Here is a 230,686-nt window from a genome sequence, read left to right on the forward strand (position 1 = left end):
TTAACGCATTAATGTTTCCGTGCGTAAATAAGCACCATTAGGTACAACTATGCCTATCGGTTGATATATTTCCAGCTTCTCGGTGCCACATTAGTGTGGTCGACAAAAGTGAATTCAAGTATTGGGCTTGGTTTAGTCATCAAAAGCTCACGTACTTGCCATTTTCAATGCCATCTATGGTCCAGCTGCCTACTCGATATCTTATAAGGCGAAGGGTAGGGAAACCTACGTGTGCGGTCATACGCCTGACCTGTCGGTTTCTGCCTTCTGTGATGGTAATTGACACCCAGCTAGTTGGAATAGATTGTCTGAAACGCACAGGTGGGTTTCTTGGCCATACATCGGGCTGCTGCATTGCTTTTACTTTAGCTGGGCGGGTCATGCCGTCTTTTAATTCAACACCATCGCGTAGCGCTTGCATGGCTTTTTCGTCCATGACACCTTCAACCTGTACCCAATAGGTTTTGCTGGTCTTGGCTTTGGGGTTTGCAAGTTTGTGTTGAAGCTTACCATCATTAGTGAGTACTAAAAGGCCTTCAGAATCTCGGTCTAGGCGGCCCGCAGCGTAAACATCGGGAATATCAATATAATCTTTTAGCGTCTCTCTACCGTCCGCGTCGGTAAATTGAGAAAGAACTTGAAAGGGTTTATTAAACAGCACCACTTTGGCGTTTGAAGACATGTTACTTCCGCTTGTTGATTGTCGAGATTTCGGTGGGGATTTTACTTCAAATCAAATTAACGCGCTTGAGAAAATTCAGTACAAATAGACGTTTCTGCACAGTAGTTTGTCGATAAATTCGGTGATCTTATGTGCTAAGACAATGGTATGACTTGTAACTCAAACTTTCGACCCTATACTAATGGTCGCTCCCATTTTTATAAGAGAGCGCATCTGCATAATTATTAGACAGTTTTAGCAGTGACAAGCGGGCTTGCTTGTACATCAGACCTCGCCGCTTTACGTAACTATTAAGTTATGCGCATGGCAACGAGGGGCTTATTGCTAACATAGGGAATTGAATAATATGCAGGGAAGAAAACAGCAAGTGACCTAATGCTTAATAAAAGCAAAAGGTGGAAAACATCAAATACGTTTCGCAATGACTGTGGGCGTAACATGACACATGTTACGGGTTGTTGCGACCTAATGGACTAAAAACGACAGTACCCTGTCGAAAAAATTGAGGTATATAATGACCAAGTCTAAGATCATCTATACGAAGACTGATGAAGCGCCAATGCTGGCGACTTACTCACTTCTTCCAATCATCCAGAAGTTTGCCGCAGCTGCAGATATCGACGTTGAGCTAAGCGATATTTCACTTGCTGCGCGTGTTTTGGCAAATTTCCCTGAGTATCTTTCTGAAGAACAAAAAGTGCCAGACGCGTTAGCTGAACTGGGTGAGATGACCCAAGACCCGAATGTTAACATCATCAAGCTTCCAAACATCAGTGCCTCAATTCCTCAGCTTCGTGCAACGATCAAAGAATTAAATGATAAAGGCTTCAACGTACCAGCGTTCCCTGATTCACCTAAAAATGCTGAAGAAGAAGAGATTCGTGAGCGTTACGGTAAGGTACTAGGTAGTGCGGTTAACCCGGTACTGCGTGAAGGTAACTCTGACCGTCGTGCGCCTACTGCTGTTAAAAATTATGCGCGTAAGCACCCGCATTCAATGGGTGAGTGGTCTCAAGCGTCTCGTTCACACGTAGCGCACATGCGCGGCGGTGATTTCTACTCTGGTGAGAAGTCTGTGACAGTAGAAAAAGACGGTCACGTTAGCATTGAATTTACTGGCAAAGATGGTAGCAAGAAAACCCTTAAGCCTCGCGTAGATTTGCTTGCTGGTGAAGTTATCGACGGCATGTTCATGAGCAAAAAGGCGCTTTGCGAGTTCTTCGAAGAGCAAATTGAAGATGCGAAGAACACTGGCGTTCTATTCTCATTACACGTAAAAGCGACCATGATGAAGGTGTCTCACCCAATCGTGTTTGGTCACTGTGTAAAAGTATTCTACAAAGATCTATTCAACAAATGGGGCGACCTGTTTGAAGAGCTTGGTGTTAACCCTAACAACGGTCTTGGTAGCGTTTACGACAAAATTGCGAGCCTACCTGAAAGCCAGCGCTCAGAAATTCAAAAAGACATCAATGCATGTTATGCCGACCGTCCGCCAATTGCGATGGTTAACTCTGACAAAGGTATCTCGAACCTACACGTACCAAGTGACGTAATTGTAGATGCGTCTATGCCTGCAATGATCCGTAACTCTGGTCAAATGTGGGGACCAGATGGAAAGGCACACGACACCAAAGCGGTTATTCCTGAAAGTACTTATGCAACGATTTACCAAGAGGTTATCAACTTCTGTAAAACTCACGGTGCATTCGATCCAACAACAATGGGTACAGTACCTAACGTTGGTCTAATGGCGCAAAAAGCAGAAGAGTACGGTTCACACGATAAAACGTTTGAGCTAGAAGCAGACGGCACGGTATCAATCGTTGACCAAGACGGTAACGTTCTTATCTCGCACGATGTTGAAGAAGGCGATATCTGGCGTATGTGTCAGGTGAAAGATGCACCTATTCAAGATTGGGTTAAGCTAGCGGTGACTCGTTCACGTCAATCTGGTATGCCTGCAGTATTCTGGCTAGATGACGAGCGTGCTCACGATGCGCAACTTATCAAGAAAGTTGAAAAGTACCTTCAAGACCACGATACAAACGGTTTGGACATTCAAATTATGTCTCCTGTACGCGCTATCCGCTACAGCATGGAACGTGCGCTTCGCGGTTTAGACACTATTTCAGTAACGGGTAACGTACTTCGTGACTACCTAACTGACTTATTCCCAATTCTAGAGTTGGGTACAAGCGCTAAGATGCTATCAATTGTTCCATTAATGGCTGGCGGCGGTCTTTATGAGACAGGTGCGGGTGGTAGTGCACCTAAGCACGTACAACAGTTTGTTGAAGAAGGTCACCTGCGTTGGGACTCACTAGGTGAATTCCTTGCATTAGCAGTATCGCTAGAAGACGTCGCAATCAAGCACAGCAATACAAAAGCAAAAGTTATTGCTACAGCGCTTGATAAAGCAACTGAGAAGCTGCTTAACAATGGTAAATCGCCACTTCGTAAAGCAGGTCAGCTAGACAACCGCGGTAGCCATGTTTACCTAGGTCTATACTGGGCTGAGGAAGTAGCGAACCAAACTGAAGATGCTGACCTAGCAGCGCAGTTTAAGCCAGTGTATGAAGAGTTATCTGCAAAAATTGATGACATCTTGGCTGAGATTGATGCGACTCAAGGTAACGCGCAAGAAATTGGTGGTTACTACTACCCAGACGAAGACAAGCTTTTCGCAACAATGTCTCCTAGCCAGACATTAAAAGCGATTCTTGGCGCATAATAGTAGTGTTTAGACGCGGCTGTATGATTGCATCCGCGTAAACGTATCTACAAATAATTAAAAAGCCCGCTTAAATATTTAAGCGGGCTTTTTTTATGCCGCTTACAAATTGGGGCTGGTATCAAAAGTACGCAACTAAAAAAACAACAGTCTTAGCAGCCTGTAACGATTAGCTCGCGCAAGCTAAAGAGAAATATCGTTTGTCTTAAAAATTTATAACAAGACAGAAAAGAGAGGTGAAGGCCCTAGGGATAGGAGGTTTGAGAATACTGTATAAGAAGATTTAAAGACGACAAAGCACTTGACGCCAAATCGCGCCCATAACACTTATACATAGCAAAACTTAAAGCAAAAAAATCAAAAGCCCGACATGAGGGTCAGGCTTTTTAAATTCTTTTTTAACGCTCTGGTTCTTCTTTGAAGCCAATGTTCTCAGCGTGAAGACCTTTAGGGCCCTGCTGAACTTCGAACGTTACTTCCTGACCTGCTTTTAGCGAACGATAGCCTTCCATTTGAATCGTAGAGTAATGTGCGAAAATATCTTCACCACCATCCTCAGGCACGATAAATCCAAAACCCTTTGCGTTGTTAAACCATTTAACTTTGCCAACCGCCATACTTCGACTTCCTCTTAATCCTTGAACTCACGAGTATATGTCCCCATTATAGATCCGGAGACACGGTGGAAAGAGTATTCACTATAGAAACTATAAAGTGACTGCTTTAGAGTGACAAACGTGCAATACTCAAAACCACTATACAAAATGTAGATTTTTTAACCATATTATGTCAAGGGCAAATGTGAATAAATTTAGACAAAAGTTTGTACACATATGTGCCGGTATACCACTATTATTAAGTTATGAGTAAAGACAACGCTATTAGTATCGAAAAGGAAAAACAAAAAGACGCGCAGCGACAAAAGCCGCAGCCGCCTCCCATGTATAAAGTGTTGTTGAACAATGACGACTATACACCGATGGATTTTGTCATTGAGGTACTCAAAAAGTTTTTCAATATGGACGATGAGAAAGCCAACCAACTTATGCTGACCGTTCATTATCAAGGAAAAGCCGTGTGTGGCATTTTTACTGCTGAGATAGCAGAGACAAAAGTGATGCAGGTTAATCAGTACGCACGCAAACATCAGCATCCGTTGATGTGCACGATGGAGCAAGCATAAGGTTTTTTGTAGAGGGCGAGCAATATGTTAAATAAAGAATTAGAACAAACGTTAAACGACGCGTTTGTATTTGCCAGAGAGCACCGTCACGAGTTTATGACGGTAGAGCACTTGTTGTTGGCATTGCTTGATAACTCAGCTGCTCGCGATGCGCTCAAAGCGTGTGGTGCCGATATTGAGGCAATCAAAAGCGAACTGTTATCGTTCGTTAAAGACACCACGCCACTCATTTTAGATGACCAATTAAACGAACGGGAAACGCAGCCAACCCTGGGCTTCCAACGCGTATTACAGCGCGCGGTATTTCACGTGCAGTCGTCGGGCAAAGACGAAGTAACCGGCGCCAACGTGCTAGTGGCTATTTTTAGCGAACAAGAATCGCAAGCGGTATACATCCTCAAGAAAGCTGATGTAACTCGTCTAGATGTTGTGAACTTCATCAGTCACGGCGTTAGTAAAGCTGATGACGATGAGCCCGTTAATCCTGAAGCTTCTGAAGAAGGTGAGTCGGGTGAAGAGGGCGGTTCTGCATTAAGCAAATACGCCACTGATCTAAACCGCCACGCTAAAGACGGTAAAATTGACCCGCTCATTGGCCGTGATTCAGAAGTAGAACGCACAATTCAAATTCTATGTCGTCGCCGTAAAAATAATCCACTGCTTGTAGGTGAAGCCGGTGTAGGTAAAACTGCAATTGCCGAAGGTCTAGCTTATAGGATTGTAAACGATGACGTGCCTGAAGTTATCGCAGAAAGTACAGTGTATTCACTTGATTTGGGCGGGCTGTTAGCTGGCACCAAATATCGTGGTGACTTTGAAAAACGCTTAAAAGCGATTTTGAAAGAGCTTGGTAAAGACAAACACGCAATTCTATTCATTGATGAAATTCATACCATCATTGGTGCTGGAGCGGCGTCAGGCGGGGTAATGGATGCGTCTAACTTGCTTAAGCCTAAGTTATCTAGCGGTGAACTTCGCTGCATTGGTTCGACTACCTATCAAGAGTACCAGGGTATCTTTGAGAAAGATCGCGCCCTTGCTCGTCGCTTCCAAAAAGTAGATGTGACTGAGCCAAGTGTGAGCGATACGACTAAGATATTGCTTGGACTTAAGAGCCGTTATGAAGAGCACCACAATGTGCGCTTTACACAAAAGGCGATTCAGGCGGCCGCTGAACTGTCAGCCAAATACATCAATGAGCGTCATCTTCCAGATAAAGCTATTGATGTTATGGATGAAGCCGGCGCGAGCCAGCGTCTATTGCCACCGTCAAAACGCAAGAAGACAATCAATGTAGGCGATATTGAGCAAATTATTGCAAAAATGGCGCGTATCCCTGAGAAATCTGTATCGGCTTCTGACAAAGAGGTTCTCAAGAACCTAGGCCGCAACCTTAAGATGGTTGTGTTCGGTCAGGATAAAGCCATAGAGACGCTAAATGACGCTATTTTGTTATCGCGCTCAGGGTTAGGCAATGAAGCAAAACCTATTGGTAGTTTCCTGTTCGCTGGCCCTACCGGGGTGGGTAAGACAGAGGTAACACAACAACTGGCGAAAACCATGGGCGTTGAGCTAGTGCGTTTTGATATGTCTGAGTACATGGAGCGCCACGCAGTTAGCCGTCTTATTGGTGCTCCTCCAGGCTACGTAGGTTTTGATCAAGGTGGTTTGTTAACAGACGCGGTAATAAAGAATCCGTACTCTGTCGTGCTGTTAGATGAGATTGAGAAAGCACATAGCGATATATACAACATCCTTCTGCAAGTCATGGATCACGGTACGTTGACTGATAACAACGGCCGTAAAGTAGACTTCAGAAATGTTGTGTTGGTAATGACTACCAACGCAGGTGTGCAGGAAACGGTGCGTAAGTCTATTGGTTTTAAACAGCAAGACCACAGCCACGATGCAATGTCTGAAATCAACAAGGTGTTTACTCCTGAGTTTAGAAACCGTCTTGATGGTATTATTTGGTTTAATCACCTTGACCCAGAGATCATCCTACAAGTGGTCGATAAGTTCATTATCGAGCTTCAGGCACAGCTTGACGTTAAAGGTGTGTCGCTAGAGGTAACCAGTGCTGCACGTGCTTACATGGCCGAGAAGGGCTATGACAAAGCGATGGGCGCACGTCCTATGGCTCGGGTTATTAAAGACGACCTTAAGAAAGAGCTGGCGAATGAATTATTGTTCGGCGAGCTATCTAAAGGCGGAAATGTGAAAGTAGATTGTGTTGATGACAAGCTTACCTTCGAATACTCAGGCGTTGATGCTAAGTCTGAGGAAGCAGAACCAAGCTAGAACAGCACGTTAATGCTGAACAGTGACCGAACGTAGCGTTAGGCAATACAACTGGGGTTGTTTATCTTAGCGCTACAGTTTCTTTTTGACGCTGTAACCACTAGATACGAAAAAGCCCGATATTCATCGGGCTTTTTTTATGCGTTACCGCTTAAATGGCTCATTATCTTGCGCGATAAATGATACGACCTTTGGTCAAATCATAAGGAGTCATCTCAACAGTGACCTTATCGCCAGTAAGAATACGGATATAGTTCTTACGCATTTTACCAGAGATGTGTGCAGTCACTACGTGACCGTTTTCTAGTTCAACGCGGAACATAGTGTTAGGTAGTGTGTCCAACACAGTACCTTCCATTTCAATACAATCTTCTTTTGCCATGTAAAGCAGTTACCTCAGTAATTCAAAATTTTTGCCGCGCAGACCTTACCCAATCTTGGGTTCGGTGTAAAGCAATTAAGTGTCTATTTTACTATTTTTGCTAAATAGATGCCATTCATTGTCACTAAACTGCTCAAATGGCAAAAATTTATGTTTGTAAGACATTTTTTTACAGCCATCTACGTAGTACCCCAGATAGACGTATCGATGGCCTAAAACCTTCGCTTGCTCAATCTGCATCAATATCATCCAGGTACCCAAAGAGGCTGAACTATAGTTGGGGTCAAAAAACGTGTAAAGCGCAGACAGCGCCCCCATGTGTTCGTTGGCATCGACGATATCAGTGACGGCTACAGCAATAAGCTTATCGCCATCATAGGCCTCTAAATAATGAGTTGTCATCCACTCACACAGTACGAAATTATCAAACTGTGTTTTAGATGGCGGATACATACTGCCGTCTGCATGGCGCTCTGTAATGTAGCGCTCATATAGGGGGTAGTAAGTCGATTTGGTTTTATCGACAAGCTTAACACTAAACCCTTTATTATTTTTAAGCAGTCGCTTCTGACTACGAGAAGGCGCGAAATCGCGGACCGGTATTCGCACAGATTTACACGCTTGGCAGGCAGGGCAGTGGGGGCGATAAATTTGCTCGCCGCTTCGACGAAAGCCCGCTTGTATCAGTTGTGAATAACGCCACGCCTGAAAATCATTATTTTCGGCGTACACTAACAACTGCTCTTGCTCATCAGGCAAATAGCTACATGAAAATGATTGCGTTATACCAAACTTCACGGAGTAATCACTCTTGGCTTCCAACGATTAAGGTAGTCTTCAGACAGCCTACCGTCTTCAGTTAAAGTGTGGTTGTTTTTTTCCAGTTTTTCAATAAAGTTGTCGCGAGGCAACACGGTAGCGCCCAGCGATGACAAATGATCAGTGGGGAGCTGGCAATCGATAAACGCCATGTTTTGCGATTTCATATGTTCGACCAAGGCCAACATCGCAAGCTTAGATGTGTTGCTTTCAATGTGGAACATAGACTCGCCGCAATAAACTTTCCCAATTCCCACGCCATACAGCCCACCAACTAGCGAATCTCCATTCCATACTTCTACCGAGTGCGCTAAACCCAAACCATTCAGCTGCCGATAGGCGCCAATCATGTCGTCGGTAATCCAGGTTTCGCTGTTCAATTCACCCGTATTAGGGTTCTTACGAGGTGTTGATGAACACGCTTCTATCACACGGTCGAACGCATGATTCAAGGTTACTTGATACTTTTTCTTACGAGCGAGTTTCTTAAGGCTTTTCGAAGCAACAAAATTATCGAGTTCGATAATGGCTCTTGGGTCAGGTGACCACCACAACAAAGGTTCGTCGTCGCTAAACCAGGGGAAAATTCCTTGCGAATAAGCTGAAAATAAACGGGCTGGGCTGAGATCGCCACCAAACGCTAACAGGCCGTTGGGATCTTCCAATGCGGTATCGACAGAAGGGAAGGGAGCGCCTTCTTCTATGTAGTGTAACGCTATCATAATTCAGCCAGAAAAAAGCCCCACAGGAATGTAGGGCTTAGGTATAGAGTATTAACCTTGCTCAGGCATGGTACCGTCTAGGTACTTTTCGGCGTCTAGCGCAGCCATACAGCCAGTTCCGGCTGATGTAATAGCTTGACGGTAAATGTGATCGCTCACGTCACCCGCGGCAAATACACCTTCAACGCTAGTTTGAGTTGCGTTTCCGTTAGTGCCACTATTCACTACGATATAGCCATCTTTCATTTCAAGCTGGCCATCAAAGATATCAGTGTTTGGCTTGTGGCCGATAGCCACGAAAAGACCCATAACATCAATCTCTTCTGTCGCCTCACTGTTGGTATCTTTGATACGAACTTTGGTTACGCCCATCTCATCACCAAGCACTTCATCAAGGGTACGATTTAGGTGAAGGACCACGTTGCCATTCTCAGCTTTTTCGCGAAGGCGCTTCTCTAGAATTTTTTCACTTCTAAAGCTGTCTCTTCTATGAATAACGTGTACTTCTGAAGCAATGTTCGAAAGGTAAAGTGCTTCCTCAACAGCCGTGTTACCACCACCGATAACCGCTACTTTTTGGTTGCGGTAGAAGAAACCGTCACAGGTTGCACAGGCAGATACACCTTTACCCATAAAGGCTTGCTCTGACTCTAAGCCTAGGTATTTAGCAGAAGCTCCTGTAGCGATGATCAACGCGTCACAGGTATACGTACCGCTGTCACCATAAAGAGTGAAAGGGCGCTTTGAGAAGTCAGTTTTGTTGATATGGTCGAAAATAATTTCGGTATCAAACTTTTCTGCATGCTTTTGCATACGAACCATGAGATCAGGACCTGTAAGTCCTTCTGGGTCGCCCGGCCAGTTTTCTACTTCAGTAGTGGTAGTAAGCTGTCCGCCTTGTTGAATACCAGTTAACAATACAGGTTCAAGGTTTGCACGTGCAGCGTAAACCGCCGCTGAATAACCCGCAGGGCCTGAACCTAAGATAAGTAGACGGACGTGTCTGCTTTCTGCCATTTTCCTCTCCAAATAATTCACCCGTTATGGGTTACTTATAAAATTCTCTTAGAAAGCTAGGTAGGGGCGAAAATTCGTAAATCAAGCTCAATACCCAGTTACTTTTATTATAGTAATCTGCCAGCGCATTATCTGCAGGTCGTCAGTTAGTTGTGTTAACAAAAGTAACAACTAAGCCATACAAGACTATGTTCAGGCTAAAGCGCTATATGATGCCTTCAAGTGCTAAAAATGTCACTTAAAGATAAGTTCAATTTATACCTTTTAATTATTACGATGCTTTTAACTTTGTAGTACCTTTAAAGCATAACCACTGAAATCAATGTGCCGAACGCATCTAAAAAGTAAGCCAGAGCGTAAATAGTCAAAGTGGGTTCGCTGAAGCGCTTTACAGCGCCTTAGACAAAACTTAATTACCCAAATCGTTATCTTATTTGATAAAATGTTTTGTGTCGCTTCTACCTTGTAGAAGGTGCTGCGTTTAGCGCAAAAAAAAACGAGTAAAAATCACGCAACTAAATTGTAATAGATAAAAAGCAGTTTACAATTTAACTATACCTATCTGAGAACGAAGAGGTGAACCATGTCTCAATCAGTAATGACAATGTTGAAAAACGGTCAGCAGTACATGAAGACATGGCCTGTGAGAAAAGAGCTTTATGCTTTTTTCCCAGAATGCAGAGTAGTAGCAGCCACCAAGTTTGCAATTAAAACTATGCCGCCGGTTGCTATGGTGTCGTGTGCGCTTTTGTACCAGAACTTAGGCACAGACTATCTTCCTCAAACTATTACAATAGGTGCTTTTTTTCTAAGCTTACCTATGCAGGGCTTACTATGGTTGGGGCATCGCTCAGATCAGTACCTTCCACCACAGCTAAAAAGCTGGTATCAGGAAATTCATTCTAAAATGCGCACGCAGGGAGTGAATATCAGTAATGCTAAGTCTAAGCCTAAATATAAGGAGCTGGCTCAGCTACTTAAAACGGCCTTTAACGATCTCGATAACGCATTTACCAAACACTGGTTTAATTAAAAGCCATCTGTTACTTCCAAACTCTCGTAGCCTACTAATAGTAGTCTAGCTACTAGGCAAACTCTCGCCCGAGAAATGAAGTGTTTAGGCGGCTTGCAGCTGTCTAGGCCGCTCGTAGCTGCTTATACGGCTCGTAGCTTTTTATACGGCTCGCAGCAAAGCCTGACACTTCCGACATTTGTACTGTCCGCCTTTCAAAATACTATTGTGCCTGCGCGTGGATAGTGCATAGGTGTCGCAGTCGCAAACGTACTGGAAGGTTTTCGTCACTCGTTTTACATCGAATTGATGTGTAGCGGCTGGTGTACGGTTAAAAACACCATGCATAACCGATTGCCATTCTCTGCCGTGGGGCTGAACCTTTCCAAACAACGTCCATACCAGTAAATGACTGACTTCATGAGGTATCACGTCATTTATAAAAGCGTCGACATTTTCTTTGAAGAGAATAGGGTGAAAGTTCAGACGATTTTGCTGTAAAAACGCCGTTCCCGCATTCCTACCTGAGCGTCTAAACGTAACCGTAGGGCGTTCAAACTTTCGGTTAAAGTAGCGCTCTGCTTGCTCAAAACAATAAAAAACAGCGTCGGTAATTGCGCGACGCTGTTCTTGGTTTAGATCATTTGAAGCGATGTTTCGGCCTCACTCTATATCTTTTCGTATTCAACTGTATTTAACGTTAACTACTCGACATCACAAGGTAAACAAAGCACATAGGTTCCTTTAGGGTCGTTTAGCTTATTAACTAAACTAAACTCTTTAAGTACGCGCTTAAACTCGTTAACGAGTGATGAGTCGGCGTGGGCAAACTGCCACTTTCCTACAAACGTCATGGCTTGACCGAAAAATTCTTTCCAGAAAATCTCCTGTGCGGTTAACGTGCGCTGTACATAGAAGGTGTCGTAGTTCTCAAGTTCTGCAATCTCTGCGGCGGCAGCGACAGCGTCATCAAGTGTTCCTAACTGGTCAACTAATCCTAGCTCAATTGCATCTTCACCAATCCAAACGCGACCTTGTGCAACGCTATCCACTTCCTCAACTGACATACCACGAGCGTTAGACACTAGCGATAAGAAGTTACCATAAGTATTTTCAACGTTACGCTGAAGAATTTGACCAAACTCTGGTGCAAGAGGGCGCACAGTAGAAAAACCAGCAAGTTCTGTTGAGCCTACACCGTCACTGTGAATGCCCAAATAATCTAGAGAGTTTTCGTATGTCATGAACATACCGAACACCCCGATAGAGCCTGTGATAGTGCTTGGGCTCGCGATAATTTTGTCGGTACTTGCCGCTATCCAATAGCCACCAGATGCTGCGTAAGTGCTCATCGACGCGATGACTGGCTTACCTGCTTGTTGAAGCTGTAGTACTTCTTGGCGAATGATTTCAGAGGCAAACGCACTGCCACCGGGAGAGTCTATTTGAAGGACAACAGCTTTAACGTTGTCATCTAAACGCGCTTTTCTCAACAGGCGAGCGGTACTGTCTCCGCCTATAGAGCCAGCTTTTTGATCACCATCTAAAATAGTGCCTTTAGCAACGACGATAGCCACCTTATCCATGTCTGACTCAATGACAGGCATAGGTGGGTTAACGACTTTGAGGTAAGAGTTAAATGTAGTGAGGTTTACACCGTGCTTGTTATCACCTTCACCCACTAATTCGGTTAACTCTACTCTCACTTCTTCGCGAGTTTTCAACGCATCAACCCAGTCGTTTTCAAGCGCGTACTGGGCGAAGTCACCACCGGCCGCTTCAAATTTTGCTAATAGGCCTTGAAGTGTTTCATCGAAATTTGCTTCATCAATACCGCGAGCCGCTGCTACGTCAGCTTTATATTGGGCCCAATAGCCGTCTAACCATTGCTTCTCCGCTTCTTTAGCTTCCTCAGACATATCATTTCGCATGATAGGCTCGACGGCAGATTTATACGTACCCACACGGAAGATATGGGTTGTTACTTTTAGCTTCTCAAGCATGTCTTTAAAGTACATGCCGTAGCGCCCGTAACCTTCAAACATTAATCCGCCCATTGGGTTTAGGTAGATGTTGTCTGCGTGTGCTGCCAAGTAGTATTGGTCTTGCGAAAAGTAATCGCCAATGGCGTAAACGGGTTTTCCTGATTCTTTAAATGCATCGATAGCGTTCGCGACAGTGCGCAATTTATCTAAACCGCCACCAGTTAACCCATGAAGGTCAAGCACTAGGGCTTTTATGCGTCGGTCTTTCTTGGCATTCTCTAAAACCTTCATAACATCGCGAACGAGTACTTCAGGGTTTTCGGGCTCGCTACCAAGGGATTCCTGCAAAAACTGTTCAAATGGGTCGATACTTTCCTTTTCAATAACGAGCTTACCGTTCAAGGTAAGAAACAACGCGCTATCTTTATTTACTGATAACGGCTCATCGCCCTGACCGGCAATGGCGATGATCAACCCAACAAAAATAACAATGAATATCACATTAAAGAAAAGTTTGCGGGTGAAGTTAAGCACCGTCCACAAGCCAATAAACAAGGATTTAGTCCAATTTCCTTTGGCTGCCATTTTTATCACTACCTTTTTTGAATTAACTAATCAGAGCAAGATGAAACAGGTGTATCAAGCCCAATGTACTGCATCCTATTATGTTACCTAAATCGGGTAAGATCGCTAACTTAATTGTAATTTTTTGTAAGCATTCTTGGTTTGTGTGCCGGTATCGAAGAAATTTAAATTAAAAACAGCGTTGGTTAGTGTAGGTCACAGGTTTGTTTCATCCTGCGCTAGCCATTTACTAATTAACTTAGCTATGCGCGCATGATCTTCTTCGCTCATCAGCATGAGAAGCTTGCCATTACGTGCTTTGTAGTTTGTTTTTTCTTGGCCTTTTCGCATTATTCGAGAGAAAGGAGATGGCTTATTTTTGTGAGGTGAAATTTTTTTCATAAAGCGCCGTTCTTATTTTCTAAGCACACCGAATAGGTAAAACAATGACACACCTCTATCAACAATTTGTTACACGGCTTCAATTAGCCGACGGCATCCCATTACTTTTATTACGCTTATATTTAGCCCCTGTGATGATACAGGCAGGATGGAACAAAGCATCCAGTTTCGACAGTATAGTCTATTGGTTCGGAAACGACGATTACGGCCTTGGATTACCCATGCCGCTGGTCATGGCATTTCTGGCAACAGCCGCTGAGCTAGTAGGTGGTATTTTGTTGTTGTTTGGCGCGTTAACACGGTTGGTCAGTATACCCCTTATGATAACTATGGTCGTCGCCATGGTAAGCGTGCATGCTGAAAATGGATGGCTAGCGATAGCGGACGCTTCGTCTTGGTTAGCCGACGGTACTATTTTATTAAATGAGAGCATTATGGCTGCACCGGAAAAGTTGTCGGCTGCTAAGTCGCTGTTACAAGAGCACGGTCACTATGACTGGCTAACCTCAAGCGGCAACTTTGTTGTACTTAATAACGGTATCGAGTTCGCGGCGACCTATTTTGTTATGTTGTTAGTCTTGTTCATTTATGGAGGCGGTCGTTTTTTCAGTGTGGATTACTATTTAGGAAAAATATTTAGTCGCAAAATGGATTAGCTTAACGGCTATTCACCCTCAAGACATTTACATTAAAAGGCCGGAATTTTCTGGTCTTTTTTGTTTATCAGCCGTAGGATCTACCACATACTACAGGTATGCTTTTTTAACCCAGCCATACCATTTTAATTACGCGCTAGCATGTGGGCCAACAACCATATGAGCCAACAACCATATGAGTGAAAAGTAGGGACGTAAATGGACGCATTAACATTATTATTAAACAGAAGCTCTCAGCCTCGATTAGAAGCACCGGCGCCAAGTGGTGATGCCTTGGAAAATATTATGCAGGCAGCCCTTCGAGCGCCAGATCACGCTTGCCTTACACCGTGGCGTTTTATTGTATGTACCGGGAAAGGGCTAGATAAGCTTGGTGCACTTTATGAACAGTCTGCTATAGAAAATGAGAAGTCACAGAAGGAAATTGAGCGTGCAGTTCAACTCCCAAAACGCGCGCCTATGATAATTGTTGCTATTGCAAAACACAAAGAACACGAAAAAGTCCCCCGCGTTGAACAAATTGCCTCTGCGAGTTGTGGTGTTATGGCCATGCAAATGGCAGCAGTCGCACAGGGATTCAATGGAATGTGGCGTACTGGTGGCTATGCGCACTGTGAAACAGTGAGAAACGGGCTAGGTTTAAGCGAAGAGGATGAACTAGTGGGTTTCTTATATCTAGGAACGCCGGCGTTTGAACCCGCACCTAAGCCGCAAAGAAATAGTGATGACTACTTTGAATATTGGCAGTAAATGTTAGTTTCCTCGCTAAATCATCACAGTGACCAACATTTATAGCGAGCTTTTTTAGCTACAGGTCTGTTGTTGCTAATCCCCAACAACAGACCTAACACCAGACCCTAACACCAGATCTAACAACAGACCTGGCAGACGTTTTAAAACGATAGATCTACGTTGTAGCCAGCGAACTTTCTTATATTGATAACGCGGTCACCGTCTAGCATCCAATACTGACCTTTAATCCCCTGCAACACGCCGCTAAACGACGGGTCCTTATCAAGATTCAAAGATTTTATCTTAACTGGGTACTCTTCTACAGGGTAGTGAATGTCGTGTATCGGCGTAGACACTTCTGAAACGGCCTGAAGTCCTTTCTCTTGTTTTAACGCCTCTAAATCATTTTCAATTTTGCTCATCAGCTCTGATTTGACCTGCTCTAAGTCGACCTCATCGGGCTTTCCTTTAAGCATTGTGCGCCAATTGGTCTTGTCGGCAACATGGTCTTTGCATAAGGTTTCAACTAACCCGCTTGTCAGCCTGTCAGGCACGCGCAACATAACCGTAGCCTGGGTTGCACCTTGGTCCATCCAGCGTGTAGATACGCCATCTGTGACTTGACGGGTAATACCTACTTTTACGGTGCCGGTATTTGCCAAATAAACAAAGTGTTCGCTAAAGCAATGTTCTTCGCCCCATTGAGGCTCTCTACACGTACCTTCGTGGTAGTGGCACTTTTCTGGTTTAATAATACAACTGTCGCATTGAGCAAGTGAAATTAGGCAGGGGTAGCAATACCCCTGGTTAAAACTCTTCTTCGTTTTGCGGTTACAATGAACACAATTAATCTCACCCGAAAAAGTAACGGATACCTCTTTACCGATAAGCTCGTTAATATCTAGCAATGCATCGCCAATAGGCAGTGTATAATTAACTTTGTTGTTTTCATCAGCAGAGGTACGCATCTTTTTCAGCATACCCGAATAGTTTGTTGTCACTTTTTAAACCTTTAATCTTTGAAATCTTTCTAACTTGGCATTATTACCAAGGTTTTAGCAATACCTTCAGCATTGGCCTTTTATACAAGCTTAGTCGCTTAATTCGCCACGCAGATTTTGCGTTAGTAACTTGCACACTTCTTCAAAAGAAAGCCCTTTACTTAATAAGTAGTGCAGTTTGGCAAGAGCGGCCTCAGGGGTCATATCGCTACCTGACAAAACGCCCACTTCCTGCAAACCGTGTCCTGTTGCATAACCACCCATATTCACGCGACCTCGCATACATTGGGTGCAATTTAAAACCGGTATCTCACGAGATTTAGCGTATTTAAGCTGCGCAATAAGCTCTGGGTTCTGGGGGGCATTCCCCACCCCGTAGCTAAGTAAGATCAGCGCATTTACAGGCTGCTGCAGGGTGTTTTTAATTACCTCTGGTGCAATGCCCGGGTATAAACTCACCATGCCGATAGGCTGTGCTGACACATTAGATACGGTTAAGCTGTTAGTGGGCGCTTTTGCTAGTTCTCCTGCTTTAAGGCGGATATTAATGCCAGCCTCCAATAGAGGAGGGAAGTTAGGCGAGTCGAATGCGCTAAATCCATCTGCATCCACTTTACGGCTTCGGTTACCACGTAAAAGTCGGTTATTAAAGAAAAGCCCGACTTCAGCGATAGGAAAATTCGCGGCTACAAATAACGCATTGAGTAGGTTAACTTGGCCGTCTGAACGAAGTTCTGCTAAAGGGATTTGTGACCCAGTTACTATTACTGGCTTGGACAAATCCTCTAACATGAAACTTAGCGCTGAGGCGGTGTAAGCCATTGTGTCAGTGCCGTGCAGTATAATGAAGCCGTCGTACTTGTCGTAGTTGTCGGCGATATCATCGGCAATACGCTGCCAATCCGTGGGATCCATATCTGAAGAATCAATGAGATTGTCGTATTCATGGAGCGTAAAAAGGGGCATCTCCGAACGATGAAACTCAGGCATATTTTTAAGCGTGTCTGACAGGAAGCCGGCGGCTGGAACGTAGCCCTGTTTAGATGGCTTCATACCAATTGTTCCGCCTGTATAGGCGATATAAATATGTTTGCGCATGAAAATGCTCTTACCCTTCAAAGCCCTTAAAAAAGGGACTGCGTATTTTGAGGGCATTCTAACAAGACCTACGGGTTTGTCACCCAGAAATAGGGGCATAAAAAAAGCGGTGGAGACCACCGCTTTATGTCGCATTTTTTAGTTTGCCTTTTTTCGTTACGAAGTAACGTAAATGAGCTAGTTATGAATTAGCCACAACTGTTTAACTAAGTCTTATTTCACTTCCTTGCCCGCTGCCTGTTGGTCGGCGTGGTAGCTAGAGCGAACCATTGGGCCGCATGCTGCGTGGGTGAAGCCAATCTCTTTAGCATAGTCACCTAGAGCATCGAATTCTTTCGGGTGAACATAACGTTTAACCGGGTAGTGGTGTCGGCTTGGCTGAAGGTATTGACCTAAAGTTAGCATATCAACGTCGTGAGCACGCAAGTCATCAAGTACGCCTTGAATCTCTTCGTTTTCTTCACCCATTCCCATCATAAGGCCTGACTTCGTCATAACATCTGGGTGCTGTGCTTTGAACTTTTTAAGTAAGTCCAGTGACCACTGATAGTTTGCCCCTGGACGACACTCGCGGTATAAGCGCGGAATGGTTTCAAGGTTGTGGTTGAATACGTCGGGTACGCCGTTTTTGAAAATTTCAAGCGCACGGTCCATACGACCACGGAAATCAGGGACTAACACTTCAATGGTTGTCGAAGGGCTGTGTTCGCGAATTGCGTTAATGCAGTCTACGAAATGTTGAGCACCGCCGTCACGAAGGTCATCGCGGTCAACCGAAGTGATCACCACATAACGCAGGTTCATTTCAGCGATGGTTTTAGCCAGTTTTTCAGGTTCTTCGGCGCTAGGTGGAAGCGGCTTACCATGGGCCACATCGCAGAAAGGGCATCGACGGGTACAAATGTCACCTAAAATCATGAAGGTGGCGGTACCGTGATTAAAACACTCCGCTAGGTTAGGGCAGCTTGCTTCTTCACACACAGAGTGAAGATTGTTTTTGCGCAGCGTTTTCTTGATGTGGTCAATTTTCTCGGTAGTACGAGGAAGTTTGATTTTGATCCACTCAGGCTTACGCAGCATTTCTTCCTTTTCTGTAGGAATAATGGTGACGGGTATGTGTTTTACTTTTTCATCATCGCGAAGTTTTACCCCCGCTTGAGGTCGTGCGTTACTCATCAAAACCTTCTTTATATGTTGGCTGTGCAAGGGAAAGCGCTTCTAGCAATAGGTGCGTTAATTCCTTACCAGCGGTTTCAAGTGTCGTTGGACCATTAAGGCGCGCGGTATCGATCATTTCCATACCGGCGTAACCACATGGGTTGATACGCTGAAACGGTGATAGGTCCATATTAACATTTAAAGCCAAACCGTGAAACGAGCAGCCATTACGTATTCTTAAACCTAGCGAACAGACTTTCTTCTCGTCGACGTATACCCCAGGCGCGTCGGGCTTTGGATAAGCCTTGACGTCACACTTGGCAAGTAGTCCGACCACTGCTTCTTCCATTGCAGTGACTAAATGACGTACGCCCAGCTTGCGGCGCTTTATGTTAAGCATCAAATAAATGACTTGCTGACCTGGGCCATGGTAGGTAACTTGACCGCCACGGTCTACCTGAACCACCGGTATATCGCCAGGCATCAATATGTGCTCAGCCTTACCCGCCTGGCCTTGAGTAAATACCGCATCGTGTTCCACAAGCCATATTTCATCTGGAGTATTCTGGTCGCGCTCATCAGTAAAGCGTTTCATCGCTTCAAATATTGGCGCATAAGGCTGACGACCTAGCTGGCGTACAATAACGCCATCTACGGTAGCCGATGTCGACTGCTCATTCACTTAAAGTACAACCCTAACAAGCTCTAATTTAGCTAACTCAGTGTAAATGGTTTCCATATGCTCTTTACTGGTAACACGTACGCTAACAGACACCGAGTGGTAAGTACCTTTACTGCTTGGTTTCACCGTAGGTGAATAGTCGCCAGGTGCATGCTGTTGAAGACATCCTACTACCTGTTCTGGTAGGTCTTCGTGGGCAACGCCCATTACTTTAAAGGTTTGGTTTGTTGGAAAATCTAGTAGTTCGTCGAAACGGGTATCCATGCGATATCCTTGGTACTTAAAATATCATATAAAAAAACGGCCAGATTGTAACAAATCTGGCCGCTTCACAACTAGCTTTTTAACGTTTTCAGTATGGTAACTTACTCGTCGTCAAAACCTAGCTGAAGCATAATGTAGTCTTTAGCGCGGTTAAAGAAGCTACCTTCTTTTACTTCTTGAAGTGTTACCAAAGGGTAACTCGCTACATCTTCACCATCTAGCTGTAGGTAAAGTTTCCCAACAACTTGGCCTTTTGCAAGTGGTGCTTCTAGCTTGTCGTCAAGCTCAAAGTTAGCTTCTAAGTTTGCCGCCTGACCGCGCGGGATAGTAATGGGGGTAGATTGATTAATTCCAAGGTCTACAGTTTCTCTATCACCCATGTAGATACGGTGCGCTACAAAACTGTGACCAGCTTCATATGGCGTAAGTGTTTCGTAAAAACGGAAGCCGTATTTAAGCAGCTTCTTGTTTTCTACCTTACGCGCGCGTTCGCTGTCTGTACCCATAACTACTGAGATTAGGCGCATTCCGCCTTGTTCCGCCGATGTGATTAGGCTGTAACCCGCGTCTGACGTGTGGCCAGTTTTGATACCGTCAACGTTTAAGCTTTTATCCCACAGTAGGCTGTTGCGGTTGTATTGCTTAATACCGTTATAGGTAAATTCTTTTTCGCTGTAAATTTTGTACATTTCTGGTGTCTCAGCAATAAGCGCGCGAGACAAAACAGCCATGTCACGTGGTGTAGTGTAGTGGTCTGGGTCGTGCAAACCATGCGCGTTTACCCAGTGAGAACTTGTCATACCAAGTGATGCTGAGTGAGCGTTCATCATGCTAGCAAACGCAGATTCAGAGCCTGCAACGTGTTCGGCCATTGCAACACAGGCATCGTTTCCTGACTGTACAACGATACCGCGAAGCAAATCACTTACAGAAACCTGCGTACCTACTTCGATAAACATTTTTGATGAATCTGGGAATTTCTTTGCCCATGCATTCTCAGAAATAGTGACTTCATCGTCTAGACTAATGTTGCCTGCTTGAAGCTCTTTACCAATGACATAAATTGTCATGATTTTGGTTAAGCTTGCTGGCGCAAGTTGCATATCTGCGTTTTTTGAAGCAATAACATTACCGGTTTCATAGTCGGTAAGTAAAAAACCTTCTGCAGCTACAGTGGGTGCTGGCGGTGTCACTACCGCAGCGTTAGCTGTATGCAGTAATGTCCCCATTACCAAAAAGGCAAATGAAAGTAATGACGGTTTAGCGCGTTGAATTATTCTGAGCATGGTTCTAATTTCTTTGACCGTTTATCCGTGTGAGTTAAAGCTTACCTTGTTATTGCGATAACCGCGAAGCGAATACCTTAAAACATGGCTACCCAATTTTAGCTTTTATCCAGTTCGTATCCGAACTCTGACTATTTACCCATATTTTAGTGGGGCAATAAGAGATCTTAACGAAAGGCTGCTTATAAGACTAGGTTTTATCAAAAAAGTTTAAGGGATAGTAGGGATAAGACGAAGAAACCGTGATATTGCCTGCTGAATGACACAAAGCTGCCACAATGTTGATGATTTTATAAACGGGCATACATTGGCGAGATAACAAGTTCTTATTTATTTGTGGGTGTTGGCAACCTTTAGTGGGTATGAACAACACTGTACAAGAAGACTGGCTACTGATAACCCGTTTACAGTTTATAGCGTTTGTGTAATTGCGTAAGCGTTAGGGTATCCGTTTTGCTTTAACTGCTCGAGCACCTCTGCCACGACAGCTTCGTCGTGAATAGGCCCAAGCTGGAGCTTATAAATGTTATCAGCCACCGGCAAGTGAGCGGGAATTTGATACAAGGCTGACAGTACGTTGGAAATGGATTTCGCCTTTTCCGCGTTTGAGAGCGCAGCAACTTGTATGTAGACAGCGTCGGCCACTGTATTGCTGCTTGGTATACTTGCTGTTTTATCAGCTGCCGCTGAATCGAGAGGGGGCTTAGGCGACGTACTGGCTACTTCTGAAGGAGGAGCTACAGCTATGCCTAAGTACTCATCGTAGGTCACCGTTGGGTTATTGCCTACCGTAACATTGTTTTGTTCATCAAAATGGATAACTTCCAATTTAACTTTTGCAGTACCTTTACTGTGATAGCCAAGCTTCACTGCGGCGGCGTAAGATAAGTCTATGATCCTGTTATCGTGAAACGGACCGCGGTCGTTAACGCGAACTATGGCTTGCTTGTTGTTTTCCAAATTAGTTACGCGTACATAAGAGGGAAGCGGCAGTGTTTTATGAGCAGCGCTCATAGCAAACATGTTATAGGTTTCACCGTTTGAGGTTAAATGACCATGAAACTTTTGACCGTACCAACTCGCATAGCCTACCTCTTCATAGCCTTTACCGTCATTCATAGGGGTATAGTGTTTACCAAGCACCTTGTAGGGCCTGCTGTTGAACATGCGATAGGCTTCGTACTTCGGTACCGCGTCTAATGTCTCAGGTTTTTTTGCAACGTGTTTTGGTGCCGAATCTTGCTTTTGAGTGTAGCGGCTAGATTGAGAAGGCGCGCTTTGACACCCTACTAATACAATGGCCGTAATAACAGCCACAGCCCAACGCAATAAGTGTTGGCTTACAAAACCTGCGTTTGCCAATCTTGCTTGAAATGAGCTTACATTAACTAAATTAAGTACCGGAAAAAGGCGCTGCAACATACAAGTTATCTAGACATTAAACGTTTTTGAGTAGCAATGGCCATAAGAATGCCAAAACCTGCCATCAAAGTCACCATAGATGTTCCACCAAAACTCACTAGGGGGAGGGGGACGCCTACCACAGGGAGCAATCCGGACACCATGCCCATATTCACAAACACATAAACGAAAAAGGTAAGCGTGATACTACCGCCGAGTAGTTTCGCGTAAGCATCCTGTGCGCGACTGGAGATGATCAGTCCGCGCATAATGATAAAAATGTAAATTGCCATTAAGCACATGACACCGGTAAGACCAAATTCTTCACTAAATACAGAAAAAATAAAGTCGGTATGGCGTTCTGGCAAAAACTCTAGCTGCGATTGGGTACCCTGCAGCCAGCCTTTGCCGTCGACACCGCCTGAACCAATGGCAATTTTAGATTGAATAATGTGGTAGCCAGAACCGAGAGGGTCACTCTCTGGGTTCAAAAAGGTGAGAACCCGTTGCTTCTGATAGTCTTTCATTAAGAAAAACCACATAACAGGCGCGAATGCACCGATAAGCCCGCCGACTATTGAAATAAGACGCCAACTCATACCTGCTAGAAATATGGCAAAGATGCCTGAACTCGCAATCAGCAGTGAAGTTCCTAAATCGGGTTGCTTAGCAATTAAGATGGTGGGCACAACCACTAGGCCAAAGCCAACAATGATATGTGTGGTGCGAGGCGGCATGGTGAATTTACTAATATACCACGCCACCATCATAGGTACGGCAAGCTTCATTAATTCAGAGGGCTGAAAACGAATAAAGCCTAAATCGAGCCAGCGCTGTGCGCCTTTACCCATGTCGCCAAACAGCAATACGGCTATAAGCATTAATAGGCCAGCAGCATAGGCATAGGTTGAGAAAAACCTAAACACGCCCAATGGGGCTTGGGCTAGGCCGAACATGACAATAAAACTAAAACCCAGTCTGATAAACTGACGCTCCATTTGCTCCATATCTTGTCCAGATGCAGAATAGAGCGTAAATAATCCAACGCAGCTTAACACTAGTAGACCAACGAGCAGCCAGCCATCGATATGAATGCGCTGAAGAAAACTTATTTTATTAGGGTTAATGGTGGTTCGTTTCACTGGTTTGTCCCTAATTTATTGTCACTGTTTGCCGAGTCAGCTTTTACAGTTTCAAAGACACGATCTCTGAAATAGAAATCCATGATTTGACGCGCGACAGGCGCTGCGTTCTTACTACCACCACCTACGTTTTCAAGTACCACAGTTACTGATATTTCTGGGTCATCAAAAGGAGCAAACCCTACGTACATGGCGTTGTCGCGAAGGCGCTCATCTATTTTTTCCGCATCGTATTCTTCATTTTGGCCAACAGTAAAGAGCTGCGCTGTACCTGTTTTACCCGCTGAATCATAAGGTGTGTCTGCAAACGCATGGCGTGCTCCGCCTTCATCGCCACTTACCACATCGCGCATGGCGTTTAATACCACGTCTAAATTTTCACGGTTTTTAATCTCTATAGGCCGAAGCGACTTAAGTGGGATAAGGTCAACAGTGCTATCTGTATTCATATAGCCACGAATAATTTGAGGGATATAGCGTTCGCCGGCATTGATTAAGGTGTTAACTGATGTGTTCAATTGCACAGGGGTAGTGGTCCAGTAACTTTGGCCTATACCTACAGGTATAGTGTCGCCAATGTACCAAGGCTGATTGAATCGTGCGCGCTTCCAGCCGCGACTTGGCATATTTGCGTCAGATTCTTCATAAAGATCGATACCGGTAAAATCTCCGAAGCCGAATTCATACATAGACTCACTAATCTTATCGATACCTAATTTATAGGCCAGTTCGTAGTAGTAAGTATCACAAGACACCTCAATGGCTTTCGAGACATCTACTTTACCATGGCCCCAACGACGCCAGTCACGCCACACGTGGGATACATTAGGTAATTTATAGCGACCTGTATCGTTAACCGTATAGTCTTTTGTAATAACGCCTTCTTCAAGACCAACAAAACCTAAATGAGGTTTGATGGTAGAAGCAGGCGGATATTGACCTTGAGTAGCACGGTTAATAAGTGGCCGGTCTGGTGAATTTAACAGCGCAGAATAATTTTTACTGCTGATACCGTGCACGAATAAATTTGGGTCGTAGCTGGGGTTAGAGTATAGGGCAAGCACGCCACCGGTTTTAACATCGGTTACAACTACTGCGCCGCGCATACCTTCTATTATTCGCTGAGCCTCTAATTGAAGCTCTAGGTCTAAGTTAAGCACTATATCTTTGCCCGGCGTTGGCGGTTCAACACTCAACACCCGAATGATGCGGCCTTGATTGTTTACTTCAACCTGTTGATAACCAACTTTACCGTGCAGCAGTTCTTCGTGGTATTTCTCAATGCCTAACTTGCCAATGTCGTGAGTTGCCGCGTAATTATCTTCTTGTCCTGCTTCAACAAGCTTTTGCAAGTCGCGTTTATTAATACGTGCCACATAACCAAGCGCGTGAGTGAGGGTTTCTTTGTACGGATAATGCCTAGCTAGACGGGCTTCAATTTGTACGCCAGGAAACTTGTGTTTACTGGCAGAAAAAAGCGCGACTTCCTCTTCGCTTAATTGTGTGCGAAGGGCTACGGGTTTAAATCGACGGGTTCCCTTAAGTGTGGACTGGAAGCGCTCTAACTCATCACTTGTGATGTCCATTAATTCGGTTAAATCGGCAAGGGTTTGGTCAATATCATCGACCTGTTCGGGAATGACTTCCAGGCTAAAAACCGGGCGGTTTTCCGCTAAAAGTACACCATTTCGGTCGTAAATAAGACCGCGATTGGGCGCTATGGGTAAAACTTTGATTCGATTACCGTTAGAGCGGGTTTGGTAATCTTCAAATTGGGTAACCTGTAACGAATAAAGGTTGTTTAGCACAATGCCCAACATGGCTACAACGATAATAAAAGCGATAGTCGCGCGGCGAGCGAACAAGTTCGCCTCAGCTGAATGATCGCGAATTGCTTGTCGTTTTCGAGGCATTGACTTCCTTTGCATTAGTGTAGCGGTTTCTTATTCACGGTGGTACGGGTGGTTTTGCGTGACCGACCATGCGCGGTATAGGCTTTCGGTAAGGATAATTCGAACAAGAGGGTGGGGAAGCGTGAGAGCCGATAAGGACCATTTTTGCTCAGACACCGCAATACACTCAGGCGCCAATCCTTCAGGCCCGCCGATAAGAAGGCTTACATCGCGCCCGTCCATTTTCCAATTGTCGAGTTGTTTAGCCAGTGTAGGGGTGTCCCAAGGCTTACCCGTTACTTCTAAGGTAACAATGCGGTTTCCTTTAGGAATAGCAGCCAGCATTTGCTCGCCTTCTTTCTCTAAAATGCGCTTTATATCGGCGTTCTTACCCCGTTTACCGGCAGGAATTTCAGTAAATGACACCGGCATATCGCTGGGGAATCGACGAATAAATTCTTCAACGCCTGTGTTAACCCAGCCTGGCATCTTTGTTCCGACCGCCACAATTTGTATACGCACTTAATATACCCTTACCGCAGGAATGAGTTTTTCTTTTATACAATAAAGGCCATACGCTAATGAGGTATGGCCTTTATCGACCGTGTAGCTATGTATTTCTAGCCAGCGTCTAAATTACTGCGCCCACAGCTTTTCTAACTGATAGAAGTCACGGGTTTCGTCCTGCATAACATGCAAGATAACATCACCAAAATCCACAAGAACCCATTCACCTGTTTCTTTACCTTCTACACTCCCAGGAGCATGGCCGGCATTTTTTGCTTCAACCATTACGTTTTCAGCAATAGAAGATACGTGGCGTTTAGAGTTACCCGAACAAATGATCATGGTATCTGTAATCGTTGATTTGCCGCGAACGTCTAGTTCGATAACATCACGGCCTTTCATGTCGTCAATTTTATCTTTAACAAACTGTTTGAGCTGTTGACTCTCCAAGAGCTTTCCTCACTTACTTAACTTTTATATAACTGATGTTCGTTTATGTAGGCTAATACGCTTTCTTCTAGCCAAGACTCGGCAGAAGTAGCTTTTAAAGCGTTTGGCGCATTCGCTTCGTCAGACGTGGCAGCATCTGCTAATACGTCACGAATTTCAGTAGATGAAACACTATACAGTGGTGTGTTGGTCAACACTACATGGCCTGAAGGTTTCGTGTGAATAACACTTTTATCGTTAGTCACATGACGATCTAACCAAGCTTGCATCGCAGGGGGAGGCGAAAATTCTTCGTCGTCTCTGCGCATAACCACTAAGTGACAGTAATCGAGCAGGTCTTCCCACTCGTACCATTTATCCAGATTATACAGTGAATCTGCGCCAATGAAAAAACAGATTGTATCATTGCTTTTTTCTTTCAACGCTCGCAGTGTTTTTACCGTATAAGAGGGTGACGGAAGCGTCAGTTCAATTAACTCTGGAATAAGTCTGTCATTGTTTTGGGCACAAAGTTCAATCATTCTTACCCGGTGGGTTTCTGAAACGCCTACCGACTTATGGGGGGCTAATTTGCACGGCATTAGATAAACGTGCTCAATACCCACTTCATCAGCGGCTTTCAGTGCAGCACCAATATGACCTTTATGAGGGGGATTAAAAGTGCCGCCTAGGATAGCTTTTACATGTGGGTTTGATTGAGAAGAGCGTGATTGACTCACTTGTTTATTTACCTTGTCCGTGCCTTGTCCGTATCTTAATTGGGGCTTTAAGCTTGCAACAGCGGAATTTCGCGAAGATCTATGCCCATGAACATCATGCAAAGGTGACACATTTCAACATAGGGCCGGGCAATGACATTTTGTTTAAATGCATGGTCAGCTCGTGTAAGTGCGTTTTGTATATCTTCGAGCTGTGCAAGGCTCAAACGATTCAATGCACTTTGATAAAAGCCTTGCCTATTGCGCCATATACCAAACTTTTGCCACTGTATAGGCGTGCCGCTTTGCTGAGCTAGTTTTAGCTTCCATAGCTGCTCCCATTCACGCACAAGGGCCCAGATAATAATGTTTGGCTCTAGACCTTCGCTTTCTAATCGATACAGCATTTTGATACAGCGAGTGCTGTCACCGCTAAGCATCACGTCAACCAACTGGAACACGTTAAAGCGCGATTGGTCCACCATTGCCTGTTCAATTTGCTCATCTGATATAGACTGTTGCGGATAGAGTAGCGCGAGTTTGTCAATTTCCTGCTTGGCGGCCAGCATGTTGCCTTCACAAAAATCGGCAATCATTTTGGCGCCTGACGCGGTCACGGAAAGCTGATGAGCTTTAAGCTGTTGATTCAACCATACGTTTAGCTGCTTGCCTTCCAGTGGATAGCAAAGTACCGATACCCCCAGTTCATCGAGAACCTTAAACCATTTGCCGCGCTGTACGTCTTTACCTATTTTAGGACCGTGAACGAGCAACAGAATATCGGGGTTTAAAGACGCCGCCACTTCTTGCAGCATTTTGCTGCCTTCAGTGCCTGGTTTTCCTGTGGGTAGCTCTAATTCAATAAACTGTTGGCTAGAAAAAAGCGACATGCTTTGCGTAGCTTCAATTAACTGATTCCAGTTAAAACCTGTTTCTGCAACAAGCACAGTGCGTTCTTCAAAACCATTAGCCTTTGCTTTAGCGCGAATTTTTTCAATAACATCAAATTTTTGCTGAGGCTCGTCTCCAAACACCAAATAGCATGGACGTAATGCCTTAGAAATATCTTGGCTAAATTGGTTTGGATAAATCTGCATGAAGAGTTCTGGTGTCTATTTGATTTATAGTGACGAAACATTAGGCGCAGCAACTGCCTGACTAGAAAGGCGTCTAATCATGATATCTGCCGCCTCGTTGCGCATTTCGCTTAACATTAGTTCAAGCTCACGAGACTTTGCTAACACTTGGTCCGGATCGTCTTGATAGTCACGTACCACTTCAAATTGGGCCATTACCGCTTCTTTACCGGGGAATTGAACACGATAACGAACTACGTAAATAAGTTCGTACTCGGCAACTTGCCCTGACGGATAAACAGACAGCAACTGGCGCTCTAACTTCTCTGGTAGCAAGTAAATGTTTACGTGTTGATTAGAGCGGGTTGTTTTATCCACGTTAACACTGGATAAACCATAAACGTTAAGGCGTTTATCGAGCGCACGCGCAAGGGGCGCGTGTGCTCGAGCACTTTCAATGGCAACCGTGTTAATGTCGTCGGGTAGGCTAGGGCTACTTCGCAAATGAAAACCACAGCCTGTAACCCAAACGGTAGCTAACACAGCGACTGCAAATTGTAAGTGCTTTTTCATTACCATCTGACCTAGTTAGCTACAATGTTGACAAGCTTGCCAGGAACAACAATCACTTTGCGAATGGTTTTACCTTCGATAAATTGCTGAACGTTAGGCTGCTCTTTTGCAGACGCTTCAATTGTTTCTTTGCTTGCATCAGCTGCGATGGTCATTTTCGCGCGAACCTTACCGTTAACCTGAACAATAATAAGTTTCTCGTCTTCAACCAAAGCTGCTTTATCTGCCTGTGGCCATGGCGCTGAGTCGATATCTTCACTGTGGCCTAGTACTTTCCAAAGCTCATGAGCAATATGCGGAGTAATAGGGTTAAGCAGCAACAAGATTGACTCACAGGCTTCGCGCATAATAGCGATATCCTGAGCGTTTTCTTGTGGCGCTTTTTGAAGGTGATTCAGTAGCTCCATTACAGCAGCAACCGCAGTATTGAAGGTTTGGCGACGACCTAAGTCATCAGACACTTTTTCAATCGTTTTGTGTACTTCACGGCGAAGTGCCTGCTGGTCTTTCGACAGTGATTTAACGTCAATAGCTTCTGGCGTACCGTTTTCCACATGCTCGGTAACAAGCTTCCAGATACGACGTAGGAAGCGGTTTGCACCTTCAACGCCAGAATCAACCCACTCTAGGGTTTGCTCTGGTGGCGCTGCAAACATAGTGAATAGACGGACTGTATCGGCACCGTATAAGTCGATAACTTCTTGCGGATCGATACCGTTATTCTTCGACTTAGACATTTTGGTCATGCCGCCATGAATAACTTCTTCGCCATCTGCTGTTAGCCACGCTTTAACAATGCGGCCTTTGTCATCTTTCTCAGTGCTTACTTCAGTAGGCGAGAACCAAGTTTTCTTACCAGACGCGTCTTCACGGTAGTAAGAGTCGGCTAATACCATGCCCTGACACAGCAAACGCTTAAATGGCTCGTCAGAGTTCACCAAGCCTTCATCGCGTAGCAATTTGTGGAAGAAGCGCGAATAAAGCAAGTGCAAGATGGCGTGCTCGATCCCACCGATATATTGGTCTACCGGTAGCCAGTAGTTGGCTGAAGTCGGGTCAAGCATGGCATCGTTGTTGGTAGCACTTGCGTAGCGTGCGTAATACCAAGATGACTCCATAAAGGTATCAAAGGTGTCAGTTTCACGTAACGCAGCTTCACCATTGTATGTGGTCTTAGCCCACTCAGGGTCAGCTTTAATTGGCGAGGTTACGCCATTCATTTCTACGTCTTCCGGTAGCACAACCGGTAGTTGGTCAGCAGGAACCGGAACAGACTCACCGTTTTCCAAATTAAGCATTGGAATAGGTGCGCCCCAGTAACGCTGTCGACTTACGCCCCAATCACGTAAACGGTAGTTTACTTTGCGCTTACCACAGCCTTTGTTTTCAAGCTCATCAGCGATACCGTTAAATGCCGCATCGAACTCAAGCCCGTCAAATTTTTCCGAGTTAATTAAGCTACCTTTTTCTGTAAACGCAGAAGCTGAAAGGTCGCATTTATCTTCATCGCCTGCATTCGGCGCAATAACTTGCTTAATAGGCAAATCGTACTTTGTGGCAAACTCCCAGTCGCGTTGGTCGTGGCCAGGTACTGCCATAACTGCGCCTGAACCGTAGTCCATCAATACAAAGTTAGCGACCCAAATTGGAAGCTTTTCACCAGTAAGTGGATGGATAACTTCAAAGCCAGTGGCAAAGCCTTTTTTCTCCATCGTCGCTAATTCAGCTTCTGCAACTTTGGTGTTCTTACACTCATCAATAAAGGCTGCTAAATCTGGATTAGACTGCGCTGCAAACTCAGCTAATGGGTGCTGCGCCGCTACTGCTACATAAGTTACGCCGTAGAAGGTATCCGGACGGGTGGTATATACCGTTAAATCGGCAATATCATTAACCGCTGACGCTAGGTCAAACGTAATTTCCACGCCTTCAGAGCGGCCAATCCAGTTTGCTTGCATGGCACGTACTTGATCCGGCCATTCTTCAAGCTGCTCTAAATCTTGTAAAAGCTCTTCAGCGTAGTCAGTAATTTTAATAAACCACTGTGGAATTTCTTTTTGTTCAACTAGGGCGCCTGAACGCCATCCGCGACCGTCGATTACCTGCTCATTAGCCAGAACAGTTTGATCTACAGGGTCCCAGTTCACGGTAGAATTTTTCTTGTACACAAGGCCTTTTTCATAAAGGCGTGTGAAGAACCACTGTTCCCAGCGGTAGTAATCAGATTTACATGTTGTGACTTCGCGGTCCCAGTCGTAACCAAAACCTAGCGAGCGAAGCTGGTTTTTCATGTAATCGATGTTGGAGTATGTCCATTTCGCCGGTGCAGTATTGTTGTTAATCGCTGCATTTTCCGCCGGAAGACCGAAAGCATCCCAACCCATAGGCTGCAATACATTTTTACCCTGCATACGCTGGAAACGGCTAATTACGTCACCAATGGTGTAGTTGCGCACGTGACCCATGTGAAGTCGGCCACTAGGATAGGGGAACATCGACAGGCAGTAGAATTTTTCTTTGTCTACATCGTCGTTTGCTTTAAAAGATTGGTTATCTTCCCAGTATTGCTGAACACGCTGTTCAATGTCTTTCGGATTGTACTGATTATCGGCCATGAAACTTAGGCTTCCGCATTAAAAAGTTAAAACGTTTATGGGGCGGCATAAGGCGAACGATTTGCAAAAGAATTTGTAACCTCTCCTGCATTATTGCCATTTAACCGCACGTGGGATTTTCCCACTTTACATACATATAGCCCAATAGAATAACCCAGCGCTAAGCCATGCCTCAATAGCTTAACACTGAACTAGGCAATATTTATTTCTGCTTGCATGAAAAGTGAGCATTAATGCAGCAGTTTAAGCGCGTTAACGAAGATGACTTGCTTAAACTCTCGCGTAAAATTCACATAGCGACGTATTTATGGTCATTTCTATTAACGCTTAGCGCTGTCTTTATCCGATTCGTTAAATTGTTTATTGCTAAAGGCGGTTAATGCATTTAACTGCTGCGCCTGCACTTTATCGACAACTTTAACCAAATTGGCAGCGTCCTCGTTCGATGCTCTTTGTCCGTTGAAGTGAATATTGCCAGAGGCGTGGTAGGTAAGGGTAACCTTTGTTTTTGGTGAGGGTTCGTGCTTTGTATTATCGTTCGATGAGGCGTTTTCTTCTGCGGTGCTGAATTCCCAAGTGAGCGCACCTGATAAGCCCATTTCTTGAAGAGGACCTAATCCGCCGGTCATTACCACTTTTTTGTTAGGCTCAACATAGCTGATTTGCATGTGTGCCGCACTTGCTGTTTGTGTAACTTCGCAAAAACAACCACCGGCTTTTTCATTAATGCTAAGCGTGCCCTTCCACCAAGTGTGATCTTTTGGCCACCACTTATCCACGTCTTGAATAAAGTGAGAATACACGGCTTCGATAGGGGCCTTACTTTCACTTTCGTTAGTGATAGAAAAACCAGAGCTATCTGCATAGTTTACGTCAGCGTGGCTAGGTGAAGTGAATGTTGCGCTCAATAAACCTGAAAGGAGCAGGGCTTGGCGTGTTTTTGGTATTGTCGTCATTACTCTAACCTTTGGTTTTTATTATTCGTGTTGGCTGCTTGCTAATCTAAATTTCACTATGTATCGCACTTACTGCCGTTAAAAAGCTACACCTTGTTTCTCTATGTATCAATATGAACAGAAACCTTAGTGCCTGTTCCTTATGCGTTAATCAATGCATTAAGACGCCAAGCTGGTTGTTTGTTGTGCAATTAACAACGTAAAGCAGCCTTATTAGAGTTAACCGTTTGACAGTGCTGTTAATTAGGGTTTCACTTAAGTAAAGAAACGAAAATAGAACAGGCATGTCTGTAGACACTAATATATATGCGTTAAATGTAGACGCGCTATCACCTACCATAAATCGCCGAGCGGTAAACAGTGCCTTAAAAGACGATGAAGCGCTAAACGCGACTTTCATTGGGCAAGAGCGAGCACGGGAAGCGCTCACGTTTGGATTAGGTATTAACACCAAAGGTTACAACCTTTACGTAATGGGTGAGCCTGCCACAGGGCGTTTCACTTTAGTAAAAGACTACATTGAACGCCAAGTCGCACAGCTTCGTGCACCCGACGATTGGTGTTATATCAACAACTTCGATGATGAACGCCAACCTGTAGCGCTAAAATTTCCGCCAGGTGGTGGCAAGGCATTTCAAAAAGATATGGCTGCACTTATTGATGATGTGTTGGATTCACTGCCTATTGCATTTGATAACCCTGGTTATCAGCGCCGCCGCGCCTCTATCTCCAGAGAGTTTGAACAAAAGTACGACGCTGCTATAGATGCTGTAGAGCGTTACGCACAAGCTAACGATGTTGCCCTTTACGAAGAGGGTGGGTCAATTACGTTTTCACCCATCATCAACGGCAAGCCGATAAGAGATACTGATTTTGCATCGCTCACTGACGAGCAGCGAGAAGGCTTTTATACGCTCATTGATGACTTAGAAAACAGACTGAGTGAAAGTCTGTTGAGTTTACCTACGTGGAAACGCGAAAACTCAGAGCGTCTGCGTGAGCTAGACAAAAAGACTGCAGAGCACGTGATTAAGCCGCTTATCAAAGTGTTTGAGCACAAGTACGCCTCTGAGCTTGGGGTTATGAAGTATCTAAAACAGCTCAAGACCGCTTTGGTTAACGCTATCTTAGTCATTCATAATGAAGAGCAAAAAGAGGAAAAGAGTGACGATTTTGATAAGAAGATATTTTTAGAAGAGCAGTTTCTTCCTAATGTATTGGTATCAAATAAATTAGACGATGCGGCACCTGTTATTTACGAGCCGAACCCTACCTATCAAAACCTGTTCGGTAAAATTGAATACACCAACATTCATGGTAGCGTATTTACCAATTACAGAATGATACAGTCAGGTGCGCTGCACCGGGCAAATGGCGGCTACCTTTTATTGGATGTTGACCAACTAATAGAGCAGCCCTTTGTGTGGGATACCCTGAAACTTGCCATTAAGTCACAGCGCTTGCGCATGGATTTACCCCAGCAAGACGTGGGTATGGTGAATAACATCACGCTAAACCCTCAGCCTATCGACTTAAATGTGAAAATCGTTTTGTTAGGCTCCCGCGATTTGTACTACACCCTGCAAGATTATGATGACGAGTTTGACGAGCTATTCAGAGTGTTAGTGGATTTTGACTTAGAAATTCCCGTTACCAGACAGGCGCTTTTCGACTTTGTAGGCAAGGTGCGCGCGCATCTTAATACACTAGGGCTTGAAGGTATAACGGCTAATGCCATGTGCAGGCTGGTTGAATATTCACTTAGAATGGCGGAACACAAAGAAAAGCTTTCCGCGCATTTTGCTGAAGTTATCGAGCTAGTTAATGAAGCTTACTATTTCTGCAAGAAGTCGAATGCCGACACGCTAGAGCTCGATCATTTAAAAACAGCATTAAGTGCCAAAAAACGTCGCACAGGCCGCGTTAGTCAAACGCTTTTAAACGATATTAAAGAAGGGCACGTGCTTATTGCCACTGAGGGCAAAGCGGTAGGAAAAGTAAACGGATTAACCGTATTGGATATTGGTGACACCGCATTTGGTACACCCGCACGCATTACATCTACTGTGTTTGCCGGGGCAAGTGGCGTAGTTGATATCGAGCGTGAAGTAGAGCTTGGACAGCCCATACACTCTAAAGGGGTCATGTTGCTGAACGGCTATTTAGGTAATAAATACGCTCAGCACTTCCCGTTAACGTTATCTGCGAACATCGCGCTGGAACAGTCTTACGGTCATATAGACGGTGACAGTGCATCCCTTGGAGAACTGGTTGCGCTTATATCTGCGCTGACTGAAATTCCATGCTTACAAACCTTGGCTATTACAGGTTCAATAAACCAATATGGTGAAGTGCAAGCGGTGGGCGGTGTGAACGAAAAGATAGAAGGCTTTTTCGACTTATGTCAGCACCGCGGCCTAACCGGTACGCAGGGCGTTATTATTCCTAAATCGAATGCAATAAATTTGGTATTAGATGCCACTGTTATCGATGCCGTGAAAAAAGGGCTGTTTCATATTTATACCGTTGAAACTGTCGATGATGCGCTGACTATTTTGATGGAGCAAGAAGCCGGCAAAATTAGTAGTAAAGGGCGCTACCCTAAAAACTCTATTAACTACCATGCGGTAAATCGTTTATACAATATCGCCCTTATTGTGAATGGTGGAGATGGCGAATAGCTTTAAGCGAAAGTAGCGAGTACAAAAATCGACTCAAAAGAGAAAACCGCCTGAATGCGGTTTTTTTTGGCTAAAGCGTTAATGTATTTATTTACTACTTGGGCGGCATGCGAAGGCCGCCGTCTAAGCGGATTGTTTCGCCATTTAAATAGCTGTTGTTCGCCATGTGGATAACCAGTTTTGCGAATTCTTCGGGCAGCCCTAGACGCTTAGGAAACTGTACGTTGGCAGAAAGGGCGTCTTGCACCTTTTCAGGCATAGCAAGCAGCATAGGCGTGCCCATCACGCCAGGCGCTATCGTATTAACGCGGATGCCTAGCGGCGCTAAATCGCGAGCCATTGGCAGGGTTAGACCAATAATTCCACCTTTGCTTGCTGCATAAGCAGTTTGACCTATTTGACCTTCGTAACCTGCGACTGAAGCAGTATTGATAATAAGCCCGCGTTCACCTTCTTCATTAATCGGCGACTGTTTAGCCATAGTGGCAGCCACTAAGCGAGATACGTTAAAACTGCCAACTAAGTTAATATCGATAGTTTTCTGAAAATCGCCGAGTGGGGCAGGGTTGCCTTCTTTATCGAGTAAACGCTTTGCGGGTGCGATACCAGCGCAGTTGACTACCAGTGAAATAGCACCAAACCTGTCAGTGGTAGCATCGATAGCCGCTTGAACAGAGGCCTCATCACGAACATCGGTTTTGGTGAAATGTGTATTGTCACTACCTAATTCTTCAACACGTTGCGCGCCAAGTTCATCGTTTAGGTCGAAAAGGCTGACGTTGGCACCCGCATCGCGAAGCGCAATAGCAGTGGCGTGACCAAGTCCTGAGCAACCGCCAGTAACAACGGCGGTAATATTATTTAGCGTCATAGTTTTCCCTTAAACCCTATTTGTTCACTATTATTAACGTGATGTTAACGGGAAGTAAGAAGAAAAACTATGGTGCCGAAAGGGAACGGCACCTTTTATTCAGTTATTTTGCCGCTATTTTGGCAACTGAATTTTACAGTCTTCGCTTTGACGGTAGATAATTAGCGTATGGCCAATTACCTGAAGCTTAACTGAGTTGGTTTCACGTACGATGGCATCCATGATAAGCGCTTTTTCTTCGCGATCATCAGTTGGTACCTTAACTTTAATTAATTCATGGTGACCAAGTGCGTTGTCGATTTCTGCAACTACACCTTCTGTCAGGCCGTTCCCACCTAGCTGCACAACAGGTTTTAACGGGTGTGCAAGACCTTTTAGGAATTGTTTCTGTTTATTTGAAAGTTTCATCTAGTAATATTTCTTACAATTAATCTGTTAGTTTATGCTTGAAATAACGTATTCTAACGCCATCTTCTCTACAATCCTAATGACATTGTACTGGAATGACAAAAAAGAAACACTCCGCCAGCAGTAAACGCTGGTTACAAGAACACGTCAACGACCATTATGTGCAAAAAGCAAATAAGGAAGGTTGGCGCTCGCGAGCTATTTATAAACTGGAAGAAATCCAGAAAAAAGATAAGCTTATAAAGCCAGGAATGACACTTGTAGACCTTGGTGCCGCACCAGGGGGCTGGTCTCAGCTAGCTGCACAGCTTGTTGGCGACAATGGTCAAGTTATCGCGTGCGATATTTTGCCCATGGATCCGATAGTTGGCGTAGACTTTTTACAAGGTGATTTCCGAGAGGACGCGGTTCTCGACGCACTATTGAACAGAATCGGTGGGAACACCGTAGATATTGTGTTGTCTGATATGGCACCGAACCTTGCAGGTAACGCTTCGGTTGACCAATCTCGCTCTATGTACCTTTGCGAACTAGCGCTAGATATGTGTCACCAAGTTTTAAAGCCTGGAGGTTCTTTTGTCATCAAGGTGTTCCAAGGTGAAGGTTTTGTTGAGTTCATGAACGCACTTAAACAATCTTTCACAACCATAAAGACACGTAAGCCTGACTCGTCCAGATCACGTTCTCGTGAGGTGTATTTGGTGGCTTGTGGGTATAAAGTGTAGTACGCTTTGGGTTAAGCGGTTTTCGTTGCGAGTTGTGCCGTTTATTCAATAAACAACTTGTTGAATATACAAGCAATTCGGGTTTATAGAGGTTAGTAGCATTGAGCGATATGGCAAAAAATTTAATCTTATGGTTAGTCATCGCCGTTGTTTTAATGTCGGTTTTTCAGAGCTTTTCACCGAGTGAATCGTCTCGTTCGCAAACTGACTACACAACGTTTTTGAGAGAAGCAGAACAGGGAAATATTCGTGAAGTTCGCATCAACAATAGTGGCGAAATTCGCGGTACAAAGCGTTCAGGCGAAACTTTCCAAACATTCGTACCTTACTTCGACGACAAGTTAGTATCTGACTTAGTTAAAAACGACGTAAGAGTTTACGGTGAACCACCGGAAGAGCAGTCTCTTCTAACGTCAATTTTCATTTCATGGTTCCCCATGCTATTGCTTATTGGTGTATGGATTTTCTTCATGCGTCAAATGCAAGGTGGCGGCGGCCGTGGCGCTATGTCTTTCGGAAAGAGCAAAGCTCGCTTACTTGGTGAAGACCAAATCAAGACGACATTTGCCGACGTAGCAGGCTGTGATGAAGCTAAAGAAGACGTATCTGAGTTGGTAGATTTCCTTCGCGACCCGTCTAAGTTCCAGAAGCTTGGCGGTAAAATTCCGAAGGGCGTACTTATGGTAGGTCCTCCTGGTACGGGTAAAACGTTGCTTGCGAAAGCTATCGCGGGTGAAGCAAAAGTACCTTTCTTTACTATCTCGGGTTCTGATTTCGTTGAAATGTTCGTAGGTGTTGGTGCATCGCGTGTTCGTGATATGTTCGAACAAGCTAAGAAAGCAGCGCCTTGCATTATCTTCATTGACGAAATTGATGCGGTAGGCCGTCAACGTGGTGCTGGTTTAGGTGGTGGTCACGACGAGCGTGAACAAACACTTAACCAAATGCTTGTTGAAATGGACGGCTTTGAAGGTCACGAAGGCATCATCGTTATTGCAGCAACTAACCGCCCAGACGTTCTTGACCCTGCGCTACTTCGCCCTGGTCGCTTCGACCGTCAGGTTGTAGTAGGTCTGCCAGATATTCGCGGTCGTGAACAAATTCTTAAGGTTCATATTCGCAAAGTACCTGTTGCTGACAACGTAGAACCTTCTGTAATTGCTCGTGGTACACCAGGTTTCTCAGGTGCTGATTTGGCGAACCTAGTAAATGAAGCCGCATTGTTTGCTGCCCGTGGTAACAAACGTCTGGTTTCAATGGAAGAGTTTGAGAAAGCGAAAGACAAAATCATGATGGGCTCTGAACGTAAGTCTATGGTGATGTCTGAGCCTGAAAAAGAAATGACAGCGTATCACGAAGCAGGTCACGCCATTGTTGGTCGCTTAGTGCCAGAGCACGATCCGGTTTACAAAGTATCGATCATTCCACGCGGTCGCGCGTTGGGTGTGACCATGTACTTGCCTGAGCAAGACCGTGTAAGTCATTCTAAACAACACTTAGAAAGCATGATTTCTAGCTTGTTTGGTGGGCGTATTGCTGAAGCCATCATTTATGGCGATGACAAAGTAACAACGGGTGCATCTAACGATATCGAACGCGCAACTGAAATTGCACGTAAGATGGTGACTCAGTGGGGCTTGTCGAGCAAAATGGGTCCAATGCTTTATGCTGAAGACGAAGGTGAAGTGTTCCTAGGGAAGTCTATGTCTAAGGCAACGAATATGTCTGATGACACAGCACGTGCTATTGATGCCGAAATCAAGTCATTGATTGACAGCAACTACGAACGCGCTCAAAAAATCCTTGAAGACAACATTGATATCTTACACTCAATGAAAGACGCACTGATGAAGTACGAAACCATTGATGCTAAGCAAATCGATGATCTGATGAACCGCACTGACGTTCGTCCTCCTGCAGACTGGGATGACAGCAAGCCGTCTGGTGGCGATAAGCCAAGCGGTGGTGCACCAGTTCGCGAAGGTGAAATTAAAAACGATGGTGTTGATAAACCGTCTGTAGGCAAGCCGGGCGATATTCCAAGCTAAGCCTCTACACTCATTAAAAAACGCCAGTTCAGCTGGCGTTTTTTGTTAGAGCAGTTTGATTTTAATCTAATGCTTATCGCTATCTCTGTGGGTTAAAATCAGTTTGCTTTATAGCTTCATCTTTAAAGAACAATAATGCGAGTAATTCATGCAGTTTGGAAAGCACTTCGTCGATCTATCACAGTCTCATGTGATGGGCATATTAAATGTAACCCCTGACTCTTTCTCTGACGGTGGCAAGCACGCCAATGTGACGCAAGCCGTTGAACATGCACATCGCATGCTTGATGATGGCGCTACCTTCATTGACATTGGTGGAGAATCTACGCGACCTGGCGCCCCTGATGTATCTTTGCAAGAAGAACTAGACCGCACAATACCTGTTATTGAGGCAGTCGCTAAAAATAGCGATGTTGTGATATCTATTGATACCAGTAAAGCAGGAGTAATGCGTGAAGCAGTCAACGCGGGTGCAGGGTTAATTAATGATGTACGTGCTTTACAAGAACCCGGTGCGTTGGAAGCCGCAGCTGATGCTGACGTCCCCGTGTGCTTAATGCATATGAAGGGGCAACCTCGAACTATGCAAAACAACCCTGAATATAGTGATGTTATTGACGAAGTGAGCCAGTTTTTAATAGCTCGCGCAAAAGTATGTGAGCAAGCTGGCATTGCGAAAGCGTCGATAATGTTCGACCCAGGCTACGGATTTGGTAAAACGCTAGAGCATAACTATGCCCTGGTTAAACATCTGCCTGATATTATGTCGTTGGGCTTTCCTGTCTTAGTTGGAATGTCACGCAAATCAATGATAGGCAATTTGCTTAACAGAAAAGTAGATGAGCGCTTGGCTGGAAGCGTAAGCCTCGCTACAATTGTCGCCCAAATGGGCGCACAGATTATTCGCGTTCACGACGTTAAAGAAACAGCGGACGCTGTCAATATCGTGAAAATGCTGAATACGATTAAATAAGGAATAATAATGACTCAGCGCAAATATTTCGGCACCGATGGAATACGTGGAAAAGTGGGTGAGAGCAATATCAACCCAGAGTTTGTTACCAAATTAGGGTGGGCCGCAGGTAAAGTTCTAGCTGGCCGCGGCACAAATAAAGTACTTATCGGTAAAGACACACGTATATCTGGCTACATGCTAGAGTCCTCTCTAGAAGCTGGTCTATCGGCTGCAGGCATTAATATCGGCTTGCTAGGTCCTATGCCCACACCGGCTATTGCGTATCTAACGAAAACATTCCGTTCTGAAGCGGGTATCGTAATCAGTGCTTCCCATAACCCTTTTTACGATAACGGCATCAAATTCTTCTCTGCTCAAGGCTTTAAGCTAGATGACGACATCGAGCTAGCTATTGAAGACATGTTAGAGCGCCCAATGACATGCGTAGCTTCTGACAAGTTAGGTAAAGCTACACGAATTAATGACGCAGCAGGTCGTTACATTGAATTTTGTAAGGGTACATTCCCGTCTGAGCTATCGTTAACAGGTCTAAAAATAGTGGTAGATTGCGCGCACGGCGCAACGTATCACATAGCACCAAATGTGCTTCGCGAATTAGGCGCAACAGTCATTGAGCTGGGAACAGCGCCTGATGGCCTAAACATCAACGACGGCGTTGGCGCAACTTCTATGAACGCCATTGTAGAAAAGGTTAAAGAAACCGGCGCTGACCTTGGCTTTGCACTAGATGGCGATGGCGATCGCATTATGATGGTAGACCACCTAGGAAACGTTTTAGACGGTGACCAGATTGTTTACATCATCGCGCGCGACGCACTTAAAAATGGCAAAATGCAAGGTGGCGTCGTTGGCACCTTGATGAGTAATCTAGGTCTTGAAAATGCGCTTTCAAAGCTGGGCGTTCCATTTGTAAGAAGTAACGTAGGCGACAGATACGTGATGGAATTGCTGCAGCAAAAAGGCTGGGCTATTGGCGGTGAAAATTCAGGTCATGTTCTCAATCTAAATATGAGCTCTACGGGTGATGGTATTGTTGCCGGGCTTCAGGTACTTGCTGCTATGTTGCGTTCTCATATGGACCTACACGACTTAGCGAGCGGTTTTGACATGTACCCGCAAACACTGGTTAACGTGCGTTACTCAAACCAAGAAGTAGATTATCTTTCACACCAAGATGTACAAAACGCTAAGAAAGAAGCGGAGTCTGCATTAGGTAAGACGGGTAGGGTATTACTGCGGAAAAGTGGTACTGAACCACTAGTCCGTGTAATGGTAGAGTCGAACGACGATGCTCAATCTCATAAATGGGCTGAGCATATTGCAGAAACTGTTCGTAATCTCGCCAATTAGTTGGCGTAGCAGGAAATTTTGCTTTTTGTGCTTGTATCTTTTCAATTAAATAGTTAATATCACGCCCGCTTTAAAGACAGGGCTAAGGTCTGCGTTGTGAGTGAAAATGTAAGAAAGCCATTCGTGGCTGGCAATTGGAAAATGAATGGAAATTTGGCATTAGTTGCTGAATTTAATCAGAAACTTGCTGATGTAAAAGCTGAATCGGAAATCGTGATTTGTGCTCCTTCTCTACTTTTACACGCTTTTGAAACTCGTTCATTTGCTATCGGTGCTCAAAACGTAAGTCATTTAGAAAATGGCGCACATACTGGTGAGTTATCAGTCCAAATGCTTAAAGAAGCAGGTTGTGAGTACGCAATCGTTGGGCACTCTGAAAGACGCGAAGACCAAGGTGAGTCAAGCGAACTTGTAGCGCTAAAAGCTAAGCAATGTGTCGCATCTGGCATAGTTCCTATCATTTGTGTGGGTGAACCCCTTGAAGTGAGAGAGGCTGACAACGTAGAGTCATTTGTCGGTGAACAGCTAGACGCTCTTGTTAACGCAATGTCTGTGGATGAACTAAGCAAAACAGTTATAGCTTACGAGCCAATTTGGGCAATAGGTACAGGTAAAACTGCAAGCCCAGAACAAGCACAAGACGTTCACGAATTTATTCGTGGCTACTTTAATAAAGTAGACACAGAACTGGCACAGGGCCTACGTATTTTATACGGCGGAAGTGTTAAGCCAGATAATGCCAGCACCTTATTTGCGCAGAAAGACGTAGATGGCGGGTTGATTGGCGGGGCCAGTTTAAAGGCTGAAGATTTTATTTCAATTTGCCAAGCGGCAAACTGACGAGGTATTTATGATTTACGAAGTGCTATTAGTAGCATACCTAATTGTTGCACTTTTACTTATTGGATTTGTTCTAATTCAACAGGGTAAAGGCGCAGATATGGGCGCTTCATTTGGCTCAGGTGGTTCAAACACAGTATTTGGCTCGTCTGGTTCTGGTAACTTTATGACGCGTACCACCGGCATTTTGGCAGGTTTATTTTTCTTCATTAGCCTTACTTTAGGTGCATTGACCGCTAACCGCGAAAGTGCTGAAGATGAATGGAACAACTTAGAAGTTCCAGCGGCTGTTGAAGAACCAGTACAGCTTCCGGCTGACCAGGATGTACCAGTTATTGAAGATGCAGCGCAAAGCGACGTGCCAGCGGTTGAAGCTGATGCTTCTGATGTTCCAGCAGCTGATGGCTCTGAAGGCTCAAACTAAGTATATAAAAAGTTTCGCGGAAGTGGTGGAATTGGTAGACACGCCATCTTGAGGGGGTGGTGAGCATAGCTCGTGCGGGTTCAAGTCCCGCTTTCCGCACCAAATAGTATTAAAAGCCAGCGCTATGCTGGCTTTTTGCTTTTCTCCGCTTTTTTGCTGTAGTAGCGCAGCTTTAGCAAATATCTGGTTGAGAACAAGACATTTGTAACAAAGCGTTAAAATCTAAAATTTACAGGATGTTATACCTGTCCCTATAATAGTTAATCAGCTATTCTTAACATCAATATCTATTTCGACTGCTTTAAATTCACAACAATCTTCACGGGGCACTATAGTGCAAAAGACACTAAGCCAGACTTTATTCCAAACCTTGTTAATTGGGATTGTTATAGCATCACTTCTGATTATTGGCGCTGTTTGGCGTTCTGCAAACACTCTCGTTGTTCAGAATATCGATCACGATATTCAATTGGCTGAAAAAGTTTTCGATAAAGTTGTTGCCGACAGGCAAGCCGTTATTAAAAGTGTATCTAAAGTCTTGGCTCGTTCCTTTGATTTTAGGCGCGCCGTTGGAACCGAGAATATTCCCTCTATTGAAGCTGCATTTACGAGTTATGCAGATCGCCTAAATACCAAAATTATCGCATTAGTGAGCCTAGACCACAAAGTTGTTGCAACCCATACAGACTTATTCGAAGTTGGTCAGGATGTAGAGAGCAGTTTATCGCTTGTGGCAAAAGATCGAGACAGCGGCTTTTTTGTTGTATCTAATGATTTAATTCAGCTTAACCTTATTCGGGTAGAGATCCCTACACTCAGATATTACATGCTAATTGGTGTTGAATTTGACGATGATTTACTGGAACAGCTAAAACAACTTGTTGATGCAGAGATTATTATTTCTAAAGCAGATTCAAACGAGATCATTAAAGCAACATTAGATAAGGGGGAAGCACATCGAATAATTACATCAGAACAAGACCCGTCTTGGGTGGATGTGACCTTTAAAGACGAATTAACTTACTTGGCGCGTCAGGTAAGCATAGGCTCTGAGCAAAATTTACCTGTCGCTATTACATTAGCCGTCGATACAACGTCTTATTTCAACGCCTTTACGAGAGTTCAATTAACCATTTTAGCATCCTGTCTGCTAGCAATTTTAGTTGCGCTAGGGCTTTCCCTGTTTCTTGCAAGAAATGTGAGCGAGTCTGTCTCTAAACTAGTTAAAGCCGTAAATAAAGTAGCATCGGGTAGTTATGGTTCAACTCTTGAATCACCGTCGAAACTAAAAGAAATTACAGAACTTGCAGTTGCCGTAGACAGCATGCAAGAGAGTATTAAGAGTCGTGAAAAGCACATTCGTTACCAGGCGGAACACGATGTATTAACCGGTCTTTTCAATCGTAATTATGTTGAAGACTATTTTGAGTCCCAAATAAAAGAGGGGCAAGCGGTTCAAGTTGTAGCTATAACGGTTATTGGGTTTAGAACCATAAATGATTTATATGGTTACTCAAATGGTGATAACACGTTAAAGGCACTTTCTGAACGTTTGCAGCGCTGGCCGGGCACCTCAGCACGGCTTGCTGGCGGCGAGATACTGTATATTTCACACGAATCCTTAAACGACGATCAGTTGGAAACACTTAAACACATCTTGGAACAGCCTGTTGAGAGCAACTTAATTGCCATACCCGTTAAAGTTGCTATGGCGATAATCGAGTGTCCTCAAGATGCCTCTTCTTCTGAAGAACTATTTAGAAAGATGAACATAGTGACCGATGAGGCGATTCATAGTGATAGCTGGTGTGTGCGGTATCGGACCGATTTAGAGGATAAGTATAATCGCAGGCTTGCCATAACAACGGAATTGAAGCGGTCGCTTGTAAGCCAGCAGGACGAACTGTCTATGGTTTACCAGCCCAAGGTTGACTTGCAAACGATGAAAGTTTGCAGCATGGAGGCATTGATCCGCTGGAACAATAGCGCGCTTGGTTTTGTACCGCCAGATGAATTTATTACTATTGCTGAACAAGCAGGGTTGATAGAGCAAGTAACAACCTGGGTGATGCAGCAAACCATTACTGACTTATCTTACTTTAGGTCGAAAGGTTATCGGTTCACCGTTGCTATGAACCTGTCAACCCAAGACATTCAAAATAAAGTGTTACTCAGCAAGCTAGTAGCCCTGTTAACGAAAGAAGGGCTATCGCCAGAATCTTTAGAGCTTGAAATAACCGAAAGTGATTTAGTTGCTGATGCATCACTTGCCATTGAAAACCTTAACGAATTAACCGCCAGAGGCTTTCACTTCGCAATTGATGACTTTGGTACTGGCTATTCGTCATTGGCCTATTTAAAGAACTTACCTGTTAAAACGATTAAAATAGACAAGAGCTTTATTCTTTCTCTGGCTAGCGATGAGAACGATCAACAAATTGTTCATACTGTGCTTAGTTTGGCGAATGCCTTTAATTTGAAAGTGGTCGCCGAGGGTGTAGAAGATTTAGCTTCCCTTGAAATTTTGAAGGAGTGGGGCTGCGATATTGCTCAAGGTTATTACATTAGCCGTCCGCTAAATCGTTCAGACCTTGAAGATTGGCTTCAAAATACGCCTTTCGGTGAATAGCTTTATTATAAGGAAAAGTTTATTTTCTTAGTATGCGCAATGCTTTATTGCTGGGTATGTACTTATATGAAGGTGATTTGTCTTCATTCCTGCCATTTGGCACTGTTCATGCGACTTGGCGTTGTTAAGGCGACTTGGCATTGTTAATGCAAAAACTAATATCGAGACGTATAGAAACGCTCTATAGGCCTAAATTTTTCACCAACGTGTGAGTATTTTGCCTACTGAGTTGTGAAATTACTTCAAAAACAAGGAATTTATTATGGACATCATTCGTATACTTTTATCAATTTTACTTCCACCACTAGGCGTGTTTTTGCAAGTTGGTCTGGGTGCTCACTTTTGGATTAACATTTTGCTGACTATTCTTGGCTATTTTCCAGGCGTTATCCACGCAATTTATATCATTGCCAAAAAGTAGTTGATGTCACTTGCTATACTGCGCAAGTAACAATGCAATAAGTGTTGTAAAGCAGTAATGAAAACAGACAAAAGCCAGCTTTTTTAAGCTGGCTTTTTCATGTAACACTAATAACAAAGCGAAGCGCTTAAAAGCGCTTCAGTGTTTCTATTTAAGCCGTAATTTTTTCTTCGTCTAGCTCTTGTTTCATTTCTTTTTGATATTCTTCAGCAAGCTTGGTTTTCTGACGATCATTTAAAACATTGCCAGCAACTTGGAAAAACTCTTGCTCTTCATCGGCAAGGTGATGCTCTACCTTTTCTTGTAGATTCTTTAAATGACGTAACCAAGCAGGTGAACTCATGTCCGTTTCGTCTAACTTCGATAGCAGTTCATCAATTTCATGGTGTTCTGCGATACCGTGGCGCGTTAAATCCACCGTAGAATCTTTCTCTAACAGGTGAGTATAAAAATGGCGCTCCTCTGCAATCGCATGACTTTCAAGCTGTGTTTTTAACTCTTCAAAGTATTCGCGACGTGCTGCAGTGTTACCGCTGGTTTCAGCCAAGATCTTCAACAGTAAACGTTGTTTCTCGTGGTCCTGACGCAGTGCTTCAAAAATTTTCATGGTAAGTTCCTTTTGCATATTTAAAAGTGAATGACACTTCTAGTAATGCGATTTTTATTCCATGAATCTTATGTGTATTAGTTTATGATTTTGCTTGCTTTTCTTAGTTCATCGTCGACTAAAAGGTAGGGGTAGCAAAGATGTAGAGCAATATTTACAAAGGGGTTGCCGATAAATTCACGGCGGCTTTACCGTAAACCTATCGACAAGCTGCGATAAAAAGGAGAGGGGTTATACGCCTTGTGCCACCATGGCGTCAGCAAGTCGCCTGAACGCTGCAATGTTAGCGCCCTTCATATAATTTACGTACTTGTTATCACCACTGTCTACCTTTCCTTCGTCTAGACAGCGTTGATGAATACTCTCCATAATAGAATATAGTTGGTCATCTAGCGTATTAGCGTCACGTTGATTGAACATTGCGTTTTGGCTCATTTCTAAGCCAGATAAAGCAACGCCACCCGCGTTTGATGCTTTACCCGGAACGTAAACAATTTTAGCGTCTAAAAAGCGTGATTGCGCTTCGTTCGTACACGGCATGTTCGCACCCTCTAAAACCATTTGGCAGCCATTATCCAGTAATGCTTTTGCGTCGTCTTCGAGTAGCTCATTCTGCGTTGCGCAGGGTAGAGCAATATCACATTTTAAATGCCATGGTTTTTTATCAGGTACCCACTTACCCATGCTTTCGTCAGCCATATCCGCAAGAATATTATTACGGTTAGCGTGCTTATCTATCGCCCATTTAAGAGCAGTATCAGTTAACCCATCTTCATTATGTAAAAGCCCTCGACTATTAGAAAGGGAGATAACCTTCCCACCTTTTTCTACCGCTTTAAGTGCGCCATGCAGTGCTACATTACCCGCACCAGATACTGCTATGGTCTGGCCTTCTATTTTTGCATCTCGGTGCTTGCAAGCAGCTTCTAAAAAGTAGATTAAGCCAAAGCCTGTCGCTTCTGTTCGAACGTAACTACCGCCAAATTCTAAGCCTTTACCTGTTAATACACCTTCAAACTTATTGTTTAACCTGCGGTACTCGCCATAAAGGTAGCCTATTTCACGTGCTCCAACGTTGATGTCGCCAGCTGGTACGTCGGTATTGGCGCCTATGTGTCGCTGTAGCTCACGCATAAATGCTTGGCAAAACAGCATAATGTCTCGGTCGGTTCGGCCTTTAGGGTTAAAGTCTGAACCACCTTTACCGCCACCCATAGGAAGGCCGGTCAGCGCATTTTTAAAGCATTGCTCAAAGGCTAAAAACTTTAGCACCGATAAGTTTACGGTCGGGTGAAAACGCAGGCCGCCTTTAAAAGGGCCCATTGCTGAATTATGCTGCACGCGCCATCCTTGGTTAACTTCAATGTTGCCTTCACTGTTCATCCAAGAGACTGTGAAATAAATTACCCGTTCTGGCATGCAGATACGTCTGATTATATCGAATGCTTTGTATTGTTCATTTGCATTGTAAACAGGAACTATATCTTCAAGTACTTCATGTACAGCTTGAAGGTACTCCGTTTCGTTAGAAAATTTGTCATTGAGAAAGCTAAAAATTTCTTCGAAATTACTTTTCTGAGCCATGTATCAATTAATCCTTATCTTCAAAGTTGGCGAGTACGGTGAGACTTCTAGGAACGGTTTTTATAACAAGTTTATCGCCTTCATAGATTTCACCATCTACTGCATAGGCAGTAGGCTTATCGAATGTCAATGTTATAGATGATGCGCGTTCATGGCGTATGGAGTCTGATTGCTTTTTTGATTCGGCAGGGCTTAAAACGAGCTCGGCTAACGATGCAAACTGTCTGTCAGAGCTTGGTTGTGGCAATAGCCAGGTAAGATCTAATTTTCCGTCGGTAATATCTGGCTGCTCTGCACCTTGCGCCAATGCCGTCGTCATAGGTGCAGCGTTGGCGATAACAAAGCTGGGTGTTTCTAATGTTTCAGCCGCTTTATCATCTTTTGCTACTTCAAATGTCATGTTTTCGTTATTAGAAATGGCATTCCACAGTCCTTTTAAATAGGCGAACTGCCCGCCCACGTTCTTCTCTTCTCTATCAGCGGCCGAAATCATTTGCTCTTCAAACCCGACGGCTGCTACCAACAACATGACTTTATCGTTACAGGTTGCGGTATCAATCTTTAACGTGTCACCCCTTATTATGATGTCGCACGCTGTGCTTATAGGCATAACCTTACTAACATATCCGTGCAGTACTTGGCTAAGCGCATTGGCCGTTCCAAAGGGGATAATACCCATTGTGATGTCAGTATTAATTAACGCTGACGCCACCTCTGTCAACGTACCGTCTCCACCACAGGCAATGACAATCTCCGCTTTTTCATCTTTGGCCTGTTCTGCTAACGCTTTGCCGTCTATTTCAGGTGTGGTTTCTTTTATCGTTACCTTAAACTTTTCATTCAGTCTAGAAAGGACTTCGTCTCGGTACTGCTTCCATTTACCGCCGCCCGCCACTGGGTTTACAATCAATGTAAGATCTTTTCGTAACGACAACAGCCCGCCATCTCGTACTTTTTGTAACGACGCTAACTGTCGCTTGTTGAGCCTTGCCGTTTGGCGTATTTGATTAATCTGTTTTAAGGCTTCATCTACACTTAAGTTTGGATTTTTTGCCAGAAGGTAAGCTGCTACCACTAGCACCGAACGGCCTCGGCCAAGTGCGCAGTGAACAACAACGTTTTTGTTGTCAGATATCTGTTGATTGAGCCAGTTGATCGCAAGAACAAGTTGCTCTGAGGTGGGACTAGTATGGTCCAAAACGGGTATGTTTAAATACTTATAATCTTCTTGATACGCGGTCCAATCTAACCCGTCAAACTCTGCGGTTACATCGAGGATGGCATCGACATTGTTTTCGTTAAGCAGGTCTACGTGCTTATTAGACATGCGGCATGCGAGAAAAAGGTGAGGTTCAATTTTTTGGAGTGGGGGAACCTTGTCGGTTCTCCGTGCATACTCGTTATAAAGCCACGAGCCCAGTAAGAAGGGTACGAAAACCCAACGGATATAGAAGGGAATAGATCCATCTTCGCGTTTGCGAAATAAACTTGGGTAATTAAGTAAATAGGCACTGCTTACCGCTATAAGCGAAAAGGCTGTCCATCCAAATGCAATTTTTAACAATATCATAGGCACAGTTAACGTTAGCACCAACGCTAGTAGTGCACCCAGTATGTAGTACTTAACCATTTTCACGAATAACACATCCTTTGTAATTGGAAAAAGCAAATAGCTTATGCATTCATACTTACACCCGTTTGTTTTCGTTTACTTTTGATAGCTTAGATTTGAACTATCACTAGACGGTAAGCGTATATTTTTTTATGGAAAGTAAGGGTATTCGTAATGAATAAAACTGTGGTACTCAAAGTTGCCAATTTCGCTTGGTTTCAAGCCATATGGTGGTTAGTGATTCTGTTTCAAAATAACGCTGTACTTCCCGTATTAGGGCTACTTTTGATTTGGATTGTATTCTCCCCCAAACGTGTCGAAGACCTAAAGCTTATGAGTGCAGTTTTTCTACTTGGCACTGTGGTCGACGCCTTACTCACTTTAAGCGGGTTATTTATTTTCAATCAGACAGAGGTGCTAGTGAGCTTTTGGCCAATTCCCATATGGCTTAGCCTTCTCTGGGCTGCGTTCGCGGGTACGGTTTATCACAGTCTAACTGCGTTTAACGGTCGAATGGGTATTGCAGCAATCGCGGGGGCTGTCTTTGCGCCTCTTAGTTATATTGCTGGCGCTAAGTTCGGTGCGGTCGAGTTAGGTACCAGCATGATGCTCTCTTATATTTTCATCGCTTTAGTGTGGAGTGTGATTTTCCCGCTGTGTTTTTATTTATCCAATCGTTTTGAGGCAAAACAAGCCCAAGCGTAAATGCAAGGAGTGTATTGGTATGACGAAAAACGTATTAGTAACTGGTGGCAATCGAGGTATAGGCCTGGAAATAGTGAAAGGAATGCTGTCTAAAGGCTACAAAGTATTGATGGGATGTCGAGATGAAGAGTCAGGTCTTGAAGCTAAAAAGGAAATAGTAGGTGGGGATATACATGTTATTGAATTGCCCCTTGATAACGAAACTGCCATTGTAGACGCGTTTGTGCGTGCTGAAGCCGTGTATGGCCCTATCGATATTCTGATAAATAACGCGGGGATATTAGACGATACCGATTGGAAAGAAGTGAATTCCGAAAGTTTAGCGAAATCTATGCAGGTGAACGTGAGTGCTCCTTTAACACTTATTCAGCAAACTTTACCGCAAATGATTGAACGAGGGTATGGTCGCATTATTAACATAAGCTCCAGTTACGGTAGCTTTGCGGAAGGCTTAAAAGGGCCTTTATGCTATGCAGTAACGAAAGCCGCCATTAATGCTCTTACCGTAAAGATGGCTGCCGAGGTCGATAAAGCTGCAGATGACAAAAAGATTGATGTTACGGTAAACAGCATGACGCCCGGCTGGGTGCACACTCGAATGGGTGGCAGCGACGCGCCTAAAACTCCAGAAGAAGGTGCGGATACCGCAATTTGGCTAGCTACTATGGAAGAAGGCGGCCCTCACGGACAGTTCTTAAAAGACAGAGAGCCTATTGAATGGTAATTTGATGGTAGCCTAATGCGTTTAGACACTCGGCTACCATTACGTCTAGGTTTCCCTAGGCTAGAGGCTTTTCTGGGCTAAACACTTCCTACGGTTCAAAGCTTTAGAAAAGGCTCTAGGCTTTGTTTACCGTAGTGCCTAGAGTGAGAATCGCTCTCTTAAAAAGCGAGCGATGCCATCTTCATCATGATGCCCTATTACAGAAGTAGCGGCATCTTTGATGTAAGGTTTTGCGTTTGACGGCGCATAAGCTTCATCAGCAAGCTTAAACATACTTAAGTCGTTATCACTATCTCCAAAAACAATAACGTTGGTTGCGTCTAATTGATTGCGTAATGATTCAACTGCACTGCCTTTATTAGCAAGGTTGTGGTGCACATCCATCCAACGGTATTCGTCGCCTTCAATCGCAGGGCCAGAATATGCGATTAATTCATCATGCATGTTTAATTGCTTGTACATATCGTAAACAAGGGCTGCATCGCCAATCATACTGATATTTGTGATATGAGCATTAGCAGGTAAAGTCTCGATGGTGGCAAGCCGCGCTTTTGTTCGCGAAAAGTATTTTTCGATTAAATCGAATTCCACTTGATGCTTTGGCGCTGAATGATAGATCACGTGTTCGTGGTCAGGGCTGTCCATATTAACCGTGTTAATGAAGGGCGTGATATTGTTTTTAACCGCGTGCTCAATTATAAGATTAACTTCGCTAGGAGCGAGTAGGTTTTCCAAAGTTAGGGCATTTCCGGTTGGGTCCCATATGGCTACGCCATTATTATAGATATGAGGCAGGACAAAAGACTGATCCTTCAGCACAAACTGCGCTGAATGCATGGTGCGCCCTGTAGCAACCGTAAAGGCAATGTCCTTTTCACTCAATAAGCCCAAGGTCTCTCTTGTGAAAGAAGAAATTTCTGAAGACTTATTTAACAAAGTCCCATCTAAATCAAAAAATATCAAATCCATACAATCGGTGCCTAGTCTTTCTTTCAAATTGCTACAAACCAAACGTTAAAGGGCAATATACCCGAAATTCGGTATATTGCCCTGTGGTATCTTTTAAGAAAGAGTTGTAAGTAGCAAGCTCAACCAACAATTAAATACTCTAACACATTCTGCCGTTTAGCATGCCTTCCTGTCATGTAATTAATTTCACTAGCGAATAGATTCAACCACGTTATCGCTATGCTGCTTCAACACCTGAGACACGTTTGACGATGATTGAGATTTTCTAAGATTAATAACTAGCGCTACTTTGCCATAGCGAACGGCATGCCTTACTGTCTGTATCACTTCATTTCTGTCCGGACGCAAGCCGATTAAGCCAGCTACGAATAGCCCAATGAAAAGGCCAGGGCTAATTAATGCAATGTAGGTAAACAACGGGTTTTGCTGCGTAAGCGCTGGCCCAAATTGAGTTAGCAGAAAAGCGGCAATTAAACCTGCTACAAGTCCAAGCGAACCAAGAAGAAGGTGAGAAGACCACATACTTTTTCCTATCGAGTCGCTGCTTCGCTCTAGTTTTTCACTCAACTTAGGGTCGCCGGCTTCTATAACCTCTATTTGAGACGGTTCAACCGATGTTTTGTTTTGCACTATCTCTAGTACCTCACGAACTTTCTGCTTTGAACTAAATACGGCAGCCACTTGTAGCTCATCGTTAGAGACAACATTAGCCCTTAAGTTCTCATGCTCGCTACTTTTAGCGCCTTCTGAATCAACCTTGTTCGAATTTTGAATACTCATATTTAAATCCTCGACTTCTTTCATGGACTCTCTAATTAAATCCACTTGATTCGGTTAACGAGTTACTCGCCGATAATGGGTTTCACATAAACCTCGCAAGCAACTGTTGCAGATGTCTCTTTCAACTGTCTGCAGCTATTCACTATTTGTAATTAACTATTCAATTTGTATTCCGCTGAAGTACGAGTAGCGCTAATACTTTAGTTTAATTTGTAAGGCGGCATTCTCTAAATAACTGAAAAGTAGAGGTATTCCATGTTTATTACATATGATTTAGTTAATAAAAGGGCGGGCTATCGATGACAAATATCGGGAACGATGGTGCCTCTACCAGCTTTGAAGGTGAAGATGAGAGTTGATACTGCGATTATTTTACACGGGATGTGAAAAATTGTTACAGCGTAGGTTGAAAGCCATTGTTGGTAGATAAAGCAGTGGGTAGATAAAGCTCTGGGTAGATAAAGCTCCAGGTAGATAAATAGACTCGCGAAAGGTTTATAGACGAGTGATCAATTCTTTTATTTCAGCTGTAAATTCTTTTTATAGTTAAGCGCTGTAGTTCGGGGGGAACTGACCTTTCCACCAAAACGCAACGGCATGTCAGTATTGAAGCAAAGCCGCCCTTAACGCGTGCTCTTACAGCTATTCAGTTGTTATTGTTTTGGGGTAAGTAGGGGAAAAGGAGTAACTAAAAATGAAAAGGACTAAAGGCTACTGCAATGTGTATTCAGATGATAGCCACCTGACAATTAAACGAATCCCTTGCGGGAACAAACGTTTTTACTATCGTTATAGCAGTGGCAAGAAAGTAACGGGCGAGCGTGTGATTAAACGTATCAAGAAGCTTGTTATTCCCCCAAATTGGCAAAATACCTTTATCAGTCGTGATAGTAAGGCAAGTATTCAGGCCGTTGGGTTTGATGAGAAAGGGCGCAAACAATACATTTACCATGACAAATGGCACGAACAGCAGCAAGTCGAAAAATTCGAGCGACTACTTGCTTTTGGCAACGCCCTTTCTGAATTTCGAGAACACTGCCTTTCTTTGATTTCGCAACCAACTTGGACGCAAGAACGCGCCTGTGCGCTGGTGTGCCTTCTGCTTGATTACACAGGTGCGAGGGTAGGCAATGCTCAATATAGTAAAGAAAATGAAACGTACGGGCTGACAACCTTGCGGCGTAAACACGTGCAATTACAGTGTGAGGATAGCGTTGAACTTGCCTACACAGGAAAGCATGGCAAGCCAAGAACCTTAAAGGTTAACGATCCGGAACTTGCCTCGCTGATTTGCGATTGCGCTCAGCAGCAAGGTTATTGTCTTTTCCGCTATCAAGATAAGAGTAAGCACTGGCACGATGTAACCAGTGAAGACGTTAATGCGTTCATTCACAAAGAGTTAAGCGAGCAGTTCAGTTGCAAAGATTTTAGAACCTGGGCTTCTAGTCGTTTCGCATTATCTAACCTTCCTTACGTCTATGACCAAGTTAGTAATTCCAGAACCAAAAAGTGGGAAAGCACATTAAGTAAGGTCGTCGCCGCAGAACTTGGAAATACGCCCACAGTATGCCGAAAATATTATATTCATCCGAAGCTATTTACCGTTAAAAACGATAAGAAAGCGTGTGAGATGCTTATAGAAAAGGTGCGTTCACTAAATAACGAAGATTGTACACAACTAACCCAATTGTTGCCTGTAGAAAAGCTTCTTTTGGATGTTATTTCAGCTGAGTGTATGTAACAAAGCATTTTTAATGAAAATGTTTTAGCTGATAGTAAAGTTGTGCTTTTTCTATGCTTTAAGCGCCAAGTTAGATTGTTTCATGAATAGTTGGTGTTTTATAAATCGCTGAATATTATAGTTAAAATATCTTTGGTTTTAATTAAAGTACCGTGAAACATGGTTGGTGTTAATTTGAACATCAATGCTGTTTAAACTAAGTTGTTTAAAAATTAAACTTGAAATTTTTTGTCAAATCCTTATATTGTTAGAGCTCTAATGATTATTGTTCGATTTAATTATTTGTATCGACATGTATTGTTGCAAAAGTTCAGAACGGTAAATCATTGACGAGTTTTCGAAGAGCAATAGAGGAAATAACTAACGTTATGCCAATGGAAAGTTACCTATCACTCGGCGTTTATTTTATAGCGATGTTGGGGATAGGATTGTTTGCTTACCGACAATCTACCAGTGATATTTCTGGTTATATATTGGGAGGGCGACAAGTAAGCCCTCAAGTTACCGCACTGTCTGCGGGTGCATCTGACATGTCAGGTTGGATGTTAATGGGTCTTCCTGGCGCCATGTATTTAACCGGTTTTGACGCGGTATATATAGCGATAGGCTTGGTTGCTGGTGCTTTAGCTAACTATTTACTAGTAGCGCCTAAACTTCGCGTTTATACCGAAGTGGCTAATGACTCACTTACGGTGCCTGAATTCTTTGCCAAGCGCTTCAATAAGCCAAATTCAAGCTTACGAATCGTTTCGGCGGTAATCATTGTACTGTTCTTTACGCTATATACGTCTGCAGGCTTAGTAGCAGGCGGTAAGCTGTTCGAAAGTGCATTTTCGGTCGATTATCAACTGGGCTTGTTTATCACTCTAGGTGTTGTGGTGTCTTACACACTCTTGGGTGGGTTCTTAGCAGTGAGCCTTACAGACTTTGTGCAAGGGTGCATTATGTTTGTGGCATTGGTTTTAGTGCCAATTGTCGCATTTACCGAGTTTGATAGCGTATCGCAAATGACAAGCGCCGCTTATCAATCTGTACCGAATTTTTCAGAATCGTTAGAAACGCTAACGATAGTCGGTTTGCTTTCAAGTTTAGGGTGGGGCTTAGGTTATTTTGGCCAGCCACACATTATCGTGCGGTTTATGGCAATTCGCTCTGTTAAAGCTATAGGCACAGCAAGAAATATTGGCATGTCATGGATGACAGTGACAATTATTGGTGCATTGGCTACGGGCTTTGTAGGCATTGCTTATGCTAACCAGTTTGGCCTTGCAGTCGACGACCCAGAGACGATATTTATTATTTTCTCGCAGTTGCTTTTCCATCCATTAATTAGTGGATTTTTAATGGCAGCAATTTTGGCGGCCATCATGAGTACAATTTCGTCGCAGTTATTAGTTAGCGCAAGTTCGTTAACAGAAGACATTTACCGCGTAATGGTAAATAAAAAGTCGCCTGAAAAATCGTTAAGTGAAAAGCAAACGGTAACAATTGGGCGATATGGTGTAGCAGGTGTGGCTGTAGTTGCATTACTGTTAGCCATGGATGCGTCAAACACAATTTTATCTTTAGTAAGTAACGCTTGGGCCGGTTTTGGCGCCGCATTTGGTCCATTAGTACTGTTTTGTCTGTATAAGAAGGACCTAACAGCGAAAGCGGCAATGGCGGGCATGATAAGTGGTGCGGTAACCGTACTGTTTTGGATTTATGCGCCCGTTTTAGCTGACGGTAAAACGTTAAGCAGCGTTATTTATGAAATTATTCCAGGGTTTGCGGTGAGTACGTTAACGCTATATATGGTAAGTCGCCTTAGCGAAAACCCATCGTCGAACGTACAAGAAACGTTTGTGCAAGCCAGTGAAGAATTAGCGAATCAACAATCTTAAGGTTAAAAAGTTTATTATGAGTCATCCTAATTGGAAACGCGTAGTCATCAAAGTAGGTAGTGCACTAATATCGCCCAACCAGCAAGGTTGTAGCAGTCATTATCTTTTGAGCATTGCGCAATTTATCGTGCGATGCAGAGCTAACGGTACACAGGTTGTACTCGTGTCTTCCGGTTCTGTCGCAGCGGGTGCGCACCTGTTTCCAGAGCAAGAAAAGTCAGATATCGCGGTTAAGAAAGCCATGGCAGCGGCGGGTCAAACCGAGATGATTGCCACGTGGGACAGACTGTTCGATTTTCCGTCTGCCCAGATGCTACTTACCCATGCTGATTTGAGAGACAGAGAGCGTTACGTAAGTATCCGTGAAACCATATTCAGTTTGTTAGACAACAACATTCTGCCTATCGTTAACGAAAACGATACTGTAACTACCGACAAATTGAAGGTTGGTGACAACGATAATTTATCGGCCATGGTGGCGTCGGCGGCTGAAGCTGATGCACTGATTATCTGTTCAGACATTGATGGGTTGTATGACAAGAACCCACATGAACATGACGACGCAAAACTGCTTAAATCGGTTGATACCATCGATCAGAGCGTTTATGACATGGCTGGTGGTGCGGTTAAAGGCGGTGTTGGCACCGGTGGTATGCGCACCAAAATTGAAGCGGCCGAGAAAGCTGTTTCGCATGGTATAGATACATATATTATTAACGGCTTTACTGAACTGTCGTTTAATATGCTGCTAGCAGGTGAAAACCCAGGCACGCATTTCAAACCTCACGCCAAGCCAATGCAAGAGAATGTGCATTGGATGCGCCATACGTCAAATGCGCAAGGTGAGGTGATAGTAGAAGGCGACTTCGACGACTCTTTACATACTGACGCAGAGCAACTAACAAGTAGCGAAATTATAGACGTGAAAGGTGAGTTCTCGGTAGGCGACACCATATTGGTACGTAAAGAAGACGGCACTAAATTGGTGAAAGCCAAGTCGAACTACAGTAGCTGTTTATTGAATTTTATTGCGAATCAGGAAAGTGAAGAATTCGCCCACGAGTTTGAGGAAAAAACAGGGCCAATTATTTCTGATCAGCACATAGCAAATCTGGAGAAAGAATGAGTATTATTACAGAGTTAGCACAACAGGCGAAAAAAGCTGCACGTACACTGGCAATTCTAAGTGAGAGCCAGAAAAACGCGGTGTTAACTGATATGGCCGCGGCAATTCGTGCAAATAAAAGCAAAATTATTGAAGTAAACGAAAAGGAAGTTGCGCGCGCTAGAGAAAATAATCTAGACGCAGCCATGATTGACCGCCTAATCCTTAACGATGAGCGCATTGAATCAATGGCTGAAGGCATTGAGGTTATTGTTGAGCTAGACGATCCGGTAGGCAAAGAGCGTGTTATTGGTACGCGTCCTAACGGAATTGAAATTAAGAAAATGCGTATACCGCTAGGCGTCGTGTGCATGATCTATGAAGCACGACCTAATGTTACTGCCGACGCGGGCGCGCTGTGCTTTAAATCGGGCAACGCCGTAATTTTACGTGGCGGTAAAGAAGCCCTTGATACAAGTTTAGCCATTGCTGAACTTATGCAAGACGTGCTTGAAAAGCATAACTTGCCTAAAGCACTAGTTACCGTTGTACCAAACCCAGACCGCGCATTAATGCAAGAGCTGATGGAACAGCGCGACTACATCGACGTTATTATTCCACGTGGTGGTGAAGGCCTTATCAACTACGTAACTGATAACGCTAGAGTACCGGTTATCCAGCACTTCAAAGGTGTGTGCCACCTTTATGTAGATAAAGATGCTGATTTAGATAAAGCCATGGCTATACTTCTAAACGGTAAAACTCAACGTACTGGTGTGTGTAATGCGCTTGAAGGTTTGGTTGTACACCAAGCCATTGCGGGTGATTTCTTACCTAAAGTGGCCGATGCCTTTAAAGAGAAAGGCGTAACTGTTCACGTAAACGAAAAAGGTAGCCAGTATTTCGATGGCGCTGACGTAATTGCAGAAGACGCATACGGCGAAGAATACCTAGGTTTAGAAATCGCAATTCGCGTAGTTGATGACTTCGAGGGTGCGGTAGACCATATTGCTCAATTCGGTAGTAACCACACAGAAGTTATCGTTACTGAAGATGCTGAGAAAGGTAAGCTATTCCAACGCGCAGTAGATGCAAGTGTGGTAATGGTTAACGCTTCTTCGCGCTTCTCTGACGGCAGCCAGCTTGGCTTAGGTGCCGAAATTGGTATCGCTACAACTAAGCTACATGCTTACGGTCCAATGGGCCTCGAGTCGTTGACTTCAGAGAAATACCTGGTGAATGGTGAAGGCCAAATTCGCGACTAAATAATACTTGTTGCAACTGGTCGGCATTGTGCCGCAGGTTTACATGCTTCATAATGAAGAGCGCTGACATTCGTCGGCGCTTTTTTATTTTTATTCAAAGATTTACCCTCGCCAGTACAGACGGAGCATACATGGAGATTGTGATAGACCCCACGCAGTTATGGAATCAGCTTATTGCGTTTGCCAATGAGTATAAACTGCTGACATCACTACTACTTTTAATTGTATTGCACTTCTCTAAAAAAGGTGTGTTGTTGCTGATAAGACGCATCAGTTCTCAGCGCGGGGAAGATAGAAGAAACCAGATTAATATTTTAGAGCAGTTAGGGAACGCTTTTATCATCATTGTATTGATGATGGTGTGGAGCTCTGAAATACAAACGCTTGCTATATCCATTGCCGCATTTATGGTTGCCATAGTGCTGGCCACCCGTGAATTTATTCAATGCTTTATGGGTTTTATTTACTACCTAGGCGCAAGGCCATTCAGGGTAGGGGACTGGATCCAAATGAATAATATCATTGGTGAAGTGGTAGAAATGGACTGGGCAAAAACTGCGCTTCTAGAAGTTGACCCAGAAAGCTTTAACTACACGGGTAAGCACGTTTACGTACCTAACAGTCAGCTAGTTACCCAAACCGTGCGTAACCTAAACTTTATGCGCCGCTACCGTTTGCACTCGTTTGAAATTGTTAACGAGCCTACGGTAAATGCGTATAGCTTGTTACCCGCTTTTCATGCTCGCGCTCAAGCCCATTGCGAATATTTTCGCGATGTAGCAGAACGTTATAAGGGCTTGATTGAACGTCATTTAGAACAAGAGTTTATCCGTATAGATCCAGAAGTTGAGATCAAAACTAATGAACTGGCGAAAGTAGTGGTAAAGGTAAGTCTTTTCTGCCCAACAGCGGAAGCCCATGAGCTAGAACACAAAATGTGCTCTGACTGGTTAAGCTTGTGGTTTAGAGCGCAAAAAGAAGAGCAGACGATGTTAATGCAACAGCAAAGCGAGATTGGTAACAGCAATCTTCAAGCGCAAGCTACTACAGAACAGCAAGCGACAACGAGTACAGGGTTGTAACACTCAACAAAGGAGCGACCTGTTTTCGAATTTACCGGTCGCTCAATGCTTATTTGTTACCATTCATTCTTTATAATTTATTCTTTACTATTCATTCGTTACATGTCCATTCCCGCTGGTGGGAAAAATGCCCTTCTAAAAATGCCATCTGGTCTGCCAGTATGCGTCTGTTCATTAAATAAAAGCGCTCGTAAACATTGGGCCTAAACGGCACAGCAAGTAAAGGCATATTCGCTTCTTCAGGTGTTTTAGCGGCTTTAGCATGATTGCATCGCTGACAAGCGGTGGCTACATTCGTCCAACTATCTTTTCCGCCGCGAGAGCGGGGGATAATATGGTCTCGGGTAAGTTGTTTAGGCGTAAACTTATTGCCGCAATACATGCACAAATAGCTGTCGCGCCTAAATAAATAGCGGTTGGTAAGGGCAACTTTGCCAGATAAATCTGTTACCTTGCCGTCGCAAGCGATAATACTTGATAGGGTAAGTTCGCTTTGCAGCCCTTCGTGATTCCAGCCGCCTTTAAGGGTTATGGCATCGCTGCCTAGCTCGAATAGCACCTTGTCCTGACTGTAAAGCTTTGCGGCTTGTTCAACATCTATCCACTCTTGTGGCATGCCTGCTTTATTAAGTCGAAGTACCAACATGGTTATCTCCTTAGCACACTAATATTAGACGTTCTTGTTATGAATAATCTTTATCGCCCGTATGTTTATTGCCAGTATATGGTTAACAGCATTAGTTACGGGGTGTTTCTTTGTTCGCTTTTTGTTCTAGCATACGCTGTTTTGTGTCAGTATGATGAAAATATAGTCAATAATTGAAATTTCACAGATATTTCATATAGTCATGGTGCTATAGGTGATAACGATTTTTCGCAAATTCACTAAATAAATTCCACGCGGGGCTGTATTTGGCAATGGCATTACAGCTACTTCAAAGCTATACTATGCGCCGCGTTTAAAAGCGATAAAATAAAGATTGAAATTAAAGGACAAATAGTGACTCCTATTACTAAATCATTTCAGTATGGACAGCATACTGTAACTCTAGAGACGGGTGTAATTGCTCGTCAGGCGACAGCTGCGGTTCTTGCGAGCATGGACGACACGTCTGTACTGGTAACAGTAGTTGGTAAAAAAGAAGCCAAGCCAGATCAAGACTTCTTCCCTCTAACAGTAAACTACCAAGAAAAAGCATATGCTGCGGGTAAAATCCCTGGTGGTTTCTTCAAGCGTGAAGGTCGCCCATCTGAAGGCGAAACATTGACAGCGCGTCTTATCGACCGCCCAATTCGCCCATTATTCCCAGAAGGCTTCAAAAACGAAGTACAGGTTGTTGTTACTGTAATGTCTGCTAACCCAGATATCCCTACAGACATCATCTCTATGATTGGTACTTCAGCAGCCCTTGCTATCTCAGGTATTCCTTTCAACGGCCCAATTGGTGCGGCTCGTGTTGGTTATAGCAACGGCGAATACATTCTAAATACACGCGCAGAAGAGCAAGCTGAAAGCCAGCTTGACCTTGTTGTTGCGGGTACTGAAGGTGCAGTACTTATGGTTGAATCAGAAGCTGACGTGCTTTCTGAAGATACTATGCTAGGTGCGGTAATGTTCGGTCACGAGCAACTTCAAACTGTGGTTAACGCAGTTAATGAATTTGCTGCTGAAGTTGGCACTGAGAAGTGGGACTGGGCACCAGAAGCAGAAAACACTGCACTTAAAGATAAAGTTAAAGCACTAGCTGAAGCAGAAATGACTGCGGCTTACCAGATTTCTGACAAGTTAGAGCGTAAAGACGCAGTAACTGCAGCAACTGACAAAGCACTAGAAGCTATCCTTGCTGAAGACGAAGAGCAAGACAAGAAAGAAGTACTAGACCTTCTTCACGATCTTGAGTCTGACGTAGTACGTTCACGCATCCTTTCTGGCGCGCCACGTATCGACGGTCGTGAGCCTGCAATGATTCGTGCTCTAGACGTAGCAACAGGCATTCTTCCTCGTACTCACGGTTCTGCACTATTCACCCGTGGTGAAACGCAGGCAATTGTTGCTGCTACTTTAGGTACAGAGCGTGACGCACAGATGATTGACGAGCTTCAAGGTAAGCGCGACAGCCGTTTCATGCTTCACTACAACTTCCCTCCATACTGTGTTGGTGAAACCGGTATGATTGGTTCGCCTAAGCGTCGTGAAATTGGACACGGTCGTCTAGCGAAGCGTGGTATTCAAGCAGTAATGCCAAGTGAAGAAGAATTCCCGTACGTAGTACGTGTGGTTTCTGAAATCACAGAATCAAACGGTTCATCTTCAATGGCGTCAGTATGTGGTACATCACTAGCGCTTATGGATGCAGGGGTTCCAATTAAAGCGTCTGTTGCGGGTATCGCAATGGGCCTAGTTAAGAGTGACGACAACTTTGTTGTACTTTCAGACATCCTTGGTGACGAAGATCACCTTGGTGACATGGACTTTAAAGTAGCGGGTACTACCGACGGTATTACTGCACTTCAAATGGACATTAAGATTGAAGGTATTACTAAAGAAATCATGCAAATTGCGCTTAAACAAGCAAAAGAAGCACGTTTGCACATTCTTAACGTAATGGACGAAGCAATTGGCGGTCACCGTGAAGAGCTAAGTGAATTTGCTCCACGCATTTACACAATGAAGATTGACCAAGACAAGATTCGTGACGTTATCGGTAAAGGCGGCGCAATGATCCGTCAAATTACTGAAGAGTCTGACACTAACATCGAGATTGAAGACGACGGTACTATCAAAATCTTCGCGACAGAGCGTGCGAAAGCAGACATCGCTATTGGCAAGATTGAGCAAGTAACGGCTGAAATTGAAGTTGGTAAGACTTACAACGGTAAGATTACACGTATTGTTGACTTCGGTGCGTTCGTAGAAGTACTTCCAGGTAAAGAAGGCCTAGTTCACATTTCACAAATCGCTCACGAGCGTGTGAACAAGGTTACTGACTACCTTAAAGAAGGTGAAATGGTTGACGTTAAGGTTATGGAAATCGACCGCCAGAACCGTGTACGTTTAAGCATTAAAGAGCTTCTAGAAAAGCCTGCGCCTAAGTCTGACGACGCAGAGTAATGGCAATTAGGTTTTAAACCTAGTTAGTTATGTTTAAGTAAAAAGGGAGCTTGGCTCCCTTTTTTCGTTTTGGGTTTTAAAAGAGATAGCGGGTTGGATTATTCCCGTTAATCCATACATTTAAACCACACTTTTAAGGGATAATGAAAAGCGCTTTTTTAGAGGTATTTGATAATGGATAAGCAAACGCAAACCGAAGTTGAAGCAGCGGTATTCCGCCGCTTAGTAGAACACCTAGACGCAAATAAAGACGTTCAGAACATCGACCTGATGATTTTGGCGGATTTCTGCCGTAACTGCTTGGCGAAATGGTATTCGGCTGCTGCAAGCGAGCAGGGCGCTGATATCGACTACGAAGCCGCACGCGAAGTGGTATACAAAATGCCGTATTCAGAGTGGAAAGAGAAGCATCAGCTTCCTGCTACTGATGAGCAGTTGGAGAAGCTGGCTGCTAGGCAGGGGAAGTAGTTTTTAGATAAGAAGACATTTGTTTTTGTGTTTTGAAAGCCAGCTTATGCTGGCTTTTTTGTTTTTGGCTTGCGTGAAATACACCAAAATCACCTGCACGGCGGTATGGCGTTTTTAATTTTTGAGCAAAAAGCGACAATGTGGTTTTTGCTTTATTTCTGCTGTGGTTGTAGTTTAGAGTAGTTATAAATAAAAAGGACAAGTATCCCAAAGTGGTGTGTAAAAGCATGTCGGTTTGGGTACGAGTAAGCTGTTATGCTTCCAAAGGGAGAGGATAGCCAAATGAATAATCACAACGATGAGCAAGAAAATAGCGTAGATAAGAAGCCAACGAACTCATGGACTCAACTCGTATTTAAGCCGCAAATAGTTGTTGCATTTCTAACTGCAATCGCTGGTCCTTGGACGGTAGTCAAGGTTAGCGAAGGAATAGAGCACACAAAAATTCACTCCGCGGAACTAGTTAAGCAAAGAGAGTTGCAGAGTGAAATTCTCACTAAAATAATGGAGTATGCCAGCAAGGAAAATGGCGACAGCACCAGCTCCCTTCAAAAGATCAGTTTGCTAACTAGCCTTGTAAATGACAATAAGGACACTTTTGGCCTTACATTTCCATCTATTGAAGATCAAATTGAAAGCAAACAAAGAATTGAAAGGGAGCTTTTAAAAAAACAACTTTCCACAAAAGAGACAAAATTATCAGAGCAGAAGGCACTGATTGAAGCCAAGGAAAATGACTTATCAACAAAACGAAAAGAGCTGCAAGAGATTATCTCTAAACAACAGAAGCTTGAAGGAGATATAAAGAAATTCAAGGTCAACAGGGAAGCCAACATAGCGCTCAATAAAGAACTTGCAAAACAAAGAGATGAGAAACAAAAAATTATAACTACCCTCGAATCAGAAACTGAAGAATCAAAGACGAAGCTTGCGAGCTTGGAGGCTGACGTCCGAATAAAGCAAAATGAAATAGACTCCCTAAGCAAGAGGGTAGCAGAGATAGTTAAAGAAAATAACCAATATGCTGAACGAATAAAAAGTCTGACTGAGAACAAGGATGCTGACATAACAAAATTAAAAAATGAGCTAAAGTCAGCAGCATCAAAGCTTTCAAAGGCAATTAGTGACAACCAACTTGCGTCTACCAGAATTGACGAGCTACAACTTGAACTGTCAACTGAAAAAGAAACGGCCAAAAGATTAACACACGAACTTAATGCATCTAGAGCAAAAAAAACAGCTGATCCGGTCACTGAAAAACAAAATGCCCCCCCTTCAGAAACAAAGGATGGCGCTGGCCAGAACGCAACAGAAGAGCATAACAAGCCCATCCAGCAGACGCCGAAAAGCGGCGCTGCCGATGGGTGACGTTAGAAGCTAATAAGGAAGATCATGTACGAAGAACATCTCACATTTATTCAACCAGAGGATGAGGAAATAAAGGTTTGGAGATACATGGATTTTACCAAGCTCGTCTCCTTAATTGACTCTAGAAGGCTCTATTTTACTCGTGCTGATAAATTTGAAGATCCTTTTGAAGGGTCTTGGCCAAAGATGAATGTCTTTGCCAGAGAAGTCGTTCCTGAAGATATCCCACCTGAAGGAAGAGATAAATTTCTAAATGCAATGCGAAACATGGAAGAAACAAATAAACATTGGCCGAGATACAAAGCTATTAATTGCTGGCATATGAATGATTACGAGTCGGCGGCAATGTGGAAGCTGTATCTTAAAAGCGATGAAGGCATTGCAATTCAGTCCACATACTCAAAGTTGAAAAAGAGCTTGATTGACGATGAAAAGGTGTTTTTAGGCAAGGTTAAATACATCGACTACGATAAAGAGTTCATTGATGCAGGAAATATCCTTGGCCCATTTGTTCATAAACGAAAAAGTTTTGAGCATGAACAAGAAGTACGAGCTGTGGTGTCAAAATGGCCTACTGGTGATGGAGGCATAGATTTTACACAGGAAACTATTGGGCACGGATTAAAGATAAGAGTAGATATCGAAACCTTGATAGAACGTATTTATGTAGCTCCTAGCGCACCAGCTTGGTTTGCTGATTTGGTTTCAGCAGCTATTACTCGCTATGGCTACAAATTCGAGGTGGTGCACTCTAAGTTAAATGAAAGTCCGGTGTTCTAATGCTTCTAACAAAACAATCCACGGGACAATTTTTACGCTGGCGCTTCAAAATTGCCAGTGATTGTAAGCGTTATATACTAACCAAGACAGGCATGTTTGTGTAGCGTTAAATCCACCGAAATCATCTGCATGTCGATTTGGTGTTTTTAATAAATGATTGAAAAACGACATTACGGTTTTTTCTTTATTTCTCTGTTGGTTATGGTTTAGAGTTGTAAGAAGAAAAAAGGAGAAGTGCCCCAAAATGGTGTGGATTAGCATGACGGTTTGGGGACGAGTAAACTGTTAAGTGTTTATGGAAATTTATGGAAGAAATTAAGTTAAAAGCACAATGCAATAAGTGCCTTGGGGAAACTAACCACGTACTGCTTCATAAAGAAGAGCAACCTTGGGATGAGGAGCTTGAGCACTACACAATACATGGAAGCGAAACATTTAACATGGTTAAGTGTTGCGGGTGCGATAGCGTAAAACTTATGCATTCAAGTTGGTTCTCTGAAATACACGATGAATATGGAAGGCCAATTATTGATATTAGTTACTATCCTCCTGCAATTTCTAGGGCAGAACCCAAGTGGCTTTCAGAAATCGGCGGCATTCTTCCCAATAATGATATGCGCTTTGTTCGAGGTCTTCTGAAGGAAATATATTCAGCGCTTCATAATGATTCACGCAGACTGGCAGCTATGGGCATCCGTGCGTTAATTGAGCATATGATGATTCTAAAAGTATCAGACAATGGAAGTTTCAAGAAAAATCTAGAAGCTTTCCAAAGAGCTGGTTATTTATCTAATAAACAGAGGGAGATCATCGAGCCTATTTTGGAAGCTGGACATGCAGCCATTCACAGAGGCTATGAACCAAGCCCGGAAGATGTATTAACTGTAATTGAAATAACAGAAAGTTTAGTTGAAACAATCTATGTTCATTCAAAAAAGGCTGAGAAGTTAAAAGCTCGGGTCCCTCGGAGGGGCAACACTTAACAATCACATTAAGTCGCTCGCAGGCTCGCTGGGACAGTAACACGTGGGCTCTGTCGCTTCGCTCGGATTTTAGCCCACGTGTTACTGCCCCTCATGTGGGCGTTATGACTGATTAATTAAATTACGAGAAAAAAGTGTCAACTCAAAAAACAATGTGGGATGTAATAAGTGAATACGGCCGAATAGGTGTCGGAGGGCTCATAGTTCTGATGTTTGTCGTATGGTTGATTGTTCATTACCAAGCTGAGCCTGGAAAGGAGATTACGTTTGGATTTATTACTTACACAAAGTCCCCAACAACAGTATCGATTCTAGGTTCATCAATTAAAGAACTAATTAGTAGTTTCTCAAGCATTGGAATTGGTGTTGAGGTTCATGAATCTTGTGGGAATATTACTTTTACTGGAGTAAGGAATACAAAAGTAACAGTCAATATAAATAATGCCACATCTCGACCAGGGGAAAATTGGGTTTTTATTTTTTCAGATCGAGAGAAAAATGCACAACTAGACACACTCTTACTGGATGATGCAAATAAAATTAAAGCGCTTAGTTCCTTTTCCAATTTAAAGGAACTATGTAGGAGTGCAAGATAATATATTCATAACAAATACGCTCAAGCGTGGACCGCCAAGCTGCTGCGGCCACTTAGCTTTGGATTATGTGCCAATGGAAATTTGAATCATGGATGAAATATCAAAATATCATGAATTAGCCAAGGACGCAGGAAATCGGCTTAGAAAACTAAACAAGACAGGCATGGTTCTGAGACTAAACAAGACAGGCATGTTTGTGTAGCGTTAAATACACCGAAATCATTTGTATGTCGATTTGGTGTTTTTGGACTAAACAAGACAGGCATGTTTCTGTAAGAGTAGTAAGAAGAAAAAAGGAGAAGTGCCCCAAAATGGTGTGGATTAGCATGGCGGTTTGGGGACGAGTAAACAGTTATATTTTTAATAGGACTAAACAAGACAGGCATGTTTCTGTAAGAGTAGTAAGAAGAAAAAAGGAGAAGTGCCCCAAAATGGTGTGGATTAGCATGACGGTTTGGGGACGAGTAAACAGTTATATTTTTAATTGAGTTCAGAGGTACTTGATGGCAAAAGCTAAATTGTCTCGAGATCAGAAAAGAAAGAAGAAACTTGAAAAGAGACGTAAAAAAGCTGATGTGGCAGTTAGGTTGCCATCAGGAGTGAGGAGTCTTTCTAGGCGCCAATTTGATGCTTTTTGTTTTTCACGTCATCCTATGGCGAGAAGTACAGCAGATGAAAAACAGTGGTTTATTGCATACGATAAAAAAATTCTAGCGACTGTTTTTAGAGATGCAATCGATAATGATTATGGCTTTGTCATTATGGGGCGTGACACTAGAAAAATATTTAGGGCGCTAGAAGTCAGCAAAACATTTAAATCTAGTGAACTAGAAGCTAGAAATGAACTAATCAAAGCTATTAAAAAATACAAAAATGATGGTAAATCCTTTTACCCTCAAGGGGATGATATTAAATTAACTAATGAACTTTTTGAGCCTTTAGTTAAGCGAGAAAAGTTGAATCCAATCTATATAGCTTTAGCTGAAGAGCCTAGGATGGAAGCAGCTCGAAATTTGATAAAGGAAATTGTGTATACATTTGATGACCCTGATGGTCATTATATAAAAGAATTTCAAACACATGGCTTTGACGCTCGTCTTTGGGAGTTGTATCTATATATCTATTTCCACGATAAATTCACTCAAATTAAAGGGAATGCTGCGCCTGACTTCCACATCACTAATGGATTGCATGAGTATTTAGTTGAAGCTGTGACAGTGAATCCGAGTGAAAATCAAGCACGTCCAGATGAAGAGGCGCCGGAAGATCCCGAAAAGTTACGAGAGCTTCTCAATGGCTATATGCCAATTAAGTTTGGTAGCCCTTTATATTCTAAGCTCAAAAAGAAATATTGGTCAAAACCTCATGTTCAAGGCAAACCATTGGTTTTCGCAATACATGACTTTCATAGTGTAGGCTCTATGACTTGGTCTAGAACAGCCTTAATTGAATACTTATACGGTTTTAGGGCATCGATTGTAGATGGAAAGCCACAAATTACCCGCATAGAGACTCATGAATGGAAAGGTAAAACAATTCCTTCTGGTTTTTTCAATCAGCCTGATTCTGAGAATGTTAGTGCTATCTTATTTAGTAATGCAGCAACTATTACAAAGTTTAATCGCATGGGTAAGCTCGCAGGTATGGGTGGGGACGATATTAAAATCTTGAGGGCTGGCACTCGGTTTAATCCTGATCCAGAAGCTCTTGCTGGCATACCTTTCCATGAAGATGTAGATTCGCCTGAGTATACGGAATCATGGTCAGAGAGTTTGGTGATGTACCATAATCCAAATGCTTTGCATCCCGTTGACCCTAATGACTTTCCAGACATTTCACATATATTTTCGTGCGATGAAGACGGAGAGCAAGGTTTCTATCAGCCATACGATGTGTTGAATTCAACTTCATTCGTTATTTCTACAAAGGAACCAATCCCTGAGTTAGCAAAAATATAACAAATAGACTAAATAAGACAGGCATGTTTGTGTAGCGTTAAATACACCGAAATCATTTGCATGTCGATTGGTGTTTTTAATAAATGATCGAAAAACGACATTAGTGTTTTTCTTTATTTCTCTGTTGGTTATGGTTTAGAGTTGTAAGAAGAAAAAAAGGAGAAGTGCCCCAAAATGGTGTGGATTAGCATGACGGTTTGGGGACGAGTAAACTGTTAGGTACTTCTGGGAAATCAATGGCTAAATCAGAAATAAGACGATTCTCAAAAGAAATCCGCACTAAATTTCCTGACGTCGTTCCTCTTATGGAAAAACATGAGAGTTGGGCGCTTACATTTCTAATGGAAGAGTTCGCAAATTTGACAACTATTTTGTTAAATCAAAGCGACTTGGAAGAAGCACTAGAACAGTTGCGGTACATGAGCGAGAAACTAGATACTGCAACGAAGGCGGAATTCGAGTACATAGATGTATATTATACAGAGCACTTATTCTGGAAAGGTACCAAAGAAGGTATTGACCGTGGCTGGCCTCTCGTGCCAGATAATCTCAAAAAATTGTACTTGGACTTTCATGGTAAACCACCTAGGGTAGTGGTTTAAAAATGCACGCACCTAACAAAAAAATCAAGTTCGCCCGCTACGCGGGCTGGGGCGCAAACATGTGGGCTGCTCACTTCGTTCGGATTTTAGCCCACATGCCTGCGCCCCTTATTTAAAAGTTAGGCGTCTTAGGTTTAAATATGAGACTAAACAAGACAGGCATGTTTGTGTCCAATATTTACAGGAAGTTATCGTGAAGTTTTTTCTTATTTTTACAATATTTTTTTTGATAGTTGGTTGCTCATCAACAACTAAATCATACCAAGAGCCAAATGTTCCGGAAACAGAATCAGCATTCATTCAGATTGAAGATGTAGGGTTATTTATAGAGTCACATGAGCTAGTAGCTAAGTTTGAAACTGTTACTGTTAAGGGAGGTGATGTTATCGCTGAGACATCATTGTTAAGTGAAGTACCGAGAAAATTGGTGCTACTTCCTGGAGAATATGTTTTTAAAATTCGATGTGCTGATAATAATGGTGCTGGGGGCCTTTTTTCGTGGCACGAAGTCACTTACACGGTAGGTAAAGATGAAAGTTATATCGCTTCTTGTGTTTATTCTAAGTCTGGAGGATTCATGGCATTTTTATCTAGTAAACAAAACTTTGATGAAGAGCGTGCAAGACTCAGTGGAAAGTAGATATTGTGCCATATCATGACGGGCATGTTTGTGCTACCGAAAGCGTGTAGACTAAAAAAGACTAAACGAGACAGGCATATTTTTTTCTAGACAGGCATGTTTCTGTATACCCACCTATCTGAGTTGTTATTGAAAGCTATATTCCAGTAATAGCAAAGTCTATTGCACCTATTAGCAATTCGCGGGATTGGTCAAAAGAACCGATGCAGTCCTTTGGCACATCTTCGGGTATGGAACTCAGTTGTTGAGTCAGAAATAGGTATGTCTCGCCTTCGAATTCTATCTCCGGTGTTAGGTTTTTCATGTAAAGACTATTGCTAGTCTTATTCTTTGTCAGCGGTACAATTAACCTTGTTGCTAATTGGTCAATTACGGAGTTCTGAACATCTACAAGAAAAGGGTAAGCTTTAGTTGTTTTTGAGCTTGGGTTTCTGTAAACATCAAACTGTGTCATTAGAAGTTCCTGTATTCATCACCTATACAGCCGTTCTCAGCAATAAACTCGTTGTACGCAGCGATGGCAGCTCTATTTTCTTTTTTCCACCTTTCTTCTTCAACACTTTTCAACTTGTCTTTAAGTGCCTGTTCCAAGGTTGCAGACAGGTTCACTTTTAAGTCTCTAGCTTTTTGCAATAAATCGCTGTTTAAGCTTAAATTAGTCGCTTTTTTTGGGGCATGGATGTCATATAAATCTTGCATGCTATCACTCCAAATTGTTCTACATATTAAGTATACGCATAGGGATGCGCATTGCAAAAATAGGTTCTTAACAAGCCCAGAATTGTTATGTAGAGATGTATACATATAGTGCCTGTCTTACTCTCTATTTAACTGCAAAGCTAACCAAGTAAGCGCATTGCACTTTGTCGACCTTGCACACGTTGCTGATGTTGATTGTGTGCGTATTTTTCTAAGTGAGTCACTTTACCGGCGGCGTGCTTAAAGCAGGTTTCAAACTGCGTGGTTAAAGTTATCCAATGTTCGTGTTCAATATTGAGACGCTCTAGAATAGGGGGGAGGTTATTCTGAACCTTGCCGCGTTTATTTGGATGAATATATCGGCTGGTTATATCTACAAGCTGTAAGTAGTCTGGAAGCGTAAAAGGTAAACCGTGTGGCATCTCTTGCTTTGGATTGCCTGCAAAAGGCATAAGTCGTTTAGGTGTTTTGCCGACCCTAGCTGCGTTAATTCGGTATTTAATGCTGGTATGCTCTGAAGTTTCTGGCGTTTTAGCCATCTTTGCTCGTACTGGGTTTAAATCAACATAAGCCATACAGGCGGCAAGGGCTGACTCATCCAATAGCGCTTGAGATTTAAACCGTCCTTCCCAAAAATGCCCTGTACAGCCATCCTCTTTATTAGCGGCCCTGGCAATGTATTCGTTCAGTGCACGCATAAACCAGCTGATATCAAATAGCCTTTTACGCCATACTTCAGCCGTTATCTTCACCGTTTTAATTTGGATTTCATGTAAGTCTTTACGTGAATCTGCTGACATGTAGCGCTGCGAGAGTAATGTGCCTTTGTACAGTTTGTGCCAACGTTGAATCACGTCCTCTGTACTTAGTGCGTCTGCTTTCTCTTTGTTTACGTGCAATACCAGATGCGTATGATTACTCATTACCGCATAAGCACATACATCAATTGCAAACACCTCACTTAAAACATGAATACGGTCTTCTACCCATTGGCGACGATGTTCAAAGCTTCTACCGTTTTCCTCGCCACATAAAAAGGCACGACGTACACAGCGGGAAATACAGTGATAATAGGGCGTATCCGATAAACTAATTTGCGACTTTCGGGCTTTAGGCATTTTGTCTGTCTGACTTTGATTAACTCGTTTAGCAGTTTGAATGGGGAGTTAGATTTAAGAAAGTGTACGAGGGGACAGTTTGTGATTTTTCTAGTTATGCCTGTCATGTTAAGTTTCAAGTTCTCGTTAAGTTCTGTCATTTTAAGTTTTGGTCTTGCCTTACAGAGAAGGAGCAATATCGTCTAGCTAAGCTACTAGGTAAAATTGCCAAAAAAAGTTAGTCACACTTTTGTCGTCTGTGGTTACTAAGTAATAACACTAAGTAAAAAGGACATTAATCACATGACAACTATCAATCAACACCTCGCTAAACACTATCGCAAGTATCAGTTAATTGGTCTGCTAATTGGCTTTCTTATTGCCAGCTTTTCTATTGCAGCTCAGGAGACCTTCACGGCTTCACAAAAAGGAAAGGGGCCCGCTATTATTTTTATTCCCGGGCTTATGTCAGACAGCTCTGTGTGGGACGATTTTGCAAAGCAGTTTGAACAAGCACACCAGGTGCACCAGATATCAATAGCCGGTTTTGCCGGTTCAGCGCCGATAGAGAACTGGTCTATTGACCGGGTAGTGGGCGAGGTAGCCCGCTATATTGCCGACAACGACTTACAAGCGCCACTTATAGTAGGACATAGCCTTGGCGGGTTTGTTGCTCTCAATCTCGCTGTCGATTATCCTCAAGCGGTGGGTAAAGTGGTCTCCGTTGATGGGTTGCCATTCTTAGCACCTATTTTCACCCGTGATCCTCAGACTAAGGCTGAAGATATGCGACAACGTGCTGAACAAATGAAACAGTATTATGCCGCACTCTCGCCAGAACAGGTACGGGAAAGCACTCGCAATGGCGTCTATATCCAAGCTAGGAACGAAGACGCTCAGGAAAAAATACTGGCAATGGCAGAGCGTTCAGATCCACGTACCGTTGGTATTGCGATTAGTGAGTTAATGACCACGGATTTACGGGAAGATCTTACGACAACGCAAACACCTATATTGGTTTTAGGTGCCAGCGGTGCATTTTCCAGCGAGCAAGAACATGAATTTGCTGAGCGTTTGTATCAACAACAGGTTTCTCAGGCACCGACAGCAAAACTTTTGATGAATAGAGATGCCAGGCACTTTATGATGTGGGAAGCGCCAGAGTGGGTGGCGTCGCAGATAGCAAGCTTTATGTAATCTAAGGAAAGGAGAGAAGGCAACATGAATACGCTCGCCGCTGATGTTATCGAAGCTAAAACTGGCAATCTCAAAGCGTTTGAACGGTTAATTAATCACACGCGGAATATGGTTAGCAGTTTAGCCCTTTCAATTATCAAAGATGTAGATGCCAGTGAGGAAGTGGCACAGTTGGTCTACATCAATTGTTGGCAAAACCTGAACTCGCTCAAAAGTGAAAATAGCTTTTTACCTTGGGTTAGGCAATCTACCCGCTATACAGCACTTAACTACATAAGAGACAACAAGCTTTCCAAACGTATTGGTGGTGACGAGGCCGATAAATTACTCGCCTCTTACTGCACGCAGGAACAAGATCCTCAAGAGTACTACGAAACTGATACGATGAAAAAAGTGGTAGCACAACTCGTAGACAATCTACCCGAAGAGACAAGAGAAGTGGTTCTTTTGTATTACAGGGAGGAGATGTCCAGCAAGCAAGTTGCTGAACTGCTATCGATTTCAGAAGCTGCGGTACGTAAGAAATTGTCGCGGGCAAGAGAGGTGTTGAAGCAAGATGCATTAACTAAAATGGGAAGCGCCATCTATGCAACGGCGCCAGCGGTGACCTTCACCACAATGACGTTAGCAAACCTAACGATGAGTGCACCGGCTTCGGCTGCAACTGCAACTGCAACAGGTGGTGCAACTGCAACGGGTCTGACAAAGTGGAGTTGGTTGCTGAGTGGCGCGGCTATTGCGTCAGCCTTTGCGGCTGTTGTGGTCTTTCTAAGTTCGCGATTTCCACTTAAAAACATGCACTCCGAGACCAAAAAGAAGCAGTTGCTCAAACTGCGCAACTTAACCATAGTTTGGATCTTATTAAGCGGTATACTTATGTCTGCGGCTTATCAATTTACCAAAGGCGCCGCAGCGCCGATTAGCGCGTTTACCGTTTTTTCCGCAGGACTTTATGTTCTGAGTAGACGTTCTCAGTTGCTTATTGAATCTGACGAGGGAGTGAAATCCCGCAGGAGACTTTGGCACCCTAACTTGAGTAGAGCGTGCATTTTACTGGGGGTAGTCGCGGGATATACTGGGCTTTTTATCGGCCTCATCAATAATGGACGGCTAGTGCTCTAGCACTGGTCCAGTATGTTGTCCTAATTTCGAAGTTTAAACAAGACAGGCATCTTTATGTAGTTGCGCAGCGGTATATTATTTGGGCTTATTCATTGAAAGAAAAAGATTTAATTATTTACGATGGAGTGTGTAACTTCTGTAACGGAGCTGTCGCATTCATTTTGAAGCGCGACAAAATGGAACGCTTTATTTTCTCCCCAATGCAGTCAACTTACGCTCAGGAGGTTATAGAACGCTATAAAGTCGATACAGTAGGTGTTGATACTTTCATGTTGGTTAAAGACGGGAAAGTCTTTCTGTGGTCAGACGCAGCACTTGAAATCGCCGAAGATTTAAGTGGTTTCTGGTTTTTGTTCGGCATATTCAGAGTTTTACCAAGAACATTTAGAGACCTGTTCTATAAAGCCTTTGCTCGTAATCGCATCAAGCTTTTTGGTGGTACACAACACTGTCAAATACCCAATAAAAAGGTACTAAAAAGGTTCAAAGGCCTAGAGTAATCGCTAAAGACATCATGTTACAAATTGGTTAAAGCCTTAAGCTTAAAAGTTGACTAAACTAGTTTAAACAAGACAGGCATTCTTGTGTCTTTGTAGTTTAAACAATACAGGCATTCTTGTGTCTTTGTGTTAGGCATTTAAAAGGAGAGTTTAAATGAATGGTGTTTATCGAATTCTTATCGCTCTGGTTCTTCTAGTCGCAGCTATCGCATCTTACAGTATGGGTATTCAGTCAGGTGTGTTTCTATTCATCATTTTGGGGCTTGTTCTAGAAGGGGCATTTTGGTTCGGCATGTTTTCAGCCAAAAGGCGGAACGAAGCTTAGCGATATGTACCGGCACTTTTAGAATTATAGAAGATAGGCACTTTATGTAATATTCAATTATGCCTGTCTTGATTAGTTTGCTAGGTGTAACGTACTCCCTGGAATCATTGTATGCTTAGCAACATACAGTCAGAAATACATGGAAAGTGAAATGTGGTTTGAAGATATTGAGTTAGAGTCTGAGAATATAAAGCTCACTCCGTTAACAATGGAACATGCAGGTGCTTTAGTCAACGCAGCAAACGACGGTGAACTGTGGAAGCTATGGTTCACCTCTGTACCAAGCGCTGAAATTATTGATGACTATATTACGACAGCACTAGAGCAGAAAGCCAAAGGGCTATCGTCACCGTTCGTGGTTATAGACAAAGTGAGCGGAGAGGTTATCGGCTCAACACGCTTTTGTAATGCTGACCTTTTAAATCAAAGGGTGGAAATTGGTTACACCTGGTACAGCAAAAGCTATCAGAAAACATCATGCAATACCGAATCTAAGCTACTTCTTCTTACCCACGCTTTTGAAAATCTCGGAGCAATCGCTGTAGAGTTCAGAACAAGCTGGCATAACCAAGCTTCACGTAATGCTATTGCGCGTTTAGGTGCAAAACAAGACGGAGTGCTTAGGAATCATCAAAAAATGCCAAATGGTGGTTATAGAGATACGGTTGTGTTTTCAATCATTAATACAGAGTGGCTAGCTGTTAAAGAGAACTTAACTTTTAAGCTCTCAATGCGTTGCTAGCACAACATTCAATATTAAATAGGCAATTAGGGTTACATTTTTATAGAGTAAGCAATCACGCCTCTAATGTTAAAAAGTTAAATAACAACAAAAAGCAGGAGAGAACATGCACCCAAATAGACATGCTATAGCTTTCGGAAGTCTAGTATTTTTGGTGGTATCAGTTGTATTAATTATTGCTGCATTATTTTGGGGTTGGCCAAAATACAAAGTATATAAAAAAGAGATGGACGGTATTGCCGCACTAAAAGAAGCAGAGTGGAGCAAACAAATACTGATTGAAGAAGCCAAAGCTAGAGAGCAAGCGGCCCTGATGCAGGCGAAAGCGAGAGTAACATTGGCTCAAGCAGAGGGTGAAGCGAAAATTGTACAGGCTAAAGCTGAGGGACAAGCGGATATCGAGCGTGCAAAAGCTGCTGCTGAGGCTAATAGAATCATCGGTGAATCTCTTAAGGGAAATGAAGAATACCTTCGTTACGTATGGATTAAGGGGCTTCAAGATGGAAAGGGTGAACGCATCTATATTCCAACCGAAGCTGGCCTTCCAATACTTGAAGCGGGTAAAGCAGGGAATTAATCGTTGGCAGTAGCTAAAAAATGTAATTCTGCCGTTTGAAATTAGTGTGGGGCTGCTAGAGCTCTTGGCTGTTCGCTTATAAATTATAGAACAAACAGCAAGGATGAAGTCATGAGCAGACCCAATTTTTCAAGTTATACCATTGAAGAATTATTAGACTGTAAGCAAAATATTGACAAAGAGCGCTGGCCTGAACGCTATCAAGAAATACTCGATGTCTTAGCTTCACGCGTCGAAGACCCAACTAATAAGGCCAAGCATGACGAGCTTATTTTTACTTCGTTTTGTGAAGAACTAAGAGACGACTTAACGATTACTATCGATGATAATCTCTGGCCTATCATTACGTTTTTTTCAAAGCGCTTAAGGCGTAGCGTTCCAAGTACCTTTCTTGATGAAGTTTGTCCAATATGTGCTGATGAGTTGAACATTACTCAGCGGTTCGGTAGTTGGAACATTGCGTGTGAAAAGTGCGATATGTCGTATTCTATTCGTGAGAGGCGCGCATATTTTTAGCTTTTACAGCAATTACGATATAAGTTGTATCTCTTAACTAGCGACAGAGAAAAAACTATGGAACCCATCAATAAGTTCTGCCCTAGATCTGGCAAACCCGTAAAGCCCGATTCGCTTGCCGAATACAGGGGCTATACCGTTGGATTCTGCAACCCAGGGTGCAGTAGCGATTTCGCCAAAAACAGCGAAGAATGCCCAAACGATACTCGATATTTTGATGTGCTAATAAAAGAAAAATATGGAAAATGAAAACATTCATAATAGCGTTTTTATGCTTTTTTATAAGTAGTGTGGTTGCCGAAAGCAATTTAGATGAAAGTGCGTTTACTCAAAGGTATGTGAAGGCTGTTACCACCAAACCAGAGGTTGTGAGCGCGCGAATAAAAGGCCGTCTAGAGGTTGAGATGACTTACAGTGGTGGAGGAACGTCTACCGCATATCTCGATAATGCCTATATGAATTACCTTTCTGACCCAGAAGAGCTCGACGTAATTATAGAAACGTACATCAGTGCGTTAACAAAGAACAGTAATGACGCTAAAGCCAACATAGATAAAGCGAATATTTTTCCCGTAATAAAAGATTCAGGTTATATAAACCATATAACTGAATTGATGAGCGAAGATGAGCTGCCTTTCTTTTATGAAAAACTAAATGATGTTCTCTATATTCTTTATGCCATTGATACACCTTCATCTATCAAGTTCATACCGAAAGAAGACATTGCTAACTTAGACGTAAAAGAGGAAGAGCTTAGGGACCTCTCAATGTCTAATTTGATGAATGCTATTGAGTCACTACAAATTAAAGGAAACCCTTCGACCATCTCGATGATTGTGGCAGATGGCACTTACGAAGCGTCTTTTCTAATTTATGATGCGCTTTGGACGAAAGAAAACTTTCCGGTGAAAGGCGATATAGTTGTTTATGTACCCTCTAGAGACGTTGTAATTGTAACGGGTTCAGAGGATACGGAGAGTATAGAAACGGTGAAAGGGATAGTGCACAACCCGGAAAATCAGTGGCCTCATTCAGTAACAAAAACTGGGTTTATTCGCAAAGATGAGAAATGGCTTAAGTTTCATGATTAGCCGGGTACACGCTATATAATAATAAGCGTTTCTCGATGCCTTTTGCTAAGGTAACAAGGAAAACACCGTGACTAAAATTTTAATATTCGGAAATTCCGGGTCTGGCAAATCTACGCTAGCGCGTCGTTTGTGTGAAATTCACGGTTTAGCACATTTAGATCTCGATACCCTTGCATGGAAGCCCTCAAGCCCACCAGAAAGAAAGCCGATTAAAGAGTCGGATCAAGAGATACAGGCTTTTACCGTTTCTAATGAAACTTGGGTAATTGAAGGGTGTTACACAGACCTGCTTAAGCTTGTAGAGGGGCAGTCTTCAGAAATTATATTTATGAATTTACCCATTGAGTTGTGTATCGCTAACGCGAAAGCAAGACCTTGGGAGCCCCATAAATACGATACCAAACAAGCGCAAGATAATAATTTACCTATGCTGATCGACTGGATTGCCCAATATACAAAAAGAGACGATACGTTTTCTTATACTGCTCATCAGCAGTTTTTTGAAAACTATAGCGGCAATAAAAAAATGATAACGAAAAATATCCCGTACCAAGCCAGTTAAAACGTTTTTCGGCTTATGGATAGGGACTTCGCTTAACTACTTTAAGCACAATAAAATCATGGAGGACACCATCTTGTATAGCTTTTTATCTTTTACAGGGGTAGCAGCATCGGTTTGGATAGTTTTAGGTATTTACATCGCTTCTCGTTTTTATCCAAACTATAGCCATACGAAGCAGTTTTGTAGTGAACTTGGTGCGTTTGGTAGTCCAACACAGAAACTCTCTCCTGCAATCAATAATTACCCGTTGGGCTTATTATTCGCTCTGTTTGGGTATTACATCATCAACTTAGTTCCAGACCATATGCCAACTATGGTTATCGGTGCAATGACAATAATTCATGGCATCTGTACTTGGGTTTGTGGCTACTTCCCAATGGACGCCGACCCATATACAACAACACCTTCGAAAAGTTGTAAAATCCATACGTGGTCAGGGCTAATAATGTTAGTTTCGTTTATCGTGGCGCCGCTGATCGTTACTTTTTCTAGCTTCTATGCTTGGCCGCTGAGGCTCCTGTCTGCATTAAGCGTTATTGGCTGCGTTTTCTTTTCATATAAATTAGCAAAATCCCTTGAACGAAAAACTGTACCAGGGCTTTATCAACGCCTAAGTTACGGATGCCAAATTCTTTGGCTGTTAATCTACTCAATATTCATGATTTTATAGAGCCGTACAATGAACACTCGCTTTAAAAGCTCTATCCCTCTAGCTTTCTTATGCTTAGCATCACTTTGGTAGTGGTTTTACTATTCCTCCTCGAACTTTATCAACGACTATGGTGATGAAAAGCACGAGTGGTTGTTTATGCTAGACGCCTTACTAGTGCTGCCAGTCCTGTGTTTTTTGTGCGAGCCAGATAAGCAAAAAGCGGTTTTGAAAGCCATTATATTGTGTTGTAGTGCGGTTTTTATTGGCGCCATTATCATTCCAGAACAAAACAAGGTGATGTTTCACTACCTTGAAAGTGGCCGCTACTTTGCTATCGGAGCTTTATTAGCAATAGAAATAGGTACCTTAATAACGGTAAGTGTTGCAGTTCGCGCACTTCTTATTAAAAAAGAAGACCCCGATTTAGCATTGCAAATACCTATAGAACGTATCTTTGGCTCATCATTGCTTAGTAACTTACTTCAGTTTGAGGGGCGTATGTGGTCCTTCGCATTATTCGCTTCACGTATTAAAAGCAGTACATATTTAGGTAATCAGCATTTTTACTACTATAAAAAAGATGGTGCGCAAAGTAATTTGATGGGCTTCATTGTGGTCATGATGATCGAGTTGCCGCTTGTGCATCTGCTACTACATTTTATTTGGTCTAGCTCAGTTGCCAACATAGTTTCGGCCTTTACTCTATTTGGGTTAGCTTTTTTCTATGCTGAATATAAAGCTGTGGAAATACGGCCCATTTCGATTTATAAAGATAACCTCATTGTTCGATACGGGTTGTTTCAACCGTTTATAATCACTTTTTCAAACATCTCTGATATCAGCACAAACACAACGTTCGTGAGGAGAGATAAGGGTATAAAACGGTTTAACTATTCGGGTGTACCTAACGTGAAAATAAAGCTACATTCACCTATAAACGGTAAGCATGCCGTATACTTAGGTGTAGACTCACCTGATTTACTAATAGAAACAATAAAACGACAACTATGTTCTTTTTCAACTAACGCTAACGAGCAATCGAAGCTTTGAAGCTTTGAAGCTCAAATGTTAGCAAGGCGATAAGTGAAACCTAGCTTAGCGTTTGAGTAAAACTAAGCACAAATTAAACAAGACAGGCATCTTTATGGCGTACAAGTACTAATACACGCCTTATCCATGATTAAACCGTCTAGAACGAAACAAGGAAGTCACATGAAGTATGAGTAAACAAGACAGGCTTGTTTCGCTACATTCTTTATGGAGCATTAGGGTTACAAGGAAAGTATGTACAAATCTGGTCAATATGTCCTAAACAAAGGGTTAAGTCCTTTATCTAGAATATTACTCGGTAGTATTACAGGGTTGTTTGGTGTTGTTATGATTTTAATTGCGCCAGAAATGAGTAAGCCAATCGGAATTTATTTGTTTGGTGCTTTCTGCTTAACCATTTTTGTAATGTGTATCACTACTGGAAAGTTACGTAATTACTTAGGTCGAGTAATTGGTTTAACTGTATTTGGGTTATCTATTTGGTATTTACTAGGGCAACTAGGAAATGGTGAGTTAATATCAGGCAAGAGATCTGAACCATCTTTATTCAATGCGATATTATTCTTTTTCGCTTTTGGCTTTCCAGGTATTTGGTTTGCAATTAAAGGTAAATTTCCAATTAAAAATAATAGGTAACTACCGAGTGAGCGTAACACTAACAAACATCTATTAGCACCATTGCGTTAGCTAAACAAATGAGTAAACAAGACAGGCTTGTTTCGCTACAAAGTTACAAATTTCATACCTGTCTTATTCGCACTGTTTAAGGAGGTTGTGAATGAAGTATTTTATTCGGTTATGGATAGTATTAATTAGTGTTGTTGCGTTAACTAGCTGTGCCACTTGGGTTAGGCAAGGAGCAATGGAGATAGAGCATAATGTGTATTATGCAGAAATTCATGGTGGTACAGCAGGAGCGACGCAAGAAAATAAAAAACTAATGCATATTTTTGCTAAAAGAGTATGTGGGGATGACTTTAATATTGTAGAAACTAAAAGTGGTTCAATGTTTAGCGAAAGTCAAATACCAGGCATGAATTGCGGAACATATGGATGCCAAGATCAATTCGCACTTAGTTATAAGTTTAGCTGTATAAATTCCCCTGCTAAATCTGAAAGAGCTCTACTTTCAACAGCCCCACATAATGTATTTAGCGATTATAAAAATAACGAGCAGCTATTTGACTCTATGAACGCTGACTCAGTAGTAGAGTGGGCTATTACTCCTTTTGGTATTCCTGATAAAGTAACTCAGGTGGATAAAAAAGCCTATGTTGTCGAATATGCTTCTAAAAATGTAAGAATTTTTCTTAATGAGGAAGCCAAAGGAACTACATACTCTAGAACGGACACTATAATCATTGATCTCAAGAAAGCACAATAACAAGTTACCCAAAAGGTCGCAAAACAGCAAGGTTGCGCTCCTTAGCCGCTAATTTTAGTAGACTAAGATTGCCCCATTTAGCTTGGCACTATTCATTCATGGAGAGTCTGACTTCGTGTGGGCTAAAGCACGGGCTTTATACAAGCTCGATAAACATGACGACGCCCTTAAACTTTTTGAAAGGTTAAGTAAAACAGAACCAAGCTGGAAAGAAAGTGCTGACGGTTACATTAATTGTATCAATGACCAACGTAATGAATAACGATCGAATAATTTTTCTCGCGGGCTTGCCGAAACAATAACACAGGGTAGTTATGCGATATCTGTTCATATTATTGGCGAGTATATTACCATTTAATGCATTTGGTGATGCAGAAAGAGAGAGGTTTGATTGTTTAAAGATGCCCTTAATGGTGAATGGAAACAATGAAGGTATGTACTTTATAGAGAGTGATTTCCATAATGATATTCTGGGGTTAATTGAAACCGAAGTACCTCTATTAGATATAAACCAAGCAACGTCTAAAGTTCAAAATTGGTTTAAATCTAAAAATAGAAACATGGAGTTAGGTATTAAGAATGTTACTTTAAAACAATACGATTGTTTGGTAAGCAATGAACTTAAATTCATGCAGGTTTTTATATTCTTCCTTGATAATCCTGAAAACATCGTAGGAGTTACTATGCAAGGAAGGCTTATTGAGCGTCAACCTATAAAATAATGTGCTTAAGCCAAGATGTTTAATCAGGAGAATATGCGGTTGATTGTCTTTCGTATCACTTTCAGCTTTTAGGTAATTAAACAGGACAGGCTTCTTTGTCCCTTCGTTTCTTATAAACTAGCAAAATCCCTTGAACGAAAAACTGTACTAGGGCTCTATCAATGCCTAAGTTACGGCTGCCAGATTCTTTGGCTGTTAATCTACTCGATATTCATGGTTTTATAGTGTCCGTGCAATGTTTGTTATGCTATTTTCAACTAACGTTAACGAGCTATCGAAGCTTTGAAGCTCAAATGTTAGTAGGGCGATAAGTAAAACCTAGATTAGCGTTTGAGCAAAAATCAACAGGGAGGTTTTCATGAAAAGCGTTTTACTTTCAGCGCTTATTTATTTGTGGTCGATACAAGTATTTGCACAAACTGATTTAGAAAAACTTGGCAGACAATACTTTAATGCGTGGTCAGCAACGCAATCTCCAAATGCTACAGAGCATGATTTAGATAAATATCTATCGTTTCTTAGTAGTGACGTCGCTCATCAGCATTTACCGTACGATTCTGACGATTCCCGCATGCCCGATGGTAAAGCGCGCATTCGCGAGGGGATGCTTTATTACTTAGGTGCACACGTCTCTTATACCGCCCAACTTAACCACATTATACCTGCGCACAATGCGGTAGCTATTTCATACACTACAACGAGTAAGGGCATTCACCCACAAACCAAAGAGCTAGTTGAACTCCAGTATCAAACATTGGAAGTTCTAGAGATTGAAGATGGTAAAGTCGCTGTGATAAGAAAATACGAAGAGTAATGGTAAGGCATCAATCATAGTGTTATTTTTTACTTTATCGAGATGTTGGCCTAGTAAGCAGTCATGAAGAGTTTAGGCTTTGCGCTAATCTTCGAAACTTGGTCGGTTAATTGCGAACCTATAGATGTTTAGGCTATTCAATACAGCGCTTTATACGGAAAATTATGTTCAAGAAAATTTTAAAGGGATTTGGAATCGCGATACTCTCCCTTGTCGTTTTGTTTACCCTAGTCGCTGTATGGTCAGGCTATAAATCCTCTCAGTATGAAGAAACAGCCATTCCCTATATGGATACTGCAATAGCAGATATTTCCACATGGGAATTAAAAACGTTTAAAAGATATCTGACTGAATCTGAGCTTGAAAATATTAATGAGAGCGATCTAGAAAGGCTCATAAGGGCTTTATCAAAAATGGGTAAGTTAGTTGAAATTGGTGAGTATCAGTTTAACACAGTGACATCACGAGCACTTGTAGGGGGAGGTTCGGGCACCTTTGTTACCTATACAGTACCTGCAGTATATGAGAATGGAGACGCTATGCTAACTATTACTCTAAAAGAAGAAGATCCTTCCTTTTCTGTTTATCACTTTAAATTAGATTCGCTGGCGCTGTTTGACTAACGAATATGTGTAGCCCATTAATATGTCCAGTTTAATACTTCCACTATTTACGCATGTAATTCTTTGCACTGTACTTTACGCATTACTCACCATAGCTCGCGCACCCGTTGTGTGGGGAGTGGGGCAGAGCAATGATGGTTCAAACCCTTTCAGCAATATTCAGCCTAAAATCAGCGCGAACCTAAGCAATCAATTTGAGTGGCCACTATTTTTTTACATTGCCATTGTATTGCTTATCGCAATGGATGAGCCAATAGACAGTGTGCAAATCTACTTGGCTTGGGTATTTGTAATTGGCAGAGTGCTGCACAGCATTGTTCAAATATTTACCAACAATATTAGATTGCGTGGTATGGTGTTTACCATCAATTTTGTCGCTGTGTTGGCTATGTGGGCCTTGATTTTTATTGGTGAAATTGGCATGTAGTCTCGCCGTTAGACGAACCAGAGTGCCGAGTAAAGTGCGTCGTTAGCGACAAAATTAAAAGACAGCCACTGTTTAGTAAAAGCACTATTTAATAAAAGCACTATTTAACAAAAGCACTGTTTAATAAAAGCAACAAAGAGCATTAAAGTTATGGAAGACGTTTTAGAACCGCTGGGCCGCTTTATACTTCGAATCCTCAAATGGATAGTCGTAGATGCTATTGTTGATTTCGTGATAACTGGTACAGGCCATGTGGTGCTTAAGCTTTTAACCTTTGGCAAATATCCGCGAGCGGGTAGAGACGAAGGAAGAACCTTCGCTGTTGGTTTAGTTAGCTCTATAGTTGTTTTTGTTTGCCTTGTACTGTTTGTTTAATATTTGGAAAAAGGATATTTACATGAAAATGGATAAGTGGGCCAAAATACGAGAGAAAGGCAAACAGCGCTTCGTTTTAGTAAACGGTGTTTTAGGGTGGGGCATACCTACTGCCATCCTCTGGGCCCTACTAATGGAATTTCTTGACCCATTAGAAAATATTTGGGTACGTCCTATCATTGCTTTGGTCATTTTTCCCATTGCAGGTATCGCTTTTGGCCACTTAACGTGGAACAAATCTGAGAAGGCTTACGAAAAAGCGACGAGTAATACTCTGTAACTTCTCTAGGCTGGCTTTTTACTTATAACCCAGTAAAGTAAAAGTTCTAATTTCTACAAGCTAATTCAGAGAAGTACATGGAAGTATCGAAAGCAAGTATTCAAAAAGCAGTAGCGAAGAAGATCATCTCTGAACAGCAAGGCGTTGACCTCTACAGCTTCTTTCAGGCAGAAAGCCAGCATACTCCTGCTTTCACCTTTACCCACATTCTCTATTACTTGGGCGGCCTTATCGCTATTGGCGCCATGACTTTGTTTATGAATTTAGGGTGGGAACAGTTTGGGGGGCTGGGGATAATCTTCATATCATTGCTCTACGCTGGTGTAGGGATAAAGCTTACTAACTCTTTAGCAAATAAAAACCTTATTATTCCTGCCGGTATTTGCGCAACCTTTGTAGTGTGTTTAACACCGCTTGCTATCTACGGTTTTCAACAGTGGCTTGGCCTTTGGCCCGAGGACTATGCAGTCTATCGTCAGTTTCATACACGCGTTAAATGGCTGTGGTTGTACATGGAACTTGGCACATTGGTGACCGGCATGATAGTAGCTTGGCGGTACAAGTATCCATTTTTGATTATGCCTATTGCTGTAACACTGTGGTACATCAGTATGGATGCCGTCATGCTTTTCATCGACCAAGACGATATATGGAACTCTCATACGTGGGAATTTCGCGCACAAGTATCTATGTACTTTGGCATACTCATGACCTTATTAGCTTTTTGGGTCGATATACGTTCAAGGTACACTGCCGACTACGCATTTTGGTTATATTTGTTCGGCGTTATTGCGTTTTGGGGCGGGCTTACTAGCCAAAACTCAGACAGCGAACTTTCAAAGTTTTTCTATTTTTGTATAAACCTAGTCATGGTTGGGCTAGGCGCATTATTGGTTCGGAAAGTCTTTGTGATATTTGGTGCGTTAGGCAGCTGTTTCTATTTAGGCCACTTGGCCTCGAATGTGTTTAGAGACAGTTGGCTTTTTCCTGTTGCGTTAACGGCTATTGGTTTAGGCGTGGTGTATATAGGAATATTGTGGCAAAAACATGAGGTTAAGATAACGCGTAAAGCCCGTAATGCGTTGCCAAAGCCGTTTCAGGAACTCTTAGAGAACAGACTTAGGTAAAAAGCTTAGTCAAAAGCCAGGTAGTAAACAAATGCTATTTAATTGTGATAGCAGTAGATATCGAATAATAAACATAAACAATAGCCTCAATAAAAGCAGATAGATTAGCTTGTTAAAGTGGCCTAGACGCAAGGTAGTAAATAGATATGTCAGATAAAAAAGAAGAATTCAAAGACCCTACAAATCTAATGGCGTGGATTAAGTACCTTCTATGGTTTCAAGTTGTTCTTTCGTTCGTCGCTATAGGCTCAAATTTAATGGAGTACCAGCTTTTAACAGACTTCCAGAACGGCGTTTATTTTAGCCAAGAAATGGCGGTGGCCGATGCAGAAGCTAATGACATGAGACAGGCCGTTATCGCTTTTTCTTACCTTGGTGTGTTTATCGTTTCTGGCATTTTAATTTTAAAATGGATTTATCAAGCAAATCAGAATGCGCGTCAACTAGGTGCGAAAGACATGGCGTTTTCACCGGGCTGGTCGATAGGTTTTTATTTCATTCCCATTGTTTCGCTTTGGAAGCCCTATCAAGCGATGAAAGAAATTTGGCAGGCTAGCCAAAACCCATCTAATTGGCCAGCTGAAAAAGTTAGCTCAATCTTAGGCATTTGGTGGTTCTTTTGGATCGCTAACAGCATAGCGGGGCAGGCGGCATTTCGATTGTCCAGAAGGGCGGAAGAAATTTCTGAAATTATGAATGTGAATTTGGTCTCACAGGCTTCAGAAGTTATCTCAATTCCTCTAGCTCTTGTTACGTGGTTATTGATTAAAAACGTTTCTAATGTGCAGCTAGCAATGCGCGAGCGAAGTGATAAACAGCCAGAAACTAACGAAGTATCGAACCTAGAGCCAGCAAAGTGAAGTTGACCAACTTTTTATTTCGTTAGAATAACGGAATACCCGCTGATAGCGGGTATTTTTTTATAAAGGTGCTTTAAAATACTTATTATTGATTAACCTAAAACGTTCTGGCTTACTAGTGCGTTATTTACCAATGAGTCTTTAAGTATGTCGTTAAAAAAGAAAGCGTTAGCAGGTGTTCTTGTTTCTCTCTGTTCTGCGTTTAGCCTAAACGCTAGCGCAAATGAACCTTATGAATTGATGGGCGTGACCACCCAAACGGGTCAGAAAGCGTCCTACCTTGCTACAGAGAAAAGCATAACGCTACCGGTGACGGTGATAAACGGAAAGGAAAACGGTCCAGTACTGCTACTTACCGCCGGTATTCACGGTGATGAGTTCCCGTCTATGTATGCCCTACAACAACTTCAGCAAGACCTTGATCCTAACGAGATAAGCGGTGTGTTGGTTGTGCTGCACTTGGCAAACTTAGATGGGTTTCATGGAAATAGAATTGCGTTAAACCCTAAAGATGAGAAAAACCTGAATAGGGAGTTTCCAGGGAGCGCGGATGGCACACCGACAGAACAAATTGCTGAGTTGCTAACCAGAGAGTTTATTGGCAAAGCTGACTATTTAATAGACATGCATTCTGGCAGCGCAAACCAAACCTTATTGAATCATGTATATTCTCCTTTTGTGGGCGACGAAGAACTTGACGCTTTAACATTTGAATTCGCGAAAGCAACTGGCATGCAGCATATTGTCATGTATGGCGACCGCCCAAGAGATCCTAACAATTCAATTTCATACCCTAACACAGCGATGACAAGAGGAAAGCCTGGCCTTACTACCGAAATAGGGCACTTAGCGCAGACAGATGAAGCGTCTGTAGCGAAAGCGCTAGTGGTGGCTAAGAACGCTATGTATTTTCTAAAGATGTTGCCAGAAAAGCCAAAGCCGCACCCTGAGCCAATTATCTACGAAACCATTAAATATCCTAAAAGCTCGAAAACCGGTTTTTTCAAGGCTTCAGTGGAGATAGGCGATAAAGTGTCAACTGGGCAAGACATAGGTAAGGTCACCGACTATTTTGGAAATCTAGTTGAAACCCTCAAATCGCCTGTTGATGGCACGGTTATGATGGTTAATCAAATGCCAGCCGTTAAAGACGGTCAGTCTGTAATGGCTATTGGTATAGAAAAATCTCAATAACATAGTTTATGAAGTAAATAGGCTGGGTGATCTAATTCGCCTACTCAATCAAATAAATGTTAAAGTTAAATTATAAAACTGTGATTAGGGAATAACATGGACTTTCTTTTTAACGTATTGATTTGGGTAGGCGTGGTTATCTTCGCCATTTTTATTATTGGCTTTATGGCAGCAGCGAAACTAAATAAGCGCCAAAATGAAAATAATGACTAGAGGACTGCCAAGCTTGCAGTAGAAACTGCAAGGGCAATTGTAAAAAAACAATAAATATTTCACCCCTTTTATTCAGTTCCTCCGTTTAGTGAAAAAAGGGGGAACAACATGCAAACAACAATTCTACCAAGCGCTAATTCGCAAGTTCTGGTACAACACAGCGTATTGTCTTTTGCAAAAGCGCCTTTCCACAAACGGGCTATAAATGTTGCTTCTATTGATGCTTAGAAACGTAAAAACGAGGCTGGTAGATGTGGAACCTTCCAGAGCCTCGTTTGTTGCAAGGTATCGTGATAAACCTATTTGTCTAGATCGTGCGCCCTAAAGGCATTGGGAAGTAATTCACCAATTGTGGTTTCAAATTTCTCTCCGCTTTGACTAACCATGGTTACCGGAGTTTCATCTGGCGCGAACTCAGCAATTTTTTGTCTACAGCCGCCACACGGGAAACAAAATTCATCGTTTGGGCTGGCAATAACAATATGTGAGATACGCTTTTGACCTTGTGTAACCATATTGCCAATAGCGGTGGCTTCGGCACATTGCCCTAGTGGGAAAGCAGCACTTTCTACGTTACAACCAGAGAAGGTTTCGCCACTAGGCGTAAGTACCGCAGCACCAACTTTAAAGTTGGAATAGGGGGAGTGAGAGTTTTTCTGTGCGTCAAAAGCAAGTTGTGATAGTTGTTCTAAATTATTTTTCTTCATAGCTACCTGTGTTAACCACCCAATACGCTTTACTTTTATCATCAAATGCGAGAAGGTTGGCGGCATTAGCGCCGCGGACAAGCGTATATTAAATGCTCAGGCGGTTTTTTCTTTTTTTATAGAATGCTTTTTTACCATGTGCAGAAACGTTAGTCTCATCTTTTTTTCTCTATTCGCTGCTATTTTAACCGGTTGTGCGCAAACACCCCCTGTTTCAGAAAGACCACAAATGGGGAATTTGCTTCTAGCCGAGCCTGCACCTATTAATCCTCGTTCAGAGATGGCGATTGCGCGTTATAATCAAGTGCTAACTAGCCCGGCGCTTTCGGATGAAGATAAAGCTGAACTTCATTTTCAACGTGGCATGCTTTACGACAGCGTAGGTCTTGCAGGTTTAGCGCAGTTCGATTACACCCAGGCCATTAATTTAAAGCCTGATTTAGCAGAAGCCTATAATTCTATGGGTATTCATTATATCCAGCAGAGTGACTTCATTCAGGCTTACGACGCTTTTGACTCTACAATTGAAATTAACCCAGAGTACGATTTCGCGTTCTTAAACCGTGGCATCGCGCTTTACTATGGCGGTCGCGCAGAACTTGCGACTGACGATCTTAATCGCTTTTTTGAAAAAGATAACAGCGATCCGTTTCGTGCGCTGTGGGCTTACTTCGCGCATTACGATGTATCAGAACTGGAAGGGCAAACTTACTTAGCGTCTATTCGTCCTACGCTAGACAATGAGCATTGGGCAACTTCGCTGGTGGATCTATTCTTAGGTACTGTAGATGAAAACGATGTACTTAACTCATTGCTAGACGGTGTTAAAAGCCAAAAAGCGCTAACCGACCGACTATGCGAAGCATATTTTTATTTAGGTAAATTTCATTCCCTACGCGGAAATAGCGGCATTGCATCTAATTACTTCAAGCTTGCGCTAAGTACAAACGTGTTCGACTACGTAGAACATCGTTACGCAAGAATGGAGCTTAATCGTTTGCGTAATCAAGCTAGCAACGATGTAGTTAGCGAAGAGTAAGCGCAAAGCATTATGCGGGGCTTATTTTTAGCAGTCTTTGCACTGCTTATTGTTGCGGGCGATAGCGGGCGTTATGCCCCTCAACTTATCTCTAACGCAATTAGCGTGCTATTACCATCACATAAAAATGAAGATGGTGTCTTACTAGAAGGCGAGGAAACTGGCACGTTTGACAGCGTTCAGTCTAATGCTTTTGCCCTAGATAGCGCTAATACTACCCTTAAAAACAATAATCCACGAGATAACGCGCTAGCGCTGCTTTGGTTGGCTTCAAAGCAGGGAAGTGACACTGCCCAAGCCTATATGCTTGAGATATTTGAGAGCGCATATAACAACGGCTTTACCTCTGCTGCTATTACTGACGAAGATACGGCGACCTATTTTCTGGAGAAGCTTGTTAGTCTAGAAAATGCCGACGCTGCGTGGCTGTTGTACCAAATTTTAGGCGAAGAGGGTGCTTCAGAGCGTTTTATGCGCTTAGCAGCGCTTGGCGATGTAGCTGAAGCACAACTGGCCTTCGCGATGTCTACCGATTCGCCAAAAAAGCGAGAAAAGTGGCTGATACGCGCAGCGTCACAAGAATATTTGCCTGCACAGGCAGCACTGGCCGATTGGTACTTACTTCACGGTCAACAGCAGTTAGCTAAGCCTCTGCTGGCAGCTACAGCAACCTTAGACATGCAAAGTGCGTTTAAGTACGCAAGGCTTTTGTGGGACGAGGGCGAATTCTCAGAAGCTAAATCGCATTTTAAATTTGCAGCGCAAAAAGGCCATCAACAAGCGGAAAAAGCACTAGAAGCCATCAAACTTTATTCACCCTATTCAGTAACGCAAGCAATAAAGCAATCTGGCGCTTTTGATTGGGAGAGTCAAACAAATTGCCTGCAGCGTGTTCAACCTTTCGCTACAAGTTTGGCGACCATCATGCGAGCGCACGAACTTTATCAGTCATATAACGACGATTCGCGCCTTGAAAACCTTTCTATTTGTTTAACACCGCCTATTTGGCTTCAATCCGATGTGCTGGAATGTAACGCTAACTATAAAAGGGCGGGTATCTTGGGGTGCAATATTACTCCGTTAGCCAATATCGCCAAAAAGCGTAAATTTAGCCATGCAGTTGTGGTGGCGGAGCAGGGTAAAGCGAACGTTCAAAATGGTGTAATGTATTTGGATATTAGTGACGCTTATTCAGTATTCGTGCACGAACTAGCGCATTTTGCTGGCTTTGCTGACGAATATCCTATTGGCAAGGGTATGGCAAACAAGCTGTGCGATGAAGATGGAGTTGAAGACTTCAGACCGCCCAACGTTGTGGTAGATACTGAGTATTGGTATGCACCGCATGAAACGGTAGAGAATTGGCTGTCGATAGACCCCGCAACGATTATTGCTCGCGCTAAAACCTGTTCAGTGTTGGGGCTTAATAGCTACAAACCTAGCCGAAGAATTACCTTTATGGAGCACCACGATAGCGGTGTGATCCCGCCTTTATATCTGGTCCTTTGGCAGCAACAGCTTGAAAAGCAAAATGCGCAGCGGCCCATCTCAATGAATTTCTTCCAAGCTTTTCACAATAGCGGTAATCAAAAAGAGGCGGCCCACTGGCTAGCTGAGTACGAAGCATTTACCGGCACCAAATAAGCAGCCGCACACTCTTTTTTGATAACGCCATAGTTCTATTCAACAACCACCTTCACAGGTACTGCATCGGGTTATTTCTCGCTACCCACGAAGCGTAGGCTTCAGCTCTCTTACCCACATAGATGTGGCACCACAAATTGCTACCGGCATAACAATGAAGTTCACCACGGGAATGAGCGAGAACACGTTTACCATCATGCCAAAGGTCATTGCTTTTCCTTTGTGTTCGCCAAGGTGCAAGCGCATTCGAGTGAAATCTACCTTGTGGTTATCATAAGGATAGTCGCAATACTGTATCGCCATCATCCAGGCGTTAAATAAGAACCAAAGCACTTGCCCGATAATAGGTAGAAAAAAGAACAGCAATAAAAATCCGATGGCGCGAGGTAAATACCAAATGAGCTTAGTCAGTTCGCGACCTACAGTGCGCGGAATGTCTTTTACCAACGACATAACGCCTTCATCACCCAGGTCTTGACCCGTTAAATGACGCTCAACCTTTTCTGATAACACGCCGTTGAAAGGCGCGGCAATCCAGTTGGCCAGGGTGCCAAAAATAAGTGCGAAAATGAGTAATACGCTTATAACTGCTAAAGGCCATAAGAAGAAACTGATAGCCGTTTTTATCCAGCCTAACCATTCTGGTACAAGGTCGATAACATAGGCTATGCCCATTTCTATTTGGCCGAATAAGAAATAAAAAGCAACGGAAAACAGAATAAGGTTAATAGTGAGGGGCACAAACACGAAACGCTTTAGCCCTTTTGTCTTTATAAGCGAAAAGCCTTCAAAGAAATAATGTACACCACCTGAACTCATTCATACTCCTTCGCGTTATTTTAAACGCTTTGTTTATTAACTATTTACTCTATCATACGCCCTTGGCGCGTTCTGTGCCTAACTCGCTGAAATGGTAATTGTTACAAGCTGTTAGTTTTGGTAGAGTCGAAACATAATAACAAAAGAACCTTCTGTGTGATTACATCATTTCCATATCATCTGCTAATTCAGCATCCCGCCATGGGGTATTGGGCTGAAGCTATGACGATTTTGTCCGGCAACTCTGTATACCAGAGGGATGATGCGTGAGACTTAAGAAGATAAAGCTTGCCGGCTTCAAGTCCTTTGTTGAGCCTACTACTATTCCGTTTCCCGGGGAAATGACTGCCATTGTTGGCCCGAACGGCTGTGGTAAATCCAATGTTATTGATGCTGTTCGCTGGGTATTAGGTGAAAGCTCAGCGAAGAACCTACGCGGCGATGCAATGACAGACGTGATCTTCAACGGTTCATCTTCACGAAAACCCGTGGGGCAGTGTAGCGTCGAACTTGTTTTCGATAACAGTGCAGGGCGGATCGCGGGCGAATTTGCTAACTATAACGAGCTGTCTGTTAAACGATTAGTGACCCGAGATGCCACGTCTACTTACTTCCTCAACGGTACCAAATGTCGCAGGCGAGACGTTACCGATCTGTTTTTAGGAACGGGGTTAGGCCCACGTTCTTACGCCATTATCGAGCAAGGTATGATCTCACGGCTTATCGAATCTAAGCCACAAGAACTGCGCGTTTTTATTGAAGAAGCAGCGGGTATATCAAAGTACAAAGAGCGTCGCAGAGAAACAGAAAATCGAATAAGGCACACCCAAGACAACCTTGAACGCTTGAACGATGTGCGCGATGAACTTGGCAAGCAGTTAGAAAAATTACAGCGACAAGCTGCCGCAGCAACCCGCTATAAAACGTTGCGCGCACAGGCTCGTGAGTTAAAAAGCCAGCTTGCGGCGATTAGATTTCTTAAAAATAGCGAGCATATTGAAGTGCTGCAAAAACAGCAGCAAACACTGCAACTAGAAGTTGATGATTTAAATGCCAGGCTACAAGGTGATGAAGCCGGACTTGAATCGTATAAAACTAAACAAGTTGAGACCAAGCAAGTCATCGATGATCTGCAGCAGCAGTTATTCACCACAAGCAATGCAATAACGCGATTAGAACAAAATGCCCTGCATGCTAAACAGCGACAAGGACAAATAGAGCAAGAGTTAGCGCGAATCAACGAACAGCATGAGTTGCTAAACCACTCTATTGATGAGGCACAGGAAGCACTTGCCGTATCAAACGAGGCGCTTGAAAACATTGAACCAGAGCTTGTACTGAAAGAAGCCGAGTTGGAACACGCAAAATCGCGTTTTGAAGACGTTGAGCAGGCGCTAAGAGAATTTAACGCAAAAGCACGTGAGCAAGAGCAAACGTACAACCAGCTTCGACAAGACGTGCAACAGTGTCATAGCCAAATTCAGTCCACAATGAGTATGCAGCTTCGTACATCTCAGCGTATTAGCGAACTGCAAGACGAGCTAAAACAACTCGATGACGAAGATTACTCAGAGCAAATTGCATTGCTAGATGAGCAAGCAAACGAGCTAGATTTTGATATTGATGAAGGTAAACAGGCGGTTCAAGCAGCTAGCGAGAATGCGCAAAAACAACATGCTGAAGTGCAAACCATTGAAGCAAAACGACGGGATGCGCTGGGTCAGCTGCAAACCGCCCAGTCAACCAAATCTGCATTAGAAGCGCTTCAGCAAGACGCCTCTAGCTTCGAAGATATGCTATTAGAAGGAATAGAAAAGCTTTGGCAACAATTTAGCTCAAGCCAAAAGCTTGCACCCTGTATTGAGGCTATATTAGAGCACGCAAAAGACCCTGTGGTCGCAAAAAGCTACCCGGTACAAGAACTTCTTAAAAACAAAGAGCATCTGCCCACCGGCATAAAGGTGTACACCGAAAGCGTGTTCGTAACTTCGGCAAAAGCTGGATCTTTAGCGAATGCTTTATTAACTGACCTTAGCGGTAGCCACACTTCGCCCGCACGGGTTCCCGCATTTTTTGATGATATTTACCTGTGTGAAGACGATAAAGACCTGACAAGTAAGGTGGAACACTTAGCTGATGACGAGATGAAAAGCGATGGTAATGGCTTTTCTAGCGCAATTTCACCTACAGGCCTGTGGGCAAGCCGCAATTGGGTTGTTAAACCAGGTGAGGTGAATGACGGTGCTTTGCAGCGTGCTAACAAGATTAAAGCACTTACAGATGATATTGAGGCCGCTGAAAGTCTCATTGAAGAAGTTGAGCATTCCATTGAGGAAGCGAAGCAGGCTCTTGAAACAAGCGAAGCTCAAAAGCATACGGCTCAAAACGCCTTAGCTGAAAAAGAAAATCAACGGGCTCAGATTAAAAACAAGCTCTCTTTACTTGAAATGCAGCAAGAGCAGCAGTCTACTCGCAGCGCTAAACTCAATGATGAATTGGCAAAACAAGAGTTAATGCTTGCTAAAGAAGAAGAGCAGTTAGCGCAACTGTCTGAAAAATTAGAACTTCAAGAAGCGCAAATCCTTGAATATGAAGTGCACATTGATGAAGTTAACACCAAACGTGAAGAAAATGAGCGAACTACGTCAGAATTGCGCGCCTCAGTCGATTCATTAACGTTGCAAAATCATGAGCTTGCATTAAAAAAGCAGCAGTTTGAAAATCATCAAAACTTATATGGTCAGCAGGTTACACGTAACCTTGAACAGCGTGAAGAATACATAAAGAACAAAGAAAGATTGCAAAAAGAGCTAGCGCATCTTACGTCTCCGGAAGAAATTCAGGAAGCAGAGCTTCAGTCTCTATTAGAAAATAAAGCGGAATTAGAACAGCTGAAAAGCGCTAAGCAGCGCAGCCTTGAAGATATTGAACAGTGGTTGCGAGAAGCTGAAAAAGGGCATCAGGCTCTAGGTAAAGACATTCAAACCCGACAGACAAACATCGATAAACTTAACATCGATATTGAAGGGTATCGGGTACGCGCAAATACGATCCTAGAACAGCTTGACGAAACACAGCATTCACTGAAAAGTATTCTAGAAACCTTACCCGAAGAAGCCGAAGAGAAACGCTGGCAAGATGACCTTGAAAAAACGCAGGCTAATTTGCAGCGTTTAGGGGCAGTGAACTTAGCTGCGGTTGAAGAATTTGAAACCCAGTCAGAAAGAAAATCTCATTTAGATACACAGCACAACGACCTTACTGAAGCCTTGGAAACGCTACAATCAGCGATTCGGAAAATTGATAAAGAAACCCGCACGCGCTTTTCAAACACTTTTGAGCAGGTTAACGAAGACCTTAAAATGTTATTTCCTAAAGTCTTCGGCGGTGGGTCAGCATACCTTGCACTTACCGATGATGACTTATTGGAGACCGGGGTGACGATAATGGCTCGCCCCCCTGGTAAGAAAAATAGTACGATTCACCTCTTAAGCGGTGGAGAAAAAGCATTAACCGCTTTATCATTGGTGTTTGCTATTTTTAGATTAAATCCAGCACCATTTTGCTTGCTGGATGAAGTAGATGCACCATTGGATGATGCAAATGTAGGGCGCTTTTGTAACTTAGTGTCAGAAATGTCACAAACAGTGCAGTTTATTTATATCACCCACAATAAAATAGCGATGGAAATGGCTAGTCACCTAACCGGTGTTACTATGGCGGAACCTGGCGTTTCACGTATGGTAGCGGTAGACGTTGACGAAGCTGTAGCCTTCGCAGAAGCATAACAAAGGGCGAAAGAAATTAAATGGAAGATCAATTACGTCTATTTTTACTCCTTGGAGGCACGGTTTTTATCATTGCTGTGCTTGCCCACGGTATTTGGAAAATTCGTAAAAACGGAAAGCCTTCGGAAAAAGAGCGCTTAGAGCCCCGACAGTGGCAAGACGACGATAGCGAAATAGAAGCCGAAGCTCAGGAAGGCTTTGATGAGCTTGGTATTGGTGCGGTTCGAGTGGTTAGCAATTCGCAAAGCTCGCATAATAGAGCAGATGAGAACAGCGCAGCTTCGAGCCCATCGTTTGATGACACTTTGAATAATCCAGATAACGGCAGCGAACGTAAAAAATTCGGCAACGATGAGAGCAATCACTCTTCTCAATATGCTTCTTCGAGTGACATCCATAGCCATGAAGACGACGCTGGCGAAGAGCACGCTAATGCCAGCAGCAATGATAATTCGTCGATATCGCCAGCCGTAAAAGTGGGTGGAACAGAAGACGAAAAAAGGAGCGAAAAAGAAGACGCTCAAGAAGCGCCCAAACTGTATGGTTCAGTGGTAACGAACCCCAAGCCACACATGAAAGGGCAGGCTCGCTCGATTGATACCGCGTCAAATAAAAGCGATGACAACGTTGCTGCTTTCCCAGAACCTCCAGGTTTTCTGCTTCGAGAAGGCGACGATGAAGCTCAGTCAGAGTCACAAGCACAGCGCGAAGAAAGTACGCAAGACGCGTCTTATACAGCGTCATCAAACGCAAATAACGCGAATAGCACAAATAACGGGTACTCTGATAATCAAACAACGGCACATCCCGAACAGACTCATTCAGCACCAGTTCGTCCTGCGCAAAAGTTTTATGTGGACCCTACGCTTGAAGAAGAACCAGCAACAGTTCAAGCGCCAACTAAAAACGAGCAAGAAGTCGCTGACTTTAGTTTAGACGCTCAAGACGATGCATCTTCATCACGGGGTAGCCAGGAAGAAAATGAACAGCCGCGGCGTTTTGCACGTAGTAAGCGCAGTAAAACACCGATTAAGAAGCGGGAAGAGCCTAATTTTGGTGATGACCAAATGCGCATTGACTTCGACACCAGTGAGCAAGGTAACACTGATTTTGGTGAAGAGAGCTTTAGTGCAAATGATACACACAGCGACGCTGCGAGCAGCACTTCTGAGCCGGTGAAATCATCTAATGTTGAACCTGAAGTATTGGTGTTGAACGTAAGAACGCCAGAAGGTGAGCCAATTTCTGGTGCTGCGCTTTTACCTATGCTGCTTACACTAGGGTTTAAGTTTGGCGACCAGGATATCTTCCATCGTCACGTAAACTCCAATGGCAAAGGTCCAGTATTATTTAGTCTAGCCAATATGTTTAAACCTGGTGTTTTTGATATTGATAACCTAGAAAATTTTGAGACCCAAGGTGTATCTTTGTTTATGATATTGCCCATTGAAGGCGACCCTCATCAAGTATTCAATATGATGCACAACGCGGCTCGTAAGTTGGCAGACGAGTTTGGTGCTCAGGTACTAGACGGGCGTCGAAGCGTGTTAACTAAACAAGGCTTACAGCAATACGTTGAAAAAATTCGTGAATTTGAACGCAAGCGTATGATTGCTCGCGGCTAACGTAAGCTATTCAACTGTCTATATCGCACGCTTCGTACGTGCTTGCGTGTTAGCGTAATAAAAAGGACTTGGCTCATACCCAGGTCCTTTTCTATTAAATAGCGCTACAGCGAGGCTACAAATTATACTAGCCGACTAAAAAGACGGCGGTTTAATGCCTCACTTGAAACAAAAGGTCGTTTAGGTTAAGTCACCTAAGCTACAAAATGTAAAACTTTTAATTATTTATACGGCGTGAAAACAACTCCATGTCAGACTCTTTAGAACAAGCAAAGCAACAAGTTGCTCAACTTCGCAACACGTTAAATGAATACAATTACCAGTACTATGTACTAGACGATCCTTCGGTTCCCGATGCGGTTTATGATAGAGATATGCAGGCGCTAATAGCGCTTGAAAAACAATATCCTGAGTTACATAGCCCAAATTCTCCAAGCCAAAAGGTGGGAGGCGCTGCGCTGTCTGCATTTGAGCAAGTGACTCACGATGTGCCTATGCTGTCGCTAGATAACGCCTTTGATGAAGAGTCTCTATTGGCATTTGAGAAGCGCTTAAAAGACAGGCTTAAAGATACTGCTACTTTGGATTTTAGCTGTGAGCCTAAATTAGATGGCTTAGCCGTGAGTATTTTGTACGAAAACGGTGAATTAGTTCGCGCTGCAACGCGGGGCGATGGACAGGTAGGTGAAAACATCACTGCTAACGTGCGTACTATTTCAAATGTACCTTTAACCCTTCGTGGCGACCACTATCCAGATCGCGTCGAGGTGCGTGGTGAAGTGTTTATGCCGCGAGATGGCTTTGCAAAATTAAACGAACATCAAAAAGAAACGGGCGGTAAGGTCTTTGCCAATCCGCGTAATGCCGCAGCCGGAAGTTTGCGTCAGTTAGACTCGAAAATCACCACTAAACGCCCGCTGATGTTTTATGCGTACTCACTAGGCGTAGTACAACCAGAAAGCTTTGAACTACCTAAAACCCACAGCGCGCGCCTTGCACAATTAGGTAAATGGGGCCTGCCCCTGTGCCCAGACATTGACACCGCTGAAGGCGGTAAGGGCTGTTTAAATTACTACAACCATATTCTGGAAAAGCGCGATAACTTGCCTTATGACATTGATGGCGTCGTGTTTAAAGTAGACCGTATTGATTTGCAAAACACCCTAGGTTTTGTAGCCCGCGCGCCACGCTGGGCGATTGCGCAGAAATTTCCTGCGCAAGAGGAAGTAACTAAACTGGTGGACGTTGAGTTTCAAGTGGGCAGGACTGGGGCAATCACACCGGTAGCGCGCTTAGAGCCTGTTTTTGTAGGTGGCGTTACCGTGTCTAATGCCACACTTCATAATCAAGATGAAATTTCCAGATTGGGCGTTAAAGTTGGCGACACTGTTGTTATTCGTCGTGCCGGTGATGTTATCCCTCAGGTAGTTTCTGTGGTTGAAGCAAATCGCACGGGTAGTGAAACTGACATTAGTTTCCCAAGTCAGTGCCCAGTGTGTGACTCACAAGTTGAAAAGCTTGAAGATGAAGCAGTCGCGCGCTGTACCGGTGGGTTAATTTGTGCAGCGCAGCGCAAGCAGGCGCTTAAACACTTTGCTTCGCGTAAAGCGTTTGATATCGATGGTCTAGGCGATAAGCTCGTTGACCAGTTAGTAGATGCTGATCTCGTGCACAGCCCGGCAGATTTCTTTACTCTGTCACTAGGTGATGTTGTTGGCTTAGAGCGTATGGCTGAGAAGTCTGCAAGCAAGCTTTTGGGATCCCTTGAAGCATCAAAGCAAACTACCTTAGCCAAATTCCTATACGCATTGGGGATCCGTGAAGTAGGTGAGGCGACAGCGGCAAACTTAGCTACGCATTTTGAAACCTTGGAAGCGATTCGTGAAGCTTCATTAGAAGCGTTAGTAGAAGTGCAGGATGTGGGCGAGGTGGTAGCTACCCATATATTCAACTTCTTTAACGAGTCGCATAATACCGATGTGATTGACGCACTTCTAAATGAAGGAATCAATTGGCCAGCCATTGAAAAGCCCGATTCAGACAACTTGCCACTTGAAGGCAAAACCTGTGTTATTACCGGCACGCTAAGTGAAATGGGCCGTTCTGATGCAAAAGCTCGTCTTCAACTACTGGGTGCAAAAGTGGCAGGCTCAGTAAGTAAGAATACTGACTTCTTAGTGGCGGGTGAAAAAGCAGGCTCTAAACTAACCAAAGCGCAAGAGCTTGATGTCGAAGTGTGGGATGAAGCCGCGTTAGTCGCCTTCCTCGCTGAGCATGAATAATAGATCTGTGAACTAAACGCTAAGAATGCTTTCAGGCCGAAGTCTCTTCGATAGTGCTTTTCGTCAGAATTCTTCGGCCTAACGCAGTTCAGTTGCAAAACACAGGTATTCTCAAGTCTCACTTCCGATAAGAACAAAAAAACGCCACATTGAAATGTGGCGTTTTTTCTAATCTTATCGAAAGCAAATGCTGCTATTTTCTCTTGCTGCTATCTGCTCTACGGGGCTTTGTTATTGAGCCGTCTGATTACGCATTTGTCTGCGTCTTTCCCACGCTTTTTTCACTTGAAAACGCCACACCCAGTTTAACGAAAAGTAACCCGCCAATCCGAAAACCACAGAGCAAATACCACAACCAACCAAAAAAGCGGGCCCAATGGTGTTAATGCTTTCTACCACCCACTGCCAGCTAAACTGAAATTCAAAATGTTCAGGTTTGGTCCCAAGTACAGTAGTACCCACTTTGTAAGCCCCATAAAATATGGGGGGAATGGTAAATGGATTTGTTACCCAGACTGTCGCGACAGACAAGGGTAGGTTTGCTCGAAAAGGGATAGCTAAACCTGCAGAAAGCCACATTTGAAACGGCACAGGCCAAAACGCAAAGAACAAACCTATGCCAAACGCGCCAGATGCAGAGCGACGGTTCAGGTGCCATAAATTAGGTTCGTGCAATACGCTACCAAATATTTTTAACGCTTTGTTTTGCTTAATGCTTTGGTGATCTGGCAAAAAACGTCGAATAAATTTCTTAGGCATAAATATCAATGCATCTCGAAAATAAAAACAAAAAAGACAGAAAAAATAACAGCAAACGGGATTGCGCAGCACGGTTTTGCACTAGCAACGTTCACTTACTATCAATTGCTACGTGAAAACATGGTCAATCGTATCACAATTTGCCTAAGCTGTTTTTGCGTTGGCGCAATAAGTGCGGTTTTATGGCAAAAACTTCCAAGTAGCCACACCATGGCGTTGATGATTGCCATATTGGTGATAGCTATTGCTGTCATCTTACTGTTTTCTTTAGAAAAACCTAGGTCCAATAAGACCATTTTTGATGTACAGCTATGTTGTGCAGTGAGCGGCTTAATACTCGGCGTACTGTGGGTGGCGAGTGTAGGGCATTTTTACTACGCTTGGCAACTGCCCAACGGTAAAATTCAACAAGATGTCACAATATCGGGGCGAGTTTTATCGCAGGGATGCGTTTCTAATAAAAGTAACAACCCAGACGCCGCTTTTCATTATGTGGTAAGCATCGCGTCGGTGAATGGAGAGAGCGTCGCAACATTATTAGATGAAGGCGTAGTACCAACACCATTGAATGCCATTTTGTCTAACGCTTTTAACTTTAGAGCTCGCCTTGCTCACAAGCAATACAAGTATTTAAGTGACAATGTTGAGCGAGGGCAACGCTCACAACGTGATTTAGATAATCCAAAGCAGCACGTAAGTTCGCAAGCGTCAGAAAAGTCTGTTGGACTTAAATGTTTGCACAATGGCGACATGTTTACAGCGGTTGTTAAACTTAAACCTGCATACGGTACGGCCAATCCCGTTGGCGCAAGTCGCCAGCAGCAGCTGGTCAGTCAGTTTATTCATGTCACTGGATACATTAAATCTATAGAGCACGATAAAACCACGCATAATCATTCATTGCGCTATGACCTTGCGACAACGCTAGAAGCGCTGAATCTCAATAACCTCAACTGGTGGCGTGCGCTACTGCTTGGCGATAAGACTGGGTTTACGAAAGACAACTGGGTGCTGTTACAACGGACAGGTACCGGGCACATATTTAGTATATCCGGTATGCACTTATCACTTATTGCCGGGGTATGCTTACTAGCTTTTAACCCGATAGTTTTCATACTCAGACACGTTTTCGATATATTCGGCAGTGTGCAGTACTTCTTAGCCAGCGTAACAAGTCTAAGATTAAAGGCAGGTGAGGGAGAGGACAAAACTAATCGACGTTCAAAGTTATTAACTATTAAAGCGCCGATTAGAACCATAGTGCTTTGCTTGCTTGTGGTTATTTGTTTTTTTTACGCGCTGTTAAGCGGAAGTGCCTTGCCCGTTGTGAGAGCCTGGGTTCTTATAGCTATTGGCTGCGTATTGTCGCTTTCACGTAATGCATGGAGGCCAATAAATATTGCGTTAGCTATGCTGGCGTTAAGTTTGCTGCTTTTCCCACTTTCAATGTTAAGTGCAAGCTTTTACTTAAGCGTAGGTGCGGTGGTGTGTATTTGGTTTTTAGTGACCACTTGGGGGCTACAGCGCTCACCATGGTATGTGTCGCTAATAAAGTTGCAAATAGCGTTAACGCTAATAATGATGCCACTAACACTCATCTGGTTTGATAGTGCAAGTATTATTGCGCTAATAGCAAACTTGATTGCCTTACCTGTTATAACTTTGCTGCTGCCTGTTTGTTTACTCTCTCTATTGCTGCTTCATTTTATTCATTTCGGCCCGGTCCAAGAATTGGCAAGCATACTATTTCAAACAAGTGATACCTGTTTGGGGTATTTATTGTCATTTCTAAACCTGCTTAGTGGCTTTTCATTAAGTGCAGTTGATGTTCACCATGGTAATGGCGCTACGCTCTGTTTGCTTGCTGCTTTTGTTATTTTTCTGTTGCCTGCATGGCGCTACAAAAAAGTATGTATACTAATTTTGTCCATACCTTTTTTTAGCTTCATTCAAAAATGGTCACCCATTAATGACGAGTCTTGGACGCTTCACGTTTTTGATGCAGGCCAAGCTAGCGCGATCGCTATTACGAGAGGGAGTAGAGCAATTATTATTGATTCCGGTGCTCAGTTTAACGGTATTGCTCACACAGCGACCGCACACCTACTGCCTTTTCTGGAAAGTACACATGTTTCAAGCATCGATGTTGTTATTCATACACATAGTGATAACGATCACGCGGGAGGCTTATCTGCGGTTAAACTTCATAAATTGGCAACACAAGCCAGCTTTTATTCGCCTACCGCGGGATGCGAACGAGGCAAGCGTATCCAATGGCAAAATTTGACCATTGAATTTTTATGGCCGCCAGTGGGTAATAAGCAAGACAATAACGCCATGTCCTGTGTGGTAAAAATATCTAGTCAGTCTGGCAGCGTTTTGATACCCGGTGATATTGAAAAGGCGAGTGAGTACGCCCTAATTACACAAGAAATAATCGGTACAAGTGAAATAAAGAGCACACAAGAAATAAACGGCAGAGAAGAAATAAACGGCACACGTGAAATAGAAGAGGGAGCTGCAACAAAAAGTGCCTTGATTCCAAGCTTTTCAAAGCTGAGTGCTGATATTCTTATTGCGCCGCATCACGGTAGCAAGACCTCATCTACTGATATTTTCATAGAGCATGTTGCACCAGTTGCTGTGATTTTTACCCAAGGTTTCGAGAATCGCTGGCAGTTTCCGGCAAGTGAAGTGGCTAGGCGATACAATCACCATGGAGTTAAGCATTATCTAACCAGTTATCACGGCTATGTAAGGGCAACGTTTACTCAGGGCAGTTATCGCATAGATACCCAGCGAGATACCCTACACAAGCGTTGGTTTTTGCGAGGCATAAGTCCGCGCCACCTTGAAGCGCAGCCCTAGCGCTTCGACATGCAACACCTTAAAAGCCAGCACCTCAAAAGCCGGCAACACAAAAGCCGGCAACTCAACAGCAAGCTCCGAACCACTGTGAATATCAAACAACATGGCTAATTGGCTAGAACAGTAATATTCAGCAAAACCTTTAGAATATATCAACCTACATATATCATTACCCACTCAGTCATTCCTGCCTTTCTACGCTTTGCTAGAAAGCTTGCCAGCGCCTTCTAAGTGGGCAATTACCTATGAGGGTTGGTATTATAGTGAAGTGACCACACATTGTTCAGTTAGTTGGCAGACTAACCAATTTTGCCTCTATATTAGTGAATTAGAGTGAGAACGAGTACAATACTCTTAACGCGTTTTCGTTAACGTTTTAAACAGGTTAAAAAAACTACATGCAACAAGCCGACAACTCGGATTATCAAATTAAGCGCTTTTTACAGTATCTGAAAGCGTATAAAGTGCCTTTTGTGTTTGCCATTATCGGTATGATTGGTTATTCCGCGGTAGATACTTTTGTATTTTCACAGCTACAGCCAATGATTGATGAATCGCTAGGCAATAACGATAAAGACTATCTTCGGATGGCTGCGTACGCCATAGTTCCTTTGTTTCTATTACGGGGCGTGTTCAATTTCTTAGGCAGCTACACATTAAGCTGGATTGGTGCTCAAGTAGTAATGCGCATGCGCCAGCAGCTGTTTGAAAAATACATTCATCTTCCAGTGGCGTTTCACGATAATCATGCAGTTGGCGGGCTCATCAGTAAAGTCACTTACGACACCGAACAAGTGGCTAATGCTTCTGGTAAGGCGCTGCTAACGTTGGTGAGAGAAGGCGCACTGGTTATCGGTCTGCTGTGTGTCATGTTCTATTACTCATGGCAGCTCTCGCTCATATTTCTTTTAATTGGCCCCGTTGTGGCGGTGATTGTTTCTATCGTCAGTAAGCGTTTTCGCGTTGTCAGTAAAAACATTCAACAGTCAATGGGCAACCTAACATCGTCGGTAGAGCAAGCTGTTAAAGGTCACAAAGTTGTGATCATGTTTGGCGGTCAAGAAATAGAGCAAAAGCGTTTCGAGCAGAAAAATAATCACAATCGCCAGCAGTCAATGAAGCTTCATGTGACCTCTATATTAAGCGTATCGTCAATTCAGGTTATTGCATCAATAGCGCTTGCTGTTGTTCTGTTTATAGCCAGTACGCCGGGCATGCTAGAAAAGCTAACGGCTGGTGTATTTATCAACGTCGTATTTTGCATGGTAATGCTGCTGAAGCCTCTAAAACAACTCACTACCATTAACAACCAATTCCAAAAAGGCATGGCAGCGTGTGCCAGTATCTTTGAGATCCTTGATGAAGATGATGAAGAAGACAAAGGTAAAACAAAGGTTGAACGCGCCATAGGTAAGATAGAATTCGACGACGTAACCTTTTCCTACCCGGGCAAACAGACACCTGCATTGTCTAATGTGAGTTTTATTGCAAACCCTGGCCAATCGATAGCATTAGTAGGGCGTTCAGGAAGCGGCAAATCGACTATCTCGTCGCTGCTTACGCGTTTTTACGTACCGCAAGAAGGTGAAATACGCCTAGACGACAAGCCGCTTAACGACATTGACCTAAAAAATCTGCGAGCGCAGTTTGCAGTCGTTTCACAAAATGTGACGCTATTTAACGATTCTATTGCGAACAACATTGCTTATGGTGCGAGAGAAAACGTATCTCGAAAAGACATTGAAAATGCAGCTAAGATGGCGCATGTTGAAGAGTTTTTATCGAACCTACCTGATGGTTTAGATACGGTTATCGGTGAAAATGGCCTAATGCTATCGGGTGGTCAGCGACAGCGTATTGCTATTGCTCGTGCAATCCTTGCCGAAGCGCCCATTCTGATTTTGGACGAAGCGACTTCTGCCCTTGATACTGAGTCTGAGCGCTTGATTCAAGATGCGCTGGAAACGCTGCAAAAACGATGTACCAGTATTGTAGTGGCCCACCGTTTGTCTACCATTGAAAATGCAGACTGCATTATGGTGGTTGAGCAGGGCCGCATTCTCGAGAAAGGCAAACACAATGAGTTGCTCGAAAAAGGTGGTCATTACGCTCAGCTGCACGCACTGCAATTTGGTGAGGCTAAGTGAGCCAGTTGCAAAGTAAAACCAAGCACGATAAGTGGTATTTTGGCCATCCTTTGGTGTGGCTTCTTTCACCGCTTGCGCTGTTGTTTTACTTTGTCTCAGCACTTCGACGTTTATTATTTAAAGTAGGCATTAAAAAAGCTTACAAAGCGAGTGCGCCCGTCATCGTAGTTGGCAATATTTCGGTAGGTGGAAACGGTAAAACTCCGGTTGTACTGGCGTTGGCCGATTACTATCAAAAACAAGGCGTAAAGGTTGGTATTTTAAGTCGCGGGTATGGCGCTAAGTCGCCGTTTTACCCTCGACTAGTTAACGGCGAGGACGATGCCTCTGAAGTAGGTGACGAGCCCCGTTTATTAGCCACAAGAAGCCAATGTGACGTGGTAATTGACCCAGTTCGCGCACGCGGGGCCGCTTACTTAAGTGACGAATTACAGTGTGATTTAATTATCTGTGATGATGGCCTTCAGCATTACGCGCTTCATCGCGATGTTGAAGTTGTGGTAATGGATGACAGAAAAGTGGGAAGCGGTTTTTTGCTGCCAATGGGGCCACTACGTGAAGGGCAGTGGCGATTGAATACCGTTGATGCGTTAATTCATAACAGTCGTTCAATGCCAACATTCAACAATGCCGTAGCGCCTCAATACTTGATGACGTTAGTCGCAGGGGATTTTACCTGTGTGGCTAACAGAGTGAAAACCACAACGCTTGAAGAGATTAAAAAAGTGCCATGCAGCGCTATTGCTGGTATCGGTTCTCCACAGCGTTTTTTCTCTCAGCTTAGAGAAATGGGTATTCAACTTTCTTCTGCCACTCCTTTGGCTGATCATCATGCTATAACGCCTTCAGATATACCTAATGGTAGAGTGTTAATGACGGAAAAAGATGCGGTAAAAGCGGCATCCTTCGCTCACGAAGATTGCTGGTTCTTACCCGTTACTGCTCATTTGGCACCAGATTTTTTTAATTTAGTAAACGTAAAACTTGCCAAAGCAGGTTTAAAGATTCACCAAAACGGACAGGAATAATAACAATGGCCTTTGATAAGAAGCTTTTAGAAGTTTTGGCTTGCCCAGTGTGTAAGGGAAAATTAGTACTTAGTGAAGACAACACTCAGTTAATTTGCCGATTCGATAGGTTGGCTTTTGATATTAAAGATGGCATCCCTGTACTTATCGAAAGTAAAGCAACTGCATTGTCGTTAGACGAAGTAGACGCAACGCGCTAATAAAACGTTTAATTAAGTGGTAAGTAAGGGCGAAATAAAGTTATGTCATTTACAGTTGTGATACCCGCTCGGTATGGCTCAAGCCGGTTTCCAGGCAAACCTTTAGCGTTAATTGGCGGTAAACCAATGATTCAACACGTCGTTGAGCGTGCTAAGGAGGCTGGCGCCGATACCATCATAGTGGCAACCGACGATGAGCGCATTCAAAACGTAGTGGCTGGGTTTGCCAAAGTCTGTATGACGTCAGTTGATCATCAATCGGGAACAGAGCGTATTGCTGAGGTTGTCGAAAAAGAAGGCATTGACAGCGCTACCATTGTGGTCAATGTGCAGGGAGACGAACCCTTTATACCTGCAGAAAATATCAGGCAGGTTGCCGACAACCTTGCGAATGCACCTCAGTGTCAAATGGCTACACTGTCTACGCCAATCGAGAGTGCTGAAGACGTATTTAATCCCAATATTGTAAAGGTATTGGTAAACGAAAAGGGTGAGTCAATCTACTTCTCTCGTTCTCCCATTCCCTTTGAGCGTGATCACATGATGGCAAACCCACAATCTGCAAACACGTCGCTTTATAAACGTCACATAGGTATTTATGCCTACCGCGCTCAATACATTAAGCAATATGTGGCTTATGCACCTAGTTCACTGGAACAAATTGAGTCATTAGAGCAGCTACGTGCTATATGGTATGGCGATAAAATTCACTGTGAAGTTGCGATAGCGCCGCCTCCCGTTGGAATTGATACTCCAGAAGATCTAGAACGCCTTTTGAAGACTATAAAATAACGAGAAATGAGGGCCGAAATAGGGCTTAGCGTTTATCAGTAATGAGCGATAAGTCCTTACGAATCTGCCAGTTCTCGTGAAAGGTTAATAAAACCTTTTTAAAGTATACACATTGTAACAAGGGAACCGTTATGAACGTAGTAATTACCGGTGGCAATAGAGGCATAGGCCTTGCGCTTACCAAGCAATATAAAGCACGTGGCGCAAAGGTTTATGCCACATGTCGTAATAGCTGTGATGAGTTAAACAGTGCAGGTGTGACCATTATCAAAGGTGTGGATGTATCTCAGCCTGAGACATTGGCTGAAAAACTAGCTCCTTTAATGGATATCAACATTGATTTGCTCATCAACAACGCTGGTGTACTTGGACGCGAAAGTCTTGATGACTGGGATCCAAACACAATCGACTACCAGTTTCGCGTTAATGCTATGGGCCCACTTCTAGTTACACAAACATTGCTGCCAGCAATGGCGCAGGACAGTAAAATTGCGTTAATTACCAGTCGTATGGGGTCAATGGCTGACAATGGTTCAGGCGGTTATTACGGATACCGTATGTCTAAAGCTGCGTTAAACGCAGCGGGTGTTTCTATGGCCAATGACTTAAAACCTAGAGGCATTGCCGTAGGTATTTTTCACCCTGGGTTCGTGCAAACTGAGATGGTAAATGGAGCAGGGGATATTGATGCCGATACTTGCGCCGAACGTTTGTCACAGCGTATTGATGAATTAGATGTAACTAACGCGGGTCGCTTTATTCATTCCAGTGGTGAAGTATTGCCTTGGTAAGCTCATTGCTAGCTTGTCATGAACTTAAACGCATTATATTAAAAGAGTGCTAATAAATAAGTGCTCTTTTATCTTAGCCTTTAATTTTTTAATTTGCCTTTCAACTACTTTTTCGTATTGAGTCGTAGATTGCTAGCGCGTTAAATTATATGTGTTAATAATCTGCTCAATAGACCCATCTTTCAAACGAGCGCTAAGAGCATCGTTAAACTCGGGGAATAGCGATGCACATTTTGATTTGGCAGAGATAGCAAAATGTACATTATTTGATGATATAGGTGACTGGCTTAATCGCATGCCGTCATTTTCTGGGACGTTCAAGTGACTTAGTGCTGCGCTTTGAGGTGAAACTGCGTAGTCGGCACGGTGGCGGCGCATCATTTCATACATTTTGTCGTGGTCTTTAACTTCGATAATATTTAAGTTTGGTTTAATGCTATCGAATTTTTCACCTAAGCTTATTCCTCTAGGCATCACACCAATATATTGCGCAAGGGCGTTAAGCGAAAGCTCGGTGCCTCGTGTTTGTATCAATGAGGGCGAGAGCACAACGTAAACCTCTTCTGCTGCAAACGGTGCGGTTATAAGCCACTTTCGACTTCGAGTTTCATTCCAATAGTTTCCCGCCAAAATGTCAAGTTCACCTGCGTCGAGTTTAGATTCGATGCGTTTCCAAGGCAGCCCGGTTTCTATCTTTAGTTTGACACCTAAATCCCGTGCTAACAGGGTTAGAACGTCAAATGCTATCCCCGTAGCTTTCAACTTTCCTTCAAACTCGTTAAATGCGTAAGGAAACCACTGTTGTGCTCCCGCGGTGTGTAAGGTCTTACACTCTGTGCTGGCCTGTGCACGCGGGCTAAACAACAAAGTCAAAATGAGCAATATGCCAAACGACAAAATGCAGTGGGATAAATGTTTCGGTTTGAAGTAGGGTAACATTGCCATATTTTATTCACGCACCAAAGAAGGTGGCGTTGATAGTATTAGTTGTTTAATTGTGCATAGAGTCCGTTATACATAAAACCCTATCGACTGGCAATTAGCCGATAGGGTTACAAAAATAACGAATAGATGACTTTCGAGTATAGACTGCAGTTAATCGAAAGTTACAGCGCGCGATCAGCGACTTCGCCTTCGTCTTCTTCGTCTTGGTCTTCAGACAGTACGGCCCATACGTCGTGCTCGTTAGCATGGATTACTTCTGCCCATACCCGATCGCCCGGTTTTACATCATAAACACCGTTTAAGTGAACCAGGCCGTCAACTTCTGGTGCATCTGCGTAAGTACGACCTACAGCACCTTCCGCGTCAACGCTGTCTATAACAACTTGATATTCGTTACCGATTCTAGCTTGTAAACGAGCCTGGCTGATTTCGCCCTGTACTTCCATAAAACGTGCAAGGCGAGCTTGTTTCAATTCTTCTGGTACTGGATCGGGGAGGTCATTTGCTCTCGCTCCTTCAACAGGTGAATAGGCGAATGCACCAACACGATCAAGCTGCGCTTCGCGAAGGAAGTCCAATAACTCTTCAAACTCTTCTTCTGTTTCACCCGGAAAGCCAACGATGAATGTGGAACGAATGACTAATGATGGGCACTGTTCGCGCCACTTTTTAACGCGCTCTAGTACACGCTCAGCACTGCCTGGGCGTTTCATTAACTTAAGAATACGTTTGTTTGCGTGTTGAAACGGAATATCCAAGTAAGGAAGGATCTTACCTTCGTTCATTAGCGGTATTAGGTCATCGACGTGCGGGTAGGGGTATACATAATGTAAACGGACCCAAATACCCATTTCGCCCAGCTTTTCACACAGTTGCTGCATGTGCGCTTTAACCGGCATGCCGTTCCAGAATCCCGTTCTGTGCTTAACATCAACACCATAGGCGCTAGTGTCTTGTGAAATAACCAATAGCTCTTTAACACCAGCGTCTTTCAAACGCTTAGCTTCATCTAGTACGTTACCCACTGGGCGGCTGACAAGGTCGCCACGCATAGAAGGGATAATGCAGAACGTACAACGGTGGTTACAGCCTTCTGAAATCTTTAAATAAGCATAATGACGCGGCGTTAATTTTACGCCGTGGTCAGGAATGAGATCTTCAAACGGATTGTGCTGTGGCTTTGGAAGATGATCGTGTACTTGTTTAACTACCGTTTCGTAGGCGTGAGGCCCGGTGATAGCCAGTACATTTGGATGAAGCTCTCTAATTTCGTCCTCTTTAACACCTAAACAACCGGTAACGATAACTTTACCGTTTTCTTTAAGCGCTTCCCCAATGGTATCTAATGACTCTTCAACCGCTGCGTCAATGAAGCCACATGTGTTAACGATAACAAGATCAGCATCGTTATAGGTAGGGACGACGTCATAACCCTCGGTGCGAAGTTGAGTAAGAATACGCTCTGAATCAACTAAGTTCTTAGGGCAACCTAAGCTAACAAAACCAATTCTGCTGCCATTGCTTTGTTGCGAAGGTTTGTTGTCACTTAATACCTTCACTGGCGTTTCTAGCGTGGTGGTTTTATTTACTACTTTGTTTGGATTAAACGTTTCTACTGTCATCTAAAATATCACCTGGAAAATGACTGAGCTTAAAATGGCCGCGGATTATACAGGAAAACCCGCGTAGACGCAGTATATATGTTTAGCGTTGACGATATAAGTTGTTAGCGCATATTTGAAATAGCGCGCAGGTAAACGTTTTTTAAGAGTATAAAAACTAAAAGCGACAGATTATACGGTTAAAGCAACAACAAGAAGGTTTAAAAAAGCGTTGTCTACCCCCACTTTAGTCACTTCTTAGAAATAAATACCATCAAGACTTTTTGCGTTTTGAAAATGCAAAGTTGAAAACTTAGAAGTGAAAATATGCTCAAATTACCGCTAGCTTTTTATGATGAGTCAGGGAGAATTCTGCCGCCCCGTTGGCTCTATAGCGTGCTTATTCTTCTTTGCATCGATTGGTTAGCGTTTATATTTTCGCTAGCTTCTCGTACTCAAACCAGTGAACTACTCGCATTTTTCTACCCGCAAAAAGAAAGCTTGGGTTTAGGGCTAGCAGCCAGTTTTCCCGTGTTAATTGCTTTGGTTTTAATTAGTCAGCGTGAACGTTTGTGGAAAAAAGAGTATTTAGCTTGGCGAAAATGGGTTATACCACTGGCTCAGTTGGGTGTACTGGCACTCTTAAGCGTTCAGCTTTATTACACAATGCATCATCACTGGGGGTTTGAATACATTACGGGCGTGAAAATCGTTTTTTACAGCATAGCTTTATATGCTATTTCCAAAAGTCGCCACCTGAAGTGGATGGTAGAGGATTGGGAGACGCCCAATCCCTGAAGTTAGTGTCGTTTAGAACCAGTACCTTTTAGCACCATCAACCGCGTAACTTAACAACACTGGATTTTGATTGGGTGCAAAGCCGACGAATATTTAGTGGCTGCCTAAGTGATTGCCCAGCGCTTGTTCATAATAAGAATTAACGCTTATTTGACTGTCGTTAACCAGACGTTCATAGCAGATACCTGCTAAGGCATAGGTATTTTCACCAACCTGAAGAAAAACGGCAGGTGCTTTGGGGTTTGACTGATCGTAAATCCACTGACCATCTAGCTGCGCTTTTAAAATTTCGCCGACATAAGCGCCAAAGATATTACAAATGGTGAACACCGCTTCATCTTCTAACGCTAAATCGTGATACTTATCTACGAAACTCAGTAAAATATCATCTACAAGTTTTACGCTAGCAGGTGAGTGGTCGAGTACAATTTCGAACTCATCAGCTGCAGTAACCACAGCGTCCTTTGCGCAATCTGCCATTAATTTATTGAGTTCATCAGGTGACATTTTGTTCTCCTTCTCACCAATACTTTTAATACACCAAGTCAACGCTGAAAAAGCCCTAATGACAAGGTGTTATAGGTTTTTAACTATTGTGCGTAAGTTATCGGCTAAAGTCTATTTTTGTCCAGTTAATCTATTAATTACACTTGCAGCGGCGAACATGCCAAATGTGGCGGTTACTGTCACTACAGCTCCAAATCCGCCAGCACAGTCAAGTCGAGTGCCGCCTTCCATCGCAGACTTATTGTAGCAAACCGAACCGTCTGGCTGTGGATAGCGCAATTGCTCAGTTGAATAGATGCACTCAACGCCAAAGCGACGTTTAGGGTTCTTACTGAAGTTGTAGTTACGACGAAGTTCGCTGCGAAGCTTAGCCGCAAGCGGATCCTGCGTTGTTTTAGCTAAGTCGCCTTTAGTTACTTGGGTTGGGTCTATTTGACCGCCTGCACCGCCAACCGTAACAATCGGAATTTTATTGCGTTTACAGTGAGCTATCATCGCCGCTTTAGCGCGAATACTGTCGGTAGCGTCAACCACAGCGTGCATTTCTTTATTTAGCAATGTGGCTGTATTTTCAGGCGTAACGAAATCCTCGACACAGATTACGTTGCAAGCTGGGTTAATCAAGTTAATTCGAGCTGCAATTGCGTCTACCTTTGCTTCTCCGATAGTGTTTGAGAGCGCATGTATCTGTCGGTTCGTATTCGTCACGCACACATCGTCCAAATCAATAAGCGTGATAGTACCAACGCCTGAACGGGCCAGCGCTTCTGCAGTCCAACTTCCTACACCACCAATGCCGACTACGGCCACATGACTATTGGCTAAATTATTGGTTTGCTGCGCGCCATACAAGCGCACGATACCGCCTAAACGTGGATCATCAGACATGTTTCACTTCACTTAAAAATAAACTAACTCAAAGGCGTGTGTTTACACAAAAACGTGCAAGCACGCTAGCAGGGCGCGCATCATCTCAAAAGTGGACACTAAAGATCAATACACTCCAGTTTTTTCGAATAATAAATCCGATTTAAAGCGACATACGTTCTACCCAATACATGTTTAAATTAATTCATTGTTTAATGAAGTAATAAAAAGGGGCAGGCATATGGGCTTACTCGTTGATGGGAAATGGCAAGACAAGTGGTACGACACCAGCAAAAATGGTGGGAAATTTGAGCGCCAAGCATCTAAATTTCGTGACAAAGTTAGTAATGAAGATGGTTCCACGTTTCCCGCTGAATCTGGTCGCTATCATCTTTATGTCTCGTTAGCTTGTCCTTGGGCCCACAGAGCGCTCATATTTAGAAAGTTAAAGGGATTGGAGGCGCATATTGATGTTTCGGTGGTACACCCAGAAATGCTTAATCAAGGGTGGGAGTTTAAAGATTACCCAGGATCAACGGGGGATAAGCTTTATAACTTCGATTATGCGCATCAAATTTATACTAAGGCAGAACCTGAGATAACCACCCGTGTCACTGTTCCAATCCTTTGGGATAAACGAACAGAAACTATCGTTAATAATGAATCAGCGGAGATTATTCGTATTTTTAACAGTGGGTTTAATGCACTGACTAATAATGACGACGATTACTATCCTAAAGCACTGCGCGAAGAAATTGATACCATCAACAACATGGTGTATCACGACATTAACAATGGTGTATATAAAGCTGGGTTTGCTACAACACAAGAAGCTTACGAAGAAGCAGTTACTGCCTTGTTTGATTCGCTGGACAGGGTTGAGGAAAGGTTGAGTAAACAGCGCTATTTGGTTGGTAATCACATTACAGAAGCCGACTGGCGTTTATTTACTACACTCATTCGCTTTGACGCTGTCTATCATGGGCATTTTAAGTGCAATAAAAAGCAGATTGCAGACTATCCGAATATTTACGGTTATATGAAAGAACTTTATCAGGTACCGGGCGTTGCTGAAACGGTAAACTTCGACCATATCAAAAGGCACTATTACTACAGCCACACTATGATAAATCCAACGCAGGTAATCCCCGTCGGGCCAGAGCAAGATCTTAGGTCGCCTCACGGTCGCGATAAATTTAAAAGCTAAACGTTTATTACAGTAAGGATCAACACCGCCAATGCATTTTGAAAGCGTCGCCGAAAAACACGTGCTATCACTTTTAGAATTTGAGCGTAGTAACAAAGCCTATTTTGAAATGTCTATAGCACCAAGAGAGGCTACGTTTTATTCATTGGATGGCGTTGGCTACCACATTACCGAATTGCTTTACTTACAACAGCAGAAAAGAGCTTGGGGTTATGTGCTTGTTGATGAGCAACGAAACAACCAGATTGTAGCGCGTGCTAACATCAAAAATAGAGCAGGCGACAAGGCGGAAATCGGCTATCGAGTTGCAGAGAAGGAGTGTGGAAAAGGCATTGCTTCTCACTGCGTCTCATTTTTAATTGAGGAGGCCGAAAGCATGGGTATAAAATTACTCACTGCTGAAGTCATGGACAACAATGCCGCTTCTGAAAAAGTCCTTATCAAGAATGGTTTTAGTCCTAAGCAGTGTTTTCGCCGAAAGTATCAACATCAAGGCGCCCTTCATAACAGTATCTACTTCGAACTCGCACTTTAAACTCAGTGATAGATAACGGAGATAGCGAAACGCTGTGTTATTTAAATTGAAATAGTAATTCACTTCCTCTAATGATTTAATATCGGTATGTCTAAACTCTCTTTCACGACGATAATAAAGGGGCGGTATGCGCGTTTTAGTTGTGAAAGACGATAATGTAATCATAAATACACAGGGAATTTCTATCTAAATGGCAACCCCAATTACCTGCTTTAAAGCGTACGATATTCGTGGCGAATTGAATTCACAGTTAACTGAAAATGTAGCGTACCGAATTGGCTATGCTTTTGCGCAAGAATTAAATGCGAAAACTGTTGTTGTTGGTAGTGATGTGCGTCTTACGTCAACACCATTAAAATTAGCGTTGAGTGCGGGTCTTATCGATGCTGGCGCGACAGTGACTGATATTGGCATGGCAGGAACAGAGGAAATTTACTTCGCTACTAAACACCTTGGCGTTGATGGTGGTATTGAGGTAACGGCAAGTCATAACCCCATTAATTACAACGGTATGAAACTGGTGAAGTCAGGCTCTGTTCCAATTAGTGGCGACACAGGCCTTAACGCGATAAAAGAGAAAGCGGAAGCGTTAGAAGATAGCTTCGTGTCAGAGCGATTAGCACACTACACTGAGGCTACATCAATTGATGCCGATGCGTTTTTTAATGGTACGGCTCATGTAAAAGAAAACAAGCTTGCTGAAACCGATAAGTATGCGGTTAAGTCATGTATGTCTGACTATGTGTCTCACATGCTTTCTTACGTCAACTTGAGTAATTTCACGCCGTTAAAAGTGGTGGTTAACGCGGGTAATGGTGCAGCAGGGCCTGCGCTTGACGCAATTGAAAAAGAAATGAAAGTGCAGGGTGTACCGATTGAATTCATAAAAGTACATCACAACGCAGATGGTACTTTTCCTAATGGTATACCTAACCCGCTTTTACCTGAGAATCGCGCAGACACAGCTGATGCGGTTAGATCATCAGGTGCTGATTTCGGTATTGCGTGGGATGGTGATTTTGACCGCTGCTTCTTGTTTGATGCAGACGGTGAATTTATTGAAGGGTATTACATTGTTGGCTTGCTTGCCGAAGCATTCATTGAAAAAAACACCGACAGCAAAATCATTTATGACCCACGTGTGTACTGGAACACAGAAGATATCGTAGCGAATGCAGGCGGTACACCGATTAAATCTAAAACAGGCCATGCGTTTATTAAAGAACGTATGCGTAAAGAAGACGCCGTTTACGGCGGAGAAATGAGCGCGCATCACTACTTTAGAGATTTTGCCTACTGTGACTCGGGCATGATCCCTTGGCTATTAATTGCCGAATTGGTATGCGTGAAACAACAAACGCTCGCAAGTATGGTAAAAGAACGTATTCAGGCGTTCCCTTCGTCGGGTGAAATTAACAGCAAACTTAAAGATGCTGATGCTGCACTTGAACGTGTAACAAGTAAGTATCAACCTCTCGCTAGCGTTATCGACACAACTGACGGGTTAGGATTAGAATTCGACACTTGGCGCTTTAACTTGCGTAAATCGAATACTGAGCCAGTTATTCGTCTGAACGTTGAGAGTAAAGGCGACATTGCTCTGATGGAGCAGAAAACAGAAGAGTTACTTTCTCTTATTCGAGCTGAATAGCAATTCTGTCTTTGTTTTAAATTAAGAAAGCTTTGTAAGTAAAGGCGATAATATTCAATATTATCGCCTTTCTTGATTTTGCTTGTTTTTAAATAAACTAATTTGTATATCAATAGCATGCGATGGTTATGCGTAACTTTTTGGCGCTAGGCTATAGTCATAAAACCGTTTCGATTATGCAGATATTTAGTTTGGCACTAGTGATAAAGTAGTACTCAAATAAGGTACCAAACTCATAACAGCTCGCGATAGTTTAGTTACCATTATACGAGTAAATAAATCATCCACGCGTGGCAAATAACCACAACGCTAGTTAACCCCATACGCAAACTGATATAACTGACAACCTGCTCTTTAGGAAGGCTTAGCGTGAACTTGTCATAGATTAATATTGCGACGTAGCTAAGTGACAATACGCCAAAAGCTTTTACATCATGTGAGAATACTAAACACAGCCATCCTACAACGGTTGGCAGCATTGCGATAAGCATTTGCTTGCCATAGCGTTGGTTACTTACTGCGTCCCACCAATGAATACCTCCAAAGAAAGATAGCAGCACAGCTGAGTACTGCACAAAATAAACGGCACTTTGCGTTAGTGATAACAAGTTAAGCTGATAGGCTAGTGGCATTGCTACAAAAGGAATAAGACCGGCGATACCTAAAAAAACCGCAGAATAGGGCATGGATGTTCCTTGACGGTGGTTGTATAAACAAAAATAGCGCCATAAAGGCGCTATTTTTACTATTAAGCATAGTACTTAGTTCAGTGAAACCTAAACTTTTACTTAATCGGCGTGTACTTACGCTGGCTGTGGCCAGTGTAAAGCTGACGAGGACGACCGATCTTCTGTTTAGGGTCGCTCATCATTTCATGCCAGTGTGAAATCCAGCCTACTGTACGAGACAGAGCGAAGATACACGTAAACATGTTGGTAGGAATACCAATTGCCTTAAGAACGATACCTGAGTAGAAATCTACGTTAGGGAACAATTTCTTCTCTGCGAAGTACGGGTCGCTCAACGCAATTTTTTCAAGTTCCATTGCTACTTCAAGAAGTGGATCTTTAACGTTAAGTTCGCTTAGTACTTCGTGGCAGCTTTCACGCATTACTGTTGCACGAGGGTCGTGGTTTTTGTAAACGCGGTGGCCAAAGCCCATAAGACGGAACGGATCGCTCTTGTCTTTAGCGCGTGCAATAAACTCAGGGATACGATCAACTGTGCCGATTTCTTCTAGCATGTTTAGACATGCTTCGTTTGCACCACCGTGAGCAGGACCCCAAAGTGAAGCAACACCAGCAGAAATACAAGCATATGGGTTCGCGCCAGAAGAACCAGCAAGACGAACGGTAGACGTTGACGCATTTTGCTCATGGTCTGCGTGAAGCGTAAAGATACGGTCCATCGCGCGCTCAACAGCTGGGCTGATTTGATATTCTTCTGCTGGAACAGAAAACATCATGTTCAGGAAGTTAGCTGCGTAGCTAAGGTCATTACGTGGGTAAACGAATGGTTGACCGATGTTGTACTTGTAGCACATAGCAACAAGTGTTGGCATCTTAGCGATTAGACGGTGTGCGCTGCGAATGCGCTGTTCTTCATTCGAAACATCTAAATCACTGTGGTAGAACGAAGACATAGCGCCAACTGTACCGCATAGCATTGCCATAGGGTGCGCGTCGTTGCGGAAACCGTGGAAGAACATGTTGATTTGTTCATGTACCATGGTGTGACGAGTGATTGTCTCTTTAAATTCTTCGTACTGTTCTTTTGTTGGTGCATCACCGTGAAGAAGCATGTGACAAACTTCTAGGTAGTCTGCGTCACGTGCAAGTTCTTCGATAGGGAAACCGCGGTGTAATAAAACACCTTGAGCGCCATCAATGTAGGTAATTGAAGACTCGCAAGATCCTGTCGCCATAAAACCTGGGTCGTACGTGAAATAACCGTGTTGGCCTAACGTACGGACATCGATTACATCTTGTCCTTCGGTGCCAGACAAGATAGGAAGCTCGATTTCCTTACCGCCGGCTTTAAGAATGGCTTTCTGATCTGCCATAAAATGCTCTCCTCAGAATGGTTCTGTTTGCAGCGAAAACGGACGAAAATATCCGCTTCGTTGGGAAAAGTGGGCGTATTTGTACTTTATTATGCACCAACAAGTCAATTTAATTGCATATTTGAACAATAAATATTCTGAATTGCTTAAAAAAATACTAGCAATTCAGTAACGTTCAATTAACTCGTTGGTAAATCACTTTGCCCGATACAGTGCAATTATCAATTGGTTTTCGACAAAGGTAAACCACCGATTAATAAATATATTAACAGGTTAGATTGAAAAGTAACCTTTTCATGAGGAATAATTACGCATTCAGATTAAAAGTGCTTAATTTCTTATTGATATGCATAGTTATTCTATTTAGCTACTGATAAACTTCGACTTACTGTAATTGCACTCGTTATAACGTGTTGCGCTCAATTTTGATCTCTTTTTTAGCAAAATAATTATTCTAAAAGTGCGTATAGCGACTAAAGTCTTACTACGGCACAAAAAATTGTAATTATATACTACGCTGGATATACTCAGCGGTGCTTCGGAAACAGAATATTTATTCTGTTACAGGCATTAAAGAATAATTCACAAATTGTTAACAACTCAATGGATGAGGCAATTAACAGGTTAAAAATCGAATTCACTTACTCAGGACATAATAAAGGTAAGAAATTCATTATCCCCTACGGATTAAACAGGCATACATTGTGAAAAAGCAAAGACCAGTAAATTTAGAACTCAATACTATTAAATTTCCGCCCTCTGCTATTTCGTCAATTCTCCACCGTGTAACCGGTGTTGCAATGTTCTTCGCGCTTCTTTTTGTTATTTGGGCATGGGCAGTTTCTGTTCATTCGCCTGAAGGTTTCGCGAACGTTCAAGCAATCATGGACGGTTTCCTTGGAAAATTTGTCGCAATTGGCACAGCCTCAGCGCTGACGTATCACATTCTAGGCGGCCTAAGACACGTTGTTATGGATTTAGGTCACTGGGAAGAATTAGAGTCGGGCAACACAAGTGCTAAAGCAGTAATCGCACTTTGGGTTGTACTGACCGTAGTATTGGGAGTTGCATTATGGTAACCAACCAAGCAAGCATTAAGCGTGACGGCGTACAAGACTACGTTTCACTTCGCGCTACAGCAGCAATTATTTTCGCGTACTCGGTTTTCATGGCGTGGTTCTTTATAACCACCGATAACCTAACATTTGTCGAATGGCGAGGGTTATTCTCTGGCCTAGCTATGAAAGTTTTCACATTGGCAGCACTAGTAGCAGTGATGATCCACGTGCGCATCGGCCTATGGCAGGTGCTAACAGACTATGTTAAAGCAACAGGTCTGCGCGCAGGACTACAATATATTCTAAATATCATCGCGTTCGGCTATGTAGCTGTTGGCCTATTCGTACTGTGGGGAGTGTAAAATGAGTTTACCCGTTCACGAGTTTGATGCAGTTGTAATTGGTGCAGGCGGTGCAGGTATGCGCGCAGCACTACAGATTTCAGAATCTGGTAAATCATGCGCACTGTTGTCTAAAGTATTTCCAACCCGTTCTCATACTGTGTCTGCACAGGGTGGTATTACCGTAGCACTAGGTAATTCACACGAAGATAACTGGGAATGGCACATGTATGACACCGTTAAGGGGTCAGATTATATCGGTGACCAAGACGCCATCGAGTACATGTGTAAAACTGGTCCAGAAGCTATTATCGAAATGGAGAATATGGGCTTACCTTTTTCTCGCTTCGAGAATGGTAAGATTTACCAGCGTCCTTTCGGCGGTCAGTCAAGAAACTTTGGTGGCGAGCAGGGCGCTCGTACGGCAGCTGCGGCGGACCGTACAGGTCACGCACTACTTCACCTTCTTTATCAACAAAACGTAAAGAATAAAACAAAAGTTTTCTCTGAATGGTATGCACTAGATTTAGTGAAAAACCAAGACGGTGACGTTGTAGGCTGTACAGCAATCGACATTGAAACTGGCGAAGTAGTTTACTTTAAGTCGCGCGCAGTTGTTCTTGCAACTGGTGGTGCGGGTCGTATCTACGCTTCAACGACAAATGCGCACATCAATACCGGTGACGGTGTTGGTATGGCGCTACGCGCGGGTGTAGCGGTTCAAGATATGGAAATGTGGCAGTTCCACCCAACGGGTATTGCTGGCGCAGGTACATTGGTAACAGAGGGTTGTCGTGGTGAAGGTGGTTACCTTCTAAATAAAGACGGCGAACGCTTCATGGAACGTTATGCACCTAACGCGAAAGACCTAGCGGGTCGTGACGTTGTTGCACGTTCAATGATGACTGAAATTCGTGAAGGTCGTGGTTGTGAAGGCCCATGGGGTACTCACATTAAGCTTAAGCTTGACCACCTTGGTAAAGACGTTCTTGAATCTCGTCTACCAGGTATTCTTGAATTATCGCGTACATTTGCACACGTTGATCCAGTTAAAGAACCAATTCCAGTAATTCCTACTTGTCACTACATGATGGGTGGTATTCCTACTAACGTTGATGGCCAATGTCTAACCGTTGATGAAAACGGTAATGATAAGGTAGTTAACGGTCTATTCGCATGTGGTGAAATTGCATGTGTATCTGTACACGGTGCAAACCGCCTTGGCGGTAACTCACTACTTGACCTTGTTGTATTCGGTCGTGCGACTGGCCTACATCTTGGTAAGACATTATCTGAAATGGCACCAACACGCGACGCGTCTGAGTCTGATCTTGAAGCCTCTATGACACGTTTCAATCGTTGGGAAAATTCAGAGAAAGGAAAGGGCGAAGACCCTGTTCAAATTAAGAAAGACTTGCAAGAATGCATGCAGCTTAACTTCTCAGTATTCCGTGAAGGTGAAGCCATGGCGGAAGGTCTTAAGGAACTTAGCGAAATTCGCGAGCGCCTTAAGCACGCGCGCCTTGACGACAAGAGTTCAGACTTCAACACTCAACGTATTGAATGTTTAGAGCTTGATAACCTAATGGAAACTGCGTACAGCACAGCAGTAGCAGCGAACTTCAGAACGGAAAGCCGTGGTGCTCACAGCCGCTTCGACTTCCCGGAACGTGATGATGACAACTGGTTATGCCACAGCATCTACGATCCGAACACTGATAAAATGCTTAAACGTGAAGTGAATATGGCGCCTAAGCTTAGGGAAGCATTCCCGCCTAAAGTGCGTTCATATTAAGAGAGGCAACGATCATGCAATTAACTTTTTCGATTTATCGTTACAACCCTGAAGTAGATGCGAAGCCTCGCATGCAAGACTACACTCTAGAAGTAGAGGAAGGTCAAGACATGATGGTGCTAGACGCGCTACTTGCACTAAAAGAGCAGGATCCGACGCTTTCTTTCCGTCGTTCGTGCCGTGAAGGTGTATGTGGTTCAGACGGTGTAAACATGAACGGCAAAAATGGCCTAGCATGTATTACTCCTCTATCTGCACTGGGCAAAGGTAAAATAGTAGTTCGTCCACTTCCAGGTCTACCGGTAGTACGTGACCTCGTTGTTGATATGACACAGTTCTATACACAGTACGAAAAGATTAAGCCGTTCTTAATCAACGATAGCAAGCAGCCGCCAGCGCGCGAGCACTTACAGTCGCCTGAAGAACGTGCGAAACTTGATGGACTGTACGAGTGTATTCTTTGTGCATGTTGTTCAACGTCATGCCCATCGTTTTGGTGGAACCCAGACAAGTTTATTGGTCCTGCGGGTCTACTTCACGCATATCGCTTCCTTATTGATAGTCGCGATACTGCAACTGAAGAACGTCTTAACGACCTTGATGATGCATTCAGCGTATTCCGCTGTCACGGTATCATGAACTGTGTGAGTGTATGCCCTAAAGGCTTAAACCCAACAAAAGCAATAGGCCAAATTAAGTCTATGCTTTTACAACGGGCTGTTTAGTACTATATTCTGATAACTTCTTTTAGTTACAGAAAGTGATGCTCTAAATAGCCATCCCAAAAGGATGGCTATTTTTTTATATATTCGCTGTTATAACACTTGGTTATGCTGAGAATAACCTTATAATACATATTGATTGTTAACTAGATTTTATAAAACGTAGCAAGGCAAATTAAATGCAAGAAAGCGTGATGAAAGCGTGGTGGGATTCCTCGCACATGGCAGGTGCCAACGCTGCCTATGTTGAAGAGTTGTATGAAACCTATTTAGAAGACCCTCAAAGCGTCTCTGAAAATTGGCGACAAATCTTCGATAACCTCCCCAAAGTCGATGGCGTAGAGTTAGAAACCAATCATACAACTATCAAAAATCAATTTAGGCAACTTGCTGCGTTAGGGCCCACAGCCCGCATGTCTAGCCCGTCTGTGCCTTCGGCAAATGTTTCAGATGATAGGCAAGTTAAAGTTCTTCAGTTAATTAACGCATTCCGCTTCCGCGGTCATCAGCACGCTAATCTAGACCCACTTGGTCTTTGGCAGCAAGAGCGCGTTCGCGATTTAGAACTTTCTCACCACAGTCTTTCCGAAAAAGATTTCGACTCAGTATTTAACGTTGGCTCTTACGCTATTGGTAAGGAGTCTATGCCGCTAGGTGAGCTGTTTAAATCACTTAATCGTACATACTGTGGTTCTATCGGTGCGGAATATATGCACATCACCGATACAGAACAGAAGCGTTGGTTACAGCAAAAGATTGAATCAGTTCAAGCCAAACCAGAAATCTCTCGCGATGAAAAATTAGGCATTCTTAAAGGTCTAACCGCAGCAGATGGCATGGAAAAATACCTAGGCTCTAAATTCCCGGGTGCCAAGCGTTTCTCATTAGAAGGTGGTGACGCTTTGATTCCTATGCTCAAAGGTCTCATCACCAAGGCGGGCACAGCAGGTACCAAAGAAGTGGTTATCGGCATGGCTCACCGTGGTCGTTTGAACGTGCTGGTTAACGTGTTGGGTAAAAACCCTTCTGTTCTGTTTGATGAATTCTCTGGTAAGCACGACGATTCATTGGGTGCGGGTGACGTAAAATATCACGCAGGTTTCTCTTCAGATTTTGCAACACCAGGCGGTAATGTTCACTTAGCGCTAGCGTTCAACCCGTCTCACCTAGAGATTGTTAATCCAGTAGTTATGGGTTCTGTACGTGCACGTCTTGCTCGCCGCAATGATGACACGAACACAGTACTGCCTATCACTATTCACGGTGACTCGGCAATTGCTGGTCAGGGTGTAGTACAAGAAACCTTCAACATGTCGCAAACCCGCGGCTTTGCTGTAGGTGGTACGGTTCGTATAGTGGTGAACAACCAAGTCGGTTTCACTACGTCAAAAACGGAAGATACCCGTTCTACTCAGTATTGTACTGATATCGCTAAAATGGTTCAGGCGCCAATTTTCCACGTGAACTCTGATGACCCAGAAGCGGTTGCCTTTGTTACACAGCTTGCGCTTGAATACCGCAACAAGTTTAAGAAAGACGTTGTAATTGACCTAGTTTGTTACCGTCGTCATGGCCACAACGAAGCGGATGAGCCAAACGCCACGCAGCCGTTGATGTACCAGAAAATTAAAAAGCACCCGGTTCCACGTGTTCTTTATGCTGACCAGTTAATTGCTGAAGGTGTAATTGAACAACGAGACGCAGATCGCTACCTTGAAGAATACCGCGAAGCACTAGATCACGGCGCATGCGTTGTTGAAGAGTGGCGTCCAATGACTGAGCACAGTGTAGACTGGTCTCCATACCTAGGCCACGACTGGGATACACCATATGACGGTGCACTGTCGGTTGAAAAGCTTAAAGAGTTAGGTGAATCAATTACCACTATTCCTGAAGATCACAAGCTTCAGTCTCGTGTTAACAAGCTTTACCAAGATCGTAAAGCTATGGTAGCTGGAGAGAAAAAGCTTGATTGGGGTATGGCAGAAAACTTAGCTTATGCCACAATTGTAGACGCAGGCGAAGACATTCGCATTACTGGTCAGGACTCAGGTCGTGGTACTTTCTTCCACCGCCACGCGGTACTGCATAATCAAAAAGATGCGTCGACATATATGCCTCTACAGCATATTCGCGAAGGACAGGGCGAAATCGAAATTTATGATTCTGTACTTTCAGAAGAAGCGGTAATGGCATTTGAATATGGTTATGCCACTGCAGAGCCGACGTGCCTAACCATTTGGGAAGCGCAATTCGGTGACTTCGCAAACGGTGCGCAGGTAGTATTCGACCAATTCTTAAGTTCAGGTGAAGCTAAGTGGGGCCGTCTGTGCGGTCTAACAGTATTGCTTCCACATGGGTATGAGGGCCAAGGCCCAGAGCATAGCTCTGCACGTCTAGAACGTTTCTTACAAATGTGTGCTGATCACAACTGGCAGGTATGTGTACCTTCAACTCCAGCGCAAGTATATAACATGCTTCGTCGCCAGGTTGTTCGCCCAATGCGTAAGCCACTTATCGTGATGTCGCCTAAGTCACTATTACGTCATCCAATGGCTGTATCTTCGTTAGAAGAACTTGCGGAAGGTAAATTCCATAACGTCATTGGTGAAATTGACGATATCGATCCTAAGAACGTCAAGCGCGTTGTTATGTGTTCAGGTAAGGTTTACTACGATTTGTTAGACCAACGCCGTAAAAATGAGCAAACAGACGTCGCAATCGTTCGTTTGGAGCAACTTTACCCATTCCCACAAGAAGAATGCGCTAAAGTTGTGGCACAATACAGCCATGTAAAAGATTGGGTTTGGTGTCAAGAAGAGCCTCAAAACCAAGGCGCTTGGTACTGTAGCCAACACCATTTCTGGCAAGCCATTCCAGATGGTGCAAAATTAACATATGCAGGTCGTGATGCATCCTCGTCACCTGCAGTAGGTTATGTATCCGTTCACAACCAGCAACAGAAAGCCCTGGTTGAAAACGCACTCACAATTAAATAAGGAACAGTAATGACAATTGAGATAAAAGTTCCGGTTCTACCTGAGTCAGTTGCCGATGCCACCATTGCAACCTGGCACGTAAAGGCCGGTGACGCAGTTAAACGAGACCAGAACCTGGTTGATATTGAAACTGATAAAGTAGTTTTAGAAGTTGTGGCGCCAGCGGACGGTACAATTGGTGAGATCCTAAACGAAGAGGGTGCAACAGTTTTAGGCGAGCAAGTGATTGCTAAATTAGAGAAGGGTGGCGCTGCTGCTCCATCTGAGCCGAAAGCTGACAGTGAATCTAAAGAAGAGTCTAACTCTGAATCAGCACCGGCTGCATCTGGTAAAACGTCAGATGTTAAAGTACCTGTTCTTCCTGAGTCAGTTGCTGACGCTACTATCGCTACATGGCATGTGGCTGTAGGTGAAGCGGTTTCTCGCGACCAAAACTTGGTTGATATCGAAACTGACAAAGTAGTACTAGAAGTTGTTGCTCCTGCAGACGGTTCACTTGCTGAAATCATCGCAGAAGAAGGCGCGACTGTTACAGCTGAAGAAGTTATTGCTAAATTTGTAGAAGGTGCTGCAAGCGGCGCTTCTGCACCAGCATCAAGCGAAAGTGCTGATAGTGATGATGGCGACAGCAGCGATGCGCTTAGCCCGTCAGTACGCCGTTTACTTGCTGAAAAAGGCGTAGACGCAGCTAAGGTGAAGGGCACAGGTAAAAATGGCCGTATCACAAAAGAAGACGTAGAAAAGTACCTTAAAGGCGGCGATAGCGCTGCGAAGGCTGCACCTGCTGCTGAGTCTGCACCGGCAGAACTACCAACGGGTAACCGTACCGAGAAGCGTGTTCCTATGACACGTCTTCGTAAGACGATTGCTAACCGCCTTCTTGAAGCGAAGAACTCAACGGCAATGCTTACAACGTTTAACGAAGTAAACATGAAGCCAATTATGGACCTTCGTAAACAGTATCAAGAAAGCTTCGAGAAGCGTCACGGCATTCGTCTTGGCTTCATGTCTTTCTACGTTAAAGCAGTAACTGAAGCACTTAAACGCTTCCCTGAAGTTAACGCGTCTATCGACGGTGATGACATTGTTTATCACAACTACTTCGACGTATCTATTGCTGTTTCTACACCACGCGGCCTTGTGACTCCAGTACTTAAAGATACTGATACACTAGGCATGGCTGGTGTTGAAAAAGGAATTAAAGAACTAGCACTTAAAGGTCGTGACGGTAAGCTGTCATTGGCTGAACTACAAGGTGGTAACTTCACAATTACCAACGGTGGTGTGTTTGGTTCACTAATGTCTACACCAATCATTAACCCGCCACAAAGCGCAATTCTTGGTATGCACAAAATCCAAGACCGCCCAATGGCTGTTAATGGTAAAGTAGAAATTCTACCAATGATGTACCTAGCGCTTTCTTATGACCACCGTATTATCGATGGTAAAGAATCAGTAGGGTTCTTGGTAACCGTTAAAGAGATGCTTGAAGATCCAACACGTCTACTTCTAGACGTATAAGACTTTCGTCTCACGGAATTGTGGTTAGGCGTTTAGCTTGTGTATGCTAGCTTGGCGCCTAACGCAACGCTGATATTTGCCCTATAATATCAGTCAAACTAATCAAGTCGCATTTGCGGCTTTTGTCTTACTAAAAATCGGATAGAAACACCATGAATTTGCATGAATACCAAGGTAAGCAGCTATTCAAAGAATACGGCTTGCCTGTTTCTGAAGGATACGCAGCAGACACTGCTCAAGGTGCTGTAGAAGCGGCTGACCGCATCGGCGGTGAAGAGTGGGTAGTTAAGTGTCAGGTACACGCGGGCGGTCGCGGTAAAGCTGGCGGTGTAAAGCTAGTTAAAAACAAAGACGACATTCGCGCTTTCGCTGAAAACTGGCTAGGCAAAAATTTGGTGACTTTCCAGACTGACGAAAACGGTCAGCCTGTGAGCAAAATCCTAGTTGAATCTTGCACAGATATCGCAAACGAGCTTTACCTTGGTGCAGTAGTTGACCGTACAACCCGTCGCGTTGTATTTATGGCATCTACTGAAGGTGGCGTTGAGATTGAAACTGTTGCAGAAGAAACGCCAGAGAAGATCCTTAAAGCTGAAATCGACCCAATTGTAGGTCCTCAGCCTTACCAAGCACGCGAGATGGCGTTTGCTCTTGGTCTTTCTGGCGTTCAAATTAAGCAATTTACTCAAATTTTCCTTGGCCTAGCTAAGATGTTTGAAGAGCTTGACGTTGCGCTTATCGAGATTAACCCGCTAGTAATTAAAACTGACGGTAACCTACACTGCCTAGACGCAAAAGTAGGTATCGATGGAAACGCGCTATATCGTCAGCCTAAGCTTAAAGACATGCAAGATCCTTCACAAGAAGACGCGCGTGAAGCTCATGCAGCTCAGTGGGAGCTTAACTATGTTGCACTAGACGGTAACGTAGGTTGTATGGTTAACGGTGCAGGCCTAGCAATGGGTACTATGGACATCGTAAACCTACACGGCGGTAAGCCAGCTAACTTCCTAGATGTTGGTGGCGGCGCGACTAAAGAGCGTGTAGCTGAAGCATTTAAAATCATTCTTTCTGATGACAATGTTAAAGCGGTATTGGTTAACATCTTCGGTGGTATCGTACGCTGTGACATGATTGCAGAAGGTATTATCGGTGCGGTTAAAGAAGTTGGCGTAGAAGTACCTGTAGTTGTACGTCTTGAAGGTACCAATGCAGAGCTTGGCCGTGACGTTCTAGCGAACTCTGGTCTAGATATCATTGCTGCTGAATCGCTAACTGATGCAGCGCAGAAAGTTGTTGCTGCAGCGGAGGGCAAATAATGTCTGTATTAATTAATAAAGATACTAAAGTAATTTGTCAGGGTTTCACTGGCGGTCAGGGTACTTTCCACTCTGAGCAAGCAATTGCTTACGGTACGCAAATGGTTGGTGGTGTAACACCAGGCAAAGGCGGTACTGAGCACCTAGGTCTTCCAGTATTCAATACTGTACGTGAAGCGGTAGAAGCAACTGGCGCAACTGCGACAGTTATCTACGTACCAGCGCCTTTCTGTAAAGATTCAATTGTTGAAGCTGCAGACGCGGGTATCGAGCTAATCGTATGTATCACTGAAGGTATCCCAACGCTAGATATGCTTTACGTTAAAGAGTACGTTGAAGCCAAAGGCGTTCGCATGATTGGTCCAAACTGCCCAGGTGTAATCACTCCTGGAGAGTGTAAAATTGGTATCATGCCTGGTCACATCCACAAGCCTGGTAAAGTAGGTATTGTTTCTCGCTCAGGTACACTAACCTACGAAGCGGTTAAGCAAACTACTGACGAAGGTTTCGGCCAGTCTACTTGTGTTGGTATCGGTGGTGACCCAATTCCTGGTTCTAACTTCATCGACATCCTTCAGATGTTTCAAGACGATCCTCAAACTGAAGCTATCGTAATGATCGGTGAGATCGGCGGTACTGCAGAAGAAGAAGCGGCTGCGTTCATTAAAGAGAACGTAACTAAGCCAGTTGTTTCTTACATTGCTGGTGTTACTGCTCCTCCGGGCAAGCGTATGGGTCACGCTGGTGCAATCATCGCAGGCGGTAAAGGTACAGCTGATGAGAAATTTAAAGCACTAGAAGACGCAGGCGTTAAGACTGTACGTTCACTTGCTGAAATCGGCAAGGCGCTTCGCGAAACTACAGGTTGGTAAGCTAACGCTTATTAATATGTTTGAAAGCCCGCTTTAAGCGGGCTTTTTTATACCTGTATTAAAACGTGTGTTGCTTTAAATTGCTTGCAAACGTATTCACCTTGTTAAGATAGCGTTTATACGTACTCTATTTCTACCTACCGAATAACATGAAGATATTTCTTATGAAAAAAACTGCGTTAGCTTGTTTCGCTTCCTTGTTGTCATGCTCAGCTATGGCTGATGAATACCTGACTTTTTTTATGGCAGGGCAATCCAATATGGATGGCTATGGATACGTGTCTGAACTGCCAAACGATTTAGCAAAAGAACAAGACGTGATGATTTTTCATGGAAATGGGGTTTTTGATAATCAAAATGACGGCGGTGTAGGGAAGTGGGATAAGTTAAAACCCGGTCACGGTACAGGTTTTAATTCGGATGGCAAAACCAATTCGCTTTCTGAACGATTCGGAGCTGAATTAACCTTTGCCAAAGCAATACAGCAGCAGTATCCAAATAAAAAAATTGCCATTATAAAGTATGCGGTTGGTGGAACTGGCCTTGCGCTTAACACAGGTTACAGCAACTGGTACCCGAATTTTACTGAGGGCAATGGTCTCAATCAGTACGATTTTGCTCTAGAAACGATTAACAATGCCTATTCCTTCACTGACATCGACGGGGATGGTGAACCAGATACGCTTAAACCTATGGGCATTATTTGGATGCAAGGCGAGGCAGATGCCCATGCAAGCGAAGCATCGGCCAATGCATATTTAAATAATCTTACTTCCTTAATGCAGTTATTCCGTGCAGCGTTAAGAACTGATGATTTACCTGTGGTTATAGGCAAAATCACCGATTCCGAAATGGGCGAAGAAGATATTATGCCGTATATAGAAAGGGTGCATTTAGCGCAGCAGCTTTTTGTTGAGTCAGACAGTTGCGCTACTTACATGTCTAATTCTGATACATACTCATATGGCGATGACCCTTGGCACTATACCAGTGAAAGTTTTATACAAATGGGGAAAGACTTTGCCTCAGCTTATAAGCAAGCCGCAGAGAAATGTGGATTCGGTGTTGATTAAAAATTTGTAGGCCGTTATTAGCTACTACCACTAGAAAGCCTCGTTTTTAAGAGGCTTTCTTGTTTGAGCATTTCTGCCCTTTACACGAAACTGTAGAATAAGTTTTTTATGATTTGGCTATTACTATAAGCTACGAATTCACGCGTTCAATTTCCTTTCTATCCTTTATTAAACTTAGTATCGACGCCGCTTTCATCTCTTTTTTTAAGCATAAATACGCAGTATGCATGAAATTTAATTTCATAAAAATTTTACATACGGACGGTTGAGTACGTTATATGTTGTAAAATTACATCACTATTTCCTAGTGACTTGTTAAAACTGTGTTGCATAAATTTTATTGAATACGTATGCAGGCAATTGTGCAAAACCTAGGGCATCTATAGCATTGTCCCCGTGAGATGTATTGTCATTTATTTGTCATAAGAACAACAAAAAGACAACAACTATAACCGTATGGGACACCCGTTTTATGAAACAATTTAAACCCAACCTAATCAAAGCTGCGCTTATTTCAGGCGGTATGGCGTTTGGTAGTGCACCTGCACTAGCTCAAGAAGCAAACACTGATGCTGTTGATGAAGCTAATCTAGAAGTAATTCAAGTAAGCGGTATACGCGGCAGCCTACAACGTGCTCAAGCAATTAAAATGGATAACACGTCTATTGTTGAAGCGCTTTCAGCTGAGGATATCGGTAAACTTCCTGACACAAGTATTGCAGAGTCAATTGCACGTCTACCAGGTGTTACTGGTGAGCGTCGCAACGGTCGTACAAGTGGTATCTCGGTCCGTGGTTTTAACGAAAATTACGTTGGAACGTCTTTAAACGGCCGTGAGCTTTTGGGTATGGGTGACAACCGTGGGGTTGAGTTTGACCTTTATCCTACGGAAATTATTTCAAATATTCTGGTATACAAAACACCGGAAGCGGGCATGACCACGCAAAACATCGGTGGCTCAATTGACCTTCAAACCGTTAAGCCTCTTACAGCAGAAAGCACTTTTACCGTAAACGGTACTTTCGAGAAGAACGCTGAAGATTCTCCGAATCCTGATTTCGATAATGATGGACACCGCGTCTCTGTAAACTTTGTTGACCAATTCGCAGACGATACAATTGGTTTAGCATTAACAGTTGCAACAATGGAATCACCTCGTCAAGAGCAACAGTTCCGTGGCTGGGGTTATGCTGGTATCAATTTTGATAATGAGCGCCGTGCTCTTGACCCTGTAGAGGTACCAGAAGATACGGTTGTACTTGGTGGACATGACTCTTTCCAACGTTCTGCAATGCTTGAACGTGACTCTTTTGCAGCTGTTGTCGAGTGGGCACCGACAGATAAGTTAAATATTCAACTTGATGCGCTTTACATCGATTTCGTTGAAGATGACGTTCGTCGTGGTCTTGAAGAAGGTGGTGCAGAGTGGGGTACAAGTGCTTATACCATCACTGGTGTTGAAGACGGTCTTGTTACCAGTGGATACTCTGACGGTTTCTACAGTGTTGTGCGAAACGATGCTCGCCGACAGGAAGCTGATCTAACCACTATTGGTATTAATGCTGAGTATCAGATTAACGATTCTTGGACACTGGAAGTTGATTACTCTACAGGTAAAGTAGAAAAAGAAATCATTGACGTAGAAAGTTACTCAGGTGTTGGTCGTGCAGGCACAGAAGGTCGCCCTCTTACTGCTCGCAGTTGGGAAATGACCTCTACCGGTGTTATGTTCTCAGACCACCCAACTATTGCGCCAGTTGACTTAACTGACCCAGCACTTATCACATTAGCCGGTCCACAAGCATGGGGTGCACCACCTCTATTAGAGTCTGATGGTCAAGACGGCTTCGTAAACCAACCTGTTTTCGAAGAAGAGCTTGATACATTGCGCTTCGACCTTAAAGGTTATGTAGATTGGGGTGTGGTTACAGGTCTTTCGGCAGGTGTTGTTTATTCTGACCGTTCAAAATCTAAAGATAACAACGGTGCTTATTTAACGGCTCCTACATATCCAAGCGATGCAGCAATCCCAGATGTATTAGGTGTAACAAATCTAGATTTCATCGGTATCGAAGGTATTTTAGCGTATGACTCGTTAGGCTTATATGAAAGCGGATATTACATCGAAAGTGATGCCAGCCGTGTTCAAAATGATCGCCTAGGTGATACCTACACGGTAGACGAAGAACTCATTACGCTTTACACCAAATTAGATTTGGAAATGGAGTTCGGTGATATCTGGGTCCGCGGTAATGTAGGTGTTCAAGTTGTAAACGCAGACCAGCAGTCTACAGGTTTCTCAACTACATCAGATACCGACGGTTACACTATTGCTAATCCAATTAGCGGCGGTGCTGACTACACAGATGTGCTTCCAACTTTGAATCTATCGGCTGAAGTTGCAGAAGGACAGTTTGTACGCCTAGGTTTAAGTAAAGTCATTTCTCGTCCGCGTATGGACGATATGCGCCCGAATACACAGGTGACCTTCTCATTCAACGATAACCAAATTGAAAGTACAGACATTGAAAACGGTCCTTGGAGTGGTAGTGCTGGTAACCCGGAGCTTCGTCCTCTTGAAGCGAACCAGTTTGATTTGGCTTATGAAAACTATTTCGCTGATACCGGTTACGTTGCAGTATCTTTCTTCTATAAAGATATTAAAAACTGGCACCGCAGTACATCACTAGTTGCTGACTTTACTGACTTCTATATTCCAGACCTTCATCAAGGTTCTGAAGGCCAAGCGCCTGTATTGTTCGAAGGTCAAGTAGGCAGTGTGTTAGACGGTTTTGAAGGCTTTGTACGTGGCTACGAATTACAGGGCTCGCTACCATTTGACCTTGTACATGAATCGCTAGAAGGTTTTGGCTTATTTGCAAGTGCTACTTTCATGGACGGTGAAGTTGATGCAGCGCCGGGTCAAAGTGAAACAAGAATTCCAGGCCTTTCAGAAGAGTCTTACAGCATGACTTTCTTCTACGAAAGCAACGGTTTCGAGTTCCGTTTAGCGGCAACAAAGCGCGATCAATACTTGACAGAAGAGCGCGGTTTAAGTCTTGCGTTAGTTGATGCAACTAAGCAAGGTGGAACGCTTGTTGATGCGCAGATTGGTTATGACTTCGGTGAATCTGGTATCGATTATCTAGAAGGTTTACGTGTAACGCTTCAAGCACAGAACTTGACTGACGAGGACGACATTCAAGCATCTGCTGCTGACGGTCGCCAAATTACACAGTTCCAGACTTACGGAACAAACTACTTGTTAGGTTTTAACTACAAGTTCTAATCACTTCGTGTGTGTAAAGCCACCTGCTGCTTTTTGTTTTAGCTTATGCTAAAAGAAAGCAAACGGTGGCTTTTCTTTTTTGTATAAAGAAAAATCGTTAATAGTAGCTGATAAATTCGAGACGTTTATGCTTACCCCTCATAAAAAACCTATAAATCGCGTCGTAATAGCAGGAGGCGGTACCGCCGGTTGGTTAGCTGCTTCACTTTTAAAGAAGCTGCTTGGACAAGCTATTCAAATTACGCTTGTGGAATCTGAAGCCATAGGAACGGTTGGTGTTGGGGAAGCAACCATTCCTCCAATTCGACTCGTAAATCAAGTATTGGGAATAGACGAAGCTCAGTTCATTCACGACACTAAAGCTACGGTTAAACTCGCCATTCGTTTTGAGAACTGGAAGACTAGAGGAGAAAGTTACTACCACACCTTTGGAGCGCCTGGCAGAAGCATGGCATTTTGTCATTTCCATCATTATTGGGTGAAGGCTCGCCAACAAGGTTTAAAAAACGATTTGTGGGATTATGATCTTAATTATCTCGCTGCTGAAGCGGGAAAATTCGCCCAAATTAATGCAAAAGACCCCGTTTTAGAACTTCCGTTTGCATACCATTTTGACGCCAGTCTGTATGCGCAGTATTTGCGAAAGCTAAGTGAACAAATGGGCGTAGTGCGTGTAGAGGGTAAGATATCAAGAGTACAACGTTGTAATGACAGCGGATATATACAAGCGCTGCACCTGGAAAATGGAGAAGTCATTGATGGCGATTTATTTATAGATTGCACCGGTTTTAAAGGCTTGTTGATTGAAGGTGCTTTAGGGGCGGGTTATGACGACTGGTCTCACTTATTACCCTGTGACAGTGCGCTGGCTGTTCCGTCAGAAAGGCACGAACACACCGCACCGTACACGCGCTCCATAGCACACGATGCAGGGTGGCAGTGGCGAATTCCATTACAACATAGAAATGGTAACGGTCACGTTTATAGCTCTCGCTATATAAGTGATGACCAAGCCTGGGACACTTTATTATCAAACCTAGATACGAAACCGCTAGGCGATTCAAAGCTGATAAAATTTACAACTGGTAGAAGGCGAAAGCAATGGTATAAAAACGTGGTGGCGGTAGGCCTATCAAGCGGATTTCTAGAGCCTCTTGAATCAACTAGCATTCATCTAATTCAATCAGCAATTGTGCGTTTAATTCAGCTGTTTCCGCACAATGGTGTGACAAAGAGCCTAATTGACGAATACAACAAACAATCAGAACTCGAATTCGAACAAATCAGAGACTTTTTGGTATTACACTATGTAGTAAATGAAAGAACGGACAGCGCCTTTTTCAACGATATGCGCAACATCACGCTGCCTGACTCTTTAGCCCACAAGATTGAACTTTTTAAAGAAAATGGTGTTCTTCAAAGGGAGCAAAACGATCTTTTCCTTGAAAGTTCTTGGCTTCAAGTTTTATACGGACAGGGTGTAATGCCAAAGGATTACCATGGCTTAGTAAATAGCGTATCCGATGCACAATTAAATCAAATGTTAACAAAGTTGCTAGAACTTAAAAGAGAGCCTATTGCTAAATTGCCTTCACATGACGATTACATAAACGGGATGGTTGCGAAGTACAAGCGTTCAATGAAGTAGGTTATTCGAAGATTTTCTATGTTATTTAACGTATTTTTAACGCATTAGCGAGGTAAATAAAGACGCACTCTATTAAGCGGCCATATGGCCGCTTTTTTATTTCTGATAATAAAGCGTTAACTAAATTGCTAAAAAATCATGATTCATTAAATATATGTTGCGCATATGTAAATGAATACGTATGCATAGCATTGCTCCCTTTTTATACAAACCAGTAGTATTTGGTGTTGAACCATAAGAGGCATTTTTGGGTGTGGTATTCCTAAAAATGTCGATAATAAACAAGGATGGGACACCAATGAAAACATTCAAACCCAGCACTATAATGGCGGCCTTGATCACTAGTGGGGTCGCGTTTAGTGCGCTGCCGCTCTATGCTCAAGAGTCACCAGACACACCCGTAGATGAAGTTGAACGACCGCAAGAAGATACCTTAGAGCGTATCGAAGTACGTGGTTTTAGTACCAGCTTAATTCAATCACTAAATCAAAAACGTTTCTCTGACACAGTTTCTGAGCAAATATCTGCAGATGACCTTGGCGGTCTTCCCGACGTATCTATGGCCGATGCTTTGACTCGTTTGCCAGGTATTTCGGCAGTGCGTACCGGCGGACAAGCAGCGCAAATCAATATTCGCGGTTTATCAGGCGACTTTGTTTTTTCTACGTTAAACGGTAGAGAGCAGGTATCCACGAGCGGAAGTCGCGCTATTGAATTTGACCAATATCCGTCTGAGCTTATTAGCGAGGCAGCGGTTTATAAATCTCCCAAGGCATCGCTAATTGAAGGCGGTATTGCGGGTACGGTAGAACTAAAAACAGCATCACCACTTGCCATTGAAGAGCAACATAAGTTCAGCGCTAACATGCGTGGAATGTATAACGATAGAGCATCCGAAATAAGCGATGCTACGGAATACGGTCATAGACTAAGCTTTTCTTATCAAGGCAAGTTCCTAGACGACACCCTTGGTGTATCATTAGGCTATGCTCGTCTATTCCAGCCAAGCGTTTCTACGCAGTTCATCGGGTTAGCTTATAACGGTCAGGTAGATGTTGATGGCCTGGAAGGGGATACCGATGGCCCGGCAGATTGTCCAAACTGTGAGCTAATCTCAGAAGGTTTTGAGATGCAGCACAAAGGCGGTGAAGAAACGCGCGATGGCTACGTTGCGGCGTTTGAATGGGCGCCTATCGATACGTTCACCTTAAAAGCTGATGCCTTCATTTCAAAATTTGATTCTGAAGCATTTGCTCGGGGATTTCGCGTTAAGTTAGGCGGTATTAACGCGGGTATTACTAACCCGGTTGTAGTTAACAACAGCGTCGTTGGCGGTACTTTTTCTCGCACAGACAATAGCTTCACCCGAGTTGAACTGGTAAACGACGACAATCAAGACTTCGACAGTGTTACTAACTTAGGTGTTAATGCTAGCTGGGAAATATCTCCAGATTTATCGGTTCAGTTTGACGTATCTCGTTCAAGTGCTGAAAGTGATTTTAGAAACGGCTTGTTATGGTCGCTTGTAGGCGAAGATGCGACAGTTGCGAATCCAGTATTTGATGAAAACGTTCAAATATCTTATTTATTGAACGGGTTAAATCTGCCTGATATTGGTTTTAACCAAATTGATGCCTTTACCGATTTAGACCGGGTCATGGTGAGCAAGTACGGTATCTATCCATTTGAAAACAAAGATGAGCTAGATGCATACCGTGTCGACTTCCAGTATTACGTAGACGTACCAATCATATCTGGTTTTGAATTTGGCTATCGTTATTCAGATCGGGAGTACAACAACGATCGCTCTGTCTTTGAATACGGTAATGACAGTGCCTTTTCAGTCAGTGAACCGCCACTTCGTTTAACTTCAGATATGGTTGAACAAGTTGATTGGAGCGGTGATTTTGGATATTTCCCAAGCTATTTATCAGTCGATTTAAACAGTGCGCTCAATGCCTGGTTCCCAGAAGGTAGACCGCAGCCTGTTCAAACATGGGGGCCTGGAGCTGCTGGCGTTATTAATGGCCCAGGAACAGGCCCCGCTACAGCGTGGACACTACAAGAAAGCGGTGATGTATTTGAAACCGTAAACTCGGCTTACTTAATGGCAAACATCAACACTGAAATTGGCAGTATTCCTGTTACGGGTAATATCGGTGTTAGATACGTTAAAAGTAAACAAAGCTCAACTACACTACAGCGTGCTACCCAGCTAATTCAAGACTTAGAAACGGGGACGTCGGTTGAGGTAAGCGACCCTACTGCAGGCGCGCAAAATATTACAGACGATGTAGGGCTCATCAATAACTTCTATCGTCCAGCGTTAATTAGCCACGAGTATTCGGATGTACTGCCGTCTATTAACCTGAACTTTAAACTTACTGATGATACTCAACTTCGAGTGGCAGCTGCAAAGGTTATGGGGAGAGCACCAATTAACCGTTTTGCGGCGAATGCGTCTACCACTATTGAAACGGTTACTGCTTTCCAAGACAGAGATTCAGGCGAAATCACGCTTTCAAACCCAACAGCGAAGGTCAGTGGTAATGCCCGTAATAGCCCTTACTTAGAGCCGTTTTACGCTACACAGTACGATGTGTCATGGGAATATTACTTTTCAGATACAGAAGGTGCTTTGGTTATCGCTGGTTTCTACAAGGACATTGAGTCGTTTGTAGAAGACATTGAAATAGAGCCCTATGATTTTGAAGCAAACGGCATAGTCATTCCAGACAACGTAAGTGTTCCAGTCTATTTAACCCCAGAATTTACCGGGCAAGAAGCCGAACTAGCAAGGGATGAAAACGGCGATCCTATCTTTATGACAGTGCCAACAGAAAATGGTAGCTATAGCACTGCGGTAAATAACGCAGAAGGTGGCTACATTAGAGGACTAGAAGTCGCCTACACGCAAATTTACAGCATGTTACCTGGGTTATGGTCAGGTTTAGGGGTTAGCGCAAGCTACTCTTATACGGAAAGTGAAATTCAGCGCACCCTCGGCGATGGCGTTTACGCCGCTAATTTACCAGGGCTTTCTGAAAATGTAGCAACATTAACCGTTTTCTGGGAATACGAAGGGTTTGAAACCCGCCTGTCTAGTCGCTATCGCGATGCCTTCGTATCTCAGCAAGTAGCAGTTAACGATCAGGTTGTTAACTTTGATGACGAACTGGTCATTGATTACCAAGCGTCTTATGAAATTAACGATAATTGGAGCGTTCTGTTCCAAGTAAACAATCTAACGGATGAGCCAACCAAAAGCTATTTCGCATCAGAAGAGCAAACCGGCACTATTCAGTACTTTGGCACCCAATATTACCTAGGGATGACATATCAACTATGAAAAACAACATCTTAGGTAATTTATTTGACGATGCACATAAACGTTCGGTTGCCAGAAATAGCAAATATATTCAGGAGAGTTTTATGTTTACTAAAAAGAAAGTAGTGCGCGCAGCGTTACTTTTATTAGGCGCTTATACACTTACAGGTTGCGGCGGATCTGGCGTAGAGTCAGGCACAAACGATTTGCTTACCTGTGAAGTACCCAATGTACCTAATGCAGCAGGAACGGCCTGCGAGCCGCCGCCTCCTATTCAATGTGACGCACCGTTAGTCCCTAACGAAGCAAACGATGCCTGTGAAGCGGGCGCGGATCCAAGTTTACCGGCACCTGTATTCACCCCCTCATCTAATCAAGCTGTGCTTTACTATAACCGCGCTGCAGTGGATGCGGATAACTCAAGTAACGACGCCGCCTATGAAGGTTGGCGACTACATACTTGGAACAATGACCAGTGTGATGCTTATGCTGATGCAGACACGGATTGGGCAAACGGCCGTATTCATAGCGGCATCGATCCGAACTATGGGGCCTATTGGATATTAGACCTTAAAGAAGGTTACGGCAGCTGTCATAACTTCATCATTCACAAAGGTACTGATGATGCCGGTAAAGAATTAGGGGGCGGTGACTTCCAAGGTTCATTAGTACAAGACGATGAAACTTTTGTGCGAATGAACTTTACTCTTTCGGGCGAGCCAACGATTTTTGAATTCCCGATCATGTCGCTTGGGCCACAGCCGGTTGATATAGAAGGCTTTGGTGCCCATTGGCTAGATGCGAACACCATTTTATGGGATGTTCCCGAAACTGTATCAGAAGTGAAACTTCACTATTCAGCGCAGGCTGATTTAGAGAGCACCCTAGAAGAGGGTATTAATGGTACTGAAGTAGCGCTAATGAGTACTACACTTACCGAAGAGCAGTCTGCTCGCGCACCGCATTTATCTTCGATGCAGGCGTGGGAAGGAGACTGGTCGGTTGAAGATGCGAAAACTGTACTGACGACACAAGCGGTCGTTGGAGGATATGATGCAGACGGTGCACTTGTAGCAGCAACCGGTATTCAATTGGCAAACGCAATTGATGCACTTTACACCATGGGTGAAGATGATGCCGACGAGGCACAACTTGGCGGGGTTTATACAGACCAAGGTATTACCGCTGCGCTGTGGGCGCCTACCGCTTCGAATGTCGACCTTTTGCTTTATAACGATGATAAAACGTTAAGTGAGCGTATAGATATGGTACGTGATGACGTGTCAGGCGTATGGCGCTATGAAAGCGATATGTCGCTAGACCGTCAGCTTTATCGCTATGAAGTTTCGGTATATCACCCTATTACAGGTAACGTAGAAACCCTGCTTGTAACAGACCCATATTCTGTGTCGCTTAGCACAAACGGTCGTTTCTCACGCTTTGTAAACCTTGCCGATGAAGATTTAAAACCTGAGGGGTGGGATACTCACACCATTCCTACGGTAGAAAATTATGAAGACGCGGTTATTTACGAAGGTCACATACGTGATTTCAGCGTACGCGATATGTCTACTTCCGAAGAAAATCGTGGGAAATACCTTGCCTTTACCGAAGAGGGAACGGCACCGGTTGAGCACCTTAAAAAGTTGGTAGATGCAGGGCTAACCTATTTCCATATCCTTCCGGCCAATGACATTGCAACCATTGACGAAGACCCAACCAACACTGTTGACTTGTACGATACCGTGGGAAAACTTTGTCGCTTAAATAGCAGTGCTGCGGTATGTGAAGAAGAGAGCGCGGACGCATTGTTGATTGACGTATACAACGCTTACGACCCGTTGTCACAAGCGGGTAAAGCTCAGCAGTTGACTAATGACTTACGCAATTTAGATACGTTCAACTGGGGGTACGACCCTCATCACTTTAATGCACCTGAAGGTAGCTATGCATCTAGTGCAGAAGGTGTTGAGCGTATTGTAGAAATGCGCGCTATGATCCAAGCGCTTCATGAAATGGGCCTGCGTGTTGCACTTGATGTGGTTTACAACCATACCAATGCATCTGGTGTTTTCAGTAAGTCTGTTCTAGATAAAGCTGTACCTGGGTATTACCACCGTTATGAAGTGGACACTGGGGCGATAGTGCGCGAAACCTGCTGCGATGACACAGAGCCACGCAATGTCATGATGGAAAAATTCATGGAAGACTCATTACTTATGTGGGCGGAACACTATAAGTATGACTCGTTCCGTTTTGACATCATGAGCCAAGCGACCAAAGATACCATGGTGCGCCTTCGTGATGCTGTTCAAGCTATTGATGAAGACAACTACTTCTATGGCGAGGGTTGGACCAAAATAGACCGCGGTTACGAGCAAGCCAGCCAGCTAAATATGGCCGGTACTGAAATTGGTACTTATAACGATCGCATTCGTGAAGCCATTCGTCAGGGCGCTATATTCAGACCCGAAGATGATGGGCTGTTAAGTGCTCAAGACCGTGTAAAAATGGGCATGATTGGAACGCTTAAAGACTATGTATTGGAAACTTCTTCGGGCAGTGCCGGTGCAACGAGTAACTTGGGCGGCTATGCAGAAGACCCGGCAGACATCATTAACTATGTGTCTAAACACGATAATGAAACCTTGTGGGACCAATTAAATTACACGCTTCCACAGGACATCACGCTAGAGCAGCGAGTGCGCGCACAAAATGTGGCTATGGGCATCAACCTTGTGTCTCAGGGTATTCCATTTCTACAAATGGGCGGCGACATGCTTCGCTCTAAATCAATGGACCGAAACACCTACGACTCGGGTGACTGGTTTAACTATGTAGATTTCACATACGAGACTAATAACTGGAATGTAGGGTTACCGTTAGCACAAGACAATGAAGCCCGTTGGGAAGAAATGGGGGAGTTTATTTATAACCCGAATCGAGCAGCGTCTATGGCTGATATTATGTTTGCCTCTGATGTGTTTGCAGAATTGCTCAACATTCGAATGACGAGCCCATTGTTTAGGTTAACCACTGCAGAAGAGATTATCGACCGTATTGGGTTTCACAATATCGGCGCACGCCAACAGCGTGGTCTTATCGCTATGAGTATCGACGACGGTGTATCATCTAACAGCGAAGTACCTCGTCAAGACTTAGATATGATGAACGATGCGGTGATGGTACTCGTTAACACGGGTTACGAAGAGAAATCTATCACTGTAAATACAGCAACCGGCTTTTTACTTCACGCTACACAAATGAATTCGGTTGATGCCGCGGTACGTGGTGCTACTTTTGTTGAGGGTGAAGACGGTAACGGAACCTTTACTGTACCTGCGCTGACTATTGCTGTGTTTGTTAAGCCTCAATCTGGTGCACAAGGCTACGGTCTATCAGCGTATGCAACATCTGGCGCACCTGACGTTGTGCCTTACGGCGATACCACTGCTTACCTTCGCGGAGACATGAACGGCTGGTCAACGGATGATGCGTTTATCTATCAGGGCGACGGTATATATACAGCTACCGCTTCACTTGAAGGTGGCGTTACGTATGGGTTTAAGTTTGCCTCTGAAGATTGGAGCACCGTGAACTTTGGTGCTGCCGATGGTGAAGAAGGGTTGGTGGTAGCAGGTGAAGAGAAAGTACTTGCTCGCACTAATACTAATTTGTCGTTTACACCTGATATCAGTGCGACATACCTGTTTACCATCGATGCATCAGACAGCGAAGCGCCAGTTCTAAAGGTTGAAAACGAAGAGCCCTATGTTGGAACGCCTGTGTACCTTCGTGGTGCAATGAACGGGTGGGGTACAGACGATGAGTTTTCTTACCAAGGTGGTCGTATCTATACCTTTGCTCGAGATATTGAGCCTGGCACGTACGAGTTTAAAGTGGCGTCTGAAGACTGGAGCACAGTGAACTTTGGTGCTTTGTCTGCCGACGATGCCGACCGTAACTTAGCGCCAGGTCAAACCCTTGGTTTGGCTGCGACTAACGATAACCTTGTTCTAAACATTGAAAGTGCTGATCGCTATGTGTTTGTGTTCAACGTGACTGACTTAGATGCCCCTACCATTGGTGTATTTAAAGAAGCATTTTGGGGAGACACCCAAGTTTATATCCGCGGTGGTATGAACGGTTGGGGCGCAGTAGATATGTTTGAATATCAAGGAGAGGGTGTATACGCCGCCGACATCGAGTTAAGTGCAGGTAGCATCGAATTTAAAGTTGCCTCTGAAGATTGGTCAACGGTAAACCTTGGTAATCCTAATGATGCAGCGAGTAATATCGTCATGCCAGGTGAGCCTAAAATTTTGGGGGCGAGCAATAACAATTTGATGATTGAAATCGCTGAATCTGGTCTGTATGAGTTTAAGGTAGCCGGGCCCGATGGTAATGCACCCATGTTGACTGTAACGATGAAATAAATGCTCATCAGAAAATTTAGTTAACGTCTCAGTGTTAACAATTTAAAAGCCGCGACCTTGTTCGCGGTTTTTTCTTCTTGGCATATCTCTTGATTCTCTTGTAGGATAGTTGTTACCGACAGTGGTCGTACCAGAAGGTTGTGAATGTATCTACAGGGAGAGAACAGATGAAAAGTGCATTAGTTGTTGAAGGCGGCGCTATGCGTGGAATATTTGCGGCAGGCGTCCTAGATAAATTCATGGAGCAAGACTATTACCCCTTTGATTTTACGCTAGGGGTGTCCGCTGGGGCGACAAACCTGTCGACTTACGTCTCTAAAATGCAAGGTTTGAGTAAAACTATTATCACCCAATATGCAACCAAGCGAGAGTTCTTCAGCCCGCTTCGATTCATAAAAGGGGGGCATATGACAGATGTTCATTGGTTATGGCATCATTCAAAGCAATCAATGAACATTCCTGCTCCAGGTGAAAAGAGCAGCATGCCCTTGTACGTGGGAATTACGAATGCTGAATCAGGTGAATGTGAATATATTCAGGCGACAGAAACTAATGTAGACGAATTGATGGTAGCGTCTTGTGCGCTACCCACCGCATATCGAGATGAAATAATCATTAACGGTACGCGTTATTTAGATGGTGGAGTTGCAGATGCGATACCTGCAATTAGGGCTTATAACATGGGCGCTAGGGACATTACCGTAATACTTTCTCAACCACTTGGATTTACCAAACCTGAAGTAAAATCAACCTGGTTGATGCAGAAGATGTATGGAGACCAGCCCGCCATTCTAGAAAAGATGCTTCAGCGTGCAGCAATTTATAATGAAACCCTTGATTTTCTCAATAACCCACCAAGAGACTGCATCATTCGAGTAATAGCACCGGATGAAGCTTTCTGCGTTAAACGACTTACTATGGATAAGAAGAAGTTATTGAGAGGTTATGGGCAGGGTAGGCGTATGGCCCGACGTCACCTCAAAAGTCTTACCTCTGATGTGGATGGTCTAAATTACCAAATAGCGTAGTAGATTCGTCGTCACGGGATATAAGCCCTGTATGAATTTAGCAACAGTTGCCGTTAAGAGCTTGGATATTATCCAGGCTTTTTTTTGTTCGTAAATAAAGTCAATATTTTCAGAGGGGTATCGTGTTTCAAAATGGCAACACACGATCGGGCCTATCGTTTGTACTTTATTTATTACCTCTACTTCTTATCAGTTCCTGGCCCTAATTAGACAATTGATCTGGCAATCTAGCTACTAACTCCCACAACAAAGTAAACGCGCCTAACCCCTAAACCTAATCATAAGTAACTGATTAAAAGCGTGTTTACCTTCTCTTTGTTGTTAAAAATGTAAACTTTGCACCGAACTTGCAAAATTTTCACACTGTTGGTCTGCAATTTGCTGTACCCTGAACGAGATTAGTTATTTTCTTTAATACGTTAATTACAGACACGTGAAACGCTTGCCAATATATGAAAAGCGTAAAGTTGTAGAAGAGAAAATGGCATGTAGCGCATCTAAATGGCCTGACTTGTAGGGTTAAGCTAAGGCGTTAACGAAAAACTGGTTACCTGCAACAACGCATCGATTACGATGAGGTCGCTGTAGACTTTATGTATTCGTTCTTATACTTATGACTAATTTTCGTGGTTACGCGTAGCAGCTTCTTCTAAGTCGTGGCAGTATCAAACTCAAATAATAAAAAGCTAATAAAAAGTGCAAATAGCAAAACAAAAAATTTCGATTGGGCTTGTTAACCCAAAAAATCCCGTCAATGTAGCTTCTATTTTACGAGCTGCAGGATGCTACGGTGTCGCTAGTGTATTTTATACGGGGCAGCGTTATCGTTTCGCTAAAGATTTTAATGCAGATACAAAAGCGTTCCATAAAGTTATCCCGACAGTTGGCGTTGATAATTTACGGGATGTTGTCCCAGAAGGGGCGTCTGTAGTTGCGGTTGAGCTTGTTGAAGGTGCAGAGCCTTTACCAAGGTTCGAACACCCGGAAAATGCCTTTTATATCTTAGGTCCTGAAGATGGAAGTGTAGGCGAAGACACTCTGTCGTGGTGCGACCATGTCGTTTATGTACCCACGTATTCATGTATGAATTTGGCGGCAACAGCTAATGTTTTACTGTACGACCGCCTATCTAAGTCTGATTTTGTAAGTGGGGATGCGCTTATCAGACAAAGCCGAGATACCAATAATAAGACAAAGATAAAATAGCATTTCAAATATTAATTTAAAACAATATACCAAAGGCTACTGCTGCGAACAGGAAGTTACCCACAAGCCTAATAATTAACATAAAATTAGGGGACTTTTGCGTTGAAAACAACAACAATGAGCGCTGCTCGTGCGCTAAATAGTGCTGTAACTAATAAGTTAAACCAGTTACCTCGACAACTGCTTAAAGCATTTCCACGCCGATTGTCACTTGAAGAAAGTATTTCCAGTTTCTTTTTTAGCCGTTATGAACTCGTTGTAGCGAACGAAGAAAATGAAAAACAAGTTAGCTACAAAACCCGCCATAAAGTCTATTGCGAGGAAATGAAATTCGAGCAAAAAAACGCTGCTGCTATTGAGAAAGATAAATATGATGATCGCGCAATTAACTGTTATATAAAACATCGCCCAACAGGCGAATGCGCAGGTACAATTCGCTTAGTCTTGCCAACCGAAGCAGGGTTATCGCTGCCGTTAGAAGAAAAGTGCGCAGGAGCATTTGAAGATGATGCATTGCTGCCCTCTAGCTGTGACCCAACGCAAGTATGCGAAATTTCAAGATTGGCGATTCCACGAGAGTTCAGAGTTCGCCAAATGCGCTCTAAAATCCTGCCTGCCGACAAGCTTGAAAAGATTAAACGAAAGAAGAGTACGTCATTTAACGTAGACCACTTTCCTTATCTTTCTATTGCGCTGTATTTGATGGCAACCAGCATCTGCCAACATTTAAATGTTGAGCATGCATACGTTTTGATGGAGCCCAAATTAGCAAGACGAATGAAAGCATTTGGTATTCATTTTAATCCCGTAGGCGACGCTGTAGAGTTTAATGGTAAGCGCGTGCCCTATAGAGTTTGCCCAAATGTTTTGGCTACAGAATTAGCTAGGCCGCTGAAAAGTTTTCACAAAAAGATTAATAATGAACTTCGTAGCGCGTTACCAGTGATTAATAACACACCAACACATACCGCTCGTCCTCTACAAAAACCATTGCGTGTAGCGCAAGCAGCTTAGGAAATCTTCTTTACAGCTTTATAAATCAGCCGTCCTCTTGGACGGCTTTTTCATTTCTGAATACGTATGCATGTTTTTTAACATACATTTAACGCGTATCCTGTTGGCATCATTTACATTTTTGTCACGAATACTATGCTCAATCACAAGTCGGTTTTTTCTCTTAAGCCTTTATCTGTTGCTATGCTGTCATTGGGGGTAATGGCGTGTACTGGTGCATCTCCATCATCAAGTAATCAAACACTTGAGGGTGAAGGAAGTAGGCATTCAGCATCAAATCAACAAGGTGATATGTCAACGCATTCTGAAAACGGTGAAAGGCAAGGGAAACCTGTCGTCTACCAAGTGTTTACTCGACTATTTGGAAATACTAATTCTAGTAACCAGCCTTGGGGTACGGTTGAGCAAAATGGCGTAGGCAAATTCAGCGACTTTACCCCTAAAGCCCTTGAAGCCATCAAGTCTTTAGGCACCAGTCATATTTGGTATACCGGTGTGCCACATCATGCGGTAATCAATGATTATACCGACTTCGGTATTTCAAATGACGACCCAGATGTAGTTAAAGGCCGCGCTGGTTCACCATACGCCGTTAAAGATTATTATAATGTTAACCCCGACCTAGCTGACAACCCACAAAAGCGCTTAGAAGAATTCGAAGCTCTGATTGAAAGAACTCATGCTGCGGGTATGAAAGTTATCATCGACATTGTTCCCAATCACGTAGCCCGTGATTACCATTCGCTTTCTGCGCCAGAAGGTACAGTCGATTTTGGCGCAAACGATGATACGTCTGTGGAGTATGCTCGCGACAACAACTTTTATTATGTTGTGGGTGAAGCATTTCAAGTACCCACTGCTGACAGCTACCAGCCTCTAGGCGGCGAACCCCACCCATTGTCAGACGGTAAGTTCGATGAGTTTCCTGCAAAGTGGACAGGGAACGGTGCAAGGGCAGCGCAGCCAGATATTAACGACTGGTATGAAACGGTAAAGGTGAACTATGGCGTGAAGCCAGACGGCACTTATGATTTTCCCTTGCTACCTGACGAATACAGTCAAAAATCTATCGAAGCGCACGCCGCGTTTTGGCAAGGAAAAGATCTTCCTGATTCGTGGTACAAATTCAGAGACATTGCTCATTACTGGGTAGACAAAGGGGTCGATGGATTCCGTTTTGATATGGCCGAAATGGTACCAGTAGAGTTCTGGTCTTTTCTTAACAGCAGCATTAAGCAAAAAGCACCTGATGCATTCTTGCTAGCAGAAGTTTATCAGCCTGACAAATATCGCGACTACCTTCATAAAGGAAAGATGGACTATCTATACGACAAGGTCGGGTTTTACGATACGTTGAAGGCAATTATGCAGGGAAAGAGTAAGGTTAGTGACCTGGTCGCTGTCCACAAAGAAGTCAGCGATATCGCACCGCATATGCTGCACTTTTTAGAGAACCATGATGAGCAGCGCATCGCTAGCCCTGATTTTACTGGTAGCGCTGAAAAAGGCAAGCCAGCGCTTGCGGTAAGTGCGCTTATAAGCAGTTCTCCAACGCTGCTATATTTTGGACAAGATGTGGGCGAAGACGGCAGCGAAGAGACAGGCTTTGGCAACCCAACGCGTACGTCTATTTTCGATTACGTTGGCGTTCCTGCTCATCAGCGGTTTATGAATGATGGAAAATTTGATGGTGGTCAATCCTCCAAGGAAGAAAAAGAACTGCATAATTTTTACAAACGCGTTATGTCTATCGCCGCTACTAACCCGGCCATCGTGGGTGAGTACCAAAGCCTACACGCGCTCAACCTTGGTGTCGAAAATACAGCGTATTCAGAGCAGCAATTTACATTTGCTCGCGTACAAGATGATCATGGTTTTGTCGTTATCGCAAACTTTAGTGATGCACCCGTAGGGGAAATAGAATTTACAGTACCAGCGAGTGTATTAGGTGCAAATAACAAAACGATTAGTCTTGAGCCACTTCTTTCTCATGGCGGCATTGGCTTAGAAAAAGATGGTGTGAACTACAGAGCCTCGTTATCACTTGATGGGCTAGAGACGAAGGTATTTGCGTTCTAGTTGGAGTGTAAAGCTATCAACGAAATCGAATACTAGAGATTTTATTTAAACGAGAGACCATGTGTATTGGCATGGTATCTCGTGAATACGTATGCAGAGCATTGGTCAGTCAGGCTATGCAATGTAGTATCTCGGTAATATTTTGCACTTAACGTATTTTTAACATCGGTGTCTATATGTTTAATCGCAACCGCGTAACTAATGCTATTTTCCCATCACGCAGTGTCTCGCTCTCACTCGTTGTGAGCCTTGCTACTTTATTTCCTGCATTTTCTGCTTTTTCTTCACAAGAAAATAACCTAGACGTTTACCCGCCCAACTGGTGGGCAGGTATGCAACATGATGAAGTAGAACTGATGATTTCTGGCAAAGACGTGGCCGATGACAAGGTTTCCGTTTCAAAAGGCAGTGTCCAAATAAAGCAAAGCAGGGCACTTGATAGTGAAAACTATCTTTTTGTAACGTTAGATCTTGCTGAAGCGAACCCGCAAGAATTGGTACTGACGTTGAAAGACGAAGACGGTAGTTCACGGGACATTCACTATTCATTGAAAAAACGTGCTAAAGGTTCGTCGTCGAGAGAAGGCTTTGGACCTGAAGATGCCATTTACCTAATTGCCCCTGACCGATTCGCTAATGGCAGCGTGGAAAATGACAACATTGATGGGTATCAAGATAAAGTAGATAGGGCCTTTAAAGGCGGACGTCATGGCGGGGATATTCAGGGCATTGTTAACAACATCGACTATATAAAAGAGATGGGGTTCACCCAAATATGGACCATGCCGATGCTTGAAAATGCAATGGAAAAGTACAGTTACCATGGCTATTCAACCACCGACTATTACACTATAGACCCGCGTTTTGGCTCTAATGACGCTTTTGTAAAGCTAAGTAAAAAAGCCAACGAAAACGGCATTGGCGTTATCATGGATATGGTGCTTAATCATATCGGTAGTGAGCATGTATGGATGGAGGATACACCGTCTGCTGATTGGATAAACAATAATGGACAGTTTGTCGGTACTACCCATAAGCGTGAATCGCTTCACGACCCTCATGCCATAGCGAGCGATATCAAAGGGTTTAGTGACGGTTGGTTTGTACCAACCATGCCTGACCTGAACCAGCGCAACCCACATTTGGCAAATTATTTGATTCAAAATGCTATTTGGTGGGTGGAAACAGCAAATCTGAGTGGCATACGAGTAGACACTTATTCATATCCTGATAAAGGGTTCTTAAGTCAGTGGACCAACCGTATCATGAAGGAATATCCTAACTTCAATATTGTTGGGGAAGAGTGGTCGGTAAACCCTGCGATTACGGCTTATTGGCAAGCAGGCAGTCAGCGACACGATGATTATGATAGCGCGTTGCCTTCTGTAATGGACTTCCCTCTTCAAACTGCTGTAGTTGAAGCACTTAATAACGACGAAAGTTGGAACTCAGGGTTTATTACGGTTTACGAAACATTAGCTACTGATTTCTTGTATGGTGACCCGAATAATTTGGTTATCTTTCCGGATAATCACGACATGAGCAGAATATTCACCCAGCTAAACAACGACAAAGCTAAATGGAATATGGCAATGACGCTGTTTTTAACAACACGCGGTATACCTCAAGTATTCTACGGTACTGAGATTTTGATGGGCAATGAAGGGACAGAAGACCATGGTATTATTCGCTCTGACTTTCCTGGCGGGTGGCCATCGGATAGCGAAAAAAATGCGTTTAGCGGTAAAGGCCTTTCTGGTGACGAACTGTGGGCGCAAGAGCGTATAAAAACCTTATTAGCGCTGCGTCAAACTCATCCTCAATTATTTAAAGGTGAGCTTAAACATTATGCGCCTGAAGACGGGGTTTACACATATTTTCGAGTAGCCGAGGATACAGAACAGAAGCTTATGGTTGTCCTTAATAAAAAACCGGTAGATTTGCCTTTAGCAAAGTACGCAGAAGTATTGGGTACAGGTGTAGCAATAACGCGCGTGAACGACGGTCAAACATTTAACGCCTCTGAAACCATAAGCCTTCCTGCGATGTCGGCCAACGTGTTCATTGTGCAATAACCGTATCAATTAAAGTAAAACAATAAATAGAGCAAAATATGCAAGCAACTCAACCACGCCTTTCTTTTTGGCAAATATGGAATGTCAGCTTTGGCTTTCTGGGTGTTCAATTTGGTTTTGCACTGCAAAACGCAAACGTCAGTCGGATACTATCGGACCTAGGCGCAGACCTTCATTCACTCTCACTATTTTGGCTTGTAGCGCCCATTATGGGCTTGATTGTACAGCCTATTGTTGGCTCGGCATCGGATAGAACCTGGAATCGATTGGGCCGCCGCCGGCCGTTTATACTTGCTGGGGCGATAGCCGCGGTGGTAGGTATGATCTTATTACCCAATGCGCCGATCTTCGTTGCCTTCTTAGCACCTATGCTTATGGGCGCTTTAATGGTTGCACTGATGGATGCATCGTTTAATGTGTGTTTCCAGCCTTTCCGCTCACTGGTATCCGATATGGTACCAGCGTCACAGCGCAACGTAGGTTATTCAATACAGTCGCTTCTTATCAATATCGGCGCGGTAATTGGCTCTATACTGCCGTTCATTCTAACTAATGTGGTAGGCCTAGAAAATACCGCTCAAATGGGGGAGGTTGCGCCTTCTGTAATGTGGGCATTCTATATCGGTGCGACTGTACTACTAGGTACGGTTATTTGGACCGTTATACGCACGAAAGAGTATGCGCCAGACGAATACAATCGCTACAAGGGCCTTACCGAAGAAGCCCCTGCAAGTGAAAGTAAGGCTAAAGCACCGCTTGGCCAGCGCTTAGGTGAGTTTTTCGTTTTAGTAAAAGACATGCCAACCACCATGAAACAACTGGCTGTTGTTCAGTTTTTCTCCTGGTTTGCGCTTTTTATTATGTGGGTTTACACCACACCGGCGATTACTCAACATATTTGGAACGTAGATAAGCAATGGTTTGACCCCGCTTATATCGCCGCTGCGCCTATGGTGCCTGAAACTATTGTTATGGCAAAAGGTGCTGCTGGTGACTGGGTAGGTATACTTTTCGCGGCATATTCTGTGTTCGCTGCTATTTTTTCCATTTTCTTAGCAAAGCTGGCAGATAAATTCGGTCGCAAGACTGTATACGCTTCGTCTTTAGCGCTAGGTGGCCTTAGCTATGTAAGTTTCTTACTATTCCAAGACCTTACTATGGTGAATGTTAACCTGCTTATTACTGAAGTAACTGTGCCGTTAGGCGCAGTGAAACTACTCATCCCAATGGTAGGGGTAGGTATTGCGTGGGCGGCAATTCTTGCTATGCCTTACGCCATGTTAGCCGGCGCACTACCCGCGAACAAGACGGGTGTTTACATGGGAATATTCAACTTCACCGTGGCTGCACCGCAAATTGTTTCAGGTTTAACTGCCGGTTGGATCTTAAGCAGTGTATTTAACAACGATGCCAAGTACATAATTGTCGTGGCCGGTGTTTCTATGCTGATTGGCGCAGTGTCTGTCTTTTTCGTTAAAGAGACGGATAAACAAGAACTTGAAGCTGAGCAGGGAGCTTAATATGTTATTCAAACGTTCAGCAATTGCATTAACGTTAGCCGGTTTATTTTGCTCTGCTTGCACTAGCACGGCTACATCGTCCTTAGACAATAGTGAAAAGCATACCGCTCAGGCTATTGTAGGCACCAGTACGCCCTTCGCTAGCGAGGCAGTTTACTTTGTGGTAACTGATCGCTTTGTCGACGGCGACGCTTCAAATAACCACGAAGACCAAGGCGGGGAACACCCCACTTGGCAGCTACCGCTTGAAGGTCCCGACGGTCAAAAAGCCTATGTGGGTTACATGGGCGGTGATTTACAAGGTATCTTGAATAACGCTGATTACATTAAAGATATGGGCTTCACAGCCGTATGGATGACGCCTGTTCACGATAACCCTGACTATGCGTTTAACGGCGACGAGCCTATTACTTATGGTGGTGCATTTAAAGACGGCGGTAAAACTGGCTATCATGGTTATTGGGCGACAAACTTTTATAAAGCTGATGAGCATCTAGTAAGTGACGATTTGAGCGTAAGTGACTATACCGCGAAGATGCGCGAACACGGCCTTAAGTCAGTGTTTGATATCGTTGCAAATCACGGCACACCAAGCTTTACCATGAAAGAAGACTTGCCAGGTTATGGTGAGCTTTACGATAAAGATGGAAACTTAGTTGCTGACCATCAAAACCTAGCACCTGAAGAGTTAGATCCTAAAAACAACCCGCTGCATAGCTTTTTTCACAACTATCCAGATTTAGTCAAGCTTTCAAATCTGGATGACGAGAACCCAGCAGTTCGGGATTATTTAATTAACAGTTATCTTTTTTGGATATCGCAAGGCGCTGATGCATTTAGAATAGATACCATAAGGCACGTACCGCATTCATTTTGGCGTGAAGCGTCTGACCGTATTCGCAAACAAAACCCAGACTTTTTTATGTTTGGCGAAGCGTTCGACTACGAAGCTAACAATATTGCGCAGCATACGTTACCTAAAAATGGCGGCGTAAGCGTTCTAGACTTTCCTATGCAAAAAGCCATGGTAAGCGTGTTTGAAAAGCCGCTTAAAAGCGATTTTGCAGACTTAGAAAAGGTACTTCATCTTACTCACGGCCCTTATAATAACCCCTATGAACTAACCACGTTTTATGACAACCATGATATGGCGCGCATTAACGCAACAGATAAAGGGTTTATTAATGCGCACAACTGGCTGTTTACTGTTCGTGGTATACCGGTTGTTTACATGGGCTCTGAGATAGGCTTCATGCGCGGTACGGCTGAACATGCCGGTAATCGTAACTACCTTGGTCAAGAACGCATTAATCAGGCTAAGAGTCATCGTATTCAACAAGCGCTAACAAAAATCGCCAACGTACGTAAAAATACTGTCGCCTTGCAGCGCGGTGTGCAGGTTAATCTAGAGCTTAGCGGTCATCGTGCCGCATTCTATCGCGTTGTCGACACTAAAGATGCGCAGCAAACAGCGCTTGTGTTACTAAACAAGGGTGATGAACCCCAGTCGTTTGAGGTGAGTAGCCTAATGCAGTCGGGCAATTGGGTAGAACAATTGTCTGGGCAAACCCAGGTCGTAGCGAACGGCACTGCGTTAACCGCTACGGTTAAGGCTAATGGCGTTCAAGTTTGGGTTCTCGAGGGCAAACCTACCAACTCAGGGCTGCTCTCTCAAATAAAACATCAGCTGGCCCGTCAATAAAGCATTCAAAGCACAATTAATAGAGAGTCAAAAAAAGCCCTAAGCGTTAGACGTTCGGGGCTTTTTATTTGATTAGTTTGCTATTTAGATAGAGTACAAGCTTAAGTCGTTTATTCGCTGCCACAAGATTGACGTACAATAATGTCGGCTGGCATTAAGTAATCCTCTACCTCTTCATTGTTTATCGCTTTCAATAGGGTATTTACCAATAGCTCACCGGCAAGCTTCGTGTTTTGCTGCACAGTGGTAAGCGAAGGTGTCGTGTAAGCAGACACCGCAATATTGTCATAACCCACCACAGCAACATCGTCCGGAACATTCACTTTCGCTTGGCGCAGCGCACGTAAAACCCCCATAGCAATAAGGTCTGATGCACAGACAATAGCTTCAGGTAGTTCGCCTGCTTCCAGCAATGATCTCACTGCTTCTGAGCCAGCATCTTCGGTAGAAATGGCGTTACGCTGAACACTTGATTGCGCTAAGCCATGAGATTGTAATGTTTTAAAATACCCGTCAAAGCGTGCTTTAAATTCCGGTGCGTGCTCGCCATTATCACCAATAAAGGCAAACGATGTTTTACCCAGTTCGATGAGGTGTGAGGTAATGCTTTGACCACCTTGGTAGTTATCACACCCGATACTTACACCCGGGTGCGCTTCATCAGGTGCACCCCAGCGAACAAAATGCGTACCTTGCGATTCAAGCTGAGCGACTTTGTTTTGATAGTCAGTGTAGTCACCATAGCCCAACAAAATAATCCCGTCGGCCTTGTTTGAATCTTCGTATTCCGCGTGCCAGTCGTCTTCTAAGTTCTGAAACGATACAAGAAGATCGTAGTTTGCTTGCGCACAAGCGCGAGTAATACTACCGAGCATCGCCAAAAAGAAAGGGTTGATCATTGAGTCGTCAGACGTTGGATCTTCAAACAAGAGTAGGGCAATTGTGCTGCTCTTTTGTTTTCTTAAATTACTGGCGTTCTTATCTACCTTGTAATTAAGTTCCCGGGCAATGCGTTGAACGCGGTCGCGAGTTTCTTGGTTAACCAGCGGGCTGTTGTTTAACGCTCGCGAAACCGTTGATTGAGAAACCCCTGCCAAGTGGGCAATATCAAAAGAGGTTGCTTTTTCTTTCATAAACACCATGTTTTGCTGCTACGACAATGTTGTCGCTAAATTAGATTACCATATTTTTCGAATAGCGCGTGCTTTTTGCTATATATGCGCTTAATTGCTAATCAAAATTAATGAAGCGTTGCTCATCAAGTACATTCCAGAGGGTTTTGTTGTAGTTTTTATAGTGCGCTCTTTATGTGGATCGCTCTTAAATCAATCACTTGTTAGGCTTCTTTGAATAAAACATGGTTGAAGTAATTGCGAGAGTGTTATACTCGGAGCGATTTTGAAATATTACGTGCATAAGGGGAACAAGCGAATGGCCGAGACTGAACACCGTCCGACCAATTTTATCCGTCAGATTATTGATAAAGACCTGGCTAGTGGTCTACACGACGCTATTAAAACTCGGTTTCCACCAGAGCCGAATGGCTTCTTACATATTGGTCATGCCAAGTCTATTTGCTTGAATTTTGGTATTGCACAAGACTACACAGGCTCGTGCAATTTGCGCTTTGACGATACTAACCCTGCAAAAGAAGACATTACGTTCGTTAATTCTATAAAAGAAGACGTTCAGTGGCTTGGATTTACCTGGGATGGCGAAGCGCGTTATTCATCGAATTATTTTGATCAATTACATGCATATGCGGTTGAGCTTATCGAAAAAGGTTTAGCATACGTCGATTTTTCTGCGCAAGAAGTCATGCGCGAGATGCGTGGTACGCTTAAAGAGCCAGGTCAAAATAGCCCTTATCGCGACACAGACGTCGAAACTAACCTTCGTGAGTTTGCCAAGATGACGGCAGGCGATTACAAAGAAGGCGAATGTAGTTTGCGCGCCAAAATCGACATGTCGTCGCCGTTCATGTGTATGCGCGATCCGGTAATTTACCGAGTCAAACATGCACACCATCACCAAACCGGTGATAAATGGTGTGTGTATCCAATGTATGATTTTACTCACTGTATCTCGGATGCTATCGAGGGGATCACGCATTCATTATGTACATTAGAATTCCAAGACAATCGTCGTCTTTACGATTGGGTTATCGAAAATATCTCAATTGACTGTACGCCTCGTCAGTATGAGTTTTCCCGTCTTAACCTTGAGTACACGGTATTAAGCAAACGCCGTCTTATTCAACTAGTCGATGAAAATCATGTCAGCGGGTGGGATGATCCCCGTATGCCTACTATAGCGGGCTTACGTCGTCGTGGTTATACACCAGGTTCTGTGGTTGAGTTCTGTAAGCGAATTGGCGTGACCAAGATGGACAACATGGTTGAAATGTCTATGTTGGAAGCTTGTATTCGCGATGACTTAAATGCTAATGCACCGCGTGCGATGGCGGTATTAGACCCAATTAAGCTTGTTATTGAAAATTACGATGAAGGGCAGACAGAAACGCTGACTGCACCGAATCATCCTAATGATGAAACCATGGGTACGCGTAGCATTAGCTTTAGCCGCGAAGTGTATATTGAAGCTGAAGACTTCCGTGAATCGGCAAACAAAAAGTTTAAACGCTTAGTACTAGATAAAGAAGTACGTCTACGTAACGCCTATGTGGTTAAAGCTAATCGCGTTGAAAAAGATGAAGACGGCAATGTAACTACTGTTTACTGTACTTACGACCCAGAAACATTGGGTAAAGATCCAGCTGATGGGCGTAAGGTCAAAGGCGTTATTCACTGGGTGGACGCAGCAACGGCACAGGCAGCAGAATTTAGACTGTATGACCGTTTGTTTAACGTGCCTAATCCGGCGGCTGAAGAAGACTTCACCAATGCAATAAACCCTGGTTCGCTTGAAATTAAACAAGGCTGGGTAGAAGCAGGACTCGCTAGCAGTGTTCCTGACGTTGGCGCCTGGCAGTTTGAACGTACTGGTTACTTCTGTGTAGATAAAGATAGCACAGACGATAAACCCGTCTTCAACCGCACGGTAGGGCTAAGAGACACATGGGCGAAAATAGGCGAGTAATATAATTATTGATTGCGCGCTATATGCTTAAATGAAAAAACCGCTTAAGTTCCAACTTAAGCGGTTTTTGTTTATTAAAGTATAATGTTTAATTAATTACTTCGGCTGGCAATCAAGAGACTGACCGTTTACTTCCTTACTTTCATCACCCATTAGGTAAAGATACATAGGCATAATATCTTCTGGTGTTTTAAGTGTATCCGGATTTTCTGCAGGAAAAGCTTGTGCACGCATGTGTGTGCGGGTGCCGCCTGGATTAATACAGTTGAAACGCAGCGTCTTATTTTGATATTCATCTGCCAGAGTTTGCATTACGCCTTCTGTAGCGAACTTCGATACAGCGTATGTTCCCCAAAATGCGCGACCTTTTCTTCCTACACTTGATGTAGTGAAAATAACTGATGCATTCTCCGCTTTTTCTAATGCTGGGATAAGAGCCTGCGTCATATAGACCATGCCGTTAAGGTTTATCTGCATTACGTCTTGCCACTCTTGCGCATCAATATCTTTGAATGCACTTAGGTGACCTAGAATGCCGGCATTGTGAAGGACACCATCTAGTCGACCAAACTGGTCAATAATGGTCTGCGTCATCTGTTGATAATGAGAAGGCGTTGCACCTTTTATGTCTAAAGGAACAATGGCAGGTTCCTGACCGCCTGCGGCGATAATATCGTCATACACGGCTTCAAGTTTCGACACGGTGCGCCCTAATAGAATACAAATAGCGCCGTGTGCAGCATATGTCTTTGCAGCTTGAGCACCAATTCCATCGCCAGCCCCGGTGATAAGAATAACTTTATCGCGTAGTAAATTCGCTGGTGCGTTGTAATCGTTCATCATTTTCCTTTAAAAGGTTAATTTTCATCGCTTTGCGTGGGGCTTTTATGCCCAACTGAGAATATGACCTCAGATCATACCCAGCCTAGCCCACAAGTAAAACAATGAATGAAAAATTCTTCAAACGTAAAAAAAGTTAACAAAAGTAGTTAACAAAACTTTGCAAAGTTGAAACAAAGTCAATAAGATTGAGGAAGATACAACTGGTCTAACATGTTTAAAACTATCAACTACACCTGTAGATACAGGGTAGACCAAGCTACTTTTAATAGAGTTAAGTTTTAAACACAGAATAACAACAATGCTTGTAGGGAGTAGAGATGAGAAAACTCGTATTAAGTTCCAGTGTGGCCCTTGCGCTGGGTCTAGCAGGCTGTGGTGGCTCCGATGAAACCCTTTCCGACATTCAAGCCGAAACAGAAGTCCAAACACCATTTTCCCGGATCCTTTTTGACCCAGCCAATGGGAATCTGAATATTCCAAATGACCTTCTAATGCTTCCTGGCGATGACGGTTTCTTTGATTATACACTCAACATTCCAGTGGCTGATCCCACAGATTTCGCTGATCCGCAAAATGCACTCAATGTGCTGGACGGGTGGTCTACGCAGCATCCTTTTGTTATCAATGTTGAAACGCCTGCAGGCGCATCGTTAGACGAAAGCACGCTAGCATCTGGCGTATTATTATTTGAAGCAACATTAGGGCTTGATCAAAGCGACCCAGACTGTGCGCAGGTATCTACGCCTTCGGCAGGTTGTAAGTTAGGTGATCAACTCACTTTTGGCGTGGATTATGTCCTTAGCCTCGCCGATAGCAATACCATTACATTTGTTCCGTTAAAGCCCCTTAAGCCGGGTCAGGGTTACATGCTGGTTATGACAACAGACTTGAAAGATTCTTCAGGTAAGTCTGTTCAGGGTTCAACAACTTGGGATTTGGTAAGACAAGATATAAATACCGATCCGCTATCAAGCGCTTCTCAGTTAGACCTACAGGCTTTGGTTAATTCTTATGTTAACCCGCTTCTGCAAGCTGGCTTTGCCCGCGAAGATTTAACCTATGTCTCTGCGTTTACTACACAATCGGTAGGAAATTCACTTGATACAATTAAAAAGGTAATGATTGGTACCTTCGCTCAGCTTGCAGCTGGCGGCGATCCGTCAGCACCAGCTGCACTTCCGGCGATCACCGTTAGCGATGTGTCTGCTGCGCCAAATGCCATGGAAGCTTTAGGCCTAGTGAACGAAACTGTTGTAGCGGGCGCGGTTGAACTTGGCAAACAAGGTCTGCCAGACAACATACAAGCAGCCATTGATGCAACTGATTTTAGTCTACTCGAAACCTGTGCAGGTCTTGCTGGTACAGCGTCGGGTCAACTAGAGGCTCAGTGGGGCGCGTTGAACGAATTTGCTGTTGGCGTATCAACAGGCATTTTAGCGCAAGCAGGGCCATTTTGTGCGGCACAACGCTATGAAGGTAATATCGCATTGCCTTATTTCTTGGGTGTACCAAGTGCTGAAAACCCATTAGCGCCAGTAAATGATTTCTGGAAGGCGGCGTGTGACAGCGGCATCGTGCTAGCTGGTGCACCGCAAGAGCTACTTGCTAGTGCTGAGCCAGGTCCAAATGCAGCAATGTGTTCTTCACTAGGCCTTGCAGACGTTCGAATAAATGGCGAAATGCTTGATAGCGCAAGGAATATTACCAAATTTAACCCGTATCCACAGCCAACTGGCGGAAATATGGGGACGGAAACGTTAGACGTACAGGTAACTATCCCAGACCCTGCAATTGCGGGCGCTCTAGGCTTCCCAATTAGCATGCCTGAAGCTGGCTGGCCAGTGGTGATTTTGGCCCACGGTATTACCAGTCAAAAAGAAGACATGCTTGCGATTACAGGTACGCTCTCACTTGCAGGTATTGCGTCAGTAGCTATCGACCAACCCTTACACGGTAGTCGAGGTTTCGACCTTGATGGTGACGGTACAGATGACTTAAACGCTACAAGCGTAAGTGCAACGCATTACATGAACCTTGCTAGCTTACCAACTGCCCGCGACAACTTACGTCAAAGTGTATCTGATTTACTAGGGCTGCGTTTAGGACTTAATGCAGTTGTAGATACAACCGCAGCACAAAATGTTAAGTTTGATATGTCACGTGTGTCTGTTATGGGTGTGTCGCTAGGCGCAATGACTGGTGGTAACTTTGCTGCAGTAGCAAACACATCAATGGGTGGCGATTTAGCTGCGCTTGACGGTATGTTTGCTGTTAGACAAGCATCTCTTGAATCTCCGGGAGGTGGCGTAGCGCAATTCTTATTAGAATCTCCTTCATTCGGACCTCTGATTAAAGGCTTGTTGCTTTCACAGGCATCAGAAGACTTTGTTGCATTGCTTAATCAACTTTATGAAACAACTGACGTAACTGAAGAGCAGCTTAGTGCGGCGGTTACTATTTTTGAAGATAATCTAACTGCAGAGCAAGCCGCTGAAGTAAACGCAGTATTTGCGGAATTTGCATTCGCCGCGCAAACAGTAATGGATGCTGGTGACCCAACTAACTATGCACAAACGCTAGGAAGTAATACACCGGTTCACATGATGACGGTTGTAGGTGATGGTAGCGAAGAAAACTTACCTGATCAGGTAATTCCAGTTTCCACAGCGTTACCGCTTTCTGGTCAGCTTCCGTTAGCAGCGACAATTGGTCTAGAGCAAGTCACTACTACCCAAGGGCCTGGTACAGACCCAATTAGCGGTATTGTGCAGTTCAATAGCGGCGCACATGCTTCTAGCTTAAGTCCAGCATCAAGTGCAGCGGTAACTACAGAAATGCAAAAAGAAGTGGCAGGTTATATTGCGTCTGACGCGCTAGCACTTCCAATTTCTGATGAGAGTGTTGTTGCAAACTAGTCCTCTCTAATGCGGTCGACAAAGCAGAGTTACAACTGCTTACATTTTATCGAGTTAAAGCCGGCGTAGTAGCCGGCTTTTTTGTCTTTAAAAGCAGAATGTTATTTGAATGTTTTGCAATGTTAATGTAGTGTAAATAATGGTCCGATGAGTATTCTAGAGACAATAATTAACTCCGTTAATGGAAAAGAGAAATAGAAGCCATTGACCATATTCATTCATCATTAGGGAACATTTGCGATGATCAACCAACAGTCATTCTCTGCTAAGCGTACGCTAATTGCACTTTCAATTGCCGGTCTATTAACTGCATGTGGCGATAACGACAACGATTTTTCAAATATAGAGCAACCAGCGCCACCCACGGCTACTACACCTGAACCTGCTCCAACACCTATTCCTGCTTTTTCACCGGATGGTACTTTGTCTGCTGACGTAACATGGACAACCTACGGTGTTCCGCATGTAAAAGCTGATAACCTCGAGAGCATGGCGTATGGGGTAGGTTACGCCTTTGCAAGAGATAACCTTTGCGTACTGGCTGACCAAATTGTGAAATACAATTCTGAACGGGCCAAGTTTTTTGGCCCAGACCAGGTGCCTGGTAGCGGCGACTCTGAGCACCTTATCAACGACTTCGGCTTTTTAACACTCGGTATTAAAGAGCTCGCGGAAGAGAATTTACCGCGTTTGTCTGCAAATTCTCGCGCAATGTTTCAGGGGTATACGGCAGGGTATAACAGATACTTAAATGAAACGCCTGTAGAAGAGCAAGATCAAAGCTGTGCAGGACAACCTTGGGTAACAGAAATTGATAGCGTTGACCTTCTAACATATTCCTTGGGCGTGGCGCTTTTACCCGGCGCAGCAAACTTTTTAGGCCCAATGTTTATTGCTGCGCCACAAGGTGAGAGCTATTTACCAACACCTGCCGAGTCATCAAGTGAAGTTGTCTCTACATTTACGATTTCGCCAACAGTGGGGCTGCCTGACAGAAATCCTCAAGAAATGGGGTCTAATGGATGGGGGTTAGGCAGCGATAAAACCACTAACGGGAAGGGAATGGTATTAGGTAACCCCCATTTCCCTCATACAGGTAACCTACGTTTTTGGAACTTTCACGCACAAGTACCTGGTCATTTGAATGTTACAGGTGGCTCCCTCACAGGGTTACCCGGCGCGGTAAACATTGGTTTCAATGACAACGTAGCCTGGACTCACACATTCTCAACTGCTGAACATTTCGTTGTGTATCAGCTAACCCTTGATGAAGATGATGCATCAGGTCTTACCCATTTAGTTGACGGAAGCAAACGCACTATCTATGAAAAACCCCTTCAAATTGACGTTGCTATAGGTGGCGGGCAAACCATCAAGCTTAATAAAACCGCATACTACACGAACTACGGCCCAATGATTGAAGTGCCTGGTAACTTCGATTGGAACTCAAACAATGCGTTTGCCATTAAAGACGCCAATCTGCCTAACTTTGATATTGTTGATCATTGGCTTGCCATGAATATGGCTACGTCAATGGACGAATTTAAGCAGGCGTTTAAAGACTATGATGGGGTTATTTTCAATAACACAATGGCGGCATCAGCCGATGGCCAGGTATTCTATATTGACGATTCAACCGTACCGAACTTAACTGAAACTGCAATTGAACAACTAACAACGAACCCCTTGCTGATTCAAACTAAAGCGGCAGCCGGTTTTACCGTATTGCCGGGTAATATTTCTCAATTTGATTTTGAAGGCCCGGTTCCTTATGAAGAGGCGCCGAAATACGAGGGAACAGACTCGGTTCAAAATTCAAACGACAGCTACTGGTTAACCAATTTAAATTCACCGATTGTTGTGAGCAACCCGTTGTTTGGTAGCGTGGAATATCAGCAAACACTGCGTTCACGTTTAGGGCAGCATTTTATTGAAAATGAAGCTGGAAGTGATGGTACTTTCACACCTGAGGAAGTTGAAGGGCTATTATTAAATAACCGAAGCTACTTGGCAGAGAACATATTGCCATCTCTCCTTGAACTATGCGCAGATCAAGGTGATACACCAGTAGATGTTGATGGAGCTAGTGTTGATGTATCACAAGCCTGTGCAGCACTAGAGGACTGGGACGGTACAATGAACCTCGCGAGTACTGGTGCACACGTATTCAGAGAATTTGCCTTTCAGTTTAACCAAGATCCCCAGTGGGAAGTACCGTTCTCTCTTGATGCCCCCGTGACTACGCCATCGGGTTTAGTAAAAAATGATACTACTTTAGAGCAATTAGCGCGAGCTACGCAGGTCATCGAACAAGCTGGGGTAGCATTTGATGCCCCGCTCGGTGAAGTGCAATTTGTCGAACGTAGCTTACCCGATGGTTCTGCCTCAGGTGTTAAAATACCGTGGGCTGGCGCACACAACATTGAAGGTGGCTTTAACGTATTTGATGTTAGTAGCAGTAGAAATGGAACCCAGTTGCCGAGACATAGCTACGAAACAATAAACAGTAATACGGCAATGAGTGCTGAAGCTGAGGGCTATCACATTAACTATGGCACAAGTTGGGCTATGGTTATCAACTTCACCGATGAAGGGCCAAAGGGCCGAGGTATATTGACTTACTCACAGTCTCGTAAATATGGCAGTGAGCACTTCTTAGACCAAACACAACTTTATTCTACACAACCCACACTGCGGGATATCTATTTCACTGATGAAGAGATTGAAGCAAATAAGATAGAGCAGGTTAACCTATCGTCAGAATAAGATGAGACTGGTATTATAACGCAATTACATCAGCGGCTTTGCCTTATATTGGGTAAGGCCGCTCTTTATGTTGTGGGTAAACAACCTTGCTTACCCGTTTATTTTACTAGGAGTAAAGTTTGGAGTTTTTGTACGAGTACGGTTTGTTTGTTGCCAAAGCAGTAACGTTAGTTGTCGCCTTCGTTGTTGTTGTATCCACCATAGTTGGTGTAGCAAGTAAACAGAAGCAGGGGAAAGGGCAACTTGAAATCGTGTCTATATCTGAGCAGTTAAAGGACATTACAAACTACGCTAAAGAAGTCCTTTTAGATAAAAACGCATTAAAAAAGTTAGCTAAAGAACAGAAAAAAGAGGCCAAAGCGAAGAGCAAGGCTAAGAACAAGGCAAAAGAGCAGGGTGAAGAGTCTGAAAAGTCTCGGTTATATGTTATCGACTTTAAAGGGTCTATGGATGCCAATGAGGTCGAGCACCTGCGTGAAGAGATCACTGCGATTTTATGCGTAGCAAATAAAGAAGACGAAGTTTTAGTACGCCTTGAAAGTGGCGGTGGCGTAGTACATGGCTATGGACTTGCTGCGTCGCAATTACAGCGCATTAAAGAAAAGGGGCTGAAATTAACCATTGCCGTAGATAAAGTTGCGGCAAGTGGTGGTTATATGATGGCGTGTGTTGCCGATAAGTTGTTAGCGTCACAGTTTGCATATATCGGCAGCATTGGCGTTCTAGCTCAATTGCCTAACTTCAATAAGTTGCTGAAGAAAAACGATATAGAATTTGAGCAGCATACCGCCGGAGAGTTCAAGCGCACGCTAACGATTTTCGGTGAAAATAACGATGAAGGTCGCGCTAAATTTAGAGAGGAAATTGAAGAGATTCATGTGCTCTTTAAAGACTTCGTGCAAAGTCAGCGTCCTGAAATGGATATAGACAAAGTAGCTACTGGTGAATACTGGCCAGGGATCAAGGCAAAGACACTTGGCTTGGTTGACGATATAACGACGTCCGATGACTACATTCTTTCGCATTACCCCGCACGCGAAATATTCAGCGTTAAGTATGCTGTGAAGAAAAACGTTGCGGAAAAGCTTGGTATGTCAGCAGCGAGTGTGGTTGAGCGTGTGTTTATGAAAAGTATGAACAAAGCGCGTCATTGGTTTTAATAGCTATAAACCATCTGTGTTGATTACGGCATGACGTATAGCACCCACCGTCAATAAGCACAGATGGACGTTAAATTTTTAACCGACAAAAGATAATAAAAAGAATATGGCACGGCATACTAAAAACGATATATTAGATGCGGCAGAATACTTGTTTTCTCAAAGTGGGTTTACCCAAACCTCGATGCGGGAAATCACTGCCAGAGCAGAAGTAAATCTGGCGTCGGTGAATTACCATTTTGGTAGCAAGAAAAACTTAATACAAGCGGTGTTTAAGCGATACTTTGATGAGCTTATGCCACAAGTTAAGACTTGCTTAGACGCTCTCCCGCCTATTGAAGGCGCCAAAGGCGTTGAACAGCTTTTATATTCGCTTATCCCCCCCATGTTAAATCTTAATGCTATATCCGAACAGGGCACTGCCACCTTTGTAAAATTGCTCGGCCGAGGATATAACGAAACACAAGGGCACTTGCGTAAGTTTTTGATGCATGATTACGGTGACTGTATACGCGCTCTAGTAGACGCTATCAGGCGCTGTTTACCTGAACTTCCTGAGGAAGAATTGTTCTGGCGACTGCATTTTGCGATGGGAAGTTTTGTCTTTTCGATGGCATCGAGTCAGGCATTAACTGAAATCGCTGAGTCCGATTTTCATAAACACGTAGATATAAAAGAAGTCATCCAGCATCTTGTTCCATTTGTCGCTCAGGGACTTGCCGGCAAATAAACCATTTTTATAGCTTACGTATGAACAAAGCGCTAGCCTCCAAAATGAAGGCTAGGCATAGTGTGAAATAGGCGTTATGAGAAATGCATGTTGAAGCTAGCGGGGAAGAGTCGCGCCAGGTGCTTCAGCGTTTAGCTTCTCAGCCCAAAAATCCTTAACTGAGAAACCTGATTTTTTAGAAGCTGATGCTTTTTTCGTAGCAGGTTTGGCTTTTGCTTTGGTATCGCTTTTCTCTTTCTTCGTTTCTGTTTTTTCAGACGAATTCGATGCTAGCGATTCTGCCATTTCCTGAAGCTGTGCTAGGCGCATATTTTTGCCGCCATCTACGCTGTACCAACCGCTCTTACTTTCAATAGTCGGCGCTTTGCCATTAGCTTTTTTATAGGCTTCAGTGAAAGCCGCGATAACTGCATCTTTGTCTAAGTTTGCCATGCTTTTTTGCTCTTTATTTTGTTAAGATGACGAACGTTTTTGACTTGTAATACCATTAAGTGACAGCTGATTGATTAAAGCGCAACACGTTACCGATAAAACGAATTAAAAGTAGGCAGTGATTTAAACAATCCACTTTTTCCCGTTTTCCTGCAATAAGCGTTTGTCGACTTATAGGTGTTATACGAAACGTTCGCGTATTTTATAGCGTTTTTTTAACAATTTGTCTAACTTTCAACCGGAGGACTTGTGTCTATTACCCGCCTAGAACTACAAAATTATCTTGATGGAATGTTAAGGGTTAGCGAAATCAGCGATTATTGCCCAAATGGCTTACAGGTAGAGGGCACAAGCAAAATAGAGAAAATTGTAACAGGCGTTACTGCATCACAGGCTTTAGTAGATGCGGCGATAGAAGCTAACGCCGATGCACTTATTGTGCATCATGGTTACTTTTGGAAAGGTGAATCGCAGGCTGTAACCGGTATGAAAAAGCGCCGCCTTTCTGCTTTACTCGCCAATGATCTAAATTTGTTTGCTTACCATCTTCCTTTAGATGTTCACCCAGAACTTGGTAACAATCGTCAGCTTGCGTCTCTTCTCGATATTCAAAATATAAGTGCAGTCAGCGGCGTAAAACCTGTGGGTGTTGTTATGCAAGGGAATTTTGAGGAAGCAATTGAAGGCGTGGCTTTACAAGATAAGCTGCAACAGTTGTTAGGGCGAGATGTACTTATAGAAGGCCCTGTATCAAAACCAATTACAACGCTTGCTTGGTGCACTGGCGGTGGTCAAGGGTTTATAGAACAAGCGGTTGAGCTGGGTGTGGATGCATTCATTACTGGTGAAGTCTCTGAGCAAACCGTGCATACATCAAGAGAAATGGGTATTACCTTTTTTGCGGCAGGCCATCATGCTACCGAACGATACGGCGTGAAGTCTTTAGGCGAACACATTGAGCAGCAATTCAACGTGCCTGTTGAGTTTATTGATATCGATAACCCTGCATAGCGAAGTATGTAGTATATGAATAACGATCGTATCTTCGACGGTATTGCTGAGAAGTTCTCAAACAATATTTACGGGACCACCAAGGGCAAATTGCGGCACACATTATTATGTGATGTGCTTGAACCTTATTTAAAAGCGCCGCTTCGAGCCATCGAAATAGGTGGGGGCACAGGGGTAATGACGGCTCATATAGCCGCAAAAGGACACTCTGTTGTGCTCACCGATGCGTCAAAAGATGTGCTTAATCAAGCAGAGTCTTTACTTTCTGACGCGCCAAATATAAAAATACGACATCAATATTTACAACAAATAGAAGACCTTAGTGATTTCGATTTTGTGATTTGTCATGCGGTTCTAGAGTGGCTAGATGCGCCCTTTGACGCTATAAATTTTATGTATAGCAATATGAAACCCGGAGCGCGCTTAAGCTTAAGTTTCTTTAATCAAGATGCGAATTTATTTGCCAATGCCATTTACGGTAATTTTGATTATATCGCCAAAGGAATGAAGGCGAAAAAGCAGGTGAGACTTAATCCCAACCAGCCGCTTAGCGCAATGAGAGTGGTTGAGTATTGTGCGTCGTTAGGTTTTAACATACTGGAAAAAGCTGGCATTCGCTGTTTCCATGATTATATGCGGGATATTACTCATCAAAGCAGCAAGTTCGACGAACTTCTCGCCCTAGAACGCCAGTATCATCAACAGGAGCCCTATTTGTGGCTAGGAAAATACTTTCAACTCATTCTTGAAAAGCCATAAGCCGGTTGAGTTTACAGGCAGCTTTGACGAATTGCGTTTATTCTGAAAGCTGCTTATAGCGTGTTGTCACCGGTAAGGATGTTGTTAAGCGTCGTTACCGCTATTTCATTTAATGCCTCACAAGTGAAAAAGCCCTGATGCCCCGTTATCAATACATTGGGAAAGGTTGTTAAACGCTGAAAAGTGTCGTCTTGTATGATTTCCTGTGAATGGTCACTGAAAAAGAGTTCAGACTCTCTTTCGTAAACATCTAACCCCAAATAGCCTATCTGTTTAGATTTAAGCCCTTTTATAATGGCGGTATCATCAACTAATCCGCCCCGAGAGGTATTGATGAGCATCACGCCCTTAGGCATATTATTTATGCTATCAGCATTGATAATATGATAACTCTTGTCGTTGAGCGGGCAGTGCAACGTCACAATGACGCTTTGTTCTAACAGTTCGTTTAGCGGAACGTATTGGGCTCCCATAGCGATCACATCATCATCCTGACTTGGGTCAAAACAAAGAACTTTGCACCCGAACCCCAGAAGTATGCGAATAACGGCTTTACCAATCTTCCCTGTACCTATAACGCCTACCGTTTTGCCGTGAAGAGTGAACCCCATCAATCCGTTTAGGCTAAAGTTACTTTCTCTAACACGATTATAGGCTTTATGGGTTTTTCGGTTTAAGGTAAGAATGAGTGCGAGCGTGTGTTCAGCTACCGTTTCAGGGCTATAAGCAGGCACACGACTTACTGATATGTTAGCTTCAGCAGCAGCGCCAACATCTACATTATTGTAACCTGCACAGCGAAGCGCGATGTGTTTAACACCACAGTCTTTTAACACTTTGATGGTTGCAGCATTTACATCGTCGTTCACAAAGACAACCACATCACTATATCCCTTACAGCTTGTAGCAGTTGAAGGGTTAAGTGGATGTTCGAAAAAAGTGCTCTTAATGCTTTGGCTATTGGCGCTATTGTGGTTTTCTAATAGCTGTGAAAATACCACTTGCTCATAGGGGCGAGTACTAAAAAAGGCAATATGATTATTTTGCATAGTATTTCCACACGTGTACGTATTTTCATTTGGCGTAGTTTTCGCTTTACTACCCAACTGCTAATGCACTATATAGTGCCAACAATGCGCAATAAATTAGCACGCTACTATTTGAACTGTGTAGACACAGATCAACAAAATAATAGTAGCGCTAGTCAACCTAGGGCATTTCAGTTGCACTCAAGTTAGGGGGTAGGGTTTACGCCCCTAAAAGTTTAACAATTTCTTTTTCAATAGCTTCTGGCTTTACGGTAGGCGCGTAGCGTTTTAGTACTTTACCTTCAGCATTGACCAAGAACTTTGTGAAATTCCATTTAATACGTTTGGTTCCCAGTAGCCCGGGTGCGTCTTGTTTTAAAGCCTCAAAAAGAGGGTTTGCATCGGGCCCATTTACATTTGTCTTTTTAAAAAGTGGAAATGAAACGCCAAAATTGAGGCTGCAAAATTGTGCAATATCGCTATCACTTCCAGGTTCTTGATGGCCAAATTGGTCGCATGGAAACCCTAGCACTTCAAACCCCCGGTCTTTATGTTTCCTATAAAGCGCTTCAAGCCCTTCGTATTGAGGTGTAAAGCCGCATTTACTGGCAGTATTAACAATAAGCAGTACTTTCCCCTTGTATTGCTCAAGTGTAGTTTGCTCGCCGTTATTCAGCGTAATAGGGTGAGTGTAGAGTTCCAAATTCGAATTCCTATGTTTTTGTTTTTGTTAAGTCTGTTACTCTTAGGTAATGCAAACCTATTTATTTGGTATCTAGAGTATATTCTGTATGAGTAATTTGAAAGTGAGTTTTTTGGGCTTGGGTGTAATGGGGTTTCCTATGGCAGGGCACCTTAGCAAAGCGGGTTATTCTGTTACTGTATATAACCGCACGGCGAAAAAGGCACAGGATTGGCTAGCCGCCTATGGCAGCGCTGTTGCTAGTGCGTGTGAATCGGTGGCCGAAGCCGTTAAAGACGCAGATATCGTTTTTATGTGCGTAGGAAATGACAATGATGTAAGAGATGTTGGTACACAAGCACTGGAAATAATGAAAGCAGGTAGCGTGCTGGTCGATCACACAACCGCATCAGCAGATGTAGCCAGAGAGCTTTACGCAAGCTGTAACGATAAACAAATTGGATTTTTAGATGCGCCAGTTTCTGGAGGGCAGGCTGGGGCTGAAAATGGTCAACTGACTATCATGGTTGGCGGTGATGAAGCGGTTTTCGCTCAAATAGAGCCAGTAATGGCACATTATGCTCGCCATAGTCAGTTGCTGGGTAAAAGCGGCAGCGGTCAGCTAGCAAAAATGATGAATCAGATTTGTATCGCAGGCATTGTACAGGGTCTAGCTGAGGCGCTTCACTTCGGGCAGCGGGCTGAACTAGACTGTAACGCAGTCATTGATGTTATAAGCAAAGGCGCTGCGCAGTCTTGGCAGATGGAAAACAGAGCCAGCACCATGTTAAATAACAGTTTTGATTTTGGCTTCGCTGTAGATTGGATGCGTAAAGACCTAAACATAGCGCTTGATGAAGCGCGTAAAAATGGATCTACCTTAGCGCTCACCGCCCTTGTGGACCAATACTATGCTGATGTACAGAAACTTGGTGGTGGCCGTTGGGACACGTCCAGCTTACTTACTCGTTTGAAGTAGTCTCGTTTGAGCACAATTTGATGTAATGTAGAAAGGCATTAGCACTTTAAATATACTAAAGTGCTTGCTCTTGTGCGGACAAAGTAAGCTGTTCTAAACGGGTCTTATTTGTCTCGTTCAGCGGCAATGATGTGATTTTTTCAAGTAAAACCTTGATGTTAAATTTACGGTATACACCGGTATCTGCTTCAATCATGCATTGAAGCAGGTTTAATCCAAAAGCTGCGGTATCTGGCGAGAGCTGAAATGCGTCGTAGAAATGCTTCATTGCTTTATCAAACATTCCTTCTATAAACAGTTGGGTGCCAGTTTCATTAATAGAAACAGCCTGTTCGTGGTTTAGCCCCAATCGTTCACCACCAGTGAAAATTAACTCGTCGTTCATCACTTGTTCTGAAATGGCCTGTAGCTCAGCATTTTTCTGCTTCGCCATTAACAACAATTCACCTGCCTTACGTTCATCGCCAAGCCCGTGATGAACCTTTGCAGCAATCACCAAGACAGATGGCTCGGTACGCAGGTAATTATCGATATGGTCACCTTCTAGTAGGTGGGCAGCTTTTTCTAAATCGCCATCTAACACGGCTGAAAATGCCAAAAGGTAATCCCTTTTTTGTAATGTTTGTGGATCTCCCTGGCTTCTACCCGCAATACCTACTAGTTTTCTAGCCTGAGATAAGCTTTCTTCTCTGTTGGTTTCAGGTGATTCTTCTGCCAAAAACAAATAAAACTCTGCCAATTCAAAGGTGAAGTCATTAAACCTGTCTTTAGCACTGCGGTGCATCGCACGTTTTTTTTGCAAAAGGTCTATAGCTTCAACAACTTTGTCCTGTTTTTGATACGCTAAAGTTTTAAGTTTGGCGGCGGGCAAACTCAATTCACTGAACTTTATTTCGTTAAGGTACTTTTCTACCTGCTCGTAAGAATTCTGCTCAAAGGAAATAGAAGCTAGCCATTCAAATGCCTTATCCCGTGCCAGGCTTGAATTTACCATTTGGCTTAGATGGCTTTTGCAGTGTGGCCATTGCCCAGACGCATACTGGCATTTAACTTTGCCCCATTGCGCCCACAGCACTTTGTCGCTGCGGGTGAGCACATCATCATAAATACTCAAAGCCCTTTGGATATCACCGTTTTCATAAAGAAGCCGCGCATAAAGTTTTCGTATATCCGCTACAAGGCGAGGGGGGATACCTTCTGAAATTTTAGCGCGTACGACACTGATAGCCCTTTCTAATTGTTTATTGTCTAGCGAATGCAAAACGTTTTTAACAAAATCTCGGTATGTCAAATAGTGCTTAATTTGGCGGGTTAGTGAGGCAATAGTGTAAGGTTTGATGAGTAAAACGTCGGGTTGAAGATCCATGATCCGACCGATTATTTGAGGTGACCGGTCCGAGGTAAGAAAGATGATTCCTGTACTCGGCCTAATAAACCCGGCTTCTCTTAAATTTTGCACCCACTCGACACCAGTTTTGCCCTGACCAAGGTGGTAGTCCATTAATAACAGTTCAAAGTTCTGTTTTTTAAGTGCCGCTTTCAATTCAACGCCAGATGCAAAGCTACTCACCGATAAATTTGCAATAGACATGAGGTGGCCTCGAAGCGCGGTTCGAGCGGTCGCATTGTCTTCTACTATGGCTATTCTAAATTCCACGGTGTTCATATGAATACTTTAAACTAAAGCTAGCTTATCAGCGGCTGGGAAAAAGTGCATTATTAAAAAGGATAAGTTTTGACTACCAGTATTAGTCTCAGAATCAAAATTATTATCTCGTCACAAAATATTTACGTTATACATCCATATATTTAAATAAATATTTACCTTTACGTTTACGTAAGGGGTAGGTATTGGTTATTGTGTGTAGAAAGCAACTCAGTTGAAGGTATGTCTAATGAACTTTGAATTAACCGATGACCAATTAGCCTTTGAAGAAACCGCCCGCCAATTTGCGCAACAAGAATTGGCACCCAATGCTGCGATGTGGGATAGAGAGCACCATTTCCCCGTAGAGGCAATTAAGAAAGCCGGTGAGTTAGGATTTTGTGGCTTGTATGCCCCTGAAAGTGCGGGTGGCCTTGGGCTGTCAAGGCTCGATTCTTCAATTATCTTCGAACAGCTTTCAATGGGGTGTACTACAACTACAGCCATGTTAACTATTCACAACATGGCCACGTGGATGATAGCGACATGGGGTACCAGTGAAGTTAAGGATATGTGGTGTGAGCAATTAGTCACAGGTGACAAACTTGCCTCTTATTGCTTAACAGAGCCTGGCGCTGGATCTGATGCTGCTTCACTAAAGACTAGAGCAACTAAAACTGACGATGGATATGTACTAAATGGCTCTAAAGTGTTCATCTCTGGAGCAGGAAGTACAGATGTTCTCGTAGTCATGGCCCGTACTGGCGAGGATGGCCCTAAAGGCGTATCTGCATTTGCAGTCCCAGCTAACGCAGATGGCATTGAATACGGAAAAGCAGAAGAGAAAATGGGGTGGAATGCCCAGCCCACTCGTATGATTACTTTTGACAATGTAAAGCTCGATAATAGCTGGATGCTTGGTGAAGAAGGTCAAGGCTTTAAAATGGCCATGCAAGGGCTTGATGGCGGCAGAATAAATATCGCTACTTGTTCAGTAGGCACAGCACAGCAAGCGCTAAACGTAGCTCGTGATTATATGAATGAGCGCGAGCAGTTTGGTAAACCTATTGCAGGCTTCCAAGCTCTACAATTTAAGTTAGCAGATATGGCGACTGAGTTAGTTGCAGCTAGACAGATGGTACGTATGGCAGCGTGCAAATTGGACAACAATGACGCGGATAAAACGACTTACTGCGCTATGGCTAAACGCTTTGCAACAGACGTAGGTTTCAATGTGTGTAACGATGCGCTCCAATTACACGGCGGATACGGTTATATTAAAGAGTATCCACTAGAGCGTCATTTTAGAGATGTTCGTGTTCATCAAATACTTGAAGGAACCAACGAAATTATGCGCGTGATTATTGGGCGCCGCCTACTTTCTGATGAGCGAAGCGTTCTTTAACGCGGTTGCAGCTCAGTTAGAAAAAATGCGTTACAAGGCACAATCAATGGAGAAAGCGAATATGACAGATGCGGAGTCAGTAGTCATTGTAGACGAGTTAAAAACATCGAACGGTGACTTAACGATAGGACGTTTAACGCTTAATAAGCCAAAAGCACTGAATGCGCTGGACTTAGCGATGGCAGAAATCATGCTAAAAGCACTTCAACAGTGGCAGTTGCGTAGTGATGTTGTAGCTGTAGTCATTGATGCTGCTGGTGATAAAGCGTTTTGCGCTGGTGGCGACATCGTATCTATGTACAAGTCGATGGTGGAAGCGCAAGGGCAAATTCCATCGTTCTTGGAAACGTTTTTTGAAACCGAATATACTTTGGATTACACCATTCACAACTACAGCAAACCCATTGTAGTGTGGGGAAGCGGCATTGTGATGGGCGGCGGTATGGGGCTGCTATGTGGTGCTAGCCATCGCGTTGTAACCGAAACGTCGCGATTAGCTATGCCTGAAATTACTATCGGATTATACCCTGACGTAGGAGGAAGCTATTTCCTTCCCCGTCTACCTGGAAAATCAGGCTTGTTCTTAGGCTTAACAGGCGGGCAGATGAATGCTTCCGACGCCCGTTTTGTAGGCCTAGCGGATGCGCTAGTAGCTAGCTCAGAAAAAGAGATGTTGTTACAAAAGCTTTCGAACTATTCATGGGATGAGATAGAAAGTAAACGTCTTAGTGATTCTGTAACCTCTATTCTTGAATCTTTAAAGGCACCGGATTCTGCGCCTAGCAGCAATGTAGAGCCTAACATAGCACTCATTAATGACTTGTGTGCAGCTGATAATGTCACTGACGTAGTTAATGCAATTCTTGGCGCCGATATGAGCCAAGATAAATGGTTGTCTCGAGCACAAAGTACATTGGCGAAAGGCTCTCCGATAACTATGCATTTAGTTTATGAACAGTGTAAAAGAGGGGCAACTATGACTCTCGCTGATTGCTTTAGAATGGAAGCTAATATGTCATGTCGCTGCGGTGAAAGTGGTGAGTTTCAGGAGGGCGTTAGGGCTCTGTTGATTGACAAAGATATGTCGCCTAAATGGAAATTCGAAAGCGTAGAAGATGTTCCTCACGATGTGGTAGAGCATTTCTTTACCTCTCCATGGCCCGAAAATAAGCACCCCTTATCAGGGTTATAAAATACTTTTTTAATTGAATGTAGCAAAGGTATTTGTAACAAATAGGCATAAATTTAGTCAGCGTGCCCAGCGTAATCATCACTGATAACGTTGGGCTTAATTTCCTTTGTACCTTTCTACCTTTCTACCTTTACTACCGTTATTTTGCGCTGTTATTGCCGTAAAGGTGTCGGTTTTGATATCCTTTACTGCAAATCCACAATAATAAAGATCCTGTCATGTGGCACTGCCCACTTTGTAAATCACCTATTTCATTAAATTCAACGCCAATCCGCTGTGAAAATAATCATAGCTTCGATAAAGCAAAATCTGGCTATGTTAACTTATTACCGGTTCAGTTTAAGAAGTCGAAACTTCCGGGTGACGATAAGGACATGGTGAAAGCCCGAAGAGAGTTTCATCAATTAAACACCTACCAACCGCTGAAAGATAGGTTAATCGAGCTGGTAGGGGGCTTAATTGCTGAGTCGAGCAAAGAAAAAAGATTGGCAGAGTACGCATCTAAACAAAGTCTCTCTATTTACGACGCTGGTTGCGGCGAAGGAAGTTATTTAGATGCAATGGTTCAGGGTCTTTCGCTTAAAGGTTTCTCTATTGAGGCTGCGGGCAGTGATATATCTAAAATAGCCGTGGAGTTAGCTGCTAAGGCTTATAAACATGCTCAGTTTGTTGTAGCAAGCAGCTTTGATCTACCCCTTGAAAAATCTACTCAAGATTTAGTGATACAGGTCTTTGCGCCGGGAAGCAACGACGAGTATGAAAGGGTAATGAAAAGTGAAGGGCTACTTTTAACTGTAGACCCTGCGCCTAACCATCTGTTTGAGCTTAAACAGCAAGTCTACGACACACCTAGAAGACATCAAATTGATGAGGGGCCTAGAAACAGGTTTACTCGTATCTATAACGAATGTTTTTCATTTTCCATCAATTTTGAAAGTGAAGATCACAAGATAGCGCTTATAAAGATGACGCCTTTTTATTGGAAGTTACCACACGGTAAAATTGAGTCTATTGTAGCGTCGTTAGAAAAAGTAACCGCAGACTTTCATATTCAAATTTGGAAAAAGGGCGCGGCTGTTAGTGATGAGAAAGTAGATGTCCAGCCATAAACAAAAAGCGCTGTTTTTAGACCGAGACGGTGTTATTAACGTTGACCATGGTTACGTAGGTAAATATGAAAATTTTGAATATGTAGAAGGGATCTTCGACGTCGTGCGCAAGTTTCAAAATGAAGATTACCTACCTGTAATCGTCACAAATCAAAGTGGAATAGCGCGAGGCTATTACACTGAAAAAGATTTTCATAGGTTAATGGAGCGGGTACAAAAAGATTTCGCTTCTCACGATGTAAAACATATTCCTGTTTACTATTGCCCTCACCACACCCAGGGTAGCGTAAAAAAGTTTGCTATCGAGTGCCAGTGCAGAAAACCATTGCCAGGCATGTTGCACCAAGCTGCTAAAGAACTTGATATCGACTTAGTGAACAGCATACTCATTGGCGATAGCTGGCGAGATATAGAGGCTGCTAATGCTGCGGGTCTAACGGAAAGCTTCTATTTGTCACATAAACTTATAACAGATGAGCAGTTGAGTAAGCTTAGCTCTTCTCACCGTGTATCTCGCGTTGCTAGCTTATCTGAAATAGTAAAATAGTTATGCGTAACCTCTTAAGTCTTTATTACTAATAGAAAAAAGTAAAATGGGTTGCAGCGATAGATTGGCCTATCGCTGCGACAAAGAAGCGCTAGTTCTGACTAGTTTTGTGTGGAAAAGCGGGATAAATGCTTTATGGCTTGACTGAGCAAGTCAATGTTCAAAGCGTCTTTACTGCGTTTGCCGGAAGTTAAATCGCTGATTTCATAGCTACCATTACTTAGAACGTCTGTCCGTTTATTTCCATGAAATACTACGATTCGCTCGCCTGATGTACTTACTAACCAAGGGCGCGATGGTGCCAATAAGTTTTGCCCAGTTGAATAGAAAGTTGACGGTGCGTTACAACCCAAGGCATTTAATATAGTGGGAGCCAAATCTTCAGTGCTCGCTAATTTACCTTTGATATCTAGCGTGCTGTAAAGCGTACCCTTACCGTTTTCACTGCCAAAGCCTGTTGCTATTAATACATCATGTTTTCTATCAATCGTATTTTCAACATAGCCTCTGATATCCGAACCTTTCATAAAGGTAATGTGCAGCCCTTCATGGTTATTACTTAAAGGCTGTAAATAGCCAGACAATTGAGGAAGAGGTAGTGCGACATCGCTATGTATCGATACCGGCATACCCGAGCCTAAAGGCAAGGCCAATAGCACAGGGCGCTTTTGAGACAAGGCATCCTGATAAATTTCCGGTACACCAAATAAGGTTGCCGTCATTAAACCTTCAACACTGCTGGCCGTGGAATAATAATTGGCAAGGGTATTTAACGACACGCCTTCAATACCACTTAAGTCAACAGCGTTATCATTATCTACCTGAACGACTACGGTAAGATTTCTGTTGGTCTCAATAGAGCAATAAACTGGTTCAGCAGGATAAGTGATATTGTGAATATCAGGGTTAAATTGCAGTTGCTTTCGCTCTTCATAGGCCGCTAAGTCAAGCAAACCGTAGCGCGACATGGTGGTTTTAGCTGTAGCAGGGTAGGAAAGCGGAAACATGTTGTCTTGGGCAATAATAGGTTGATAAAGCTTGGCATCAGCCCACACATGAATAGCATGACTGGTTACAAAACAACTTACGAAAAATGTTGTAACAGGTATGCCCACTTTATAGCGAGTGAAACGCTCAACACGCTTCCATATCGCATTAGCTAAAACTAGCTGGAAACCAAGCCAAACAATGAACAGAAGGAACAAGAAGGCCCACTGCTGCCAGCTCTCTATAGCCATTGTGGATTGTGCTTCGCTGCGCAGTAAGTCTGCAGCATGAAAGCTAATGTGAAACCCTGTGCGGTTGAACAATAAAGCATCAAACGCTAAAAGTGCTAAGCCCACCGCAGCAATAATGGATGCGCTAGCTTTAATCACTCTCGGGTTATTAACCAAATAACAAAGTGGGAGAACAAAAATGACAAAGCCAAAAAAGGTCATAAACCCAATATGGCCAAACCAATTGGCTAAAAGGTACACGGTGCCGACACCTGTGCCTGGCATAGGTGATGAGAAAACAAAAATCGAGGCAATAACAATGGCGATGATAATATTCGCCAGGGCAAACCAGTGCCCCCAATTTACCAGTTTAGTAACGCGCTGGCGACGAGGTGATTCGGCAAGTATCATGCAATCCCTTAGCTTTTTGTTACGCTTTTCTTAAGTACATCGGCAAACTGTGCTGCCATGGCTTCGCGATTTTCAGGAGCAACCTGAGTATTTAAAATATGTGTAATGACGTTGCCTAACACCATAAGTGAAAGATCGCGGTTTGCACCGCCTTCTTCTAGGGTTAGAATAACGTTATTCATTAGCGTTTCGAATTCGTCGTTGCTATAGCGGCTCTGTTGGGGCATTGCTACGCCTCTTTTTTATGATTATCTTTGATAAAAAGAATGGTTTTAAACGTAAAATGATTATAATCGTTGTTTGAGTGAGTACAATCATTCATTCTAAAATCCCGCAATTCTTTGAATATTTCTGACACTTTTTAAGCAACAGGACACCAGATACTCTATGAGTGCACTGATTCATCACTTTGTTGTACATCGCTTGATTGTAAACAAAGAAGAGAAAATTGAAGCAATTCCCCGTGATAACTGCTTGGCAGTAACCCCGGAAATTGAGCTTTTAGCCCATCAAATAAACCATAGCTTCAATGCTAAACCCGGAAAAGGCGTAGGGCATTTTGTAACAGAAGTTACTCGCGAAGCAAAAGTGGAAAACGAAGAAGGCGAAGCGACTACACAAAAAAGCACCGAGAATGTGGCTGAGTTCGCCGAACGCCTCAGGCAGTACATGGATATTCAAAAAGCAGCGGGCGACAACGTAGAAGACGCGTTTCACGGGTTTTCTGTATCGGCGACAAACCGCTTAGTACGTACTTTAGCTGATACAGGTACGGTAGAAACTGGCTTTCTTATTTTCTGCCAGTATGAATACCTAGCCACACAGTATTTAATGATAGCGCTACTAAATACTCGTTCACATGTTGAGGTGACTAATTCATTAGACCTGTCTGCCCGCGAACATTTAGATTTAGCTAAAATGCAGCTGGCCGTGCGTTTTGATTTAACCCAGTGGGATATTCAGCCAGAGCATCAGCGTTACGTTAGCTTCATAAAAGGTAGAATGGGTCGCAAAGTATCTGATTTCTTCATGCAGTTTGTGGGCTGTGAAGAGCTGGTTGATGTTAAGCAACAGAACAAGCAGTTAATTTCTACTGTGGATGCGTACCTAGCTAGTGAGTCTTTAGATCCGCAAGAGCAGCATCAACACAGAGAAGAAGTTAAGTCGTACTTCAAAGAAAAGATTGATGCGGGTGAAAGTCTGTCGGTGGATGAACTGGCAAATCGACTTCCTCAAAACGAAGAGACTAGCAGCAACTTTTCTGCCTTTACTCAGTCTATGGAAGCACCGCTTGAAAAAGAGATTCAGCCCGACCCAGCTGCGTTAAAACAGCTGGCGAAATTTACCGGTCAGGGTGGCGGGGTATCGCTAAGTTTTGAACGTAAGCTAATGGGCGACAGAGTGTTTTATGACCCGGCTACCGATACTCTAACTATTCGTGGAATTCCACCTAATTTAAAAGATCAGCTTAATCGCCAATCTTCAATGGACTAGTCGCTGCGAAGCGAAGATAAAAAACGTATACTAGTTAATAGAATATCAACTCGATTCAAGGGTGTTATGCAATTATTTGTAAATGATTTGACAGTAATGGACTTCTCTTACCTTTGCCCGAAGCGCGGCATGGTAGGTGAAAGCTGGATTGTCGATGTGATTTTGGACGGTGAGCTTAATGAAGAGAGCATGGTCCAAGACTTCGGTCACGTGAAAAAGAACCTAAAGCGACTTATTGACGAATATGTCGATCATAAGCTTTTAGTACCCGCGGAATATAGCGGTTCAGAGGTTATTCACGATGACGTTACCGAACAGGTAGAGACCCGCTTTACCTGCACCGATGGGCGTAGCATCATGCTACATTGTCCAGCGGAAGCCTATGCATTCGTTTATTCAGATGAAATAAACATGGAGTCTGTCGGCGTTTACTTAAAAGAAGTGTTGGCAACACACCTACCTGAAAACGTTGAGAATATAACGCTGCATCTACGCGAAGAAATTATCAACTCACCGTTCTATCACTACACTCACGGACTTAAGAAGCACGATGGTAACTGTCAGCGCATAGCTCACGGACACCGTTCTCGCATTGATATTATCCTTGACGGTAAAGTGAGCACGGAAAGTCAGCAATATTGGGCAGACCGTTGGGCAGACATTTATATCGCAACCCGTGAAGATGAAATAGCCTATAGCGACAGAAAGCTTAAAGGCGAAGTATTAAATGCTGAAGACTACTACTGTTTTGCTTATGAATCTTCACAGGGTTATTTTGAACTACTTATTCCTAAATCAGATTGTGAAGTCATCGAGACCGACTCGACGGTTGAGTGTTTAGCTCAGTATCTTCTTGAAGAACAAAGGAAGCGCACGCCTGATGGAGTTTGCCAAGTAATTGCCTATGAAGGCGTGGGTAAAGGCGCTACGGTTAAAGGCTAGCGTTAGCAGAAAGCAGTAAAGGACAGGGCATAATATGGCTACCACACATACTAAAGGCACGTTAACTAACCCAATAATCAGCGTGATAAAAAAAGCGTTGGGTAATAGGGCATCAAGTGCATTAACGTGTATTTTTGCAATGGGTGTTGTTATCACAGGTCCTATCATAAGCCCTGTTGCGACTGCGGCAATCGCTACGAATGATGATACTGAAATATCGTCTGACCCAGCCCAAGATAAAAACCCGATTGAAGTTTCGCTAAATGGTAAATTTACCCAAGGCGCCTTGTTACGTGGTCAGGCACCAGTAGACGCTACGGTCACTCTTAATGGCGAGCCAGTGCAGACAAACAAGGACGGCAAATTTGTTGTGGGTTTTGAAAGAGAAGCACCTCTTCAGCAACGTTTAATAGTTACGCTAGATAATGGTAAAACGTGGAAACGCGACATCACCCTTGAAAAGCGTGAGTACAATATTCAGCGCATTGATGGTTTAGAGCAGAAAATGGTTACGCCGCCTGCTGAGGTAACTGCACGGATAAAACGAGATAACATCAACGTTGGCAAAGCGCGCAGCGGAAATAGCGATTTAGACGCGTTGTTCACCCGTTTTGAGTGGCCAGCTAAAGGTAGAATATCGGGCGTGTATGGCAGCCAACGCATATTAAATGGTGTGCCGAAATGGCCCCATTACGGCGTAGATATCGCTAACGAAACAGGCACTCCCGTATATGCGCCTGTGGATGGCGTGGTTACCATGGCAGATGATCTCTATTATTCAGGTAACACCTTAATTCTAGACCACGGTATGCGTGTTTTTTCAACGTTTTTGCATATGGATAGCTTCACAGTTGAGGTAGGCGATACCGTCAAGCAAGGTGAACAAATCGGTACGATTGGATCAACTGGCCGCTCCACCGGCCCGCATTTAGACTGGCGCATTAACTTAGGGAAAACTCGATTAGATCCGCAGACTATAACCTCTGGTTCTCCCGAACAGTAAAAGCGCATAGATTTCAGTGATTAAAGCAACATAGGAAAGGCGCTTTCAGGTAGAACCCGAAGGCGCCTTTTTAGTCTTTTTTTTAGTGATCTTTTAAGTAATTATGCGTTGCCTTATTTACCTAATCACTTATTGGATTTACCTAACCACTGATTAAGTTTCTCTTCATCGGTAATTTCAAAGTACGCCATTTCCTGTCTAGCCCGAGTGACTTCAAGAGGCAGGGTTAAAAGTCGCCCATCGCGGATAAGCGTTATGTCTACCGTCGATGTCTGCGCGTTATCCAATAAGCGTTGTAGCTTTTGAGCATTAACAATATGGCCGTCTAGAGCAATTATCACATCGTTAAGAAGAATACCTGCCTTCATCGCGGCAAGACCTTCAAATACCTGAACTACCGAAAGTCCAAACGTTGCGGCTTTTAACGTGGCGCCAAGCTGGTTCTTGATTGAAGGATGCTGTGAAACCCCGCCTTTATCTTCAGCTGACACACGTGCACGGTTTTTGTAACTAACGCCCATGTCAGAAACCAGTGAAGCTAATTCAACATCGTCTGTGCCATAAACAACACGGTCTAAATAGTCTGAAACATCAATGCCAAAATGGGTATCGCAAAGTGTCTGAATCACGCTATCAGGCGTGCCACACTCGTCAATACCATAGTGCTTCCACAGCAGTTGCATTACGTTGTCTAAGCTTACTTGGTTGTTTGACCTTTCGCGAAGCAGCAAATCTAGACCAAGGGCAATAATGCCGCCCTTGGTGTAATAACTTACGATGTTGTTGGTAGCGCTCGCATCCTGCTTGTAAAACTTTGTCCAAGCGTCAAAGCTACTTTCAGCTGCACTTTGTTTGAAGCGCCCCGCGTTTTGTAACAGTCGACTGATATTTTGAGCCACAATATCTAGGTATTTTTGAGGCTCAATAACACCAGCTCTTGCTAGGGTTACGTCATCGTAAAAGCTTGTAAAGCCTTCATAAATCCAAAGCTGATTGGTGTAGGTTTCCTGAGATAAATCAGGTTTAACCATCACCTCAGGTTTGATGCGCTTCACATGCCATGTATGAAAGAATTCATGGCTACACAAGCTTAAGAAAGTTATGTAGCTGTCAGTTTTGTTTTCACCTTCACCAATCTGTGGCAAATCAAAACGTGGATAAAGAAGGGCGGTTGAGTGCTTATGCTCTAAACCACCAAAGCCGTTATCGGCAAGCAAAGTCATAAACAGATAATTATTTATGGGTTGTGGAGCACCAAACAAATCCAAGTGATGCTTGCAAATAGGTGTGAGGTCTCTAGCTATGCGCGGGTAATCGATATTGTTGTTTCCAGAGAAAAGCAACGTAAAAGTAATACCGTCTACGTCGAAGCTGTGGGTGTCTGCAATACCAACGTAAATAGGGTGGTCGATGAGTTCATCGTAATTCTTTTCGGCATAATGCCAGCGCTTCGAACTCGTACTTTCTCTGCGAATTGGCATAGAGGTGTAAGCCTTCCAATTTGCGGTAGATGGGTCACTATCATCGAGTTCAATGTCTAGTTCGCAGGCTGATTGCTCAAGACCGGAAACGCGTAAAAACGCACTCGTACCATTTATAAATGCGTACTGATCGTTCATAAAGGCAGAGCGAATTGACAAATCATTGGCATATACCGTGTAGTTAACGGTGCAAGGTTTACCGTCAGTTTCAACACGCCACGTTTGTTTATCGAGCTTAGTTACGGGAATACGATTGGTCTTTTCGCCGCTAGCTTTCTCTATGTGGCGCTCACTTGACTTAGCACTTAACGTAGCACTTAACCTAACTATGCTTTTCGCAAAGTCGCGAACCATGTAGCTTCCTGGGATCCAGCTTGGAAGAGTAAGTGTTAGCGCTGAATCGTTATGTTCAGGAATGTGTAGCGCAACAGTGAATTGGTGTGCACGCCAATTTGAAATAGTTAACGTATAGTGAAGAGCAGAAGGCATAGACGTCCAATAGGGTAAAAAAACGATACCTTAACTATATCAACCTATTAGGTTAATCCCAATAGATTGGAAACCACCCTATAGATTTTTACGTTTATAGAAGTCGGTTTACCATCATAGTATTGATAAGTTTTGATTTGATGCGTAAATTGGACGAACTTACATTAAATCCAGCAATAACAAATACAAATGGCTGACAAAATACAAAGCGACTTACTGAGCGAAGATAATTTGGAATCGTTGCGAACGTTAGTACCTGGCGATATCGTCGACCTACAAATTGCGATGCCTGCTGCGCCGAAGCGTGTAAAAACAGACTATATTGGCATGCTTACAGATGAGTGCTTGCTTTTTCATATCCCCACCTCGGCCAAGTGGATAACCGTTCGCGATGCACTCACTGTAGGTAACGAGGTTGTCGTTCGTTCCGTACTCGAAGGCGATACTGGCCAAGTTATTGCCTTTAAAGTAAAAGTGTTAAAGTTGCTCGCTAAGCCTTCAGGTTTACTTATAACAACGTTTCCTAAACGCATCGAAAGTATAGGGCTTCGCGCTGTTAAGCGCGCGCAATTGGGCGTATCTGTAACATTGGAGTCTGAAGTGTATCCAGAAGATGAAAATGTAACGGGTATAATCATTGATTTGAGTGAAAAAGGATGCAAAGTTGCACTCCAAGTCAAGCCAAATTGGCCTGTAATGCTTGATGAAGCCGAAGTTCGGCTAAACTATTCGTTAGACGGTAAAGAAGTAGCCCTCACAGCAAGGGTTAAAAACCATAAGCATGAAAGCGATATGGTTTATTATGGGCTCGCCTTTACCTGTGATGAAAAACTGATAAAAACGCTGTTGTCCCGACATACATTGTTGACCTAGTGGTTCGTTAAACATGTTTCGGGGCGATTTAGATAATTATTAAAAACAGGCAAAGGGGCAGGTATGAGAAGCATTGAGCGGCTTTTAATGCAGTATGGCGAAAGCCATCAAAACAAAACGAACGTTATCATTCACGCTATCGCCGTACCAAGTATTTACTTCGTTTCTATTGGCTTGCTTTGGAGCTTGCCGGTACCGGATTTTATTGCCCAGTTTGATATAACCTGGGCACACATTATTGCAGTCCCCGTGCTCTATTATTACTTCATGTTGTCTGGGCCAATAGGTGCAGCAATGACACTGCTCACCATATTATGCTTTGGCGCCGTTAATACGTTAGAGCACTTTAATATCTCAGTATGGTTTTTCTCTTTAGTTTTGTTTGTCGTCATGTGGGTATTGCAGTTTATTGGGCACCATATAGAAGGCAAAAAACCATCGTTCTTCGAAGATCTACGTTTTCTGTTAGTTGGCCCCGCCTGGTGGTGGGTTCACTGGCTTAAGAGAATGAACATAAGCTATTAATATAAGCAACGTTCTATTGAAAAATGCTTAATTTCAAACATTTGCCCTGCGACCAGAAGCATAAGGTGTACGACCAAGCCGCTTGGGTCCCAGCAGCGCTGGCGTATAATCTTCATATTAGTTTTTAAATTGGTAATATTGTGAGTCGCTTTCAGCGTGTAATAGAAAGTAATGAGCGTTTATTTTGGACGTTGCACAGCGCAGGCTGGGCAGGGTTTGCGATAATTTATTACATCGGTTCGTTTCTTCATGATGTAAGGCCCATTTGGGTTTTTATAATCATGCTAAACGCCTATGCAGGGTGGTTGTTAACTATTCCACTGCGCTACGTTTATCGTTGGGCAAGGAAACAATCGCCGCTAAACATGATCATAATAGTGATAGTGTCATGTTATCTAATAGCGTTATTATGGGCAGTAGTGAAAAACATTAACTACTGGGAAATATATAAACACGGATATCGTCCAGATGAATGGTATATGTATTTCACCAACACCATTAACTCACTGATAATGGTCGGCTGCTGGAGTGGTGTGTACTTCGGCATCAAAAACTTTCAGATGCTGCAAAAAGAAAAGCAAAATGCGCTAAAAGCCAGCACCATGGCCCACCAGGCGCATATCAAAATGCTTCGCTACCAGCTTAACCCGCATTTCCTTTTTAATACGCTGAACGCTATTTCTACCCTTATCCTTTTGAAAGAAAATGATACGGCGGAGGCTATGGTCTCGCGCTTGAGTGATTTCTTGCGCTACTCGCTAGATAATGACCCGATAAAACGCGTCCCATTAGGTCAAGAGATAAAGGCGTTAAGACTTTATCTTGAAATAGAAAAAGTGCGTTTTGATGATAGGTTGGATGTACAGTGGGATATTGATGAAGGCTGCGAAAGTGCTCTTGTACCTAGTATGATCTTGCAGCCAATTATTGAAAATTCAATAAAGCATGCCATATCTAAGATGGAAAATGGTGGTCGTATTTCCATAACGGCACGTACGTTTGGTAATGATTTATTGATGGACGTGGCTGATAACGGCCCAGGTGCAGATATCAAAGATGGAAACCTTAGCCGTGAAAACGGTGTGGGCTTAGCCAATATAAAAGAGCGTTTGCAATCCCTTTATCATCGTAATTTTGCATTCTCTATAGAACACAATCAGCCTTCCGGTGTGCGGGTTAGAATTCGCATACCGTATGAAGTTAAGGACGTATAACATGACAAAGCAAGTGATTAAAACCATTGTAGTGGACGACGAACCTTTAGCGCGCAGAGGCCTTCGTGCTAGGTTGGAACGTCATGATGATGTACAGGTTCTTGCAGAATGTCAGAACGGTCTTGAAGCTGTGAGCAGTATTTCTCAGCATCGTCCAGACTTAGTGTTTTTAGACATTCAAATGCCGGGTTTAAATGGCTTTCAAGTTATTCACAAGCTTCGTGAATTAAAGCAGCCAATACCAATGATTGTTTTCGTAACCGCATACGACAACTATGCGATTAAGGCCTTTGACATACACGCGCTGGACTATCTATTAAAGCCCGCAGACGATGAGCGTCTTGGCGCTGCATTAGACAAGGTACGTGAATACTTCTCAACCCAACATCAAGATGAGCAGTCTCAAAAGTTGGTGAGCCTTGTGGCTGAACTAACCGGTGATGATTGCGAGGAAATTCTACGCAAATTAGCTAGCGGAGAGCCAGTTGAGACGAACCCTTACCCTGATGTTTTAGCAATTAAGGATGGTTCAGAAGTAACCCGTGTAAATGTACAAGACATTCAATGGATTGATGCGGCAGGGGATTATATGTGCGTACACGCACTTGATGGCATGCACATAATGCGTAAAACCATGAAAGAGCTTGAGCAAGAACTAAACCCGCAATTTTTCGTTCGCGTGCACCGTTCCGCCATAGCCAATATTCGCTTTGTTAAAAAGCTAGTGAGCCACATCAGTGGCGAGTACCACTTAATACTTCAAAACGATACAGAGCTTAAGGTAAGCCGCAGTCATCGTGATAAAGTCAAAGCGGCTATGAAAATGTAATCTAGCTTAAGTGGTAAAATCTACAAGGCGTTGTTTAAAAATAGACAACGCCTTTTTTTGTTTGTGCTGTTGAGTAACTATCTATGCAGATTGGTATAAGTTCCTTGCTGTTTAGTTACGGCCCTAAACGTCAATTTAGTTACCGCTGTATCGCTCATTCATAAGCGTACGCATAGCGTCAACACGGGCCTGGTTTAGAGGTTTGGTATTTTCCCACGTTTTATGAAGGGGGACAGTAACAGGGCGTTGATTTACTTCACCCACCATAATGTTAGTAATGTCGCTACCGACTAGACTTATAGCGAATTCTCCGAGCGTCGTTGCGAGCAACCTGTCTTGGGCAACAGGCGAACCACCACGCTGAACATGGCCTAAGGTTACCGGCCTGACGTCACAAATATCGTGGCTCTGTAATGCCTCAGTAAGGCCAGGTAAGCCATTTGGCCATATGTTTTCAGCAACAACAACGATGAAACTAACTGGCCCTTTTAACGCACGCAGGGCTTTTATTTGGGCAACAAGCTTTTCTATTTCTTTGTCAGCAGATTCAAAATATTCGGGTACAACCACGTAGTCAGCTGCAGAAGAGAGTGCAGCATTCAATGCTAAAAAGCCTGCGTTTCGACCCATGACTTCTATAAGGAATATACGCTCGAATGCATCTGCAGTATCTCGAACTTTATCGATAGAACTCATCGCAGTGTCTATAGCGGTAAAATAGCCGATGGTTGCATCTGTGCCGCTAATGTCGTTATCTATCGTGCCGGGAATTCCTAAAATTTGGCCGTCCCATTCTTTCCCTAATTCCGCTGCACCACGAAACGAGCCATCGCCGCCAATCACAATAAGCGTATCAACTTCTGCCTTCATCAAATTGTTAGCTGCTTTTTTAATTCCTTCTTGGCTCTTAAGCTCTTTGCACCTTGCACTGTGCAAAATGGTACCGCCTTGTTGGATCAAGTTGTGAGTAGTGTCAAGCGATAGGGGAATATACTCTTGTTGCAACAGTCCATTATAACCATGCTTATAGCCAATCAGCGTATGATTAGCTTTCTGGCACGCAATAATAGCAGCACGTATACATGCGTTCATACCTGGTGCGTCGCCACCAGAGGTTAAAATTGCGACACGTTTTGACACATTAAAGTCCTTCTTTGTACCTGCATTACAGTTAAGGTAACGTTAAGGTAACAAGACGTAAAGTGAACATCTGTATTGTGAAGAATTTAAATAACTTAAAATAATAAAGCAGCACAATGTCGTAAGCGCTTCACTATTTACGTCTGCTATTTAATTGAAGTTATAAATAAGCGAATTTGCAGTAAATAACGTAGCTAACAAAAAAGGATGAGTTATGCGTGTACTGGTAGTATTTATTTCTGTTGTGTTTCTTGCTTCATGCAGTTCCAAACTGGCCTACAACAACTTGGATTTGTGGGTTTACTGGTACATGGACGACTATATTGAGCTCAAAGATGCACAAGAAGAAAAATTTGATGACTATCTTCAAAACTGGCTTCGCTGGCACAAAACCTCTGAGCTTAAACGTTACCAGGCTCAACTCACCGATATTAAACGTCAAATTAAAGAAGGGCGCTTAGATTCAGATACTGTCTTTGAGCATCTCGCAAACGCAAGAACGCATTGGGAAAGAGTGCGTGATGAAGTAAGTCCTGAATTGGCAGAAATAGCAAAAACGCTCGATGACGAGCAAGTCGTTACGCTTTTCGCCGCGCTTGAGAAAGATAACAAAGAGGAAGAAGAGGAGCGCAAAGAGTCGCTAGAAAAGTCTGAAGAAGAGCGGTTAGAAGATCGTATTGAGCGCATAGAGGAGACTATAAGTGAACGCATAGGGAAGCTAACTAGCGAACAAAAGCAAATCGTGGCCACGTACTCTACGCAATTCATTTCCACAGGGGGGGAGTGGCTAACCTATCGCAGAGCGATACAAAATGCGGCACGAAAGCTATTTGTAACTCGTAAATTTAACGATAATTTCGAGGCGGAACTGGTTGATCTAATGCAAAACCCAGATCGCTATAAAAGCGATCTTTATAAGCAAAGTAGCGCGCATAATATGACCGTTAGTGCTACGTTGATATCCGAGCTTTTTTCCACCCTAACTGACAAGCAACGAAAGACCCTTATCGAAAATATAGATGACCTGATTGATACTGTAGACAACTTCAGAGACTAAGTTGGTTCTTACAGCATCAATGATAGACCACAGTTAAACCAGCGTATAATCAAAGCTTGGCCCGGAGTTAACGGGCTAATTTTTGTTACCACCGAGCTTATTGCCATCGCTGATCATCTTTCTAGCACGGGCGTCCGATTGCTTAATCATATCGTCTATTAGCGACGTCTCTGGCATATTTTTCCAGTACTTCTTAGGCATCTGATTTAACATCGCACCTGTTTTGATACGTGCAGGATTAAATATACTGGCGTAATAGGTCAGCCAGTATATTTCAATGCGATCATCATCGGGTACAACACTTGAATCGGGATTATCTTCTAGTACTAGGGTTTCGGTATCCCAATGAGCTGCACGATAGGGCGTTAAGATAGACCACCGCATATTCTTAAATCGGGTTTGGAAGAAGTTAAGCTTTATCTCTAAACTGAAATGCTCGGGTTCATACCATGCAACAAAATGCTCTTGCCCCTCTACGTCTATTTCTCTGAACCTCAAGAAGGCACTCATTTTATAAGCATCACGCTTTACCGCTTTCGCCATGGCGAACAGCTGAATAACATCGTCGTCAGTTTTCATTTGTATGAGTTGCTTATTTTCATAAACAACACGCCACAATACCCGGTAACAAAGCGCAAATCGATTTTCATCGTTATGGCACAGAGCGTACTTTAAAAGCATTACCGTAGATTTAGGAATACTAAGGTTGCTTCGCGGCCTTTTTCGCGGCATTTTGCTTTCGTATGGCTCAGCACCACTACCGAACAGATCGCCTTGTACTGAATGAGCGCTCTGCCAAATAATATGTTCAGGGGAGATACGCTCAGCAATGCACTCTCGAGAGGCTTCCCGCCATTCATCAAAGCCAGGTACTGAAGTAATGGTAATGGTCTTCATATAAAGCTACCTTTTAGACTAGGGCTAAACTTAGCTGCATTAACAACCCACTCAAGCGCTAAACAACTCAAACTGTTTAGGCTGTTTAAACTGAAGCTCGAAATTATTACTGTCGAGTAAATGGATATCAGGGAAGTAATCTCCAACACTGATAAAAGGCTTCAACTTTTTAAGAGGTAGCCGCATTTTAGTAAGGTCGATCCAGTTGAGCTTTGTATTACGCCTTATAGATAAAATCTTTTGTACCGTTCGCGCTCCAAGACCGGGGACGCGCAGCAGCATCTGCTTGTCAGCTTTATTTAAATCAATAGGAAATAGGTGACGGTTACGTAATGCCCATGCAAGCTTCGGGTCATAGTCCATATCTAACATGTCGTCTTGTAAGATTTCATCTAAGCCAAAACCATAAAAACGTAAAAGCCAATCCGCTTGATACAGCCGGTGCTCTCGTATCAACGGCGCAGGTTTCAGCGGTAAAACTTCGGAAGCATCAGGGATAGGGGAAAATGCTGAGTAATACACACGTCGAAGTTTCTGATCGCTGTAGAGCTTAACGCTTGTACCTAAAATGGTTTTATCGTTTGACCCATCGGCACCTATAATCATTTGCGTAGACTGCCCACCAGGTGCAAAACGGGGAGGGCGTTTGCCCGAATATGTTTTGTCTACTTTATGCTCTGCGATTTTTTCTCTCAACGTATTCATCGAACCGTGAATATCGCCAAGATCTTTTTCTGGGGCATACTTGTTTAGCGAAGACTGGGTAGGCATTTCTACATTGATACTAAGCCTGTCTGCGTATAGACCTGCTTCTGCTTGTAATTCTGGCGACGCATTCGGGATAGTTTTAAGGTGAATATATCCCTTAAATCCGTGATCAAGACGTAGCGATTTAGCAATACGTACCATGCTTTCCATAGTGATATCGGGCGAACCCACAATTCCAGAGCTTAAAAACAAACCCTCAATGTAATTGCGCTTATAAAAATTTAGAGTTAAATCTACCGTTTCTTTAACCGTGAAACGCGCTCGTTGAACATTGCTTGAAACCCTATTAATGCAATAATGGCAATCATAAATACAGTAGTTTGTCATAAGGATCTTAAGCAGCGAAACACACCTTCCATCAGGTGTGAAGCTGTGGCATATTCCCGAGCCACCAGTAAGCGAACCTATACCGGTCTTTTCGGTTTTCCCAGCTTGTCGTTTACCGGCTGAACCACTGGCGCAAGACGCGTCGTACTTGGCCGCATCGGAAAGAATTTCAAGTTTTTGTATCAGTCTGTCATGCATCGCCGATGTTTACTTCCTTTAACCAATTACATTCAAGCAGCCTAGTATTTTTCACCAAATCATGGATACGGGAATTTTTTTGGCCATAGGCTACGTGGTATTGCGTTATAGCATGTATATATATACAGTACAATTAATCACGGCGAAAGAAGGGTAAGATTTAATATTAGCCTTAGCAGGATATGGCATAGATGCATGGGTTTTTGGGCATGAATTACCAGTGATAATAAAGGTAGGTTTGCTTTTAAAAGAACTAATATGTCACTGGATTTCAAAAGCCAATATACTTAGAAAGTTCATCTCGAATATTTTCGTACTTTTCTTTGTACGGTGCTTTGAGCGTCATGTCATCAATAAGCTTAAATAAACGCTTACATTCGTTTATTAACTTCATTTCTGCCTTATCTTCTTTTATGGCTATCTGAAGAAGGCATTGAAGCAGGTTAAGTGCGACACCTGTATTAACAGGTGCGAAACCCTGAGCAAGCGCAAACGAGGCTTTAGCGCGCTCAAAGTCTTGTTGCTGGTAGTATTGAATGCCTTCACGGTTAAACTGCTGATAACTAGCAAGGCTTTTTTGTGCTTTTTGCGCTTGTGTCTTTAGCATGTAAGAACTATTTTGGTCGAGTTCTTCACCTCTTGAAGAAAGTAGAGAATTCAACTGCAGCGCGTCGTCGAACTCTCCTAGTTTGTACATAACGTTAATGCTATCTGGAATAAACGCTGTAGGTACTTCTGCGTATTTATCATCAAGCTGTATTTGCGATGTATTCAGATGACGCTTTGCATCAATGAGTTTCCCATCAATCGCGCTTATTCTTGCATTTACAATGTTGCCAAAAATTTCTACGTCGAACTCCCTGTCGATTCTATATAGGTGCTCATCGAACTTACCTCTCTGTAACGTAAGTAAAGCTTCTTGCTGATACTTATTACGCTGGCTTTTGTCATCAGCTGACTCAGCAACATCAAGTAGGCTGCGTATCATTGTGCACCAATGTAAGCTTGCTTTGTGCACAGTGCGTTTTGATAGGTTCCAAATTGCTTGGCTAGAGTTGGCTGCTAGCACTAAATCGTTATTTTCCCGACCAATTTCACAAGCCTTAAAATGACGAGGTAATGAAAAGGGCGACAGCTTGATAGCTTCCTTAATTGCATCTAGGGCTTTTTCACCCGCTTCCAAGGCGTGGTGTGCTTGCGCAAGAATATCATGAGCATCAGCATTGAAACGGTTGCGTTTTAACGTTTTCTTGGCAATGGATATCGCTTTTTCATAATCGTTCAACAGCAAGTAGGTTCTACCTATTGCTATTTGTGCCCATAGTACAGGTCTACCTTCGATATACTCTTTTAATACATCTAGAGCTTTTTGAGGTTGAGAGATGCGCCAATAGAGTTCAACTAGCAGTTGTTCGCAGTGTCCTTTGTAGTGCTGGGGGTTTTCTAAAAGAGTCTCAATATGATCTACGGCGCTATTGTATTCACCTTGCTCTATTAAGTTGAACGCTTGCTGAAGAAATTGTCGTTTTTGCCATGCACGAACAATGCGAGACTTTAACTGTACTTGTGAGAAGGGCTTTATTAGAAAATCGTCTGGGCGGCGTTCAATACTGCCAAGCACAACCGGTCGAGCACTATCAGCACTGATAAGAATAAATACTGAGGTGGGGTTAATAAGCCTTCGCGTGCGCAACTCTTCTATGAGTTCATAGCCATTTTTGGTATCAGCGCCCAAGTGTAAGTCACAAATGACAATATCAAATTTATGTTTTTTACAAAGCGATACTGCCTGTTCAGCGGAAGACTTAGTGACAACATCAGACGCACCCATTGAATGCATTAGCCCTTTCAAAAGAAGAAGGAAAGGACGTTGATCCTCAACAATCAATACTTGTTTGTTGCTAAATTGCATTTCGAATCCGTGAATAAACCGGCTATCAGTAACTAGAAGTATATCTAACTTTAGAAAATAAGCTTAAGAAAAACATTATCTTGCCGACAACATACGTATACAACAACAGCATTGTGTACGTATGTCGCCAGATTTAGCCTCAGCAAATGAACAAACAACACTAGACCCCAGTATTTACTGGGAGCGAAGTGGTGTACTTGCTCGAGCGTCATCGCAGGGGGCATTGTTCTCGTTATACCTTGCAATGCAGCAACACAGCGTAGCTGAGCCGTTTGAAATTGAAGCGGCAACCTCAGACGCGGACACCGCGAATAGTATAGAGGCGCAACTTGCGGCGTTAAATCACTACAGGCGACCGTCGTTGTCCGTCAGCGAAAATGAGTGGACAGACATGCAAGTGTACTCAAATTTAATCGCTACTGACTATGAAAGTGCACGCCTTTTTCTTAGTATGAAACCCGCGCCGTTAGCTCAAACCGATGACGCAAAACGCATCCCCGATGACGTTGTAGACAACTGCAGCCTAGCTACCCAGAAACGATTGAAAAAGCAGTATGACAACGCCATAAAAGAAGATAATACGTTACTTTACGATGTTATATCTTCGCAAGGCGACGCCGATGACGGGAAAGATGGGAAAGATAAGCACCAAGCTACAACGGCAGACTTTTCTTCATTTGAAAATATCGCCTAGTTTTTAACGCTCAGTTTTGTTATATTCCGCGCCGCATTTTTGCACTGGTCTTACGCTCCAATCAGCAAAGGTTAAAATATGTCTAAATATATTGTATGCGCAATGTATAAGTTTGTTGCGCTTGAAAACTTTAAAGAAATCCGCCAGCCGCTTCTAGAAGCTATGGAAGCAAATGGTATCAAAGGTACACTTCTTCTTGCCCACGAAGGCATTAATGGCACTGTTTCAGGTACTCGCGAGGGTATCGACGCATTGCTCGCTTATCTGAATAGCGATGAACGTATCAATCCTATCTCTTACAAAGAATCACTTCACGACGAACAGCCGTTCTATCGCACTAAGGTGAAACTTAAAAAAGAAATAGTGACTATGGGCGTTGAAGGTATCGACCCTCGCCAAACCGTAGGCACTTACGTTAAGCCTAAAGACTGGAATGCACTAATAAGCGACCCAGATGTGACGGTAATCGACACCCGAAACGGTTATGAAATAGAAATTGGTACTTTCAAGAACGCCATCGACCCTAAAACCGATACGTTTCGTGAATTCCCAGAATACGTAGAAAAAGAACTCGACCCGTCAAAAAATAAAAAAGTGGCCATGTTCTGTACCGGCGGCATTCGCTGTGAAAAGTCGACAGCCTATTTGAAAGAGCAGGGGTTTGAAGAGGTTTACCACTTAGAAGGCGGCATTTTACAGTATCTTGAAGATGTACCAAAAGAAGAGTCTATGTGGGAAGGCGATTGTTTTGTATTCGATAATCGCGTTGCAGTAAACCACGACCTTGAAAAGAGTCATTACGAACAGTGCTACGCGTGTCGACTTCCTATTACCGCAGAAGACAAACAGAGCGATAAATATGAGCCTGGCGTAAGCTGCCCTCATTGCTACGGCACACATACTGACGAACAAATTGCTCGCTTTAGAGAACGCGAAAAGCAGGTTCAGCTAGCGAAAGAGCGTCAGCAGGAACACGTAGGTACTGAAGCGCGTTTGACCATGGAACAAAAGCGTAAGGAAAAAGCAGAAGCTCAACGTTTACGCGCACTTAAAGCAAAAGAAAATCAGGCGTAGACAGTCAGAAAGAAGGGCGTTACACTCGTGTTTATTGCAGTTGAAATAAGGAATGCGAGTGGACACTCAACTTTCAGAATCTAAAATTGAAGAAATTAGAAAGGACTTCAGCTTTTTCGATCGTGATGGCAATGGCCAAATCGATTTACCTGAGTTCATCGAGCTTCTAACCGTAATTTCACCAAAGACTAAAGCTAGCCACGTACAGGAAGGCTTTAAGCTTATCGATAGTAACGACGATGGTTACATCGACTTTGAAGAGTTTTTGGAGTGGTGGCAAGAAGGGTGGTGGGAGTACTAAGTTTACTTAGTAAGACCTATCGTTTTTTGACGCTTTTCAATACGCTTTCCAAAGCGTGTGGGGAAACGTCTAGACCACGCTAAAAATACAAGTTAACGAGTGCTTTTAAGCACTCGTTTTTTATTTGTGTGATCTGTTGATGGTAATTCAGTTTCGACTCGCGAGAGAATTACCTAAATTGCGATGTCCTGTTTTAAATAATAGCAGTTCATACTTTGCTTTTTGTCGAGACCATTGGTTGTATTCGAATAAAATTATAACACTAACAGTAAAGTACAAAACAAAGTCCATTATTAGTGCTTTTCGTTCCTTTAAACAATTATTCGGGCTGAGTAAAAGGGGGCGTTTACTCCCCCTTTGTTGGTTTTAGTTAGAAGGAGGTTACGGTGTTATAGTTCACCACTCGTATTCCTTCAGTTTTAGGAAAAACTTCTTCTTGAAATGTATCAATCTCAGGATCGTCATATACGCTGAGCATGTAGTAAGCAAACTCATAGTTTGCGTTCAAATCGATACCATTAATGGAAGGCAGAGTGAAGACATTTTGTTCTTGTGTCGGGCCTGGCGCGTGCACAGTATGTAGTACATATGTGAAAGGCGATGTGCTTCGATCTAAGTAAGAGACTGTTGCTTCCAGCGTATTCGGTTTTAAGTCGCTTGTAACACTATAAGCTATTTCGCTATCTTCAAATACCATCTCCGGTGAACTTTGCACCGAAAGACCAAAGTCTATAAATGAGATATCGTAATACGCGGCATCCTGGTCGATGTTGAATGCTAGTGCGCCCATATTAAAATTGCTACGCTGTGTATCCGCTAGCGCGGCAAGCACTAATGGCCATTCAAAAGCCTCTGCTTTTGATAAACTAAAAGAATTGGTGGTGTGAGCTCCTGGAGCGGTTGTGAACCTCTCTAGCACGATACCACTAGTTCCTTCCGTTGAAGAACGCCCGCTTGTTATAAAAAAGGCAGGCGTGGCTGTGTTAACAGTTATCATAGGAGCTTCTGTAAGCACAATTTCCGCAGCGCCACCATCTGGAATATCTGAAATGCTGATTGCGCCTGCAAGCGAGTGCTCATTAAGTCGAACACCATAGGAAAGTCGAGAGTTGTAGGCTACTGCAAGATTCTCAGCATGGCAAACTGTAACGATACCCTGAAGATCTCCTTCAGCGTTACGATCGAAGTGTGTTTGATTAGCCACTTGTGAAGGGGGATATGGTGTATCGGTACTCACCTCTATGTAAGCATCATTATCGAAGTTTACATCACCGGTGTTTAAAAATAGCATAATATCTTTACACTGCTCATCTTCTTCCGGCTTGTACAAACTGGTAAAAGGAGCATAGGTGCCACCGGGTGCCTCAATGTAAGACTCATAGAAAGTCTGGTACTGTTGGTCTTGCCAGTAAACGGTGAAGTTAACTGTACCGTTACCCCGGTTGGGGATGATGACGTCTCCATCTGCTGGATCGAATTCGATTTCAACTGGCTCGCTGCCTTCCTCCCATGTCCATATATTCATAGGCGTATCACAGTGACTGTAGGAATAGTTCTCGCAGTTTGTTTTGATGACAATATTTGAAGGCATGTTTTCTTCTGAGTAAGTCTCGGTTGTAAATGTGCCCATCATGTCACCAAATTTGTAAGCAAACACCGCTGATTCAGCGTAGTTATCTGGTGCGTTGTAGCGCACCATGAAGGTGTCGCCGTTTTCAATGTAAACTGGATTGGAGGTCCACTCCCCGTCATTTATCTGCAAATCAGCGTTAGTTACATCAGACAGGATTTCGGTCTCAACTCCTGAGACGGTAAAAGGACCGAGGATAACCACTTCACCTAGCGTATGTTTATTTTTATCTTCGATAGCAATGCTGTCTGGTAAAATATCTGCGTCGTCATTTTGCTGTGCTACATATATAGTAAATGTACGTACCATATTACCGATTGTGAACGTTACATCCCGAGAAGGATTAACAGCCTGCCCATTTACGATATCTACATAGATGTCAGGTGACATAACGCGAAAGGTGAGTTTATCTCCATTTTCAACTGTTCCGGGTTCCGATGTCCATTCTTCATCGTTCACCTTATACTCACCACCCTCAATAGTGATTTCTACAGGTGCACTAATATCCGAGACTGTAAAAACAGGTGTGTCGATCATTTCACCCAGTACAGCGTTGTAGATATCAGCAACAGTAATATCGGCAGGTGAAGTATCAGTCTGTTCAATCGGAAGTACAGGTGGTTCTTGTGTATCTGAGCCGCCAGAGCCGCAACCCATAAGTACGGCAGATATTGCCGTGAAGATGATTTTGTTTTTCACTTAGCTTCCTTGTTTTACTTCTAGTTTTATCCCTACGGGATGGGCCTATCCCATCCCGAGAGTAAGCGCGCAACAATATACGGAGTATGAGTACGAAAAGGAAGCATTATTACCACAAATGTTAGTTGTCTATTCTGCAGTCAAGATTTGATAACTATACTACAAAGTAAAGGCTACCAGTTTGCGCTGTACTCTATACTAGCTTTTGCTGCCTCGAGTTCTAGTGGTGCTTGGTCGTAGCCGTACTCAGCCATGTCAAAGAAGTGTTGGGTAACAACGTCATCCAGATTGGCTCTTTTGATCCGTAACACGTGTACTGTACCAATAGGGGACAATCTATACGCTTTAACTAGGTCTAGTGTTATACGTAAATGTTTTTTATAATCTTAGGTAGACTTGATTATCGAATAAAACAAACAACGGCTTACCGCTAGTATTACACAACGGTAATAGAACTTAGCCAGCAAGAGTTACCCAAAGGGCATTGTGCTCTTATCGTATACAAGGATAGTAAGAAGAAGTATGTCAGCGTCGTCTTCGAAATCTTCATCACCAGCTTCTCCGCCGGTTTCAATGGTTACCTTTACTCCTATTGCCTTAACCCGTAAATTTAGCGCGCTAACGACTTCGCTCACTAGCAAAGTTGAGGCTGCTATGCATCACCAAGATTGGGTACTGAATCAAGAAAGTAAACTTGATATGGGTTATATTTCTACCGATTCCGATTTACTTAGTCCCATGTTTACGCCGCTCGTAAAGTTGAAGTTAAATCATAAGAGCCCTGCTTTCGAACAGCCCTTCTTGGGGTTGGAAAAAGTAGGTTTACAGCTTATAGAATTAAACTTACGGCTTTATCAAACGGGTGTTGCGACCCTACAAGCGAACTTTGCACCTCAGGCAGAGGGTCAGCTTTCTTTATGCTGGCAAAAGATAAAAAACCGAGATATTGAGCAAGCGCTATCGGTCATTTTACAATCTGCAGGACAGGTGGTTATCAACCTATTAAACACTACTTTAGATAGCTTAAAGAAGCAGTGTAGGCTGCTTACCTCTGAACTTACTGATTGTGATTCTGTACTATGGACGGGGCGGTGCTACATCACCCGAGTGCCCGAGTCTGATGTAGAAGCATCGGATACGTTTTCAATAATTCATGAGTGTCCTCCAAATTCTTACGAGAATAATGATGCTTACTTTCGCTCGGGAAACTGTTTATTTTTAAGCAACGATATGTCGCTTTCTTTAGACAATCGACGGATTCTGTTTTTGCTACAACATTACAATGCTTTGCTTTATTCTTATCAACAATCAATGAGTGATGCGTATCATCAGCTACAATTACTTAAAGCGTTATCTTCTAGCAAACGACGAAAGGCTCTTGAAAAATTAATTCGGCGTATGGTTTCCATAAAAAACCTTTCTTATGTTCGATTAGAATTTTCTGATTCACTTCGTGGTCTACAGGGCGGAAGAAAACCCTTAGCGCAAGAGCTAATATGCGCATGGGAAATTAACGAAATAGAAGAGAGCTTGCTCGATAGAGCTACCTACATTAATAATGCCATTACTAGCTACGAGAACCAGCTAAATCGTGCTATTAACAAATCGATTGAAATTATCCTCATGCTTATTGGCGGTATTTCTCTCGTAGATATTACTAATAACTTTGTATCTGCTGCGCAATCAGTAAAGCACGATACTACTTGGGGTATCTATGATATTTTTTCACTCATGTCGTCTGAAAATACAGTGAACCTTGCCTTGATAGCTGTTTTATTGTTAGCACTACTCTTTGCGAAGAACAAATGAATATACGTACCAAATTTACTGTTATATTAACGCCGGGTTCTCATGCTTATAACACGGTAAAAACGGCGCTAAGCGAATATTTATCGACTTATTACGGCGGATGTACATTTCTAGATAGTGAGGGAGCGTGGAGAGAAGACGCTAGTGATTTTAAGTCAAAGTACGAGGCAAAATTAATTACAGAGAACTCGTTATGTGTTTGGTGCTCTGTAATGCCTGATAAAACAGAATATTTCGTCGATGAGCTCTGCGAGTTTCTTAGTGGTTTAAAACAGTTACATAAGGCTGAATTTAGCTTCGTACATATCGAAAGCCAAACCGTGAATGCACACCATAAGCTAATCGACTAATCAATCACAATATAAATAATATGAGCTCTAGCTCACCGCTCCTCACAGTTTCAAGATGAATAGCGGTAGAGAGTGAATGTTTTTTACTCGTCGTCGTCCTGCTGAGTATTTCTTGGTTTGCGTTTAACAGGAACCATTCCGATATCTTCACCCAACATGGTATCAACGCGCTTTTTCGCGTTTCTTTTAACTGGTTTAGCCACACGCTTTTTACCATTTTGCGCATTAGCTTTTTTCGACACTTTTTTCTTTGGCTTGAAACCCTTGAACGAGGCTGCGAATTCGTCGTGCGGTGAGCACTCTAAAGCATATTGAAGGTGATTCTTAAGCCCTTCAAAACTGTTCCAGTCGCGCGGGCCAATTAACGAGAAAGCTTCGCCTTTTTGCCCAGCACGGCCAGTACGGCCGATACGGTGAATATACTCATCGGCGTTTTTCGGTAGGTCGAAGTTAACTACCAAGCCAACTTTTGACAGGTCCAGACCACGGGAGGCGAGGTCGGTGGTAACCAAAATACTGTGCTGCCCACGAGCAAATGCACTCATTACTGCTGCGCGTTGGCTTTGTAGCATATCACCACGAAGAGCAATAGCTTCTAAATTCTCTTCGTTAAGCAATGCTGCAATTCTATCGGTATCTTCACGGGTAGCAGTAAATACGATAGCTTGGTTGTAGGTACGATTGGCCAGCTCAAACTGTAAGATTTGATCTTTGTTATCAACGTTGTCTGCAAAGAAGCACTTCTGCTCAATGTCGCCATGCTCTGCCGTTGAGTCTCCAACAGCAACGCGAACAGCACCTTGGGTCAACTGCGTTGTCATATGCTTAAGCTCAATATTATCGAGCGTGGCAGAAAACAGCATAGTTTGACGTTTTCTGTGATCAGCATAGTCGTTGATCATTTTAAGCTGAGCAGAGAAGCCTAAATCCAACATGCGGTCGGCTTCATCAAAAATTAGTAGTTCTAATCCGTTTAGGTACACGCTTTTGTCTAAAAGGTGATCGGCAACACGACCTGCTGTACCCACGATGATATGAGGATTGCGTCGAAGCGCTTTAACTTGGTCGTTGTAGTTTTCGCCGCCCACAATAAGTGAACACGTAAGGTTTAAGCCCGTGCACATTGACTTGGCTTCAATGAAAACTTGTTTAGCGAGTTCACGTGTAGGAGCAAGAATAAGTGCACGTGGGTCTTGTCTGCTTAACGCTTTTTGCGACATTAGCCGGTTTAAAGCAGGTACTAAAAAGGCGAAGGTTTTACCTGACCCTGTTTTTGAAGACGCGATAATATCCTTCCCTTGTATTGCAGGAAGCATAGTACGCTCTTGAATTTCGGTTAGCGTCGAAATGTTTTTCGTTTCGAGCTTTGAAATAATTTTATGATGGACAGGTAAATCAGTAACTAGCAAGAAAGGTGAGCCTTTTTAAAAATAACGTTCATGCGCATTATCCCTTAATGCAAAGTGTATTAAAAGGCTTATTGCGCCTCACGCTATAAACTCGGGTGTGTGGCACTGATAACGAACAAATAACACCTGTAATCCTGTAATAAGGGGCAGGATAGTTTTAGAATAAACGAATTGGCGTGTTGCCTTGTGAGTCGCGCTTACCTTGAACACACAATGTGCTACTTGGTAAGCGCGAGCGATTTAGACGTAATTGTATAATGTTGTATGTAAGCGTTTCATGTGTTCTTGTTGAACGTACTAAAACTGCATCTCTGGTACGTTTTCAGGTACTACAAGTTTTCCACCGGTTTTCTCTTTGATTTCGTCTACGCTCACCCCTGGTGCACGTTCTTGAAGAACGAAGGCGCCGTCCTCGACGCTCAGCACTGCTAAGTCAGTAATTATGCGCGTGATACAGTTCACACCGGTTAACGGTAATGTACATTCGCTTAGTAACTTAGGGTTACCGCGTTTATCGGTATGGGTCATGGTAACAATTATGTTTTTCGCGCCCGCAACAAGGTCCATAGCGCCGCCCATGCCTTTGACCAGTTTTCCTGGTATCATCCACGAGGCAATATTGCCCGATACATCAACTTCAAAAGCACCTAGAACAGTAAAATCTACATGTCCGCCACGGATCATGGCAAAGCTTTCAGCACTGTTGAATATCGATGCACCGGTTATAGCTGTCACCGTCTCTTTACCTGCATTTATCATGTCGGCGTCGACTTCACTTTCAGTAGGGTAACGGCCCATACCTAAAAGACCGTTTTCCGACTGCAGCATTACGCTGATATCATCAGGGACATAATTAGCCGCAAGGGTAGGGATACCTATGCCTAAATTCACGTAATCGCCATCTTTGAATTCTTGGGCTACGCGCATTGCAATCTGTTCTCTACTAAGCATTATACGGTCTCCTTACTAACTACACGGCGTTCTATACGTTTCTCAAATGACCCTTTAATAACGCGGTTTACATAAATTCCTGGGGTGTGGATCTCGCTAGGGTTTAGCTCGCCAGGCTCTACAATTTCTTCTGCTTCTACCACAGTGATCTTGCCGGCGGTTGCCGCCATAGGGTTAAAGTTCTGTGCAGTGTGGCGATAAACACAATTACCGTAGGTATCTGCTTTCCAAGCTTTTACAATTGCAAAGTCGCCAGTAATGGCATGCTCAAGAATATAAGGGCGTCCATCAAATTCTTTAACTTCTTTCCCTTCGCCGACCGGCGTGCCATAACCTGTGGCAGTGTAGAAGGCGGGGATTCCTGCGCCCCCGGCTCGCATTTTTTCAGCTAACGTGCCTTGTGGGGTAAGTTCAACTTCTAACTCCCCGTTAAGCAATTGTTTCTCAAACAATGCATTTTCACCGACATAGGAAGACACCATTTTTGATATTTGTTTATCTTCTAACAATAGGCCTAACCCAAAACCGTCCACACCACAATTGTTAGACACTACCGTAAGGCCTGACACTCCCAACGTCTTAATTTGACTAATTAGGCCTTCTGGAATTCCACAAAGGCCGAAGCCTCCAGCAATAACCGTCATCCCGTCTTCAAGCCCTTTCATGGCTTCATCGTACGAGGACACAACTTTGTTAAACCCTGCCATTTCTTATCTCCAACACTATTGTTAAAAATAAGTATCAGCATTGTTGCAAGATATGTAAAATCGAATTAATCTTTTAATTGATAAAAATTATTTATTAATAAGTTGGAGAGGACTGCATTTATGGATGTCTCATACCGTCAAGTAAAGGCATTTGTTGAAGTGGCCAAGTCTTCAACGTTTGCCGAAGCTGCAGTGAACCTGCACTTGACCCAGCCGGCTTTGTCTTCTGCGATAAAAAAAATGGAAGAGCAATTAGGCGGTAAGTTGTTTCAGCGTAATACACGTAACGTAAGCTTGACGCCTGAAGGAGAGGTATTATTTCCAAACGCGCTGCGTTTACTTCATGACTGGGACAACACTTTTTCAGACATGCAAAACCTATTTGCTATGGCTAAAGGCCAACTCACTGTATGTGCTATGCCTTCGTTTGCCGAGTCACACTTACCCAACATATTATCAATGTTTCACCAGCGCATTCCTAACGTAAACCTAAGAATAGTAGACGTTGTTATGGAGCAGGTTATTCACGAAGTAACTACCGGGCGCAGTGAAATAGGCTTTTCTTTCGAGCCAGAACGCAAAGACGGCCTTGTTTTTAACAGCCTTTTTACCGATGAGTTTGTTGTAGTAGGAAATAAAGGGTTATTGTCTAGCTTGGGCAAATCACTTAATTGGAAGGATTGTCTCCAGTTCCCTTTGGTGATGATGAACCGTGGTTCTGCGGTACGTCACTGGACGCAGTCTAAGCTTCAGCAGTTCGGCGAGTTGAATATTATTGCAGAGACAGGGCAACTATCTACCCTTGGAAAACTTATACAAAATGGATTGGGCATATCTATTATGCCTGCTATTTGTAAAGATCAAATGGACGGGCTTGGTCTTGTAACTCTAAGTATTGCTGATGAGCCTTTAGTAAAAAATATAGGAATAATCAAAAACGCAAGAAAGGGCTTGTCGTTACCAGCTCAGTCTTTGTGGGACTTGGCCATTGCGCATTATGCACAAACGACATAACACGCGACGTAATTGATGAGAGTAGGGACTACCATTTCTTTTTAGGAGCAAATAGCTCGTCCAGTTCGTCTCTTTCTTCTTCTTGCTTTTTAGCGCGGTCTTTTTCGTTCACGCTCTTAAGATTGCTTTGAATTTCGTTTAGCCACTCGTTAAGTGTGGAAAGCTTAGATGCAGAGTATTCATCCTGCGGGTTCTGATTTTCCAGCGCCGTTTTGGCTTTTTCAAAATATTGTCTTGCTGAGCCCAACATACTGGTTTGTAGTGCAGCGCGGCCGCGCTTAATAAGCGTCTCTACGTTTACTTTGACCTGCAAACGTTCCAATTGCTTATCTTCATCCATGAATACTTTTGAATCAATTTGCCCTTTACTATGTTCAGAGCGAAGCACAATGCGCAGTTTTTTAACCGCTTGAATGTACTGAATTATCATTTTATCGTTATCAGGCAACGAAAACTCTGAAATGCCAGTCGACTTATCTGACAGCGCCGCTGCGGTAGCTTGCTCGCTACTCGCTATGCGTTGTTTTAATTCTGCAGTACTTGATAATTCATTCATGGCTTTAAGCGCATTAAGAATTCGATTGTGAAGAATACCCATGATTCGTGAAGAAACCGGCATATTTACACTTGCAGCGATAATGTTCTCGGTTTCATCAACAATAGTGCGCTGTTTGGCTAACTCGGTGCGACGCTCGGCATCTTGTTTTTGACGATGTTGTTGAATTGCATTAATGAAAATAGCTGCGATTAGCAAAACAACAATTAAAATAATAATAATCACGTACATGCGTGTGTTTCCGTCTGTTTTTACATCTTATAACGTCTGTTTTGTATCAACCACGAGCGTTACTTTTTGAATTATCTATTGTTATCGGACAATCTTACGGTATTTTTACTTCAAATACACTCCCGCCTAGGATTCCACCGTTATAAAGGGTAATCGTTCCTATTCTGTCGCCTTGAGAATGCGCGCTTGCAATGAGTTTAGCAAAGAACAGCCCGAGGCCTGTTCTACCTTGGCTTAATTCAAAGTCACATAGCGCGTCGTGGCTTTTAGACAACATTGCTTCGGGGTATCCACTCCCATCATCTTCAACCCTTAAAATCATAAATTCATCTTCATCAATACGGGCTGAAACAAGTATCTTCGATGTGCCATAGCGCATTGCATTTATAATCACATCGTTTAAGAGCAAATAAATTAGCTCACTGTCTAAATACCAACTGAGGTCCTCTTCAGCATCGACAGTAATTTCTATATTTTTCTGAGAGACGTAGAGTGCGTTGGAGCCGACAACATCCTCAACTAAATCTTTGACAAAACTTTCATCAACCGTGATAGGCAGGCTTTCTAATTCTGCTCGATATAAAGAGAGTATCTGAACAAGATTCGTGTTTAGCCTTGATGCTTCATAATGCACGCTTGCTACTTGTTCTCTTGCTTCAGTGTTTTGCGGTGAAAGCGAATCGCTCAATGTTTCAATAGATTGAATTAAAAGAAATAGTGAATTCTTCATATCGTGTACAGCAGCAGCTAATACAGATGAAAAATCGATTGAAGATGTAACTTGTTTACTACTGCTCATTATCTATTAAACGCCGTGCGACTCTTTAACCCTAAACATACTGTAGAAGAGATTAGAAAATGAAGGGCAAATTACGCGTAAATTTGTAAAAAAATGAATTAAATTCAACTTTATAATGCTAATTTTGTAATAGCAACTAGTAAAAAACCGTAGTTTTGGTTATAACGGAGGGAGTAAAGTGTCAGTCGATCCCATAATACGGTGTAAAATATGAAGCTACAGCAACTACGGTATATCGTAGAAGTTCTCAATAATAATTTGAATGTGTCTGCAACGGCAGAAAGTTTGTATACCTCACAGCCAGGTATTAGCAAGCAAGTGCGTATGCTAGAGGACGAATTAGGCGTTCAAATTTTTGGCCGTAGCGGAAAGCACCTTACTCACGTAACCGACGCGGGTAATGATGTAATCAACATTGCTCGCGAGATTCTTGCGAAAGTAGAAAGCATCAAAGCCGTTGCAAGAGAACATACACTTCCCGACCAAGGCAAGCTTAATATCGCTACCACGCACACTCAGGCACGCTATGCGTTACCAGACGTGATCCAAGGTTTTATGACAAAGTACCCCAAGGTGTCGTTACACATGCACCAAGGTACGCCTTCTCAAATTAGCGACCTAGCCGCTAAAGGCGAAGCTGACTTTGCTATCGCCACTGAAGCGCTTCACTTGTACAACGATTTAGTTATGCTGCCGTGTTATCACTGGAATCGCAGCGTAATTGTAAACAAAGATCATCCGCTTTCTAAAAAGGGCACAATAGATATTTCAGACATTGCAAAGTATCCGTTAGTGACTTACGTGTTCGGATTTACAGGACGCTCAGAATTAGACCAGGCTTTTGAAAGAGCAGGGCTGACGCCAAAAATTGTTTTCACTGCCACCGATGCCGACGTAATTAAAACTTATGTGCGCTTGGGTGTAGGTATTGGAGTAATCGCGTCGATGGCCGTTAGCGAAGAGTTAGACGATGACTTGGTTAAAATAGACGCAAGCCACTTGTTTGATTACAGCACGACAAAGATTGGTTTTAGAAAAGGGTCATTCCTTAGAAGTTACATGTACGACTTCATTGAGCGATTTGCGCCTCACCTTACTAAAGACAAAGTCGAAAAAGCGATGATGCTTAAAAATAATGAAGAAGTTGAAAAAATGTTCAAAGGCGTGACGTTACCAGTTAAGTAACGTTGTGAAAAACCAAGACGAATGAAAAAAGGGGCTGTCGCCCCTTTTTCGTTTTTTAATCTTTGTTCATAGTAGGCTTACGATTAACACTCGATGATATTTACCGCGAGACCGCCTCGCGCTGTTTCTTTGTATTTTGTCTTCATATCGTTACCCGTATCACGCATCGTTTTAATGACTTTATCTAGTGACACTTTTTGCTCACCTGTACCTCGCAGTGCAAGGCGAGAAGCATTTATTGCTTTTATTGCACCCATGGCGTTACGCTCAATACATGGAACTTGCACCAGGCCACCTACGGGATCACAGGTTAATCCAAGGTTGTGTTCCATGCCGATTTCTGCAGCATTTTCTACGGATGCCGCTGTTCCGCCCATTATCTCGGCAAGGGCGCCTGCAGCCATTGAGCATGCAACACCCACTTCTCCTTGGCAACCTACTTCAGCGCCAGAGATAGATGCGTTCTCTTTGTAAAGTATGCCAATGGCTCCAGCGGTAAGAAGAAAGCGGCTTGCTACTTCTTCATCAACAGGTCGAATAAATTTATCTACGTATTGAAGTACGGCGGGGATAATACCTGCGGCACCGTTTGTAGGCGCGGTTACAACACGCCCTCCCGCAGCATTTTCTTCGTTTACTGCCAAAGCAAAAAGGTTCACCCAATCCATAGTTTGCATAGGATCGTTCGTATGCTCGGTTTGAAGGCGACGATAAAGTCCAGGTGCGCGACGTACCACCTTTAGGCCTCCAGGCAGTATTCCTTCGCTCTCAATACCGCGTTGAATACAAGCTTTCATTACTAACCAAATATGATGTAACTGTTGCTTTACTTCATGTTTCGGTCTAAAAGTCGTTTCGTTACGCAGCATTAAAGAGCTAATACTTAAACCGTTGTTCTTACACAGCGCAAGTAATTCTTCAGCGGTTTTAAAAGGGAAGGGCACCGAAGCTTGAAGGCTGGCGGCATGCGCTTTAGTTGCGTCAAAATCTTCGTCTTTGATAATAAAGCCGCCACCTATGCTGTAATAGGTTTGCTCTTTAACCAGCTCTCCTTTTGAGTAAGCGTAAAACGTCAGTGCATTAGCATGTTTGGGCAGTGTCTTACGGCGATGAAATACAATCGCATTTTTATTCGGGAAGTGGACCTGCTTCTGGCCATTGAGACAAAGTAGTTCGGAATTACGAATATCCTCGAGTTTGCTGTCAATAGTGTCTACATCCACTACGTCGGGAATTTCGCCTAACAAACCTAGGATGACAGCTTTCCCGGTACCGTGTCCGATGCCAGTTTGACCTAGTGACCCAAATAGCTCAACTTTTACGCTATCAACTGAATCGAAAAGCGCAGTATCTTGTGCAAGTTCAGAAACGAACTCGGCACCTGCTTTCATCGGTCCTACTGTGTGCGAACTTGATGGGCCAATACCCACACTGAACATATCGAATACACTGATCATAAACATTCATAAATTAAAACTAAGTAATATTAAGATCATGCATGCGCTACGCAAAAAGCTCAATACAGAAATGCTAATAGAGAGATTAGTTTTGCTAATAGACTGTAAAGTTTAATTTATAGCGCCTTTGACAAGACTGTCTTGTTGTCCTTAGTGGTTTTCGCTATCACGGATGTATATGGTGCGAAAGGTTTCGTAGCATAGCAGCTGTTGCGCCCCAAATCATACGGTGCTGCCAAGGAATAAAGTATATAGGAAAAGTTTTGTTATTTCGGTGAGTATTATGGACTAGGTGGTTCTTTCTATCTAGCACATGAGCAAGCGGGACTTCGAAAGCGCTCTCTACTTCATTCTTATCGATAACAGGTGTGAAGTCAGGGTTTACAAAGCCTACAACTGGGGCTATTTCGTAGCCACTGATTGTTCTATATTTTGGCAGCATGCCAATAACATCTACGTGAGTAGACGGAAGGCCAACTTCTTCTTCTGCTTCGCGAAGCGCAGCGGCAAAAAAAGAATTGTCGGTTTCATCCACCGCTCCACCCGGAAAGCTGATTTGGCCGGGGTGATGTTTCAGATGATGCGCACGTTCAGTTAACAGAAGCTGTAGAGAGTTGCCATAGTCTATCAAAGGTATTAACACCGCCGCGGGTCGTCCTGTTTTCTTTAAAGGAAAGTCAGGCTCAGTGTGAGTCAGCCTTAAGTGATGAAATTGTGATAGAAATTCGCTTTTCTTCATAGATACTAATTTTTTATAAGTCACAATCCAACGCAAGTTACAAACCAGGGCAGGTCAAAAGCCAGATATTAAGCTTGCCGTTAGAGCCTTGCCGTTAGAGCGTATAAAACTGTTCTGTTACTGATTCATCATTGCTAGCACGGGCAGTATTTTTGATACCTTATCAAGTGTTTCCTGATATTCTTCACTTGGTACAGAATCTAGCACGATACCACCGCCTGCCCAGCAATGTAATCTATTATTCTCAGCTAACACCGTGCGTATACAGATACTTGAATCCATATCTTCTCGGTACCCCATATAAAACACGCTGCCACAATATATATGGCGACGATGGGGTTCTAGTTCATCAATCACTTCCATAGCGCGTATCTTTGGTGCGCCAGTAATTGAACCACCAGGGAAGGCAGACGCTAAAAGCGCCAAAGGCGACGACGCATCGTTTAGTTCGCCAGTTACAGTACTGACTAAATGATGTACCGCTTCATAACTTTCAAGTGCAAAGAGTGCGGGTACTTTTACTGAGTGGGGCTTGCAGTGTTTTGAAACATCGTTACGAAGCAGGTCCACAATCATAAGGTTTTCGGCACGATCCTTTTCGGCGTTAAGCAAACTCTGTGCACTGGCTTTATCTTTTTCAATATCGTCAAAGCGAGGGCGAGTGCCCTTAATGGGCTTAGTTTCTACAACCTTGTTTTTCACACGTAAAAAACGTTCAGGTGAAATAGACGCTATACAGCCTTGTGGAAGGTTGTAATAGGCAGAAAAGGGCGCTTGATTCTGATTACGTAACTCGCAATATGCCTGCCACATGCTTCCTTCAAACTCCGCACTAAATCGCTGTGCCATATTTACCTGATAGCAGTCGCCTGCACGAAGATAAGCGTTAATTTTACCTAAACATGTTTCGTAGGCGTCTTTCGATAGATTAGATTTAAAGGGCGATGTGAGCTTAAAATCCTTAGATGTTGCTACTTGCTTTAACGACTTAAATACTTGCGACAAAGGACGATTATCTGCGCTGCAAAAATAGATATAGCCCGTTTGGGTGTCTTCAATAAGTGAATACAGATACAAGCCAACAGTGAAATCAGGTGTACTGTAGTCGCTTTGAGCCATACTGGGTAATGTTTCATAGAATCGACCGGTATCATATCCAGCCATTCCTGCTACACCAACAATGAAAGGTAAGTGGGTAGTGTCAAAAGTAGCCTTTACTTCGATAGATTCGACTCTGGCATGCAAATGCGCTTGAACCGCTTCGAAAGGCCGCATGTTAAGACGCTGGCGTGAAGAAGTGTGTAAATCGATTAGTTCTGTTTGTTCACCTTTCGCCTCAATAACAGCGGTAGGTGAAAAGGCCATTATATTAAATCGGCCATCGCTCTTAGAAGAACCTGAAGTATCGAATAGAATAGCGTAGGGCTGTGCAGATATTTGTTCAAATAATCTATTGAAAACTGCAGTGTTATTGCAGTCTAGCGCAAATTCGTTGGCTAACTCCTGTTGAGTAAAACGGGTGACATGAACATTGATAGTATCTGCGTGTGGCATAGGTTTTTCTGTACTTCTTTTCATCTAGGCCGTCGAGTGCTTAAAAGCAGAAAAGAACGACCGCCAATTTGTAACTGACACTTGCGAACAAGTGTTTTTATTGTTGCTATTACAACGCTTTCTAATGCGTATAACTAATATAGCGCGTAAAAATATCTGGAATTAGCCCCAAGCACATGGTTTTGCATGGTGCGATGTCTTGAGATGCGCTAGTATACGCTTTTTTAGCTAGCTAAGACCACGAAAGCCAAATAAAAAGAGGATGTCATGACCGTTATCCGTCAACAAGACTTCATTGACAGCATTGAAGATGCCCTGCAGTTTATTTCTTACTATCACCCACTCGACTATGTTAAGGCCGTAGAAGAAGCGTACAACAAAGAGAAGAGCCAAGCCGCGAAAGATGCAATGGCCCAAATTCTTATCAACTCGCGTATGTCGGCCGAAGGAAAGCGCCCATTGTGTCAAGACACCGGGATTGTAACCTGCTTCGTTAAAGTGGGGATGGGCGTAACATGGGACAAAACTGACATGACCGTTCAAGAAATGGTTGATGAAGGTACACGCCGCGCTTATCTTAATCCTGACAACCCGCTTCGTGCATCTATCGTTGCTGACCCAGCTGGTGCCCGTAAAAACACGAAAGATAACACGCCATCTGTTGTTCACATCGACATGGTTGCGGGTGAAAAGATTGAAGTAATGATCGCAGCAAAAGGCGGCGGTTCAGAGAATAAATCTAAAATGGTTATGCTAAACCCAAGCGATGATATTGCTGATTGGGTTGTTAAAACCTTGCCTACAATGGGGGCGGGGTGGTGTCCTCCTGGTATGCTGGGAATAGGTATTGGCGGTACCGCTGAAAAAGCTGCAGTACTTGCTAAAGAAAGCCTTATGGATCCAGTAGATATTCAAGAGCTTATTGAACGTGGCCCGCAAACCACTGACGAAAAACTTCGCTTAGAAATTTTTGACCGAGTTAACAAACTGGGTATTGGCGCACAGGGCTTAGGCGGTTTGACGACCGTTGTTGACGTTAAAATTAAGTCTCTGCCTACTCATGCTGCATCTAAGCCAGTGGCTATGATCCCTAACTGTGCCGCTACACGTCACGCACACTTTTATCTAGATGGGTCAGGTCCAGCAGAACTTACGCCGCCTAAGCTTGAAGATTGGCCAGAAGTAACGTGGGAAGTGAGTGAAAACACCCGCCGCGTGAACCTTGATGAAGTGACCAAAGAAGGCATTCAAGAGTGGAAAGTAGGCGAAACGGTATTACTATCAGGTAAAATGCTTACAGGCCGTGATGCCGCACATAAACGCATTCAAACCATGATGGAAAATGGTGAAGGTCTTCCAGAAGGCGTTGACCTAACTAATCGCTTTATCTATTACGTGGGTCCTGTTGACGCTGTAGGTGACGAAGTAGTGGGTCCGGCTGGCCCTACAACAGCGACGCGTATGGATAAGTTCACAGACATGATGCTTGAACAAACAGGTCTTATCGGCATGATTGGTAAAGCAGAGCGTGGCCCAGCAACGGTTGATTCCATTGCAAAACACAAAGCTGTGTATCTTATGGCAGTAGGTGGTGCAGCTTATCTGGTATCGAAAGCGATTAAGAATTCACGCGTTGTGGCATTTGAAGATTTAGGTATGGAAGCAATCTACGAGTTTGACGTAGAAGACATGCCGGTAACCGTTGCTGTAGACAGCACGGGTGCCAATGCACATAAGAATGGCCCTGCTATTTGGAAAGCTAAAATAGAAGAGCTTGACGCTTCACTTTCTAAATAGTGAGTTACGGTGAGGCTTTTGCAAAGCTTTTACAAATAACTTGGCTAATGCGAAAATCATCACGATAGTGAGATTATTTCGCTTACCAAAACAAATTTAAAAGCTTTGATTGATTAAATGAAACGGGCGCGTAGTCGCCCGTTTTCTGTTTTTATAATTGAGATTACATGGCCTCGGCCGAGAAACTAACACCCACTTGATTCACCTGTTTTAATCCTATACAGATTGGTATATTTTCTTTATTTTGTTTATAGTGCTGTACAAAATAACAGTATGAACGTGCACTATGATCACCAACCTTATCTCAAGCGAACCCGTCGCTTTCTTAATTGCTTTTATTAGTGTTTGTCTATTAGCACTTTATTCTTTCATCCGCAGCCAAAATAACTCGGCGAAGCTTTCTCAATCTTCACAGTATTGTGACAAGTTGCAAAATGAATTGAGCAGCGAGAGGGTGGCTAACGCAAAACTTCAGGCGCAAAACGAGGCCCATCAGGCCAGAATTCAGGCGCTGCATGCGGCGCATGAAGACAAGTTAGCGGCTATGAATGCCTCTGAACAACGGTTGCAAACCCAGTTTGAGAACTTAGCAAACCGAATTTTTGAAGAGAAACAGCAGCGCTATACCCAACAAACTAAGCACAATATTGAGGCTGTGCTGGCACCGTTTAAAAATGAATTAGATGGCTTTAAACGCCAAATTTCAGAGCAGCATATACGTGAAGGCCAAGAGCGAGCATCACTTAAAACAGAAATATTAGGCTTAAAAGCTTTAAATCAAAAAATAACAGAAGAAGCAGCTGCACTTACCAATGCACTAAAAGGTGATAACAAGAAGCAGGGTAACTGGGGTGAAGTCGTTCTTGAACGCATTCTTAAGGAATCTGGTTTACGGGAAGGACACGAATTCGAAACACAAATGTCTGCGACATCTGAACAAGGCAAGCGTTTCCAGCCTGATGTAGTAGTGCATTTACCAAATGATAAAGACGTCATCATAGATTCAAAAGTAAGCCTTGCAGCTTATGAGCGCTATTTCAATTGTGATGATGAAACGGAAAAAGCGCAGTTTTTAAGTCAGCACGTAGCTTCAATAAAAGGGCATATTAAAGGCCTTGGCGCAAAAGACTACCAGAACTTAAAAGGATTAAAGACGTTAGACTATGTTTTACTTTTCATTCCCATAGAACCCGCTTTTTTAATTGCTGTAGAAGAAGAGCCCGACTTGGTCACCATGGCGCTAAACCACAATATTATGCTGGTAAGCCCTACAAACTTGCTTGTCGCGCTTAGAACCATTAATAATATTTGGCAATACGAGTACCAAAATCAAAATGCACAGCTTATTGCTGAACAAGCCGCTAAGTTATACGACAAGTTTGTAGGTTTTGTTACTGATATGGAAAAAGTAGGAAAGTCTATGGATACCGCTCAGGCAAGTTATGAGCAAGCAATGAATAAACTAACTAACGGACGAGGGAACATCGTTAGACAAATTGAAAAGTTCCGTGAACTTGGGGTCCAGCCAAGTAAGCGGATGTCACAGCATCTACAGCAACTTTCGAAAGACGATTAAAAAAGGCCGCGATTGCGGCCTTTTTTACATTTTTAGTAAACGTTATGAACGTTTCATGCGTCTACGCAGGTATACAGCTGGTGCAAGAAGTAATGCAATCCAGCCCATAGAACCACCAGACTTATCGTTAACTGCAATAGTTACGGTTTCTGTAGTTGTATCGATACCGTCTGTTGCTGTTACTTCTACCGTCACAGTTGTCGATTGCTCATGACTTGGTGCAGTACCAGTGAATGATGTCATTTCAACACCATTGATAGCGATCGTAACGTCATCGCCGTCTGCGTCAGTTGCTGAAGCTGTTACGGTAAATGACTCGCCTTCATCAACGCTTGATGGCGCAGAAATTGAAAGTACTGGTGCATCTTGAACGCCAGCAACTTGTACAGTTACCGTACCTTCACCAATAACATCACCTTCTACAACTTCACCTTCATCAGTAGTTGTACCTTCAACTTGGACTGTGTAGGTAAATGAGTCTTCACCAAAGAAGTCTGTATTTGGTGTGTAGGTTACCGTACCATCATCGTTAACTGTCACTGAACCGTTTGCTGCTTCAGTAGTAACTGTAACAGTTGACGGGTCAAGTGGCTCTTTATCGATAGTAATTGGCGTAAACGTTCGGAAATCACCTGAAAGTGATTCCATTGTAAACGTGTTAATGATCGTGCTATCCATCTCGTTAGCAAGGATGTTAGCCGTTACCGACGCATCTTCATCAACAGTTAGCATGTCATCCATGTATTCGCCTGAAGGAAGAACAGTACCATTATAGCTGAACTCGATTTCATCGCCTGGTGATGATGCTAAAATAAACTCATCACCAGCTACAGGAAGCGTTCCTTGAGAGCCTGCCGTTGTTAGAGCACCCAATGTAAAGCCAGCAGTACCTGTATTATTTTCAAAACCTGCGACAGTTGCGTATTGAGGGCTATCCATTTCACCATAAACAAAGTGGATACTATCAAAAGCAAAGTCATACCAAATTTGGAAATTAAAGCTAGTATCAGGAATACCCCACAATTGAGCATTTTCCCATTCAATTACCAACAATGAGCCATTAGGACCGTTCAAGTTAGCTGCATATAAGTTACCTGTACCTTCATCACCAGCATCAGTACCTAGTAAATCAAGGTCAGTCCAAAAAGGAGCTAGTACGTTGTTTGGTTCATTGCTGTCTGGCATAACAGCGGGTGAAGGGGTCGTTACGTTGCCTGACGATGTACCAAGAGAAATGTAACCATTTGAAGAAACCTGCATTGACGTGTAGGTCTTGCCAAGGTAAGTCATTTCAGGAAGGCCAGTTAGCGTGATAGACGTGTCATCACACGAACCAGAACACGTAAGAGGCTGTACACCTAATGCAGCCATTGGCAGGTAACCGCCTGTTAGCGCTCCAATCGAAGTGTCAGAATCAAGTGAATACGACGAGGTATTCAATGCACCTTCCCAATAGATTTCACCTTTATCGGCGTCGTAAGATACCGGCTGTTGGTCACCATTCTTAACCGCTGCGATACTAGAAGGGTCAATTTCGAACTTGTGATCGATTGAACCAGTAACACCAATCATACCTGTCACATTCTGGTTAGTTGCTGATGCAGTTACTCTTACTAATTCTTCTTCTTCAGCCAAACTAGTACTAACATCACTACTAAACAATTCTGGTCTATCTGTGCTAATAGGGTAAACCGCAACAGGAATAAAGTAATCCGTCGTTGTGTCGTCTGTATCTGCCCAGTTAATACCACCGAACGACCATGAGCCTGTAGAGGCTGTTGTAACGTCTACCGCAACCATAATTTCAGCAGAAGCACCTGCTGGCAGAGTAGCCATTTGTGGTGTAACGGTTGCTACAATAGCAGAGTCGTTAAACATAGCGGTTGCATCGACAGTTACTTCTTCGTCGCTAGTATTAGTAACCGTGATAGACATTTCACAGTTCAAGTAGCAGCTACCATCTACCAAGCTTAAATCACTGTATGTAAGCTCAACAGTTGTAGCACGAGGTAGATCTAAACGACCTGCACCCATGTCAAAGTTGTCTGCTTGTGTAGCAGCATCTTCTTTAAGTACGTCTCGGATAGAAGACGTTACAAGGGCACTCTTAATTTGCTGTGCAGTCCAGTCTGGGTGCATTTGTTTAAGTAGAGCCGCTGCGCCTGCTACGTGTGGTGACGCCATAGACGTACCATTTTTAAACGAGAAAGATTCGCCTTCATGTCCTGGAGCATCTGGAGATTCACCAGAGAAAATACGTGTACCAGGTGCCGCAATATTTGGCTTAAGGAATGTAGGGTCGCCGTTTGGTCCACGAGAACTGCTTTCATTCATGATGTCAGCAAGGCTATCTGAAACAACACGTACTATGTCACTACCAATGGTCACATTTAGTGACTCATCTGTTTCCACTGCAAGAGTTGCAAGCGCTTGTCCTGGCGTAGCAGGAAGCATTAGTGAAGGAATAGTTTGCGCTTCGCTTAGGCCGCCCATTAAGATTGGCGCTTCTCCGCGACCATCTACGTTGTGGATGAGCACAGCTTCAGCGCCAGCCGCTTCTGCGTTTTCAATTTTTGTTACAAAACCACAAGTGCCACGGCTGATAAGTGCAATTGCACCCTCAAACGCGCCAGCGTCGAATGCATCACATCCTTCCACATTTTCCGCATTAACTTCACCAGCATAAACAACCGGTGCAGTAATTGGGCTATCGAAAACAATTGCAGGGTTACCCACTGAATAAAGCGCAGGGATTGAACCAATTGTAGTATCACCTTCGATAGTCACTTCGTTTGCAAACAAACGACCCGTTGTTGTGTTTGCAACCGTGATAACGTCTTCAGAACAACCCGGGCAACCAATTGTACCTTCACCTGGACCATCGTTACCCGCTGCAAATACGGTAACTACACCAGCATCGTGCATGGCTTCAAGTACATCTTCGTATACAGAGCCATTAGGGTTACCGCCAGCGCCGCCGCCCCAAGAGTTGTTAACAACATCAGCGCCGTCTGTCAGTGCAGCTTCAAGCATTGACAGTAACATTGAAGATGCACCGCTTGAAGATGCTGGGTTTGCTGGAGTTGCATACAGGCCTTTGTACACCATAAGATACGCAGCCGGTGCAACACCAGAAATTTCAGCTTCTGCACCGTCGCGCTCAGCCATTACGCCGTAGTTACCCACCGCAGTCCCTGCAACGTGAGTACCGTGGCCGTTAAAACCTAGTGGGCTCTCATACTCTTCCTCAACAACTGAGAAACCTTCTACGATATCCGCTGCACGAGCAACAATTAGCTTATTGTTACAAAAATCAGGGACTTCCGAACAGTAATCGTCAGTAGGTAGGGTATCTGCGGCTGGCGCTTCGAAGTTCTCTCCGCTAAATAGGGGGTTCTGTGGGCGAATACCACTATCGATGATAGCTACTTTGACGCCCGCACCGGCACTTTCTTTACCGCCAAACTGTTCCCACGTCTCAACTGCACCGATTAAGTCTAAGCTTGCATCCATTTGTGCGTGGTGGATAACGTCTGGGTATACCGCTTTAACTGTAGATAGGCTCGAAAGCTTATCAAGCGCGCTTTTTGATACAATACCAGCGAAGCCGTTAAAAGCCGCTGTGTAAGACAGGTCAGCTTTAAATGATTTATCAAACGCTTTAATTGATTGAATAACAGATTGCTGTTGAGTTTCAAGGAACGATTTATATTCCTTAGCTGCGTTTGACTCAAAGTTAACCTTTTGACCTTTATGCGCAGACATGCTGCTAACACTCGGGTTAACAGCGCTAAATTGCGCCATTGGTACGTCGTTTAACTGAACGATAACGCGAACACTGTCACTACTTGTTTGAATAGCATTTGCAAGAATATTCTTTTTATCGAAAGAAGCCTCAATTGCGTTTTGTTGTTCAACGCTGTGGCCGGAGATTTGATTTGATAGAGCAAACGCGCCAAAAGCAGAACCTGCTAGTGCAGTTGCAACTACTGTACTGATAATTGTTTTTTTCATAATTATTCTCGTGTGAATAGTTCCCTGGGCCTGACGGTCTATATTTGCTTTATAGGCTTAATGCCCTTTTTTATCGCTATTTGCCGTCATGACACATTTATTGTTAGCACAATTTCTCGGGTTATGTAATGTGTATTTCAGAAATACACAAATTACATATTTTGTTACATTTGGGTGTCAGGTAAATTTGAAATAAAACTAGAAAAATTGGCTGCTGAAGTAGTAGTTCGTCGAATAAAATTGAAATAAAATTACATAAAAAACCACGAACGAACTTTGTGTTTCGCTCAATTATACAATTTTACTATGAGGCTTATCCTATGATGTTTTCATAAAATTTACATGAGCTTTACTTTATTAGGACGGTTATCCTTTTAATTTAGACTAATTGAGTATAGTGATTTCATCCATTTGAATTTTTACCTTCGAATAAGTAAGACACTCCTGCAATTCCTCATCTAGCATATCCCAAACTATAAAAGTCGCTATTAACCCTCATATTTAAGGGGAACAAACGTGAAAGACAGAAATCATTTGGCCGAAGTAAAAACAACAAATCAGGTCGAAATCATTACAAAAGGGGTTGTTGATATCCCAATGCTTCAAATTTTGTCATCAGAAGGCGAACTTACCGAAAAAGCGGTAGAGCCTGAACTTGACCAGGATGAAGCATTAAAAATTTTTAATACCATGCATTATATCCGCGTGTTGGACGAACGCATGGTAGGTGCACAACGTCAGGGGCGTATCAGTTTCTATCTTGCGAGTACAGGTGAAGAAGCCGCATCAGTAGCAAGTGCTGCTGCGTTATCAGACGATGACATGATTATGTCGCAATATCGTGAACAAGGCGCGCTGGCCTACCGTGGTTATACGACAGAACAATTCATGAACCAAATGTTTAGCAACAAGGACGACCCTAACAAAGGTCGTCAAATGCCTATCCATTACGGTGACAAGCCCCTTAACTTCATGACCATTTCCTCGCCTTTAGGCACACAAATCCCTCAAGCTTCTGGTTACGCTTACGGACAAAAAATGTCGGGTAAAGACGTGGTGACCATTTGCTACTTTGGTGAAGGTGCAGCTTCAGAGGGCGATTTCCATGCTGGCTTAAATATGGCAGCTGTACTGAATTGCCCCGTAATTTTCTTTTGTCGTAACAATGGTTACGCCATATCAACGCCCGCAGAAGAGCAATTTGCAGGTGATGGTATTGCGTCTCGCGGCTTAGGCTACGGTATCAAAACTATCCGTGTTGACGGTAACGATGTGTTAGCTATTTATGCCGCTACTAAAGAAGCCCGCCGAATCGCCATTGAAGAAAAGTGCCCTGTGCTCATTGAAGCCATGACGTACCGCTTAGCTGCACACTCAACGTCAGACGATCCAACAGGCTATCGCTCTCGTGAAGAAGAAGACAAATGGCGTGCAAAAGACCCTATCGCTCGTATGGAAAAATGGCTAGAAAGCAAAGGGTGGTTTGATGCAGCTGAAAATCAAAAACGTGTTGATAAAGCAAGACAAGATGTATTAGCTGCGATGAAGAGTTGTGAGAAAACAGACGTATGTGCTATCGACGATATAGTAGAAGACGTTTACGACACAGCGCCATGGCACCTAAAAGAACAACTTAACGAACTAAAAGCACACATAAAGAAATACCCAAAGATGTACCCTAAAACCGCAGGGAGAGTGAAATAATGGCCAAGATGAACTTACTACAAGCAATTAATAATGCACTCATCACTGCCATGACCGAAGATGAGAAAGTAATGGTCTTTGGTGAAGATGTGGGACACTTTGGTGGTGTATTTCGGGCAACGAGCCATCTTCAAGAAAAATTTGGTAAAGCCCGTTGCTTCAACACGCCACTCACTGAGCAAGGCATTATTGGCTTTGCTAATGGTTTAGCCTCGCAAGGCTCGGTTCCTGTTGCAGAAATTCAGTTCGGTGATTACATCTTTCCAGCTTTTGATCAAATCGTGAACGAAACAGCGAAGTGGCGTTATCGTTCAGGTGGACAGTTTGATGTAGGTACATTAACTATCCGCACTCCATACGGCGGTGGGATCGCAGGCGGACATTACCATAGCCAGTCACCTGAAGCGTTCTTTGCACATTGTCCAGGTCTTAAGATTGTTATCCCTCGAGATCCGTATCAAGCAAAAGGTTTATTACTTGCGTCAATTCGCGATAAAAACCCCGTATTGTTTATGGAGCCTAAGCGACTTTACCGTGCCTCCGTATCAGAAGTACCAGAAGAAGATTACGAGCTACCGCTAGGTAAAGCGGATATTGTGCAGGAAGGTAGCGATATTACGCTTCTAGGTTGGGGTGCACAGATAGAAATCTTGCAAAAAGCTGCAGAAATGGCCCTTGAAGATGGTGTGTCCTGTGAAATCATCGACTTGCGCAGCATACTTCCGTGGGATGTTGAAACAGTGATGCAATCTGTCATGAAAACTGGTCGTCTACTGATAAACCATGAAGCTCCGTTAACAGGTGGCTTTGCAAGTGAAATAGCAGCAAGCATTCAAGAGCGCTGTTTTCTATATCTTGAGGCGCCGATTGCCAGGGTTTGTGGTTTAGATACGCCATATCCATTGGCTCATGAAAAAGAATACATGCCAGACGAAACCAAAACGTACGAAGCTATTAAGCGTACGCTTCATTATTAAGCCGGGAGACAATGATATGACAATTGAATTTATCTTACCGGATATAGGTGAAGGTATTGTTGAATGTGAACTTTTAGAATGGTTGGTTTCAGAAGGTGAACACATTGAAGAAGATCAGCCCGTAGCTGAAGTAATGACCGACAAAGCCACCGTTCAAATTCCAGCTATGCATGCTGGGGTGGTTAACAAGTTGCATTATGCGGTTGGCGATATTGCTAAGGTTCATGAGCCACTATTTTCAATGACGCCGGATGATGCGAACGATGCAGGAGCAAATAGCGACACAAGCACTGAGGCAAATACGCAGCGTATAAAAGAAAACGATAGCGCCGAAGGGCCTGAACACACAACTGCCGCCCAAGGAGGTTTATCACCTTCTAGTGATTCCAATGGCAAGCACATTGAAGACTTTATACTGCCAGATATTGGTGAAGGTATCGTTGAGTGTGAAATTGTGAAATGGAATGTGGCTGAGGGCGACGACATCGAAGAAGATCAAGCTGTTGTTGAAGTGATGACTGATAAAGCAGTGGTTGAAATTCCTGCTAAAAATGCGGGAACCGTGCATCGGCTTTATTACGCCCAAGGTGACATCGCTAAAGTACATAGTGCCTTGTTCGCACTAGAAGTTGCCGGTGAAGCCACAATTACTAGCGGTACTAATGACGAATCACCATCGGTAAACAACAGTGCTTCAAGCGTTGCATCTCAAAGTTCTCTGAAAACGCAAACAAACGGTTCAAGTCAGCAATCAGCACAAGTTGCTCCTTCAAAATTCAGCGACGGCGAATACGAGCCACCTATTGCTATAGAAGGTAAGGTTCTGGCTAGCCCTGCGGTAAGACGTGTTGCTAGAGAAAAGAATATCGACCTGTCTACAGTTAAAGGCTCTGGTAAAAAAGGGCGTATTCTTAAGTCTGACGTAATGAATCTACAGCAAACAAATGGTGGCGCGTCGGCACAAGATACGTCAACTGCTTCGTCAAACGAGCCCACCACACAAAAAGGCGATATAAATAGCGCATACAGTGTAGTTAAAGGCAGTGTTAAGACGGAAAAAGTGCGCGGTATTCAGGCCGCAATGGCCAAGCAGATGTCCGCGTCGGTCTACACAATTCCTCACTTCACTGTAAGCGATGAGTTAGTGATGGACAACCTAATGTCGTTACGTAGCTTGCTTAAGCCTGAGTTTGAGGCGAACAATGTTAAATTAAGCTTTATGCCATTTTTCGTTAAAGCGATGTCGCTGGCACTTAACGAGTTTCCTGTAATTAACAGTCAACTCAATGAGGATGCCACTGAGATTAGCTACTATTCTGATCACAATATTGGCTTTGCGGTAGATTCCAAAATTGGACTTCTTGTGCCTAATATTAAAAGGGTACAAGATCTTTCACTACTGGATATTGCCGTTCAAATGCAAGATATTATCGAGCAAGCGAGGGCAGGGCGCGTAGCCGGCGAGCATTTAAAAGGTGGTACTATCAGCATCTCAAACATTGGGGCTATCGGCGGTATCACTGCTACGCCGGTAATTAACAAGCCGGAAGCCGCTATTGTGGCGTTAGGTAAGACTCAAAAGCTTCCTCGCTTTGACGATGAGGGTAATGTTAGCGCACAACATATCATGGCAGTTAATTGGTCGGGTGATCACCGAATTATTGATGGTGCAACTATGGTGCGCTTCAATAATTTATGGATGAGTTATCTTACCCAGCCAGAAAAAATGCTAATGCACCTTAAATGATCTATTTAGTGCATTTTTATATGCTGTAGCGTAATAGTAAGGAGGCCAATATCAACGTATTGGCCTTTTTTTGTTTTGTGTACCTCATCGCGGGATGGCGTTATTATAGTTTCCTATAAACAAACAAATATTTTACTGAGGTTTTGTGCTTAGTTATCAACACGCCTTTCATGCTGGCAATCACGCCGACGTCATCAAACATCTTTGTTGGATTGGTGTTATCAACGCCTTAAAAAAGAAAGACAAGCCCTTTACGCTTTTTGACACGCATGCCGGTGCTGGCACATATGATTTAACCGACGACCTATCGTCAAAGAACAAAGAGTACGAATCAGGTATTTCCCGTCTTTTCGGGCAAGGTGATGGAACTGCAGCTTCAGAAAACCTGGCTCCAAAAAACAAGAGCACGGAAAATTTGCCAAGCCTACTTAATGACTACCTGTCATTATGTGAACCTTTCTTAGCGCAACAGCAATATCCAGGCTCTCCTGCAATAAGCGCTAAGGCTAAACGCGGTGTTGATACTTTACATTTAATGGAGCTTCATCCTGGCGAGTTTCAAAAATTAGAGAAAAACGTGTCGCGACTTCGTACCGGACATAGCCATACACACAAACGGGATGGCTACGAAGGGCTTCGAGCACTCACGCCGCCAAAGCCTAATCGCGGTGCTATTTTAATTGACCCTCCATACGAGAGAGTGAATGAGTATAGCGACCTTGTCAAAGGCGTTGAACAGGTGTTGAAACGTTGGCAGCAGGCGCAAATTGTCGTGTGGTACCCACTGCTTTCAGAAAGGGCTGGCGCTAAAAGCGGTGCAAGTGAAGCTATGTGCGACAAACTCGCAGAACTAGGCAGACCCAGCTTCAAAGCTGAGATATGTGTTGCAGAAAATACGTCTGACGCAGGCATGTATGGTTCTGGTGTGTTTGTACTGAACCCGCCATGGCAGCTAGATACGAACCTAGACAGAGCATTAACAAGCGTTATTGACATGCTAGGTAAAAATGAAACGGGTTTTCATGCCACGGCGCAGGTTACTTGGGTAAATGAAGATTCCTAATCAATGGTATTGATAGTCAACTAGGTGCCAATTAACGGCAAGCAAATAGTTAATTGGCCTATTACTCGGTGAATAGTACATCAATAATTCCATAACCGTGAAACAATGAAATGTCTCAGCTTAAAGGTTTAAAACACTTTTACATACCAGATGAACAGTCGATTTACTTGCTATCCCATGCGGATGCAAAAAAACTGAAAGACTGGGTAAATCTCTGTATGTCTCAACTTGCTGGGTTGGGGTATAGCGATATTGAACTTTTAGGAAAAGGCGCATTTGGTTTTGCATTTGCAGGGAATGCGCCGAGTGGAGAATCACGGGTATTTAAGTTCTCGCGTATAACCTTACCGCAGCACGTTCAGGACAGGTTAGAAGAGGAAGCCTTTATGCTGTCTCACGTTAACCATGAGTTTGTGCCGCGTTTTATTGAATATCAGCAGATACGTAAGCAATCAATATTAGTGATGGGCAGAGCGCCTGGTGAAGATTTAGAAAAAGTAAGCTTGAAAACAGGCCCTTTGTCGCCCCGTATTATCGTGAAAATAGCCGTTCAAGTGGGCGAGCTTTTGTCGAGTTTTCGCCAATACAGCGAGAATGGCGAAATTAAGCCTATTGTCCACGGCGATATTAAACCCTCAAATTTGGTCTGGGATGCCACTAATGAATCTATAGGCTTAATAGACTGGGGGTCTTCGGTCTTCGCTCAGACCGATATCGCTGGGCAATATGTGGGTAACAACGTCATGGATTTGATGTCCGGCGAACTTCATCAGACGAACGCACGGCTTGGCGACGTTTACTTTATCGGCGAAGAGCAGTTAAGCGGTGCGCTTTCAAGCCCGCGCTTTGATGAGCAGGGATTAGCTAGCACCCTATATGCGCTAGCATCAGGGCAATCTTGTCGCTATGGAAGTAAAGTTATTACGCCATCATCCCTCGGGTTACCCAAAATGCTTGCTAATATTTTGGAATATATGCTTAGTGATGACCCTGTTAAAAGAAGACAGGGAGGCGATTATTTGTTTAACCACCTTCACGTTTTAAAAAACATGGTTTTCACCCAAGACAAACCTACGCAATACACGCCGTTAATACCCACTTGGCTCACCCATACTCTAAATGCTGATATTGAAACCGTCGTTTACAGTTCGCGGAAGTCTTATTTACGCCAACAGGCGCTGCTATCTGACTCTTTAGATGATAAAGACGTAGAAGAGTTACGCTACATAGACGATGCGCAATTTGACCGCTACTACAAAAACTACCTGCAAGGTATGGGAGATACTGAAAAAGCATTCGTATCAGCCATCAGTAGGCTAGGACGCTACCCAGTAGTAGGCGGTATGGCGGTACGTTGGGAGCCAGAGGGTATTTATGTAGATTCCAGCCTGAACTTGTATGATGAAACCCTCAAAACTGCCTTTGATTTAGCGGTAAATAACGTGATTAATTTAGCGAGAGCTATACACAAGCCAGCCGTTTTTAAATGCTGTATGTTTAATGCGAAGAATACGCTTCATATTGAACGCGACAGCGAAGATGAAGATTTTCTACCTGGTAATGACCTTTCCATTCCTTATGAGTTGTCACGTGTTTCTGCACAAAAAGACGAGAGCCGAACTCACTCTTACTTTGAAGACGGCGATGATCCTGATGAATTACTTAAGCTGCCGAAAGATATCATCGAAACTATCGTACAGTTAAACACAATTCATCACACAGGATGTATTATATTTGAAGCATTACCTAAACACCTGAAGATACACAACTATTATACCTTGCTTGACCATAGCCAAGAAGAGCGCTTTAAAGCTTTACTGGCGCAACTAGTGCAACAAATTCCTAACATAAAAGGGCTAGGCATTTCAGGGTTTATGAAGTTACCCTATAAAGATACGCGCTTTTTTGAGCATAAAGCAAAATTGCCTGAAAAATATTACCCGCGAAACCCCAAAGCAGTTATAGAAGAGAACGTACAACATGTCCGAGATTAAACTATCATCACTATTTGAACTTGAAACAGTGGAAGCTGGCATCTATCGAGGTCAAAGCTGGGATTTAGGCTTTAGAGCTTTATTTGGCGGGCAAGTTTTGGGACAAGCTCTGGCAGCTGCTTATGAGACCGTATCACCAGACAGAGTGGCCCATTCATTCCATACCTACTTCCTTTTACCGGGCGATGCTAAAAAACCAGTTGTATACGACGTAGAAATAGTACGAGACGGAAGAAGTTTCTCGGCTCGTCGCGTCAAAGCGATACAAGATGGCAGAAACATATTCTACATGACTGCATCTTTCCAAGTGCCACAAGAAGGCATGGAGCATCAGAATCCCACCATGCCCGATGTCCCTCCGCCTGAAGAAGTGCAATCTGACATAGAGTTTTACGAAGCGAACTTCAACAAAATAGCGCGCCCTATGCAGGAAGCGTTAAGCTACCACAAACCGGTTGATATTCGCACCGTAGATGCAGCAAATTCATATCATTCAGCTAAGCGTGAACCTACCCGCTATATTTGGTTAAAAGCAAGAGATACCATGGATGCGCAACTTGCCGTGCACCAAGCTGCACTTGCTTACGCATCAGACTATCATTTTTTAAGTACCTCATTACAACCTCATGGTGTTGCTGTAACTGATAAGTCGCTTCGCATTGCAACCATTGATCATGCAATGTGGTTTCATCGCCCAATTAGCATGAATGAATGGATGTTATATGCAATGGAAAGCCCATTTAGTGGTGGGTCTAGGGGCTTAGTTCGCGGTCAGATTTTTAATCAAAAAGGCGAACTTATTGCATCAACCATGCAAGAAGGGTTAATGAGAAAAGTAGACGAATAGGGAATAAGCGAATGCGTTATAAGTTAGGTTCAGCAACACCGCAAGTTCACCAGAGCGCTTTCATTGCACCGGGGGCTCACGTTATTGGAAACACAGAACTTAAAGAGGGTGCCAGTGTTTGGTTTAACGCGGTAATCCGTGGCGACATGGACAAAATATCGGTGGGTGAGAATACAAATATCCAAGACGGCAGCGTGTTACATACTGATGCGGGAATTCCTTTGGTCCTTGGCAAAGGAGTGACAGTAGGTCATAAAGTTATGCTTCACGGCTGTGAAATTGGCGATTACTCGTTGATAGGTATTAACGCCGTGGTGCTAAACGGTGCGAAAATTGGAAAGTTCTGTATTATTGGCGCTAATACACTAATCACTGAAAACATGGAAATCCCAGACTACAGCTTAGTTGTAGGAGCACCAGGCAAAGTTATCAGAACTTTTGATGAAAACGTAGAGCCAAAGTTAAAGGCCTCAGCAGACCACTATGTCAGCAACGCAAAGACTTACATGACATCTTTGCAACAGATTGATGAGTAATCATCCTACTCGCCATTTAATTTTTTCTTTCCCCATAAAAAATGCCCAGAACAAACGTTCCGGGCCTAGGGGAATGGCTCATTGCTGAGCCGTGCGCTAACTTTTACAGGGAGAGTTTAAATAAAAAACTTTAAACGGACAATGAGTATAGTTTAAATTAGCTCAAAATATAAACAGCAATTGTGTGAATTTTATCTTACACCCTGATTACTAACCTAAGTATAGAAATAACCTTAAATATATCAATGAACTAAATGCTGGTCGGATGTGGTAAAAATTTTGACTCAATTTGACGCACTTATTCACTCGGCCGTAACTTTCCCATCTTTATAGCCTTTCGATTTCTGCATATACATAAAGGTGAATGTGTAGTGCGGCGCTCATTCATCTTATTTATGTTCAAAACAGACGGTTGTTCCTTTTAACCAAACTTGTAGTATGACGGCATTGGTCATGCTTAGAAGGCAAGACAATAACTATAATCATTGGCTCTCACAAAAATAAGGATGGATTATGCAATCTTTTTCTACTTTTATACCGCCTGAGCGTACCTTGATGGGTCCAGGACCATCCGACGTTAATCCAAGAATACTAAATGCCATGGCTAGACCTACTTTAGGTCATTTGGATCCTCTATTCATTGAGTTAATGGATCAAACGAAACAGCTATTACAATATGCATTTAAAACCGAAAATGCTCTCACTATGCCCATTTCTGCCCCTGGCTCCGCGGGTATGGAAGCGTGTTTTGTTAATCTGGTAGAGCCTGGCGATAAAGTACTTGTATGCATTAACGGCGTTTTTGGCAACCGCATGGTCGAAAATGTTGAGCGATGCGGTGGTGAAGCTATCACCATTAAAAATGCGTGGGGTGAGCAAACCGACCTTAACGCTGTTGAAGATGCTTTAAAAACCAACCCCGATATAAAAATTCTTGCCTTTGTTCATGCAGAAACATCAACGGGTGTACGCAATGAAGCCAAAGCACTGTGTGAACTAGCTCAAAAATATGATTGTTTAAGTATCGTCGACGCGGTTACTTCGTTAGGGGGCATTGAGTTAGATGTAGATGGATGGGGTATCGATGCTATTTATTCAGGCTCACAAAAATGCTTAAGTTGCGTGCCAGGTATTTCACCCGTTTCTTTTAGTGATAAAGCAGTTCACGTCATTCAAAACAGAAAAACAAAAGTGCAAAGCTGGTTCTTAGACATGAATTTGATTGTCGGTTACTGGGGCCAAGGCGCAAAACGTGCGTACCATCATACTGCTCCCGTTAATAGCATGTATGCGATGTACGAATCGCTTCTAATATTAAAAGAAGAAGGGGTAGAAAATGCGTGGAAGCGACATGCCGCAGGCCACGAAAAACTTGCACAAGGTTTAAGTGACATTGGTTTAGAGCTAACCGTAGACAGTGCTTACCGCTTACCTCAGCTAAATGTTGTCAAAATACCAGACGGTGTAGATGATGCAGTCGTTCGGAAGCAACTACTTGAAGATTTTAATCTAGAAATAGGGGCAGGGCTGGGTGATCATGCAGGAAAAGTATGGCGTATTGGGCTGATGGGTTATGCGTGTAAGCCACGCAACATAGACCACTGTTTAGCAGCGTTGCGAAGCGTATTGAAATAGCAGCTTTTTGAAACAAGCCAGGATGACCAAACCCCAAATATCTACTCTTACCTAATGCCTAATAAACGCCAACATGCGAAGCTTCTAAGTTGTTAAACATGTTGGCTTTTTGAGCTTCATCTTTTGAAATAATCTCAACTAGTTGCCCCTGTTTACTATTGTTAACACGAGGCTTAACTTATAAATAACGCTGCTCGACGAAGTTGTAACTCTCTAACTTGCGGTTCAGTGCTAATATTTCCTGCATCAAATACATTCATACACTATTCAGCCATGTACATTTATTCTCAATAACAAAGTGAATAAACATGTCTTCTGAAAAGGAATCAATATGAAATTATTTATGCATACTAAACCAAACATGTTCACAAGAGCGCTTTGGGCTTCAGCAGTAATCGCATTGTCCGCCCCAGTGGTTTCTGCTCAAGCTGCACAAGATGCAGTAATAAATGTTCAAGGCGTAGGTGCTGTAGAAGTGACACCAAATGCTTACTCAGTGAAGTTGGTTGTTGAAGAAGAGGGCGCAACGGTAGGCAAACTCAATACGCGACTAGATGCAGACTTGCGTTCTATCGTTAAGTTTCTCCTTAATCAAGGCATAGATGAAAAGCATATTCAAAGTATGCAAGTGCGCTTGCAACCTCGTTATACCAATACACCGCAAGGGCGACAGCAAGAAGGTTTCACTCTATCTCGTGATATCACAGTTACCTCAACCGATCTTGAAACCTACGATAAAGTGCTAGATGGCGTGCTAAAGCGTGGTGTTGACCGTATCCAACAGTTTAACTTTATCACTATTGGTGAAGGCGATGCATACCAGAAAGCTCTAATTGCTGCAGTGAAAGACGCAAAGCAACGCGCCCACTTATTAGCGAAAGAATTAGAGGTGGAAGTAGGTGAAGTAGTTGCAATCTCAGAATCTGGTGGCAATATGCCGATTCCAGTAATGCGTGCTGAAGCTTTTGCCAAAGACATGTCTATGTCTTTACCGGGTCAAGAGCGTATAGAAGCGCGGATTAATGTGTCTTTTAATATTGTTCAATAGCAGGAAATTCGTTTGAAAGAACAACAGTACAGCCAGTTAGTCGCCCAAGCAAAGAGCTTGGTTTCTGGCGAGCATGATCTCATTGCTAATATGGCCAACATCAGTGCACTGCTTTTCAATAACCTCGAAGAGGTAAATTGGGCAGGCTTCTATCTTTTTAAAGAAGAGCAATTGGTACTTGGTCCATTCCAAGGTCAGCCCGCTTGCATTCGTATTCCCCTAGGAAAGGGCGTTTGCGGTACAAGTGCAAGTACCAGAACCGTTCAGCGTATAGCCGATGTTCATCAGTTTGCAGGACACATTGCTTGTGATGCCGCGTCTAACTCTGAGATTGTTGTTCCACTTGTACTCAATGATAAGTTCATCGGCGTACTGGATATCGACAGCCCTGTGTTTGAACGTTTTAGTGAAGAAGACGAAAAAGGGCTCGTTGAAATTGCTCAAATTCTCATGGATTCGCAGAAATAATTATGAAATCCAGTGTCGACATACACGTTGTTTTATCCACATTTGAAGATATGGAAGACTTTCATGATGACCCAGATGAGGCATCTGAACGTTTAAACTTCATTCTTCACGCGGTTTATGACAATGCAGAAGAAGATATCGAAACACAGCGTTTAGAGCAAATTTTGCACTACGCATGGGAATCTTGGCAACAAGATAAGCATTTATTAGAAATAGATGACGACGAATTGCTTGATTGGGTTGACCACACGCTGGCAACTTGGGATGATGCAAGTAACGATGAAATCTCCTGAATAATTTAGAAAGTTAATGGAATCACCAGAGAAGTTTACTAACAGTAAGGAAGTGATAGCTTTCCTTGCAGAGACCTTTCCGAAATGTTTTAGCATTGAAGGCGAGGCCCGCCCACTTAAGATCGGTATTTTTCAAGATCTAGCCACTCGTTTAGAAGAAGAGGAACGCGTTAGCAAGACGCTTCTTCGATCTACACTACGTCATTACACCAACAGCTGGCGCTATCTTTATAGCATCAAGGAAGGTGCGAACCGTGTAGATTTAGACGGCGTTGAAGGCGATGCGATTGAAAAAGAACATGCTGATCACGCGCAACAGCAGCTTGAAGAAAGCAAAGCTAAAGCCGCTGAAAAGCGCAAAGCTAAGCTTGCACAGCAGCCTAAGCGTAAAGACAAACGTCAATTTAATCGTCCAAAAGGTGAAAAATCTGCAAATTCGGACCATGCTGATACTAAGCGCGGAACTAAACCGAAAAATAACAGACCAAACACTACACCACCTGCGAAATTGACCGACAGCGATTTACAGCAAGGTACGCAAGTTACCGTTAAATTAGGTAAAGCACCTATGCCAGCAGTAATTACCGAAGTTGCTAAAGATGGCATCCACGTTCAATTAGACTCAGGCATGGTAGTTAAAGTAAACGCAGACGCTTTACGTTTGGCACGCTCCAAGAGGTCGTAAAATATGAGAGACATCCTTCGAATTTCCATCGCCAGTGCTTTTCTTACCGTAGGGGTAGGAGCTGGCGCCGTTACGTCAACACCAGAGGTAGACGAGCTTCCTATTTTACAGCAGGAATCTCAACACAGTGTTGCCGCAAAACGAGTAAGCGCACTTTTTACAAGGGCGCATTACAAGGAAATATCGTTGGATGACGCGCTTTCTGCTCGAGTTTATCAGCGCTTTATCGATTCATTAGATCACAATAAGCAAGTATTGTTATTGTCTGACGTGGTAGGTTTTGAAAAATACCGCACCCTGT

Annotated in this window: 199 protein-coding genes and 1 tRNA gene (1 of these 200 running past the window's edge); 131 read left to right on the plus strand and 69 right to left on the minus strand. The window is 43.4% G+C overall.

The window, feature by feature from the left end:
- Window positions 1-139 precede the first annotated feature (139 nt).
- Complete coding sequence (locus tag ACXAGK_RS10600; protein WP_474831826.1) at window positions 140-682, minus strand: rRNA large subunit pseudouridine synthase E; 543 nt, start codon at window positions 680-682, stop codon at window positions 140-142.
- Window positions 683-1,196: 514 nt separating this feature from the next.
- Between ACXAGK_RS10600 and ACXAGK_RS10605 the strand changes: the two genes are divergently transcribed.
- Window positions 1,197-3,416 (plus strand): NADP-dependent isocitrate dehydrogenase, encoded by a 2,220-nt coding sequence (locus ACXAGK_RS10605; RefSeq protein WP_474856220.1) that lies wholly within the window; start codon window positions 1,197-1,199, stop codon window positions 3,414-3,416.
- A gap of 398 nt (window positions 3,417-3,814) precedes the next feature.
- On the opposite strand, the gene cspD is transcribed toward ACXAGK_RS10605, so the two are convergent.
- Complete coding sequence (gene cspD / locus ACXAGK_RS10610) at window positions 3,815-4,033, minus strand: cold shock domain-containing protein CspD (protein ID WP_014949330.1); 219 nt, start codon at window positions 4,031-4,033, stop codon at window positions 3,815-3,817.
- Between the two features lie 245 nt (window positions 4,034-4,278).
- Here cspD and clpS point away from each other — a divergent pair, with 245 nt between their 5' ends.
- Both clpS and clpA read left to right on the plus strand, forming a co-directional pair.
- Complete coding sequence (clpS, locus tag ACXAGK_RS10615) at window positions 4,279-4,599, plus strand: ATP-dependent Clp protease adapter ClpS (protein WP_118495106.1); 321 nt, start codon at window positions 4,279-4,281, stop codon at window positions 4,597-4,599.
- A 24-nt stretch (window positions 4,600-4,623) separates the two neighbouring features.
- The gene (clpA, locus tag ACXAGK_RS10620) at window positions 4,624-6,900 is read left to right on the plus strand and encodes an ATP-dependent Clp protease ATP-binding subunit ClpA (protein WP_474807054.1); all 2,277 of its coding nucleotides are present in this window, start codon (window positions 4,624-4,626) and stop codon (window positions 6,898-6,900) included.
- A 163-nt stretch (window positions 6,901-7,063) separates the two neighbouring features.
- Here clpA and infA read toward each other — a convergent pair whose 3' ends face one another.
- From infA to trxB, 4 genes are all read right to left on the minus strand, one after another.
- The gene (gene infA, locus ACXAGK_RS10625; RefSeq protein ID WP_008844395.1) at window positions 7,064-7,282 is read right to left on the minus strand and encodes a translation initiation factor IF-1; all 219 of its coding nucleotides are present in this window, start codon (window positions 7,280-7,282) and stop codon (window positions 7,064-7,066) included.
- A 75-nt stretch (window positions 7,283-7,357) separates the two neighbouring features.
- Window positions 7,358-8,080, minus strand: a complete 723-nt coding sequence (locus tag ACXAGK_RS10630) for an arginyltransferase (protein ID WP_474856221.1) — start codon at window positions 8,078-8,080, stop codon at window positions 7,358-7,360.
- Complete coding sequence (gene aat, locus ACXAGK_RS10635) at window positions 8,077-8,823, minus strand: leucyl/phenylalanyl-tRNA--protein transferase (protein ID WP_474856222.1); 747 nt, start codon at window positions 8,821-8,823, stop codon at window positions 8,077-8,079. Before aat ends, ACXAGK_RS10630 begins: the two co-directional genes overlap by 4 nt.
- Window positions 8,824-8,874: 51 nt before the next feature.
- Complete coding sequence (gene trxB, locus ACXAGK_RS10640; RefSeq protein ID WP_118495102.1) at window positions 8,875-9,840, minus strand: thioredoxin-disulfide reductase; 966 nt, start codon at window positions 9,838-9,840, stop codon at window positions 8,875-8,877.
- Between the two features lie 583 nt (window positions 9,841-10,423).
- On the opposite strand from trxB, the gene yfbV reads away from it, so the two are divergent.
- Window positions 10,424-10,873, plus strand: a complete 450-nt coding sequence (gene yfbV / locus ACXAGK_RS10645; protein WP_269916513.1) for a terminus macrodomain insulation protein YfbV — start codon at window positions 10,424-10,426, stop codon at window positions 10,871-10,873.
- A gap of 141 nt (window positions 10,874-11,014) precedes the next feature.
- Here yfbV and ACXAGK_RS10650 read toward each other — a convergent pair whose 3' ends face one another.
- The 3 genes from ACXAGK_RS10650 to ACXAGK_RS10660 all read right to left on the minus strand — a co-directional run bounded on the left by ACXAGK_RS10650 (window position 11,015) and on the right by ACXAGK_RS10660 (window position 13,803).
- Window positions 11,015-11,506 carry a SprT family zinc-dependent metalloprotease gene (locus tag ACXAGK_RS10650; protein ID WP_474856400.1) on the minus strand — a complete coding sequence of 164 codons (492 nt, stop codon included), beginning with the start codon at window positions 11,504-11,506 and terminating at the stop codon, window positions 11,015-11,017.
- Window positions 11,507-11,556: 50 nt separating this feature from the next.
- Window positions 11,557-13,422, minus strand: a complete 1,866-nt coding sequence (sppA, locus tag ACXAGK_RS10655; protein WP_474856223.1) for a signal peptide peptidase SppA — start codon at window positions 13,420-13,422, stop codon at window positions 11,557-11,559.
- A gap of 195 nt (window positions 13,423-13,617) precedes the next feature.
- Entirely contained in the window at window positions 13,618-13,803 is a 186-nt protein-coding gene (locus ACXAGK_RS10660; RefSeq protein WP_474807046.1) for a hypothetical protein, read from the minus strand.
- A gap of 44 nt (window positions 13,804-13,847) precedes the next feature.
- Between ACXAGK_RS10660 and ACXAGK_RS10665 the strand changes: the two genes are divergently transcribed.
- Both ACXAGK_RS10665 and ACXAGK_RS10670 read left to right on the plus strand, forming a co-directional pair.
- The gene (locus tag ACXAGK_RS10665; RefSeq protein ID WP_474856224.1) at window positions 13,848-14,459 is read left to right on the plus strand and encodes an HvfX family Cu-binding RiPP maturation protein; all 612 of its coding nucleotides are present in this window, start codon (window positions 13,848-13,850) and stop codon (window positions 14,457-14,459) included.
- 198 nt (window positions 14,460-14,657) lie between these two features.
- A complete protein-coding gene (locus tag ACXAGK_RS10670; RefSeq protein ID WP_474856225.1) occupies window positions 14,658-15,209 on the plus strand; it encodes an NAD(P)H nitroreductase in 552 nt (183 codons plus the stop codon).
- Between the two features lie 143 nt (window positions 15,210-15,352).
- Here ACXAGK_RS10670 and ACXAGK_RS10675 read toward each other — a convergent pair whose 3' ends face one another.
- From ACXAGK_RS10675 to ACXAGK_RS10750, 16 genes are all read right to left on the minus strand, one after another.
- On the minus strand, window positions 15,353-16,192 hold the full coding sequence (locus ACXAGK_RS10675) for a DUF2797 domain-containing protein (RefSeq protein WP_474856226.1): 840 nt from the start codon (window positions 16,190-16,192) through the stop codon (window positions 15,353-15,355).
- Between the two features lie 90 nt (window positions 16,193-16,282).
- Window positions 16,283-17,290 (minus strand): asparaginase, encoded by a 1,008-nt coding sequence (ansA, locus tag ACXAGK_RS10680; RefSeq protein WP_474856227.1) that lies wholly within the window; start codon window positions 17,288-17,290, stop codon window positions 16,283-16,285.
- A 213-nt stretch (window positions 17,291-17,503) separates the two neighbouring features.
- Complete coding sequence (gene lipA / locus ACXAGK_RS10685; protein WP_179983312.1) at window positions 17,504-18,466, minus strand: lipoyl synthase; 963 nt, start codon at window positions 18,464-18,466, stop codon at window positions 17,504-17,506.
- Entirely contained in the window at window positions 18,459-19,130 is a 672-nt protein-coding gene (gene lipB / locus ACXAGK_RS10690) for a lipoyl(octanoyl) transferase LipB (RefSeq protein WP_474856228.1), read from the minus strand. The genes lipA and lipB overlap by 8 nt, the downstream gene beginning before the upstream one ends.
- Window positions 19,131-19,394: a DUF493 family protein YbeD gene (gene ybeD, locus ACXAGK_RS10695; RefSeq protein ID WP_269916520.1), complete on the minus strand. Its 264-nt coding sequence runs from the start codon at window positions 19,392-19,394 to the stop codon at window positions 19,131-19,133. It abuts the gene before it with no gap.
- A 101-nt stretch (window positions 19,395-19,495) separates the two neighbouring features.
- Window positions 19,496-20,680 carry a D-alanyl-D-alanine carboxypeptidase family protein gene (locus ACXAGK_RS10700; protein ID WP_179983315.1) on the minus strand — a complete coding sequence of 395 codons (1,185 nt, stop codon included), beginning with the start codon at window positions 20,678-20,680 and terminating at the stop codon, window positions 19,496-19,498.
- 411 nt (window positions 20,681-21,091) lie between these two features.
- Window positions 21,092-22,102: a septal ring lytic transglycosylase RlpA family protein gene (locus ACXAGK_RS10705; protein ID WP_474856229.1), complete on the minus strand. Its 1,011-nt coding sequence runs from the start codon at window positions 22,100-22,102 to the stop codon at window positions 21,092-21,094.
- A 5-nt stretch (window positions 22,103-22,107) separates the two neighbouring features.
- Window positions 22,108-23,223: a rod shape-determining protein RodA gene (rodA, locus tag ACXAGK_RS10710; protein WP_474856230.1), complete on the minus strand. Its 1,116-nt coding sequence runs from the start codon at window positions 23,221-23,223 to the stop codon at window positions 22,108-22,110.
- Window positions 23,220-25,136, minus strand: coding sequence for a penicillin-binding protein 2 (mrdA, locus tag ACXAGK_RS10715; RefSeq protein WP_474856231.1), 1,917 nt, complete (start codon window positions 25,134-25,136; stop codon window positions 23,220-23,222). The genes rodA and mrdA overlap by 4 nt, the downstream gene beginning before the upstream one ends.
- Before the next feature lie 30 nt (window positions 25,137-25,166).
- On the minus strand, window positions 25,167-25,637 hold the full coding sequence (gene rlmH, locus ACXAGK_RS10720) for a 23S rRNA (pseudouridine(1915)-N(3))-methyltransferase RlmH (protein ID WP_474856232.1): 471 nt from the start codon (window positions 25,635-25,637) through the stop codon (window positions 25,167-25,169).
- 114 nt (window positions 25,638-25,751) lie between these two features.
- Window positions 25,752-26,072 carry a ribosome silencing factor gene (rsfS, locus tag ACXAGK_RS10725; RefSeq protein ID WP_118495087.1) on the minus strand — a complete coding sequence of 107 codons (321 nt, stop codon included), beginning with the start codon at window positions 26,070-26,072 and terminating at the stop codon, window positions 25,752-25,754.
- A 17-nt stretch (window positions 26,073-26,089) separates the two neighbouring features.
- On the minus strand, window positions 26,090-26,791 hold the full coding sequence (gene nadD / locus ACXAGK_RS10730; RefSeq protein ID WP_474856233.1) for a nicotinate (nicotinamide) nucleotide adenylyltransferase: 702 nt from the start codon (window positions 26,789-26,791) through the stop codon (window positions 26,090-26,092).
- Between the two features lie 47 nt (window positions 26,792-26,838).
- Window positions 26,839-27,867: a DNA polymerase III subunit delta gene (holA, locus tag ACXAGK_RS10735; protein ID WP_474856234.1), complete on the minus strand. Its 1,029-nt coding sequence runs from the start codon at window positions 27,865-27,867 to the stop codon at window positions 26,839-26,841.
- 24 nt (window positions 27,868-27,891) lie between these two features.
- A complete protein-coding gene (locus tag ACXAGK_RS10740) occupies window positions 27,892-28,419 on the minus strand; it encodes an LPS-assembly lipoprotein LptE (RefSeq protein ID WP_474807022.1) in 528 nt (175 codons plus the stop codon).
- Window positions 28,420-28,430: 11 nt separating this feature from the next.
- Entirely contained in the window at window positions 28,431-31,034 is a 2,604-nt protein-coding gene (gene leuS / locus ACXAGK_RS10745) for a leucine--tRNA ligase (RefSeq protein WP_474856235.1), read from the minus strand.
- A 320-nt stretch (window positions 31,035-31,354) separates the two neighbouring features.
- Window positions 31,355-31,990, minus strand: coding sequence for a hypothetical protein (locus ACXAGK_RS10750; RefSeq protein WP_474856236.1), 636 nt, complete (start codon window positions 31,988-31,990; stop codon window positions 31,355-31,357).
- Window positions 31,991-32,274: 284 nt separating this feature from the next.
- On the opposite strand from ACXAGK_RS10750, the gene ACXAGK_RS10755 reads away from it, so the two are divergent.
- On the plus strand, window positions 32,275-34,671 hold the full coding sequence (locus ACXAGK_RS10755) for a Lon protease family protein (RefSeq protein ID WP_461850848.1): 2,397 nt from the start codon (window positions 32,275-32,277) through the stop codon (window positions 34,669-34,671).
- A 94-nt stretch (window positions 34,672-34,765) separates the two neighbouring features.
- On the opposite strand, the gene ACXAGK_RS10760 is transcribed toward ACXAGK_RS10755, so the two are convergent.
- Entirely contained in the window at window positions 34,766-35,542 is a 777-nt protein-coding gene (locus tag ACXAGK_RS10760; RefSeq protein ID WP_474856237.1) for a 3-hydroxyacyl-CoA dehydrogenase, read from the minus strand.
- Between the two features lie 114 nt (window positions 35,543-35,656).
- Entirely contained in the window at window positions 35,657-35,950 is a 294-nt protein-coding gene (yhbY, locus tag ACXAGK_RS10765) for a ribosome assembly RNA-binding protein YhbY (RefSeq protein ID WP_039220582.1), read from the minus strand.
- 95 nt (window positions 35,951-36,045) lie between these two features.
- On the opposite strand from yhbY, the gene rlmE reads away from it, so the two are divergent.
- From rlmE to ACXAGK_RS10810, 9 genes are all read left to right on the plus strand, one after another.
- Window positions 36,046-36,675 (plus strand): 23S rRNA (uridine(2552)-2'-O)-methyltransferase RlmE, encoded by a 630-nt coding sequence (gene rlmE / locus ACXAGK_RS10770; RefSeq protein WP_014949364.1) that lies wholly within the window; start codon window positions 36,046-36,048, stop codon window positions 36,673-36,675.
- A gap of 101 nt (window positions 36,676-36,776) precedes the next feature.
- Window positions 36,777-38,723 carry an ATP-dependent zinc metalloprotease FtsH gene (gene ftsH, locus ACXAGK_RS10775; protein ID WP_179983328.1) on the plus strand — a complete coding sequence of 649 codons (1,947 nt, stop codon included), beginning with the start codon at window positions 36,777-36,779 and terminating at the stop codon, window positions 38,721-38,723.
- Window positions 38,724-38,871: 148 nt separating this feature from the next.
- On the plus strand, window positions 38,872-39,696 hold the full coding sequence (folP, locus tag ACXAGK_RS10780) for a dihydropteroate synthase (RefSeq protein WP_474856238.1): 825 nt from the start codon (window positions 38,872-38,874) through the stop codon (window positions 39,694-39,696).
- Between the two features lie 9 nt (window positions 39,697-39,705).
- Complete coding sequence (gene glmM / locus ACXAGK_RS10785) at window positions 39,706-41,049, plus strand: phosphoglucosamine mutase (RefSeq protein ID WP_474856239.1); 1,344 nt, start codon at window positions 39,706-39,708, stop codon at window positions 41,047-41,049.
- Between the two features lie 96 nt (window positions 41,050-41,145).
- A complete protein-coding gene (gene tpiA, locus ACXAGK_RS10790) occupies window positions 41,146-41,889 on the plus strand; it encodes a triose-phosphate isomerase (RefSeq protein WP_474856240.1) in 744 nt (247 codons plus the stop codon).
- A 10-nt stretch (window positions 41,890-41,899) separates the two neighbouring features.
- Window positions 41,900-42,313 carry a preprotein translocase subunit SecG gene (gene secG, locus ACXAGK_RS10795; RefSeq protein ID WP_474856241.1) on the plus strand — a complete coding sequence of 138 codons (414 nt, stop codon included), beginning with the start codon at window positions 41,900-41,902 and terminating at the stop codon, window positions 42,311-42,313.
- 16 nt (window positions 42,314-42,329) lie between these two features.
- A tRNA-Leu gene (locus ACXAGK_RS10800) sits at window positions 42,330-42,415 on the plus strand.
- 232 nt (window positions 42,416-42,647) lie between these two features.
- The gene (locus ACXAGK_RS10805) at window positions 42,648-44,942 is read left to right on the plus strand and encodes an EAL domain-containing protein (RefSeq protein WP_474856242.1); all 2,295 of its coding nucleotides are present in this window, start codon (window positions 42,648-42,650) and stop codon (window positions 44,940-44,942) included.
- 262 nt (window positions 44,943-45,204) lie between these two features.
- Window positions 45,205-45,363 carry a YqaE/Pmp3 family membrane protein gene (locus ACXAGK_RS10810; protein ID WP_015067141.1) on the plus strand — a complete coding sequence of 53 codons (159 nt, stop codon included), beginning with the start codon at window positions 45,205-45,207 and terminating at the stop codon, window positions 45,361-45,363.
- A 151-nt stretch (window positions 45,364-45,514) separates the two neighbouring features.
- On the opposite strand, the gene ACXAGK_RS10815 is transcribed toward ACXAGK_RS10810, so the two are convergent.
- From ACXAGK_RS10815 to ACXAGK_RS10825, 3 genes are all read right to left on the minus strand, one after another.
- The gene (locus ACXAGK_RS10815; protein WP_474806995.1) at window positions 45,515-45,970 is read right to left on the minus strand and encodes a hemerythrin domain-containing protein; all 456 of its coding nucleotides are present in this window, start codon (window positions 45,968-45,970) and stop codon (window positions 45,515-45,517) included.
- A 231-nt stretch (window positions 45,971-46,201) separates the two neighbouring features.
- Window positions 46,202-47,554 (minus strand): NADP-specific glutamate dehydrogenase, encoded by a 1,353-nt coding sequence (gdhA, locus tag ACXAGK_RS10820; RefSeq protein ID WP_474856243.1) that lies wholly within the window; start codon window positions 47,552-47,554, stop codon window positions 46,202-46,204.
- A gap of 7 nt (window positions 47,555-47,561) precedes the next feature.
- Window positions 47,562-49,190 (minus strand): diacylglycerol kinase family protein, encoded by a 1,629-nt coding sequence (locus ACXAGK_RS10825; protein ID WP_474856244.1) that lies wholly within the window; start codon window positions 49,188-49,190, stop codon window positions 47,562-47,564.
- 150 nt (window positions 49,191-49,340) lie between these two features.
- Between ACXAGK_RS10825 and ACXAGK_RS10830 the strand changes: the two genes are divergently transcribed.
- Entirely contained in the window at window positions 49,341-49,871 is a 531-nt protein-coding gene (locus ACXAGK_RS10830) for a DUF2878 domain-containing protein (protein WP_474856245.1), read from the plus strand.
- A 19-nt stretch (window positions 49,872-49,890) separates the two neighbouring features.
- Window positions 49,891-50,595: an SDR family NAD(P)-dependent oxidoreductase gene (locus ACXAGK_RS10835; protein ID WP_474856246.1), complete on the plus strand. Its 705-nt coding sequence runs from the start codon at window positions 49,891-49,893 to the stop codon at window positions 50,593-50,595.
- A 138-nt stretch (window positions 50,596-50,733) separates the two neighbouring features.
- On the opposite strand, the gene ACXAGK_RS10840 is transcribed toward ACXAGK_RS10835, so the two are convergent.
- Together ACXAGK_RS10840 and ACXAGK_RS10845 are read right to left on the minus strand one after the other, a co-directional pair.
- Window positions 50,734-51,564 (minus strand): HAD family hydrolase, encoded by an 831-nt coding sequence (locus ACXAGK_RS10840; protein WP_474856247.1) that lies wholly within the window; start codon window positions 51,562-51,564, stop codon window positions 50,734-50,736.
- 189 nt (window positions 51,565-51,753) lie between these two features.
- Window positions 51,754-52,344 (minus strand): hypothetical protein, encoded by a 591-nt coding sequence (locus tag ACXAGK_RS10845; RefSeq protein ID WP_474856248.1) that lies wholly within the window; start codon window positions 52,342-52,344, stop codon window positions 51,754-51,756.
- A 694-nt stretch (window positions 52,345-53,038) separates the two neighbouring features.
- Between ACXAGK_RS10845 and ACXAGK_RS10850 the strand changes: the two genes are divergently transcribed.
- The 5 genes from ACXAGK_RS10850 (at window position 53,039) to ACXAGK_RS10870 (ending at window position 59,420) form a co-directional block, all read left to right on the plus strand.
- Complete coding sequence (locus ACXAGK_RS10850; RefSeq protein ID WP_474856249.1) at window positions 53,039-54,085, plus strand: DNA topoisomerase IB; 1,047 nt, start codon at window positions 53,039-53,041, stop codon at window positions 54,083-54,085.
- A gap of 368 nt (window positions 54,086-54,453) precedes the next feature.
- The gene (gene putP, locus ACXAGK_RS10855) at window positions 54,454-55,968 is read left to right on the plus strand and encodes a sodium/proline symporter PutP (RefSeq protein WP_474809265.1); all 1,515 of its coding nucleotides are present in this window, start codon (window positions 54,454-54,456) and stop codon (window positions 55,966-55,968) included.
- Window positions 55,969-55,984: 16 nt separating this feature from the next.
- Window positions 55,985-57,094 carry a glutamate 5-kinase gene (gene proB, locus ACXAGK_RS10860; RefSeq protein WP_474806981.1) on the plus strand — a complete coding sequence of 370 codons (1,110 nt, stop codon included), beginning with the start codon at window positions 55,985-55,987 and terminating at the stop codon, window positions 57,092-57,094.
- Window positions 57,091-58,338 (plus strand): glutamate-5-semialdehyde dehydrogenase, encoded by a 1,248-nt coding sequence (locus ACXAGK_RS10865; RefSeq protein ID WP_474856250.1) that lies wholly within the window; start codon window positions 57,091-57,093, stop codon window positions 58,336-58,338. The genes proB and ACXAGK_RS10865 overlap by 4 nt, the downstream gene beginning before the upstream one ends.
- 131 nt (window positions 58,339-58,469) lie before the next feature.
- Window positions 58,470-59,420, plus strand: a complete 951-nt coding sequence (locus tag ACXAGK_RS10870; protein WP_474856251.1) for a mechanosensitive ion channel family protein — start codon at window positions 58,470-58,472, stop codon at window positions 59,418-59,420.
- 91 nt (window positions 59,421-59,511) lie between these two features.
- On the opposite strand, the gene ACXAGK_RS10875 is transcribed toward ACXAGK_RS10870, so the two are convergent.
- Window positions 59,512-60,066, minus strand: coding sequence for an HNH endonuclease (locus ACXAGK_RS10875; RefSeq protein WP_334058436.1), 555 nt, complete (start codon window positions 60,064-60,066; stop codon window positions 59,512-59,514).
- A gap of 354 nt (window positions 60,067-60,420) precedes the next feature.
- Between ACXAGK_RS10875 and pnp the strand changes: the two genes are divergently transcribed.
- The 9 genes from pnp (at window position 60,421) to ACXAGK_RS10920 (ending at window position 69,927) form a co-directional block, all read left to right on the plus strand.
- Entirely contained in the window at window positions 60,421-62,532 is a 2,112-nt protein-coding gene (gene pnp, locus ACXAGK_RS10880; RefSeq protein ID WP_474856252.1) for a polyribonucleotide nucleotidyltransferase, read from the plus strand.
- Between the two features lie 174 nt (window positions 62,533-62,706).
- Window positions 62,707-63,000, plus strand: coding sequence for a DUF1244 domain-containing protein (locus ACXAGK_RS10885; RefSeq protein ID WP_012518312.1), 294 nt, complete (start codon window positions 62,707-62,709; stop codon window positions 62,998-63,000).
- Between the two features lie 282 nt (window positions 63,001-63,282).
- Complete coding sequence (locus ACXAGK_RS10890; protein WP_474856253.1) at window positions 63,283-64,368, plus strand: hypothetical protein; 1,086 nt, start codon at window positions 63,283-63,285, stop codon at window positions 64,366-64,368.
- 24 nt (window positions 64,369-64,392) lie between these two features.
- On the plus strand, window positions 64,393-65,148 hold the full coding sequence (locus ACXAGK_RS10895) for a hypothetical protein (protein WP_474856254.1): 756 nt from the start codon (window positions 64,393-64,395) through the stop codon (window positions 65,146-65,148).
- 305 nt (window positions 65,149-65,453) lie between these two features.
- On the plus strand, window positions 65,454-66,131 hold the full coding sequence (locus ACXAGK_RS10900) for a DUF4145 domain-containing protein (protein WP_474856255.1): 678 nt from the start codon (window positions 65,454-65,456) through the stop codon (window positions 66,129-66,131).
- A gap of 134 nt (window positions 66,132-66,265) precedes the next feature.
- Entirely contained in the window at window positions 66,266-66,727 is a 462-nt protein-coding gene (locus ACXAGK_RS10905; RefSeq protein ID WP_474856256.1) for a hypothetical protein, read from the plus strand.
- 503 nt (window positions 66,728-67,230) lie between these two features.
- Window positions 67,231-68,685: a hypothetical protein gene (locus ACXAGK_RS10910; protein ID WP_474856257.1), complete on the plus strand. Its 1,455-nt coding sequence runs from the start codon at window positions 67,231-67,233 to the stop codon at window positions 68,683-68,685.
- Between the two features lie 236 nt (window positions 68,686-68,921).
- A complete protein-coding gene (locus ACXAGK_RS10915) occupies window positions 68,922-69,287 on the plus strand; it encodes a DUF7674 family protein (RefSeq protein ID WP_474856258.1) in 366 nt (121 codons plus the stop codon).
- Window positions 69,288-69,480: 193 nt separating this feature from the next.
- Window positions 69,481-69,927 (plus strand): hypothetical protein, encoded by a 447-nt coding sequence (locus ACXAGK_RS10920; RefSeq protein WP_474856259.1) that lies wholly within the window; start codon window positions 69,481-69,483, stop codon window positions 69,925-69,927.
- Between the two features lie 136 nt (window positions 69,928-70,063).
- Here ACXAGK_RS10920 and ACXAGK_RS10925 read toward each other — a convergent pair whose 3' ends face one another.
- From ACXAGK_RS10925 to ACXAGK_RS10935, 3 genes are all read right to left on the minus strand, one after another.
- Window positions 70,064-70,381, minus strand: coding sequence for a CcdB family protein (locus tag ACXAGK_RS10925; protein ID WP_474856260.1), 318 nt, complete (start codon window positions 70,379-70,381; stop codon window positions 70,064-70,066).
- Entirely contained in the window at window positions 70,381-70,626 is a 246-nt protein-coding gene (locus tag ACXAGK_RS10930; RefSeq protein WP_474856261.1) for a type II toxin-antitoxin system CcdA family antitoxin, read from the minus strand. The genes ACXAGK_RS10925 and ACXAGK_RS10930 overlap by 1 nt, the downstream gene beginning before the upstream one ends.
- A gap of 140 nt (window positions 70,627-70,766) precedes the next feature.
- Window positions 70,767-71,744, minus strand: coding sequence for a transposase (locus tag ACXAGK_RS10935; RefSeq protein WP_474856262.1), 978 nt, complete (start codon window positions 71,742-71,744; stop codon window positions 70,767-70,769).
- 282 nt (window positions 71,745-72,026) lie between these two features.
- Between ACXAGK_RS10935 and ACXAGK_RS10940 the strand changes: the two genes are divergently transcribed.
- The 22 genes from ACXAGK_RS10940 to ACXAGK_RS11045 all read left to right on the plus strand — a co-directional run bounded on the left by ACXAGK_RS10940 (window position 72,027) and on the right by ACXAGK_RS11045 (window position 87,863).
- A complete protein-coding gene (locus ACXAGK_RS10940; RefSeq protein WP_474856263.1) occupies window positions 72,027-72,920 on the plus strand; it encodes an alpha/beta fold hydrolase in 894 nt (297 codons plus the stop codon).
- A 24-nt stretch (window positions 72,921-72,944) separates the two neighbouring features.
- Window positions 72,945-74,042 carry an RNA polymerase sigma factor gene (locus tag ACXAGK_RS10945; protein WP_474856264.1) on the plus strand — a complete coding sequence of 366 codons (1,098 nt, stop codon included), beginning with the start codon at window positions 72,945-72,947 and terminating at the stop codon, window positions 74,040-74,042.
- Between the two features lie 92 nt (window positions 74,043-74,134).
- Window positions 74,135-74,542, plus strand: a complete 408-nt coding sequence (locus ACXAGK_RS10950; RefSeq protein WP_474856265.1) for a thiol-disulfide oxidoreductase DCC family protein — start codon at window positions 74,135-74,137, stop codon at window positions 74,540-74,542.
- Between the two features lie 154 nt (window positions 74,543-74,696).
- Window positions 74,697-74,867, plus strand: coding sequence for a hypothetical protein (locus ACXAGK_RS10955; protein ID WP_474856266.1), 171 nt, complete (start codon window positions 74,697-74,699; stop codon window positions 74,865-74,867).
- A gap of 151 nt (window positions 74,868-75,018) precedes the next feature.
- The gene (locus ACXAGK_RS10960; protein ID WP_474856267.1) at window positions 75,019-75,609 is read left to right on the plus strand and encodes a GNAT family N-acetyltransferase; all 591 of its coding nucleotides are present in this window, start codon (window positions 75,019-75,021) and stop codon (window positions 75,607-75,609) included.
- Between the two features lie 106 nt (window positions 75,610-75,715).
- Window positions 75,716-76,186, plus strand: a complete 471-nt coding sequence (locus tag ACXAGK_RS10965) for an SPFH domain-containing protein (protein WP_015067176.1) — start codon at window positions 75,716-75,718, stop codon at window positions 76,184-76,186.
- 111 nt (window positions 76,187-76,297) lie between these two features.
- Window positions 76,298-76,702 (plus strand): hypothetical protein, encoded by a 405-nt coding sequence (locus ACXAGK_RS10970; RefSeq protein ID WP_474856268.1) that lies wholly within the window; start codon window positions 76,298-76,300, stop codon window positions 76,700-76,702.
- 245 nt (window positions 76,703-76,947) lie between these two features.
- On the plus strand, window positions 76,948-77,793 hold the full coding sequence (locus tag ACXAGK_RS10975) for a DUF1444 family protein (RefSeq protein ID WP_474856269.1): 846 nt from the start codon (window positions 76,948-76,950) through the stop codon (window positions 77,791-77,793).
- A 67-nt stretch (window positions 77,794-77,860) separates the two neighbouring features.
- Window positions 77,861-78,355 (plus strand): AAA family ATPase, encoded by a 495-nt coding sequence (locus tag ACXAGK_RS10980; protein ID WP_474856270.1) that lies wholly within the window; start codon window positions 77,861-77,863, stop codon window positions 78,353-78,355.
- 73 nt (window positions 78,356-78,428) lie between these two features.
- Window positions 78,429-79,025, plus strand: coding sequence for a DUF998 domain-containing protein (locus tag ACXAGK_RS10985; RefSeq protein WP_474856271.1), 597 nt, complete (start codon window positions 78,429-78,431; stop codon window positions 79,023-79,025).
- Window positions 79,026-79,163: 138 nt separating this feature from the next.
- The gene (locus tag ACXAGK_RS10990) at window positions 79,164-80,057 is read left to right on the plus strand and encodes a hypothetical protein (RefSeq protein ID WP_474856272.1); all 894 of its coding nucleotides are present in this window, start codon (window positions 79,164-79,166) and stop codon (window positions 80,055-80,057) included.
- A 234-nt stretch (window positions 80,058-80,291) separates the two neighbouring features.
- Entirely contained in the window at window positions 80,292-80,693 is a 402-nt protein-coding gene (locus ACXAGK_RS10995; protein WP_474856273.1) for a hypothetical protein, read from the plus strand.
- A 142-nt stretch (window positions 80,694-80,835) separates the two neighbouring features.
- Window positions 80,836-81,441: a hypothetical protein gene (locus ACXAGK_RS11000; protein WP_474856274.1), complete on the plus strand. Its 606-nt coding sequence runs from the start codon at window positions 80,836-80,838 to the stop codon at window positions 81,439-81,441.
- Window positions 81,442-81,755: 314 nt separating this feature from the next.
- Window positions 81,756-82,163: a hypothetical protein gene (locus ACXAGK_RS11005; protein WP_474856275.1), complete on the plus strand. Its 408-nt coding sequence runs from the start codon at window positions 81,756-81,758 to the stop codon at window positions 82,161-82,163.
- A 358-nt stretch (window positions 82,164-82,521) separates the two neighbouring features.
- Window positions 82,522-82,977, plus strand: a complete 456-nt coding sequence (locus ACXAGK_RS11010) for a nuclear transport factor 2 family protein (protein WP_474856276.1) — start codon at window positions 82,522-82,524, stop codon at window positions 82,975-82,977.
- Window positions 82,978-83,141: 164 nt separating this feature from the next.
- Complete coding sequence (locus ACXAGK_RS11015) at window positions 83,142-83,600, plus strand: hypothetical protein (RefSeq protein ID WP_474856277.1); 459 nt, start codon at window positions 83,142-83,144, stop codon at window positions 83,598-83,600.
- A gap of 22 nt (window positions 83,601-83,622) precedes the next feature.
- Complete coding sequence (locus ACXAGK_RS11020; RefSeq protein ID WP_474856278.1) at window positions 83,623-84,027, plus strand: MAPEG family protein; 405 nt, start codon at window positions 83,623-83,625, stop codon at window positions 84,025-84,027.
- A 150-nt stretch (window positions 84,028-84,177) separates the two neighbouring features.
- Window positions 84,178-84,402 (plus strand): hypothetical protein, encoded by a 225-nt coding sequence (locus ACXAGK_RS11025; protein ID WP_474856279.1) that lies wholly within the window; start codon window positions 84,178-84,180, stop codon window positions 84,400-84,402.
- A 22-nt stretch (window positions 84,403-84,424) separates the two neighbouring features.
- Window positions 84,425-84,682, plus strand: coding sequence for a hypothetical protein (locus ACXAGK_RS11030; protein WP_474856280.1), 258 nt, complete (start codon window positions 84,425-84,427; stop codon window positions 84,680-84,682).
- Window positions 84,683-84,759: 77 nt separating this feature from the next.
- The gene (locus ACXAGK_RS11035; RefSeq protein ID WP_474856281.1) at window positions 84,760-85,809 is read left to right on the plus strand and encodes a DUF2157 domain-containing protein; all 1,050 of its coding nucleotides are present in this window, start codon (window positions 84,760-84,762) and stop codon (window positions 85,807-85,809) included.
- 146 nt (window positions 85,810-85,955) lie between these two features.
- Window positions 85,956-86,669, plus strand: coding sequence for a DUF4328 domain-containing protein (locus tag ACXAGK_RS11040; protein ID WP_474856282.1), 714 nt, complete (start codon window positions 85,956-85,958; stop codon window positions 86,667-86,669).
- A 147-nt stretch (window positions 86,670-86,816) separates the two neighbouring features.
- Entirely contained in the window at window positions 86,817-87,863 is a 1,047-nt protein-coding gene (locus ACXAGK_RS11045) for a succinylglutamate desuccinylase/aspartoacylase family protein (protein WP_474856283.1), read from the plus strand.
- A 512-nt stretch (window positions 87,864-88,375) separates the two neighbouring features.
- On the opposite strand, the gene cdd is transcribed toward ACXAGK_RS11045, so the two are convergent.
- Complete coding sequence (cdd, locus tag ACXAGK_RS11050; RefSeq protein WP_474856284.1) at window positions 88,376-88,783, minus strand: cytidine deaminase; 408 nt, start codon at window positions 88,781-88,783, stop codon at window positions 88,376-88,378.
- A 136-nt stretch (window positions 88,784-88,919) separates the two neighbouring features.
- On the opposite strand from cdd, the gene nlpI reads away from it, so the two are divergent.
- Both nlpI and ACXAGK_RS11060 read left to right on the plus strand, forming a co-directional pair.
- On the plus strand, window positions 88,920-89,822 hold the full coding sequence (gene nlpI, locus ACXAGK_RS11055; protein ID WP_474856285.1) for a lipoprotein NlpI: 903 nt from the start codon (window positions 88,920-88,922) through the stop codon (window positions 89,820-89,822).
- Window positions 89,823-89,834: 12 nt separating this feature from the next.
- Complete coding sequence (locus ACXAGK_RS11060) at window positions 89,835-91,466, plus strand: SEL1-like repeat protein (protein ID WP_474856286.1); 1,632 nt, start codon at window positions 89,835-89,837, stop codon at window positions 91,464-91,466.
- Between the two features lie 81 nt (window positions 91,467-91,547).
- Here the strand turns inward: ACXAGK_RS11060 and cysZ are convergent, their stop codons facing one another.
- Entirely contained in the window at window positions 91,548-92,285 is a 738-nt protein-coding gene (gene cysZ / locus ACXAGK_RS11065; RefSeq protein ID WP_474856287.1) for a sulfate transporter CysZ, read from the minus strand.
- A 266-nt stretch (window positions 92,286-92,551) separates the two neighbouring features.
- Between cysZ and smc the strand changes: the two genes are divergently transcribed.
- The 3 genes from smc (at window position 92,552) to ligA (ending at window position 99,980) form a co-directional block, all read left to right on the plus strand.
- Window positions 92,552-96,073, plus strand: a complete 3,522-nt coding sequence (gene smc, locus ACXAGK_RS11070) for a chromosome segregation protein SMC (protein ID WP_474856288.1) — start codon at window positions 92,552-92,554, stop codon at window positions 96,071-96,073.
- Window positions 96,074-96,093: 20 nt separating this feature from the next.
- Complete coding sequence (gene zipA, locus ACXAGK_RS11075) at window positions 96,094-97,698, plus strand: cell division protein ZipA (RefSeq protein ID WP_474856289.1); 1,605 nt, start codon at window positions 96,094-96,096, stop codon at window positions 97,696-97,698.
- A gap of 248 nt (window positions 97,699-97,946) precedes the next feature.
- A complete protein-coding gene (ligA, locus tag ACXAGK_RS11080) occupies window positions 97,947-99,980 on the plus strand; it encodes an NAD-dependent DNA ligase LigA (RefSeq protein WP_474856290.1) in 2,034 nt (677 codons plus the stop codon).
- 231 nt (window positions 99,981-100,211) lie between these two features.
- Here the strand turns inward: ligA and ACXAGK_RS11085 are convergent, their stop codons facing one another.
- Entirely contained in the window at window positions 100,212-100,739 is a 528-nt protein-coding gene (locus tag ACXAGK_RS11085; RefSeq protein WP_179983377.1) for a DUF2062 domain-containing protein, read from the minus strand.
- A 210-nt stretch (window positions 100,740-100,949) separates the two neighbouring features.
- Between ACXAGK_RS11085 and ACXAGK_RS11090 the strand changes: the two genes are divergently transcribed.
- From ACXAGK_RS11090 to ACXAGK_RS11115, 6 genes are all read left to right on the plus strand, one after another.
- Window positions 100,950-103,607, plus strand: coding sequence for a ComEC/Rec2 family competence protein (locus ACXAGK_RS11090; RefSeq protein ID WP_474856291.1), 2,658 nt, complete (start codon window positions 100,950-100,952; stop codon window positions 103,605-103,607).
- A gap of 398 nt (window positions 103,608-104,005) precedes the next feature.
- Window positions 104,006-105,754: a lipid A export permease/ATP-binding protein MsbA gene (gene msbA, locus ACXAGK_RS11095; RefSeq protein WP_474856292.1), complete on the plus strand. Its 1,749-nt coding sequence runs from the start codon at window positions 104,006-104,008 to the stop codon at window positions 105,752-105,754.
- Entirely contained in the window at window positions 105,751-106,782 is a 1,032-nt protein-coding gene (gene lpxK, locus ACXAGK_RS11100; protein ID WP_474856293.1) for a tetraacyldisaccharide 4'-kinase, read from the plus strand. Before msbA ends, lpxK begins: the two co-directional genes overlap by 4 nt.
- A 5-nt stretch (window positions 106,783-106,787) precedes the next feature.
- Window positions 106,788-106,982: a Trm112 family protein gene (locus ACXAGK_RS11105; RefSeq protein ID WP_474806882.1), complete on the plus strand. Its 195-nt coding sequence runs from the start codon at window positions 106,788-106,790 to the stop codon at window positions 106,980-106,982.
- Window positions 106,983-107,024: 42 nt separating this feature from the next.
- Window positions 107,025-107,774, plus strand: coding sequence for a 3-deoxy-manno-octulosonate cytidylyltransferase (gene kdsB / locus ACXAGK_RS11110; RefSeq protein WP_474856294.1), 750 nt, complete (start codon window positions 107,025-107,027; stop codon window positions 107,772-107,774).
- A 131-nt stretch (window positions 107,775-107,905) separates the two neighbouring features.
- Entirely contained in the window at window positions 107,906-108,565 is a 660-nt protein-coding gene (locus ACXAGK_RS11115; RefSeq protein WP_474856295.1) for an SDR family oxidoreductase, read from the plus strand.
- Between the two features lie 132 nt (window positions 108,566-108,697).
- Here the strand turns inward: ACXAGK_RS11115 and ACXAGK_RS11120 are convergent, their stop codons facing one another.
- Both ACXAGK_RS11120 and rimO read right to left on the minus strand, forming a co-directional pair.
- A complete protein-coding gene (locus ACXAGK_RS11120) occupies window positions 108,698-109,510 on the minus strand; it encodes a substrate-binding periplasmic protein (protein WP_474856296.1) in 813 nt (270 codons plus the stop codon).
- Between the two features lie 161 nt (window positions 109,511-109,671).
- On the minus strand, window positions 109,672-111,132 hold the full coding sequence (gene rimO, locus ACXAGK_RS11125; protein ID WP_474856297.1) for a 30S ribosomal protein S12 methylthiotransferase RimO: 1,461 nt from the start codon (window positions 111,130-111,132) through the stop codon (window positions 109,672-109,674).
- A gap of 306 nt (window positions 111,133-111,438) precedes the next feature.
- On the opposite strand from rimO, the gene ACXAGK_RS11130 reads away from it, so the two are divergent.
- The gene (locus ACXAGK_RS11130) at window positions 111,439-111,909 is read left to right on the plus strand and encodes a DUF2919 family protein (RefSeq protein ID WP_474856298.1); all 471 of its coding nucleotides are present in this window, start codon (window positions 111,439-111,441) and stop codon (window positions 111,907-111,909) included.
- 93 nt (window positions 111,910-112,002) lie between these two features.
- Here the strand turns inward: ACXAGK_RS11130 and ACXAGK_RS11135 are convergent, their stop codons facing one another.
- Both ACXAGK_RS11135 and tcdA read right to left on the minus strand, forming a co-directional pair.
- Window positions 112,003-112,416, minus strand: a complete 414-nt coding sequence (locus ACXAGK_RS11135) for a hypothetical protein (RefSeq protein WP_474806870.1) — start codon at window positions 112,414-112,416, stop codon at window positions 112,003-112,005.
- Between the two features lie 111 nt (window positions 112,417-112,527).
- On the minus strand, window positions 112,528-113,304 hold the full coding sequence (gene tcdA / locus ACXAGK_RS11140) for a tRNA cyclic N6-threonylcarbamoyladenosine(37) synthase TcdA (protein ID WP_179983388.1): 777 nt from the start codon (window positions 113,302-113,304) through the stop codon (window positions 112,528-112,530).
- Window positions 113,305-113,524: 220 nt separating this feature from the next.
- Between tcdA and ACXAGK_RS11145 the strand changes: the two genes are divergently transcribed.
- From ACXAGK_RS11145 to ACXAGK_RS11155, 3 genes are all read left to right on the plus strand, one after another.
- A complete protein-coding gene (locus ACXAGK_RS11145; protein ID WP_474856299.1) occupies window positions 113,525-114,490 on the plus strand; it encodes a glutathione S-transferase family protein in 966 nt (321 codons plus the stop codon).
- 31 nt (window positions 114,491-114,521) lie between these two features.
- Window positions 114,522-115,025 (plus strand): GNAT family N-acetyltransferase, encoded by a 504-nt coding sequence (locus tag ACXAGK_RS11150; RefSeq protein ID WP_474856300.1) that lies wholly within the window; start codon window positions 114,522-114,524, stop codon window positions 115,023-115,025.
- A 190-nt stretch (window positions 115,026-115,215) separates the two neighbouring features.
- Window positions 115,216-116,676: a phosphohexomutase domain-containing protein gene (locus ACXAGK_RS11155; protein ID WP_474856301.1), complete on the plus strand. Its 1,461-nt coding sequence runs from the start codon at window positions 115,216-115,218 to the stop codon at window positions 116,674-116,676.
- A gap of 263 nt (window positions 116,677-116,939) precedes the next feature.
- On the opposite strand, the gene ACXAGK_RS11160 is transcribed toward ACXAGK_RS11155, so the two are convergent.
- Complete coding sequence (locus tag ACXAGK_RS11160; RefSeq protein ID WP_474856302.1) at window positions 116,940-117,362, minus strand: DUF3429 domain-containing protein; 423 nt, start codon at window positions 117,360-117,362, stop codon at window positions 116,940-116,942.
- 98 nt (window positions 117,363-117,460) lie between these two features.
- Complete coding sequence (locus ACXAGK_RS11165; RefSeq protein WP_474806861.1) at window positions 117,461-118,738, minus strand: citrate synthase; 1,278 nt, start codon at window positions 118,736-118,738, stop codon at window positions 117,461-117,463.
- Window positions 118,739-119,442: 704 nt separating this feature from the next.
- On the opposite strand from ACXAGK_RS11165, the gene sdhC reads away from it, so the two are divergent.
- From sdhC to ACXAGK_RS11265, 20 genes are all read left to right on the plus strand, one after another.
- Window positions 119,443-119,817, plus strand: coding sequence for a succinate dehydrogenase, cytochrome b556 subunit (gene sdhC / locus ACXAGK_RS11170; protein WP_071814724.1), 375 nt, complete (start codon window positions 119,443-119,445; stop codon window positions 119,815-119,817).
- A complete protein-coding gene (sdhD, locus tag ACXAGK_RS11175) occupies window positions 119,811-120,158 on the plus strand; it encodes a succinate dehydrogenase, hydrophobic membrane anchor protein (RefSeq protein WP_269917142.1) in 348 nt (115 codons plus the stop codon). Before sdhC ends, sdhD begins: the two co-directional genes overlap by 7 nt.
- Window position 120,159: 1 nt before the next feature.
- Window positions 120,160-121,932: a succinate dehydrogenase flavoprotein subunit gene (gene sdhA / locus ACXAGK_RS11180; RefSeq protein WP_118494940.1), complete on the plus strand. Its 1,773-nt coding sequence runs from the start codon at window positions 120,160-120,162 to the stop codon at window positions 121,930-121,932.
- Window positions 121,933-121,946: 14 nt separating this feature from the next.
- A complete protein-coding gene (locus ACXAGK_RS11185; protein ID WP_012518362.1) occupies window positions 121,947-122,657 on the plus strand; it encodes a succinate dehydrogenase iron-sulfur subunit in 711 nt (236 codons plus the stop codon).
- A 176-nt stretch (window positions 122,658-122,833) separates the two neighbouring features.
- Complete coding sequence (locus ACXAGK_RS11190; RefSeq protein WP_474806858.1) at window positions 122,834-125,653, plus strand: 2-oxoglutarate dehydrogenase E1 component; 2,820 nt, start codon at window positions 122,834-122,836, stop codon at window positions 125,651-125,653.
- A gap of 9 nt (window positions 125,654-125,662) precedes the next feature.
- Window positions 125,663-127,174 (plus strand): 2-oxoglutarate dehydrogenase complex dihydrolipoyllysine-residue succinyltransferase, encoded by a 1,512-nt coding sequence (gene odhB / locus ACXAGK_RS11195; RefSeq protein WP_474806856.1) that lies wholly within the window; start codon window positions 125,663-125,665, stop codon window positions 127,172-127,174.
- Between the two features lie 152 nt (window positions 127,175-127,326).
- Window positions 127,327-128,493, plus strand: a complete 1,167-nt coding sequence (sucC, locus tag ACXAGK_RS11200; RefSeq protein ID WP_025255208.1) for an ADP-forming succinate--CoA ligase subunit beta — start codon at window positions 127,327-127,329, stop codon at window positions 128,491-128,493.
- A complete protein-coding gene (gene sucD, locus ACXAGK_RS11205; RefSeq protein ID WP_025255209.1) occupies window positions 128,493-129,365 on the plus strand; it encodes a succinate--CoA ligase subunit alpha in 873 nt (290 codons plus the stop codon). The genes sucC and sucD overlap by 1 nt, the downstream gene beginning before the upstream one ends.
- 164 nt (window positions 129,366-129,529) lie before the next feature.
- Window positions 129,530-130,438 (plus strand): sialate O-acetylesterase, encoded by a 909-nt coding sequence (locus ACXAGK_RS11210; protein WP_474806853.1) that lies wholly within the window; start codon window positions 129,530-129,532, stop codon window positions 130,436-130,438.
- A gap of 472 nt (window positions 130,439-130,910) precedes the next feature.
- The gene (locus ACXAGK_RS11215; protein ID WP_474806851.1) at window positions 130,911-133,727 is read left to right on the plus strand and encodes a TonB-dependent receptor; all 2,817 of its coding nucleotides are present in this window, start codon (window positions 130,911-130,913) and stop codon (window positions 133,725-133,727) included.
- A 127-nt stretch (window positions 133,728-133,854) separates the two neighbouring features.
- Window positions 133,855-135,375 (plus strand): tryptophan halogenase family protein, encoded by a 1,521-nt coding sequence (locus ACXAGK_RS11220; RefSeq protein WP_474856303.1) that lies wholly within the window; start codon window positions 133,855-133,857, stop codon window positions 135,373-135,375.
- A 298-nt stretch (window positions 135,376-135,673) separates the two neighbouring features.
- On the plus strand, window positions 135,674-138,724 hold the full coding sequence (locus ACXAGK_RS11225; RefSeq protein ID WP_474806849.1) for a TonB-dependent receptor: 3,051 nt from the start codon (window positions 135,674-135,676) through the stop codon (window positions 138,722-138,724).
- 83 nt (window positions 138,725-138,807) lie between these two features.
- A complete protein-coding gene (locus tag ACXAGK_RS11230; RefSeq protein WP_474856401.1) occupies window positions 138,808-143,139 on the plus strand; it encodes an alpha-1,6-glucosidase domain-containing protein in 4,332 nt (1,443 codons plus the stop codon).
- A gap of 167 nt (window positions 143,140-143,306) precedes the next feature.
- On the plus strand, window positions 143,307-144,167 hold the full coding sequence (locus ACXAGK_RS11235) for a patatin-like phospholipase family protein (protein ID WP_474856305.1): 861 nt from the start codon (window positions 143,307-143,309) through the stop codon (window positions 144,165-144,167).
- A 696-nt stretch (window positions 144,168-144,863) separates the two neighbouring features.
- Window positions 144,864-145,373, plus strand: coding sequence for an RNA methyltransferase (locus ACXAGK_RS11240; RefSeq protein WP_474806845.1), 510 nt, complete (start codon window positions 144,864-144,866; stop codon window positions 145,371-145,373).
- Window positions 145,374-145,475: 102 nt separating this feature from the next.
- Window positions 145,476-146,387 (plus strand): PEP-CTERM/exosortase system-associated acyltransferase, encoded by a 912-nt coding sequence (locus ACXAGK_RS11245; RefSeq protein WP_474856306.1) that lies wholly within the window; start codon window positions 145,476-145,478, stop codon window positions 146,385-146,387.
- A gap of 291 nt (window positions 146,388-146,678) precedes the next feature.
- Complete coding sequence (locus tag ACXAGK_RS11250; RefSeq protein ID WP_474856402.1) at window positions 146,679-148,466, plus strand: alpha-amylase family protein; 1,788 nt, start codon at window positions 146,679-146,681, stop codon at window positions 148,464-148,466.
- Between the two features lie 176 nt (window positions 148,467-148,642).
- A complete protein-coding gene (locus ACXAGK_RS11255; protein WP_474856307.1) occupies window positions 148,643-150,541 on the plus strand; it encodes a glycoside hydrolase family 13 protein in 1,899 nt (632 codons plus the stop codon).
- Between the two features lie 38 nt (window positions 150,542-150,579).
- Window positions 150,580-152,061 (plus strand): MFS transporter, encoded by a 1,482-nt coding sequence (locus ACXAGK_RS11260; RefSeq protein ID WP_474856308.1) that lies wholly within the window; start codon window positions 150,580-150,582, stop codon window positions 152,059-152,061.
- 1 nt (window position 152,062) lies between these two features.
- Window positions 152,063-153,763 (plus strand): alpha-amylase family glycosyl hydrolase, encoded by a 1,701-nt coding sequence (locus ACXAGK_RS11265; RefSeq protein WP_474856309.1) that lies wholly within the window; start codon window positions 152,063-152,065, stop codon window positions 153,761-153,763.
- A 110-nt stretch (window positions 153,764-153,873) separates the two neighbouring features.
- Here ACXAGK_RS11265 and ACXAGK_RS11270 read toward each other — a convergent pair whose 3' ends face one another.
- Window positions 153,874-154,896, minus strand: coding sequence for a LacI family DNA-binding transcriptional regulator (locus tag ACXAGK_RS11270; protein ID WP_474825517.1), 1,023 nt, complete (start codon window positions 154,894-154,896; stop codon window positions 153,874-153,876).
- A gap of 298 nt (window positions 154,897-155,194) precedes the next feature.
- Here ACXAGK_RS11270 and glnS point away from each other — a divergent pair, with 298 nt between their 5' ends.
- Entirely contained in the window at window positions 155,195-156,862 is a 1,668-nt protein-coding gene (gene glnS, locus ACXAGK_RS11275; RefSeq protein ID WP_474806831.1) for a glutamine--tRNA ligase, read from the plus strand.
- Between the two features lie 96 nt (window positions 156,863-156,958).
- Here the strand turns inward: glnS and ACXAGK_RS11280 are convergent, their stop codons facing one another.
- Window positions 156,959-157,702: a YciK family oxidoreductase gene (locus tag ACXAGK_RS11280; protein ID WP_474806829.1), complete on the minus strand. Its 744-nt coding sequence runs from the start codon at window positions 157,700-157,702 to the stop codon at window positions 156,959-156,961.
- A 320-nt stretch (window positions 157,703-158,022) separates the two neighbouring features.
- Here ACXAGK_RS11280 and ACXAGK_RS11285 point away from each other — a divergent pair, with 320 nt between their 5' ends.
- From ACXAGK_RS11285 to ACXAGK_RS11300, 4 genes are all read left to right on the plus strand, one after another.
- Window positions 158,023-160,620, plus strand: a complete 2,598-nt coding sequence (locus ACXAGK_RS11285; protein ID WP_474856310.1) for a VolA/Pla-1 family phospholipase — start codon at window positions 158,023-158,025, stop codon at window positions 160,618-160,620.
- 240 nt (window positions 160,621-160,860) lie between these two features.
- Window positions 160,861-163,386, plus strand: a complete 2,526-nt coding sequence (locus tag ACXAGK_RS11290) for an acylase (protein WP_474856311.1) — start codon at window positions 160,861-160,863, stop codon at window positions 163,384-163,386.
- A gap of 119 nt (window positions 163,387-163,505) precedes the next feature.
- Entirely contained in the window at window positions 163,506-164,546 is a 1,041-nt protein-coding gene (gene sohB / locus ACXAGK_RS11295) for a protease SohB (RefSeq protein ID WP_474856312.1), read from the plus strand.
- Window positions 164,547-164,652: 106 nt separating this feature from the next.
- A complete protein-coding gene (locus tag ACXAGK_RS11300) occupies window positions 164,653-165,276 on the plus strand; it encodes a TetR/AcrR family transcriptional regulator (protein WP_179983413.1) in 624 nt (207 codons plus the stop codon).
- 96 nt (window positions 165,277-165,372) lie between these two features.
- Here ACXAGK_RS11300 and ACXAGK_RS11305 read toward each other — a convergent pair whose 3' ends face one another.
- On the minus strand, window positions 165,373-165,708 hold the full coding sequence (locus ACXAGK_RS11305; RefSeq protein ID WP_474856313.1) for a hypothetical protein: 336 nt from the start codon (window positions 165,706-165,708) through the stop codon (window positions 165,373-165,375).
- 249 nt (window positions 165,709-165,957) lie between these two features.
- Here ACXAGK_RS11305 and ACXAGK_RS11310 point away from each other — a divergent pair, with 249 nt between their 5' ends.
- Both ACXAGK_RS11310 and ACXAGK_RS11315 read left to right on the plus strand, forming a co-directional pair.
- A complete protein-coding gene (locus tag ACXAGK_RS11310; protein ID WP_474856314.1) occupies window positions 165,958-166,719 on the plus strand; it encodes a Nif3-like dinuclear metal center hexameric protein in 762 nt (253 codons plus the stop codon).
- Between the two features lie 15 nt (window positions 166,720-166,734).
- Window positions 166,735-167,478 carry a methyltransferase gene (locus ACXAGK_RS11315; RefSeq protein WP_474856315.1) on the plus strand — a complete coding sequence of 248 codons (744 nt, stop codon included), beginning with the start codon at window positions 166,735-166,737 and terminating at the stop codon, window positions 167,476-167,478.
- A gap of 53 nt (window positions 167,479-167,531) precedes the next feature.
- On the opposite strand, the gene ACXAGK_RS11320 is transcribed toward ACXAGK_RS11315, so the two are convergent.
- Both ACXAGK_RS11320 and ACXAGK_RS11325 read right to left on the minus strand, forming a co-directional pair.
- The gene (locus tag ACXAGK_RS11320; RefSeq protein ID WP_474856316.1) at window positions 167,532-168,527 is read right to left on the minus strand and encodes a 2-hydroxyacid dehydrogenase; all 996 of its coding nucleotides are present in this window, start codon (window positions 168,525-168,527) and stop codon (window positions 167,532-167,534) included.
- A gap of 199 nt (window positions 168,528-168,726) precedes the next feature.
- Window positions 168,727-169,209: a glutathione peroxidase gene (locus ACXAGK_RS11325; RefSeq protein ID WP_474856317.1), complete on the minus strand. Its 483-nt coding sequence runs from the start codon at window positions 169,207-169,209 to the stop codon at window positions 168,727-168,729.
- 88 nt (window positions 169,210-169,297) lie between these two features.
- Between ACXAGK_RS11325 and ACXAGK_RS11330 the strand changes: the two genes are divergently transcribed.
- Window positions 169,298-170,167 carry an NAD(P)-dependent oxidoreductase gene (locus tag ACXAGK_RS11330; RefSeq protein ID WP_474856318.1) on the plus strand — a complete coding sequence of 290 codons (870 nt, stop codon included), beginning with the start codon at window positions 169,298-169,300 and terminating at the stop codon, window positions 170,165-170,167.
- Between the two features lie 55 nt (window positions 170,168-170,222).
- On the opposite strand, the gene ACXAGK_RS11335 is transcribed toward ACXAGK_RS11330, so the two are convergent.
- A complete protein-coding gene (locus tag ACXAGK_RS11335; RefSeq protein ID WP_474856319.1) occupies window positions 170,223-171,833 on the minus strand; it encodes a response regulator in 1,611 nt (536 codons plus the stop codon).
- 229 nt (window positions 171,834-172,062) lie between these two features.
- On the opposite strand from ACXAGK_RS11335, the gene ACXAGK_RS11340 reads away from it, so the two are divergent.
- The 4 genes from ACXAGK_RS11340 (at window position 172,063) to gmhB (ending at window position 176,065) form a co-directional block, all read left to right on the plus strand.
- Window positions 172,063-173,217 carry an acyl-CoA dehydrogenase family protein gene (locus tag ACXAGK_RS11340; protein WP_474856320.1) on the plus strand — a complete coding sequence of 385 codons (1,155 nt, stop codon included), beginning with the start codon at window positions 172,063-172,065 and terminating at the stop codon, window positions 173,215-173,217.
- Between the two features lie 61 nt (window positions 173,218-173,278).
- On the plus strand, window positions 173,279-174,409 hold the full coding sequence (locus ACXAGK_RS11345) for an enoyl-CoA hydratase/isomerase family protein (RefSeq protein WP_474856403.1): 1,131 nt from the start codon (window positions 173,279-173,281) through the stop codon (window positions 174,407-174,409).
- 218 nt (window positions 174,410-174,627) lie between these two features.
- The gene (locus tag ACXAGK_RS11350) at window positions 174,628-175,518 is read left to right on the plus strand and encodes a putative RNA methyltransferase (protein ID WP_474856321.1); all 891 of its coding nucleotides are present in this window, start codon (window positions 174,628-174,630) and stop codon (window positions 175,516-175,518) included.
- Window positions 175,505-176,065 (plus strand): D-glycero-beta-D-manno-heptose 1,7-bisphosphate 7-phosphatase, encoded by a 561-nt coding sequence (gene gmhB / locus ACXAGK_RS11355; RefSeq protein WP_474856322.1) that lies wholly within the window; start codon window positions 175,505-175,507, stop codon window positions 176,063-176,065. Before ACXAGK_RS11350 ends, gmhB begins: the two co-directional genes overlap by 14 nt.
- 101 nt (window positions 176,066-176,166) lie before the next feature.
- Here the strand turns inward: gmhB and ACXAGK_RS11360 are convergent, their stop codons facing one another.
- Both ACXAGK_RS11360 and ACXAGK_RS11365 read right to left on the minus strand, forming a co-directional pair.
- Window positions 176,167-177,693: a DUF3413 domain-containing protein gene (locus ACXAGK_RS11360; protein ID WP_474806800.1), complete on the minus strand. Its 1,527-nt coding sequence runs from the start codon at window positions 177,691-177,693 to the stop codon at window positions 176,167-176,169.
- Between the two features lie 8 nt (window positions 177,694-177,701).
- Window positions 177,702-177,920, minus strand: coding sequence for a YejL family protein (locus tag ACXAGK_RS11365; RefSeq protein WP_179983423.1), 219 nt, complete (start codon window positions 177,918-177,920; stop codon window positions 177,702-177,704).
- A gap of 160 nt (window positions 177,921-178,080) precedes the next feature.
- Here ACXAGK_RS11365 and yejK point away from each other — a divergent pair, with 160 nt between their 5' ends.
- The 3 genes from yejK (at window position 178,081) to ACXAGK_RS11380 (ending at window position 181,132) form a co-directional block, all read left to right on the plus strand.
- Window positions 178,081-179,187: a nucleoid-associated protein YejK gene (gene yejK, locus ACXAGK_RS11370; RefSeq protein WP_474856323.1), complete on the plus strand. Its 1,107-nt coding sequence runs from the start codon at window positions 178,081-178,083 to the stop codon at window positions 179,185-179,187.
- A 66-nt stretch (window positions 179,188-179,253) separates the two neighbouring features.
- Window positions 179,254-180,129 carry a 6-carboxytetrahydropterin synthase gene (locus ACXAGK_RS11375; RefSeq protein WP_474856324.1) on the plus strand — a complete coding sequence of 292 codons (876 nt, stop codon included), beginning with the start codon at window positions 179,254-179,256 and terminating at the stop codon, window positions 180,127-180,129.
- Between the two features lie 139 nt (window positions 180,130-180,268).
- Window positions 180,269-181,132, plus strand: a complete 864-nt coding sequence (locus ACXAGK_RS11380) for a M23 family metallopeptidase (protein WP_474856404.1) — start codon at window positions 180,269-180,271, stop codon at window positions 181,130-181,132.
- Between the two features lie 125 nt (window positions 181,133-181,257).
- Here the strand turns inward: ACXAGK_RS11380 and ACXAGK_RS11385 are convergent, their stop codons facing one another.
- Window positions 181,258-183,102, minus strand: a complete 1,845-nt coding sequence (locus tag ACXAGK_RS11385) for a M61 family metallopeptidase (RefSeq protein ID WP_474856325.1) — start codon at window positions 183,100-183,102, stop codon at window positions 181,258-181,260.
- Window positions 183,103-183,291: 189 nt separating this feature from the next.
- On the opposite strand from ACXAGK_RS11385, the gene ACXAGK_RS11390 reads away from it, so the two are divergent.
- From ACXAGK_RS11390 to ACXAGK_RS11405, 4 genes are all read left to right on the plus strand, one after another.
- Window positions 183,292-183,975 (plus strand): PilZ domain-containing protein, encoded by a 684-nt coding sequence (locus ACXAGK_RS11390; RefSeq protein WP_474856326.1) that lies wholly within the window; start codon window positions 183,292-183,294, stop codon window positions 183,973-183,975.
- Between the two features lie 63 nt (window positions 183,976-184,038).
- On the plus strand, window positions 184,039-184,500 hold the full coding sequence (locus ACXAGK_RS11395; RefSeq protein WP_474856327.1) for an Mpo1 family 2-hydroxy fatty acid dioxygenase: 462 nt from the start codon (window positions 184,039-184,041) through the stop codon (window positions 184,498-184,500).
- Between the two features lie 140 nt (window positions 184,501-184,640).
- The gene (locus ACXAGK_RS11400) at window positions 184,641-185,714 is read left to right on the plus strand and encodes a sensor histidine kinase (RefSeq protein WP_474825569.1); all 1,074 of its coding nucleotides are present in this window, start codon (window positions 184,641-184,643) and stop codon (window positions 185,712-185,714) included.
- 1 nt (window position 185,715) lies between these two features.
- Complete coding sequence (locus ACXAGK_RS11405; protein ID WP_179983431.1) at window positions 185,716-186,543, plus strand: LytR/AlgR family response regulator transcription factor; 828 nt, start codon at window positions 185,716-185,718, stop codon at window positions 186,541-186,543.
- A 135-nt stretch (window positions 186,544-186,678) separates the two neighbouring features.
- On the opposite strand, the gene ACXAGK_RS11410 is transcribed toward ACXAGK_RS11405, so the two are convergent.
- Window positions 186,679-187,683, minus strand: coding sequence for an ATP-dependent 6-phosphofructokinase (locus ACXAGK_RS11410; RefSeq protein WP_474856328.1), 1,005 nt, complete (start codon window positions 187,681-187,683; stop codon window positions 186,679-186,681).
- 214 nt (window positions 187,684-187,897) lie between these two features.
- Between ACXAGK_RS11410 and ACXAGK_RS11415 the strand changes: the two genes are divergently transcribed.
- The gene (locus ACXAGK_RS11415; protein ID WP_474856329.1) at window positions 187,898-188,740 is read left to right on the plus strand and encodes a DUF6279 family lipoprotein; all 843 of its coding nucleotides are present in this window, start codon (window positions 187,898-187,900) and stop codon (window positions 188,738-188,740) included.
- 75 nt (window positions 188,741-188,815) lie between these two features.
- Here ACXAGK_RS11415 and ACXAGK_RS11420 read toward each other — a convergent pair whose 3' ends face one another.
- The 3 genes from ACXAGK_RS11420 to ACXAGK_RS11430 all read right to left on the minus strand — a co-directional run bounded on the left by ACXAGK_RS11420 (window position 188,816) and on the right by ACXAGK_RS11430 (window position 192,842).
- Window positions 188,816-189,637: a TIGR03915 family putative DNA repair protein gene (locus ACXAGK_RS11420; RefSeq protein ID WP_474856330.1), complete on the minus strand. Its 822-nt coding sequence runs from the start codon at window positions 189,635-189,637 to the stop codon at window positions 188,816-188,818.
- 51 nt (window positions 189,638-189,688) lie between these two features.
- Window positions 189,689-190,930: a putative DNA modification/repair radical SAM protein gene (locus tag ACXAGK_RS11425; RefSeq protein ID WP_474856331.1), complete on the minus strand. Its 1,242-nt coding sequence runs from the start codon at window positions 190,928-190,930 to the stop codon at window positions 189,689-189,691.
- Between the two features lie 271 nt (window positions 190,931-191,201).
- Entirely contained in the window at window positions 191,202-192,842 is a 1,641-nt protein-coding gene (locus ACXAGK_RS11430) for a response regulator (protein ID WP_474856332.1), read from the minus strand.
- Window positions 192,843-192,963: 121 nt separating this feature from the next.
- Between ACXAGK_RS11430 and ACXAGK_RS11435 the strand changes: the two genes are divergently transcribed.
- The 3 genes from ACXAGK_RS11435 to ACXAGK_RS11445 all read left to right on the plus strand — a co-directional run bounded on the left by ACXAGK_RS11435 (window position 192,964) and on the right by ACXAGK_RS11445 (window position 194,911).
- Entirely contained in the window at window positions 192,964-193,536 is a 573-nt protein-coding gene (locus ACXAGK_RS11435; protein ID WP_474856333.1) for a VC2046/SO_2500 family protein, read from the plus strand.
- A 78-nt stretch (window positions 193,537-193,614) separates the two neighbouring features.
- On the plus strand, window positions 193,615-194,610 hold the full coding sequence (trhO, locus tag ACXAGK_RS11440) for an oxygen-dependent tRNA uridine(34) hydroxylase TrhO (RefSeq protein ID WP_474856334.1): 996 nt from the start codon (window positions 193,615-193,617) through the stop codon (window positions 194,608-194,610).
- A gap of 52 nt (window positions 194,611-194,662) precedes the next feature.
- On the plus strand, window positions 194,663-194,911 hold the full coding sequence (locus ACXAGK_RS11445; protein ID WP_474856335.1) for an EF-hand domain-containing protein: 249 nt from the start codon (window positions 194,663-194,665) through the stop codon (window positions 194,909-194,911).
- 370 nt (window positions 194,912-195,281) lie between these two features.
- Here ACXAGK_RS11445 and ACXAGK_RS11450 read toward each other — a convergent pair whose 3' ends face one another.
- Both ACXAGK_RS11450 and ACXAGK_RS11455 read right to left on the minus strand, forming a co-directional pair.
- Window positions 195,282-197,240 carry a hypothetical protein gene (locus tag ACXAGK_RS11450; protein ID WP_474856336.1) on the minus strand — a complete coding sequence of 653 codons (1,959 nt, stop codon included), beginning with the start codon at window positions 197,238-197,240 and terminating at the stop codon, window positions 195,282-195,284.
- Window positions 197,241-197,413: 173 nt separating this feature from the next.
- Window positions 197,414-197,551, minus strand: a complete 138-nt coding sequence (locus ACXAGK_RS11455) for a hypothetical protein (protein ID WP_474856337.1) — start codon at window positions 197,549-197,551, stop codon at window positions 197,414-197,416.
- A gap of 211 nt (window positions 197,552-197,762) precedes the next feature.
- Here ACXAGK_RS11455 and ACXAGK_RS11460 point away from each other — a divergent pair, with 211 nt between their 5' ends.
- Complete coding sequence (locus ACXAGK_RS11460) at window positions 197,763-199,049, plus strand: hypothetical protein (RefSeq protein ID WP_474856338.1); 1,287 nt, start codon at window positions 197,763-197,765, stop codon at window positions 199,047-199,049.
- A complete protein-coding gene (locus ACXAGK_RS11465; protein ID WP_474856339.1) occupies window positions 199,046-199,399 on the plus strand; it encodes a hypothetical protein in 354 nt (117 codons plus the stop codon). The genes ACXAGK_RS11460 and ACXAGK_RS11465 overlap by 4 nt, the downstream gene beginning before the upstream one ends.
- A gap of 83 nt (window positions 199,400-199,482) precedes the next feature.
- On the opposite strand, the gene ACXAGK_RS11470 is transcribed toward ACXAGK_RS11465, so the two are convergent.
- The 3 genes from ACXAGK_RS11470 to ACXAGK_RS11480 form a co-directional block, all read right to left on the minus strand.
- Window positions 199,483-200,808, minus strand: a complete 1,326-nt coding sequence (locus ACXAGK_RS11470) for a DEAD/DEAH box helicase (protein ID WP_474856340.1) — start codon at window positions 200,806-200,808, stop codon at window positions 199,483-199,485.
- Window positions 200,809-201,105: 297 nt separating this feature from the next.
- Complete coding sequence (locus tag ACXAGK_RS11475) at window positions 201,106-201,759, minus strand: CoA transferase subunit B (protein WP_474856341.1); 654 nt, start codon at window positions 201,757-201,759, stop codon at window positions 201,106-201,108.
- Window positions 201,759-202,466 carry a CoA transferase subunit A gene (locus ACXAGK_RS11480; RefSeq protein WP_474806766.1) on the minus strand — a complete coding sequence of 236 codons (708 nt, stop codon included), beginning with the start codon at window positions 202,464-202,466 and terminating at the stop codon, window positions 201,759-201,761. Before ACXAGK_RS11480 ends, ACXAGK_RS11475 begins: the two co-directional genes overlap by 1 nt.
- Window positions 202,467-202,586: 120 nt before the next feature.
- Between ACXAGK_RS11480 and ACXAGK_RS11485 the strand changes: the two genes are divergently transcribed.
- A complete protein-coding gene (locus tag ACXAGK_RS11485) occupies window positions 202,587-203,480 on the plus strand; it encodes a LysR family transcriptional regulator (RefSeq protein WP_474856342.1) in 894 nt (297 codons plus the stop codon).
- A 28-nt stretch (window positions 203,481-203,508) separates the two neighbouring features.
- Here ACXAGK_RS11485 and ACXAGK_RS11490 read toward each other — a convergent pair whose 3' ends face one another.
- Together ACXAGK_RS11490 and ACXAGK_RS11495 are read right to left on the minus strand one after the other, a co-directional pair.
- On the minus strand, window positions 203,509-204,267 hold the full coding sequence (locus ACXAGK_RS11490; protein ID WP_474856343.1) for a hypothetical protein: 759 nt from the start codon (window positions 204,265-204,267) through the stop codon (window positions 203,509-203,511).
- A 94-nt stretch (window positions 204,268-204,361) separates the two neighbouring features.
- Window positions 204,362-205,066: a sensor histidine kinase gene (locus tag ACXAGK_RS11495; RefSeq protein WP_474856344.1), complete on the minus strand. Its 705-nt coding sequence runs from the start codon at window positions 205,064-205,066 to the stop codon at window positions 204,362-204,364.
- Between the two features lie 210 nt (window positions 205,067-205,276).
- On the opposite strand from ACXAGK_RS11495, the gene cysB reads away from it, so the two are divergent.
- Complete coding sequence (gene cysB, locus ACXAGK_RS11500; RefSeq protein ID WP_118494818.1) at window positions 205,277-206,251, plus strand: HTH-type transcriptional regulator CysB; 975 nt, start codon at window positions 205,277-205,279, stop codon at window positions 206,249-206,251.
- Between the two features lie 83 nt (window positions 206,252-206,334).
- On the opposite strand, the gene ACXAGK_RS11505 is transcribed toward cysB, so the two are convergent.
- From ACXAGK_RS11505 to pabB, 3 genes are all read right to left on the minus strand, one after another.
- The gene (locus tag ACXAGK_RS11505) at window positions 206,335-207,708 is read right to left on the minus strand and encodes an L-serine ammonia-lyase (protein WP_474806757.1); all 1,374 of its coding nucleotides are present in this window, start codon (window positions 207,706-207,708) and stop codon (window positions 206,335-206,337) included.
- Window positions 207,709-207,874: 166 nt separating this feature from the next.
- Window positions 207,875-208,447, minus strand: coding sequence for a CoA pyrophosphatase (locus tag ACXAGK_RS11510; RefSeq protein WP_179983451.1), 573 nt, complete (start codon window positions 208,445-208,447; stop codon window positions 207,875-207,877).
- Between the two features lie 117 nt (window positions 208,448-208,564).
- Complete coding sequence (gene pabB / locus ACXAGK_RS11515) at window positions 208,565-210,001, minus strand: aminodeoxychorismate synthase component I (protein WP_474856405.1); 1,437 nt, start codon at window positions 209,999-210,001, stop codon at window positions 208,565-208,567.
- A gap of 267 nt (window positions 210,002-210,268) precedes the next feature.
- Between pabB and ACXAGK_RS11520 the strand changes: the two genes are divergently transcribed.
- Complete coding sequence (locus ACXAGK_RS11520) at window positions 210,269-211,798, plus strand: fumarate hydratase (RefSeq protein WP_474856345.1); 1,530 nt, start codon at window positions 210,269-210,271, stop codon at window positions 211,796-211,798.
- Window positions 211,799-212,084: 286 nt separating this feature from the next.
- The gene (gene rmuC, locus ACXAGK_RS11525; RefSeq protein ID WP_474856346.1) at window positions 212,085-213,374 is read left to right on the plus strand and encodes a DNA recombination protein RmuC; all 1,290 of its coding nucleotides are present in this window, start codon (window positions 212,085-212,087) and stop codon (window positions 213,372-213,374) included.
- 42 nt (window positions 213,375-213,416) lie between these two features.
- On the opposite strand, the gene ACXAGK_RS11530 is transcribed toward rmuC, so the two are convergent.
- A complete protein-coding gene (locus ACXAGK_RS11530; protein ID WP_474856347.1) occupies window positions 213,417-217,388 on the minus strand; it encodes a S8 family serine peptidase in 3,972 nt (1,323 codons plus the stop codon).
- Between the two features lie 516 nt (window positions 217,389-217,904).
- Here ACXAGK_RS11530 and ACXAGK_RS11535 point away from each other — a divergent pair.
- The 13 genes from ACXAGK_RS11535 to prc form a co-directional block, all read left to right on the plus strand.
- Window positions 217,905-219,092 carry a thiamine pyrophosphate-dependent dehydrogenase E1 component subunit alpha gene (locus tag ACXAGK_RS11535; protein ID WP_474856348.1) on the plus strand — a complete coding sequence of 396 codons (1,188 nt, stop codon included), beginning with the start codon at window positions 217,905-217,907 and terminating at the stop codon, window positions 219,090-219,092.
- Window positions 219,092-220,069, plus strand: a complete 978-nt coding sequence (locus ACXAGK_RS11540; RefSeq protein ID WP_061095031.1) for an alpha-ketoacid dehydrogenase subunit beta — start codon at window positions 219,092-219,094, stop codon at window positions 220,067-220,069. Before ACXAGK_RS11535 ends, ACXAGK_RS11540 begins: the two co-directional genes overlap by 1 nt.
- A gap of 16 nt (window positions 220,070-220,085) precedes the next feature.
- Window positions 220,086-221,816 (plus strand): dihydrolipoyllysine-residue acetyltransferase, encoded by a 1,731-nt coding sequence (locus ACXAGK_RS11545; protein WP_474856349.1) that lies wholly within the window; start codon window positions 220,086-220,088, stop codon window positions 221,814-221,816.
- Window positions 221,817-221,961: 145 nt separating this feature from the next.
- Window positions 221,962-222,879 carry a 23S rRNA (adenine(2030)-N(6))-methyltransferase RlmJ gene (locus ACXAGK_RS11550; RefSeq protein WP_474856350.1) on the plus strand — a complete coding sequence of 306 codons (918 nt, stop codon included), beginning with the start codon at window positions 221,962-221,964 and terminating at the stop codon, window positions 222,877-222,879.
- A 110-nt stretch (window positions 222,880-222,989) separates the two neighbouring features.
- Window positions 222,990-224,873, plus strand: a complete 1,884-nt coding sequence (locus ACXAGK_RS11555; protein ID WP_474856351.1) for a protein kinase domain-containing protein — start codon at window positions 222,990-222,992, stop codon at window positions 224,871-224,873.
- Entirely contained in the window at window positions 224,860-225,720 is an 861-nt protein-coding gene (tesB, locus tag ACXAGK_RS11560) for an acyl-CoA thioesterase II (RefSeq protein WP_474806742.1), read from the plus strand. The genes ACXAGK_RS11555 and tesB overlap by 14 nt, the downstream gene beginning before the upstream one ends.
- Before the next feature lie 11 nt (window positions 225,721-225,731).
- Window positions 225,732-226,256: a gamma carbonic anhydrase family protein gene (locus tag ACXAGK_RS11565; protein ID WP_474806740.1), complete on the plus strand. Its 525-nt coding sequence runs from the start codon at window positions 225,732-225,734 to the stop codon at window positions 226,254-226,256.
- A gap of 513 nt (window positions 226,257-226,769) precedes the next feature.
- The gene (locus ACXAGK_RS11570) at window positions 226,770-227,891 is read left to right on the plus strand and encodes a pyridoxal-phosphate-dependent aminotransferase family protein (RefSeq protein ID WP_474856352.1); all 1,122 of its coding nucleotides are present in this window, start codon (window positions 226,770-226,772) and stop codon (window positions 227,889-227,891) included.
- Between the two features lie 331 nt (window positions 227,892-228,222).
- Window positions 228,223-228,939 carry an SIMPL domain-containing protein gene (locus ACXAGK_RS11575; protein ID WP_474806736.1) on the plus strand — a complete coding sequence of 239 codons (717 nt, stop codon included), beginning with the start codon at window positions 228,223-228,225 and terminating at the stop codon, window positions 228,937-228,939.
- A gap of 12 nt (window positions 228,940-228,951) precedes the next feature.
- The gene (locus ACXAGK_RS11580) at window positions 228,952-229,407 is read left to right on the plus strand and encodes a GAF domain-containing protein (protein ID WP_474856353.1); all 456 of its coding nucleotides are present in this window, start codon (window positions 228,952-228,954) and stop codon (window positions 229,405-229,407) included.
- Between the two features lie 2 nt (window positions 229,408-229,409).
- Window positions 229,410-229,700: a hypothetical protein gene (locus tag ACXAGK_RS11585; RefSeq protein WP_118494789.1), complete on the plus strand. Its 291-nt coding sequence runs from the start codon at window positions 229,410-229,412 to the stop codon at window positions 229,698-229,700.
- Between the two features lie 16 nt (window positions 229,701-229,716).
- Window positions 229,717-230,385 carry an RNA chaperone ProQ gene (gene proQ, locus ACXAGK_RS11590; protein ID WP_474806732.1) on the plus strand — a complete coding sequence of 223 codons (669 nt, stop codon included), beginning with the start codon at window positions 229,717-229,719 and terminating at the stop codon, window positions 230,383-230,385.
- Between the two features lie 3 nt (window positions 230,386-230,388).
- Window positions 230,389-230,686, plus strand: the beginning of a protein-coding gene (gene prc, locus ACXAGK_RS11595; RefSeq protein ID WP_474825645.1) for a carboxy terminal-processing peptidase. It continues 1,745 nt past the right edge of the window; only the first 298 of its 2,043 coding nucleotides appear in the window; its start codon is at window positions 230,389-230,391; the stop codon falls past the right edge of the window.

It is taken from the genome of Alteromonas sp. ABM1_013 (assembly GCF_056160505.1).

Coding starts and splice junctions, on each gene's coding strand:
- ACXAGK_RS10600 (WP_474831826.1), bottom strand. CDS start 682: ATGTCTTCAAACGCCAAAGTGGTGCTGTTTAATAAACCCTTTCAAGTT.
- ACXAGK_RS10605 (WP_474856220.1), top strand. CDS start 1,197: ATGACCAAGTCTAAGATCATCTATACGAAGACTGATGAAGCGCCAATG.
- cspD (WP_014949330.1), bottom strand. CDS start 4,033: ATGGCGGTTGGCAAAGTTAAATGGTTTAACAACGCAAAGGGTTTTGGA.
- clpS (WP_118495106.1), top strand. CDS start 4,279: ATGAGTAAAGACAACGCTATTAGTATCGAAAAGGAAAAACAAAAAGAC.
- clpA (WP_474807054.1), top strand. CDS start 4,624: ATGTTAAATAAAGAATTAGAACAAACGTTAAACGACGCGTTTGTATTT.
- infA (WP_008844395.1), bottom strand. CDS start 7,282: ATGGCAAAAGAAGATTGTATTGAAATGGAAGGTACTGTGTTGGACACA.
- aat (WP_474856222.1), bottom strand. CDS start 8,823: ATGATAGCGTTACACTACATAGAAGAAGGCGCTCCCTTCCCTTCTGTC.
- trxB (WP_118495102.1), bottom strand. CDS start 9,840: ATGGCAGAAAGCAGACACGTCCGTCTACTTATCTTAGGTTCAGGCCCT.
- yfbV (WP_269916513.1), top strand. CDS start 10,424: ATGTCTCAATCAGTAATGACAATGTTGAAAAACGGTCAGCAGTACATG.
- sppA (WP_474856223.1), bottom strand. CDS start 13,422: ATGGCAGCCAAAGGAAATTGGACTAAATCCTTGTTTATTGGCTTGTGG.
- ACXAGK_RS10660 (WP_474807046.1), bottom strand. CDS start 13,803: ATGAAAAAAATTTCACCTCACAAAAATAAGCCATCTCCTTTCTCTCGA.
- ACXAGK_RS10665 (WP_474856224.1), top strand. CDS start 13,848: ATGACACACCTCTATCAACAATTTGTTACACGGCTTCAATTAGCCGAC.
- ACXAGK_RS10670 (WP_474856225.1), top strand. CDS start 14,658: ATGGACGCATTAACATTATTATTAAACAGAAGCTCTCAGCCTCGATTA.
- ansA (WP_474856227.1), bottom strand. CDS start 17,290: ATGCGCAAACATATTTATATCGCCTATACAGGCGGAACAATTGGTATG.
- lipA (WP_179983312.1), bottom strand. CDS start 18,466: ATGAGTAACGCACGACCTCAAGCGGGGGTAAAACTTCGCGATGATGAA.
- ybeD (WP_269916520.1), bottom strand. CDS start 19,394: ATGGATACCCGTTTCGACGAACTACTAGATTTTCCAACAAACCAAACC.
- ACXAGK_RS10700 (WP_179983315.1), bottom strand. CDS start 20,680: ATGCTCAGAATAATTCAACGCGCTAAACCGTCATTACTTTCATTTGCC.
- ACXAGK_RS10705 (WP_474856229.1), bottom strand. CDS start 22,102: ATGTTGCAGCGCCTTTTTCCGGTACTTAATTTAGTTAATGTAAGCTCA.
- mrdA (WP_474856231.1), bottom strand. CDS start 25,136: ATGCCTCGAAAACGACAAGCAATTCGCGATCATTCAGCTGAGGCGAAC.
- holA (WP_474856234.1), bottom strand. CDS start 27,867: ATGCAGATTTATCCAAACCAATTTAGCCAAGATATTTCTAAGGCATTA.
- ACXAGK_RS10740 (WP_474807022.1), bottom strand. CDS start 28,419: ATGAAAAAGCACTTACAATTTGCAGTCGCTGTGTTAGCTACCGTTTGG.
- leuS (WP_474856235.1), bottom strand. CDS start 31,034: ATGGCCGATAATCAGTACAATCCGAAAGACATTGAACAGCGTGTTCAG.
- ACXAGK_RS10750 (WP_474856236.1), bottom strand. CDS start 31,990: ATGACGACAATACCAAAAACACGCCAAGCCCTGCTCCTTTCAGGTTTA.
- ACXAGK_RS10755 (WP_461850848.1), top strand. CDS start 32,275: ATGTCTGTAGACACTAATATATATGCGTTAAATGTAGACGCGCTATCA.
- ACXAGK_RS10760 (WP_474856237.1), bottom strand. CDS start 35,542: ATGACGCTAAATAATATTACCGCCGTTGTTACTGGCGGTTGCTCAGGA.
- yhbY (WP_039220582.1), bottom strand. CDS start 35,950: ATGAAACTTTCAAATAAACAGAAACAATTCCTAAAAGGTCTTGCACAC.
- rlmE (WP_014949364.1), top strand. CDS start 36,046: ATGACAAAAAAGAAACACTCCGCCAGCAGTAAACGCTGGTTACAAGAA.
- folP (WP_474856238.1), top strand. CDS start 38,872: ATGCAGTTTGGAAAGCACTTCGTCGATCTATCACAGTCTCATGTGATG.
- glmM (WP_474856239.1), top strand. CDS start 39,706: ATGACTCAGCGCAAATATTTCGGCACCGATGGAATACGTGGAAAAGTG.
- secG (WP_474856241.1), top strand. CDS start 41,900: ATGATTTACGAAGTGCTATTAGTAGCATACCTAATTGTTGCACTTTTA.
- ACXAGK_RS10810 (WP_015067141.1), top strand. CDS start 45,205: ATGGACATCATTCGTATACTTTTATCAATTTTACTTCCACCACTAGGC.
- ACXAGK_RS10815 (WP_474806995.1), bottom strand. CDS start 45,970: ATGAAAATTTTTGAAGCACTGCGTCAGGACCACGAGAAACAACGTTTA.
- gdhA (WP_474856243.1), bottom strand. CDS start 47,554: ATGGCTCAGAAAAGTAATTTCGAAGAAATTTTTAGCTTTCTCAATGAC.
- ACXAGK_RS10830 (WP_474856245.1), top strand. CDS start 49,341: ATGAATAAAACTGTGGTACTCAAAGTTGCCAATTTCGCTTGGTTTCAA.
- ACXAGK_RS10835 (WP_474856246.1), top strand. CDS start 49,891: ATGACGAAAAACGTATTAGTAACTGGTGGCAATCGAGGTATAGGCCTG.
- ACXAGK_RS10840 (WP_474856247.1), bottom strand. CDS start 51,564: ATGGATTTGATATTTTTTGATTTAGATGGGACTTTGTTAAATAAGTCT.
- ACXAGK_RS10845 (WP_474856248.1), bottom strand. CDS start 52,344: ATGAGTATTCAAAATTCGAACAAGGTTGATTCAGAAGGCGCTAAAAGT.
- ACXAGK_RS10850 (WP_474856249.1), top strand. CDS start 53,039: ATGAAAAGGACTAAAGGCTACTGCAATGTGTATTCAGATGATAGCCAC.
- putP (WP_474809265.1), top strand. CDS start 54,454: ATGCCAATGGAAAGTTACCTATCACTCGGCGTTTATTTTATAGCGATG.
- proB (WP_474806981.1), top strand. CDS start 55,985: ATGAGTCATCCTAATTGGAAACGCGTAGTCATCAAAGTAGGTAGTGCA.
- ACXAGK_RS10865 (WP_474856250.1), top strand. CDS start 57,091: ATGAGTATTATTACAGAGTTAGCACAACAGGCGAAAAAAGCTGCACGT.
- ACXAGK_RS10870 (WP_474856251.1), top strand. CDS start 58,470: ATGGAGATTGTGATAGACCCCACGCAGTTATGGAATCAGCTTATTGCG.
- ACXAGK_RS10875 (WP_334058436.1), bottom strand. CDS start 60,066: ATGTTGGTACTTCGACTTAATAAAGCAGGCATGCCACAAGAGTGGATA.
- ACXAGK_RS10885 (WP_012518312.1), top strand. CDS start 62,707: ATGGATAAGCAAACGCAAACCGAAGTTGAAGCAGCGGTATTCCGCCGC.
- ACXAGK_RS10890 (WP_474856253.1), top strand. CDS start 63,283: ATGAATAATCACAACGATGAGCAAGAAAATAGCGTAGATAAGAAGCCA.
- ACXAGK_RS10895 (WP_474856254.1), top strand. CDS start 64,393: ATGTACGAAGAACATCTCACATTTATTCAACCAGAGGATGAGGAAATA.
- ACXAGK_RS10900 (WP_474856255.1), top strand. CDS start 65,454: ATGGAAGAAATTAAGTTAAAAGCACAATGCAATAAGTGCCTTGGGGAA.
- ACXAGK_RS10910 (WP_474856257.1), top strand. CDS start 67,231: ATGGCAAAAGCTAAATTGTCTCGAGATCAGAAAAGAAAGAAGAAACTT.
- ACXAGK_RS10915 (WP_474856258.1), top strand. CDS start 68,922: ATGGCTAAATCAGAAATAAGACGATTCTCAAAAGAAATCCGCACTAAA.
- ACXAGK_RS10925 (WP_474856260.1), bottom strand. CDS start 70,381: ATGACACAGTTTGATGTTTACAGAAACCCAAGCTCAAAAACAACTAAA.
- ACXAGK_RS10930 (WP_474856261.1), bottom strand. CDS start 70,626: ATGCAAGATTTATATGACATCCATGCCCCAAAAAAAGCGACTAATTTA.
- ACXAGK_RS10935 (WP_474856262.1), bottom strand. CDS start 71,744: ATGCCTAAAGCCCGAAAGTCGCAAATTAGTTTATCGGATACGCCCTAT.
- ACXAGK_RS10940 (WP_474856263.1), top strand. CDS start 72,027: ATGACAACTATCAATCAACACCTCGCTAAACACTATCGCAAGTATCAG.
- ACXAGK_RS10945 (WP_474856264.1), top strand. CDS start 72,945: ATGAATACGCTCGCCGCTGATGTTATCGAAGCTAAAACTGGCAATCTC.
- ACXAGK_RS10955 (WP_474856266.1), top strand. CDS start 74,697: ATGAATGGTGTTTATCGAATTCTTATCGCTCTGGTTCTTCTAGTCGCA.
- ACXAGK_RS10960 (WP_474856267.1), top strand. CDS start 75,019: ATGTGGTTTGAAGATATTGAGTTAGAGTCTGAGAATATAAAGCTCACT.
- ACXAGK_RS10965 (WP_015067176.1), top strand. CDS start 75,716: ATGCACCCAAATAGACATGCTATAGCTTTCGGAAGTCTAGTATTTTTG.
- ACXAGK_RS10970 (WP_474856268.1), top strand. CDS start 76,298: ATGAGCAGACCCAATTTTTCAAGTTATACCATTGAAGAATTATTAGAC.
- ACXAGK_RS10975 (WP_474856269.1), top strand. CDS start 76,948: ATGAAAACATTCATAATAGCGTTTTTATGCTTTTTTATAAGTAGTGTG.
- ACXAGK_RS10990 (WP_474856272.1), top strand. CDS start 79,164: ATGCTAGACGCCTTACTAGTGCTGCCAGTCCTGTGTTTTTTGTGCGAG.
- ACXAGK_RS10995 (WP_474856273.1), top strand. CDS start 80,292: ATGTACAAATCTGGTCAATATGTCCTAAACAAAGGGTTAAGTCCTTTA.
- ACXAGK_RS11000 (WP_474856274.1), top strand. CDS start 80,836: ATGAAGTATTTTATTCGGTTATGGATAGTATTAATTAGTGTTGTTGCG.
- ACXAGK_RS11005 (WP_474856275.1), top strand. CDS start 81,756: ATGCGATATCTGTTCATATTATTGGCGAGTATATTACCATTTAATGCA.
- ACXAGK_RS11010 (WP_474856276.1), top strand. CDS start 82,522: ATGAAAAGCGTTTTACTTTCAGCGCTTATTTATTTGTGGTCGATACAA.
- ACXAGK_RS11015 (WP_474856277.1), top strand. CDS start 83,142: ATGTTCAAGAAAATTTTAAAGGGATTTGGAATCGCGATACTCTCCCTT.
- ACXAGK_RS11020 (WP_474856278.1), top strand. CDS start 83,623: ATGTCCAGTTTAATACTTCCACTATTTACGCATGTAATTCTTTGCACT.
- ACXAGK_RS11025 (WP_474856279.1), top strand. CDS start 84,178: ATGGAAGACGTTTTAGAACCGCTGGGCCGCTTTATACTTCGAATCCTC.
- ACXAGK_RS11030 (WP_474856280.1), top strand. CDS start 84,425: ATGAAAATGGATAAGTGGGCCAAAATACGAGAGAAAGGCAAACAGCGC.
- ACXAGK_RS11035 (WP_474856281.1), top strand. CDS start 84,760: ATGGAAGTATCGAAAGCAAGTATTCAAAAAGCAGTAGCGAAGAAGATC.
- ACXAGK_RS11040 (WP_474856282.1), top strand. CDS start 85,956: ATGTCAGATAAAAAAGAAGAATTCAAAGACCCTACAAATCTAATGGCG.
- ACXAGK_RS11045 (WP_474856283.1), top strand. CDS start 86,817: ATGTCGTTAAAAAAGAAAGCGTTAGCAGGTGTTCTTGTTTCTCTCTGT.
- cdd (WP_474856284.1), bottom strand. CDS start 88,783: ATGAAGAAAAATAATTTAGAACAACTATCACAACTTGCTTTTGACGCA.
- nlpI (WP_474856285.1), top strand. CDS start 88,920: ATGTGCAGAAACGTTAGTCTCATCTTTTTTTCTCTATTCGCTGCTATT.
- ACXAGK_RS11060 (WP_474856286.1), top strand. CDS start 89,835: ATGCGGGGCTTATTTTTAGCAGTCTTTGCACTGCTTATTGTTGCGGGC.
- cysZ (WP_474856287.1), bottom strand. CDS start 92,285: ATGAGTTCAGGTGGTGTACATTATTTCTTTGAAGGCTTTTCGCTTATA.
- zipA (WP_474856289.1), top strand. CDS start 96,094: ATGGAAGATCAATTACGTCTATTTTTACTCCTTGGAGGCACGGTTTTT.
- ligA (WP_474856290.1), top strand. CDS start 97,947: ATGTCAGACTCTTTAGAACAAGCAAAGCAACAAGTTGCTCAACTTCGC.
- ACXAGK_RS11085 (WP_179983377.1), bottom strand. CDS start 100,739: ATGCCTAAGAAATTTATTCGACGTTTTTTGCCAGATCACCAAAGCATT.
- ACXAGK_RS11090 (WP_474856291.1), top strand. CDS start 100,950: ATGGCGTTGATGATTGCCATATTGGTGATAGCTATTGCTGTCATCTTA.
- msbA (WP_474856292.1), top strand. CDS start 104,006: ATGCAACAAGCCGACAACTCGGATTATCAAATTAAGCGCTTTTTACAG.
- ACXAGK_RS11105 (WP_474806882.1), top strand. CDS start 106,788: ATGGCCTTTGATAAGAAGCTTTTAGAAGTTTTGGCTTGCCCAGTGTGT.
- kdsB (WP_474856294.1), top strand. CDS start 107,025: ATGTCATTTACAGTTGTGATACCCGCTCGGTATGGCTCAAGCCGGTTT.
- ACXAGK_RS11115 (WP_474856295.1), top strand. CDS start 107,906: ATGAACGTAGTAATTACCGGTGGCAATAGAGGCATAGGCCTTGCGCTT.
- ACXAGK_RS11120 (WP_474856296.1), bottom strand. CDS start 109,510: ATGGCAATGTTACCCTACTTCAAACCGAAACATTTATCCCACTGCATT.
- rimO (WP_474856297.1), bottom strand. CDS start 111,132: ATGACAGTAGAAACGTTTAATCCAAACAAAGTAGTAAATAAAACCACC.
- ACXAGK_RS11130 (WP_474856298.1), top strand. CDS start 111,439: ATGCTCAAATTACCGCTAGCTTTTTATGATGAGTCAGGGAGAATTCTG.
- ACXAGK_RS11135 (WP_474806870.1), bottom strand. CDS start 112,416: ATGTCACCTGATGAACTCAATAAATTAATGGCAGATTGCGCAAAGGAC.
- tcdA (WP_179983388.1), bottom strand. CDS start 113,304: ATGTCTGATGATCCACGTTTAGGCGGTATCGTGCGCTTGTATGGCGCG.
- ACXAGK_RS11145 (WP_474856299.1), top strand. CDS start 113,525: ATGGGCTTACTCGTTGATGGGAAATGGCAAGACAAGTGGTACGACACC.
- ACXAGK_RS11150 (WP_474856300.1), top strand. CDS start 114,522: ATGCATTTTGAAAGCGTCGCCGAAAAACACGTGCTATCACTTTTAGAA.
- ACXAGK_RS11155 (WP_474856301.1), top strand. CDS start 115,216: ATGGCAACCCCAATTACCTGCTTTAAAGCGTACGATATTCGTGGCGAA.
- ACXAGK_RS11160 (WP_474856302.1), bottom strand. CDS start 117,362: ATGCCCTATTCTGCGGTTTTTTTAGGTATCGCCGGTCTTATTCCTTTT.
- ACXAGK_RS11165 (WP_474806861.1), bottom strand. CDS start 118,738: ATGGCAGATCAGAAAGCCATTCTTAAAGCCGGCGGTAAGGAAATCGAG.
- sdhD (WP_269917142.1), top strand. CDS start 119,811: ATGGTAACCAACCAAGCAAGCATTAAGCGTGACGGCGTACAAGACTAC.
- sdhA (WP_118494940.1), top strand. CDS start 120,160: ATGAGTTTACCCGTTCACGAGTTTGATGCAGTTGTAATTGGTGCAGGC.
- ACXAGK_RS11185 (WP_012518362.1), top strand. CDS start 121,947: ATGCAATTAACTTTTTCGATTTATCGTTACAACCCTGAAGTAGATGCG.
- ACXAGK_RS11190 (WP_474806858.1), top strand. CDS start 122,834: ATGCAAGAAAGCGTGATGAAAGCGTGGTGGGATTCCTCGCACATGGCA.
- odhB (WP_474806856.1), top strand. CDS start 125,663: ATGACAATTGAGATAAAAGTTCCGGTTCTACCTGAGTCAGTTGCCGAT.
- sucC (WP_025255208.1), top strand. CDS start 127,327: ATGAATTTGCATGAATACCAAGGTAAGCAGCTATTCAAAGAATACGGC.
- sucD (WP_025255209.1), top strand. CDS start 128,493: ATGTCTGTATTAATTAATAAAGATACTAAAGTAATTTGTCAGGGTTTC.
- ACXAGK_RS11210 (WP_474806853.1), top strand. CDS start 129,530: ATGAAAAAAACTGCGTTAGCTTGTTTCGCTTCCTTGTTGTCATGCTCA.
- ACXAGK_RS11215 (WP_474806851.1), top strand. CDS start 130,911: ATGAAACAATTTAAACCCAACCTAATCAAAGCTGCGCTTATTTCAGGC.
- ACXAGK_RS11220 (WP_474856303.1), top strand. CDS start 133,855: ATGCTTACCCCTCATAAAAAACCTATAAATCGCGTCGTAATAGCAGGA.
- ACXAGK_RS11225 (WP_474806849.1), top strand. CDS start 135,674: ATGAAAACATTCAAACCCAGCACTATAATGGCGGCCTTGATCACTAGT.
- ACXAGK_RS11230 (WP_474856401.1), top strand. CDS start 138,808: ATGTTTACTAAAAAGAAAGTAGTGCGCGCAGCGTTACTTTTATTAGGC.
- ACXAGK_RS11235 (WP_474856305.1), top strand. CDS start 143,307: ATGAAAAGTGCATTAGTTGTTGAAGGCGGCGCTATGCGTGGAATATTT.
- ACXAGK_RS11250 (WP_474856402.1), top strand. CDS start 146,679: ATGTCAACGCATTCTGAAAACGGTGAAAGGCAAGGGAAACCTGTCGTC.
- ACXAGK_RS11255 (WP_474856307.1), top strand. CDS start 148,643: ATGTTTAATCGCAACCGCGTAACTAATGCTATTTTCCCATCACGCAGT.
- ACXAGK_RS11260 (WP_474856308.1), top strand. CDS start 150,580: ATGCAAGCAACTCAACCACGCCTTTCTTTTTGGCAAATATGGAATGTC.
- ACXAGK_RS11265 (WP_474856309.1), top strand. CDS start 152,063: ATGTTATTCAAACGTTCAGCAATTGCATTAACGTTAGCCGGTTTATTT.
- ACXAGK_RS11270 (WP_474825517.1), bottom strand. CDS start 154,896: ATGAAAGAAAAAGCAACCTCTTTTGATATTGCCCACTTGGCAGGGGTT.
- glnS (WP_474806831.1), top strand. CDS start 155,195: ATGGCCGAGACTGAACACCGTCCGACCAATTTTATCCGTCAGATTATT.
- ACXAGK_RS11280 (WP_474806829.1), bottom strand. CDS start 157,702: ATGAACGATTACAACGCACCAGCGAATTTACTACGCGATAAAGTTATT.
- ACXAGK_RS11285 (WP_474856310.1), top strand. CDS start 158,023: ATGAGAAAACTCGTATTAAGTTCCAGTGTGGCCCTTGCGCTGGGTCTA.
- ACXAGK_RS11290 (WP_474856311.1), top strand. CDS start 160,861: ATGATCAACCAACAGTCATTCTCTGCTAAGCGTACGCTAATTGCACTT.
- ACXAGK_RS11300 (WP_179983413.1), top strand. CDS start 164,653: ATGGCACGGCATACTAAAAACGATATATTAGATGCGGCAGAATACTTG.
- ACXAGK_RS11305 (WP_474856313.1), bottom strand. CDS start 165,708: ATGGCAAACTTAGACAAAGATGCAGTTATCGCGGCTTTCACTGAAGCC.
- ACXAGK_RS11315 (WP_474856315.1), top strand. CDS start 166,735: ATGAATAACGATCGTATCTTCGACGGTATTGCTGAGAAGTTCTCAAAC.
- ACXAGK_RS11320 (WP_474856316.1), bottom strand. CDS start 168,527: ATGCAAAATAATCATATTGCCTTTTTTAGTACTCGCCCCTATGAGCAA.
- ACXAGK_RS11330 (WP_474856318.1), top strand. CDS start 169,298: ATGAGTAATTTGAAAGTGAGTTTTTTGGGCTTGGGTGTAATGGGGTTT.
- ACXAGK_RS11335 (WP_474856319.1), bottom strand. CDS start 171,833: ATGAACACCGTGGAATTTAGAATAGCCATAGTAGAAGACAATGCGACC.
- ACXAGK_RS11340 (WP_474856320.1), top strand. CDS start 172,063: ATGAACTTTGAATTAACCGATGACCAATTAGCCTTTGAAGAAACCGCC.
- ACXAGK_RS11345 (WP_474856403.1), top strand. CDS start 173,279: ATGACAGATGCGGAGTCAGTAGTCATTGTAGACGAGTTAAAAACATCG.
- ACXAGK_RS11350 (WP_474856321.1), top strand. CDS start 174,628: ATGTGGCACTGCCCACTTTGTAAATCACCTATTTCATTAAATTCAACG.
- gmhB (WP_474856322.1), top strand. CDS start 175,505: ATGTCCAGCCATAAACAAAAAGCGCTGTTTTTAGACCGAGACGGTGTT.
- ACXAGK_RS11360 (WP_474806800.1), bottom strand. CDS start 177,693: ATGATACTTGCCGAATCACCTCGTCGCCAGCGCGTTACTAAACTGGTA.
- ACXAGK_RS11365 (WP_179983423.1), bottom strand. CDS start 177,920: ATGCCCCAACAGAGCCGCTATAGCAACGACGAATTCGAAACGCTAATG.
- yejK (WP_474856323.1), top strand. CDS start 178,081: ATGAGTGCACTGATTCATCACTTTGTTGTACATCGCTTGATTGTAAAC.
- ACXAGK_RS11375 (WP_474856324.1), top strand. CDS start 179,254: ATGCAATTATTTGTAAATGATTTGACAGTAATGGACTTCTCTTACCTT.
- ACXAGK_RS11380 (WP_474856404.1), top strand. CDS start 180,269: ATGGGTGTTGTTATCACAGGTCCTATCATAAGCCCTGTTGCGACTGCG.
- ACXAGK_RS11385 (WP_474856325.1), bottom strand. CDS start 183,102: ATGCCTTCTGCTCTTCACTATACGTTAACTATTTCAAATTGGCGTGCA.
- ACXAGK_RS11390 (WP_474856326.1), top strand. CDS start 183,292: ATGGCTGACAAAATACAAAGCGACTTACTGAGCGAAGATAATTTGGAA.
- ACXAGK_RS11395 (WP_474856327.1), top strand. CDS start 184,039: ATGAGAAGCATTGAGCGGCTTTTAATGCAGTATGGCGAAAGCCATCAA.
- ACXAGK_RS11405 (WP_179983431.1), top strand. CDS start 185,716: ATGACAAAGCAAGTGATTAAAACCATTGTAGTGGACGACGAACCTTTA.
- ACXAGK_RS11415 (WP_474856329.1), top strand. CDS start 187,898: ATGCGTGTACTGGTAGTATTTATTTCTGTTGTGTTTCTTGCTTCATGC.
- ACXAGK_RS11420 (WP_474856330.1), bottom strand. CDS start 189,637: ATGAAGACCATTACCATTACTTCAGTACCTGGCTTTGATGAATGGCGG.
- ACXAGK_RS11425 (WP_474856331.1), bottom strand. CDS start 190,930: ATGCATGACAGACTGATACAAAAACTTGAAATTCTTTCCGATGCGGCC.
- ACXAGK_RS11430 (WP_474856332.1), bottom strand. CDS start 192,842: ATGCAATTTAGCAACAAACAAGTATTGATTGTTGAGGATCAACGTCCT.
- ACXAGK_RS11435 (WP_474856333.1), top strand. CDS start 192,964: ATGTCGCCAGATTTAGCCTCAGCAAATGAACAAACAACACTAGACCCC.
- trhO (WP_474856334.1), top strand. CDS start 193,615: ATGTCTAAATATATTGTATGCGCAATGTATAAGTTTGTTGCGCTTGAA.
- ACXAGK_RS11445 (WP_474856335.1), top strand. CDS start 194,663: ATGCGAGTGGACACTCAACTTTCAGAATCTAAAATTGAAGAAATTAGA.
- ACXAGK_RS11460 (WP_474856338.1), top strand. CDS start 197,763: ATGTCAGCGTCGTCTTCGAAATCTTCATCACCAGCTTCTCCGCCGGTT.
- ACXAGK_RS11465 (WP_474856339.1), top strand. CDS start 199,046: ATGAATATACGTACCAAATTTACTGTTATATTAACGCCGGGTTCTCAT.
- ACXAGK_RS11475 (WP_474856341.1), bottom strand. CDS start 201,759: ATGCTTAGTAGAGAACAGATTGCAATGCGCGTAGCCCAAGAATTCAAA.
- ACXAGK_RS11480 (WP_474806766.1), bottom strand. CDS start 202,466: ATGGCAGGGTTTAACAAAGTTGTGTCCTCGTACGATGAAGCCATGAAA.
- ACXAGK_RS11485 (WP_474856342.1), top strand. CDS start 202,587: ATGGATGTCTCATACCGTCAAGTAAAGGCATTTGTTGAAGTGGCCAAG.
- ACXAGK_RS11490 (WP_474856343.1), bottom strand. CDS start 204,267: ATGTACGTGATTATTATTATTTTAATTGTTGTTTTGCTAATCGCAGCT.
- ACXAGK_RS11495 (WP_474856344.1), bottom strand. CDS start 205,066: ATGAGCAGTAGTAAACAAGTTACATCTTCAATCGATTTTTCATCTGTA.
- cysB (WP_118494818.1), top strand. CDS start 205,277: ATGAAGCTACAGCAACTACGGTATATCGTAGAAGTTCTCAATAATAAT.
- ACXAGK_RS11505 (WP_474806757.1), bottom strand. CDS start 207,708: ATGATCAGTGTATTCGATATGTTCAGTGTGGGTATTGGCCCATCAAGT.
- ACXAGK_RS11510 (WP_179983451.1), bottom strand. CDS start 208,447: ATGAAGAAAAGCGAATTTCTATCACAATTTCATCACTTAAGGCTGACT.
- pabB (WP_474856405.1), bottom strand. CDS start 210,001: ATGCCACACGCAGATACTATCAATGTTCATGTCACCCGTTTTACTCAA.
- ACXAGK_RS11520 (WP_474856345.1), top strand. CDS start 210,269: ATGACCGTTATCCGTCAACAAGACTTCATTGACAGCATTGAAGATGCC.
- rmuC (WP_474856346.1), top strand. CDS start 212,085: ATGATCACCAACCTTATCTCAAGCGAACCCGTCGCTTTCTTAATTGCT.
- ACXAGK_RS11530 (WP_474856347.1), bottom strand. CDS start 217,388: ATGAAAAAAACAATTATCAGTACAGTAGTTGCAACTGCACTAGCAGGT.
- ACXAGK_RS11540 (WP_061095031.1), top strand. CDS start 219,092: ATGGCCAAGATGAACTTACTACAAGCAATTAATAATGCACTCATCACT.
- ACXAGK_RS11545 (WP_474856349.1), top strand. CDS start 220,086: ATGACAATTGAATTTATCTTACCGGATATAGGTGAAGGTATTGTTGAA.
- ACXAGK_RS11555 (WP_474856351.1), top strand. CDS start 222,990: ATGTCTCAGCTTAAAGGTTTAAAACACTTTTACATACCAGATGAACAG.
- tesB (WP_474806742.1), top strand. CDS start 224,860: ATGTCCGAGATTAAACTATCATCACTATTTGAACTTGAAACAGTGGAA.
- ACXAGK_RS11565 (WP_474806740.1), top strand. CDS start 225,732: ATGCGTTATAAGTTAGGTTCAGCAACACCGCAAGTTCACCAGAGCGCT.
- ACXAGK_RS11570 (WP_474856352.1), top strand. CDS start 226,770: ATGCAATCTTTTTCTACTTTTATACCGCCTGAGCGTACCTTGATGGGT.
- ACXAGK_RS11575 (WP_474806736.1), top strand. CDS start 228,223: ATGAAATTATTTATGCATACTAAACCAAACATGTTCACAAGAGCGCTT.
- ACXAGK_RS11585 (WP_118494789.1), top strand. CDS start 229,410: ATGAAATCCAGTGTCGACATACACGTTGTTTTATCCACATTTGAAGAT.
- proQ (WP_474806732.1), top strand. CDS start 229,717: ATGGAATCACCAGAGAAGTTTACTAACAGTAAGGAAGTGATAGCTTTC.